The sequence below is a fragment of the Pseudomonas sp. JL27(2026) genome (genome assembly GCF_056933555.1).
In genome coordinates this window covers 2336180-2566865 of the sequence record NZ_CM167794.1, presented here as the reverse complement: position 1 = coordinate 2566865, position 230686 = coordinate 2336180, and the positions used below count along the sequence as shown (strand labels likewise).

At 60.6% G+C, this 230686-nt stretch carries 162 protein-coding genes, 2 tRNA genes, 3 rRNA genes, 5 pseudogenes and 1 riboswitch (2 of these 173 cut by a window edge); of the genes and pseudogenes, 113 read left to right on the top strand and 59 right to left on the bottom strand.

The genetic code is table 11. From position 1 onward, the window contains the following. A protein-coding gene (locus AC1Z1G_RS11705; protein WP_483627081.1) for a HoxN/HupN/NixA family nickel/cobalt transporter crosses the window boundary here: on the top strand, nucleotides 1-49 show its 3' end. The gene continues 995 nt to the left of window position 1, outside the view; 49 of the gene's 1044 nt are visible here — the last part of the coding sequence; its start codon lies beyond the left edge, outside the window; the stop codon is at nucleotides 47-49. A gap of 96 nt (nucleotides 50-145) precedes the next feature. After that, nucleotides 146-478, top strand: coding sequence for a DUF2790 domain-containing protein (locus AC1Z1G_RS11700; protein ID WP_483627079.1), 333 nt, complete (start codon nucleotides 146-148; stop codon nucleotides 476-478). Nucleotides 479-658: 180 nt separating this feature from the next. Here the strand turns inward: AC1Z1G_RS11700 and AC1Z1G_RS11695 are convergent, their stop codons facing one another. Both AC1Z1G_RS11695 and AC1Z1G_RS11690 read right to left on the bottom strand, forming a co-directional pair. Further along, nucleotides 659-877 carry a hypothetical protein gene (locus tag AC1Z1G_RS11695; RefSeq protein ID WP_483627077.1) on the bottom strand — a complete coding sequence of 73 codons (219 nt, stop codon included), beginning with the start codon at nucleotides 875-877 and terminating at the stop codon, nucleotides 659-661. 164 nt (nucleotides 878-1041) lie between these two features. Continuing rightward, complete coding sequence (locus AC1Z1G_RS11690) at nucleotides 1042-2343, bottom strand: OprD family porin (protein WP_483627811.1); 1302 nt, start codon at nucleotides 2341-2343, stop codon at nucleotides 1042-1044. Nucleotides 2344-2664: 321 nt separating this feature from the next. On the opposite strand from AC1Z1G_RS11690, the gene AC1Z1G_RS11685 reads away from it, so the two are divergent. Beyond that, nucleotides 2665-4608, top strand: coding sequence for a DNA topoisomerase III (locus AC1Z1G_RS11685; protein ID WP_483627075.1), 1944 nt, complete (start codon nucleotides 2665-2667; stop codon nucleotides 4606-4608). A gap of 45 nt (nucleotides 4609-4653) precedes the next feature. On the opposite strand, the gene AC1Z1G_RS11680 is transcribed toward AC1Z1G_RS11685, so the two are convergent. From AC1Z1G_RS11680 to AC1Z1G_RS11660, 5 genes are all read right to left on the bottom strand, one after another. Beyond that, nucleotides 4654-5673, bottom strand: coding sequence for an AbrB family transcriptional regulator (locus AC1Z1G_RS11680; RefSeq protein ID WP_483627073.1), 1020 nt, complete (start codon nucleotides 5671-5673; stop codon nucleotides 4654-4656). A 6-nt stretch (nucleotides 5674-5679) separates the two neighbouring features. Beyond that, the gene (locus AC1Z1G_RS11675; protein ID WP_483627071.1) at nucleotides 5680-7113 is read right to left on the bottom strand and encodes an FAD/NAD(P)-binding protein; all 1434 of its coding nucleotides are present in this window, start codon (nucleotides 7111-7113) and stop codon (nucleotides 5680-5682) included. 115 nt (nucleotides 7114-7228) lie between these two features. Then, the gene (locus AC1Z1G_RS11670; protein WP_483627069.1) at nucleotides 7229-8455 is read right to left on the bottom strand and encodes an ATP-grasp domain-containing protein; all 1227 of its coding nucleotides are present in this window, start codon (nucleotides 8453-8455) and stop codon (nucleotides 7229-7231) included. A 442-nt stretch (nucleotides 8456-8897) separates the two neighbouring features. After that, nucleotides 8898-9806 (bottom strand): glutaminase B, encoded by a 909-nt coding sequence (gene glsB, locus AC1Z1G_RS11665; RefSeq protein ID WP_483627067.1) that lies wholly within the window; start codon nucleotides 9804-9806, stop codon nucleotides 8898-8900. Nucleotides 9807-9964: 158 nt separating this feature from the next. After that, nucleotides 9965-10849: a LysR family transcriptional regulator gene (locus tag AC1Z1G_RS11660; RefSeq protein WP_483627065.1), complete on the bottom strand. Its 885-nt coding sequence runs from the start codon at nucleotides 10847-10849 to the stop codon at nucleotides 9965-9967. A 168-nt stretch (nucleotides 10850-11017) separates the two neighbouring features. On the opposite strand from AC1Z1G_RS11660, the gene AC1Z1G_RS11655 reads away from it, so the two are divergent. From AC1Z1G_RS11655 to AC1Z1G_RS11640, 4 genes are all read left to right on the top strand, one after another. Further along, the gene (locus AC1Z1G_RS11655) at nucleotides 11018-11716 is read left to right on the top strand and encodes a CoA transferase subunit A (RefSeq protein ID WP_347905651.1); all 699 of its coding nucleotides are present in this window, start codon (nucleotides 11018-11020) and stop codon (nucleotides 11714-11716) included. Nucleotides 11717-11753: 37 nt separating this feature from the next. Next, on the top strand, nucleotides 11754-12413 hold the full coding sequence (locus tag AC1Z1G_RS11650; RefSeq protein ID WP_483627063.1) for a CoA transferase subunit B: 660 nt from the start codon (nucleotides 11754-11756) through the stop codon (nucleotides 12411-12413). 23 nt (nucleotides 12414-12436) lie between these two features. Beyond that, a complete protein-coding gene (locus tag AC1Z1G_RS11645) occupies nucleotides 12437-13618 on the top strand; it encodes an acetyl-CoA C-acetyltransferase (RefSeq protein WP_483627061.1) in 1182 nt (393 codons plus the stop codon). A gap of 193 nt (nucleotides 13619-13811) precedes the next feature. Further along, complete coding sequence (locus AC1Z1G_RS11640) at nucleotides 13812-14342, top strand: GNAT family N-acetyltransferase (protein WP_483627059.1); 531 nt, start codon at nucleotides 13812-13814, stop codon at nucleotides 14340-14342. 104 nt (nucleotides 14343-14446) lie between these two features. Here the strand turns inward: AC1Z1G_RS11640 and AC1Z1G_RS11635 are convergent, their stop codons facing one another. Both AC1Z1G_RS11635 and AC1Z1G_RS11630 read right to left on the bottom strand, forming a co-directional pair. Beyond that, the gene (locus AC1Z1G_RS11635; protein WP_483627057.1) at nucleotides 14447-14992 is read right to left on the bottom strand and encodes a DUF4174 domain-containing protein; all 546 of its coding nucleotides are present in this window, start codon (nucleotides 14990-14992) and stop codon (nucleotides 14447-14449) included. Between the two features lie 248 nt (nucleotides 14993-15240). Then, on the bottom strand, nucleotides 15241-16146 hold the full coding sequence (locus tag AC1Z1G_RS11630; RefSeq protein WP_483627055.1) for a LysR family transcriptional regulator: 906 nt from the start codon (nucleotides 16144-16146) through the stop codon (nucleotides 15241-15243). A 102-nt stretch (nucleotides 16147-16248) separates the two neighbouring features. Between AC1Z1G_RS11630 and AC1Z1G_RS11625 the strand changes: the two genes are divergently transcribed. From AC1Z1G_RS11625 to AC1Z1G_RS11605, 5 genes are all read left to right on the top strand, one after another. Continuing rightward, nucleotides 16249-17466, top strand: coding sequence for an acetylornithine/succinylornithine family transaminase (locus AC1Z1G_RS11625; protein ID WP_483627053.1), 1218 nt, complete (start codon nucleotides 16249-16251; stop codon nucleotides 17464-17466). 83 nt (nucleotides 17467-17549) lie between these two features. Continuing rightward, the gene (locus AC1Z1G_RS11620) at nucleotides 17550-17948 is read left to right on the top strand and encodes a hypothetical protein (RefSeq protein ID WP_483627051.1); all 399 of its coding nucleotides are present in this window, start codon (nucleotides 17550-17552) and stop codon (nucleotides 17946-17948) included. A 6-nt stretch (nucleotides 17949-17954) separates the two neighbouring features. Then, a complete protein-coding gene (locus AC1Z1G_RS11615) occupies nucleotides 17955-20630 on the top strand; it encodes a DUF4132 domain-containing protein (RefSeq protein WP_483627049.1) in 2676 nt (891 codons plus the stop codon). A gap of 88 nt (nucleotides 20631-20718) precedes the next feature. Then, a complete protein-coding gene (locus AC1Z1G_RS11610; RefSeq protein WP_483627047.1) occupies nucleotides 20719-21177 on the top strand; it encodes a GNAT family N-acetyltransferase in 459 nt (152 codons plus the stop codon). Nucleotides 21178-21251: 74 nt separating this feature from the next. After that, nucleotides 21252-21653, top strand: a complete 402-nt coding sequence (locus AC1Z1G_RS11605; RefSeq protein ID WP_483627045.1) for a hypothetical protein — start codon at nucleotides 21252-21254, stop codon at nucleotides 21651-21653. A 72-nt stretch (nucleotides 21654-21725) separates the two neighbouring features. Here the strand turns inward: AC1Z1G_RS11605 and AC1Z1G_RS11600 are convergent, their stop codons facing one another. The 4 genes from AC1Z1G_RS11600 to AC1Z1G_RS11585 form a co-directional block, all read right to left on the bottom strand. Continuing rightward, nucleotides 21726-22772: a class I SAM-dependent methyltransferase gene (locus AC1Z1G_RS11600; protein WP_483627043.1), complete on the bottom strand. Its 1047-nt coding sequence runs from the start codon at nucleotides 22770-22772 to the stop codon at nucleotides 21726-21728. Between the two features lie 340 nt (nucleotides 22773-23112). Next, on the bottom strand, nucleotides 23113-23382 hold the full coding sequence (locus AC1Z1G_RS11595; protein ID WP_483627041.1) for a barstar family protein: 270 nt from the start codon (nucleotides 23380-23382) through the stop codon (nucleotides 23113-23115). A 43-nt stretch (nucleotides 23383-23425) separates the two neighbouring features. Then, a complete protein-coding gene (locus AC1Z1G_RS11590; RefSeq protein WP_483627040.1) occupies nucleotides 23426-23740 on the bottom strand; it encodes an AzlD domain-containing protein in 315 nt (104 codons plus the stop codon). Continuing rightward, nucleotides 23737-24435, bottom strand: a complete 699-nt coding sequence (locus AC1Z1G_RS11585; RefSeq protein WP_483627039.1) for an AzlC family ABC transporter permease — start codon at nucleotides 24433-24435, stop codon at nucleotides 23737-23739. Before AC1Z1G_RS11585 ends, AC1Z1G_RS11590 begins: the two co-directional genes overlap by 4 nt. 371 nt (nucleotides 24436-24806) lie before the next feature. On the opposite strand from AC1Z1G_RS11585, the gene AC1Z1G_RS11580 reads away from it, so the two are divergent. From AC1Z1G_RS11580 to AC1Z1G_RS11555, 6 genes are all read left to right on the top strand, one after another. Then, a complete protein-coding gene (locus tag AC1Z1G_RS11580) occupies nucleotides 24807-25583 on the top strand; it encodes an ABC transporter substrate-binding protein (RefSeq protein ID WP_483627038.1) in 777 nt (258 codons plus the stop codon). Nucleotides 25584-25676: 93 nt separating this feature from the next. Beyond that, nucleotides 25677-26366, top strand: a complete 690-nt coding sequence (locus AC1Z1G_RS11575; protein WP_483627037.1) for an ABC transporter permease — start codon at nucleotides 25677-25679, stop codon at nucleotides 26364-26366. Between the two features lie 17 nt (nucleotides 26367-26383). Beyond that, nucleotides 26384-27079: an ABC transporter permease gene (locus tag AC1Z1G_RS11570; protein ID WP_483627036.1), complete on the top strand. Its 696-nt coding sequence runs from the start codon at nucleotides 26384-26386 to the stop codon at nucleotides 27077-27079. A gap of 9 nt (nucleotides 27080-27088) precedes the next feature. Continuing rightward, a complete protein-coding gene (locus tag AC1Z1G_RS11565; RefSeq protein WP_483627035.1) occupies nucleotides 27089-28201 on the top strand; it encodes a succinylglutamate desuccinylase/aspartoacylase family protein in 1113 nt (370 codons plus the stop codon). Between the two features lie 18 nt (nucleotides 28202-28219). Then, complete coding sequence (locus AC1Z1G_RS11560; protein ID WP_483627034.1) at nucleotides 28220-28984, top strand: ABC transporter ATP-binding protein; 765 nt, start codon at nucleotides 28220-28222, stop codon at nucleotides 28982-28984. Between the two features lie 123 nt (nucleotides 28985-29107). Further along, the gene (locus tag AC1Z1G_RS11555) at nucleotides 29108-30016 is read left to right on the top strand and encodes a MurR/RpiR family transcriptional regulator (RefSeq protein WP_483627033.1); all 909 of its coding nucleotides are present in this window, start codon (nucleotides 29108-29110) and stop codon (nucleotides 30014-30016) included. A gap of 34 nt (nucleotides 30017-30050) precedes the next feature. Here AC1Z1G_RS11555 and AC1Z1G_RS11550 read toward each other — a convergent pair whose 3' ends face one another. Next, a complete protein-coding gene (locus AC1Z1G_RS11550; protein ID WP_483627032.1) occupies nucleotides 30051-30596 on the bottom strand; it encodes a DUF3087 domain-containing protein in 546 nt (181 codons plus the stop codon). A gap of 263 nt (nucleotides 30597-30859) precedes the next feature. Here AC1Z1G_RS11550 and ppnN point away from each other — a divergent pair, with 263 nt between their 5' ends. Continuing rightward, complete coding sequence (gene ppnN, locus AC1Z1G_RS11545; RefSeq protein WP_483627031.1) at nucleotides 30860-32233, top strand: nucleotide 5'-monophosphate nucleosidase PpnN; 1374 nt, start codon at nucleotides 30860-30862, stop codon at nucleotides 32231-32233. Nucleotides 32234-32291: 58 nt separating this feature from the next. Here the strand turns inward: ppnN and AC1Z1G_RS11540 are convergent, their stop codons facing one another. From AC1Z1G_RS11540 to fabV, 3 genes are all read right to left on the bottom strand, one after another. Next, entirely contained in the window at nucleotides 32292-33365 is a 1074-nt protein-coding gene (locus AC1Z1G_RS11540) for a hypothetical protein (protein ID WP_483627030.1), read from the bottom strand. Nucleotides 33366-33681: 316 nt separating this feature from the next. Continuing rightward, on the bottom strand, nucleotides 33682-34140 hold the full coding sequence (locus AC1Z1G_RS11535) for an NUDIX hydrolase (RefSeq protein ID WP_483627029.1): 459 nt from the start codon (nucleotides 34138-34140) through the stop codon (nucleotides 33682-33684). A gap of 55 nt (nucleotides 34141-34195) precedes the next feature. Then, complete coding sequence (gene fabV, locus AC1Z1G_RS11530; protein WP_483627028.1) at nucleotides 34196-35392, bottom strand: enoyl-ACP reductase FabV; 1197 nt, start codon at nucleotides 35390-35392, stop codon at nucleotides 34196-34198. A gap of 276 nt (nucleotides 35393-35668) precedes the next feature. On the opposite strand from fabV, the gene AC1Z1G_RS11525 reads away from it, so the two are divergent. The 20 genes and pseudogenes from AC1Z1G_RS11525 (at nucleotide 35669) to AC1Z1G_RS11430 (ending at nucleotide 53988) form a co-directional block, all read left to right on the top strand. Beyond that, the gene (locus AC1Z1G_RS11525) at nucleotides 35669-35887 is read left to right on the top strand and encodes an AbrB/MazE/SpoVT family DNA-binding domain-containing protein (protein WP_483627027.1); all 219 of its coding nucleotides are present in this window, start codon (nucleotides 35669-35671) and stop codon (nucleotides 35885-35887) included. Nucleotides 35888-36254: 367 nt separating this feature from the next. Further along, nucleotides 36255-36773: an Hcp family type VI secretion system effector gene (locus AC1Z1G_RS11520; RefSeq protein ID WP_347903517.1), complete on the top strand. Its 519-nt coding sequence runs from the start codon at nucleotides 36255-36257 to the stop codon at nucleotides 36771-36773. A gap of 72 nt (nucleotides 36774-36845) precedes the next feature. After that, on the top strand, nucleotides 36846-38801 hold the full coding sequence (locus AC1Z1G_RS11515; protein ID WP_483627026.1) for a type VI secretion system Vgr family protein: 1956 nt from the start codon (nucleotides 36846-36848) through the stop codon (nucleotides 38799-38801). Nucleotides 38802-38830: 29 nt separating this feature from the next. Beyond that, nucleotides 38831-39280, top strand: a complete 450-nt coding sequence (locus AC1Z1G_RS11510; protein WP_483623469.1) for a DcrB-related protein — start codon at nucleotides 38831-38833, stop codon at nucleotides 39278-39280. Nucleotides 39281-39324: 44 nt separating this feature from the next. Next, nucleotides 39325-43491: an RHS repeat-associated core domain-containing protein gene (locus AC1Z1G_RS11505; RefSeq protein ID WP_483627025.1), complete on the top strand. Its 4167-nt coding sequence runs from the start codon at nucleotides 39325-39327 to the stop codon at nucleotides 43489-43491. Further along, nucleotides 43488-44162, top strand: a complete 675-nt coding sequence (locus tag AC1Z1G_RS11500) for a hypothetical protein (protein WP_483627024.1) — start codon at nucleotides 43488-43490, stop codon at nucleotides 44160-44162. The genes AC1Z1G_RS11505 and AC1Z1G_RS11500 overlap by 4 nt, the downstream gene beginning before the upstream one ends. Nucleotide 44163: 1 nt before the next feature. Beyond that, complete coding sequence (locus AC1Z1G_RS11495; RefSeq protein WP_483627809.1) at nucleotides 44164-44664, top strand: hypothetical protein; 501 nt, start codon at nucleotides 44164-44166, stop codon at nucleotides 44662-44664. Further along, entirely contained in the window at nucleotides 44661-45272 is a 612-nt protein-coding gene (locus AC1Z1G_RS11490; protein ID WP_483627023.1) for an RHS repeat-associated core domain-containing protein, read from the top strand. The genes AC1Z1G_RS11495 and AC1Z1G_RS11490 overlap by 4 nt, the downstream gene beginning before the upstream one ends. 1 nt (nucleotide 45273) lies before the next feature. Further along, the gene (locus tag AC1Z1G_RS11485) at nucleotides 45274-45711 is read left to right on the top strand and encodes a hypothetical protein (RefSeq protein WP_483627022.1); all 438 of its coding nucleotides are present in this window, start codon (nucleotides 45274-45276) and stop codon (nucleotides 45709-45711) included. A gap of 237 nt (nucleotides 45712-45948) precedes the next feature. Then, a pseudogene (locus AC1Z1G_RS11480) lies at nucleotides 45949-46254 on the top strand (RHS repeat-associated core domain-containing protein); the annotation flags it as partial. Beyond that, nucleotides 46240-46551 carry an AHH domain-containing protein gene (locus tag AC1Z1G_RS11475; RefSeq protein WP_483627808.1) on the top strand — a complete coding sequence of 104 codons (312 nt, stop codon included), beginning with the start codon at nucleotides 46240-46242 and terminating at the stop codon, nucleotides 46549-46551. The pseudogene AC1Z1G_RS11480 and the gene AC1Z1G_RS11475, both read left to right, overlap by 15 nt. Before the next feature lie 72 nt (nucleotides 46552-46623). Further along, complete coding sequence (locus AC1Z1G_RS11470) at nucleotides 46624-47253, top strand: hypothetical protein (protein WP_483627021.1); 630 nt, start codon at nucleotides 46624-46626, stop codon at nucleotides 47251-47253. Between the two features lie 117 nt (nucleotides 47254-47370). Next, nucleotides 47371-47838: pseudogene (locus AC1Z1G_RS11465) on the top strand (RHS repeat-associated core domain-containing protein); the annotation flags it as partial. An 80-nt stretch (nucleotides 47839-47918) separates the two neighbouring features. Then, entirely contained in the window at nucleotides 47919-48434 is a 516-nt protein-coding gene (locus tag AC1Z1G_RS11460; protein WP_483627020.1) for a DUF4303 domain-containing protein, read from the top strand. A gap of 80 nt (nucleotides 48435-48514) precedes the next feature. Then, a complete protein-coding gene (locus AC1Z1G_RS11455) occupies nucleotides 48515-48877 on the top strand; it encodes a hypothetical protein (protein ID WP_483627019.1) in 363 nt (120 codons plus the stop codon). A 238-nt stretch (nucleotides 48878-49115) separates the two neighbouring features. Beyond that, nucleotides 49116-49400 carry a hypothetical protein gene (locus AC1Z1G_RS11450; RefSeq protein WP_483627018.1) on the top strand — a complete coding sequence of 95 codons (285 nt, stop codon included), beginning with the start codon at nucleotides 49116-49118 and terminating at the stop codon, nucleotides 49398-49400. A 114-nt stretch (nucleotides 49401-49514) separates the two neighbouring features. Continuing rightward, nucleotides 49515-50030 (top strand): sigma-70 family RNA polymerase sigma factor, encoded by a 516-nt coding sequence (locus tag AC1Z1G_RS11445; RefSeq protein ID WP_483627017.1) that lies wholly within the window; start codon nucleotides 49515-49517, stop codon nucleotides 50028-50030. Between the two features lie 7 nt (nucleotides 50031-50037). Further along, on the top strand, nucleotides 50038-51027 hold the full coding sequence (locus AC1Z1G_RS11440) for a FecR domain-containing protein (RefSeq protein WP_483627016.1): 990 nt from the start codon (nucleotides 50038-50040) through the stop codon (nucleotides 51025-51027). A gap of 78 nt (nucleotides 51028-51105) precedes the next feature. Further along, nucleotides 51106-53526, top strand: coding sequence for a TonB-dependent siderophore receptor (locus tag AC1Z1G_RS11435; RefSeq protein WP_483627015.1), 2421 nt, complete (start codon nucleotides 51106-51108; stop codon nucleotides 53524-53526). Between the two features lie 108 nt (nucleotides 53527-53634). Next, entirely contained in the window at nucleotides 53635-53988 is a 354-nt protein-coding gene (locus tag AC1Z1G_RS11430) for a hypothetical protein (RefSeq protein ID WP_483627014.1), read from the top strand. A gap of 194 nt (nucleotides 53989-54182) precedes the next feature. On the opposite strand, the gene AC1Z1G_RS11425 is transcribed toward AC1Z1G_RS11430, so the two are convergent. Continuing rightward, a complete protein-coding gene (locus AC1Z1G_RS11425) occupies nucleotides 54183-54398 on the bottom strand; it encodes a TOBE domain-containing protein (RefSeq protein WP_347905535.1) in 216 nt (71 codons plus the stop codon). Nucleotides 54399-54682: 284 nt separating this feature from the next. On the opposite strand from AC1Z1G_RS11425, the gene AC1Z1G_RS11420 reads away from it, so the two are divergent. Then, complete coding sequence (locus AC1Z1G_RS11420) at nucleotides 54683-56008, top strand: sensor domain-containing diguanylate cyclase (RefSeq protein ID WP_483627013.1); 1326 nt, start codon at nucleotides 54683-54685, stop codon at nucleotides 56006-56008. On the opposite strand, the gene AC1Z1G_RS11415 is transcribed toward AC1Z1G_RS11420, so the two are convergent. Further along, entirely contained in the window at nucleotides 56005-58368 is a 2364-nt protein-coding gene (locus AC1Z1G_RS11415) for a DNA polymerase II (protein ID WP_483627012.1), read from the bottom strand. The genes AC1Z1G_RS11420 and AC1Z1G_RS11415 overlap by 4 nt on opposite strands. Nucleotides 58369-58607: 239 nt before the next feature. Between AC1Z1G_RS11415 and AC1Z1G_RS11410 the strand changes: the two genes are divergently transcribed. The 7 genes from AC1Z1G_RS11410 to AC1Z1G_RS11380 all read left to right on the top strand — a co-directional run bounded on the left by AC1Z1G_RS11410 (nucleotide 58608) and on the right by AC1Z1G_RS11380 (nucleotide 64140). Continuing rightward, a complete protein-coding gene (locus tag AC1Z1G_RS11410; RefSeq protein ID WP_483627011.1) occupies nucleotides 58608-59048 on the top strand; it encodes a CBS domain-containing protein in 441 nt (146 codons plus the stop codon). A gap of 151 nt (nucleotides 59049-59199) precedes the next feature. Next, nucleotides 59200-59796: a paraquat-inducible protein A gene (locus tag AC1Z1G_RS11405; RefSeq protein WP_483627010.1), complete on the top strand. Its 597-nt coding sequence runs from the start codon at nucleotides 59200-59202 to the stop codon at nucleotides 59794-59796. Next, a complete protein-coding gene (locus tag AC1Z1G_RS11400; protein WP_483627009.1) occupies nucleotides 59793-60437 on the top strand; it encodes a paraquat-inducible protein A in 645 nt (214 codons plus the stop codon). The genes AC1Z1G_RS11405 and AC1Z1G_RS11400 overlap by 4 nt, the downstream gene beginning before the upstream one ends. Then, on the top strand, nucleotides 60418-62073 hold the full coding sequence (locus AC1Z1G_RS11395) for a PqiB family protein (RefSeq protein WP_483627008.1): 1656 nt from the start codon (nucleotides 60418-60420) through the stop codon (nucleotides 62071-62073). Before AC1Z1G_RS11400 ends, AC1Z1G_RS11395 begins: the two co-directional genes overlap by 20 nt. 17 nt (nucleotides 62074-62090) lie before the next feature. Continuing rightward, nucleotides 62091-62642 carry a PqiC family protein gene (locus AC1Z1G_RS11390; protein WP_483627007.1) on the top strand — a complete coding sequence of 184 codons (552 nt, stop codon included), beginning with the start codon at nucleotides 62091-62093 and terminating at the stop codon, nucleotides 62640-62642. 84 nt (nucleotides 62643-62726) lie between these two features. Further along, complete coding sequence (locus AC1Z1G_RS11385) at nucleotides 62727-63524, top strand: DUF4349 domain-containing protein (RefSeq protein ID WP_483627006.1); 798 nt, start codon at nucleotides 62727-62729, stop codon at nucleotides 63522-63524. A 31-nt stretch (nucleotides 63525-63555) separates the two neighbouring features. Beyond that, nucleotides 63556-64140, top strand: a complete 585-nt coding sequence (locus tag AC1Z1G_RS11380) for a GNAT family N-acetyltransferase (RefSeq protein ID WP_483627005.1) — start codon at nucleotides 63556-63558, stop codon at nucleotides 64138-64140. Nucleotides 64141-64143: 3 nt separating this feature from the next. On the opposite strand, the gene AC1Z1G_RS11375 is transcribed toward AC1Z1G_RS11380, so the two are convergent. Then, on the bottom strand, nucleotides 64144-65241 hold the full coding sequence (locus AC1Z1G_RS11375) for a DUF1615 domain-containing protein (protein ID WP_483627004.1): 1098 nt from the start codon (nucleotides 65239-65241) through the stop codon (nucleotides 64144-64146). A gap of 184 nt (nucleotides 65242-65425) precedes the next feature. Here AC1Z1G_RS11375 and AC1Z1G_RS11370 point away from each other — a divergent pair, with 184 nt between their 5' ends. Continuing rightward, nucleotides 65426-66955: an FAD-dependent oxidoreductase gene (locus AC1Z1G_RS11370; protein ID WP_483627003.1), complete on the top strand. Its 1530-nt coding sequence runs from the start codon at nucleotides 65426-65428 to the stop codon at nucleotides 66953-66955. Nucleotides 66956-66969: 14 nt separating this feature from the next. Here the strand turns inward: AC1Z1G_RS11370 and hemB are convergent, their stop codons facing one another. Then, entirely contained in the window at nucleotides 66970-67944 is a 975-nt protein-coding gene (gene hemB, locus AC1Z1G_RS11365) for a porphobilinogen synthase (RefSeq protein ID WP_347905524.1), read from the bottom strand. A gap of 256 nt (nucleotides 67945-68200) precedes the next feature. Here hemB and AC1Z1G_RS11360 point away from each other — a divergent pair, with 256 nt between their 5' ends. Next, entirely contained in the window at nucleotides 68201-68821 is a 621-nt protein-coding gene (locus AC1Z1G_RS11360; RefSeq protein ID WP_483627002.1) for a LysE family translocator, read from the top strand. 40 nt (nucleotides 68822-68861) lie between these two features. Here the strand turns inward: AC1Z1G_RS11360 and AC1Z1G_RS11355 are convergent, their stop codons facing one another. Beyond that, nucleotides 68862-69704 carry a PhzF family phenazine biosynthesis protein gene (locus tag AC1Z1G_RS11355; protein ID WP_483627001.1) on the bottom strand — a complete coding sequence of 281 codons (843 nt, stop codon included), beginning with the start codon at nucleotides 69702-69704 and terminating at the stop codon, nucleotides 68862-68864. 75 nt (nucleotides 69705-69779) lie between these two features. After that, nucleotides 69780-70478, bottom strand: coding sequence for a glutathione S-transferase N-terminal domain-containing protein (locus tag AC1Z1G_RS11350; protein ID WP_483627000.1), 699 nt, complete (start codon nucleotides 70476-70478; stop codon nucleotides 69780-69782). 331 nt (nucleotides 70479-70809) lie between these two features. On the opposite strand from AC1Z1G_RS11350, the gene AC1Z1G_RS11345 reads away from it, so the two are divergent. Both AC1Z1G_RS11345 and AC1Z1G_RS11340 read left to right on the top strand, forming a co-directional pair. Continuing rightward, the gene (locus tag AC1Z1G_RS11345) at nucleotides 70810-71484 is read left to right on the top strand and encodes a histidine phosphatase family protein (RefSeq protein WP_483626999.1); all 675 of its coding nucleotides are present in this window, start codon (nucleotides 70810-70812) and stop codon (nucleotides 71482-71484) included. A gap of 93 nt (nucleotides 71485-71577) precedes the next feature. Then, entirely contained in the window at nucleotides 71578-72630 is a 1053-nt protein-coding gene (locus tag AC1Z1G_RS11340; protein WP_483626998.1) for a permease, read from the top strand. A 3-nt stretch (nucleotides 72631-72633) separates the two neighbouring features. Here AC1Z1G_RS11340 and mnmH read toward each other — a convergent pair whose 3' ends face one another. From mnmH to AC1Z1G_RS11320, 4 genes are all read right to left on the bottom strand, one after another. Beyond that, nucleotides 72634-73737: a tRNA 2-selenouridine(34) synthase MnmH gene (gene mnmH, locus AC1Z1G_RS11335; RefSeq protein ID WP_483626997.1), complete on the bottom strand. Its 1104-nt coding sequence runs from the start codon at nucleotides 73735-73737 to the stop codon at nucleotides 72634-72636. Next, the gene (gene selD, locus AC1Z1G_RS11330; protein WP_483626996.1) at nucleotides 73737-74771 is read right to left on the bottom strand and encodes a selenide, water dikinase SelD; all 1035 of its coding nucleotides are present in this window, start codon (nucleotides 74769-74771) and stop codon (nucleotides 73737-73739) included. The genes mnmH and selD overlap by 1 nt, the downstream gene beginning before the upstream one ends. Nucleotides 74772-74859: 88 nt before the next feature. Further along, nucleotides 74860-75219: a nuclear transport factor 2 family protein gene (locus AC1Z1G_RS11325; protein WP_483626995.1), complete on the bottom strand. Its 360-nt coding sequence runs from the start codon at nucleotides 75217-75219 to the stop codon at nucleotides 74860-74862. An 82-nt stretch (nucleotides 75220-75301) separates the two neighbouring features. Continuing rightward, nucleotides 75302-85789 (bottom strand): autotransporter-associated beta strand repeat-containing protein, encoded by a 10488-nt coding sequence (locus tag AC1Z1G_RS11320; protein WP_483627807.1) that lies wholly within the window; start codon nucleotides 85787-85789, stop codon nucleotides 75302-75304. Between the two features lie 544 nt (nucleotides 85790-86333). Between AC1Z1G_RS11320 and AC1Z1G_RS11315 the strand changes: the two genes are divergently transcribed. Continuing rightward, a complete protein-coding gene (locus AC1Z1G_RS11315; RefSeq protein ID WP_483626994.1) occupies nucleotides 86334-87290 on the top strand; it encodes a nucleoside-specific channel-forming protein Tsx in 957 nt (318 codons plus the stop codon). A gap of 125 nt (nucleotides 87291-87415) precedes the next feature. Next, nucleotides 87416-87643, top strand: coding sequence for a DUF6555 family protein (locus tag AC1Z1G_RS11310; RefSeq protein WP_483626993.1), 228 nt, complete (start codon nucleotides 87416-87418; stop codon nucleotides 87641-87643). Nucleotides 87644-87705: 62 nt separating this feature from the next. Here AC1Z1G_RS11310 and AC1Z1G_RS11305 read toward each other — a convergent pair whose 3' ends face one another. Next, entirely contained in the window at nucleotides 87706-87873 is a 168-nt protein-coding gene (locus AC1Z1G_RS11305) for a metallothionein (protein WP_347905466.1), read from the bottom strand. A gap of 232 nt (nucleotides 87874-88105) precedes the next feature. On the opposite strand from AC1Z1G_RS11305, the gene AC1Z1G_RS11300 reads away from it, so the two are divergent. Together AC1Z1G_RS11300 and AC1Z1G_RS11295 are read left to right on the top strand one after the other, a co-directional pair. Beyond that, complete coding sequence (locus AC1Z1G_RS11300) at nucleotides 88106-88543, top strand: thiol-disulfide oxidoreductase DCC family protein (protein WP_483626992.1); 438 nt, start codon at nucleotides 88106-88108, stop codon at nucleotides 88541-88543. Between the two features lie 48 nt (nucleotides 88544-88591). Beyond that, nucleotides 88592-89419, top strand: coding sequence for a hypothetical protein (locus AC1Z1G_RS11295; RefSeq protein WP_483626991.1), 828 nt, complete (start codon nucleotides 88592-88594; stop codon nucleotides 89417-89419). Here the strand turns inward: AC1Z1G_RS11295 and AC1Z1G_RS11290 are convergent. Together AC1Z1G_RS11290 and AC1Z1G_RS11285 are read right to left on the bottom strand one after the other, a co-directional pair. Beyond that, entirely contained in the window at nucleotides 89416-90165 is a 750-nt protein-coding gene (locus tag AC1Z1G_RS11290) for a hypothetical protein (RefSeq protein WP_483626990.1), read from the bottom strand. The genes AC1Z1G_RS11295 and AC1Z1G_RS11290 overlap by 4 nt on opposite strands. 71 nt (nucleotides 90166-90236) lie before the next feature. After that, the gene (locus AC1Z1G_RS11285) at nucleotides 90237-91232 is read right to left on the bottom strand and encodes a hypothetical protein (RefSeq protein WP_483626989.1); all 996 of its coding nucleotides are present in this window, start codon (nucleotides 91230-91232) and stop codon (nucleotides 90237-90239) included. 290 nt (nucleotides 91233-91522) lie between these two features. Here AC1Z1G_RS11285 and AC1Z1G_RS11280 point away from each other — a divergent pair, with 290 nt between their 5' ends. Continuing rightward, nucleotides 91523-92104 carry a DcrB/PsbP domain-containing protein gene (locus AC1Z1G_RS11280; RefSeq protein WP_483626988.1) on the top strand — a complete coding sequence of 194 codons (582 nt, stop codon included), beginning with the start codon at nucleotides 91523-91525 and terminating at the stop codon, nucleotides 92102-92104. A gap of 31 nt (nucleotides 92105-92135) precedes the next feature. On the opposite strand, the gene AC1Z1G_RS11275 is transcribed toward AC1Z1G_RS11280, so the two are convergent. The 8 genes from AC1Z1G_RS11275 to AC1Z1G_RS11240 all read right to left on the bottom strand — a co-directional run bounded on the left by AC1Z1G_RS11275 (nucleotide 92136) and on the right by AC1Z1G_RS11240 (nucleotide 101021). Further along, nucleotides 92136-92852 (bottom strand): alpha/beta hydrolase, encoded by a 717-nt coding sequence (locus AC1Z1G_RS11275; RefSeq protein WP_483626987.1) that lies wholly within the window; start codon nucleotides 92850-92852, stop codon nucleotides 92136-92138. An 83-nt stretch (nucleotides 92853-92935) separates the two neighbouring features. After that, on the bottom strand, nucleotides 92936-94048 hold the full coding sequence (locus tag AC1Z1G_RS11270) for a succinylglutamate desuccinylase/aspartoacylase family protein (protein WP_483626986.1): 1113 nt from the start codon (nucleotides 94046-94048) through the stop codon (nucleotides 92936-92938). 144 nt (nucleotides 94049-94192) lie between these two features. Beyond that, nucleotides 94193-94308 (bottom strand): 5S ribosomal RNA (gene rrf / locus AC1Z1G_RS11265). A 171-nt stretch (nucleotides 94309-94479) separates the two neighbouring features. Then, nucleotides 94480-97371, bottom strand: a 23S ribosomal RNA gene (locus AC1Z1G_RS11260). Between the two features lie 260 nt (nucleotides 97372-97631). Beyond that, nucleotides 97632-97707: transfer RNA gene (locus AC1Z1G_RS11255), tRNA-Ala, on the bottom strand. A gap of 30 nt (nucleotides 97708-97737) precedes the next feature. Further along, nucleotides 97738-97814 (bottom strand) — tRNA-Ile (locus tag AC1Z1G_RS11250). Nucleotides 97815-97974: 160 nt separating this feature from the next. Continuing rightward, a 16S ribosomal RNA gene (locus AC1Z1G_RS11245) occupies nucleotides 97975-99513 on the bottom strand. Together the 16S, 23S and 5S rRNA genes with 2 tRNA genes alongside form the textbook arrangement of a ribosomal RNA operon. Nucleotides 99514-100241: 728 nt before the next feature. After that, nucleotides 100242-101021, bottom strand: coding sequence for an ABC transporter substrate-binding protein (locus AC1Z1G_RS11240; RefSeq protein WP_347905456.1), 780 nt, complete (start codon nucleotides 101019-101021; stop codon nucleotides 100242-100244). A gap of 252 nt (nucleotides 101022-101273) precedes the next feature. Between AC1Z1G_RS11240 and AC1Z1G_RS11235 the strand changes: the two are divergent. Further along, nucleotides 101274-101465, top strand: a pseudogene (locus tag AC1Z1G_RS11235) (GMP synthase); the annotation flags it as partial. A 95-nt stretch (nucleotides 101466-101560) separates the two neighbouring features. Here AC1Z1G_RS11235 and cobF read toward each other — a convergent pair. Both cobF and AC1Z1G_RS11225 read right to left on the bottom strand, forming a co-directional pair. Next, a complete protein-coding gene (gene cobF, locus AC1Z1G_RS11230; RefSeq protein WP_483626985.1) occupies nucleotides 101561-102325 on the bottom strand; it encodes a precorrin-6A synthase (deacetylating) in 765 nt (254 codons plus the stop codon). Beyond that, entirely contained in the window at nucleotides 102322-102909 is a 588-nt protein-coding gene (locus AC1Z1G_RS11225) for a histidine phosphatase family protein (protein WP_483626984.1), read from the bottom strand. Before AC1Z1G_RS11225 ends, cobF begins: the two co-directional genes overlap by 4 nt. Nucleotides 102910-103247: 338 nt before the next feature. Here AC1Z1G_RS11225 and AC1Z1G_RS11220 point away from each other — a divergent pair, with 338 nt between their 5' ends. The 7 genes from AC1Z1G_RS11220 (at nucleotide 103248) to astA (ending at nucleotide 110578) form a co-directional block, all read left to right on the top strand. Beyond that, nucleotides 103248-104099: a MurR/RpiR family transcriptional regulator gene (locus tag AC1Z1G_RS11220; RefSeq protein ID WP_347905450.1), complete on the top strand. Its 852-nt coding sequence runs from the start codon at nucleotides 103248-103250 to the stop codon at nucleotides 104097-104099. A 2-nt stretch (nucleotides 104100-104101) separates the two neighbouring features. Continuing rightward, nucleotides 104102-104746: a cysteine hydrolase family protein gene (locus AC1Z1G_RS11215; RefSeq protein WP_483626983.1), complete on the top strand. Its 645-nt coding sequence runs from the start codon at nucleotides 104102-104104 to the stop codon at nucleotides 104744-104746. After that, nucleotides 104743-106095, top strand: coding sequence for a type I glutamate--ammonia ligase (locus tag AC1Z1G_RS11210; protein ID WP_483626982.1), 1353 nt, complete (start codon nucleotides 104743-104745; stop codon nucleotides 106093-106095). Before AC1Z1G_RS11215 ends, AC1Z1G_RS11210 begins: the two co-directional genes overlap by 4 nt. Further along, nucleotides 106079-106831 carry an N-formylglutamate amidohydrolase gene (locus tag AC1Z1G_RS11205; protein WP_483626981.1) on the top strand — a complete coding sequence of 251 codons (753 nt, stop codon included), beginning with the start codon at nucleotides 106079-106081 and terminating at the stop codon, nucleotides 106829-106831. The genes AC1Z1G_RS11210 and AC1Z1G_RS11205 overlap by 17 nt, the downstream gene beginning before the upstream one ends. A 151-nt stretch (nucleotides 106832-106982) precedes the next feature. Beyond that, the gene (locus AC1Z1G_RS11200) at nucleotides 106983-108332 is read left to right on the top strand and encodes an APC family permease (protein ID WP_483626980.1); all 1350 of its coding nucleotides are present in this window, start codon (nucleotides 106983-106985) and stop codon (nucleotides 108330-108332) included. A 133-nt stretch (nucleotides 108333-108465) separates the two neighbouring features. Next, the gene (locus tag AC1Z1G_RS11195; protein WP_483626979.1) at nucleotides 108466-109482 is read left to right on the top strand and encodes an arginine N-succinyltransferase; all 1017 of its coding nucleotides are present in this window, start codon (nucleotides 108466-108468) and stop codon (nucleotides 109480-109482) included. Between the two features lie 61 nt (nucleotides 109483-109543). Next, nucleotides 109544-110578 (top strand): arginine N-succinyltransferase, encoded by a 1035-nt coding sequence (gene astA, locus AC1Z1G_RS11190; protein WP_483627806.1) that lies wholly within the window; start codon nucleotides 109544-109546, stop codon nucleotides 110576-110578. On the opposite strand, the gene AC1Z1G_RS11185 is transcribed toward astA, so the two are convergent. Continuing rightward, a complete protein-coding gene (locus AC1Z1G_RS11185) occupies nucleotides 110575-110814 on the bottom strand; it encodes a hypothetical protein (RefSeq protein WP_483626978.1) in 240 nt (79 codons plus the stop codon). The genes astA and AC1Z1G_RS11185 overlap by 4 nt on opposite strands. Nucleotides 110815-110824: 10 nt before the next feature. After that, a riboswitch (cobalamin riboswitch) is annotated at nucleotides 110825-111026 on the top strand. A 94-nt stretch (nucleotides 111027-111120) separates the two neighbouring features. Here AC1Z1G_RS11185 and AC1Z1G_RS11180 point away from each other — a divergent pair. Genes AC1Z1G_RS11180 through AC1Z1G_RS11170 form a run of 3 tightly spaced genes read left to right on the top strand, consistent with a single transcriptional unit; the run spans nucleotide 111121 to nucleotide 114765 of the window. Beyond that, nucleotides 111121-113100, top strand: coding sequence for a TonB-dependent receptor plug domain-containing protein (locus AC1Z1G_RS11180; protein ID WP_483626977.1), 1980 nt, complete (start codon nucleotides 111121-111123; stop codon nucleotides 113098-113100). A 14-nt stretch (nucleotides 113101-113114) separates the two neighbouring features. After that, nucleotides 113115-113858 carry a (2Fe-2S) ferredoxin domain-containing protein gene (locus AC1Z1G_RS11175; RefSeq protein WP_483626976.1) on the top strand — a complete coding sequence of 248 codons (744 nt, stop codon included), beginning with the start codon at nucleotides 113115-113117 and terminating at the stop codon, nucleotides 113856-113858. Further along, the gene (locus AC1Z1G_RS11170; RefSeq protein WP_483626975.1) at nucleotides 113851-114765 is read left to right on the top strand and encodes an ABC transporter substrate-binding protein; all 915 of its coding nucleotides are present in this window, start codon (nucleotides 113851-113853) and stop codon (nucleotides 114763-114765) included. The genes AC1Z1G_RS11175 and AC1Z1G_RS11170 overlap by 8 nt, the downstream gene beginning before the upstream one ends. A 41-nt stretch (nucleotides 114766-114806) precedes the next feature. Here the strand turns inward: AC1Z1G_RS11170 and AC1Z1G_RS11165 are convergent, their stop codons facing one another. Further along, nucleotides 114807-115880, bottom strand: a complete 1074-nt coding sequence (locus AC1Z1G_RS11165) for a diguanylate cyclase (RefSeq protein WP_483626974.1) — start codon at nucleotides 115878-115880, stop codon at nucleotides 114807-114809. Nucleotides 115881-116201: 321 nt separating this feature from the next. On the opposite strand from AC1Z1G_RS11165, the gene glcD reads away from it, so the two are divergent. The 4 genes from glcD (at nucleotide 116202) to hglS (ending at nucleotide 121487) form a co-directional block, all read left to right on the top strand. Continuing rightward, entirely contained in the window at nucleotides 116202-117701 is a 1500-nt protein-coding gene (gene glcD, locus AC1Z1G_RS11160) for a glycolate oxidase subunit GlcD (protein ID WP_483626973.1), read from the top strand. Continuing rightward, complete coding sequence (gene glcE, locus AC1Z1G_RS11155) at nucleotides 117701-118759, top strand: glycolate oxidase subunit GlcE (protein WP_483626972.1); 1059 nt, start codon at nucleotides 117701-117703, stop codon at nucleotides 118757-118759. Before glcD ends, glcE begins: the two co-directional genes overlap by 1 nt. 3 nt (nucleotides 118760-118762) lie before the next feature. Next, nucleotides 118763-119980 (top strand): glycolate oxidase subunit GlcF, encoded by a 1218-nt coding sequence (gene glcF, locus AC1Z1G_RS11150; RefSeq protein WP_483626971.1) that lies wholly within the window; start codon nucleotides 118763-118765, stop codon nucleotides 119978-119980. Nucleotides 119981-120089: 109 nt separating this feature from the next. Beyond that, on the top strand, nucleotides 120090-121487 hold the full coding sequence (gene hglS, locus AC1Z1G_RS11145; protein WP_483626970.1) for a 2-oxoadipate dioxygenase/decarboxylase HglS: 1398 nt from the start codon (nucleotides 120090-120092) through the stop codon (nucleotides 121485-121487). Between the two features lie 2 nt (nucleotides 121488-121489). Here hglS and AC1Z1G_RS11140 read toward each other — a convergent pair whose 3' ends face one another. Further along, the gene (locus AC1Z1G_RS11140; RefSeq protein ID WP_483626969.1) at nucleotides 121490-122440 is read right to left on the bottom strand and encodes a LysR family transcriptional regulator; all 951 of its coding nucleotides are present in this window, start codon (nucleotides 122438-122440) and stop codon (nucleotides 121490-121492) included. A gap of 756 nt (nucleotides 122441-123196) precedes the next feature. Between AC1Z1G_RS11140 and AC1Z1G_RS11135 the strand changes: the two genes are divergently transcribed. Then, the gene (locus AC1Z1G_RS11135; RefSeq protein ID WP_483626968.1) at nucleotides 123197-123931 is read left to right on the top strand and encodes a helix-turn-helix transcriptional regulator; all 735 of its coding nucleotides are present in this window, start codon (nucleotides 123197-123199) and stop codon (nucleotides 123929-123931) included. A gap of 58 nt (nucleotides 123932-123989) precedes the next feature. Here the strand turns inward: AC1Z1G_RS11135 and AC1Z1G_RS11130 are convergent, their stop codons facing one another. From AC1Z1G_RS11130 to AC1Z1G_RS11105, 6 genes are all read right to left on the bottom strand, one after another. Beyond that, nucleotides 123990-125948: a MacB family efflux pump subunit gene (locus AC1Z1G_RS11130; RefSeq protein ID WP_483626967.1), complete on the bottom strand. Its 1959-nt coding sequence runs from the start codon at nucleotides 125946-125948 to the stop codon at nucleotides 123990-123992. Nucleotides 125949-125950: 2 nt separating this feature from the next. Continuing rightward, nucleotides 125951-127102 carry a macrolide transporter subunit MacA gene (gene macA / locus AC1Z1G_RS11125; protein ID WP_483626966.1) on the bottom strand — a complete coding sequence of 384 codons (1152 nt, stop codon included), beginning with the start codon at nucleotides 127100-127102 and terminating at the stop codon, nucleotides 125951-125953. A 25-nt stretch (nucleotides 127103-127127) separates the two neighbouring features. Then, nucleotides 127128-135503: an amino acid adenylation domain-containing protein gene (locus tag AC1Z1G_RS11120; protein ID WP_483626965.1), complete on the bottom strand. Its 8376-nt coding sequence runs from the start codon at nucleotides 135501-135503 to the stop codon at nucleotides 127128-127130. Then, nucleotides 135500-151795: an amino acid adenylation domain-containing protein gene (locus AC1Z1G_RS11115; protein ID WP_483626964.1), complete on the bottom strand. Its 16296-nt coding sequence runs from the start codon at nucleotides 151793-151795 to the stop codon at nucleotides 135500-135502. Before AC1Z1G_RS11115 ends, AC1Z1G_RS11120 begins: the two co-directional genes overlap by 4 nt. Before the next feature lie 324 nt (nucleotides 151796-152119). Then, the gene (locus tag AC1Z1G_RS11110; protein ID WP_483626963.1) at nucleotides 152120-171475 is read right to left on the bottom strand and encodes a non-ribosomal peptide synthase/polyketide synthase; all 19356 of its coding nucleotides are present in this window, start codon (nucleotides 171473-171475) and stop codon (nucleotides 152120-152122) included. A gap of 479 nt (nucleotides 171476-171954) precedes the next feature. Further along, entirely contained in the window at nucleotides 171955-173658 is a 1704-nt protein-coding gene (locus AC1Z1G_RS11105) for a cyclic peptide export ABC transporter (protein ID WP_483626962.1), read from the bottom strand. Nucleotides 173659-174228: 570 nt separating this feature from the next. On the opposite strand from AC1Z1G_RS11105, the gene AC1Z1G_RS11100 reads away from it, so the two are divergent. The 6 genes from AC1Z1G_RS11100 to AC1Z1G_RS11075 all read left to right on the top strand — a co-directional run bounded on the left by AC1Z1G_RS11100 (nucleotide 174229) and on the right by AC1Z1G_RS11075 (nucleotide 178048). Beyond that, entirely contained in the window at nucleotides 174229-175035 is an 807-nt protein-coding gene (locus tag AC1Z1G_RS11100) for a helix-turn-helix transcriptional regulator (protein ID WP_483626961.1), read from the top strand. A 179-nt stretch (nucleotides 175036-175214) separates the two neighbouring features. Continuing rightward, nucleotides 175215-175523, top strand: a complete 309-nt coding sequence (locus AC1Z1G_RS11095; protein ID WP_483626960.1) for a hypothetical protein — start codon at nucleotides 175215-175217, stop codon at nucleotides 175521-175523. Between the two features lies 1 nt (nucleotide 175524). After that, nucleotides 175525-175869 carry a hypothetical protein gene (locus tag AC1Z1G_RS11090; protein WP_483626959.1) on the top strand — a complete coding sequence of 115 codons (345 nt, stop codon included), beginning with the start codon at nucleotides 175525-175527 and terminating at the stop codon, nucleotides 175867-175869. A gap of 37 nt (nucleotides 175870-175906) precedes the next feature. Further along, nucleotides 175907-176326: a hypothetical protein gene (locus AC1Z1G_RS11085; protein WP_483626958.1), complete on the top strand. Its 420-nt coding sequence runs from the start codon at nucleotides 175907-175909 to the stop codon at nucleotides 176324-176326. Continuing rightward, nucleotides 176323-176799 carry a hypothetical protein gene (locus AC1Z1G_RS11080; protein ID WP_483626957.1) on the top strand — a complete coding sequence of 159 codons (477 nt, stop codon included), beginning with the start codon at nucleotides 176323-176325 and terminating at the stop codon, nucleotides 176797-176799. Before AC1Z1G_RS11085 ends, AC1Z1G_RS11080 begins: the two co-directional genes overlap by 4 nt. Before the next feature lie 103 nt (nucleotides 176800-176902). Next, entirely contained in the window at nucleotides 176903-178048 is a 1146-nt protein-coding gene (locus tag AC1Z1G_RS11075) for a hypothetical protein (RefSeq protein WP_483626956.1), read from the top strand. 46 nt (nucleotides 178049-178094) lie between these two features. On the opposite strand, the gene AC1Z1G_RS11070 is transcribed toward AC1Z1G_RS11075, so the two are convergent. From AC1Z1G_RS11070 to AC1Z1G_RS11050, 5 genes and pseudogenes are all read right to left on the bottom strand, one after another. After that, a complete protein-coding gene (locus tag AC1Z1G_RS11070) occupies nucleotides 178095-178931 on the bottom strand; it encodes a VanW family protein (RefSeq protein ID WP_483626955.1) in 837 nt (278 codons plus the stop codon). A gap of 419 nt (nucleotides 178932-179350) precedes the next feature. Then, nucleotides 179351-179935 (bottom strand): hypothetical protein, encoded by a 585-nt coding sequence (locus tag AC1Z1G_RS11065; RefSeq protein ID WP_483626954.1) that lies wholly within the window; start codon nucleotides 179933-179935, stop codon nucleotides 179351-179353. Between the two features lie 127 nt (nucleotides 179936-180062). After that, nucleotides 180063-181142 carry a lipocalin-like domain-containing protein gene (locus AC1Z1G_RS11060; RefSeq protein ID WP_483626953.1) on the bottom strand — a complete coding sequence of 360 codons (1080 nt, stop codon included), beginning with the start codon at nucleotides 181140-181142 and terminating at the stop codon, nucleotides 180063-180065. Beyond that, a complete protein-coding gene (locus AC1Z1G_RS11055) occupies nucleotides 181132-183612 on the bottom strand; it encodes an ABC transporter permease (protein WP_483626952.1) in 2481 nt (826 codons plus the stop codon). The genes AC1Z1G_RS11060 and AC1Z1G_RS11055 overlap by 11 nt, the downstream gene beginning before the upstream one ends. A gap of 177 nt (nucleotides 183613-183789) precedes the next feature. Beyond that, nucleotides 183790-184174 (bottom strand): annotated as a pseudogene (locus AC1Z1G_RS11050) (ABC transporter ATP-binding protein); the annotation flags it as partial. 235 nt (nucleotides 184175-184409) lie between these two features. Here AC1Z1G_RS11050 and AC1Z1G_RS11045 point away from each other — a divergent pair. Beyond that, on the top strand, nucleotides 184410-186308 hold the full coding sequence (locus AC1Z1G_RS11045) for a hypothetical protein (protein WP_483626951.1): 1899 nt from the start codon (nucleotides 184410-184412) through the stop codon (nucleotides 186306-186308). Between the two features lie 10 nt (nucleotides 186309-186318). Here AC1Z1G_RS11045 and AC1Z1G_RS11040 read toward each other — a convergent pair whose 3' ends face one another. Next, nucleotides 186319-188022 carry a sulfatase-like hydrolase/transferase gene (locus tag AC1Z1G_RS11040; protein WP_483627804.1) on the bottom strand — a complete coding sequence of 568 codons (1704 nt, stop codon included), beginning with the start codon at nucleotides 188020-188022 and terminating at the stop codon, nucleotides 186319-186321. A gap of 388 nt (nucleotides 188023-188410) precedes the next feature. On the opposite strand from AC1Z1G_RS11040, the gene AC1Z1G_RS11035 reads away from it, so the two are divergent. The 18 genes from AC1Z1G_RS11035 to AC1Z1G_RS10950 all read left to right on the top strand — a co-directional run bounded on the left by AC1Z1G_RS11035 (nucleotide 188411) and on the right by AC1Z1G_RS10950 (nucleotide 208414). After that, nucleotides 188411-189763: a UDP-glucose dehydrogenase family protein gene (locus AC1Z1G_RS11035; protein ID WP_483626950.1), complete on the top strand. Its 1353-nt coding sequence runs from the start codon at nucleotides 188411-188413 to the stop codon at nucleotides 189761-189763. After that, nucleotides 189760-190842: an NAD-dependent epimerase gene (locus tag AC1Z1G_RS11030; protein ID WP_483626949.1), complete on the top strand. Its 1083-nt coding sequence runs from the start codon at nucleotides 189760-189762 to the stop codon at nucleotides 190840-190842. Before AC1Z1G_RS11035 ends, AC1Z1G_RS11030 begins: the two co-directional genes overlap by 4 nt. Continuing rightward, nucleotides 190839-191585, top strand: a complete 747-nt coding sequence (locus AC1Z1G_RS11025) for a sugar transferase (protein ID WP_483626948.1) — start codon at nucleotides 190839-190841, stop codon at nucleotides 191583-191585. The genes AC1Z1G_RS11030 and AC1Z1G_RS11025 overlap by 4 nt, the downstream gene beginning before the upstream one ends. 1 nt (nucleotide 191586) lies before the next feature. Further along, nucleotides 191587-192234: a CpsD/CapB family tyrosine-protein kinase gene (locus AC1Z1G_RS11020; protein WP_483626947.1), complete on the top strand. Its 648-nt coding sequence runs from the start codon at nucleotides 191587-191589 to the stop codon at nucleotides 192232-192234. Between the two features lie 23 nt (nucleotides 192235-192257). After that, nucleotides 192258-193286, top strand: coding sequence for a polysaccharide biosynthesis/export family protein (locus AC1Z1G_RS11015; RefSeq protein ID WP_483626946.1), 1029 nt, complete (start codon nucleotides 192258-192260; stop codon nucleotides 193284-193286). 20 nt (nucleotides 193287-193306) lie between these two features. Continuing rightward, entirely contained in the window at nucleotides 193307-194899 is a 1593-nt protein-coding gene (locus AC1Z1G_RS11010; RefSeq protein WP_483626945.1) for a GumC family protein, read from the top strand. Then, the gene (locus tag AC1Z1G_RS11005) at nucleotides 194884-195984 is read left to right on the top strand and encodes a glycosyltransferase family 4 protein (protein ID WP_483626944.1); all 1101 of its coding nucleotides are present in this window, start codon (nucleotides 194884-194886) and stop codon (nucleotides 195982-195984) included. Before AC1Z1G_RS11010 ends, AC1Z1G_RS11005 begins: the two co-directional genes overlap by 16 nt. After that, nucleotides 195981-197351, top strand: coding sequence for an O-antigen ligase family protein (locus AC1Z1G_RS11000; protein ID WP_483626943.1), 1371 nt, complete (start codon nucleotides 195981-195983; stop codon nucleotides 197349-197351). The genes AC1Z1G_RS11005 and AC1Z1G_RS11000 overlap by 4 nt, the downstream gene beginning before the upstream one ends. Next, nucleotides 197348-198316 (top strand): glycosyltransferase family 2 protein, encoded by a 969-nt coding sequence (locus tag AC1Z1G_RS10995; RefSeq protein WP_483626942.1) that lies wholly within the window; start codon nucleotides 197348-197350, stop codon nucleotides 198314-198316. The genes AC1Z1G_RS11000 and AC1Z1G_RS10995 overlap by 4 nt, the downstream gene beginning before the upstream one ends. Beyond that, nucleotides 198309-199445: a glycosyltransferase family 2 protein gene (locus AC1Z1G_RS10990; RefSeq protein ID WP_483626941.1), complete on the top strand. Its 1137-nt coding sequence runs from the start codon at nucleotides 198309-198311 to the stop codon at nucleotides 199443-199445. Before AC1Z1G_RS10995 ends, AC1Z1G_RS10990 begins: the two co-directional genes overlap by 8 nt. Nucleotides 199446-199454: 9 nt before the next feature. Next, nucleotides 199455-200456 carry a polysaccharide deacetylase family protein gene (locus tag AC1Z1G_RS10985; protein WP_483626940.1) on the top strand — a complete coding sequence of 334 codons (1002 nt, stop codon included), beginning with the start codon at nucleotides 199455-199457 and terminating at the stop codon, nucleotides 200454-200456. Beyond that, nucleotides 200456-201760, top strand: coding sequence for a lipopolysaccharide biosynthesis protein (locus tag AC1Z1G_RS10980; protein WP_483626939.1), 1305 nt, complete (start codon nucleotides 200456-200458; stop codon nucleotides 201758-201760). Before AC1Z1G_RS10985 ends, AC1Z1G_RS10980 begins: the two co-directional genes overlap by 1 nt. Further along, a complete protein-coding gene (locus tag AC1Z1G_RS10975; protein WP_483626938.1) occupies nucleotides 201757-203694 on the top strand; it encodes a hypothetical protein in 1938 nt (645 codons plus the stop codon). The genes AC1Z1G_RS10980 and AC1Z1G_RS10975 overlap by 4 nt, the downstream gene beginning before the upstream one ends. Before the next feature lie 99 nt (nucleotides 203695-203793). Beyond that, nucleotides 203794-204483 carry an N-acetyltransferase gene (locus AC1Z1G_RS10970; protein ID WP_483626937.1) on the top strand — a complete coding sequence of 230 codons (690 nt, stop codon included), beginning with the start codon at nucleotides 203794-203796 and terminating at the stop codon, nucleotides 204481-204483. Between the two features lie 5 nt (nucleotides 204484-204488). Beyond that, nucleotides 204489-205694: a GNAT family N-acetyltransferase gene (locus AC1Z1G_RS10965; protein ID WP_483626936.1), complete on the top strand. Its 1206-nt coding sequence runs from the start codon at nucleotides 204489-204491 to the stop codon at nucleotides 205692-205694. Next, a complete protein-coding gene (locus tag AC1Z1G_RS10960) occupies nucleotides 205666-206457 on the top strand; it encodes a ChbG/HpnK family deacetylase (protein WP_483626935.1) in 792 nt (263 codons plus the stop codon). Before AC1Z1G_RS10965 ends, AC1Z1G_RS10960 begins: the two co-directional genes overlap by 29 nt. Before the next feature lie 269 nt (nucleotides 206458-206726). After that, nucleotides 206727-207761, top strand: coding sequence for a hypothetical protein (locus tag AC1Z1G_RS10955; protein WP_483626934.1), 1035 nt, complete (start codon nucleotides 206727-206729; stop codon nucleotides 207759-207761). 44 nt (nucleotides 207762-207805) lie between these two features. Next, nucleotides 207806-208414: a hypothetical protein gene (locus AC1Z1G_RS10950; RefSeq protein WP_483626933.1), complete on the top strand. Its 609-nt coding sequence runs from the start codon at nucleotides 207806-207808 to the stop codon at nucleotides 208412-208414. A gap of 61 nt (nucleotides 208415-208475) precedes the next feature. On the opposite strand, the pseudogene AC1Z1G_RS10945 reads toward AC1Z1G_RS10950, so the two are convergent. Further along, a pseudogene (locus tag AC1Z1G_RS10945) lies at nucleotides 208476-209176 on the bottom strand (alpha/beta hydrolase). Between the two features lie 356 nt (nucleotides 209177-209532). On the opposite strand from AC1Z1G_RS10945, the gene AC1Z1G_RS10940 reads away from it, so the two are divergent. The 13 genes from AC1Z1G_RS10940 to AC1Z1G_RS10880 all read left to right on the top strand — a co-directional run bounded on the left by AC1Z1G_RS10940 (nucleotide 209533) and on the right by AC1Z1G_RS10880 (nucleotide 222100). Further along, nucleotides 209533-209721 (top strand): DUF1843 domain-containing protein, encoded by a 189-nt coding sequence (locus AC1Z1G_RS10940; protein WP_483626932.1) that lies wholly within the window; start codon nucleotides 209533-209535, stop codon nucleotides 209719-209721. Nucleotides 209722-209756: 35 nt separating this feature from the next. Beyond that, nucleotides 209757-210389 (top strand): DUF1842 domain-containing protein, encoded by a 633-nt coding sequence (locus AC1Z1G_RS10935; protein ID WP_483626931.1) that lies wholly within the window; start codon nucleotides 209757-209759, stop codon nucleotides 210387-210389. Between the two features lie 53 nt (nucleotides 210390-210442). Beyond that, on the top strand, nucleotides 210443-211033 hold the full coding sequence (locus tag AC1Z1G_RS10930) for a DUF1842 domain-containing protein (RefSeq protein ID WP_483626930.1): 591 nt from the start codon (nucleotides 210443-210445) through the stop codon (nucleotides 211031-211033). A 148-nt stretch (nucleotides 211034-211181) separates the two neighbouring features. Beyond that, complete coding sequence (locus tag AC1Z1G_RS10925; RefSeq protein WP_483626929.1) at nucleotides 211182-212642, top strand: GDL motif peptide-associated radical SAM/SPASM maturase; 1461 nt, start codon at nucleotides 211182-211184, stop codon at nucleotides 212640-212642. A gap of 186 nt (nucleotides 212643-212828) precedes the next feature. Then, a complete protein-coding gene (locus AC1Z1G_RS10920; protein WP_483626928.1) occupies nucleotides 212829-213242 on the top strand; it encodes a VOC family protein in 414 nt (137 codons plus the stop codon). Nucleotides 213243-213325: 83 nt separating this feature from the next. Then, nucleotides 213326-213658: a YceK/YidQ family lipoprotein gene (locus tag AC1Z1G_RS10915; RefSeq protein WP_483626927.1), complete on the top strand. Its 333-nt coding sequence runs from the start codon at nucleotides 213326-213328 to the stop codon at nucleotides 213656-213658. A gap of 57 nt (nucleotides 213659-213715) precedes the next feature. Further along, nucleotides 213716-214954: an MFS transporter gene (locus AC1Z1G_RS10910; RefSeq protein ID WP_483626926.1), complete on the top strand. Its 1239-nt coding sequence runs from the start codon at nucleotides 213716-213718 to the stop codon at nucleotides 214952-214954. Nucleotides 214955-215025: 71 nt separating this feature from the next. Next, entirely contained in the window at nucleotides 215026-215523 is a 498-nt protein-coding gene (locus AC1Z1G_RS10905) for a sigma-70 family RNA polymerase sigma factor (protein WP_483626925.1), read from the top strand. After that, the gene (locus tag AC1Z1G_RS10900) at nucleotides 215524-216498 is read left to right on the top strand and encodes a FecR domain-containing protein (RefSeq protein WP_483626924.1); all 975 of its coding nucleotides are present in this window, start codon (nucleotides 215524-215526) and stop codon (nucleotides 216496-216498) included. It abuts the gene before it with no gap. A gap of 101 nt (nucleotides 216499-216599) precedes the next feature. After that, nucleotides 216600-219032 carry a TonB-dependent siderophore receptor gene (locus tag AC1Z1G_RS10895; RefSeq protein ID WP_483626923.1) on the top strand — a complete coding sequence of 811 codons (2433 nt, stop codon included), beginning with the start codon at nucleotides 216600-216602 and terminating at the stop codon, nucleotides 219030-219032. Nucleotides 219033-219096: 64 nt separating this feature from the next. Continuing rightward, nucleotides 219097-220293 carry an ABC transporter substrate-binding protein gene (locus tag AC1Z1G_RS10890; RefSeq protein WP_483626922.1) on the top strand — a complete coding sequence of 399 codons (1197 nt, stop codon included), beginning with the start codon at nucleotides 219097-219099 and terminating at the stop codon, nucleotides 220291-220293. Next, nucleotides 220290-221351: a FecCD family ABC transporter permease gene (locus AC1Z1G_RS10885; RefSeq protein WP_483626921.1), complete on the top strand. Its 1062-nt coding sequence runs from the start codon at nucleotides 220290-220292 to the stop codon at nucleotides 221349-221351. Before AC1Z1G_RS10890 ends, AC1Z1G_RS10885 begins: the two co-directional genes overlap by 4 nt. Next, nucleotides 221345-222100, top strand: a complete 756-nt coding sequence (locus AC1Z1G_RS10880) for an ABC transporter ATP-binding protein (RefSeq protein WP_483626920.1) — start codon at nucleotides 221345-221347, stop codon at nucleotides 222098-222100. The genes AC1Z1G_RS10885 and AC1Z1G_RS10880 overlap by 7 nt, the downstream gene beginning before the upstream one ends. Before the next feature lie 55 nt (nucleotides 222101-222155). Here AC1Z1G_RS10880 and AC1Z1G_RS10875 read toward each other — a convergent pair whose 3' ends face one another. Further along, entirely contained in the window at nucleotides 222156-224216 is a 2061-nt protein-coding gene (locus AC1Z1G_RS10875; RefSeq protein ID WP_483626919.1) for a TonB-dependent receptor, read from the bottom strand. A 458-nt stretch (nucleotides 224217-224674) separates the two neighbouring features. On the opposite strand from AC1Z1G_RS10875, the gene AC1Z1G_RS10870 reads away from it, so the two are divergent. From AC1Z1G_RS10870 to AC1Z1G_RS10860, 3 genes are read left to right on the top strand one after another with little or no spacing between them, the layout of a single operon-like run. Continuing rightward, on the top strand, nucleotides 224675-225691 hold the full coding sequence (locus AC1Z1G_RS10870; RefSeq protein WP_483626918.1) for an iron ABC transporter substrate-binding protein: 1017 nt from the start codon (nucleotides 224675-224677) through the stop codon (nucleotides 225689-225691). Nucleotides 225692-225694: 3 nt separating this feature from the next. Further along, nucleotides 225695-227290 carry an ABC transporter permease gene (locus tag AC1Z1G_RS10865; RefSeq protein WP_483626917.1) on the top strand — a complete coding sequence of 532 codons (1596 nt, stop codon included), beginning with the start codon at nucleotides 225695-225697 and terminating at the stop codon, nucleotides 227288-227290. Then, the gene (locus AC1Z1G_RS10860; protein WP_483626916.1) at nucleotides 227287-228384 is read left to right on the top strand and encodes an ABC transporter ATP-binding protein; all 1098 of its coding nucleotides are present in this window, start codon (nucleotides 227287-227289) and stop codon (nucleotides 228382-228384) included. Before AC1Z1G_RS10865 ends, AC1Z1G_RS10860 begins: the two co-directional genes overlap by 4 nt. Before the next feature lie 28 nt (nucleotides 228385-228412). Here AC1Z1G_RS10860 and rtcA read toward each other — a convergent pair whose 3' ends face one another. After that, nucleotides 228413-229441 (bottom strand): RNA 3'-terminal phosphate cyclase, encoded by a 1029-nt coding sequence (gene rtcA / locus AC1Z1G_RS10855; protein WP_483626915.1) that lies wholly within the window; start codon nucleotides 229439-229441, stop codon nucleotides 228413-228415. A gap of 212 nt (nucleotides 229442-229653) precedes the next feature. Continuing rightward, nucleotides 229654-230686, bottom strand: the 3' portion of a protein-coding gene (locus tag AC1Z1G_RS10850) for a HEAT repeat domain-containing protein (protein WP_483626914.1). Its footprint extends 317 nt past the window's final position; the window shows 1033 of its 1350 coding nt (coding positions 318-1350); its start codon lies beyond the right edge, outside the window — the gene reads right to left on this strand; the stop codon is at nucleotides 229654-229656.

Sequence of the window (230686 nt, the reverse complement as noted above, 5' to 3'; positions counted from 1 at the left end):
ATCGGCCATCATCTATAAATGGAAGCGTTTCGAGCACATTGAGATTTAGAACACCCCATACATTACCTATCTGTAATGTCGACGCCACCTTGATGAAAGGCGCCGGTTGATATGCTTTCGGCAGGTTTTTAATGAGGCATTCAACATGAAACTGTTCAAGATCATTTCTTTAACCGGTGCATTGATCGCATCCACGTCGGTCATGGCCGAAAGTGGTGGTGACAAGGTCTTTGAAAAGATGATGCAAGCCAATAATGCCGCCATGGAAAAGTACGCCGCGAAAGAAGGCAAAAGCGCCCCGACCATCAAGAACTACCAATACGGGATGAAACTCGACGTGGTTAAAGTGGTGAACGTCACGCCACCGATAAAGTCCTGCGAGGTGGTGCCGTCCCAGATGACGTATGAAGATTCCCGGGGGCAGCTCACGACCGTGCGTTACAGTGTGGCCGGGGAATGCCGTACACGCGGCAGCTAAGGTCTTTTGCCCTCAACCCTCCTGTACCCAGGCGCTGGACGTACCCACTTCCAGCGCTTTTTTGTGTCTGTATTATTGACCGGCAAAAAAAAGACGCCCCGAAGGACGCCCTAAAAATTCACCTCTTCCAAAGGAGCACTGTGCTTCTAAAGGTGAATGACCAAACCGTTCAACCGCTTACTAACCCTCCGACTTTCCGGCAGACTTTACTTGATCGCCCGAGTCGGCCTTGACCGTGGCTTCAGCATTGGCTGTGTTGCTCTTGCTGCCGTGCACTTGCTCCTGGCTGAGTTTGAATTGTTTCCAGAACTCTTGAGAACGCTCCGCGCCACCTTCGGCAAACGCAGTGCCGGCACTGGCGGCAATCATCGCGACAAACAACATCCTGAGTAGTTTCATGGTTAGCATCCTCTTACAGTCATGGAATCGACTCGGTGGCTTATTCAGCAACCCGTCTTCAGGTTCCCGTAAATGATAAAAAGGTGAAGCTAACAGGAGCATGGGCGGGACATTACATTCTTGACATCTTTGGTTTAAACGCTGAATAAACAGCGTTCAAACGCTTAAAGAATGGCTAACGGGTATTCGACAATCAGACGTACTTCGTCCAGGTCCGACTCGAACGCGGTGGCCCGGGTATTGGCCTGGCGCACCCGCAACGACAGGTCCTTGAGCGAGCCGGTCTGCACCACGTATTTGACCTCGATGTCGCGCTCCCAGCGCTTCTGGTCGGTCAGCGGATTGCCCTCGGCGTCGCGGCGCATGTAAACGGCGTTGGCATTGGAGTAGTCCGCCCCCGCCCCTCGCCCGTAACGCGTCATGAACGACAACCCCGGCACACCGAACGTGGTCATGTCCAGGTCATAGCGAACCATCCACGAACGCTCTTTGGGTGAGTTGAAATCGCTGTACTGAATCGAGTTATCGAGGAAGATCGAGTCCGACTGGCGCAAGTAGTCAAAGTCATCGTTGCCGTTGTTTCGCTGGTGGGACAACGCCAGGGTGTGGGCGCCGTAGGTGACACCGACCTTGGCGCTCCAGATGTTGTTGTCGAACCTGCCGAGCAATTGCTTGCCCTCGTCCACCGCCTTGTAATAGTTGAGGCCGCCAAAGACGTCGAGGTCGTCCGCCAGCGGATATTGCAATGTCGTCCCGACGTAGTACTGGTTCCAGGCGTCCTTGAGCCGACTGGAATACAGACTGAAACTCACTTGCTTGTTCAGCGTGTAATCGCCGCCAAAGTAGCCCACCCACGGCGAATTGACCGGCCCGCCATAGAAGGTCGCGAAGTTGTCGCGCAGGTTGCTCGATACCGGTTGGCTCATGGCATGCAGGCGCCCGCCCTGCAGGGTCAAACCCTCAAGGCTGGTGTTGGTGGCGGTCACCCCGCGAAAGCTTTCCGGCAGCAACCGCGAATCCCCGGCCGCCACCACCGGGTTGGCAGGAAACACGTCACCGACCTTGAGCACCGTGTCGAAAGCCCGAACCTTGGCCGCCCCTCCCACCTTGGTGTATTCATCCCGCGCCTGCCCCTTGCGGTCCACCGGCAGCACATCGAATGAACTGCGCCCGCCGTTGCGACCGTCACCGGTATCGAGTTTCAGGCCGATCATGGCAAACGCATCGACCCCGACGCCCACAGTGCCCTGGGTGAAGCCGGACTCGAATTTGCCAATCACCCCATGCGCCCAGGCTTCGGAATAGCCATTGCCCGTAGGGCTTTTCTGACCGTCCCGATGATCACGATTGAAGTAAAGGTTGCGATTAAGCACGTTCAAGCGACTGCCTTCGATAAAGCCTTCAGCCTTTTCTTCGGCGCACACCAGGCCCGGCGCGCAGCCGACCATTGCCGCCAACGCGGCCATCGTTACGTGTGTGGTGTTTTTCATCGATCACTCCAGAGTTATCAGCCATTGGATTTCGGCTGTTTTTTATTCTCCCGGGGCCACGAGCGGCCCCGTGGCTGCCGGGGGGTATCCTTACAACCGGGAGATAACGTGGAGATGATTGGCGCATTACAATTCTGTCAGCGTGGCCTGCGCCTTGTTTCTTCCCGCGTCTGGGGCACACCGCGAGCGCAATCAATGGCAACAGCTTCAACTGTACATCCATACAGATAAAGATTGCCCGATTCGTCTTCACCACTCATGCTATCGACCTTTCCAACCCGAACCATGATGGTGGTTATGCAGCTGTTCCTCTGTGAAAAACCGTCCCAGGCCAAAGACATCGCTGCCGTGCTCGGCGCCAGCCGCCGTGGCGACGGTTGCTGGTTGGGCACGAATATCACGGTGACCTGGTGCATCGGCCATTTGCTGGAAACCGCACCGCCGGATGCCTACGACGCCCGCTACAAGCGCTGGGTACTGGCCGATCTGCCGATCGTCCCTGAAAAATGGAAAATGCAGGTCAAGCCCAAGACTGCCAGCCAGTTCAAAGCGGTCAAGCGGCTGCTGGGCGAAGCGGATGAACTGGTGATTGCCACCGACGCCGACCGTGAGGGAGAAATGATCGCCCGGGAGTTGGTGGAACATTGCCGTTATCGCGGGCCGATCAAGCGCCTGTGGCTCTCGGCACTTGACGACGCCTCCATCCGCAAGGCCCTTTCAGCGCTCAAGCCCGGTGCCGAAACGTTCAGCCTTTACCATTCGGCGCTGGGACGTTCGCGGGCCGACTGGTTGATCGGCATGAACATGAGTCGCTTGTTCACGCTGCTGGGCCGCCAGTCCGGCTATCAGGGTGTGTTGCCGGTGGGCCGCGTACAAACCCCGACCTTGCGCCTGGTGGTGGACCGCGACCGCAGCATTGCCGACTTCGTACCGGTGGCGTACTGGGCCATCGACGTGCAATTGCGTCACGGTCGCGATACGTTCATTGCCCATTGGCGCGCGGCGGCCGATGCCTGTGATGACCAGGACCGTTGCCTGAATCAGGCTCTGGCCCGGGAAGCCGCCGCAGCCATGAACAACGCCGACCGCGCACAGCTCATCAAACTGCGGACCGAGCGGGTTCGCGAGGCCGCGCCGCTGCCGTTCGACCTGGGCACGTTGCAGGAAATCTGCTCGAAAAAGCTCGGCCTCGGCGCCCAGGAAACCCTGGACGTTGCGCAGACGTTGTATGAAACCCATAAGGTCATCACCTACCCACGCAGCGATTGCGGCTACCTGCCAGTGAGCCAGCACAGCGAGGCGCCGGGCATTCTGGCCGCCCTCGGGCGTGCCGATCCCGGCCTGAGCAGTCTGTTGGAACACCTTGAGCCACAACGCCGTTCGCGGGCCTGGAACGACGCCAAGGTCAGCGCTCACCACGGCATCATCCCCACGGGTGCCGCGAAAAACCTTGAACGCCTGACCGGCAAACACCGTGCGGTCTACACCTTGATCCGCGCACGGTACCTGGCGCAATTTCTGCCTAATCACGAATTCGACAGGACCCAGGCCGACTTTGACTGCGCAGGTTATGCCTTGCGGGCGGTGGGCAAGCAGATCGTCGAGCCGGGCTGGAAGCGTGCGCTGCCCGAAGCGCTGGCCCCGGCCAAGGGCCGCGAAGCCCCTGCGCCACAAATACTCCCGGCACTGACCGAAGGCTGCGAGTGCGCCGTTGCCGGCGTGAACCTGAAAGACCTCTGGACCCAGCCACCCAAACCGTTCACCGAAGGCGACCTGATCAAGGCAATGAAGAACGTCGCCAAACTGGTCGAAGACCCGTTGCTCAAGCAAAAACTCAAGGACACCACCGGCATCGGTACTGAAGCTACCCGCGCCGGGATCATTCAAGGACTGCTGGACCGTGGCTACCTGATCAAGAACGGCAAAGCCCTGGCGGCCACGCCGCCAGCGTTCAGCCTGATCGACGCCGTGCCCCGCGCCATCGCCGACCCCGGCACCACGGCCATCTGGGAACAGGCACTGGACATGGTCCAGAGTGGTGAAATGAGCCTTGAGGATTTTGTTGCCAAACAAGCCGCCTGGATGAGCAAGCAAGTTGGCCGCTGCACCGGCCTGAGCCTGACCATCAGCGGCCCGGCCAGCCCGGCCGGTAAAGGCGCAACGCCGTGGAAGAACAAACGCAAGACTGCCAAGCGCAAAACCGCGCCGACCAGCAAACGCAAAGCAAAACCCACCTTATAGGAGCTGGGGCGCCTCGGGCCTGTACGAATAGTCGCCGAGTGGCGATCAGGCATTTTCCCGCCGTCTACGCGCCTGAACAATCAAAGCGGGGGCGAAGTGCAACACGACCATCCGCACCAAGTGGTGGGACAGAATGAACACCACGTTCAGCCCGCCACTGAACGCGACGATCGTGATGGTCTCGATGGCCCCCGGCATGTACGCCAACCATGAAACCAAGGGATCGTTGCCCAGCAACCGCCCCGCCACCCCGGCAAACGCTGCGGCGACCAGCAACATCAGTGCGACAGACATCAACCCGGCACGACCGTGGCGCACGAGCTCCGCCGGGGTAATGTCCTTGAATTTCGAGCCGATCAGCACACCGAGGATGATGGCGGCGGCATCGACGCTCCATGCCGGCATGTGGAAGCCGTGCAGATAATCCAGTTTGACGTAGACGCCGGTGGCGACAATAGCGGTGAGCATGAACGGTGCCGGGACGCCGATGCGCAACAGCAGGCGCCCGAGCACCAGGCACAGCGCGACCAGCGACAACAGCGTCAGCACGGTGTTGATGCCCAGCGAGTTGCTCTCGACAAGTACCACGTCGACAGGCCCTGGGATGCAAAAACTGACCAGCATGGTGATCGACAACAGGCGGACCAGATGCACGACGATCACCTTGCTCGACGCCCGCTCGGACTCCAGCAAATCGAATACCGCCGCGAGTGCGCCCGGGTAAACGGCCAGCAGCGAGTCCTTGAGATTCCATCCCGATACTTTGCGCAGCCACAAACCCGCCGCGACAATCTGCGCTGTCAGGCACAGCAGCAACAAGCCCAGGCTGGGCAACAGCGCGGCGACTGTCTGGCTGTCCCAGGCCTCGAACATCAGGCCGGTGGCGATCCCTAATACGATTTGCACGTAGCCAAGACCGAGCGGCATCCTCGGCGAAAATTGGCGTTTGCTGACGATCAATGCGGCCGCGAGTATCGAGCCCAGCAACAGGCCATGCGGGACGCCGACATACTGAAAACCAGTACCCACCGCAGTGGCAATCAGCAAACACAGTAAGGTTTTCATAGTTTCTCAAGCGCCTAATGCACGAAGGTTTTTGTAGATGATTTCGGCCTGCATCTGCAGGACATCAATATTGCTGACCGCGTAGAACACCCCTGCGGTAGGGGCGCCGATTGCGAAGATATTGGTTGGCCCCTGTTCGTTTATCACCCGGCAGTCGTCAAAGCGCACATCGATTCCGCCGTACTGATGCTGGATGCACATCCCGGAGGCCGTCAGGTTTTGGTACAACGCGTCCTCCATCGCATCGCCGGCGCCGGTCGCATTAACCAGGTTGGAAAACGAGCACTGAAAATCCCGCCCGCGTGCCACGAATTGATCCTCAATGACGCTGACATCCGCCAACCCGGTTTTGCAGGCCAACCGCCCGGAATGGATATGCTGATGAATCCTGATCCAGTTCTCCTTGGGAATCGGCACCCGCAGTTGGCGCCAGGCGCTTCGGTATCGCCCGACGAAAACTTTTCGGTCACGCTCGGATAACAGGTTCCAGATCATCGGCACGATCAGGTTGGTCGATGAGAGCACCGAGTAGATCGCCTCTCGGGCAACCGAGGCCAGGGTGTGATCGCGCATCAAGGCTTCGAGGTTGACGTGAATACCGTGTGCGCCCAGCTCCTCGTCGAACATTGCCTGTACGGTTTTCAGTAGCGAGCCGGTGCCCCGCAGTCGTTGCTTGAGGTTGCTCTCGTTCAGCACCTTGAGCGGGCGCGGATGGTAGTGCTCGCTGTAGTTGGGAATCTTGCTGCTTCGGGTGAGCATCGTGACGTGGTTGTCAGGGTGGGCGTCGAGCAGGGTTAGCGCCACATCGATGGCCGATAGCTGATTGCCGAGCACACCGATACTGTCTGAACGGATGTCGGCTAGCTTGGTCGTCGGATAGGGATTGTTGATGTAGCCTTCGACGCCTTCGAGCCGATAGATATCGGTCGGCTCGGAGTTGCCGGTCGCCAGAACCACAGCGCTGTAGCCCGCGCGTTCGCCGCTGGCGGTTTTCAGGGAGTAGCGTCCCTGTTCTGCCGTCATCCCAATCACCCTCTCGCGGTGATACTGGATGGCGCTATGGGCGCGCAGAGACGACTTGAGTGTTTCTTCGATGAACCTCCCGAACACCGGCCTCGGCTGATAAGACTTGGCCTGCGACACGGGACATTCGCGCAACCAATGTTTGAAATCGCCGAGCTCGCGCAAATACATCAGGCTGGCCGGGCGGTTGACCAGATTGCTCAAACTGTCCTGTTGATAGGCCTGACCAGACCCGGTGCTGCCGGTTGTATCGTAGACATCCACTTTCAATGCGGGCGTCAGGTGCTTTAATCGTTCCACAAGAATGGCGCCGCTATAGCCCATTCCGACTACTGCTACCTTGCCCATATCTATCCTTAGATCGGTTTCCAGCGGGCGCGATAACGCCTGTTGGTGTGCGTCGTAGTGCCAGATCATGGCATGCAACATTACGCAGGCTGACGAGGGTGACCGTCAGCCGGCCTTGTGCGGAAGACAGACGTGGGTGACGTTGCCTTTCGTCTTCCGTTAATGCATCGGTGGGAAGATTCCGTTATTCCCAGATAAACGTGTCTCTGACCCAACTATCGAGTTGCGCGAGGTGATCGCTGACGCCTTCTTCGCTATCGCCCTCGACAATCGCCGAGACGATTTCGCCATTGGTCAACTTCATCCCGGCGTAGTCCTTGCCCTTTTTTGCGGTGACCGAGCAATAACGAATGAAGGGCAAATCGATGTGTGCCGGATACTCGATCAATTTGCCGGTGCGTGGTGGAATATTCAGTTGTCCCAACAAGCGGCGCGGCTTGATCAATTCTTTGAGCGATGCCGCTTTCCCGCCCCGCTCCGCGTCAATCAGGGTCAAGCGCGGGTTCAAACCGTAAGCGTCGGTCAACTCCTGGTTAACGCTGCAACCGCCAAGGCGACAGGCAATTTCGCAGACGACCAGATCTTCACCGTCGAGAAAAACCTCGAGATGAAACAGCATTGTGCCGAGTCGCGGCAGTGCCTGTTCAACGATCCGTCGGGTGAGCTTCACGCATTGTTGGTGAAGCGGGTTATGCTCGGCCAGCATCTGGAAACCGAGACTTTTACCGTCAAGGAAGTCCAGGCAGGTCACCGTTGAGCGCACCGGAGAGATGATCACCGGCCGGCCGTCAATGTAGAGCCCGTTGACGTTCAACAGCGATGAATCGATGTACTTTTCGACCATCAGATTGTGTAGCGTCGTACTGTCCTGCTCGTGCAGGTAGCTGCGAAGTTCAGCGTCATCGTGCAGCACACGGACCCCACCGGAGCCGCGGCCGTCGCGAGGCTTCACCACGACCGGAAAACCATATTGCTCAATGAAGTCATTGATTTCGCATGCAGAGCGGACAACCGCCATGGGGTTGATGCGGATGCCATGTTCCGCCAGTTTTTGCTTCATCAGGAATTTGTCCCGATACAGCAAGGTCATCTCTTCGTAGCGCGTCGTCGAGCCGCTGAGCCGGTCTTTGATCCGCGCCACGCGCAACAAATCGACTTCCGCCAGTGCCACCAGAGTGTTAGTTCCTAGCTCTTTTGCGGCGGCCAGCGCATCCAGTTCAACCACGCCCGAATCATTGAAGTTTGCATAGAGCCGCAAAGCTGAGGTCAGCGCGGGAAATTGTTGTGTTAGCAACTCCTTGGCTGACAAGTCGCTATAAATCAGACTGTTGTTGCCCAATACACTTAGCCATTCTGCTTCGGAGTGTTGAAGCAGGATTTTTGCAGGCGCAAATAAAATGACAGATTTCAAGAGAGTTACCCGGTATCAAAAAGAGTCCATTCAAAATGCCAAGCGTGCAACTGGGCGATAAACCCATGCGAATCCCCCGTGCACAACTTCCTTGGCACACGCAATACACAGTGCTTACAGATTTCTTAACCAAGAGAACTATGAAAGGGCGATAAAGGCGACACGTTAACTCGCCTGAAGCGGCTCTGACTCGGGGTTCGTAACTCACCGATGGGCAGTGCAACTGGCAGGTTAATACGCTACTTCGTGGCTGGCTGTAGGACGCTTCCGAAATGATGGGCTCGAGCGAAATCAGTCGAGAGCTATCGACTCCTGACGGAGCGATAGTCGAAATACAAAGAGCTGCCACAGGCCGCGTCAGCTCCTACACCGGATTTCTGTGATGTCTAGGGTCTGTACGAAAAGTCGCCGAGTGGCGATCAGGCAGTTTTCCTACAGAGCCTTAGAACACCGACCAGCCAATGCGCTGGCTCAGCAGCTCCAGCGCCGCCATACCCACCAGCGAGTTACCCGCCGCGTTCAGTTCCGGCGACCAGACGCACACGGTAAACCGCCCCGGCACCACGGCCACGATGCCGCCACCCACGCCGCTCTTGCCCGGCAGCCCCACGCGATAGGCAAAGTTACCGGCCTCGTCATACAGACCGCTGGTGGCCATGATCGAATTGACCTGCTGGGTCTGACGGGCAGTAAGAATCTGCTCGCCGCTGTGTTTGCAGAACCCGTCATTGGCCAGGAAACAGAAGGCCCGGGCCAGGTCGACGCAACTCATGCGCAACGCACAATGGCTGAAGTAGCTGCGCAGCACTGCTTCCACATCGTTATGGAAGTTGCCAAACGACTGCATCAGGTACGCCATGGCGGCGTTGCGCGCGCGGTGCTGGTACTCCGACTCGGCGACTTTCCCGTCGACCATCACCTGCGGATTGCCGGACAAGCGCCGCACAAAATCACGCATCGACAGTGCCGGTGCCGCAAAACGTGACTGGTTGATATCGCAGATCACCAGCGCCCCGGCATTGATGAACGGATTGCGCGGCCGGCCGCGTTCGAACTCCAGTTGCACCAGCGAGTTGAACGGCTGACCGGACGGCTCATGCCCCAGACGCTCCCAGATGGCTTCGCCGGAATGATCAATGGCCTGCACCAGGCTGAACACCTTGGAAATACTCTGTACCGAGAACGGCGTGTGCGCGTCGCCCGCGCAATACAGCTCGCCGTCATTGCCGTACACCGCAATGCCCAATTGATTGGCCGGCACACTGCCCAGTGCGGGAATGTAATCAGCCACCTTGCCCTGTCCGATCAAGGGGCGAACCGTCTCAAGGATCTCGTTCAACAACGCTTGCATGCCGTGTTCCGAATTCACGCCCCGTACCACTGCGGGGACACTCTCGCTAGACGTTACACGCCGTGCGCAGATCACAGTTTTGCTTGCAAGCCCGGTCCTGTGAACAGTGGCCACCGCTCGCGGGACAAAACCGAACACATTCGCAGGAGCAAGCGTGTCTACGGATGACTCTGGCTCTTGAGAATATCGAACAACGCCTGCGCTGCTGCCGACAACTCATGCCCGGGTTTGGTCAGCACACCGATGGCCCGCTCGATCACCGGGTCACGCAGGGTGATGCAGTGGGCGCCGAGCTCACGCATCTGCCCGGCACACAACGCCGGCATGGCACTGACCCCCAGACCACTGGCGACCATGCGCCCGACCGTCGCCAACTGATGGCTTTCAAACTCCACCGGCAACTTCATCTGCCGCGCCTGCAAGTGTTCTTCCAGCATGACCCGCACCGTGGAGGGCCGCTGCAACGTAATAAACGGCTGCTCCAGCAAGGTTGCCCAATCGATTTCAGCGCGCTCGGCCAACGGCGAGTCACTGGGCACCACCGCGACGAAACGGTCGATGTACAGCGGCGTAAATGCCAGCGAGGAACTTTGCATGGGCTCGAACGCCACACCCAGCTCCACCTGACGGTCGCGGACCATTTCCAGCACTTGCTCGTTGATCACATCGTTCACGGTCACGTTGACCTTGGGGTAACGCGCCCGGAACGTCTTGAGGATCGGCGGCAACAGATTGCCGGCAAACGATGGCATGGCCGCCAACGTCACCCGTCCGCGCTGGAGGGTGAAGCGCTGGCGCATTTCATCCTCGGTGTTGTCCCAATCGGCAATCAGCCGTCGAGCCAGCGGCAACAGGGATTCGCCCTCCGGGGTCAGCGTGACGTTGCGAGTGGTGCGGCTGAACAAACGCCCACCCAGGCCCTCCTCCAGCGCCTTGATGGTCAGGCTCAACGCCGATTGCGACAGATGCAGCCGCTCGCACGCCACGGCAAAGCTCAAACTCTGCGCCACGGCCAGGAATGCTCGTATCTGCTTGACGGTCATGGTCGCGTTGCTCCGGTTGTAAGCGATAAGCTGCAAGAAGTGCGCAGCGCTTTAATGAGCTTTATTAATCAATTCAAGCAAAAAAACAACTTAACAAATGAATACGACGGCGAGACACTCCACCCCACACGGCTAGCCAGCCGCCCACCAAGAATAAAAGAGGTGCCTATGGCAGGTTTCGACAAACGCGTGGCTTCCTATGAGGAAGCGTTGGCCGGTCTTGAAGACGGCATGACCGTGATTTCCGGGGGCTTCGGCCTGTGCGGTATCCCGGAAAACCTGATCGCCGAGATCAAGCGCAAAGGCACCCGCGACCTGACCGTGGTGTCCAACAACTGCGGCGTCGACGGCTTTGGCCTGGGCGTGCTGCTGGAAGACCGGCAGATCCGCAAAGTGGTCGCCTCCTATGTGGGCGAAAACGCCCTGTTCGAGAAGCAACTGTTGAGCGGCGAAATTGAAGTCGTCCTGACCCCCCAAGGCACTCTCGCGGAAAAAATGCGCGCGGGCGGCGCGGGCATTCCGGCGTTCTTCACCGCGACAGGCGTGGGCACTCCAGTGGCCGAAGGCAAGGAAATCCGTGAGTTCAAGGGCCGTCCGTACTTGATGGAGGAATCCATCACCGGCGACTTCGCCATCGTCAAAGGCTGGAAAGCCGACCACTTCGGCAACGTGATCTACCGCCACACCGCGCAGAACTTCAACCCGCTGGCCGCCACCGCCGGCAAGATCACCGTGGTTGAAGTCGAAGAAATCGTCGAACCCGGCGAACTGGACCCTTCGCAGATCCACACCCCTGGCATCTACGTCGACCGGATCATCTGCGGCACGTTCGAAAAACGCATCGAACAACGCACCGTGCGCAAGTGATCCCCGCCCCCAGCCCGACGAACAACGGAGAATAAAAATGGCTCTTACCCGCGAACAAATGGCTCAGCGTGTCGCCCGCGAAATGAAAGACGGCTACTACGTAAACCTCGGCATCGGCATTCCGACCCTGGTCGCCAACTACATCCCCGAAGGCATGGAAGTGATGCTGCAATCGGAAAACGGCCTGCTCGGCATGGGCGCCTTTCCGACCGACGATGAAGTCGACGCCGACATGATCAATGCTGGCAAGCAAACCGTGACCGCCCGCATCGGTGCATCGATTTTCTCCTCCGCCGAATCCTTCGCGATGATTCGCGGCGGCCACATTGACCTCACCGTGCTGGGCGCGTTTGAAGTTGACGTACAAGGCAACATCGCCTCCTGGATGATCCCCGGCAAACTGGTCAAGGGCATGGGCGGCGCAATGGACCTGGTGGCCGGCGCAGACAACATCATTGTCACCATGACCCACGCCTCCAAGGACGGTGAGTCGAAACTGCTGCCGCGTTGCAGCCTGCCGTTGACCGGTGCCAACTGCATCAAACGCGTGCTGACCGACCTTGCCTATCTGGAAATCGAAAACGGCGCGTTCATCCTTAAGGAACGTGCACCGGGCGTGAGCGTCGAGGAAATCGTCAGCAAGACCGCTGGCAAGCTGATCGTTCCCGAGCATGTTCCAGAAATGCAGTTCGCCTGAACCGCAGCCTTAGGAGAAATTCGATGCAAGAAGTTGTGATTGTTGCCGCCACCCGTACCGCCATCGGCAGTTTTCAGGGTTCCCTGGCCAGCATTCCGGCACCGGAACTCGGTGCAGCGGTGATTCGCCAGTTGCTGGCGCAAACCGGACTGGCCGGTGATCAGGTCGACGAAGTGATCCTCGGCCAGGTGCTGACCGCCGGCTCGGGCCAGAACCCGGCGCGCCAGGCTTCAATCCTCGCCGGCCTGCCCCACGCGGTGCCCGCGCTGACCTTGAACAAAGTCTGCGGCTCGGGCCTCAAGGCCTTGCATCTGGGCGCGCAGGCGATCCGTTGCGGCGACGCCGAAGTGATCATCGCCGGCGGCATGGAAAACATGAGCCTGGCACCTTATGTGCTGCCAGCCGCTCGCACCGGTCTGCGCATGGGCCACGCAAAAATGGTCGACAGCATGATCAGCGACGGCCTGTGGGACGCGTTCAACGACTACCACATGGGCATAACCGCCGAGAACCTGGTGGACAAATACAACCTGACCCGTGAGGAACAGGACGCCTTCGCCGCCGCTTCGCAGCAAAAAGCCACGGCCGCTATCGAAGCCGGGCGTTTTGCCGACGAGATCACGCCAATCTTGATTCCCCAGCGCAAGGGTGACCCGCTGTCATTCGCAGTCGACGAACAACCCCGCGCCGAGACGACCGCGGCGTCGCTGGCCAAACTCAAACCGGCGTTCAAGAAAGACGGCAGCGTCACCGCCGGCAATGCCTCTTCGCTCAATGATGGTGCCGCCGCGGTGTTGTTGATGAGCGCCGACAAGGCCAAGGCGCTGGGCTTGCCAGTGCTGGCCAGAATCGCCGCCTACGCCAATGCTGGCGTCGACCCGGCGATCATGGGCATTGCCCCGGTTTCGGCCACTCGCCGCTGCCTGGGCAAGGCCGGCTGGACGCTGGATCAACTGGACTTGATCGAAGCCAACGAAGCGTTCGCCGCCCAATCACTGGCGGTCGGCAAAGAGCTGGAATGGGATGCGAGCAAGGTCAACGTCAACGGTGGTGCCATTGCCTTGGGCCACCCGATTGGCGCCTCGGGCTGCCGGGTGCTGGTGTCGTTGCTTCATGAAATGATCAAGCGTGATGCCAAAAAAGGCCTCGCGACCCTCTGCATCGGTGGCGGCCAAGGCGTGGCGCTGGCGATTGAGCGGGCATAAACCGGCACAGGTTCAACAGGCAATGTTCGGACCCACGATATCCGTGCGTTGCCTGGCAACACCCCCGGCGTGACTTCGGTGACGCCGGGTCTTTTTTACCTCAAACAAAGCCCTGGCTACCGTGAGCGGGATTGTCGGCGCCCCGATATGCTTCTACTCTGAGCGGCTCAACAAGAACGTCAGGGATAGACTCATGCATGCACTGCACACCCCCAGATTGCATCTGCGCCCCATCACCGAGGCCGACTGGCCGATGTTTCTCAGGCTGCATCAACAACCTGAGGTGATGCGCTACGTCCTTGACGAACTCTCCCCGGAACACATTCGCGAACGCTTCGACTCGCGGCTCCCGCACTGGAGCCTGACGTCCAGCCACTGGTTGTGCCTGACCCTGCGCGACCGGCAAACCGGAGAGCCCCTGGGTGTGACGGGACTGAAACTCAGCGATCACACCGGTACAGAAGCCGAAGTCGGCTACCTGTTGCTGCAAGAGCATCACGGCAAAGGCTATGGTTCGGAATCGCTGCGCGCCCTCATCCCTTACGCCACCCAAACCCTGGGGATCGACACCCTGCTGGCCACCGTCACCGACGGCAACGCGGCGTCCTGCAAAGTGCTGGAGAAATGCGGCTTCGTATTCAACGAGCGCAAGCCCTTGGCGTACTCGTTGGGTAATGAGCCGGTGGACGATTTGGTTTACAGGTTTTCGGTGACTGCAGCTTGAGAGTGGTGAGGCTTAGCGCCTCACATTCCCTATACCCACACAAACAAAGGCCCCGCTGCACAATCGCAGCGAGGCCTTTTCTTTGTTGTGTGTGGCAAACGCCATCAGTCATCCAGCGGTTGTGCCGGTGCCGCAGGTTTTGCTGTCTTGCCGGGTTTGGCTGCCTTGCCGCCCTTGGCCGGTGCGGCTTCCGGCACGGCGACCACAGGGGGGGCGGTTTCTTTTTCGGCGGCCGGCAACTGGTCGATGGTGCTGAAGATTTCCTTCGGCTCGATGGGACCGGTGTGGTCGATTTTTTTCTCGCCGTCCTTGCCCACCAGAATCACTTTGGTCGCACCGCTGACCCCCAGCTTGAGTTCGCGGATCAGCGCCATCGTGGTCTGGGCATCGAGGTCCTTGCCGTCACGTTGCCCCATGAGGTTGACCACCGTGTAGAGCACCATGTTGCGTTCCGTGAACCCCTGGCGGTTGGCCGGTTCCTCCAGCGCTTTTTTCAAGGCGACCAGGGTCGGGTCGATGCTGCTGGGGGCAATGACGATCAGGGGGCGGGACTTGCCGCGTTCCTGGGCCAGGGGCGTGTCGTTGTCGGCGGCGAACAAGGGGCCGGCGACAGCGAGCAGAGTAGCGAGGGTCAATGACCGAATGAACATGCGCATCTCCTGTAGATATCCACGCTTTATGATTGCGCATCGCGGCAAAAGGTCCAGGCACCGAGCCCTGAATTATCTGCCACGCTGCTCGAAAGCTTAGGCGAGCGCGCTCATTACGCAACCGGTTTGCGCTCAACACATGACGGCTTATGCTGTTTCCATTGCTTGACGAGGCGCAAGCCCTTGGTCGCCACCGACCGCCTATTCGGCGCGCCCAAACACAAGCATCCACTGGCGATGGTGTAGCCTCATGGCCGCCCCCATTGCTCCAGCGCGAAATCGACAAAGCGCCGCAGTTTCGGCAAGCGGTAGCGATCCTGGGCGTAGATCAGGTTCATGGGCCGGCGTGGCAGTTGATAGTCCTGCAACAGCGCCACCAACCGCCCCTGTTGCAAGTCTTCATTGACCAATGCATCGTGCAACATCACCACGCCCATTCCCGCCCGCGCTGCCTGATGCAGGCCGGCAGAGCTGTTGATCATCAACGGGCCGGACACCGGCACCAGCCTCTCACCATCGTCACCGCTCAGGCGCCATTGTTTTTCCGCTGAACTCCACTCATCCCCGGCGGGATACGCGAACACCAGGCAATCGTGGTATTGCAGGTCTTCGGGACATTGCGGCGTGCCGCGCCGTTCCAGGTACGCTTTCGATGCGCAGAGGGTCAGGGTGTAGTCCTCCAGCGGACGGGCGACCAGACCGGGCGGCACCAGATTGCCCAGGCGAATCGCGACATCGAAACCTGAGTCGATCAGATCATGACGGCGGTTGGTCAGCACCACATCGACCTTGACCTGCGGGCATCGCCGCGAGAACTCGCTCAAGGCCGGCGCCAGGCGCTCGGTGCCAAACGTCAGCGGCGCAGTGATGCGCAAGGTCCCGGCCGGTTCGCCCTGTGCCTGCTCGGCCAGACGCTCCGAGTCGGCCACCAGCCCCAACACCGAAAGACAGCGCTGATAGTACTCGGTGCCAAACTCGGTCAAGCGTTGGCGCCGCGTGGTGCGGTTCAACAGCCGCACACCCAGGCGCTGTTCCAGTGCGCGCAAGTGGTTGCCAACCATGGTGGTGGACACCCCGCACTCCAGCGCCGCGGCCGTCATGCTGCCCGTCTCCACCACTTTCACGTACACCGACATTGCCTGGAATAAATCCATTATCAAGCTCAACTTTAAAATGATTGAAGACCCAGCACGTTTATCCAGCTCAGGTGGCTAACGATACTGCATAAACACCGACCGATGATGGAGCCTGATGTCATGACCGCCACCTGCCTGATGAACACGTACCAACCCTTGCCGCTGAGCTTTGTCAAAGGCCTGGGCACACGCTTGTGGGATCACACCGGTCGCGAATACCTGGACGCGGTGGCGGGCGTTGCGGTGACCAATGTCGGTCACTCCCACCCAAGGGTGGTCGCCGCGATCAGCGAACAGGCCGGTTTGCTGCTGCACACCTCCAACCTGTACAGCATCGACTGGCAGCAGCGGCTGGCGCAGAAACTGACCCGCCTATCAGGCATGGACCGGGCGTTTTTCAACAACTCCGGCGCCGAGGCCAACGAAACCGCACTGAAACTGGCACGCCTGTACGGCTGGCAAAAAGGCGTCGAACAGCCTCTGGTGGTGGTCATGGAAAACGCCTTTCACGGGCGCACCCTCGGCACCCTGTCCGCCAGCGATGGCCCGGCCGTGCGGCTGAGCTACCAGGCGTTGCCCGGCGACTTCATCAAAGTGCCCTTCGGCGACCTGGAGGCCGTGCGCCAGGCGCATCAGCTTTATGGGCAACGTATCGTGGCCGTGTTACTGGAACCGATCCAGGGCGAAAGCGGCGTGCAACTGCCGCCTCCGGGCTACTTGCAAGCGCTGCGAGGGCTGTGTGACCAACGCGGCTGGCTGCTGATGCTCGACGAGATCCAGACCGGCATCGGCCGCACGGGCCAGTGGTTTGCGTTTCAACACGCAGGCATCGTTCCCGATGTGATGAGCCTCGCCAAAGGCCTGGGTAATGGCATCCCCATCGGCGCCTGCCTGGCCCGGGGCAAAGCCGCGCAGTTGTTCACGCCCGGCAGCCATGGCAGCACGTTTGGCGGTAATCCACTGGCGTGCCGGGTCGGCTGCACGGTGCTGGACATCATCGAAGAACAAGGCCTGCTGGCCAACGCCCAACGTCAGGGTGAACGCTTGCTCGCCCGGCTGCGCGTCGAACTCAGCGACCATCCGCAGGTGCTGGAAATCCGTGGCCAAGGCTTGATGATCGGCATCGAGCTGACCCGCCCCGTGCGCGACCTGACGCTGATCGCCGCCCGCGAGCATGGCCTGCTGATCAACGTGACCCGGGGCAAAACCATTCGCCTGTTGCCGCCGTTGATGCTCGATGAGCGCGAGGTGGAAATGATCGTGCGGGGCGTTTGCCGCGCGCTCGGCGAGGTCGAGCAGGTTCAGGCGTTGCCTGCGCCCGAGCGCTTGCCGGCGTAGTCACCGGCGCATCGAAATCCTCGGCCCGGCCTGTTAATCTGCGCCCCTTCGTACAGTGCCCATTGCCAGAAAAGGAGTGTTCCATGGCAACGCTTACCGTCCGCGACGAATCGGTTTCGGGTGAGATTTTCGATTCGTTTGCCCTGCAATTTCCCACCGAGACCATCACGGTTCGCCAGTTGATTCGCGAGCGCGTCTATCAGGAAGTGCAAGGCCAAGAACAGGCAAGCCCCAGCGGCCGGCAGTCTCTGGTGGTTCCCGAGGCGCAAGAGGTTTTGCTCAACGGCGAACGCAAGGCTCCAGACGCGGCCCACCCCATCGACTGGCGCAAGCAGGTGGAGATCGCGTTCGAGGCATTCGAACGCAACGGCTTCTTCATTCTGCTCGACGACCGTCAGGCGCAAAGCCTGGATGAGCCGCTGACCATCCGCCACGACAGCGTGGTCAACTTCATCAAGCTGACACCGCTGGTAGGGGGCTGAACGACCATGGCACTTGAACAACTGCGCGCCTTTCGCCACACCCTTCCGCAGGACACGCTCGGCCCGATCGAACGGGTCGGACCGGACGGCTACCCGCTGCTGGTCGATTCGCACTTGCGCCATGAACACCAGGTGATCAGCGAACTCCTGCCTGTATTGAACGGCGTGCATTGCCAGACAGGCGTCATGCTCGCCACCCTGGGAGTACTTAAACCGATTCGCGCCCTGACTCACGGCGATCAATGTAATGACGCCCAGCGCACGCGCCTGGTGCTGGCGATGCTTGAACGCACGTTTGCCTATGACGGCAACCTCAGTGTCGACAGTACCGGGCATCAGTTCAACTCAGTGTTCGACTATGGCACCCTCCCCGGCGCGATGACGGTGCTGATGCAGGCTGGCGCAGACATGGCACAGCTCGCCGACCCCGTGCTGGAGTGGTTCGGCAGTTATCGCTTCGCCTACTACGGCACACAACCCGTGCTGTACGTGGTGGAGTGGCTGGCCGAGCACGCGTCGCAGACGCCGCTGACCGATTCGCTGCGCCAACAGCTCATGCTGCTGCGCAGCCAATGCGCCGAATTGGGCCACGATATCAATCTGGGCGATCAGATACTGGCCAAGGTCGACCTGCTGCTGGGCGACGGCATCTGGCAGGTGCTGGCCCCGTGCGAATGGTGGACGCACCAAGCGCTGGAAGACATTGATGCGCTGCCGGTTAACGACCGCGCAGACTGGATCGCCCTGATCAAACACATGAGCACCGCCACCTCGTCACGCCCGTCTCCCAAATGGCAGAAGACTGCGCAGGCGTTGCTGGCGAAGGTCGGCGACGAGGCCCTGCGCGCTGCCCTGCTGCGCTGGTTCCCGAAAGTCGATGCCGGCCGTACGATGCCGCTGCTGTGCCTGTCCTGGGAAAACAACGACGACAGCGCACGCATGCACGACCTCAATGCCACGGTTCTGCGCGGTCTACTGTGGCTGACCCCGAGCATCGTCGACGGCGAACTCACACGGGCCATCGCCAAACTGTCGTTGAGTGCCTATCGCAAGATTCGCGGCGTGGGCCCACGGGCGCCGAAAGTGGGCAATGCCACGATTTACGCCCTGTCGCAGATCCCGACCATCGACGCCGTGGGGCAACTGGCCCTGCTCAAGGTGCGGGTCAAATTCGGTACGGCGCAAAAAGAAATCGAAAAAGCCTTCAATGCCGCCGCCGAAGCCCTGCAACTGCCTCGCGATCAGATCGAAGAGCTGGGGATTCCCGTGTACGGCATGGAAAGCGTTGGCCTGCGTCGGGAGACGTTCGCTGAAGGTGCGTTCTTCGCCGAGTTGCGGGTCGATGGCAGGAACGTCGAGCTGTGCTGGTTTCGTGCCGACGGTACGCCCCAGAAAACAGTGCCGGCCAAGGTCAAGACCGACGACAAGGAAGCCCTCAAGGAGCTTCAAGGCGCGGCCAAGGACATCGCCACCCTGCTGCCCGCCCAGGCCGAGCGCCTGGATGCCATGTTCCTGCTGGACAAACACTGGCCCTTCGCCGTGTGGCAAGAACGCTACCTCGATCACCCGCTGATCGGCACGCTGGCGCGGCGGCTGATCTGGACGATTCAGGACGGCGAGCACAACAACGCCGTGGTGTTTTCGGACGGTCAACTGCAAACCCTTGAAGGCGCGCCGCTGTTGCCGTCGCCTGAAGCACAGGTCCGTCTCTGGCACCCGATCGGGCGTTCTGTCGAAGAGATTCTGGCCTGGCGTGACCGGCTCGAAACCTTGCAGATTACCCAGCCGTTCAAGCAGGCGCACCGTGAGGTGTACCTGCTCACCGACGCCGAGCGCCACACCGCCAACTACTCCAACCGGTTCGCAGCGCACATCCTGCGTCAGCACCAATTCCATGCGCTGGCCGCTGCCCGAGGCTGGAAAAACAAACTGCGCCTGATGGTGGACGACACCTACCCGCCCGCCTCCAAGGAACTGCCGACGTTCGGGCTGCGGGCCGAATTCTGGATCGAGGGCGTGGGCGATGACTATGACCAGGACACCAATGATTCCGGGGCTTTCCTGCGCCTGAGCACCGACCAGGTGCGCTTCTACCCCACCGGGGCCGAGCAGCGCAGCGCCCATGCCGCCGGTGGCGGTTATGCACCGGAACACTGGCGCAATGCGGTCGACGCGCCACCGCTGCCGCTGGACCAGGTGCCAGCGCTGGCCCTCAGTGAAGTGATGCGCGATGTCGACCTCTTCGTCGGCGTGGCCTCCCTGGCCAACGATCCGCTGTGGGCTGACGGCGGGCCGGATGGCCGCTACCGCGATTACTGGCACAACCACTCGTTCGGCGAATTGGGCGCCACGGCCCAGACCCGCAAGCAACTGCTGGAGAAACTGCTGCCGCGCATGACCCGTCTCAACGACAAGTGGGTGCTGCACGGGCGCTTCCTGGAAGTCAACGGCAAGCTTGGGATCTACAAGATCCACCTCGGCTCGGGCAACATCCTCATGCAACCCGAGGACCGCTACCTGTGCATCGTCCCCGACGCCAAGGCCCGGTCGAAATCCGAACCTCAGTACCTGCCCTTCGAAGGTGACAACATGTTGTCGATCATTCTGTCCAAGGCATTGCTGCTGATCGATGACGACAAAATCACCGATCCAACGATTGCGCGGCAGTTGACGAGGGTTTAAGAAATGGAGGTCGGCGACCGGGTTTAATCCGGCGCCGACGTTCACGCTACCTGCCTGATTGGTCACTCATTCTGGAAAAGGACTGCCCATGTCTCGCATCGACTGGCTGGAAAATCACATGGCCCATTGCGACACGATGTCTGCCTGGGTCCATGCGCAATTTCGCTACGAGTTTGAAGATCAACCCTTGGCCGACTGGCAGCGCGAGTTTGCCGCTGGCCAAACCAATGGCAAATGGCGCTGCCTGATTGCCATGGATCAGGGCCGGCTGCTGGGTGGCGCGGCCCTCGCCCGGGATGACCTGGCGGAGCGCCACGATCTGGGTCCCTGGCTCGCGTGCGTGTACGTGACACCCGCAGCACGAGGCCAGGGGCTCGCGGAACAGTTGATCGAAGGTATCTGCGCCCACGCCAGGGCGAGCGGCATCGCGAAACTGTACCTGCACACCCACGACCGCCGTGATTACTACGCCAAGCGTGGCTGGATCGTGGAGGAGCAGTTTGAAGCGTGGGACAAGGAACAATGGCTGATGACGCGGTTGCTCTGAGCCAGTGGCGACACGTCGGATCGTTTTTAAAGCCGTTCGGCAAAGGCACGCGCCGGTAGCTATGATGGGAGGCTATGACGTCCACTACTGCGGTCCGACAACCCTGCCCACCCGGTGCCTGCAACTGCGAGCGTGAGCAGTTGCTGGACACACCGGGCGCGGATGTGCGCATCCTCAGCCTTACCCGCCAGGAGGAAAAACGCCTGCTCGATCGACTGGAAAAAGTCGACAGCCTGGCCGACCTTGAACACCTGCAACGCCGAATGTACGAGCTGTTAGGCATCCGCCTGCGCATGCGCCCCAAGTCCAGCACCGTACGAAGCATGCGTGGCATCGATATCCAGATCGACGCACTCCCCGGCCTGTGCCGCAAAACCCGCCAATCGATCCCCACGACCATTCGCCGTCGACTGGAGGAACGCCCGGAAATTCTCTACGCACTGCTCAACGCTCAGGACCTGTTGCGCGACGCCTGAATCGCTGAGGGCCCTGAGTGCATTGCCATGCCCTCAGGGCCTTTTTTCAAGGGCTTGTTCAGCCTTGTTCCATCACTTGCGCGCCTCAAGAATCAGGTTGAACGGTGTTTGCGTCGCCCGGCGGAAATGCGTGAATCCGGCTTCGGTAAACACGTCGTGCAGGCGTTTCTCGCCTGCCTGTGCCCCCAACCCCAGGCCCACTTCCTGGGACAACGAGTTGGGCGTGCAGATGAAGGTCGACGCGGCGTAAAACAACCGCCCCAACGGGGTGATGTTGTCGTCGAGCCGGTCGTTGGCGTAAGGCTCGACCAACAGCACTGTGCCGTCCGGTTTGAGTGACTCGTAGGCATGCCGGGCAGCGCCGACCGGGTCACCCATGTCGTGGAGGCAATCGAAGTAACAGATCAGGTCGTAGTCCTTGCCGGGGTAGTCCTTGGCCGTGCCTTTGACAAAGGTTGCCCGGTCCTCCACCCCACCCTCCTGCGCACGTTGGGTGGCGGTGCTGATGGATGGCGCGTGGTAGTCGAAACCCACAAAGCTTGATGCCGGAAACGCCTGCGCCATGATCACCGTCGAGGCGCCGTGCCCGCAGCCGACGTCCGCCACCTTGGCGCCCGCCTCAAGCTTGTCGACCACACCTTCAAGGGCCGGCAGCCACTCGGCGACCAGATGCGCCCGGTAACCGGGCCTGAAGAATCGTTCGGTGCCACTGAACATGCAGGGATGGTGATCGCCCCACGCCAGGGCGCCATTACCGCGCATGGCGGCGACCAGTTTGTCCTTGTCATGAAACAGCGCCGCGATCACCACCGCACCGCCTGCGACATACACCGGCGAGTCCTCGATGGCCAGGGCCAGGGCCTGTTCTTCCGGCAGGCGGAACTGGCCGTCCAAGTGTTCCATGTAACCCGCCGCCGCGTGGGCGCTGAGCCACTCGCGGAGCAGCCGGGCGTTGCAGCCTGTTTTGCTGGCCAGTGCTTCGGGCGTGACAGGCTGGCTGTCGGCCATTGCCCGGTAAAGCCCCAGCTCTTCACCGAGGATGACATTGGCGAGCAGCGCGGCCGCGCCCATGTCACTCACCAGTTTGCCCATGAAATCGTTGAGTTTGGCCTCGTCCATGGCGTGTCCTCCTGTAGCAAGGCCACCTCCCGGGAGGGTTTTGGTTGAGGCAGTACCCCGCTCGACAGTGGCCGGTTGGATGACCAGGTCGGCGGACGCAATGCTGCGGGCCGTCGCCTGAACCACGAGCGCTCGAACGCCAGGTGCGTTCGAGATGAACAGCACACAACCGCATCCTCTTGGCTCAGGACGCAGTGCGTTCAGTGCCTTACACAACAACACCTCAAACGCCGGGATGCATCAGCCAAGACACTTACTCGGCGTGCAGACGATATTCCCGTGCAGGCAGATGAATCAGTTTAGTACGTCACCGCCATGGCGCAGGTTCGTGGCGATATTGTCAGACGAACTCCACCTCAGACGCAGCCTCAGGCAGCAAATCGCTCATATTCGCCAAGCAGTTGCGCATGAGCCTTGCATCGTTCGGCAGACGCTCGGCAAAACCCTCCCAGCCTGAAAGCCTGAGGTGGGCAGGCATTTCAACCAAACCGGTGATGGCATCCCAGAAGGCATCCCAGTTTCGCCCATACCAGTCAGGAAAACCGAGCGCCTGACTCAAGAGCGTATGCAGCTCATCGGCGGTGGCGACCGCCTCCAGATTGATTTCCATGAATGCTGGCCCCGTCAAAGATCTGTGTCTCGCTTCGCCCCACTCACATCCACCACCGCAACAAAAAGAAGAACCCCATGCTCAACAGCATGCTGATCAAGGTACTGCGGGTGTAGAGCACCAGGCCGATGGCGACCAGCGAGCTGAGCAGGTATGGATTGTCGTAGTGCAGGTTCAATTGGTGGTCGGGCATGAACACGATAGGGCCGCAAATGGCCGTGAGCATGCCCGGCACGGCAAAACCGAGAAACTGCCGCGCATTGCTGCTCAAACGCACCGGCAGCCGGGGCTCGAGAAAAACGTAGCGATTGAGGAATACCAGCAACCCCATCCCGACGATGACCGCCCAGACCATCATGTGCGTGCTCCATAAAATTTGTTGCAGACAAACCCGGCGCTCATGCCGAGCAACCCGGCCAGGACCAGCGCCGAACCCCACTGCCAGTAGTTGAACAGCACCGAGCAAAACAGTGAAACCGCCACGCAAACCACCGTTGGCACGTTACGCACCACGGGCGTGATCAATGCAATGAAGGTGGCCGCAATCGAGAAGTCCAGCCCCAGGTGTTCAAGGCCCGGGATGCTGCTGCCCAACACAATGCCCGCCAGGGTGAACAGGTTCCACGCCACGTAAAAGGTCAGGCCGACCCCGAGGGCATACCAGCGGTTGAATTGCTGTTTGTCATGCTGGCTCGTGAGCGCGAACAGCTCGTCGGTAAGCAAAAAGCCCAGCCCCGCCCGCCAGCGCCCCGGCAACCCGGCTATCACCGGGCGCATGCTCATGCCGTAGAGCAAATGCTGCGACGTCAGCAACACGGTGGTGAGCAGGATCGAAAAAATCCCCGCGCCGCCCTTGAGCATGCCAATGGCAACCAGTTGCGCTGCACCTGCAAACACAATGCTCGACAGACCCTGGCCTTGCAGGGGGGTGAGGTCGGCCTCGATGGCCATGGAGCCTGCCAGCAATCCCCACGGCGCAGTCGCCAGGGACAGGGGCATTACGGCAGCGGCACCGCGCAGAAAGGCACTGCGAGGTAAAAGAGTGGCGGACATAACGTTCAACACATCGCAAAAGGGTTGCTGACTGTGTCAGCCGCACCCGCTTGTGTCTTGAACAATCTTGCGCAGTTGCCGTTTAGCGCCGCGACAACCCCCGGACGCCTTGTGCCACGCACGCCGCGCCAATCGGCACGATCGTACCGTTTTCATGCCCGGACCGGCGGTGATGTTTTTATTTTCATTAAATTGATTTTTGAAATAAAACATGTCATTTATAGCCTCCACTGGACGCAACACCTGACACACCCCCGCCAGACCGGAAGGCACCCACAAAAACAATTCGGGCCGATCGCTACACCGTAAAACACCCACGCCGGGGTTTTACCCGGATCAGCCCTCTACGCCTTACCCCAGGAGTCAACAATATGAACAAGACCGGACTTCTCGCTGCACTGGCACTTTGCGCCTTCGGCAGCCTGGCCCACGCCGACGAAGACAGCCTGCGGATCGGGATCGAAGCCGCTTACCCGCCCTTCTCCTTCAAGACCCCGGAAGGCAACATCAGTGGCTTCGACTATGACATCGGCAACGCCTTGTGCGATGAGATGAAGGTCAAATGCCAGTGGGTCATTCAGGAGTTCGACGGGATGATCCCCTCGCTCAAAGTGCGCAAGATCGATGCCGTACTGTCCTCGATGTCGATCACTGAAGACCGCATGAAATCGGTCGACTTCAGCAAAAAGTACTACCACACCCCCGGCAAGTTCGCGATGAAGACCGGCCAGGTGATCAACGACCCGGCCGTCGACCTCAAAGGCAAGAAACTCGGCGTGCAGCGCTCCTCGACCTATGACCGCTACGCCACCGAACAACTGGCGCCGGCCGGCGTCGAGATCGTGCGGTACTCGGCCCAGAGCGAAGCGTTCCTGGACCTGGTGTCGGGCCGACTGGACGCTACCCTCGCCGACATCGTCAACACCAATGAAAGCTTCATCAAGACCCCGGCCGGGAATGGTTTTGCGCTGGTAGGCCCGGACATCAACGACCCGAAATACTTCGGCCGAGGCGCCGGCATTGCGGTGCGCAAGGGCGATAGCGCGAACGCCGCACGCCTGAACGCCGCGATTGACGCGATCCGCGCCAACGGCAAGTACCAGCAGGTCATGGCCAAGTACTTCGCGTTCGACATCTACGGCGAGTAAGCCTTCCTGTAACGCTGGCGTCGGCCTGTCGCCGACGCCACTTTTCTTGCTGGTCCCGCACGCCTGCCGGCGTTTCGGGTGAGGAACTTCATCATGCTTCACGGCTACGGATCGAGCATTCTCGATGGCGCCTGGCTGTCGATCAATCTGGCCCTGAGCGCCATGGCGCTGGCCATTACGCTGGGGCTGATCGGTGCAGCGTTTCGGCTGTCACCGATCAAATGGCTGGCGACCCTGGGCGAAGGCTACACCACGGTGATTCGCGGCATTCCCGACCTGGTACTGATCCTGCTGATTTTCTATGGCGGCCAGGACCTGGTGAACCGCGCGGCCCTCGGGCTCGGTTACACCCACTACATCGACATCGACCCGTTTGTGGCGGGCGTCTGCACCATGGGCTTCATCTTCGGTGCCTACCTGTCGGAAACCTTTCGCGGTGCCTTCATGGCCATTCCCAAGGGTCAGGCCGAGGCCGGCGCGGCTTACGGCATGAGCAGCGCCCAGGTGTTCTGGCGGATTCTGGTGCCGCAGATGATTCGCTTCGCGATTCCGGGCTTCACCAACAACTGGCTGGTGCTGACCAAATCCACCGCGCTGATCTCGGTCATCGGCCTGCAGGACATGATGTTCAAGGCCAAGAACGCCGCCGATGCGACCCATGAACCCTTTACGTTTTTCCTCGCCGTGGCGGCGCTGTACCTGATGCTCACCAGCGTCTCGTTGCTGCTGCTGCGCTACCTGGAAAAACACTATTCGGTCGGCATCAAAGCCGCCGACCTGTGAGTGGGAGCTAACCGACCATGCTCGACTACACCCTGATCTGGGAGAACCTGCCGCTGTACCTCAGTGGCGCGTTACTGACCCTCAAACTGCTGCTGATCTCCCTGGCCTTCGGCCTGATGCTCGCCGTGCCGCTGGCGTTGATGCGTGTGTCTCGCTCGGCGCTGGTCAACTTCCCGGCGTGGCTCTACACCTACGTCATTCGTGGCACGCCGATGCTGGTGCAGCTGTTTTTGATCTACTACGGCCTGGCGCAGTTCGAAGCCGTGCGTCAAAGCGTGTTGTGGCCGTATCTGTCCAGCGCGACGTTCTGCGCGTGCCTGGCTTTTGCGATCAACACCAGCGCCTACAGCGCGGAATTGCTGGCCGGCAGCCTCAAATCCACCTCGCCCGGCGAGATCGAAGCGGCCAAGGCCATGGGCATGTCACGCCGCACCCTGTACCGGCGCATTCTGCTGCCGTCGGCGTTGCGCCGGGCATTGCCGCAGTACAGCAATGAAGTACTGATGATGCTGCAAACCACCAGCCTGGCGTCCATCGTCACCCTGGTCGACATCACCGGTGCGGCACGTACCGTCAGTGCGCGGTTCTACCTGCCGTTCGAAGCCTTCATTACCGCCGGCCTGATCTACCTGGTCCTGACCTTCATTCTCGTTCGGCTGTTCAAGCTCGCCGAGCGCCACTGGCTGGCGTATCTGGCCCCACGCAAACATTAAGGAAATCCCATGGAGCACATTCATTACGTCCTGCCGTGGAGCGCCAGCGGCACTGAACGCACGCTGTCGTTGTTTCGGTTCGGCAGCGGCGAACGCAAGGCTTACATCCAGGCATCGCTGCATGCCGACGAGTTGCCGGGCATGCGCGTTGCCGTCGAACTCAAACGCCGTCTGCGGGAACTGGAAGAACAGGGCCGACTGACCGGCGTGATCGAACTGGTGCCAATGGCCAACCCGATCGGGATCGGCCAGATGTTCCAGGCCACTCATCAGGGCCGTTTCGAGTTCAACAGCGGCAAGAACTTCAACCGCGACTTCCCGGAGTTGGCCGAAGCGGTTGCCGTACATCTGAAGGGTCAACTGGGCGATGACGCCGACGCCAACGTGGCATTGATCCGCCACGCCATGATTGAAGTCATCGCCGACATGCCGCAGGCCGAATCGGAGCTCGACGGTTTGCGTCGCCTGCTGTTGCAACACGCCTGCGATGCCGACGTGGTGCTGGACCTGCACTGCGACTTCGAATCCATCATGTTGCTTTACGCCCTGCCCCAGAACTGGCCACGCCTGCGTTCACTGGCCGCGCGCCTGGACGCTGGCGCCGTGCTGTTGGCCGAGGACGCGGGCGGCAATGCCTTCGACGAGGCATGTGCAATACCGTGGCTGCGGCTGGCTGAACTGTTCCCGCTGGCCAACATTCCCCTGGCGTGCGTGGCGACCACCATCGAGTTGCGCGGCATGGCCGACACCGAGCGCGAACCGTGCATGGCCAGCGCCGAACAGATCCTGGGCTACCTCGCCGAGCAAGGGCTGATCCGCGGCGACTGGCCGGATGCGCCGTCCACCTGCTGCGAAGCAACGCCCTTTGCCGGCGCACAATATGCCTATGCACCGCACCCAGGCGTGGTGAGTTTCCTGCAACCGCTGGGGGCGAAGATCAAGGTGGGCGACCCGCTGTTCGAAGTCATCGACCCGCTGAACGACCGCCACAGCGTGGTGACCGCCACCACCGACGGCGTGCTGTATGCCCGCGAACGCCTGCGTTTTGCCCAACCCGGCTTGTGGTTGGCCAAGGTCGCCGGCAGCACACCCATTCGCCAGGGTCGCCTGCTCAGCGACTGACTCAAGAGAACCGACACCATGAACACACTTGAAATTCAGGATCTGCATAAACGCTACGGCAACCACGAGGTGCTCAAGGGCGTGTCCCTGGAGGCGAAGGCTGGCGACGTGATCAGCATCATCGGCTCCAGCGGCTCCGGCAAAAGCACGTTCCTGCGCTGCATCAACCTGCTGGAACAACCCAACGCGGGCAACATCCTGCTCAATGGCGAACAACTGAAGCTGGTGCCCACCAAACTCGGCGGGCTCAAGGCCGCCGAGCCGAAACAGTTGCAACGCATGCGTTCGCGGCTGGCGATGGTGTTTCAGCACTTCAACCTGTGGTCGCACATGAACGCCTTGGAAAACGTCATGGAAGCGCCCGTGCATGTGCAAGGCATGGACAAGAAACTGGCCCGGGAAAAGGCCGAGCACTACCTCAACAAAGTCGGCGTGGCGCACCGCATGGGCGCCTACCCGGCGCACATGTCCGGCGGCGAACAACAGCGCGTGGCGATTGCCCGGGCACTGGCAATGGAGCCGGAAGTGATGCTGTTTGACGAGCCAACGTCGGCGCTCGACCCGGAACTGGTCGGCGACGTACTCAAGGTCATGCAGGACCTGGCACAGGAAGGCCGGACGATGGTGGTCGTGACCCATGAAATGGGGTTTGCCCGCGAGGTCTCCAATCAACTGGTGTTCCTGCACAAAGGCCAGGTCGAGGAGCGCGGCAATCCGCGGGAAGTGCTGGTCAACCCTCGGTCCGAGCGGCTCCAGCAGTTTCTCGCCGGCAGCTTGAAGTAAGCCGTTCGCCGACCGTTGGTGCTGTGCTGCACACCCACGGTCGGCTTCGGATACACTGGCCCGCACTCACGCCAAGGGCACCCGGCACGGTCCCTTCTAACCTTCAGGAATGTTGAGCCGGATATGCCGAACCCGACGAAAAACACCACCGTCTACGCCGCCCCGGTCATGCGCAAACTGGCCGAGGTGCTCTCCGACTTGCAGCCGTCACTGCGCAAGGTCGCCGACTTTATCCTGCGCCACCCCCTGAAAGCCGCGACCCTGACCATCGAAGAAATGGCCCACGAAACGTCCACCTCGCCCGCCGCCGTCAACCGGTTGGCCAAGGCCCTGGACCTGGGGGGCTACACCGGCATGAAAGCCGAACTGGTGGCAACCTTGCAGCAGATGGTGTCGCCGGTGGACAAGCTGCGCAATGAGCTGGCGCACCGCCCCAGTGGCGCGTTCGGCCTGCATGAACAAGTCCAGAGCGCGACCAGCAACCTCGGCACCACAGGCACCCTCAACCACCCCGAGACCTTCGAGGCGGTAGTGACCTGCCTTACGCAGGCGCGCAAGATTTACATCCTGGGCTTCGGCAACAGCGTCTACATGGCCGGCCTTGCGGCCTCGACCCTGATGCCCTTCTGCGCCGACGCTACCGCCATCAGTATGGAGGGCGGCAACGAAAACGCGGCTTACCGACTGGCCGCGATTACCGACAAGGACGTGCTGCTGGCGATTTCATTGCCGCGCTACTCCCTCGACACCCTGCAACTCTCGCGCTTTGCCCATGAGCGTGGGGCAACGGTACTGGCGATCACCGACTCACCGGCCTCGCCCTTGACGCCCATCGCCCAGCACGTGCTATTCGCTGCCGCCGACCACCCGGTGCTGACCAGTTCCAACGTTGCCGTTCTGGCGTTGATCGAAGGGCTGGTCGCCGGCGTGATGGCGCGCAACAAGGAAACCGTGAAACTGGCGACCGAGCTGACCGAAAGCGTGATGTCCTACCTGCACCTGCCCGGCAACGGCAGAACCTCGAAGAAGTGAGGCACGGGCGCTGCCGTACGGGTTTGGCGCCGGGTCAGCGCGAGGTGTTTTTAGCCGTCGCGCCCTGCTTCACCGATTCCAGCCAGGCAGGGTCCAGACGGTTCTGATCGACCTCCAGCCCCTGCGCTTGCATGGCCGCCTTATGTTGGTCGATTTCACGGACCATCTGGCTCAGGGCGCTGGAGTTGGCGTCCAGTTGATACATCTGCGTCACCCCCAAATGGTAGAACCGCAGCAACTTCATCGCGGCCGCATCGCCAGCCTGCACGGCATCGGTCACCTGATGCATGACGTTGGTGACTTTCATCAGGCTGCGCTTGAGCTGCCAGCCATACACCGCCGCCGCCATCCACGGTTGCGACCAGAATTTAAGCCGCATCAGCGCCGCGCACACCGCCAGAGCCGCCAGGACGCCCCCCAGATTGAAGCGGAAATTGTCACCGCCGGGTTCGCCGAACACCAGCACGGCCGCAGTCGACAAAACCATCGCCAGCGACACGAAGAGCAGGACAATGACCAGGGTGCTCTTTCGCGTTTGACGTCGATAGGACTCGGGATCGAACGGTTTGATCTCGAACATCGCTTCAGCACTCCTTGATAAATGGCGGGGCATTATCACCTCTGATGCCCTCACACACACGCTTATTGCAGGCAAGTCAGGGCAATAGCGGGTTATGTGACCAATACTGCGCAACGCGCCCGCCGCGAAACGAATGGCCTGACGATTTGCTTTCCCGCCCGAACGCCGGACAAAATGCCCGCCACACGCGACCGTTTTCGGCGCTCACGACCCTGATGCCAAGGGCCTGCTGCGTCGGTGACATTGTTTTCAAGGAACCCAGAATGACCGCAAGACACGTAATCAATGCTTCGGTAAGCCCCAAAGGCAGCCTGGAGACACTGTCCCAACGCGAAGTCCAGCAACTCAGCGAAGCCGGCTCCGGCAGCACTTACACCCTGTTTCGTCAATGTGCCCTGGCAATCCTCAACACCGGCGCCCACGTCGACAACGCCAAGACGATCCTGGAGGCCTACAAGGATTTCGAGATTCGCATTCACCAGCAGGACCGTGGCGTGCGCCTGGAACTGCTCAATGCGCCGGCCGACGCCTTCGTCGACGGCGAGATGATTGCCAGTACCCGCGAGATGCTCTTCAGCGCCCTGCGTGACATCGTCTACACCGAGAATGAGCTGGGCAGCCAGCGCATCGACCTGGACAGCTCCCAGGGCATCACCGACTACGTGTTCCATCTGCTGCGCAACGCCCGCACCCTGCGCCCCGGCGTGGAACCGAAAATGGTGGTGTGCTGGGGCGGTCACTCGATCAGTACAGAGGAATACCAGTACACCAAGAAAGTCGGCCACGAACTGGGCCTGCGCAGCCTCGACGTCTGCACCGGTTGCGGGCCTGGTGTGATGAAGGGCCCGATGAAAGGCGCCACGATTTCCCACGCCAAGCAACGGATCACCACCGGTCGCTACCTGGGCCTGACAGAGCCGGGCATTATCGCAGCCGAGGCACCGAACCCGATCGTCAATGAACTGGTGATCATGCCCGACATCGAAAAACGCCTGGAAGCTTTCGTGCGCGTCGGTCACGGCATCATCATTTTCCCCGGAGGCGCCGGCACCGCCGAAGAATTCCTGTACCTGCTGGGCATTCTGATGCACCCGGACAACCAGGACCTGCCCTTCCCCGTCGTGCTCACCGGGCCGAAAAGCGCAGCGCCGTACCTGGAGCAGTTGCACGCGTTCGTCGGCGCAACCCTGGGTGAAGCCGCGCAGAGCCAGTACCAGATCATCATCGACAACCCGGCGGAAGTGGCACGGCAGATGACCGCTGGCCTGAAGACCGTCAAACAGTTCCGCCGCGAACGTAACGACGCCTTCCACTTCAACTGGCTGCTGAAAATCGACGAAGGCTTCCAGCGTCCGTTCGACCCTACCCACACCAACATGGCCGACCTGCAATTGAGCCATACGCTGCCGCCTCATGAGCTGGCCGCCAATCTGCGGCGCGCGTTTTCCGGCATCGTGGCCGGCAACGTGAAAGACAAGGGCATCCGCCTGATCGAACAACACGGTCCGTACCAGATCAAAGGTGATGCCGCCGTCATGCAACCGCTGGATCGTTTGCTGCAAGCGTTCGTCGCACAGCACCGCATGAAGCTGCCGGGTGGCGCCGCGTATGTGCCTTGCTATCAGGTTGTCAGTTGACCATTACGGCATGAACAGCCCGCCGCCAGGTCCAGGCTCTGGCGGCCGGCCATAGGCGTCACCATGAGCGCCAGTATTCGCCAGACGTCTCTGCGTCCTGGCGCAGCGGCTCTTCTGGCACGGGCGCCTCAAGCGGTGCCGATGGCTGTGGTTCGGCAAAATGACCTTCAACCTGCCCGGCCAGATAGTGCACCCCGGCCATCACACCCGTTGCCGGGTTCTGCAGCATGGCCAGCCACGCCTGGTCGAAGGCCGCACTCAGGTTCTGGCGAAGCTGGGCCTCCATGTCCGGCCGCTCGCTCTCATGGGTGATGGCGCGCACACCCGCCATGCTCACGGAAATGACCAGGCCGGCGACCCGCCCCACTGCGGCAGCAATCGCCCCCCCGATCCCTCGGGTGGCAAATTGTGCCTCAAGCTTTTCGCTGGTGTGTTTCGCCACGGATGAGATCGCGGCCTGTGATGCGCCGACCTCCGTACCGCTCGTCGATGCCTGTATCCGCGCCATCAGCGCCTGATAGGCCGGCAGTTTGGCAAGCGGCTCGGCATGGATGAGCTGATAGAGCGAAGCGTTGTAAGTGGGAGGCGGCGCCAGTGCAATCGCTGGAACCTCATTGAGCCGCCGGTCGAATTGGTCCGCCGGGAGTCGGTAGCGCTGGGCGATGCCCTGCAACTGCTTGCCCATCAACTGGACATAGAACTCCGTCGCCTGCGCCATGATCGCGTCCGGGTCTATCTCAACGGCGACGGGTGCCAGCACACGGTCGTGGTACTGCTCCTGCAAGTAAGCCGCCAGACGCGTCGCCGACCGGTCACTCTCACCCGAGGTACTCAGCGCGTACCAGCTCACTTTGATTTCCAGCCACTCCTGGGTCCAGTAACTGCTGAACCACGGGATGAAGCGTTCTTCAGTCTGTTCAAAGACTCGGGTACGCCAGTACTCCATGGTGCCGTGTGCATACTCTTTTGCCTGGCTGGTTGCAGAGTGCGAGGCGCTGACGATTTCCCGGTCAACCTGCCGCCAGGTGCTTGGGGATACCACCACGGGCGTGGGGTTTTCGAGGGTGTGATGAGGGCTGGCGCATCCCGCCAACACCACCAGCAAGGCAACGATCAAGGAATGCTGGCGCAAGATCGCAGCCCCCCGAAAGAGATTCGACCGCAGTCCAGGCCAACGCCCGGCGAACCCGACAACCCTGCGCTGGCGACCACGCTGATGTGAGTATAGGCAGCACAGAAAACCCCGCGCCGGATGCAACAGTCCGGAACCCGGAGAATGGAATATCAAGGATGGCGGCGGGCTGGAGTCTGGTTGTTTCTGGCCCCCGTCAGGCGCCCAGCCAGGCAACAACCAGCATGGGCCCTACCGCAACGCCCGGCAGGAAATCTGCAAATGCTTGAGTGAGCCGTCACCCGGCCACACATGAGTCGCCGGATGGCGGGGTCGACTAATCTCGCTGAAAAGCTGCGACGCTTTCCAGCATTTCAATCAGGCCTTCGGGCCATACCACGTCCAGGGTCTGCCGCAGGTCTGATTCAGGCCACCACCGATGATCGGCCATGACCTGGAGTTCGTCCGCTGTCCATTCACTGCGTGAAAGCTGTTCATCGGCCGCGTGCACCACGAAATAGCGCTCGACGGCCATGACCGTTTCACCACTAGGCAGCATCATGGGAAATGCCCGCTCAGCGGCAGGTGCTCCTGCCGCGTTGATCTGGATACCGGTTTCCTCACGCAGCTCCCGAATAGCCGCCGACTCGAACGTTTCACCGTCTTCGAGGCCGCCACCGGGCGTGGCCCAATAGTCGCGCCCGGCAAGGGCTCCGTCCTTGTGCAGGAAGCGGAACAACAGCACCTTGCGGGCAGGGCTGACGACGAGCAGTCTGGCTGACTTGCGTTCACGCATCGGTGATTCCCTTCTTTGAACCTGCGTCGTCATGTGCCCTGTCCCTATCGCGTGATCACGCCTGGATCAGGTTGGTGATCCGCACATTCGGTTCAACGTCGGCCTCGTAGTCCACGCCTGGGATTTCAAACCCGAAAAGACGCAGGAATTCGGTTTTGTAACCGACAAAGTCGGTGAGTTCGTAGAGGTTCTCGTTGCTGACCTGATTCCAGAACTCCTGCACGCGCTCTTGAACTTCCGGCTGCAATTCCTTGTAGTCGGCGCGCAAGCGACCCTCGGCATCGATCACTGGCGACGACGAGTACAGGCTGTCCTTGAACAAACCGTACACCTGCTCGATGCAACCTTCGTGGGTGCCTTGCTCTTTCATGATCTTGAACAGCAGCGACAGGTACAGCGGCATGACCGGGATCGCGGAGCTGGCCTGGGTCACTACGGCTTTGAGTACCGACACACGTGCATCACCGCCCAACGTGGCCAGTTGATCACGAATGTTCAGGACCTTCTGGTCCAGGTCCTTCTTGGCCGCGCCAATGGAACCGTTCCAGTAGATGTCGTGGGTCAGCTTCTCACCCAGGTAGGTGAACGCGGTGGTTTTGGCGCCTTCGGCCAACACGTCGGCTTCAAGCAGCGCGTCGATCCACATCTGCCAGTCTTCGCCGCCCATGACCGCGACAGTGCCGTCAATTTCGCTCTGGGTGGCTGGCTCCAGGGTCGTGACCTTGACCACTTCCTTGTCGGTATCCAGGCCACGCATTTCGATCGACTTGCCCAGGGGCTTGAGTGTCGAGCTGAACACTTCACCGGTTTTAGGGTGCGTGCGTCGCGGGGCCGCAAGGCTGTAGACCACCAGGTCGACTTTGCCCATGTCACGCTTGATGGTTTCGATGGTCAGGCGTTTGACTTCGTCGGAGAACGCATCACCGTTGATGCTCTTGGCATACAGGCCCTCGGCCTCGGCGAATGTGTGAAAGGCAGCGCTGTTGTACCAGCCGGCCGTGCCGAGTTTGCCTTCGGCGCTTTCACGTTCAAAGAATACGCCCAGCGTATTGGCGCCGCTGCCAAACGCTGCGCTGATACGCGCGGCCAGACCGTAGCCGGTCGATGCGCCGATCACCAGAACGTTCTTCGGCCCATCAGTGATAGGGCCTTGTTGGGTCACGTAGTCGATCTGTTGCTTGACGTTGGCTTCGCAGCCAACCGGGTGAGTTGTCACGCAGATAAAGCCACGTACACGCGGTTTGATGATCATTAAAGACCTCCTTTTTCCAATAGGCTAAACGCCGGCACGGGCGGCATAGTGTCATTTGTCCAAGGTAAAGACGCTCGAAATGGCTACGCGTCACGACAAGCGGTATTTGTTATCCGGCAATCGCATGAGGTACCCGGCCCAACCCTCGGCCGGGCGAGGCCGGCACAGGTCAGGATCACTGTAGATCTTCAACACCATTGTCGGGCGGATTGTGTGTGTCTGGTACCCTGCCCAGGCCGGTACCCAGTACTTGAAAACACCAATGGGAAGATCATCATGAACAGCTTGAAAGTCACCATCGAAGACTGGAACGGGGACGGTGTCATCCGCATTCCGGATGCAGCGCTGCAGGAGCTCGGCGTTGATGTGGGCGACAGCCTGTACATCGTTGAAGCCGATGCCGCCACGCAAGTCATCGTATTATCGAAGACCCCGAGGCTTCGGGATCGCCTCGATGATCTGCTGGAAACACTCGACAGCTCATCCGGACGCTGATCTGAACGGACACGCCAAAAGCTCTTGAGCGTCCCGGACGAGTCCTTTTCCTGGCCCGGACAAAAAAACACAACTGCGCAACTTCTTGCGCACTTGTTTCCAGAAATTCGCCCGCCAACCCCCTACAGCCCACGGCCCACCTGGCTTGTAGCCGAGTGCGCAACTTCTTGCGCAGTACTGCGCAACTTCTTGCGCACTTTAGCGACCCTTCCTACACACCAGAAGGCAAAATCCCACGTAGACCACACCTAATAAATTGATTTAACTAGTGATTTTCATACATGGCACAAACCTTGATACATAAAGATCACCCACCGGGCGATTTCGCCCCCGGGCTATCTCATTTATGTCAGCAAGGAGAGCATCCATGGCAACACCAGCGTATATGTCCGTCACCGGCGAAAAACAAGGCCTGATCACTGCCGGCGCCTTCACCGCTGACTCCGTTGGCAACACCTACCAGGAAGGTCACGAAGACCAGGTCATGGTTCAGGGTTTCAGCCACGAAGTAATCATCCCGCGTGACCCGCAATCCGGCCAACCCACCGGCCAGCGCGTTCACAAACCCGTGGTTATCACCAAAGTCTTCGACAAGGCTTCCCCACTGCTGCTGGCTGCCCTGACCTCGGGCGAGCGCATGACCACGATCGAAATCAAGTGGTACCGCACCTCCGCTGCCGGCACCCAAGAGCACTACTACACCACCAAACTTGAAGACGCGATCATCGTGGACATCAAGGACTACATGCACAACTGCCAGGACCCGTCGAACTCGCACTTCACCCACCTGGAAGACGTGCACTTCACCTACCGCAAAATCACCTGGACCCACGAAGTATCCGGTACTTCGGGTTCCGATGACTGGCGTTCCCCGGTCGCTGGCTAAGTCTGGCCGACCGTTACAACACATCGGCCAGCCTTGCTGGTCGATGTCACTTCGGCGCTTGAGGAACAATGGATGTTCAGCCCTGCCCACCAGACGCATTTCAGCCTGTCTATCGACGACCTTGCGCATGACCTTCAAGTGCTCTCCTTTACCGGCAAGGAGGCGCTCAGCACGCCGTTTGCCTTCGAAGTGGAACTGGTCAGCGAACGCCCGGACCTGGACCTCGAAAGCCTGCTGCACAAGCAAGCCTTTCTGGCCTTCAACGACACCGACAGCGGCATTCACGGGCAAGTCTACCGAGTCGCCCAAGGGGCCAGCGGTAAACGCCTGACCCGCTACAGCGTGACGCTGAGGCCGCAACTCGCCTACCTGAGCCAACGCCACAACCAACGTATTTTTCAGCAGTTGCCGGTCAACCGCATCATTGCGCAGATCCTTGAAGAGCATGGCCTGTTGGGCAATGCCTATCGGTTTGCGCTGAGTACGCCGCTGCCCCCGCGCGACTACTGCGTGCAGTACGATGAATCGGACCTGCAATTCATCCAGCGCCTGTGCGAGGAAGAAGGTATCCACTACCACTTCCAGCACAGTCGCACCGGGCACGTGCTGGTGTTTGGCGACGACCAGACCGTGTTCCCCAAACTCGGCCGCCCCACCGCCTATCAACCGGACAGCGGCATGGCTGCCACCGAACCGGTGATCAAGGCGTTCGACCTGCGCCTGGAAGCGCGCACCAGCCGCACCACCCGCCGCGATTACGACTTCAAGAAGCCGCGGATGCTGCTGGAGTCTGACTACGAGCCGGAAAAGGACGCCAAACAGCCTGACCTGGAAGACTACGACTATCCAGGCCTGTTCACCGATCGCGAGCGAGGCAAGTTGCTCAGCCAGCACGCCCTGGAACGTCATCGCGCCGACTACCGCCAGGTCGCCGGTAAAAGCGACCAGCCGACCCTGGTCTGCGGTCACTTTCTGCAACTGGGCGAGCACCCGCGCACCGAGTGGAACGACCTGTGGCTGCTGACCGAGGTGTGCCATGAAGGCAAGCAACCGCAAGTCCTCGAAGAGTCCATCACCAGCGACGTGCAACTCTCGGACGGCTTTGTCCAGGGCTATCGCAACACGTTCAACGCCATCCCCTGGGCCACTTTCTACCGGCCGCCGCTGCCGCCCCGCAAACCCGTGCTGGCCAGCCAGACCGCCATCGTGACCGGCCCCAAGGGCGAAGAGATCTACTGCGACGAACACGGTCGGGTCAAAGTGCAGTTTCACTGGGACCGCGACGGCCGCTACGACGACCAAAGCAGTTGCTGGGTACGCGTGGCGTCCAGTTGGGCAGGCCCCGGTTATGGCCAGGTGGTCATCCCGCGCATCGGCATGGAAGTGTTCATCACCTTCCTGGAAGGCGACCCGGACAAACCGCTGATCACCGGTTGTGTGCCGAACAAGGTCACCCCCGTGCCCTACCCGCTGCCGGCGAACAAAACCCGCAGCGTGTTCAAGACCAACAGCAGCCTGGGCGGCAACGGCTCCAACGAACTGCGCATCGAAGACCGCGCTGGCCAGGAGCAGATCTTCATCCACGCCCAGCGCAACCAGGATTGCACCGTCGAGAACAACGAGAGCCATTGGGTCGGTGTCAACCGCGTCCATTCGGTGGGCCAGAACGAAACCGTGACCATCGGGCAAAACCGGATCAGGACGGTCAAGGTCGATGACACCTTGCAGGTCGGCGGCACGAAACTGGACAGCATCGGCACCCAATACATGATCGAGGCCGGTGAAAAACTGCGGCTGGTGTGTGGCCAGAGCGTCATCGAGATGACGGCGGACGGGGCGATCAACCTCTACGGCACCTCGTTCAACTTTTCGGTGACGGGCGACGCGCAAATCAATACCGGCGGAAAACTCGACATCAACATGCCCGGAGGCGCGGCAATCGCTACGCCGGAGGCCGATGGTGCCCAAGGCACGATCGAGGCGAAGGTCGATGGGGTGTTCTCCAATCCACCGGCACCCGCTATCTGAACAACATCCCCACGGACGAGATGACGTAAATGGATTACTTGCTACAGGAAGGCAGCCTCACTCTGCCCGCTGGCTTTCATGACCGCAGCGTCAACATGTTTGTCCCCAGTGTCGCCCTGCCGGCACCGTTCAGCCTGACGGTCTCACGCGATAACACGCTGCCGGGCGAGGCCCTTACCGACTACGTCGAACGTCAGGTCAGCCTGATTGCGGCCAAGCTGCGCAAGTACAAACACCAGGGCCTCAGCGCGGTCGTGCTGTCGGCGCAGGCGCCGATAGCGGGCCAGCAGGTCGATGCTCATTACCAGAGCGATGGCCGCCCGGTGTACCAGCGCCAGGCCGCGTTCATCGTGGCGCCCGAACGCGTGCTGGTGTTCACCGCCACCTGCCAGGTGCCGTTCGACGATCCGTTGAACCAGCTCTGGGCGGACGTACTGGCCAGCTTCAAGGCCCATCCGCCTGTGACCGCCACCCCTTGAGCCCACTCCGGCCTTGAAGGGTCGACGCGACAGAGAGACTTCGCATGTTCGAAGCAGCACGGCTTAATGACGAGATTGCCCACAGCAACGCCCTCGTCGGTTTCCTGGTGGGCGCGGCACTGGGGCTGGCCCTGATTGCAGCGGCAGCGATCTTTACGGTCGCGACTTGCGGCTTTGGGGCCGGCTTGGTGGTGGGTTTGATAGCAGGCCTGGGAGGGATGGGGCTGGCCGCTGGGGGTGAGGCCATAGGACGAATGTCCAAGGCCCCCGCCGGAGGCATCGAAAGCGGCTCCCCCGATGTGTTCATCAACGGCCTTAAGGCCGCTCAGGCCGAAGCCAGCACGGGGATCTGCAAGAAGCACCCGAACCCGTTGCCATTGGTTGCCGAAGGTTCAGGCAAGGTCTTCTACAACGGTTTGGCCGCTGCGCGCAAAGGCGACAAACTGACCTGCGGCAGTGCCATCGACAGCGGTTCGGACAACGTCTTTGTCGGCGCCGACGCCGAGCAATACCTGCCGATAGACGATGAAATCCCGCCATGGCTGCGCACCACCGTCGACATCCTCATGGCCGTGGCCGGTGCGGCCGGTGGCCTGCTGAAACTGGGCTTGATGGCCGGCAAGGTGGGCCTCAAGCAAGTGGCCCCCTGCGCCCTGAAATTCGCGGCGGGGTTCGTTGTCGGCGAGCTGGCCGGGCAATTCGTCATCGGCCCAGCCATCGGACGCGTCGCCGGGGCCCTGATGGGCAACCCGGTGGATGCCATCAGCGGGCGTAAACTGCTCCTGGAAGACGGCGAAACCGACTTCAGCCTGCCGGGGTTGATGCCCATCAGTTGGGCACGTTTTTATGCCAGCGACCTCATCCACGAAGGCCTGCTCGGGCGCGGCTGGGTGCTGCCGTGGGAACAAAGCCTGCGCCTGGAAGACGACCAGCTCTACCTGCGCGACAACCAGGGCCGTGACCTGCTGCTGCCGTCTCTTGAGCCGGGCGAACGCCTGTACCTGACGGACGAACAACTGTTTGTGGTGCGCTCCGAAGGCGGTCATTACCTGCTTCACAGCCTCGACAACACCTTCTTCTACTTCGGTGAATTGCCGGGAAACGGCCAACCCGCGCCACTGCGGCGGATCGAAAACGCGCTCGGTCATTTCCTCACGTTCAGCTACGACAACCAACAGCGTCTGAGCGACATCTGCGCCACGGGCGGCATTCGTCTGCATCTGTGTTACGACCATCACCCCCGGCGCCTGAGCCGTGTCGAGCGTGTGGTCGACAACCGACCGGTGGAAACCCTGGTGCATTACCAGTACGACGCCCACGGCCAGTTGCAACAGGTGATCAACCGCAACGGCGACCGGGTACGCAGCTTCGCCTACGAGCACGGGTTGATGGTCGCCCACGAGAACGCTCTCGGGCTGGTTTGCCATTACCGCTGGTCAACGACCTTCAGCGACAACGAACCGCGCGTGGTCGAGCACTGGACCAACGACGGCGAGCACTTCCACTTCCACTACGACCTTGCGCAACGGCAAACCGATGTTCGCGACGTGCTCGGGCGCGTCGCCCAGATCCACTACAACGAAGGTCGGCGCGTGGTGGCCAGCCGTGACTTCGGTGGCGAGCAGTACCGCTTCGAACTGGATAAATCAGGCAACATGACGGGCTTGGAATTGCCTGACGGCAACCAGCTCAAATTCGCCTACGACGACCTTTCCCGACTGGTCGAAGAAACCGATCCGCTGGGCCGCTCGACCTGCTACAGCTATCACCTGAACACCGACCTCGTCACCGCCATCGAGCGCCCGGATGGCAGCAGCGCGAGCTGGACTTATGACCGCAGCGGCAACCTGCTCGACAGCACCGACCCACTGGGCCAGGTCACTCAGTTCTTCAACAGCGACGCCGGCCTGCCACACACCTCCGTCGACCCGCTCGGCAACACCACCCACCTGTGGTGGAACAACCTCGGCCAGCTCGAGCAATACCAGGACTGCACCGGCAACCGCAGCCAGTACGCTTACGACGAACGCCTGCATCTGGTCAGCATCAAGGATGCCCTGGAACGCACCACCCGCCTGACCCGCAAGCCCGATGGCGAACTGCTGCGCATCGAACACCCCGACGGCAGCCACGACACCTACACCTACAACGCCCTCGGCCAGTTGCTCAGCCACACCGACGCCGACGACCACACCGTTTACCTGTCGCGCACCGCACGCGGTTTGCCGAGCAAGCGCAAGGATGCCCGTGGCCAGCAGGTGCATTACCAGTACGACAAAACCCAACGGCTGGTGGCGCTGATCAACGAAAACCAGGCGGCCTACCGGTTCAGCTACGACGCCAGCGACCGTCTGCAAGAAGAAGTTCGGGTGGACGGTCTCCGCCGGCGCTTCAGCTACAGCGTCGGCGGCTACCTGACCCAGCTGGACGAAATCGCTGCGCAGTCGTTCGACGAAGTCTCGCGTCAGCAGCAGTTCGAACACGATGCCGCAGGCCGTGTGCTCAGCCGCATGACCGCAGACGCGCGCCTCGACTATCAGTACGACGACGCCGACCGGGTGATTGCCATCGACCGCCTACCCACTGCGGCCGGTAAAGCGCTGGGCATCGGCGACGACCATCTGGCGTTCAGCTACGACGCGGCCGGCCAGTTGCTCAGTGAAACCAGCAGCAGCGGCGAGTTGCATTACCGCTACGACGTGCTGGGTAACCTCACCGGCCTGGAACTGCCAGACGGCCGTCAGCTCAATCAGCTTTACTACGGCAGCGGTCACCTGCATCAGGTCAACCTCGACGGTCATCTGATCAGCGACTTCGAGCGCGACGCCCTGCACCGCGAAACCCTGCGCACCCAAGGCAAACTCACCAGCCGCTTCGGCTACGACACCAAGGGCCGCAAACTCTGGCAGGCCGCGATCCAGTTGCCCCACGAGCAGCTCAGCCGGTTCAACGACAATACCGACAGCCTGCTCGGCCACCCACAACACCCGGCCACCGCCCTGCACCGCCGCTATCACTACAGCCCCGGCGGCGAAGTGCTGCGGGTGGTCGACAAGCAGCGCGACGTGACCGACTACAGCTACGACGCCAGCGGCCAACTGCGCAGCCGTCAACCGCAGCACCCGCAACTGCAAGTCGAAGACTTCTCCTACGACCCGGCCGGCAACCTCAGCGGCAGCGGCAAATGGCAATTCGACAACCGCCCGGACAACCGCATCCTGGCCTTCAAAGACCTGCGTTTCAGTTACGACACCTGGGGCAACCTCAGCGAAAAAACCAGCGCCAGCGGCGCGATGCAACGGTTCCACTACGACAGTGAAAACCGCCTCATCCACGCCCAGACCTGGCAAGGCACCACCCTGAGCAGCGAGGCCCGCTACCAGTACGACGCCGTGGGCCGACGCATCGGCAAACAGGTCACCCAGAACGAGCAAAACCAACACACCCGCTTCCTCTGGCAAGGCCTGCGCCTGCTTCAGGAACAACACGCCGAGCGCAGCAGCCTCTACATTTACGAACCCGGCAGCTACGCTCCCCTGGCCCGCGTCGACAACAACCCCGAACACCCGGAACAGGAAGCCCGGCACTACTACTTCCACACCGACCAGATCGGCACCCCCCAAGAAATGACCGACGCCGACGGCCACGTGGTGTGGCGCGCGTACTACAAAGCGTGGGGCGGTTTGGAGGCATTGTCACCGAACTTGGTGGAACAGAACCTGCGGTTCCAGGGGCAATACCACGACCGTGAAACCGGGCTGTACTACAACACGTTCCGGTACTACGATCCTGCGGTGGGGAGGTTCACCACTCAGGACCCGATTGGGTTGATGGGGGGGGATAATCTTTATCAGTATGCTCCCAATCCGAGTTCGTGGATTGACCCTTGGGGTTGGTGTAATGGCAATGCAAAGACTAGTACTAAGGCTCAACACGGATATGAAATCATTGATACTAAAAGTGGTGGCGCCGTGGTAAAAACCGGTGTAAGCGGTGGGCGTATACGGATAAGGGACGGCAAATCTGCACGTGCAGAAACTCAAGTACGAAAATGGAATGCTGAACCGGGAAACGCCAACAGATATGAGTCGCGCATTGTAAAACATGAGCCCGCGGGAGCTGATGCACGCGAGAACATATTAAAATGGGAAGCGCAAAATGCTAATGCACATCGCAGCACACTTGATCCTTTGAGGCACCACCGACCATGATACTAAAACAAATTTATCTCTACCCAGACCTCGTAGAGTTTCACAACCGCCCAGAAGATATCTCCATTATCAGGGATCAGACACGCCACATCTGCAATTATCTTGAGCGACAACTTTCATCATTGAAATTCAACTCTGAAAAATTCAATAAAATTTGCATTATAGGATACAGCAACCCACAAAGCGAAATGTATGTAGCATCCACGAAGGCTCTTGCTGTCCCGATCGTTTTTGACATAGACCGCTGCCGCTCGACCCCAACAGAGTTACTTGCCGAGTACTACATCGATTTATTGATCACCGGACTCAAAAAAGCCTCATCAAAATTTGATATTCCGCTCAATCATTTTCTCCAATGGCTTGATGATTTTAAAGCTGGCGGCCTTCGCAATGAATGGGTATTCAAAGATAAGAGTTTCCGCCACATAGGAATAAGATGTCGTCTCGACTGCGCCATGACACTTGACGAATTCAAACTAAAGCTACACGTATCCAAAGATGAAAAGACTGTATACGACCGTACAATTCTCGTCACACCTCCAGACGAAGTGGCTTTTCATTACAAATTCAAAGACATTCTCATTGAGGAGGACAATTTAATTATTACGACAAAGATCAATATTGGAGATGAGCGTATTTTATACTCCGTACCACTATCAGCATTGATATAGGCTGCGGACGCAATCCCATCTAACCGTTTATCTTTTACTGCTGACTAATTACCTTCTCTATGCTCATGCCGGTAGTCTTGACGGCAGGGTCGCCTTTAAGGATCTGCGTTTCAGCTACGACACCTGGGGCAACCTCAGCGAAAAAACCAGCGCGGGCGGTGCGATGCAACGGTTCCACTACGACAGTGAAAACCGCCTCATCCACGCCCAGACCTGGCAAGGCACCACCCTGAGCAGCGAGGCCCGCTACCAGTACGACGCCGTGGGCCGACGCATCGGCAAACAGATCACCCAGAACGAGCAAACCCAGCACACCCGCTTCCTCTGGCAAGGCCTGCGCCTGCTTCAGGAACAACACGCCGAGCGCCGCAGCCTCTACATTTACGAACCCGGCAGCTACGCCCCACTGACCCGCGTCGACAACAACCCCGAACACCCGGAACAGGAAGCCCGGCACTACTACTTCCACACCGACCAGATCGGCCCCCCCCCCAAGAAATGACCGACGCCGACGGCCACGTAGTGTGGCGCGCGTACTACAAGGCGTGGGGCGGTTTGGAGGCGTTGCCACCAAACCTGGTGGAACAGAACCTGCGGTTCCAGGGGCAATACCACGACCGGGAGACTGGGCTGTACTACAACACGCTCCGGTACTACGATCCTGCGGTGGGGAGGTTCACCACTCAGGACCCGATTGGGTTGATGGGTGGGGATAATCTTTATCAATATGGGCTTAATCCGCTGGTATGGGTCGACCCACTAGGCCTCAAGTGCTGGAATTCAGCAAGGCGTAGTTATTGGAAAGCGGAAGCAAAATCTGCTTCAAAAGGCATGTACTCAACAACCAATATGTTACGAATGCGTTCAGGATTGGCGCCAAGAATAAGAGTCAAAGAATTTCATTTTAGAACGCAGACAGTGAGAACAAGAAATGTCTCGCTAGAGTTAAATCATCGTCATTGGCCGCAGCGCACAGGACGTAACGTTGATATTCCATACAACCTGGAGAAAGTGACCCCATGGAAATATGCTGAAAATGACCCATTTAGATACCCAGGCTCAAAGCTAATAGAGGTAATACAAGGTATTGGAAACTACAAAGGATACTGACATGGCATTGCTAAACTTCATGAAGTCCGATTTTTATACGAGCTACTTGAATGATCTAGATAAAGAGATGCCTGTAAGCATTGATAGAGAAACGGCCATACACAGTATAATTATCGAAGTCATAACCACCTCACTAGAGAGCTCTTCCGTCTCTTTAGATGACATAGAATGGCTAATGAGCAATCATAGGCACAAAACCATAAGCTATACTGTAAACAAGTACAAAACATATATTGAGCCTGACGGAGGGGATGAAAACATAGTTAATGAAGCGCCACAAATAAACTTCCCAATCGGCCATTTGATTGAGTACTTCTTGATCTTAAACCATCCGGAAAGGCTTGTTGAATATATAAAATCTTCTAGAATACCAAGCGCAAAAAAATACGCTAAAGAAATTAATGGGATTTTTATAGAAGCCCAAAAAACTATCGGCTAGCGTTTTGAGTATCTTAGCCTAGGGACTAATCGATGATGATGTACTTGGACTTGTACTGACTCCAAGAATCGGGCAGTCATCCAAAGCAAAAAAGTACAGGCCGGCACTGAGTGCCGGTTTTTATTGAGATGTGTAAGCGCTCACTACAGGACCGACCAGTAAAATCTCGCCCTGAGGCGGGTAAGAAAATGGTGATCAGTCAGCTCCCAGTCTCAGGTGTACCTCGGCCAGCTAGAGCAATACCAGGACTGCACCGGCAATCGCAGCCAGTACGCTTACGACGAACGCCTGCATCTGGTCAGCATCAAGGATGCCTTGGAGCGCACCACCCGCCTGACCCGCAAGCCCGATGGAGAACTGCTGCGCATCGAACACCCCGACGGCAGCCACGACACCTACACCTACACCTACAACGCCCTCGGCCAGTTGCTCAGCCACTACAACACGTTCCGGTACTACGATCCGGCGGTGGGGAGGTTTACCACTCAGGACCCGATTGGGTTGATGGGGTGGATTGATCCGTGGGGGTTGAGCTGTAGCTCTGATGCATCAAAACTTGCAAGAAGTCTAGGTGGTGTACCAGGAGCCAAGCACAATGCTCACCATATTGTCATGTCTAACTCAAAAGATATTCGCATGCTCTGGCTAAGGCGGCGCATGAAAAAATTTGGAGTCGGTATTAATGACGAAGCAAATGGCATTTGGCTTCCAAATAAGGCTATTAGTCATCTCCCTGGCTCAAAGGCAACTGCACATGCGGGTGAAGGCGTACATGGCATTTCTTACAAACAGCATGCTTGGAATACCTTGAAGGGCTCAAAAACGAAAGTTGAATTTTAGATAGGACTAGCCAAGCTCCAAGACCAACTTAAGAACGGAAAGATCTTCCCTGCCGTGAGATAAGGAATCGCAATGAAAGATACTTTACAGTCGCTATTTGAAGACAACAAAAATAAATATCCAGAGCTTTTAAAATGGGTGGAACAAGAGTCAATATCAACCCAATGGGGAATTGGAGTAATGCCTGCCTATGACTTACTTCCTTACAATGCAGAGTTACTTGGCCACAAGGCAGGAAGAATGCTAAAAAATGAGTCAGAACCGGGAAACAACAAACAGTGTTACTATCTAGATAAGCATGGAAAAATAATCAGCGAGACAGAATATGCAGAATACAACTCAAGAGAGGGGCGCTGGCTGGTTTATAAGCGGTTTTTTATTTACAAGCCAGATCACGCAATTGAATTTACCTTTAGCAGCTCCCGAGACAATGATACAGAAGCCAACCTAAACCTTGTGAAATGGGCAAAACTCGAAAACAGCACAACAATAAATTCATATTTTTTGAACCGTCGCGGCAAATACATTGAACTAGACTACAACTACCAAAACAACAAAATCACCTCAATACACCAAAGATCATGGCTGACAGATGAAGTAATCACAAGTCGACTCTATCAATTAGTCCACACTAGCAATGGAGTGATTATTACCGAAGCTCTGTCGGACGGAAGCACATATAAAGTTTTTCCCAAAAAATAACTCTGGTTCAGTGTGACCTATCCGAAATGTTGTGCTTACAGTGGCTAAACATTTCGGCAGTCCCTTATTAGTGCGGCTCATACTCACATGATTCTCAGTTGCGACGGTCTGGGCTAACGCATCGGCAAACAGGTCACCCAGAACGAGCAAACCCAGCACACCCGCTTCCTCTGGCAAGGCCTGCGCCTGCTTCAGGAACAACACGCCGAGCGCCGCAGCCTCTACATTTACGAACCCGGCAGCTACGCCCCACTGGCCCGCGTCGACAACAACCCCGAACACCCGGAACAGGAAGCCCGGCACTACTACTTCCACACCGACCAGATCGGCCCCCCCCAAGAAATGACCGACGCCGACGGCCACGTAGTGTGGCGCGCGTACTACAAGGCGTGGGGCGGTTTGGAGGCATTGTCACCGAACCTGGTGGAACAGAACCTGCGTTTCCAGGGGCAGTACCACGACCGCGAAACCGGGCTGTACTACAACACGTTCCGGTACTACGATCCTGCGGTGGGGAGGTTCACCACTCAGGACCCGATTGGGTTGATGGGTGGGGATAATCTTTATCAATACGCGGCGAACTCAACCACTCGGACTAACACCATAAGACCCAGTAAACACCTGAACTTCTATTTAAATATTAGAAAACAAAGAGACATAGCACTGTGAATTTCGACACCAACAAATTACGAACCCAGATCATTTCTGCCGCCCGAGCGGCGATCAACAAAATCAAGACAGAAACAGTGAACACCGAAATCTGCGGGTTCGCATTATATACAGATTCAGACGCTATTTCTCTGGCAGCCTCTTTCAACAGCACGACTCACCTTGCGAAAATGCAAGAGCAGTATCCTGAAAACCCGATTTACCTCAAGTGGGCTCCCGCCGAATGGGCTCACGAAGACTTTGGATCCGAGTTCTTCACCGACATATCAAAAACCATGACAGAGCTATCCGACTCAGTTCCAGACGGCTCCGAATTTCAACAATATCGAAATGACATCTTCAATATCTGCGTAGAGGCCCTCAAAGACATAAGAGCATCCGAATCAGACGAGTGCATTTTCGTTTTTTCTGTGACTGACAGCCTGGATCCCGAAACGGAAACCCGCTGGATCAAGGAAATCAACTCGCCCTCGGAAGCCACCGAGTTTGAAGAGTGGATTTCTCAGCAATAGCCCGCAACGACTAAAGCCTTTCATACAGACCACCCGAAAATCAACGGTATCACTAAAGACACGGATCGAATCGCCCCCACATGACAACCCCAAATGAAGTCCTCAAAAAAGTAAGTAATCACACCTTCCTGGCATGCATTTTCAGCAAACATATTGACTGGAATGAACAGCTGGATACCCGCGACTCTACCGAGTTTGATAACGCCTGGCGCACCAGCCATGACACGCTCAACACAGCTAAATACTCCGAGAGCGAAACTACCACATCAATAAGGGAAACCGTATTCAAACAAGTCTTCAACCTAACCCAGAATGCCGAACTGGCGGGCTACGTGTCTGATGACTTCGGGTTGATTGCAATGACGCTCGACTGCAATGCTGACATTGAATTCATCAACAACCTCTGGGAAAGCTACTGCGGAGGAATTTTTCCAAACCACTAACCAGACGCTGCTGACTGAAACAACCAAGAAATCTGCGGAACCAGCCCTCAAAACCAGAAAACAGTGTTCCCGACACTACGACAAATGGATCCAATTGCCTCTATAATGCCGCCCGCATTTTCAGGCAGGTCATTTCAAGGCCCTCGGCCAACGGCCACGCGTTAATGCCCGAAGATAGCGCCCTACCCTGTCCGTTACACCGTTTTAGTACTCATCCCTATAGCAAGGAAGTTATTCAATGAAATGCCCTCACTGCGCAACAAACATCAGCCCTTTTTCACGTGCGCTCATGGGGCCGAGCAAACCGGGCGGTGCCCGTGAGTGCAAAGGTTGCGGCCAGTTTTTTTCGATCACGGCGGACAAGAAGTTGGCGGTGATTGTGGCTATCGCGGCGTCGACTGTCGGTTTTCTGGTGCTGCGTCCCATCCCGACGGTCGGGCCTGCGCTGTGGGGAGGTGTCACGATGCTGGTGACGTTCCTGGTGGCTGCGCGTTTGGTGAAGCACGAGCCTAAACCAGAGTAATCCTGCGCAGGAACAGAGAGGGTCGCAAAACCGGCACTTGCCAGGTTTCGCAGGGGCCAATATGATAACCATTATCATTAGCAACCCCCTCTCATCTTACTCCGTGCGTACTCCATGTCTTCGACTCCTCCGGCAAGCCTTTACGGTCTCGCGGCCCTGTACCGCGAGCAGCATTCCTGGCTGCAACGCTGGCTAAGGTGCCGGTTGGGTTGTTCGCACAGCGCGGCGGACCTGGCGCAAGACGTGTTCGTTCGTGTGTTGAGCAAGGCCGAACCGATCGAGGTTCGGGCACCGCGCAGCTTTCTGGCGACGGTGGCACAGAGTGTTCTGTCCAATCACTTCCGTCGGCAAAAGCTCGAAAAAGCCTACTTGCTGACGTTGGCGAGCTTGCCTGAAGCTGTAACGCCGGACCTCGAAACCCAAGCCATTTTGCTGGAAACCCTGCTGGAACTGGACGCCGTGCTGGAACGCCTGGAACTGCCGGTGCGCAAGGCGTTTCTCTGGTCCCAACTCGAAGGGTTGAGCCACGGCGAGATCGCCGATCGCCTGCACGTGTCCATCGCCACTGTCAAACGCTACATCGTCAAGGCCGGTGCCCAGTGCATCGTCCTTGACGGTGACTGGGCCTGAAGCGGCGATGGGCATCCCTCAACGTACACCCGGCGATGGCGCTATCGCGCTGAACATCGCCGAAGAGGCCATGCAGTGGTTACTGGAGTTGCAAGAGCCCCAGGTGTCGGAGCAAACCCGCGCACGCTGGTTACTCTGGCGCCAGGCCGACCCGCTGCACGAAAAGGCCTGGCAACGCGCCCAAGCCTTTTCGCTGCGCATGAGCGCGCTGCGTTCGCCCGGCCAGAAAGCGCTAGCGAGCGCCACGTTGTCACCGATGCTATCGCGTCGCAACACCCTGAAAAGTCTGGCCGTGCTACTCGCCGCCGGAGGGGTTGCCTGGGGCGCCAGGGACACCGCGCTTGTGCAAGGCTGGTCCAGTGATTTCAGCAGCGCCGTGGGTGAGCGCCGTACGTTGCAACTCGCTGAACACGTGACGGTGCAGCTCAACACCGACAGCGCCATTGACGTGAACTTCGACCCACAGGCACGGCTGATCCGCTTGCGCCGCGGGGAAATCATCGTCGATGTCGCCTCTGTCGACGGGCACCCGTTGTGGGTGCACACCGCCGAGGGTCGGATTCAGGCGCTGGGTACACGATTTGCCGTACGTCAACGCAACGGTTTTACCCAGGCCGGCGCGGTACAGGGCGGCCTCGGGGTGTTTCCGTTGGCGCCATCGGCCGCCCTCGCCCCGGTGCCCCACGGCGAAATCATCAGCTTCGACAGGCAAGGTCAGTTGGCCCGGCGCCCTCAGGATGCCGGCGAACTGGCCTGGACCCAAGGCATGATCGTCGCACGTGGCCAACGCCTGGCCGATTTCCTTGCGGACCTTGCCCGCTATCGTCCAGGTCATCTGGGGTGCGACCCATTGATTGCCGAGCTGCGGATCTCCGGGACTTTCCCGCTGGACGACACCGATAAAGTGCTCGCCGCCCTGGGTGAAACCTTTGCCCTGGACGTCCACCGCATGACCCGCTATTGGGTCACGCTGAAACCAAAAAACGCTTACAGCTGATTTTTTTGCGAATGGGTGAGCCGTTTTCGTTTCTCACGAGACTTGTATCCCAACGACCACTTCATTGGGATACCCCCCATGCGCCACCCGAATCAACCACGCCCGCTCAAACAGCAACTGGCCGCCGCTGTGCTGCACGGCATTGTTTGCATGACCGCAACCAGCCCGCTGTGGCTGGCGTCGCCCCAGGTACAGGCTGCACAAAACCAGCTCGACTTCGCCATCCCGGCCGGGCCATTGAGTGAAGCGCTGGCGCGATTCGGTGAGACCGCACATTTGCTGGTCAGCTACCCCGCCGAGCTGACCGAGGGCCGCAGGACCCAAGGGCTGAACGGACACTTTGACGTAGCCAGTGGCCTGGAAGTGCTGCTCGGCGGCACCGGCCTGCAAGCGGTGCCCGGCGCCAACGGCGCTTACCGTATCGCCGAACGCCCGAGCACAAACGCCATGCAACTGGATGCCTTGACCATTTCCGGCAAGGCCCCCGGTTCGACCACCGAAGCCACCGACTCCTACACCACGCAGTCTTCCAGCAGCTCGACGCGCCTGAACCTGACCCCGCGCGAAACGCCGCAGTCGCTCACCGTGATGACCCGCCAGCGGCTCGACGATCAACGCCTGACGAACCTGGTCGACACCCTGGACGCCACCCCCGGAATCATCGTGCTGCGCGATGGCATGGGCACCGAATCCGACAGTTTCTGGTCCCGTGGTTTTCAAATCCAGAACGTCGAAATCGACGGCGTGCCGACCGTCACCCGCATGGATAACTACTCCCAAAGCATGGCCCAGTACGACCGCGTTGAAGTCGTGCGCGGTGCCACGGGCCTGATCAGCGGGCTGGGCAACCCGGCAGCCACCATCAACCTGATCCGCAAACGTCCGACCTATGAAGCGCAGGCCAGCGTCACGGGCGAAGCAGGCAACTGGGACCGCTACGGCACCGGGTTCGACGTCTCCGGCCCATTGACCGAAAGCGGCAACGTCCGTGGCCGGCTGGTGGCCGACTACAAAACCGGCGGTGCCTGGATCGACCGTTTTAAAGAACAATCGCAGTTGCTGTACGGCATCACCGAGTTCGACCTGAACGAAGACACGTTATTGACGATGGGTTTCAGTTACCTGCGCACCGACGTCGACGCCCCCCTGCGCTCCGGCCTGCCCACACGCTTGCCCAACGGCGCCCGGACCGACCTGAGCCGCTCGACCAATGGCTCGCCTGACTGGTCCTATAACGATCACGAGCAGACCAGTTACTTCACCTCCATCGAGCAACAACTGGGCAACGGCTGGAGTGGCAAGATCGAGTACACCCACACCGAAAACAAATTCGACGAGCTGTTCACCTACCTCAACGGCACCCTGCAACCCGACGGCAGTGGCACCAGCCTGTTGCCGGTGCGGTTCTCCGGTGTTCCGCGCCAGGACAACCTGGACCTGTACCTGACCGGGCCACTGAACCTGTTGGGTCGTGAACACGAATTGATCGGCGGGCTGACCCTGTCCAACTACAACGAGAACGTGCCGAGGTACGGCGGCTGGCGTTATGACTATTCGGGCTCCAGTGCCGGTGCCATCGACAACCTGTTCGACTACCACGGCAACAACCCCAAGCCGGATTTCCCGGTCGTCGACAAATCGTCCACCGAGGAAACCCAGTACGCCGCCTACCTCACTGGCCGGTTCCACCTGACCGACGATTTGAACCTGATCCTGGGCGGACGCCTGGTCGACTGGAAACGCGATACCGAAGAGGGGCCGAGCGGTTCGCGCATCGAAACCCGCAGCCGGGAAACCGGGGTGTTCATTCCTTACACCGGTGTAGTCTATGACCTGACCGACGTTTGGTCGGTGTACGCCAGCTACACCAGCATCTTCAACCCGCAAGCCTCCTGGGTACGGGATAAAAACAACCGGTCGCTGGCGCCGATGCAAGGCAAAGGGTACGAGTTGGGTGTGAAAGGCACGCACTTCGACGGTCGTCTGAACTCCAGCATGGCGCTGTTCAAACTCAAGCAGGACAACCTCGCCGTGTGGCAGGCCGAATTCCCGGGCAGCAACATCTATAAGTCAGAGCAGGACACCACGTCCCAAGGCGTGGAGTTCGAGCTCAATGGCGAACTGGCCGAGGGCTGGCAAGCCAGCGCCGGTTATGCCTACACCGTGACCACGGACGCCGATGACAAACGCATCAACACCACCCTGCCACGCCAAAGTCTCAAGACCTTCAGCACCTACCGCCTGCCGGGCGCGTTCGACAAACTGACCCTGGGCGGTGGCGTGAACTGGCAAAGCAAAGTGGGCAATGACCTGCACACTTTCACCCAGGGCAGCTACGCGATCACCAACCTGATGGCGCGCTATGACATCAGCCAACAGCTCAGCGCTTCGGTCAACCTCAACAACCTGTTCGACCGCGAGTACTACAGCTACGCCGGCGCCTACGGCAACTACGGGGCGCCACGCAACATCATGACCAGTTTCAAGTACAACTTCTGACCCTCGGCCGGCTACGTCAGCGCCTGTCTAACGATGGGCCTGACGCACCCGGCCACCTGGCTGGAACAGGTATCATCCGTACCAGATTATCTGGCCTGGGAGCCTGTCATGGAAAAAGACGAGAACAGAATTCGTGAAGTCATTGGTGTATTTCGGGGCATTGACCAACTGGCCGGGTTCGCCAGGGAACGCTCCGGCTGGGGAGACAGCGACGGTGGCTTTGGCGTGATCTATCCAGAGGACCTGGACGAGTACCAACGAGAAGTGGAAAAACTCTGCATTCCTGATGGTCAGGTCGAAATCTATGGCTTCTGGGGGCCGCCAAACGGTTATCAGTTCCTGGCCATGGAGACGTTTTACCTGAAGATCCTGGCTTCGATGCTGGAGTCACTGGGCCAGCGCGACTCTGCCCAAGAGGTGCGGGAGCTGATCCCTCTCTGCCCGACTGCGCCGTGCACCTGAGCCCGGTGTTCAACGGCTGAACCGCCGACATCATCGGCTCGGCCCTGCTCGCCTTCATCAGCCAGCCCTGGAGCACCGGTGCCCGCCCTCACCGAGCAGCCCTGGTTACCGGTGCAGGCCTGCCTGCTCCTTGGTGGCCGGGGGTTGCTGGAGCTGACCGGGCCCTGGATACCAGGGCCTTGAACGTGCGTGGCTCAGAGCTTGGCAATCGACACCTCGGTGGATTTGACGAAGGCAATGACTTCGCTGCCGACCACCAGTTCCAGGTCTCGAATGGAGCGCGTGGTAATCACCGAGGTGACGATGCCCGACGCGGTTTGCACATCGACTTCGGACACCACCGAACCTTCGACGATTTCCTTGACGACGCCTCTGAACTGGTTGCGAACGTTGATTGCTTTGATGGTCATGGCGAGGCTTCCTGTCTGGGTGAACCCATCGTGATCGCTGGGCAGGCCCCTAACATGCACCCAGAAAAACCATTAACAAAGGAATAAATAAATATCTAGTTATTCTATTTAGGCATAACAGTAAACCGCAATCCACCTGCAAAAACACCCGATCCGAGGCAAATACCCCAGCCCTGTTGAAGACACATCGTCCTCTGCACAGCGCACATTGCTGGTTCCGGAACCCTCGATTAAGCTCAGTCCCGTGCGGCCGTCCGGCTGCAATCCTTCGCTCGAAGACATCCATGACCGACCAGACCAACCCGCACCAGCTCGAAATCCAGCAATTGCGCGAGATGATTGCGCACAACTCCGATTGGTTGTGGGAGGTAGACACCCAGGGTCGCTATACCTTTTGTTCTGAACACATTCGGCAGTTACTCGGGTACACCCCCGAACAAGTGCTTGGCCGCACACCCTTCGACCTGATGCCAACGGAGGAAGCCGTACGCCTGGCCGAGACGTTTTCCGCGATTGTTGCGCAGCAAAAACCCTTCAGTGGCCTGATCAATCGCAACGTGCGCGCCGACGGCACGCTGGTGCTGCTGGAAACCAGTGGCGTGCCGGTGTTCGAAAACGGCGTGTTCAAAGGTTATCGCGGCATCGACCGGGACATCTCGCCGTCCATTGGCCCCTTGAGCACGCGCGTCGTTCAGCTTGAAGCGCTGTACGCCGCTGCGCCGATTGCACTGGGGTTGATCGACCGGGCGGGGTTGTTCGTCAATGCCAACCATGCCCTGGCCGAGTTGCTCGGGGTCGACGCCAATTGGCTGCCGGGCCGCAACGCCCAGGACTTTCTGCCCATTGCCACGGCGGACATTCCCCAGGCGTTCACGCAGATGGAGTTAGGTCGCACGGTTGCGCAAAGCTATCTGGAGCGCAACGACCACAGCTACCTGTTGACGGTCAAAAGCGTGCGCGATCCCAATGCTCACGTCATTGGCATGACCATCGCGCTGACCGATGTCAGCGAACAGCAGCGCATGCGTGAAGCCCTCGCACGCAGTTACGAGCAGTTGGCCGCCGTCAATGCCCGGCTCAGTGAACTGGCGGAAAACGACTACCTCACCGGCCTGCCCAACCGCCGTCGTTTCGATGAGCTGCTGCTCACACAGATTGCGCTGGCAAACCGCGAGCAGCGTCCACTCTCGCTGTTGATGCTCGATGTCGACCAGTTCAAGGCCTACAACGACCACTACGGGCACCAGGCCGGCGATGACTGCCTGCGCCGCCTCGCCCAGGTCTTTCGGGCCAGCCTGATGCGTCCCGGCGATACCGTGTGCCGCTATGGCGGCGAAGAGTTTTCGGTGGTCTTGCCCAACACCTGCGCCGACGCTGCACGGCACATTGCCGAACGCCTGCGCCACCATGTCGTGGAAGCGGGATTGGCCCACGCGCGCTGCGAGGCCGGGCACGTCACCGTCAGCATTGGCGTCGCGACCCTGGGTTCGTTCAACCCTGATGTGATGGTGGCGAGCCCGCTGATCGAAGCCGCCGACCGCGCGCTGTACCGCGCCAAGCAAAACGGGCGTAATCGCGTGTGCCCGGCGAGCACGCCTTCAATACCCTAGAACAACCCCAGCTGCCCGCCGATCAACGTGGTGAAGTCATCATTGACGAACGGCAGAATGGCGTCGGCCACCGGTTGCAGTTGCCGGGTGACGTAATGGTCATAGTCGATGGCTGCCTGGCGGATTTCCAGTGGCTCGGGCCCGGCAACGCTCATGACATAACTGATCCAGCCACCGCTCTGGTACTGCCGGGGCCGCCCCTGGCGGTCGTTGTAGTCGTCTGCGGCCCGCGCTGCCCGCACGTGGGGCGGCACGTTGCGCTGGTACTCATCGAGTGGCCGGCGCAGGCGCTTGCGGTAAATCAATCGCTCATCGAACTCGCCGGCCAGGGTCCGGCGCACGTAATCGCGGACATAGTCCTGATAGGGCTGGCGGTGAAAAATGAGCAAGTAGAGTTCCTGCTGGAACTGCCGGGCCAGCGGCGACCAATCGGTGCGCACGGTTTCCAGGCCCTTGTAGACCATCTCGTCAGTACCGTCGGGCCGGGTGACCAGGCCCGCGTAGCGCTTTTTGCTGCCCTCCTCGGCGCCACGAATGGTCGGCATCAGAAAGCGCTTGAAGTGTGTTTCGAACTGCAACTCCAGGGCACTGTCCAGCCCGAACTCGTCCCGCAAATGGCTGCGCCACCATTGGTTGACGTGCGCGACCAGCGCCTGGCCGATCTGCGCCGCTTCCTGCTGGCCGTGGGCCCGGCGCAGCCAGACGAAGGTGGAATCGGTGTCGCCATAGATCACCGTGTGGCCCTGGGCTTCGATCAGTTTGCGGGTCTTGAGCATGATTTCATGCCCGCGCAAGGTGATCGACGACGCCAGGCGCGTGTCGAAAAAGCGGCAGCCGCTGGAGCCGAGCACACCGTAGAAGGCGTTCATGATGATTTTCAGTGCCTGGGACAACGGCGCATTGTGCTCGCGCTTGGCGGTTTCGCGCCCTTCGGCGACCCGCGCCACAATGGCCGGCAGGCAGTGGCGCGAACGGGAAAAACGCGCCCCACGAAAACCCGGCACCGAGGCCTGGTCATCGGGATGGCGCAGGCCTTCGATCAGCCCCACAGGGTCAATCAGAAAGGTACGGATGATCGAGGGGTACAGGCTCTTGTAATCGAGCACCAGCACCGACTCATAGAGCCCCGGTTGCGAGTCCATGACGAACCCGCCGGGGCTGGCTTCTGGCGGCCGTTCGCCAAGGTTCGGCGCCACAAAACCCTGGCGGTGCATCAGCGGCAGGTAGAGATGGGTGAACGCCGCGACCGAGCCGCCGCTGCGGTCGGCCGGCAGGCCTGTGACGCTCGCGCGCTCCAGCAAAAAGGTCAGTAACTGGGTCTTGGCGAAGATCCGCGTCACCAGTTCGCAGTCCTTGAGGTTGTAGCGCGCCAGAGCCGGTTTGTCCTCGGCGAACATGCGGTTGATTTCGTCCATGCGCTGGTACGGGTTATCAATCGACTTGCCTTCACCCAGCAACGTTTGGGCGACGTTCTCCAGGCTGAACGAAGGGAAACTCCAGGTCGCCGAGCGGAGCGCCTCAATGCCGTCGATGATCAACCGGCCGGCAGCCGCCGCGAAGTAGTGGTTATTGCCCGAGCCATGTTCGCGCCACTGCATTTCCTCGCCACCGCGCCCCAAACGCAGCGGCACCGCCAGGCGACGGGCGTGTTCATGCAGCACGCGCAGGTCGAACTGCACCAGGTTCCAGCCGATGATCGCGTCGGGGTCGTGGCGGGCCAGCCAGTCGTTGAGTTTTTTCAGCAGCAGGGTTCGGGAGTCACAGTATTCGAGCGCGAAATCCACGGCGCTGTCGTCGCCGTTCGGCGGCCCGAGCATGTACACCTGCCGTTGGCCACAGCCTTCGAGCGCGATGGAGTACAACTCGCCCTGCGCGGTGGTTTCGATGTCCAGCGAACACAGCTTGAGCTGCGGTCGATAGTCCGGTGCCGGTTTCATCTGCGCGTCGACTAACAGCACGTCGCCGGCCGGTGTACCGCTGAACGACACCGGGGCGGTGATGAAACGCTCCATCAGGTAGCGTTCCGGTGGTCGGATGTCGGCTTCGTAGACATCCACGCCGGCCCGGCGCAAGACGTTGTCCAGGTGCATCAACTGGCGGTGCTGCTGGCAATACAACCCCAGCACCGGGCGATGGTGAAAGTCCAGCAAGGCCAGCGGGCGCAGCTCGACCCCGCGCTCGTCACGCAACAACGGTTCGGCCTGCTCACGCTGCGCCGCCACCATAAATGCCACAGACGGCTGGGGCGGCAACCGGACACACCGCGGGCCGGCATCCGTCGCCAGCCAGAACTCGACCTGCGTCCCGGCGGGCGTGTCGCGCCAGTGCCGGGTCAAGACGAACCCTTGCTGTAAATCCACCACTGCAACCTCACATGCCCGTTTCAGCCGGCAATTCTACTCGCCCTCGACGTCGATAGCCCGCTGCATCCTGTGCACGGTGCGGATTGACCGTTATCGCTGAAAAAACCTCCACCCATGACGCTTTTCCACCCTATATGTGCCGCTTTGGACCTTGCCCGACGAGCGTACGTCTACGATGCTGTAAGAACCGACCGGGCAGCTTGCGGCTGCCCCGATAAAAAGAGTGGAGAGGCCTCATGAAGACCGTTGCGCAACTGCTGAAATTAAAGGCCAGCCAGAACCAGCAGGTTCACACCATCAAACCTGATCAGATGGTGCTCGAAGCACTGATGAAAATGGCCGAGAAAAACGTCGGCGCCCTGCCCGTCGTTGAAAATGGCGAGATCGTGGGCGTGATCAGTGAACGTGACTACGCACGCAAACTGGTCCTCAAGGGTCGGTCTTCGGTCGGTACACCGGTCAAGGAAATCATGAACTCGCCCGTGATCACCGTGGACTCGCACCAAACCGTCGAGACCTGCATGGGCATCATGACTGACAAGCACCTGCGTCACTTGCCGGTGGTGGAGAACGGCCAATTGCTGGGGTTGCTGTCCATCGGCGACCTGGTCAAGGAAGCCATTGCCGAACAGGCCGAGCTGATTCGGCAGTTAGAGCAGTACATCCGCGGCGAATAACCCGCCCGCTGCAACGTGCAACCCGGCCGCCCGTACACGGCCGGGTTGCAGCGACGAGCGCTATCGCACGCGCAGGATTTGCTCTATCGCCATGCACTTCTATATTGAGGGAGTCCATTGCCTTTTCCTGCCCTGCTGCCGAGCGCGACTCATGATGAACACCGAGCAGTTGATCATCTGCGAGCACTGCGATTGCGTGTATGAAAAAGCCACGCTCGCCAAACACCAAAAATCCCTGTGCCTGCGCTGCGGCGCGGTCCTGCAACGCTACAACGGCCTGACGGTCGAACAGCGCCTGGCCCTGAGCCTGACCGCCACGGTGCTGTGGATCTTTGCCAATTTCTACCCGGTCATGAGCATCAGCCTCAAAGGCATGAAGAACAGCGCCACCCTCTGGGACTCGGTACTGGCGCTCAGCCAGGGGCCGATCACCTTTATCGCGCTGGTCGCGGCCATTTCCATCATTATCGCGCCGGTTTTCCAACTGTTGCTGTTGATCTGGGTGCTGGGCTTTGCCTTGGCCAACCGGCGCTCGCCAGCGTTCAAGGTGTGCATGCGCTGGCTGGAAACCCTCAGGCCCTGGAGCATGCTCGAGGTGTGCTTGCTGGGAGCGATGGTCGCGGTGTTCAAGCTCGCCGGCCTGCTCGACGTGCTGCCGGGCATCGGCCTGTTCGCCCTCGCGGTGCTGAGCCTGCTGTTGATCCGCATTGCCGGTCGCGATGTACGCGACCTGTGGGACACCCTGTGAATACCCCGCCGCTGGCCTGCGAGCTCAAGCTTTGCCTGTGCCACAGCTGCGGGAAAGCCTGCGACATTTCCAACCGCGCCGACACCTGCGACCGCTGCGACGCGCCGTTGCATCCGCGCAAAATCAATTCCATGACCCGCACCTGGGCGTACATGCTGGCAGCGCTGGTGTTCTACATACCGGCCAATCTGCTGCCGGTAATGAACACCACCATGCTCGGCAACGGTTCCGACAGCACCATCATCAGCGGTGTGCTGGAGTTCTGGGAACACGGCGCGTGGGACATTGCCCTGATCATCTTCATTGCCAGCATCGCGGTGCCGGGCGTCAAGTTTGTCGCCCTCACGCTGCTGCTGGTCACCGCCCAACGCCGCAGCCTCTGGGCGCGCCGCGAGCGTTCGAAGCTCTACCGATTCGTCGAACTCATTGGTTACTGGTCGATGCTCGACGTGCTGGTCGTGGCCCTGGTGGCAGCACTGGTGAAATTCCAGGCGCTGGGTGACATCGAACCGCGTCCGGGAATTCTGTTCTTCGGCCTGGTGGTGGTGTTCACCATGCTGTCGGCCATGAGTTACGACCCGCGCCTGATCTGGGAAAACCCACCATCCGAGGAGGTCATGGATGAAGTCGCACGCCACTGAGGGGCAACCATTGCCCGGCCAGGCCGCCATCAAGACCCGTCGCTGGAGCATTTCGCTGGTCTGGGTGGTACCAATCGTTGCGGTACTGGTGGGGGTGTCGCTGGTGGTACACAACTGGCTGCAACAGGGCCCGACCATCACCATCAACTTCAAGACCGGCCAGGGCCTGACGGCCAACAAGACCGAGGTGAAATACCGCAACGTGGTGATCGGGCAAGTCTCCGACGTGGAGCTGAGCGGTGACCAAAGAAGCGTCAACGCGACGATAAAACTCGCCAAGCAGGCGGAATCCTTCACCCGCAAGGACTCAAAATTCTGGGTCGTGCGCCCACGGATCGGCGCAGGCGGGGTATCGGGCATCGACACGTTGTTGTCCGGCGACTTCATCGGTGCCGACGCAGGGCAAGACGATGACCGCGCCAAGACCTTCACCGGGCTGGAAATCCCCCCGGCGATCACCTACGGCGAACCGGGCAAGCGCTTCACCCTGCATACCCAGGACCTCGGTTCGCTGGACATCGGCTCGCCGGTCTATTACCGCAAAATCCCGGTAGGCCAGGTGGTGTCTTATGCCTTGGATGCCGACGGCAAAGGGGTGAACATCGAAATCTTCGTGCACGCGCCCAACGACACCTTCGTGACCGACAACACCCGATTCTGGAACGCCAGCGGCATCGATTTCGACGTGGGCGCCAACGGCGTCTCGGTGCGCACCGAGTCACTCTCGGCCTTGCTGCTCGGGGGCATAGCCTTCCGGGCGCCGGACTACCCCCCCAACGATCAGTCCGCTGTAGAAGACAAGGCCTTTGACCTGTTCGCCGACCAGCAGAGCGCCCTCGCCCCGCCCAATGGCAAGGCGCAATTCCTGACGCTGCGCTTCGATCAGGCATTGCGCGGGCTCAAGGTCGACGCCCCCGTCGAGTTTCTCGGCGTGGAAATCGGCAAAGTGGTCGCGGTGAACCTGGACTTCGATGAACAGCGGCGCAGCTTCCCGGTCAACGTCGGCATCGTGATTTACCCGCAGCGCCTGGGCCGGGCGCACACCAAGATGCTCAAGGTGCTGGAACACAACCCCGATGACGAACAGGCCATCGGCCGCCTGATGTCCACGTTTGTGGGTAATGGCCTGCGTGCTCAGGCTCGCAGCGGCAACCTGTTGACGGGCCAGTTGTACATCGCCCTGGACTTCTTCCCGAAAGCTGAAAAAGTGGCCTTTGACCCCACCGCACGCCCGATGAGCATCCCGACCATCCCGGCCAGCCTCGAGCAGTTGCAAGAGCAGTTCCAGGCCATGATCGAAAAAATCAACAAACTGCCCATCGAACAAATCGCCAACAACCTCGACGGCAATCTCACGGAAATGCGCAAAGGCCTGAAGCAGTTCAACGCCCAGACCCTGCCCGGCGTGCAAACCACCTTGCAGGACGTGAGCAAGACCCTGCAATCCGCCAGTTCGACCCTGGCCGAAGACTCGCCGCAACGTGAACAATTGACCAAGACCCTGGACGAACTCGGCCGCATGTCGCGCTCGTTGCGTGAGCTGTCCGACTACCTGAGCCGGCACCCCGAATCGCTGCTGCGCGGCCGTCCCAAAGACGCGTCGGCGCAGGACCTGCAACCGTCTGCGCGCAATTGATCACAGGAGATCGTGCCATGGCTTTGTCGCTGAAAATCCCCGTGATCGGCTTACTGTTGCTGCTGGGCGCCTGCCGCAGCGACCCGATTCAGTACCACACCCTGACCCCGGCACAACCGGGCGGCGCGGCGCGCAACGCCAGTGCCCAGATCCAGATTGAAAGCGTCAGCGTGCCACCGCAGGTCGACCGGCCGCAGATCGTGGTCCGCCAGGGCAACAGCGGCCTGGCCATCCTCGAAACCCAGTGGTGGGGCGCCAGCCTCGGCGAAGAACTGCGCAGCGCGCTGGTCGATCAGTTGGCCAGCACCTCCTCCGGCGCAAAAGTCCTGTTGCGGGTGGACGTGCAGCGCTTCGACACGGTCCCCGGTCAGTACGCACTGCTGGACACCCAATGGCGCCTGCGCAGCAGCGATAGCGCCACCTCGCTGACCTGCCGCAGCACCCTGCAAACGCCGTCCGGGGCAACCATTGACGATCTGGTCGCGGCCCATCAGCACAACCTCAAACAACTCGTGGCGCTGATCCTCCAGGCAGCCACCACCCACCGCAGCACATGCCCTTCCACCTGAACGACTGGATTTGTGGTGAACAATCCCGATACAGTTCCGCCCCCGGCCCGACCGGCACCTATCGACGATTGTTAAGGAACCCTGATGCGCCAACAGGATGGCAACCCCACACCGCTACGCGCCAGTGCACTGATTCTGCTGGCCGGCATGGCCTTGAGCGCCTGCTCGCCCAGCCAACATCCTTCCTCTGCGGTGACCGTCAACGGTGTAAAAAGCACTGGCGGTGCACAACTGGCCTACGAACACGAACTGGACCTGAAACTGCCCCAGGCGCTGATCGAACCGCGCCTGACCGCCACCCGAGAAGCCTGCGAAAACGCGCGTTTCGGTGCCTGCAACGTGCTGCGCATCGAACAACGCGCAGACCGTGCCGAAATCACCGTGCGCATCGCCCCGAGCGGCGTTGAACCGCTGGTGTCGATGGCCGCCGAAGGCGGTGAGCTGGGCCAACGGGTCACCAGCGCCGAAGACCTGGCCGATGCCGTGGACGACGTGCGTCGGCGCACCGAACGCCTGAAGGCGCAGCAACAACGCCTCGACACTCTGGCGACACGCACCGACATCAGCGTCGGTGACCTGATTGCCTTGAGCAAGGAGCAGGCCGGCATCGAAAACGACTTGCAGGCCCTGGCTCAGGTCTCGGCGGGCCAACAGATGCGTCTGGACACCAACCGGGTGACCCTGAATTTTGCACCCACGGGCGGCAGCAACCGTTCCTCGCACCTGGGCAGGGCCTTCAGCAACATGCTGGATAACTTCACCGCAGGCGTGGTCGATGCCCTGGAAAAATTCAGCTACGCATTCCCGTTCATTGTCCTGGCCTTCCCGCTGGTGATGCTGTGGGTCTGGCTGTGGCGCAAATTCATCCGCCGGCGCGCCTGAGACCGGCCCTGTTTGTCATGGAGACGTTTACATGAACCTACCGTCATCTTCGCGCCCGGATATTCGCGTTGTTGAGCTGGGCAGCGACGACGAGAAACGCCTGCAGCGTTTCTTCGACGAAAGCCCTGGGTATTTCCTGACGATTCACGCAGAGCCCGCCACACCGGATGAGGCCCGCAACGAGCTGCTCCACGAACTGCCGCCCGGTTTTACCTTCAGCCAGAAGTGGACGCTGGGGTTTGAGGACCGCGATGGCGTGTTGGTGGCCGTCGCGCAACTGGTCAGCGACCTGATGGAGCCTGCGGTCTGGCAACTGGGCCTGTTCATGGTGGCGCCCGGACGTCATGGGACGGGCGATGCTCAGGCGTTTTATCAGGATCTTCAGGACTGGACGCTGGCCAATGGTGCCCAGTGGTTGCGCCTGGCGGTGGTCCACGGCAACGTGCCGGCCGAACGCTTCTGGCAGCGCCAGGGGTTCTCGGAAATCCGGCGCCGCGACGGCGTCGAAATGGGCAAGCGCCTCAATACCCTGATCATGATGATCAAACCCCTCAACGGCGGCACGCCCGAGCACTACGTCCGACACGTGGAGCGGGAGCGGCCGACCACGGCCTGACCCTCAGTTGCCTGACGCCCGCGTCAGGCAACGCTGATAACGTTCATCGACCCGTTTGGCAAACCAGGCCGTGGTGAGCTGACGGGTGATTTTCGGACTTTGCAGCACGATCCCCGGCAGAATCGCCCGGGGCAGCGCTTTGCCCTGTTTCTTTTCGGCCAGTTCGAACACCCACTGATAGAGCGTGGTGTCTTCAAACGCCAGGCTATTGCCCAACGCCAACTGGTCCCGAATGGTCGTGTTGCGCATGCCCAGTGACTGCCCCAGCGTGCGCACCGCCAACTCCGTGGTACCGGGCATGATCGAGTCGTAGCGGATCAGGTCGCCGTCCAGCGCCAAAGGGCGACCCGACGCACGACTGAGCGCACTCTGGAACGCCGCATTGCGGCTGGCGTACCAACCGGCGTTGAAGTCAGCGAAACGGTACAACGGCTGGGTGTAACTCACCGGATACCCCAGCAGGTGGGCGATTCCGAAATACATCCCCCCGCGCCGACTGAACACTTCGTTCCGGATCGTACCGTCCACCGGGTAGGGATAACCGCGTGCCTGCTTTTCGGCGAAGGCGATGCTGACCTGCATCGGCCCGCCGGTATGCACCGGGTTGAAGCCACCGAACACTGTCTGGCCCATCGGCACCCGGTTGATGAAGTCATCGAAGATGGCGCTGAGTTCCTTTTCACTGCGCGCGCTGTTCAGTCGGTCGCTGTAGCTTTTACCGTTGGACGATCGCACCTGCAACGCGCCGCTCACCAACACACTGGGGATGTACACCTTGGCGGCGCGCCGGTCGATTTCATCGCGAGCGATCTTGCCCAGCCCCGGCACGGACGGATCGGCCTGGAACGTCGACTCCTGCTCGGTTACCGCCAGCACCGCGCACAGGTTCCGGGTATTGGCATCAAGGCCCTGTGTGGCAAACGCGGTGTAGATGTCGTTCGCCCAGCCTTCGCGGTCAACGGTTTTGGCCGGCAACAGCCGGACAATCTGAGCCTTGACCTGTGCCGGGTTAACCTCGGGCGCCTCTCGGCCACGCTGCGTCCCGCAACCGGCCAGCGCCAGCAACGCCGCGAACGCCAAGATTTTTCGATGTGTGCGCATGTTCCCTCGCTCGCTCCCCACGCTGGCCAGACGATACCCCGAAGCGGGTCGCCGCGGATATCGACCGTGCTGACGCAAGGCTGTTCAACGCGCTCAGGCTGAACGCTGGAAAAGCCTGCGCTGATGTCCTTCAATCAATAGAACAGCACGCGCACTCGGTGCACGTCTGAAAGAGGAACGCGCCATGAACCACTGCGATGTGCTGATCGTGGGTGCCGGCCCGACCGGCTTGGTGTTGGCACTGTGGCTGAGCAAGCTTGGGGTCAAGGTGCGCATCATCGACAAGACCGCCGAGCCCGGCACCACGTCCCGGGCGCTGGCCGTCCAGGCACGGACCCTGGAGCTGTATCGGCAACTGGACCTCAGCCAGACGGTAGTGCAAAACGGTCACAAAGTGCCGGCAGTCAACCTGTGGGTCAAGGGTGCCCCGGCGGCGCGCCTGTCCTTCGAACAGATCGGCAAGGGCCTGACGCCCTACTCTTTCCTCGAAATATTCCCGCAGGACCAACACGAGCAACTGCTGATCGAGCGGCTTGAGCAGTTCGGCGTCGCCGTGGAACGCACCACTGAATTAACCTTGTTCTACGAACATGACAACTGCATCACGGCCCACCTGCGCAACGCGCAGGGCCGGGACGAAACCTGCAAGGCCAGCTACCTCGCCGGTTGCGACGGCGCACGCTCCATTGTGCGCAAAACCTTGCGGCTGGACTTTCCCGGAGGCACTTACCAGCAAGTGTTCTATGTGGCCGATGTGAACGCCTCGGGCCCGGCGATCAACGGCGAACTGCACGCAGACCTTGATGAAGCAGACTTTCTCGCGGTGTTCCCGTTGGCTGGTGAAGGCCATGCCCGCCTGATCGGCACCGTGCGCGACGAACGCACCGAACACTTGGAATTATTGCAGTTCGAGGACGTCAGCCGCCGCGCCATCGACCACCTCAAGGTGCAGGTTAATCAGGTGAACTGGTTTTCGACTTACCGGGTTCATCACCGCGTAGCGGAGCATTTTCGGCGTGACCGGGTGTTTGTGCTCGGGGATGCGGCCCATGTCCACAGCCCTGCGGGTGGCCAAGGCATGAACACCGGGATTGGCGACGCGATCAACCTGGCCTGGAAACTGGCCGCCGTCCTGGCCGGCAAGGCCTCGGACGACCTGCTCGACACCTACGAAGCCGAACGCATCGGTTTTGCCCGACGACTGGTGGCAACCACCGACCGGGTTTTCAGCTTCGTCACCGCCGAAGGGCATATGGCCGATTTACTGCGCACACGGCTGGCACCGTTGCTGATCCCGAAAATCGCCGCGCTGGAACCGGCCCGCGAATTTCTCTTTCGCACCGTGTCGCAAATCACCCTGAACTACCGCGGGTCAGCCCTGAGCGCGGGCAATGAGGGGCATGTCCATGGCGGAGACCGGCTGCCCTGGGCACAGGCACCGGGCGTGGACAATTTCGACACCCTGTCGAGCATGAATTGGCAGGTGCACGTGTACGGCGACACCAGCGACGAAATGCACCGCTGGTGCGCCGAACAGGGCCTGGCCTTGCACGTGTTCGACTGGGACCCGGCCTTTGAAGCGGCCGGGCTCGCACGCAACGGGTTCTACCTGCTCAGGCCTGACACTTACGTGGCGCTGGCGGACTTGTCGGCGGACCCGAAAGTCATCGAGCGCTACTTCAAGGATCGCCGGATGACGCTGGACTTCAGTTAAACCTGCACAGGCGTTCAGATCCCGCTCAAGGCCAGGTCCATCGCAAAGTAGGTGAAGATCAGGTCTGCCCCGGCGCGCTTGATCGCCCCCAGGCTTTCACGCACCACGCGGTCTTCGTCGATAGCACCCGCTTGGGCGGCAAACTTGATCATCGCGTACTCACCGCTGACCTGATACGCCGACAACGGCAAGCGTGAGGCTTCGCGGATATCGCGAATGATGTCCAGGTAGGCACCGGCCGGTTTGACCATCAAGGCATCGGCACCTTCCTGCTCGTCAAGCAACGACTCGCGCACGGCTTCGCGGCGATTCATCGGGTTCATCTGATAGCTTTTGCGATCACCCTTGAGGGCGCTGCCGCCCGCTTCGCGGAACGGACCGTAAAGCGCCGAGGCGAATTTGGTCGAGTAGGCCACGATCGACGTCTGAGTGAAACCGGCCTCGTCGAGCGCCCGGCGAATGGCCTGGACCTGCCCGTCCATGGCCGCCGACGGTGCAATCACATCCGCCCCGGCACGGGCGGCCGCGACGGCTTGCTTGCCCAGGTTGATCAGCGTCTGGTCGTTGTCGACTTCGCCACCGTGAAACACGCCGCAGTGGCCGTGGTCGGTGTATTCGCAGAAGCAGGTGTCGGACATCACGATCATTTCCGGCACCGCATCCTTGCAGATCCCGGCCATGCGCGAGACCAGGCCCCGTTCGTTCCAGGTGTCGCTGCCCGTGCCGTCCAGGTGATGGGAAACGCCGAAGGTCATCACCGATTTGATACCGGCGCGGGCATAACGCTCGATTTCACCGGCCAGCTTCGACTCCGGAATACGCATCACGCCAGGCATGCTGGTGATAGGCACGAAGTCGTCGATTTCTTCTTCGACGAAGATCGGCAACACCAGATCATTAAGGCTGAACTCGGTTTCCTGGAACAGGCTGCGCAGTGCAGGCGAGCGGCGCAGACGGCGTGGACGTGCTTCGGGGAACTGACTGGACATGGGGTTTCCTGAAAAAGTCCAAAGGCATGGACGAGATGAAAATCGCAGAAGGCTGCAAGCTTATGCCTTCGGCCGACAGCGACACAAACGCAGGTTGTGGAACAGTTTATTACAGCGACTGCAATAATCGAACACCCTGTTTGCGCCTCATGCCTGGTGCAGTTGCCGGCCTTCAAGCCGCGTTGTAGGGTTGGCCGTGGAAGGCGCGCGTGGCGCAACCGGCGATGAGTCCCCCAAGGATCAGGAGTGAACCCGCATGTTCGACATTCAAAACTACGGCAGCTTTATCGCCGCGATTGTGATCTTTCAGTTGATGCCCGGCCCCGGCACGTTCGCCATCCTTAATGCCACTGCCAGAAACGGCGTTGGTGCAGGCTTCGCGGCAGTCTTCGGAACGTTGCTGGGGGATGCCACGTACATGATTGCCGCTGTCGCAGGCCTGGCCGCGGTCATGAACGCCAACCCTGTACTGTTTCAGGCCCTGCAATGGTTTGGCGCAGCCTATCTGTGCTGGATGGGGTTGCAGATGCTCCGGTCGTCCGCGGCCCGGGGCGACGCGTCCCTGGAGCCGAAACGCTCGGCGCGACGCTACTTTCGCAACGCACTGTTCGTGAGCCTGACCAACCCGAAAGTGATCCTGTTCTTCGTGGCCTTTTTCCCGCTGTTTCTGCACGCGGACTCATCGAACGCAGCCCTGGTGGCGATGATGGTTCACGTCTCGCTCATCAGCCTCCTCTACCAGGGCGCGCTGGTGCTGGTCGGCAACCTCGCCGCCAACCGTTTGAAAACCCTGCCGCTGGCCCGAAAACTGGCGTCGCGGGTGGCGAGCCTCGCGCTGATCGGCTTTGGCATCAAACTGGCCGTGAGTAACCGCTGAGCCGTTGGCCCGGGCAGATACGCTCAAACCGGGCCACCCTTTACAGATTCAAGGTGCCTTCGATGCAGGTCACCGTCGAACCACCGATCCAGATCTCATCGCCCACGTGTTCAACCTGGATGCGCCCGGCGCGCCCCATGCTCAGGCCCTGGCTCACCACGTAAGACGCAGGCGCGAGCCCTTCACTCAATAGCCATTGCGCAATCCCGGCGTTGAGGCTGCCGGTGGCCGGGTCTTCGGGCATGCCGTCGCCAGAAATGAACGCCCGCACTTCGAACTGCGCGGCATCGCCGTCGCGCTCGGCATCCCACGGTGCGATCACGCCAACCGCCAACCCCAGCATCTGCGAGTGATCAGGTTGCAACGCCAGCACCTGCGCCCGGTCGGCCAGCATGACCGCCAGCCAGCCAGCGCCATTATCGACCCATTGCTCCCGCAGGATGGCCCCGTGTTCCAGTCCCAACCCCAGACGCACGCGCTCCACCAACGCTGCGTCCACCGGACCAGACTTGAGCAAGGGCGGCGCGAGGAACGCCAGTTCGCCGTCCCGGCGACGGATACGCACCAGACCCACCCCGCACTCCTGAATGATCTCCTCCCCCCTGGGTATACCGCCGGCCTCCAGCCAGGCATGACAACTGCCCAGGGTCGGATGACCGGCGAACGGCAGTTCCTCCAGGGTGGTGAAGATTCGAACCCGGTAATCGGCTCGCGGATCTCGCGGCTCCAGCACGAACGTGGTCTCACTCAAGTTGGTCCATGCCGCGAACGCGGCCATGCGTTCATCGCTCAACGCGTCTGCACCAAGCACAACCGCCAACGGATTGCCCTTGAGCGGAACGCGGCTGAACACGTCCACTTGTTTAAATTCGAATCGACTCACCGCCCCACTCCCTGCCTGGCTCAATCAAAGGCGCCAAGCCTCCCACGGCCCTGCCCGATATACAATCTTCAGGTGCTACCTGGGAATGTCCAGCCCCCGAATCACCGCTGGCCGCACAAGGAAACGCTCCAGCACACGCAGCACATCAGGGAAATCGTTGATCCCCACCAGATCCCCCGCTTCGTAAAAACCGATCAGGTTGCGCACCCAGGGGAAGATCGCGATATCGGCAATGGTGTAGCGCTCGCCCATGATCCAGTTGCGCCCTTGCAAACGAGTGTCCAGCACGCCCAACAGTCGTTTGCTCTCATCGACATAACGGTCGCGGGGGCGTTTGTCCTCAAAGTCCTTGCCGGCAAATTTATTGAAGAAACCCAACTGACCAAACATCGGGCCAATACCGCCCATCTGGAACATCAGCCACTGAATCGTCTCGTAGCGTGCCGCCGATTCCTGGGCCAGTAACTGGCCGGTCTTGTCTGCCAGGTAAATCAGGATCGCGCCGGACTCAAACAGCGCCAACGGCTGATCGTTCGGGCCATGAGGATCAATGATCGCCGGAATCTTGTTGTTGGGGTTGAGCGAGAGAAACTCGGGCGAGAACTGATCCTGAGTCTCGAAGCCAACCCGGTGCGCCTCGTAGGGCAGGCCGGTCTCTTCAAGCATGATCGAAACCTTGACACCGTTGGGGGTCGGCAAGGAGTAGAGCTGCAGCCACTCAGGGAACTGCGCAGGCCATTTGCGGGTGATCGGGAAGTCGCGAAGATCGGTCATGGTCAACATCCGGTGACAATTCAAGGGGTGAGCTATGGCCATGGCCACTGTGGGCGCCAGGCGTTCGGGCGCCGTGATTATAAGCACTGCGCTGGCACAGGATTCTTAAATCCGAAACATCCTGTGGTTAACCTTGCGCCCAGCCCTGACACCACAGCAGATAAAGTGCCACGCACTGGCCCTTATCGAACCAAAGTGCACCACGGGACTCTGAGCAATGCCCTTTGGGCAGACGGACAGTTTCAATGACAGGGAAAACCACCCGATGCAGGGCGCTCGCGGTGCAAAGGTTTGTCAGCCTTAATCGAATGTGCTGAAGATCGACTATTCAATGACCAACCTGCTGAACCTCGCCAAACGCTTGAAGCACCGTAGCTACGTGTTCGTACCGTCGCTGCTGATGGTCTGCGGCCTGCTCCTGTCGCTGGAGTCCAGCGAAAGCCGCGCCCAACCGGCTGACGGCACGCAAACCCTGGTGTTCCTGCGCCACGCGGAGAAACCTGCCGGTGGCCTTGGCCAGTTGAACTGCCAGGGCCTGAACCGTGCCATCGACCTGGCGACACTGTTGCCGGAAAAGTTCGGCAAGGCCAATTACGTCTTCGCCGCCAACCCGACACGCAATGTTGAAGAGGGCGAGTTCGACAATTCCTACAGCTACATTCGCCCCCTGATGACCATCAGCCCCAGCGCCATCAAACTCGGCCTGCCGGTGAACATTGAGTTCTCAGCCAACGACACCAGTGCCCTGGCCGACGAGTTGATGCACGACAAGTACCACAACTCCATCATTTACACGGCCTGGTCCCACGGTTACCTGCCGGAACTGATCAACAAAGTGGCCGAAGAAGCCCTCGGCGAAAAACGCACGATCACCGACGACTGGAAATCCAGCGATTTCGACACCTTGTATGTGCTGACGCTGACCTGGCACAACGGCAAGGCCACCCTGCTCAGCCACAGCTACAAGCAAGGGCTGGATAACGGCCAGCAGACATGTCCGACATAAACGAGTGACTAGCGCCCACACACCATCGAGGCCATGAATGAAACGGGGTTGGGGTATGATGCGGCGTCTGTCCTGACTGTCCGGAACCTCTCCATGCCCAATTCCTTCGCCGCCCCTCAACGGGGCTGGTCGTTCTGGTGGAAACCCGCCCTCTTCCTGCTGGTCGCCTGCGTGGGCCTGTACTACGTCAAGTGGTCGCCCTACTACCTCAAGGCGTTTGTCGCCGCCGACAATCACAGCATTGGCGCCTCGATTCTCAACGATGAACAAAGTGCCCCGCTGGCCGCCGCCCTGGCCTACGCCAAGGTGTACTTCCTGGCCATCTGGAAAGCCGCCGTGCTGGCGGTCATCCTCGGCTCGCTGCTGCAAGTATTGATCCCCCGCGACTGGCTGTTGCGCCTGTTCGGTCGCGCCGGTTTCGCCTCGACCCTGCGCGGCGGGCTGTTCGCCCTGCCAGGGATGATGTGTTCCTGCTGTGCTGCGCCGGTTGCGGCAGGCATGCGCCGACAGAACGTCTCGGTGGGCGCGGCGCTGGCCTTCTGGATCGGCAACCCGGTGCTCAACCCCGCGACACTGGTGTTCATGGGCTTCGTGCTCGGCTGGGGATTCACCGCATTGCGCCTGGTGGCCGGGGTTGTCCTGGTGCTGGGGGTGTCGCTGGTGGCCCAGCGCATCGCGCGCCCCGAACAACTGCCGGAGGCGGCGCTGGACGCAGTGACCGCCGCCAGCAAGGTCGACAGCGAGCCGTTCCTCACTCGCTGGGCGCGCACCTTGTGGCAGTTGTTCTGGAGCACCATCCCGATTTACGTACTGGCGGTACTGGTGCTGGGCGCGGCTCGGGTCTGGCTGTTCCCGCACGTTGATGGCGCCATGGCCAACAGCCTGTTGTGGCTGGTGCCACTGGCCATCGTCGGCACACTGTTCGTGATTCCCACCGCCGCTGAAATCCCGATCGTGCAGACCATGATGGCGCTGGGCATGGGCACCGCACCGGCCGTGGCCTTGCTGATGACCCTGCCGAGCATCAGCCTGCCGTCGCTGCTGATGCTGCGCAAGGACTTCGACACCCGGGTGCTGGTGACCGTCGCCCTGCTGACCATGCTGGTCGGCGTGATCAGCGGGCTGATCGCCGCCGCCCTGCTTTAACCCTCAGCCCTGCTGGCTGCTGCGCTCACGCAAGTATTCGAGCACGGCAGCCTGCTCCCCGGCGAATTCGATGCGGGCGCCTTTCTTCTCACGCTGAAAGGCGTACATCGGGTCGTAGTACTCGCTCAATAGCCCTTCGATCCAGTCTCGGTGCAAGTCCACCACACCGCTGCGGGCCTGCTCGGCCAGCGCGGCCTCCATGACCTCGTACAAACGCTGGTGACGCTCGCCCCCCAGGCGTTTGCTGATGTTGTTCAAACTGGCCAGCAAGCGCTCGGCGAACAGTGCAAAGCCCTCATCACCGTGCACCGCAACGAACTCGGCGCACAGGTCCACCACGTAATCGCGCAGGATGCGCTCGACGCGCCCAGCCAGACTGTCTTCGAGCCAGACCATCGGATAGCGTTGCATGCCTTGGTACAGCGGCAACGGCAAGGCGCAACTGCCGACCATGCGGCTCTCGTCCTCAAGCACAAAGTGTTCGATACCCTTGGCACGCTTCTTCAGCACGTCAACGGCCAGACGGTTTTCGAAATCAATGTTGGAAGGTTGGCCGGTCGCCCGTTTGCCAAAACTGGAGCCACGATGATTGGCGTGACCTTCCAGGTCCAGGCCATTGCTCAAGCGTGTCAGCACCTCGGTCTTGCCGGTGCCGGTCATGCCGCCCAGCAACACGAAATCACATTGCGCGACGGCTGAATCGACCGTATCCAGCAGGAAGGTACGCATCGCCTTGTAACCACCACCGACCCGAGGGTAGTCGATGCCGGCTTCATCCTTGAGCCATTGCTGGACGATCTGCGAGCGCATGCCCCCGCGAAAACAATAGAGATAGCCCCTGGGGTTGGCCCGGGCAAAATCCGCCCAGGCCTGGATACGTTCAGCCTTGATGGCGCCCGACACCAACTCGTGCCCCAGCACAATCGCCGCCTGTTGCCCCTGCTGCTTGTAGCAGGTGCCGACGCGAGCCCGTTCGATATCGGTCATCAGCGGCAGGTTGACCACGCCAGGGAACGACCCCTTGCTGAATTCAATCGGCGCACGGGTGTCCATCATCGGCCGGTCGGTGAGGAAAATGTCGCGGTAGTCGGTGATATCGACAGGCATCAGATCACCTCTACCGCGTTGCTCTGTCGCTCGATCAGTTCACCGATCGGCGCCAGGTTGAGTCCCAGTTCAGCGGCCATCGCCAGGAACGCTTCGTTGCCTTGCGGCGTGACGGCAATCAACAAGCCGCCGCTGGTCTGTGGATCGCACAACACCCGTTTGTGCAGTTCCTGCACGCGACCGAGCTTGTCGGCGTAGCTGTCAAAGTTGCGCAAGGTGCCGCCGGGAATGCAGCCCTGGTCCAGGTAATACTCAACGCCCGGCAAGCGCGGCACGCGATCATAGTGGATGCGCGCCGTCACGCCGCTGCCATCGGCCATTTCCACCAGATGCCCCAACAAACCGAACCCGGTGACGTCGGTCATGGCGGTCACCCCGTCCAGTTTGCCGAAACGGCTGCCGGGTTTGTTCAGGGTGCACATCCAGTCACGGGCCAGGCCCACGTCGCTGTCGCGCAGTTTGCCTTTCTTCTCGGCCGTCGTGAGGATGCCGATGCCCAGGGGTTTGGTCAGGTACAACAGGCACCCGACGGTGGCGGTGTCATTGCGTTTCATGTGGCGCTTTTGCACCAGGCCGGTCACCGCCAGGCCGAAGATCGGCTCGGGGGCGTCAATCGAATGCCCGCCGGCCAGAGGGATGCCCGCCTCGTCACACACCGAACGGCCGCCGCGAATCACTTCCCGGGCAATCTCCGGCGCCAGCACGTTGACCGGCCAGCCGAGAATCGCAATCGCCATCAGCGGATCGCCGCCCATGGCATAGATGTCGCTGATTGCGTTGGTGGCCGCGATGCGGCCGAAATCGAACGGATCATCGACGATCGGCATGAAGAAATCGGTGGTCGAGACCACGCCGCGTTCGTCGTCGATGGCATACACCGCCGCGTCATCGCGTGAGGCATTGCCGACCCAGAGTTTCGGGTCCAGGTTCTGCGCGCCGCTACCGGCCAGAATCACTTCCAGCACCTGCGGGGAAATCTTGCAGCCGCAACCGGCACCGTGGCTGTACTGGGTCAGGCGAATCGGCTCGCTCATGGGGTGCACCTCGTCAAGTCAAGGTGGCGATTCTAGCAGAGCGCCAGAGCCTGTCGGCATTCATCGCCGCCCGGTGTCCGGGGGCGCTTTACGATTGTGGCGTGCCTTGGTGAAAGACCATTTGCCATTGCTCCTTCTGCTTGCGCCAGACCGAGCTGCGCAAAGACACCTGTTCCGACTGCCCGATGGCTGCCGCACGCCGGGAGCGGTAGGTCACCAGTGCGACGGACTCAGACAAGAGCCTGGCCGAAAAATCGCTGATGGTGCGTTCGGTAAACGGCTCGTCAGGCAGACGCTGGACAACGTCCGTTTTACTCCAGGCATTACCACTGGCACCGAATTCAAGAAAGTCATCGGCAATCAGTTGCGAGAGCGCCTGGGCGTCAGCCCGTGTTGCCTGCCCCTGAAGCCGTGCTTCGAGGTGCAACAGATGGTGATGCAGGTCCATGGCCGTCACGCTCCGTCAAAAAAACCAACTGTAGCAGCAAAAAAAAGCCGCCCTGAAGGGCGGCGGTCAGTCCTCGGCAAAATCAGAAACCGAGGCTGAAACTGATGGTCATGGCGTGGTCCTTGTTGTCGTGGGACAACTGGCCGGAGTAACCGATACCCAGCTTGCCGGCGGGGCTGATCTGGTAATCCAGACCGGCCTCGACCAGTGCGCTGTCCTTGGCAATCGGTACGCCCTGAGTGGTAAACGTAGTGCCGCTGTCAATGAAGGTCAAGTCGGCATTGGGTTGGGTATCGCCGTAGGCATGTCGCCAGCCCAGTGCAGCGCGCGGGGTGATCTGCGAGCCGTTGGACAAGGTGATGCGCTTACCGGCGCGCAGGCCGACCGTGGAGAAAGTAACGTCCTGGCTGGCATCGGTTTTCAGGCGTGCGGCCCCCCCCTTCTCTTTGCCGGTGTCACTGTCATAGTTGACGTAAGACAGGCCGACGAAAGGTTCCAGCGCCACACCGGCAGTTTCCAGGGCGTAACCGACTTCACCGAACACCTGGGCACTCTGCGCGTCGTAATCGGCTTTCAGGCGATCGCTATAGCTGCCGACACTGACGTCCCGTTTGGTTTCGATCTTGTGCCAGCTGTACGCCGCGCCCAGACGCACTGCCACCGCATCGAACTGCGAGTTCACGTACGCCGCCAGGTGCGTAGTGTTCACCGAGGCATCGGACCGACGCTGGTCCACGCTCAGGTCGCTGCGGGTGTAACCCACGGCCGCACCGGCGCGCCATTGTTCGTCGAGCTGACGGTCGGTGCCGAGCATGAAACCGGACAGGTTGCGGTCCAGCCTGGCCGCATTGCTGTCGCCGTCCATGTCACCCCAGCCACCGAGAACGCGCATCCAGCCCACCATCTCCCCTTGGCAACCTTCGCTGCTCAGACGATTTTCGCTGGAGGCCAGCGTGCGCCGCGGATCGTCCTGAGCACTGCAACCCGGTTGACGCATGCGGTCGTTGAGGGCATCGCGCACGTACCGGGAGTCTTCAAGCATCGCACTGACGGTACTGGCGTGGATTTCCCCCGACAGGCTATCGAACGCTGAACGGGCGGAAGCCTGATCCAGATTGAGAATCTGGTAGTTCAGCGCCTCGGCCTCATCCTCGTCATCTCCCACATAAGCATCCAACGCGCCAGCGACACCGCGTTGGTTGGTGGTGTTGGCCACCTGGGCGAATGTCGTCTGATTTCGGGTAACGCTCAGCCCGACCTGGTTGGCGCTGTACACCAGCGCCGTGTTGAGGAACGCCAGGTTCGGCAGGCTGGTGGCGCTGAACGTGCCGTTGACCCCGCCGCCAGCGGTAATCAGCGAATACGTCTTGTCACCGGTGTAAGGCTGCAGGGTGTGCACTTGCAGCCCGCCGCCCAGGGTCGCCGTGCCGCCAACCGCGAGCACGGTGCTCGTTGGCGACGTCACCGTCAGGTCGAGCACACCGTCCGCGGCGTTGGTGAAATTACCCGCCACACTGAGCGTGCCAGCCGAAGCACCGGACTGCACCAGACCATGGTTGGTCAGCGAACCCACGCTGCCGTTGCCGCTCAAACCGGCGCCATTGGCCACAGTGACCTGACCGCCGAACGTGGTCGGATTGCTGCGATCACCCACTTGCAGCACGCCTTGCTCCACCGACACGGTCCCGCTGAATGGCTGGTTGCCGGTGATCAGCAACAGCCCGGCACCCTGTTTGACCAGACTGCCACTGCCATTGATGACACCGTTGAAACGACCATTGGTGTTCTGTGCGAACAGCATCCGCGCATTGTTGAGGAAGCGACCTTGCAGGCTGGTGGTGTTACCAGCCAGGGTGCCGCCGCTGATGGTGGTGCCACCGCTGTAGGTGTTGGCGCCAGTCAGCAGCAAGGTCCCGGCATCGAGTTTTTCGATCCCGCCAGTGCCCACCAAGGGTGCGTCGATCTGAGCGGTGACGCCGGCATTGACCCGTACGGCGGCCAGCGTGCCGTCAGCCGCATTGGTCGGGCTCAAACTGCCGCCGCTGCCTGCAACCAGGGTGTAACCGGGGTCGAGGAACTGCAACCCGGTGAACCCTTGATTACCCACCACAGTGACCGTGCCGCCCTGCCCGCCAAAGACCGCGAACTGATTGTTCGTGCCCTGGCTCTGCGTACCGTTGGGGTCGGTCCAGTTTGTGCCTGGCCCCCAGGTGCCGCTGCCACCGCTGATGGTGCCGTCGGCATTCGTCTTGCCACCGTTCCAGAATTGCACCTCACCCGGGGTGTTCTGCACCAGCAGGTTGACCTGATTGGCCACCGCGGTTTGCAGGAACAGGCTCGCGGGCAGTACGCCACCCGGCAAGGTGCCATAGCTCAAGCCGTTATCGGTCAGGCTGCCGCCGTAGCGGAACAGTTGATAGATACCGGTGCCGAAGGCATCGCCTTTGGTGATGTTCAGCGTACCGTCGAGGGTCAGGTTGCCGGCCACGTTGACCACGGTGGTCGAACTGGCGGCCTGGCCAAGGGTGAAGTCCAGTGTGCTGCCAGACGCCAGGCTCAATGCGCCGACCGACAACGGTGTCGCAGCGCCCCCCGCCGTCAGGCTCGCGCCATTGCTCAGTTGCACGGCACCCGCAATCTGGCCGCTGCCGCCGAGTTTGGCCCCCGATGCAACGTTCACACTGGTGCTGCCGAGGCTGCCATTGATCAGCAAGCCACCGGCCTGGACGTTGGTCGCACCGGTCAGGGCGTTAGTGCCGGTCAGCAACAAATCGCCGCTGCCGCTTTTGATCAATGCCCCCGTGCCGGTGAGGTTGCCGCTGTACGTGCCGTTGCTGTTTTGCGCGAACGTCAGGGACGCGTTGTTGAGGATCGCCCCTTGCAGGCTGCTGGTGTTGCCGCTGGTGCTGCCACCGTTGAGCGTGGTGCCGCCGCTGTAGGTGTTGGCGCCGCTGAGCACCAGCGCGCCGTTGCCGTTTTTCACCAGGCTGCCGGTGCCGCTGACGACGCCGCTGAGGGTCAGGTCCTGGCTGCCGGCCAAGGTCAATTGGGCCCCCAGATTGAGCGCATTGGCCAGTTGCAGCGCTACCAGGCTGTCGAGTTGTGCATTGCCGCCCACGCTCAGGGCAGCACTGCCCATCGCCGCGTTGTTGCCGAGGATCAACTGCCCGGCGTTGAGTTGAGTACCGCCCTGATAGGTGTTGATGCCTGTGAGGGTCAGGCTTGCCGCGCCATTCTTGATCAGGCTGCCCACGCCGCTGACGATGCCTCCCAATGTCAGTGCATTGGAGCCCGCCACGTTCAGCGCACCGTTCAGCACCGCGGCGTTGCTCAGGCTGACTGCGTTGTTACTGTCCAGCGTGGTGCCATTGGCGGCGGTCAACACACCACTGCCCAATGCGCTGTTGTTGCCGACGACCAGGCTACCGCCATTGAGGGCGGTGCCCCCGGTATAGCCATTGGCGCCACTGAGCACCAGGGTGCCGCTGTCGAGTTTGGCCAGCGTACCCGCGCCATTGATGGCCACGCCGAGGGTCGCGGTCACACCCGGATCGACACGGATGGCCGTGTTGCCGGTGCCGCCATTCACCGCCGTCAGTGTCCCGCCCGCCCCCGACACCACGTTGTAGCCGTTGGTGACGAATTGCAGACCGGTGATGCTTTGCGCACCGTTGACTGTGACCGTGCCCGCCGCGCCCTGGAACACCGCAAAGCTGTTGCCCCAGGCTTGATTGAGCGTGCCGTCCACATTCGTCCAGTTGGTGGTGCCGCTGCCCCACGTCCCGGTGCCGCCGTCGATGGCCCCGTTGCCGACCAACTGGCTGCCGTCCCAGAATTGCACCGTGGTGTTCGGCGCAGTCACCAGCACGTTGACCTGACTGCCGACCGCAGTCTGCACTTGCAGATCACCCGGCACCACACTGCCCGGCACGGTGCCGACCACCAGACCGTTGTCGGTGAGGGCGCCGGTGTAGTTGATCAGCCGATACACGCCGCTGCCGAAGCCGCCGATGTCGCTGACGTTCAAGGTGCCGTCAAGGGTCAGGTTGCCGCCGACATTGAGCAGCGAGGTGCCGCCGCCCGATACCGGAACCCCTAGACCGACATCCAGGTTGGCATTGGGTGCCAACACCAGCGAACCCACTGACAAGGTGTTGCCGCTGCTCAGGGCCAGATGACCACCGTTGGCGACCGTGACCGCACCGCTCAGGTTGCCGCTGCCGGTCAGGGTCCCGCCGCTGTTCACCGCTACGTTGGTGCTGGCCAGCGAACCGCTGAGGTCAAGCGTGCCACCGTTGACGCTGGTATCGCCGGTCAGGGTGCTGTTGCCGGTGAGGCTCAAGGTGCCGGTGCCGAGTTTGCTCAGCAGGCCACTGCCGGTCAGCACACCGTCGAAGGTGCTACTCAGGTTGTTGCCGCCGATGCTCAACGTGTTGCCAGCCCCGATCAGCGCCGTGCCGCTGCCGGTCAGGCTTGCGATGCTGGCAGAACCGCCGAGGTTGAGCTGGGTCCCGGTCGCCAGGTTGACCCCGGCGTTGTTGCCCAGGGCCGAACCGCCGAGGGTACTGAGGCTACCGCCGAGCACGTTGAACAACCCGCCAAAGGTGTTGGCCCCGCTGAGGGTCAGGTCCGCGCTGCCATTTTTGCTCAGGGTACCGGTGCCGGCCACCACGCCGGACAGGGTCAGGTTGTTGCTGCCCGCCACGTTCAGGGCCGCGTTGACGTTCACGCCGTTGACCAGGCTCAGCACCGACGTGCTGTCCAGCGTCGACGCGCCGCCGACGGTCAGCGCACCCGTGCCCAACCCCGCAGCGGCACCGAGAGTCAGTGTCCCGGCGTTCAATGTGGTGCCGCCCTGGAAGGTGTTGACGCCATTCAGGGTCAGGTTGGCGCTGCCATTCTTGGTCAACGCGCCGGTGCCACTGAGGACACCGCCGAGGGTCAGCGCGTGGCTGCCGCCAACGGCCAGGTTAGCGTTCAACGCAACGTTGTTGCCCAGCGTCAGGCCGGCGTTGCTGTCCAGGGTCGACGCCCCGGCGACCGTCACATTGCCCAACCCCAGTGCCGCCGTATTACCGACGGTCAGGGTCCCGGCGTTCAGCGTGGTGCCACCGAGGAAACCGTTGGCCGCGTTGAGGATCAGGTTGGCCGCGCCATTTTTGGTCAGGCTGCCCGCCCCGTTGATGGCGCCGCCCAGGGTCAGGTTGGCGGTGCCGCCGATGCCCAGGCTACCGGCCAGGTTCAGCACGTTGCTGATACTCACCGCACTGCTCGCATCCAGCGTGGTGCCGTTGGCGGCATTCAGCGCGCCAGGACCCAGCGCGGTGTTGGCGGCCAGGATCAACCCGCCCGCGTTCAGCGCGGTAGGCCCGAGGTAGGTGTTATTGCCGCCGAGGGTCAGGCTGGCCGCACCGGTTTTGATCAGGCCACCCGTGCCGCCAATCGCCCCGTTCAGGGTCAGCGCGTTACTGCCTGCCACCGTGAGGTTGCCCGCCAGATTCACGGCGTTGCCCAGCGTGACTGCCGTGTTGCTGTCCAGCGTGGTGCCTGCGGCCGCAGTGACCAGGCCGGTGCCCAGCGCAGTGTTGCTGCCCACCACCAACGTACCGCCATTGAGCAACGTGCCGCCGGTGTAGCTGTTGGCGCCGTTGAGCACCAGGGTACCGCTGTCGAGTTTGGCCAGGGTGCCAGAGCCGTTGATGGCCACGCCAAGGGTCGCGGTGGAACCCGGGTCGACCCGAATCGCCGCATTACCGCCCGTACCGTTGACCGCCGTCAGTTGACCCGCTGCCCCCGTCACCAGGTTGTAGCCGTCCGTGACGAACTGCATGCCAGTGAACGCTTGCGTGCCGGCCACGGTGACCGTTCCCGCCGTGCCCTGGAACACCGCGTAGTCACTGGCCCAGGTTTGATTGAGTGTACCGTTGGCCGATGTCCAGTTGGTGCTGCCAAGATTCCAGGTGCCGGTGCCACCGTCCACGGTGCCGTTAGGCGTGGTCTGGCTGCCGTCCCAGAAACGGATATTGGGGTTCGAGGCCGCGACCACCAGGTTGATCTGGTTGCCGACGGACGTCTGCACTTGCAGATCCCCCAGGCTGAAACCCACCGGGATGCTGCCGATGTCCAGGCCCAGATCTGTAAGGCTGCCGGTGTAGTTGATCAAGCGATAGACGCCCGTGCCAAAGCCACCGGCATCGGTCACGTTCAGCAGGCCGTCCAGCGTCAGGTTGCCGCCAACATTGAGCAAGGACGTGGTGGACGGTGCGCCCAGGCTCACATCCATATTGCCGGTGCTGCTCATCGCCAGGGAGCCTGCCGACAATGTGCTGCCGGAACTCAGGGCCAGGTGCCCGCCGCTGTTGATGCTCACTGCCCCCAGCAACGAGCCGGTGCCGGTCAGGGTAGCGCCCGTGTTGACGGCTACGGTGGAACTGCCCAGTGACCCGCTGAGGTTCAAGGTGCCACCGTTGACCACGGTGTTGCCGGTAATGCCGTTGGTCCCGGTCAGGTTGAAGGTACCGGTACCGACCTTGGTCAGGCTGCCAGTGCCGCTGATGTCGCCGCCGAAGGTACTGGTGGTACTGACACCGCCGACACTCAAGGTGTTGCCCGCCCCGATCAGCACACCGCCGCTGCCGGTCAGGCCCGCCAGGCTGCCGTTGGCCCCCACATTCAGACTCGCACCGGCGCTGATGTTCGCGCCGGAGGTGTTGCCAAAGGCGCCGGTGCTGGCGGTGCTTACGCTACCGCTCACAACGTTCAGCGCGCCTGTGAAGGTGTTGGTGCCGCTCAGGATCAGGTCATCCGGACCGTTTTTGATCAAGGCGCCGCTGCCGCTGATCACACCGCTCAAGGTCAGGCCATTGTTGCCCGCCACACTCAGGTCGGCATTCAACGCAAGCGCGTTGCCCAGTGTGAATGCAGCGCTGTTGTCCAGGGTGGCAGCGCCGCCGACGGTCAGTGCGTCGGTGCCCAATGCCGAGGCATTGCCCAGGGTCAGTGTCCCGGCATTCAGGGCGGTGCCGCCCTGGAAGGTATTGATGCCGTTGAGCGTGAGGTTGGCCGCGCCGTTCTTGATCAATTGGCTGGCACCGCTGATGACGCCATCCAGCGTCATGGCATGGGTGCCGCCAACCGTCAGGTTGGCATTCAGGGCCACGCCATTGTTCAGGGTGACCGCTGCGGTGCTGTCCAGAGTCGCTGCCCCGCCCACCGTCAGTGCGCTGGTCCCCAGCGCCGAACCGTTGCCGACCGTCAGGGTGCCGGCGTTGAGCGTGGTACCACCAAGGAAACCGTTGGCACCGGTGAGAATCAGGTTGGCCGCACCGTTCTTGACCAAACTGCCCGCGCCGTTGACCAGGCCTGCCAGGGTCAGGTCTGCCGTACCGCCAACCGTCAGGGCACCGGCCAGGTTCACCTGATTGTTCAGGGTCACGGCCGTGTTGGTGTCCAGTGTCGTTGCGGCTGCCGCGTTCAGGGCACCGCTGCCGAGCGCGCTGTTGTTGCCAACGATCAGTTTGCCGACGTTGAGCGCGGTGTTGCCCAGGTACCCGTTGGCGCCGTTGAGAATCAGGTCCGCCGCGCCGTTCTTGATCAACCCGCCGACGCCGTTGATCACGCCGCCCAGGGTCAGGCCGTTGGTGCCCGCGATGGTCAGGTTACCACCCAGGTTGACGCTATTGCCGAGGGTCGTCGCCGTGCTGGCGTCGAGGGTCGTACCTGCCGCAGCGTTCAACGCCCCAGTGCCCAGCGCAGTGTTGGAGCCGACGATCAACGAGCCGCCGTTGAGTGTCGTGGTGCCCTGATAGGTATTGTTGCCGCTGAGGGTCAGGCTTGAACTGCCGGACTTGGTCAAGCCTCCCGCGCCACCGACCACACCGCCCAGGGTCAGGGCATTGGTACCTGCGACGGTCAGGTTGGCGTTGAGGTTGACGGCATTGTTCACCGTCAACGCGCTGCCGCTGTCCAGGGAACTGGCGCCCGCCACGGTCAGGGCGCCGGTGCCCAGCGCCGTCGCATTGCCCAGCGTCAGCGAGCCTGCGTTCAGGGTCGCGCCCCCCTGGAAGGTGTTGGCACCGTTGAGGGTCAGGTTCTGCGCGCCGTTCTTGATCAATTGACTGGCGCCGCTGATCACGCCGTCCAGGGTCAGGGCGTTGGTACCGGCCAGGGTCAGGTCGGCATTGAGGACAACGTCATTGGCCAGGGCAATGCCCGCGCTGTTGGCGAGGGTCGCCGCACCGCCAACGGTCAACGCGCCACTGCTCAGCGCCGCGTTGTTGTTTACCGTCAGGGTTCCGGCGTTGAGCGTGGTGCCCGCGAGGAACGTATTGGCGCCGCTGAGGATCAGGTTGGCCGCGCCATTTTTGGTCAGGCCACCGCTGCCGGCGATCACACCGCTCAGGGTCAGGTCAGCGCTGCCGCCCAGGTTCAGGTTGCCCGCAAGATTCAGCGCGTTGCTCAGCGACACCGTCGCATTGGCATCCAGCGTAGTGTTGCCTGCCGCGTTCAAGCTTCCCAGGCTCAACGCCGAGTTCGAGCCGACAATCAGTGAACCCACGTTCAGCGAGGTGTTGCCGAGAAAGCCATTGTTGCCGCTGAGCGTCAGGGCCGCGCTGCCGTTCTTGATGATCCCGCCAGCACCGTTGAGCGCCCCCGTAAGGGTCAGTGCCTGGGAGCCGCCGAGGGTCAGGTCCGCCGCCATGTTGACGTTATTGGCCAGGGTGACGCCGGTGGTGGCGTCCAGCGTGGTGCCTGCGGCAGTGTTCAGGGCCGCCGTCCCCAGCGCGGTGTTGGAGCCGACCAGTAACCGGCCACCATTGAGTGAGGTTGGTCCCTGATACGTGTTGTTGCCCGTCACCGTCAGGTCAGCCGAGCCGTTCTTGATCAGCCCCCCGGCGCCGGAGATCACGCCGCCCAACGTCAGTGCGTTGTTGCCCGCGGTGCTCAGGTTGGCATTGAGCGTCACGTTATTGGCCAGGCTCACCACCCCGGAGGTGTCCAGGTTCGCGCCGCCGTTGACGATCAGCGCTCCGGTGCCCAGCGCATTGTTGTTGCCCACCGTCAGGGTGCCGGTGTTCAGGTTTGTCGTGCCGGTGTAGCCGGTGTTGTTGCCGCTGAGCGTCAGGCTGCCGCTGCCGCTCTTGTTGATCCCGCCGGTGCCACTGACCTGCCCCGCCAGCGTCAGGCTGCCCGTGCCGGTGGTGGTCATGTTGCTGTTGAGGGTGATGAGGTTGTTCAGCGTGACCGTCCCCGGTGCCGACAACGTGGCCGAGCCGCCGAAGGTCACCGTCCCGGTACTGAACGCCAGGTTGTTGCCCAGCAGCACTGAACCGCTGTTGATCGTGGTGTTGCCGCCGTAGGTGTTGGCCGCGCTGAGCGTCAGTTGACCGGTGCCGTTCTTGGTCAGGCCGCCACTGCCCGAGATCACGCCGGACAACGTCACGCCGTTAGCCCCTTGCAGGGTCCCGCCGCTGCTGCCCAGGGTGATCAGGTTACTGAGGTTCAGGCCGGCGTTGCTGGCCTGCAAAATCCCGCCATTGAGGGTGAGCACGCCACTGCCGAATGTCGCGTTGTTGTTGAACAGCGAAACACCGCCGTTCAGCGTGGCGCTGCCGCTGACCAAGGGCCCTTGCAAGGTCCAGGTGCCACTGTCGACCCGCAGGTTATTGAAGTTGATGTAGTTGGCGCTGGACACCGTGCCGACACCCGAAGTGCCGCCGCCGACCCCGATCGGGTTTTGCAGGATCAGGTTGTTGCTGCCACCGGCACCACCGTCGATCTGGCCCGTTGGCGCAAACGTCAGGTCGATACCGATCAGACCGCCCAGGCTCAACCCGGTGCCGCCCCCGGCAGAGATGCTCGACCCGGTCACCGCGGTGAAGGTGTTGGTGCTGCTGGCGCCCATCGACACACCGCCGCTGATGGCGCTGGTGTTGATGAAGGAGTTGCCACCCGCCGAAGACTCGAACGCCACGCGCCCGACAATGGAGCCCGTGTTGATCATGGAAACCTGCGAGCCGCCGTACACCGCCACCACCGGCGCATTGGAGCCGGTCAGGGTCAACCCGAGCAAGGCGGATGAATCGATGGTGCCGCTGTTGGAAATGTTCGTCGTGCCGCCGACCCCGTTATTGATACTCAGCGCCATGCCGTCGAGCGTGGTGAGGTTCAGGCTCAGCACGTCTGACGAGCCGCGAAGAACGCCCGTGCCGGCGTTACTCACATTGACGGTGGAAGCGGCCGCGTTGCCGATCACGACACCGTTGCTCAACAGGGTGATCAGCCCGGCAAAGGCCGGGTCGATGGTCCCGGCGTTGTTCAGCGTGATGTTGTTCCCGATCAGGTTCAACGCAGTCCCGCCCAGGACTGCGTTGAGCCCGGCACCACTGGCCACATTGACGGTCAGGTCATCGACTGAACTGGAAAAGGTGTTGAGCAGTAACGGCAGTGTCGGAACACCGGTGCAGGTTACCGTGCCCCCTGGTGCCGGACTGGCAGGCGAGCAGGCGGCCAGCGCTTGCGGGCTGGCAAGGCCCAGGAGCAACCCGGCAAGCCCCAGGCGCACGGCCATGGAAAGAGGGGAAATATGACCGATAACATCCATGACCTGACGTTTACCCACGCTCAACTCCTTGTAGGGTCAAACTCTTCATCCATGAATGCGTGCACAGCCCACTTCAACACCTTGAATTAACACGCATCAACTTCGAACACCTGACCGTGACGACAATGAATCATTGCTCAGCAACTTAGACGAGACTTCCCCTTCTGCATAACTTCCGGGTCTGTTAAATAGCATTAATACTTTAGTTAAAAGTGATCTATCTACTCGTCACCAGTTCCAATAACTCACTTTATTTTCAATGAGTTATAAACAACCACCGCTCACTGAAGCGACTGCTGTGGCACTCCGCCACACCCCGCTGTCCCGTTGTCGACCCTCGGCGCCCCGCGCGCTGACCAAAACGTCAGCTAACGCACAAAACTCCCCATTTTTTCAAATGGCTGTTCCAAATTGGTACGACACATGCAAACGTTTGCGCCAGTTGCTTGAACGGTTCATCCCGACACGTCCGTTCCCGCTTCGCCAAACCCCGCACGAACAAGGATTTTCAATGCACCTCACCTCCCCACGCACCGCGTCGCACAACCGTTTTGCTGTTTCCCTGCTACTGAGCGCCGTTACAGGACTACTCAGCCACAGCGCCCTGGCACAACAAACCACCATTGACGAATCTGCCCAGGGTGAAACCTTGAGCGCCGAAGCCAGCCCGCCGAAAAAGGGGGCTTACCTGTCGGACTGGTTCAACCAGGACCTGATGATCATCGGCAGCAAGGACATCAGCTTCGGGCCGCAACCGGCCGACGATATCTACCTGGAATATGAATACTTCGGCCGCAAGGGCCCGTTCGAACTCTATGGCTACGTCGACATCCCGAAGATTTTCGACATCGGCAACAGCCACGACAAAGGCGTCTGGGACCACGGTTCGCCGCTGTTCATGGAGCACGAACCGCGCATTTCCATCGACTACCTGGCCGGCCGCAGCCTGGCCATCGGGCCTTTCAAGGAATGGTATGTGGCCTTCGACTGGATCTACGACCACGGCAGCCGCACCGCCAACCGCGCCAACACCTTGTACAGTGGGCTGGGCACCGACATCGACACCCACTCGCGGGTCAACCTGTCGGCCAACGTCTATGGGCGCTACCAGTGGGAAAACTATGGCGCCAGCAACGAATATTCCTGGGACGGCTATCGTGCACAGCTGAAGTACATCGTGCCGATCAGCAGTTTCAGCAACGGTGCATCGCTGACTTACATCGGCTTTACCAACTTCGATTTCGGGTCCGATCTGCACAAGGACAACCCGGCGCGCACCGCCAATGCCACGGTGGCCACCAACGTGTTGCTCTACTCCTTCACCCACCTGCGTTTCACCCTGGTCGGGCGTTACTTCCACAACGGCGGCAACTGGGATGATGGCAGCGAGTTGAACTTCGGTGATGGCAACTTCCGCGCGCGTTCCGATGGCTGGGGTTACTACGCCGGGGTCGGTTATCAGTTTTAAGTGGCACTGTTCAATCGACAAGCTGCCTGCAGCTTGTCTTGCATGCAGTTCCCGTTCGGCAATCGGAGTGAATTATTCAGCACCGCAGCGATCCCTCTATAACAACAAGGAGGAATACGGGCTCTATGAACAGCGCAAAACTTTTCGTCATTGAATACACCCTGCATGGCGTCGCCAAATCTTTCATCATCCGCCAGGAGAAGATGGACAACGCCCAAGCCTGGCACTGGGCCAGTTGTGATGCAGGGGTCGGTCGGATTGGACGTTTCGGGCGCGAACAGGTGAAAAAAACCACCCAGCCACTGGCGGAAAAGTTCGGCATCGAAAACGTCACCTGGCGGCCGACGCGTTAATCCTTGATCAGCCCGACACTGAGTGTGGAGCCACGACGAGCTCCACGCTCAGGCAGTCGCGGTCAACCATGAGCGCCCTTGGCGCACTTGCAACCGCTGCCAGCGCAGGCTTCGCCGTGTTCATGATGCTTGGCACAGCCTTCACAGCAATAGTGCTTGCCGTGGCGAACAATCGAATGCTCTCCCAGTTTGCAGGTGCAATTGGGGCAGGCGCAGGTTTCTGCTTTCATCAGTCTGACTCCAGTGTGAGGGTCGTCCGGACACCGCCGTACAGCCATGCCCGAAGCACCGACCGCCCGCACCTGAACGCAAATTACCTAACGGCGAGAACGGTCGTTACTCAGAGCAAAGCGTAGTCGACGCCCACCGATGAGGTGCACACCCTTTCTAGCCTGAAACAACACGCCAAAGACAGGTATGCTGTGGCGATCTGCCACGCAGGGCCCCGATCAGAGGAACCCGATGAAAACCGCTTGCCCACCCGTTCTGCACCCTGACGACCGCGTCGTGTTGTTCGACGGTGTCTGCAGATTGTGCAACGGCTCGGTGCGTTTCCTGATCGCCCACGACCCTCACCAGAAAATCAAACTGGCCTCGATGCAATCGCCCCAGGGGCAAGCGCTGTTGAATAGATTCAACCTGCCCACCGAGCAATTCCAGAGCATGGTGTTCATTGAACACAACGTGGCATTTGAACGCTCGGACGCGTTCATCCGAATGATGCGCCACCTGCCGTGGCCATGGCGGGCGCTCAGCGCGATCCGGGTGATTCCACGTCCCGTGCGTGATTGGGTTTACGACCGGATAGCACTCAATCGCTATCGGCTATTCGGCCGTCACGATGTGTGTCTGTTGCCAGACCCTGCGCATCAAGGTCGGTTTCTCGATGATCGGGGTTGAGTTGTAACCCCTGCGCTCTACCTTCTGCCCACGTTCAAGGATGTTGCCGTGTTGATGCTGAAATTGTTGGTGGTTCCTGGTTTCTTGCTGCTGATTTCCCTGGCGGGCAAACGTTGGGGACCCAGTGTGGCGGGTTGGCTGGGGGGCTTCCCGGTGGTCGTGGGGCCGATCCTGTTTTTCCTCGCCCTCGAACAAGGCGTGGCATTTGCCGCCCAAGCGTCGACTGCTGCGCTGTCGGCACTGTTTGCAATGATCGCGTTCAGTATTGTCTACGCCCAGGCCGCGCAGCGCTTGCGTTGGCCCGCCGCCTTGGCTTTGGCGGTATTGGCATGGGCGTTCTGCGCGGCGCTGCTGTCGCTGGTCCCGACATCACTGGGGTTTTCCATCGCCGCGGCAACCACCGCACTGGTCGGTGCGCCGTACCTGTTCCCCAAGGTCCAACCACTCACTGTGCCGGTTGCGCCCCGATCCGACCGGTTGGCCTACCGCATGCTCGCGAGTGGTGTTCTGACCCTCGTCGTCACCCTGCTGGCCAGTTCCGTGGGCGAACGCTGGAGTGGGTTTCTGGCGGTGTTCCCGGTACTCGCCAGCGTGCTGGCGGTGTTCTCACACCAGAGCCACGGCCCGGCTTTCACCGCCACCCTGCTCCGGGCTATCGCCACCGGCTTGTATTCCTTTGCAGCGTTTTGTCTGGTATTGGCACTGGCGCTGCCGACGCTGGGACTACTGGCATTCCCGTTGGGGGTGGGGGTTTCGCTGGGAGTTTTGTTGCTGAGCAAAAAGTGGCTCGCGAGGCCTGAATCGTCATCGCTCAAGCCTCTTGAGTGCGCACCGAATCATACTGTGCGAGAGGGTGAGGTGCCTGAAACGAACTAACTGGATTTGGGCTTGGACGGTTTTACCGGTCCTTCCACGCGGCTGTCTGATTTCACCTCGTGCGCCGGCGTATTGTCGTAGAGCTCAATGAGCTTCAGTACCAGGCTATTTATGTCAGGGCTGGACAGACAGCTGATATCTCCAGCCTCGCTCAAGTTGACAATCAGGCCACCCGTGCTGGCGCCTTCCTGCACTGAGTACACGTCCTTGAGAAGTCCCAGATAAGACCGAAATTCAACACTATCTCCTCCAAGTGAGTGGTTTTCATCCTCAGTACTGTTTAACTTACTCATCAACAAGACAGGTGTTCCATCACAGTAACTAGTCATAAAATCTTTCATACAGATTGATTTTTGACTGTACGATGGCGTGACCAAGTAAGACTTGAATGAGATGTCCGCATCTATACCATTATTGTTACCCGTCCCCAGAAAATGGCAACGATAATGTACCTTGCCCAAATGCTTGTACTTGTCCTTCTTGAGAGCACCAGTCAGCCCAATCTGTTTTTTCTTTTCTTTAGGAGTAAATGGGGCTTGATCTTTTTTAAACTCAATCAATAAGTAACGACCATTCACGGAAGAAAAAAAGTCGCCCAGCATCGGATCTGCTGGAGTCTGCTGATAAAGGTTTATGGCAATACTGGTTTTCTTGTCAGCTTGCAGCCGCCTACGCTCCGATATCATCCCCAGCACAAAGATAAAGTATCCAATGTAAGTGTTCTCGTAGATTTTATGATCCGACATGTGCGACCCGCTCCCTGAAAAATAGTCACTGCGTTATTGATTTCACCCCGCCCGGGTGGGGTGACGCCGGCCTAGAGCGAAACCACTCGGTATTCCAGCGGCAATCCAAATTGAACATTCAGGTAGTTCAGGTAGATCTGGTCTTCAGGCGTCAACTGCGCCCGGCCCACGGCCACCAGTCGTGTGGGTGGTGACGCGTGTCCAGGCGTGTGGAAGGCGTATTCCAGCAATTGACCGATGGCTTGACGTAAAACCGTCCGTGGACGCAGGTCTGATTTGACCTCATAAAGCACATGTTCTGTCTCGGTAATGACCGTGACATCCACATGGTTACGTTCGAAGGTGACCACAGTGCCTGTGGGGAATTCGCTGCGCAGTTGCTCGGCAAGAATGGCCTGCATCCGATTGTGTTCCGGCGTGCACTCGCGGCCGGGTGTGCCCTGGCGAAAAAAGTTGTTCTGATTGGGGGCCGTATCCTGGCCCTTGCGACCGCGTTTCTCTGCCTGCTCCGGCGTACGTATGCCGGGTTTAAGGGAATACAACTGGTATCGGTTCCACTGCAAAACCGGGTCATCGCCTTCGGCGTAAGTCCCTTCGGCGAACCAACTGACGTTTTCGGGGCGAAAGCGCACATTGATCATGCCATCGACCCAGTCAGGATCGCCCAGTGCGGCGGTATCACCGTCTACGCCCAGGATCTCTGCCTTCATGATGTCCAGCCAGCCCTGCACTTCGAACCACTGGTGGATGTCATCGGACTGCACGCTATTCAAGCATTCCAGCTCATTGATTCTGGCCACATAACGACGACCGCCGCCCGGCTCCAGCGTATACAGCGTGACCTCAATGGGCTCATTGGCTTCAAGGAGCCTTTTTCGACTGTCGTTCACGCCCTGGAGGAAGCCATACTGCCAGCCATCAACTTGCCATTCTGTACGAAACAACCATTCTTCATGACCATATCCGTACCGGCCGTTGAACGAATCTTTACCCTCCTGGTTTTTCGCCTCCCCCATGGGATGCTTCCAGCCAGCAGAGTTGTAGCAAAGACGAGTGAGGTATTGCATTGGCGTACTGATTCCCTGTAACCCGTGAAAAGTGCCGTCATTTAGCCATCAATCATCGCCCATGTGAAAGGCCTCCCATCACGGCTGTTGATCTCCACCGTGTTGCTGATCGTGGTGGGACGCAGCCATGCCAGGCCTCTCCTGATCATTGCGGCGCTGCGGATTATCATGAGGGCAGTGATTGCGACGTCAGGCTGAAACGCAGTGGGGCCAGTACGCGTCACCACTGGAGTGATCCATGCTTGGCGTGGGATGATCGCCGCCACAGCCTGTATTCCCGGAGAATTTGCATGTCACTGTTCCGCCAAAAAGCCGTTGCCCTGTTGCTGACTGCGGTCGCCAGTTTCGGCACTGTGAACGCCTATGCGGCTACTAAAAGCACGGGGAACACCCCTCCCGCGCCAAAAGTCTCGGTGCTGACCGGCAAGTTCAGTTTTACTCTGCCCAAAGGGTTCATTGCCAACCCGCTGCCGGCCGGTGATGAAGCCAGCGGAACAGCTGGCGCCACAGGCACCATGTACACCAATCAAGCGACAAAAACCGTGGTGATCGTCGCTGAGAACACCATCCCCAATGGCTTGACGGTCAAGGACAACGACGCCTCGTTCCTCGACGGGTCTGTATCAGGTTTTGCCTCCCAGCAACGCCAGGCACTGCCTGACTTCAATAAACAGAGTGAGAAAAGCCTGACCATCAAAGGTCTTGGTCTGCGCCAAATCGACAGCACCGCCACACTAGGCGGTGGGCAGACTCTCAACACCAGCCTGTTGGCCGGCTCCGGTACCCGGATGGCGCTGATCCAGATTATTTCCCGCGCCGACGACAAGGCCGGGCATGGCGTACTGGTCCAACAGATTCTGGGCGGTAAGTAAGCAAAAACGGGAGCCGCAAAGCGACTCCCGTCTATTGATTGATCCGCAGCATCCAGGCGTTCAAGTCCTGCATTTCGGTCCCGCTGATGGTGTGGCCGATCCCCGGATAGGCATGAAACTCGGGCTTGAGTGAAAGCCCTTGCAAGAGGCTGTAGGCTTCGGTGCCATCGGTGTAGGGCAGTCGCGAATCCGCCGTGCCATGCCCGATGAAAATTGCCAACGACTCACGTTTTGGGTCTGTCTTGAGTTGCCCACTGAGCACCGGCAGTACTTTACCACTCAACGCTGCAATAGCACGCACAGCGTGAGGATGACTCAGGGCGACTTCATAAGACATGATTGCCCCCTGACTGAACCCGACCAAAATAACCTTGTCCGCTTGGGTGTGGTACTTCTTCGCCGCTTGAACCACGAAGTCCATAATCAGCTTCGTGCTTCTCAGCAGGTCATCGGTCTCACCATCGTAGGCACCTTCGCCTTTCTTGCGAAACCATTGGTAACTCCCGTCTTCCAGCGCCTGCGGTGCACGCACGGATAAAAAAGTGTACGTCGCGGGCAACGCATCCTTGATGTCGAACAGATCTTCTTCATTGCTGCCCGAGCCATGGAGGAAAATCACCAACGGCTGGTTGTGTGAAGCAGGCGTTGTTTGCTCCAGATACGGCAACGGCAGGTCCGTGTGCAAGGGTGTCTGGGCATGTACGGCAACAGATGCCATCAGCATCAACAACCCTAGAATTTTGTACATGGGGTTTCCTTCACGTTTACCGATGAGTACTGCAGAGTCTGGCGGGGGGAGAACCGGGTTACACCGCCTCCCCCCTTTGGAGTTCAATCGTTAATCAACTTCCCGGCTCGAATCGCTTCGCGCCCGGCGACCTTGGCTTGCCAGATCCCCGGTTGCGTGTAACGCCCGCGATCAAGGGCAAACAACACCCCGCTGGTTCCGGCACACACGGTACTGACCCGATCACTCAGCGGGTCAACCACCTCAAACAGCGCGTCGCCCTTCTCCACCCATTCCCCCGCCTCACGCAGGAAACTGACCACCCCATGATGTGGCGCAAAGAGGTACTGGGTACCCTCGAAGGGCATGCCTTCACAGCAATCACTCGGCGCTGACGGCCAGTCACCGTCGATAAACCCCTGCTCGGCGAGAAAGCCAAGAATGGCTTCGCAATTCGCCTGCGCCTGGACCACACGGGTGTCACCCATGCAGCCCAACTCCAGGGTTGTTGCCAGGTTAGCCGGAGGTATGGCCGCCTGCGGGAACGCTTTGGCCAAGCGTAACCACGGCGATGAGCAAGACTCATCGAAAGAGCTGCCACCTGAGTCTTCACACAGTAACGCGACACCCGCCTTCAGCCGTGCCGCCAGCGATTGCCATCGAGGCCAGTGCTGGGGCAAGGCATAGAGGTGAATGACGGCCTCAAAATCGCAGTGCAGATCGAGCGTGATATCAGCATCACAGGCATGACGCAGCAGCAGTCGGTGCAAGGCCTCAAGTGATGAGGCCGGCGCTGGCAATTGATCAAGGACCTGCCCCATGGTCTGGCGGATCAAAGCAATATTGGCCTGCGCATCGGTGCCCAGGCGCGGACCGACCAACTCACTCACCGGTCCGCTGAGTTCGTGGAATGCCCGGTTGAAATTTTTCCCGCTGCCCAGTTCGAAACGGCCCAGATGACTGCCTTGCAGGTGCTGGTCCAAGCCGATGGGGTTGGCCACGGGGACCAGTTCGATGACACCCTTTAATTGACCACGGCTTTCAAGTTCAGCAAGTCGCTTCTTCAACTCCCACGCAGTGCGCATGCCCGGCAGCTCGTCGGCGTGCAAGCTGGCCTGGACGTAGACCTTGCGAGAGCCTGCACCGAAACGAAATATGCTGAGGGTGCGTTCAGTGCCCAAGTGGCTCCAGGGCAGTGGATGATCAATACGTTGCATGGGCTCTCCTGGATCAGCAAAAGAACAGAGCGCGCAGAATACCTCTCGACCTACAGATCACGAAGGCCCATTTGCGCAGATCACTTTTTCGCAGGCAAAACAAAACCCCTACCTGCATACGCAAATAGGGGTTTCGGAATTTAATCTTGACGATGACCTACTCTCACATGGGGAAACCCCACACTACCATCGGCGATGCATCGTTTCACTGCTGAGTTCGGGATGGGATCAGGTGGTTCCAATGCTCTATGGTCGTCAAGAAATTCGGGTACTGAGTCGTGGCCAGTTGGCCTCGCTTCAGCAAATTGGGTATGTGGTAGGTTTCGGTGTTTTGTGCTGCCTTTTTAGGGGCTGTCGAACTTTCGGTTCATTTCGTCTTCACACACCGCAATCTGGTGCCTTTTCAGGTCAGCAAATTGCTTGGGTGTTATATGGTCAAGCCTCACGGGCAATTAGTATTGGTTAGCTCAACGCCTCACAGCGCTTACACACCCAACCTATCAACGTCGTAGTCTTCGACGGCCCTTCAGGGAACTCAAGGTTCCAGTGAGATCTCATCTTGAGGCTAGTTTCCCGCTTAGATGCTTTCAGCGGTTATCTATTCCGAACATAGCTACCCGGCAATGCCACTGGCGTGACAACCGGAACACCAGAGGTTCGTCCACTCCGGTCCTCTCGTACTAGGAGCAGCCCCTCTCAAATCTCAAACGTCCACGGCAGATAGGGACCGAACTGTCTCACGACGTTCTAAACCCAGCTCGCGTACCACTTTAAATGGCGAACAGCCATACCCTTGGGACCGGCTTCAGCCCCAGGATGTGATGAGCCGACATCGAGGTGCCAAACACCGCCGTCGATATGAACTCTTGGGCGGTATCAGCCTGTTATCCCCGGAGTACCTTTTATCCGTTGAGCGATGGCCCTTCCATACAGAACCACCGGATCACTAAGACCTACTTTCGTACCTGCTCGACGTGTCTGTCTCGCAGTCAAGCGCGCTTTTGCCTTTATACTCTACGACCGATTTCCGACCGGTCTGAGCGCACCTTCGTACTCCTCCGTTACTCTTTAGGAGGAGACCGCCCCAGTCAAACTACCCACCATACACTGTCCTCGATCCGGATAACGGACCTGAGTTAGAACCTCAAAGTTGCCAGGGTGGTATTTCAAGGTTGGCTCCACGCAGACTGGCGTCCACGCTTCAAAGCCTCCCACCTATCCTACACAAGCAAATTCAAAGTCCAGTGCAAAGCTATAGTAAAGGTTCACGGGGTCTTTCCGTCTAGCCGCGGATACACTGCATCTTCACAGCGATTTCAATTTCACTGAGTCTCGGGTGGAGACAGCGCCGCCATCGTTACGCCATTCGTGCAGGTCGGAACTTACCCGACAAGGAATTTCGCTACCTTAGGACCGTTATAGTTACGGCCGCCGTTTACCGGGGCTTCGATCAAGAGCTTCGCGCTAGCTAACCCCATCAATTAACCTTCCGGCACCGGGCAGGCGTCACACCCTATACGTCCACTTTCGTGTTTGCAGAGTGCTGTGTTTTTAATAAACAGTCGCAGCGGCCTGGTATCTTCGACCGGCATGAGCTTACGGAGCAAGTCCTTCACCCTCACCGGCGCACCTTCTCCCGAAGTTACGGTGCCATTTTGCCTAGTTCCTTCACCCGAGTTCTCTCAAGCGCCTTGGTATTCTCTACCCAACCACCTGTGTCGGTTTGGGGTACGGTTCCTGGTTACCTGAAGCTTAGAAGCTTTTCTTGGAAGCATGGCATCAACCACTTCGTGTTCTAAAAGAACACTCGTCATCAGCTCTCGGCCTTAGAATCCCGGATTTACCTAAGATTCCAGCCTACCACCTTAAACTTGGACAACCAACGCCAAGCTGGCCTAGCCTTCTCCGTCCCTCCATCGCAATAACCAGAAGTACAGGAATATTAACCTGTTTTCCATCGACTACGCTTTTCAGCCTCGCCTTAGGGACCGACTAACCCTGCGTCGATTAACGTTGCGCAGGAAACCTTGGTCTTTCGGCGTGGGTGTTTTTCACACCCATTGTCGTTACTCATGTCAGCATTCGCACTTCTGATACCTCCAGCAAGCTTCTCAACTCACCTTCACAGGCTTACAGAACGCTCCTCTACCGCATCACCTAAGTGATACCCGTAGCTTCGGTGTATGGTTTGAGCCCCGTTACATCTTCCGCGCAGGCCGACTCGACTAGTGAGCTATTACGCTTTCTTTAAAGGGTGGCTGCTTCTAAGCCAACCTCCTAGCTGTCTAAGCCTTCCCACATCGTTTCCCACTTAACCATAACTTTGGGACCTTAGCTGACGGTCTGGGTTGTTTCCCTTTTCACGACGGACGTTAGCACCCGCCGTGTGTCTCCCATGCTCGGCACTTGTAGGTATTCGGAGTTTGCATCGGTTTGGTAAGTCGGGATGACCCCCTAGCCGAAACAGTGCTCTACCCCCTACAGTGATACATGAGGCGCTACCTAAATAGCTTTCGAGGAGAACCAGCTATCTCCGAGCTTGATTAGCCTTTCACTCCGATCCACAGGTCATCCGCTAACTTTTCAACGGTAGTCGGTTCGGTCCTCCAGTTAGTGTTACCCAACCTTCAACCTGCCCATGGATAGATCGCCCGGTTTCGGGTCTATTCCCAGCGACTAGACGCCCTATTAAGACTCGCTTTCGCTACGCCTCCCCTATTCGGTTAAGCTCGCCACTGAAAATAAGTCGCTGACCCATTATACAAAAGGTACGCAGTCACCCAACAAAGTGGGCTCCCACTGCTTGTACGCATACGGTTTCAGGATCTATTTCACTCCCCTCTCCGGGGTTCTTTTCGCCTTTCCCTCACGGTACTAGTTCACTATCGGTCAGTCAGTAGTATTTAGCCTTGGAGGATGGTCCCCCCATATTCAGACAAAGTTTCTCGTGCTCCGTCCTACTCGATTTCATGACTAAGAGATTTTCGCGTACAGGGCTATCACCCACTATGGCCGTACTTTCCAGAACGTTCCGCTAATCTCAAAGCCACTTAAGGGCTAGTCCCCGTTCGCTCGCCACTACTAAGGGAATCTCGGTTGATTTCTTTTCCTCAGGGTACTTAGATGTTTCAGTTCCCCTGGTTCGCCTCTTACGCCTATGTATTCAGCGTAAGATAACCATCTTATGATGGCTGGGTTCCCCCATTCAGACATCTCCGGATCGCAGTCTGTTTGCCGACTCCCCGAAGCTTTTCGCAGGCTACCACGTCTTTCATCGCCTCTGACTGCCAAGGCATCCACCGTATGCGCTTCTTCACTTGACCATATAACCCCAAGCAATCTGGTTATACTGTGAAGACGACATTCGCCGAAAATTCGAATTTCTCAGTTAAGAGAACTCACAAATTTTACCTTAGCCTGATCCGTTACCAGTGAAAGTAACGTTCAGTCTATCTTTCTATCACATACCCAAATTTTTAAAGAACGATCTAATCAAAGACTAGAAATCAACATTTAGCCTTCGTCCGAAGGAAATGCTCATTTCTAAGCTTTAACGCAGAAACAGCAGTCAAACAGCAGTAAGTGGTGGAGCCAAACGGGATCGAACCGTTGACCTCCTGCGTGCAAGGCAGGCGCTCTCCCAGCTGAGCTATGGCCCCGTATTTCTACAGGCGTTTCCCACACAAAATTGGTGGGTCTGGGCAGATTCGAACTGCCGACCTCACCCTTATCAGGGGTGCGCTCTAACCAACTGAGCTACAGACCCAATTTCGAGCTACTCAGGCCGACCTCACCCTGCTCTTTACCACAAAGCATGGGGTACGTTCCAACCAACTGAGCCAACCTTATTCGGGCTGCTTCTATCGTCTTCTTCAATGAATCAAGCAATTCGTGTGGGAGCTTATGCAGCAGCTGATGTCGTCGATTAAGGAGGTGATCCAGCCGCAGGTTCCCCTACGGCTACCTTGTTACGACTTCACCCCAGTCATGAATCACACCGTGGTAACCGTCCTCCCGAAGGTTAGACTAGCTACTTCTGGTGCAACCCACTCCCATGGTGTGACGGGCGGTGTGTACAAGGCCCGGGAACGTATTCACCGCGACATTCTGATTCGCGATTACTAGCGATTCCGACTTCACGCAGTCGAGTTGCAGACTGCGATCCGGACTACGATCGGTTTTATGGGATTAGCTCCACCTCGCGGCTTGGCAACCCTCTGTACCGACCATTGTAGCACGTGTGTAGCCCAGGCCGTAAGGGCCATGATGACTTGACGTCATCCCCACCTTCCTCCGGTTTGTCACCGGCAGTCTCCTTAGAGTGCCCACCATGACGTGCTGGTAACTAAGGACAAGGGTTGCGCTCGTTACGGGACTTAACCCAACATCTCACGACACGAGCTGACGACAGCCATGCAGCACCTGTCTCAATGTTCCCGAAGGCACCAATCCATCTCTGGAAAGTTCATTGGATGTCAAGGCCTGGTAAGGTTCTTCGCGTTGCTTCGAATTAAACCACATGCTCCACCGCTTGTGCGGGCCCCCGTCAATTCATTTGAGTTTTAACCTTGCGGCCGTACTCCCCAGGCGGTCAACTTAATGCGTTAGCTGCGCCACTAAGAGCTCAAGGCTCCCAACGGCTAGTTGACATCGTTTACGGCGTGGACTACCAGGGTATCTAATCCTGTTTGCTCCCCACGCTTTCGCACCTCAGTGTCAGTATCAGTCCAGGTGGTCGCCTTCGCCACTGGTGTTCCTTCCTATATCTACGCATTTCACCGCTACACAGGAAATTCCACCACCCTCTACCATACTCTAGCTCGACAGTTTTGAATGCAGTTCCCAGGTTGAGCCCGGGGATTTCACATCCAACTTAACGAACCACCTACGCGCGCTTTACGCCCAGTAATTCCGATTAACGCTTGCACCCTCTGTATTACCGCGGCTGCTGGCACAGAGTTAGCCGGTGCTTATTCTGTCGGTAACGTCAAAACAATTACGTATTAGGTAACTGCCCTTCCTCCCAACTTAAAGTGCTTTACAATCCGAAGACCTTCTTCACACACGCGGCATGGCTGGATCAGGCTTTCGCCCATTGTCCAATATTCCCCACTGCTGCCTCCCGTAGGAGTCTGGACCGTGTCTCAGTTCCAGTGTGACTGATCATCCTCTCAGACCAGTTACGGATCGTCGCCTTGGTGAGCCATTACCTCACCAACTAGCTAATCCGACCTAGGCTCATCTGATAGCGCAAGGCCCGAAGGTCCCCTGCTTTCTCCCGTAGGACGTATGCGGTATTAGCGTCCGTTTCCGAGCGTTATCCCCCACTACCAGGCAGATTCCTAGGCATTACTCACCCGTCCGCCGCTCGCCACCAGGTACAAGTACCCGTGCTGCCGCTCGACTTGCATGTGTTAGGCCTGCCGCCAGCGTTCAATCTGAGCCATGATCAAACTCTTCAGTTCAAACATCTTTGGGTTTTTAAGAAACCCTAAACTTGGCTCAGCAATCGTTGGTTACATCTTTGATTTCTCGCGGAGCAACTTGTGATGCTGATAATCTTGTTGACTATCAGTCTGACTGCACAAGCACCCACACGAATTGCTTGATTCAGTTGTTAAAGAGCGGTTGGTTAAGATCTTTCGTCTCAACCGAGGCGCGCATTCTACAGCAGCCTCTGTTGCTGTCAAGCGGTTATTTTCAGAAGTTTTCGAAGAATTCCTCAACAACTTCAACCACTTGCGCTTCCGATCTCTCGTTAGCGGGAGGCGAATTCTACAGCGTTACTCGCTGCTGTCAACCCCTCTTTTTCTCCGCTTTCGACCGAGAAGATCGAACCGTTAAAAGCGCCATGCAACCCTGCTCTTTCAACTCCTTCCAGGCTTCGATGAACTGAAGCAACCTGCTGCCGAAAACTGCGTAACTCTTTGTTTACCAAGGAGTTTTCCGTTTCGACTGCGCCGGAAGTGGGTCAAATTATAGACTTCCAGAATCTGCCGTCAACTCCTAATTCAGTTTTTCTATCAGAAACCTTAAATGCCGACCAAATCACCCCTAGATAGAGCTGCGCGCTGACAGAATGAGCAGTATATTGCGCAACATACTGATCGCCGAAAGCAAACAGGCACAAAAAAGCGACCAGCGCGTCAGCGGTGGCCGCCTTCTATAGGCCTTCTATATAGAGAAGGTGAAATTACTCGCCGTAGACGTCGAACTTGAAGTACTTGTCCTGCACCTGCTTGTACTTGCCGTTAGCGCGAATTTCGTTGATGGCGGTATTGAATTTCTCGGCCAGTGCGGTATCGCCTTTACGCACGGCAATGCCCGCACCGCCGCCAAAGTACTTGGCATCTTCGTAGGTTGGGCCGACAAATGCGAAGCCCTTTCCTGCTTCGGTTTTCAGGAAACCATCGTCAAGGTTGACCGAGTCAGCCAGCATCGCGTCGAGGCGGCCAGAGACCATGTCCAGGTTAGCTTCCTGCTGGGAGCCGTAGCGCACGAGGGTGATACCTGCCGGTTGCAGCACTTCGGTGGCGAAGCGATCGTGGGTACTGGCGCGCAGTACACCGACTTTCTTGCCCTTGAGTTCGGTCAGCGGGTCTTTGACCTCGGTGCCTTCCTTCATCACAAAGCGTGCCGGTGTGTGGTAGTACTTGATAGTGAAGTCGACGTTCTTCTTGCGGTCGTCGGTGATCGTCATGGACGACAGGATCGCGTCGATTTTCTTGACCTTGAGTGCCGGGATCAGGCCGTCGAACTCTTGTTCGACCCAGGTACATTTGACTTTCATCTGTTCACACAGCGCGTCACCGATGTCCACGTCGAAACCGCTGAGTTTGCCTTCAGGCGTTTTGAACGAGAATGGCGGATAACCCGCCTCGATACCCAGGCGGATCGGCTTGGCGTCTTCAGCCACAGCGGACAGGGACAATACTGACAGTGCCAGAGCACCGAACATCACTAGCTTCTTCATTTATAACTCCTGCGTGCGGAGACTCTTATTGGCAGAATTCGATCAGCCGCTGTTCAGCAGACAGAAAATCGAAGTGGCCGGCAGTCTAGAGCGCTCCACCGCAAGCAAATTACGCTTATGCGACAAATAGTTATAAAAACAAGCAGCTGAATTCCACGTTGGCTGGAGCCACTCCAGCGCTGGCGATTGCTCGGTGTTTATTGCACATTGGACACCCTCCTTTATAAGGACAATGTCACGTCCGAAGCGTCCATGTCGTTAAACCTGATCCAACACCATCAAGCCGAAGGATCCGACGCTATTGCAGAGTGGGCCGCCACACGAGGCCTGACGCTAAAGTGTTTCGCGCCGATCTCGGTCAATTGCACCCTGTAAGTGCAGCGCCGGTATTCCTGTTGGGCGGGCCTTACGAATCCAATGCCGGTCCGCAGTGGCTGCCAGCAAGCCTTGCGTTTGCAGGTGGCCTTTCGCAACGTGGTGGGATTACCGCCGTCGGTCTATCGCGAGCGGTTTGGGCGCGAAACAATCGCGCCGGCGCCTTACTCGGACTCAGGCTTGCGTAATAGATAGGTGTCCATGATCCAGCCGTTGGCCAGTTGAGCCGCTTTGCGCACCCGTTCGATCTCATCGGCGACATCACCGAGTTTGCCGGCGATAAGGATCTCGTCCGGCGTGCCGAGGTAGGCGCCCCAGTAAATCTGCGTCTGCGGGTCCGCCACCTGGTGATAGGCATCCTGCGCATCGAGCATGACCACCAGGCTATCAGCCTCACTCACCTGCCCTGCCGCCAGCCGTCGACCGGTGGTGATTTCAACTGAACGGCCGATGCGATTGAGCGCCACTTTGTGCTGCGCGGCCAAGGCCTGGACGCTAGTGATGCCGGGAATCACCTCGAAATCGAACACGCAACGGCCTGAAGCGAGAATCGCCTGCAGAATCCGGATCGTACTGTCGTACAACGCCGGGTCGCCCCACACCAGGAAGCCGGCACATTGGTCGTCGGTCATTTCTTCATTGATCAACCGCTCGTAGGTCTGCTGCTTGCTCCGGTTCAGTTCTTCGACGCTGGCCTTGTAGTCAACATCGCCACGCTGGCGCTCCGGACACTGCGCCTCGACAAAGCGATAGGCTCGGTCGGTAATGTAGTGCTCGCAGATGTCACGTCGCAGGTCGATCAGTTTGTCCTTGGCCTGGCCCTTGTCCATCAGGAAGAACACGTCGACACGGTTCAGCGCCTTGACCGCCTGCATCGTGATGTAGTCCGGGTTACCGGCGCCTATGCCGATAATCAACAGTTTTTTCATGGGGTGATCCTTTCAAGGTCCGCGCCAACGTCTTGCACACGTAAGCGCCAACGGCCATTGAAGCGCAGTTCGACGGCCGACAACGGCTCGATGTCGATCAGGTTGAACGCCGCTGGCGCGCAGTGCATCACCTGCACCAGCGCTGCGCGAATGACGAACGGATGAGTGACCGCGACCACATGCCCCGCCGTGAGGGTCAAGGTTTGCAGCCAATCGGCGACGCGCTCACAGAGTTGCGTCACCGACTCGCCGCCGTGGGGCGCCGCATTCGGGTCTCCGAGCCAGCGCTCAAGCGCTTCGGGCTCGCTCTTTTGCAGGTCGCCAATGCGCTGACCGTGCCAGCGCCCGACATCATAATCAACAAGGGCCGGGACTACCTGTACCTGGGCGGCAAATAACCGGGCAGTTTGTCGCGTGCGCAACTCAGGTCCACACATTACCCGCACCGTACTCTTGAAATGAGCACCACGAGTCCCACGGGCGACTTCCCAGTCCATTTCCACCGGCTCATCCATAGGAAAACGCGCCAATTTTTGTGCGACGGTTCGCGCATGGCAGATTAAGGTCAAGCGGGTTACCTGCACAGGAAATTACTCTGGGTGGCGAAGGAAAAAGAGTACAGCGGATTGAACTGGAGGGACATTGTGTCGAAGGGGCCGTATTAATGGGCTATCCGGCCTATGAGCCGTCAGCGGCCAAAGAGCTGTCATCCAAACCAATCGGCAATGTCCTACACGCTTAAAGGTACTTACTTACATCACTTCCAGAAATAGCCGAACAACCAATCAGAGCGGGCCCTAAGTGCCGATTTAGAGCCTCGCAAAGGCTACAAAAATTCACTAGACATGTAGCGTACATTACATAAATACTGTTTTAACGGATTATGAAACGAAAACAACACAACCCCCTGTCAGGAGCTCGGATGCCCTCTCTCAGAGACCTGATTACTGAGCCCGGCCTCGACCTCACGCCGGCGGAACGCAAGGTTATACGCGCCTTGCTGGACCATTACCCGCGTAACGGGTTGGGCCCGATGTCCCGTCTGGCAGAACACGCCGGCGTCAGCGACCCCACCATCGTACGACTGGTGAAGAAGCTCGGTTTCGGCGGCTATGCCCAGTTCCAGGAAGCGTTGCTCAGTGACATGGATCATCGACTGCGCTCCCCCAGCACTCTGTTGCAACCACGCTCCCATATAAAAGGTGACACCTGGACCCAGTACCTGGAGAGCTGCGGGGGCGCCTTGCAGGAAACCCAGGCACTGACCCAGCCCGAAGACGTGCGCATCCTGATGCAGTGGCTGCTCGACGGTCGCCATCAAGTGCATTGCTTTGGCGGACGGTTCAGCAGTTTCCTCGCCCAGTACCTGCTCAATCACCTGCGGCTGTTCCGCTCCGGGTGTTTTGCCCTGGAAGACAACGCCCAATTACCAGACCGTTTGTTCGACGTGCAACGTCAGGACGTGGTGCTGGTATTCGACTACCGCCGCTATCAGTCCCAGGCACTCAGGGTCGCCAACGCCGCCAAGCAACGGCATGCCCGGGTCGTGCTGTTTACCGATATCTACGCGTCACCGCTGCGCGAACTCGCTGACCTGGTGATGACCGCTCCGGTGGAATCCATCTCGGCGTTCGACACCCTCGTTCCGGCATTGGCCCAGGTCGAGGCGCTGATTGCCTGTCTGGGGCTGAGTTGCCCCGAGCTTGCCGAGCGCCTGGAAGGCATCGATGCACTACGGGCCGAATTCACCACTCACCTGCTAGAGGAAAAATAAGGATGTTTATTCTCCCCCACCGCTCGCCCCGTGACCTGCCGTACGTCACCGACCACACGGCCCTGTTGCTGGTGGACATGCAGCGTGCCTGGCTGGACTCATCACTTGATGCCCACCACCGAGGCCCGGAGGCGGATTACTTCCTGACACGCGCACACCAGATGGTCATCCCCAACCAGCGCAAATTGCTGGATGCCATGCGCTCGGCACAGCAAAACGTTCTGCACACCGTCATCGAGAGCCTGACCGTGGATGGTCGTGACCGCTCGCTGGACCATAAGTTGTCGAACCTGAACGTGCCCAAGGGCAGCCCCGGCGCGATGATCGTCGAACCATTGGCAGCGCTGGAAAACGAGATCGTGCTGCCCAAGACCTCGTCGGGTGTCTTCAACTCGACCAACATCGACTACGTACTGCGCAACCTGCAAACCCGCCACTTGATCATTGCCGGCATCGTCACCGACCAATGCGTGGACATGGCCGTGCGCGACGCCGCCGACCGTGGCTACCTGGTGACGCTGGTGGAAGACGCGTGCGCGACCCACACCGAAGAACGCCACCACGCGTGCCTGAATGCGATCAAGGGTTACTGCTGGATCACCGACACCCAGACCGTCATCGGCCGTTTGCAGGAGATGCTGCCATGAGCCGCACGCCCGGCGTGGCACCGCTGACACCCGTGGACATGACCACGCTGGTGACCACCGACCTGGCCGGCGTCACACGTGGTCGCTCGTTTCCCACCGATGAGCTGCCACGCTACACCGCCACCGGGTGTGGCTGGGTGCCGGCCAACATCGTCCTGACGCCCCAAGACACCATCCCCAGCGAAAGCCCTTGGGGTGCGTATGGCGATCTGCGGCTGATTCCCGACATGAGTAGCCGCGTGACCGTCAGCAACGGCCCGGATGCCAACGCCCCGGCCATGGACTTCATCCACGCAGACATCTGCGAGACCGATGGCCGGCCATGGGCCGCATGCCCACGTACACTGTTGACTGACGAGATCCAGCGTTACCGCGACCAGCTCGGTTTACAGGTCAACGCTGCGTTCGAGCATGAATTCAAACTCAGCATGGCGACACCCCAACCTGCGCAACCCGCGTTGTCGCTGACCGCACAACGCCAGGGCGCCGAGTTCGGCGGCTGGCTGCTCAGCGCCTTGCGCGCCGCCGGTGCCGAGCCGGAAATGTTCCTGCCGGAATTCGGTAAAAACCAATACGAAATCACCTGTCGCCCGGCCCTTGGCGTCGCGGCGGCCGACCGTGCGGTAAACCTGCGCGAAATCACCCGCGAGATCGCCCGGCAAATGGGCATGTCGCTGACCTTCGCCCCGAAAACCGAAGAACACGGCGTGGGCAATGGCGTGCACTTGCACATGAGCCTGCAAGACCTTGCGGGCAACCCACAGCTGTATGACGAAAACAGCCGTAATGGCCTGTCGATGCTCGGCGAAAACTGGGCGGCCGGTATCGTGCATTACTTGCCGGCGCTGTGCGCGTTGACCGCGCCGACGCCCGTTTCCTATCTGCGCCTGGGACCTCATCACTGGAGTGCGTCGTACGCATGCCTCGGGCATCGCAACCGCGAAGCCGCGCTGCGCATCTGCCCGACCGTGAGCATGGGAGAGAAGTCCCAGGCGCAGCAATTCAACCTGGAATTCCGCGCCCTGGACGCCACTGCGTCGCCGCATTTGGCGATGGCCGCGATCCTGATTGCCGGACGCCTGGGCATCGAACAGTGCATGCCACTCACGGCCATGACCGACAAAGTACCGGACGACCTCAGCGCCGAGGAGCGTGAAACCCTGGGGATCAACGTCCTGCCCGCTTCACTGCCGCAAGCACTGGCCATGCTGCGTCACAGCAAGGCGCTGTTCGACGCGCTGCCCAAGCCTCTGACCGATTCATATTTTGCGTTAAAGAAGGAAGAACTCACGTTGACGGATCAGCTCTCACCCGCCCAACTCTGTGAGCACTATGCACGCCTGTACTGAGTCTGCCGAGCTTGGTTTGTTTACCAAGCCGGCCTATCGCTTGAACCTGGAAGCGTCCGAGCACCCGTTGATTCTGGTGTGCGAGCACGCCAGCCGCTACATTCCTGCGCCCCTGAATAACCTGGGGCTGAGCAGTGACGCCGCACGCGAGCACATTGCCTGGGACATCGGCGCCCTGGCGTTGGCCGAAGCCTTGTCCGAAGCACTGGGCGCGACCCTGATTTCGGCCAATTATTCGCGGTTGCTGATTGACCTCAACCGACCACTGCACGCCCACTCCAGCATCCCCGTGCAAAGTGAGATTTATCAGGTACCGGGCAACCAGGTCTTGGACGAAGCGACCCGTCAGTACCGCCGGGAACAGTTGTTCAACCCGTTCCACCAGCGCCTGGCACAACTGATCGAGTCACGTCAGGCACAAGGCCGAACGGTCCGTGTGGTGGGCATTCACAGCTTCACCCCGATTTACTATGGCCAGCCTCGAACGGTCGAAGCCGGCGTGCTGTACGCCCGCGCGCAATCCTATGCCCAGCGGCTGATCGACGGCTTGAGCCAACATGAACTGATCGTGGCCGGCAATCAGCCCTACACCATTGACCCGCTGTCCGACATGACCGTGCCGGTACACGGCGATGCGCGCGGCCTGGATTCGGTGCTGATCGAAGTCCGCAACGATTTGCTGCGCACGCCGGAAGCGGTGCAGCGCTGGGCCGACTATCTGGCCCCCCTGCTGTAACAAGGAAAGGTAAACGCTGTCGTTTGTAGTAACGGTAAAACAACTATAAAAAAGCCGCAGTGAGTCACTGACCCACTGCCCCAGCCACGACACCCTTGCCCGGTGCGTGGCTGATGCACTCGCCGTATTGGCCCACAAGGAGAAATGCTTCATGGACGTTGAAGACTTTGGCTACAAGCAAGAGCTCAAACGCAGTCTGACGCTCAAGGATCTGGTGGTGTACGGGATGATCTTCATGATCCCGATTGCGCCCTTCGGGATCTTTGGCTACGTCAATTCGGAAGCGCCAGGCATGGTGCCGCTGGCGTACATCATCGGCATGATCGCGATGATTTTCACCGCCGTCAGTTACGGCAGCATGGCGCGGGCATTCCCGGTGGCCGGCTCGGTCTACTCCTACGCACAACGCGGCCTCAACCCGCACGTCGGCTTCATTGCCGGCTGGTTGATGCTGCTTGATTACCTGCTGATTCCACCGCTGCTCTATGTGTACGCAGCCATGGCGCTCAATCACCTGTACCCGGAGATTCCCAAGGTCGGGTTCATCCTGGCATTCCTGGTCGGTGCGACCTTCATCAACCTGCGCGGCATCAGCTTCACGGCCCGGATGAACCTCGTGTTCCTGTTCGCCCAACTGGCGGTGCTGGGGATCTTCCTGTTCTACGCCTGGAACGCCTTGCACGGTGGGGCCGGCCATGGCGAACTGACCCTCAAGCCGCTTTACAACCCACAAACCTTTGACTTCAGCCTGCTGATGCAAGCTGTCTCGATTGCCGTGCTGTCGTTCCTGGGGTTCGATGCCATTTCCACCCTCGCCGAAGAAATCAAAGGTGACCCGGGCCGCAGTGTCGGCAAGGCTGCGCTGATCACCCTCGGCGTGATGGGCGTGATTTTCGTGGTGCAAACCTGGATCGCCACCGACCTGGCAGCCGGCATGGGCTTCAAGTCCGCCGACACCGCGTTTTATGAAATTGCCGAAGTCGCTGGCGGCAGCTGGTTGGCGACACTGACCGCCGTGGCCACTGCATTGGCCTGGGGCATCGCGGTGGCCGTGACTGCGCAAAGCGCTGTGTCCCGCCTGCTGTTCGGCATGGCCCGCGACGGCAAATTGCCCAAAGCACTGGCCAAGGTTCACCCCAAGTACAACACCCCGCACATTGCGCTGTACCTGGTGGCGGTGCTGTCACTGTTGATCTGCTACCTGTTCATCAACTCGGTCGACACCCTGACCTCGCTGGTCAATTTTGGTGCCTTGAGCGGCTTCGTCCTGTTGCACCTCACGGTGGTCAACTACTACTGGCGCCGGCAGAAGTCAGGCCAGGTCATCCGCCACCTGATCTTCCCGGCAGTGGGCCTGATCATCACCCTGGCGATCATGTACAACATGGGCGTGGATGCGCAGAAACTCGGCTTCCTGTGGATTGCAATCGGTCTGGTGTATCTGTTTTTCCTCAACCGCCACAGCGCCAGCAACGCCTTGCCCGATCCGTCCAACAGTTGAACACAAAGACTCGGGCGGGCGCTGAGAGGGTTCGACCGCCCGCCGCTACAACGCTGCAATCGACCGTGATCGTCAGGCCCGGCAACCCACCCTACGGTGACGGCACCGGGCCCTTTGAAACAGGAGTGCACCCATGCTGGCTTTGCGTCCAGTTCAGTTAACCGACTTGCCCCAGTTGCAGCAACTTGCGCGCGACAGCCTCGTGGGCGTCACCTCCCTGCCAGACGATACCGAGCAACTGCGCGAAAAAATTCTCGCGTCCTGCGCCTCATTCGACAACGAGGCGCAGAGCAATGGGCAGGAAAACTACTTCTTCGTCCTTGAGGACCTCGCCGCACAGCGCTTGCGTGGCTGCTCGGAAATCCTCGCGACCGCCGGTTTCTCCGAACCCTTCTACAGCCTGCGCAACCGGATGTTCACCAGCACCTCCCGTGAACTGAACATCCAGCACGGCGTGCCGGCGCTGTCGTTGTGTCACGACCTCAGCGGCCACACCTTGCTGCGCGGTTTTCATGTGGACACGGCACTGGTCGGCTCGGCGCATGCCCAAATGCTTTCACGGGCCCGGCTGTTGTTCATTGCCGCCCACCCCAAACGGTTTGCCGACGCGGTGATCACCGAAATCGTCGGCTACAGCGACGAGCACGGCCAGTCGCCCTTCTGGGACGCCCTGGGCAAGCACTTCTTCGACCTGCCCTATGTCGAGGCCGAGCGCCTGTGCGGTTTGCAGAGCCGGACCTTTCTCGCCGAGTTGATGCCGCACTATCCGATTTACGTGCCCATGCTGCCGCAGAGCGCCCAGGACTGTATCGGCAAGGTCCATCCCGATGGCCAGGAAGCCTTCGACATCCTTGAACGTGAAGGCTTCGAGACCAACAGCTACGTCGATCTGTTCGACGCCGGCCCGACGCTCTATGCCCGCACCTCGAGCATTCGTTCCGTCGCCCACAGCCAGACCGCAGTCGCTCGACTGTCGGCCACCCGCACGAGCGGCAGCCCGTATCTGGTGAGCAACGACTTGCTGCCGGGCTATCGCGCGATCGTTGCTGAACTGGCCTGGCTGCCCGGCCAACCGGTGCCGCTCGATGCGCAGATGCTTGAAGCCTTGCACGTCAAGGATGGCGGCCAGGTCCGGCTGATTGCCCTATGAATCAGCCCCTGCACCGCACCGAACCACAGCGCCCGGACGGGCGCGATGAAGGAGCTGCATGATGATCGTACGTCCGGTTCGCGTGACCGATATCCCGGCCTTGATGGCACTGGCACAACGGGCGGGGCCGGGGCTTACCACCCTGCCGGCCAACGAAGAGCGCCTGGGCCATCGGGTGCGCTGGGCCCAGCGCACTTTCGCCGAACAGGTCGAGCGGGCCGATGCGGATTACCTGTTCGTGCTCGAGGACGACGATCAGCAAGTCATCGGCATCAGTGCCCTGACGGGGGCTGTCGGCCTGCGTGAGCCCTGGTACAACTATCGCCTGGGCATGACCATCAGTTCATCGCCCGACCTGGGTATCCAGCGACAGATTCCGACGCTGTTCCTCAACAACGAAATGACCGGCCAATCGGAGATCTGCTCGCTGTTCCTGCGCCCCGACCAACGCGTGGGTCATAACGGCCGCTTGTTGTCGCTGGGACGGTTGCTGTTCGTGGCCGAATTCCCGCACCTGTTCGGCAAAAAACTCATCGCCGAACTGCGCGGACGCGCCGATGAACATGGCTGCTCGCCGTTCTGGGACAGTGTGGGCCGGCATTTCTTCAAGATGGATTTCAGCCAGGCCGATCATCTCTCGGGCCTGGGCAACAAGCCGTTCATTGCCGAATTGATGCCACGCCAGCCGCTCTACACCTGCCTGCTCACCGAACAGGCGCAGGCCGTGATCGGCAAGGCTCACAGCAACACCGAACCTGCGATGAAGATCCTCAACGCGGAGGGGTTTTCCCATGAGGGCTACATCGACATCTTTGACGGTGGCCCGGTGATCGAAGCCCAGGTTTCGAACGTGCGCACCGTGCGTGACAGCCGGACGCTGACGCTGGCCGTCGGCATGCCTGACGACGAAGCACCGATGTGGTTGATCCACAACCGGCGCCTGGAGAACTGCCGAATCACCGTGGCTCAAGCGCGGCTGGTCGGCGGGCATCTGCTGGTGGACCGCCTGACCGCCAAACGCCTGCAACTGCAACCCGGCAATTCAGTGCGCGCCGTCCCCTTGCTCAAACAGCAGCAACACGCCGCTGCGGCCTAGTCAGTGAGCGTGAAGGCATCATCCGGCGGCACGTGGCAACCATTGGCCAGGCGGTTGGTTTCGTTGGCCATCCCCACCACGGCCTGCCATTCGCCGAACAGGTCGCCCGTCAGCCCCTCCTTGCGCGCCACCGCACGCACATCGGCGCAGTATTGGGTGAGGATGCTCCTTGATTTGAAGGGAGCGAGTGAATACAGGCACCGCTCATCGGCCTGCCGAAGTTGACGAACGGTCATGCGAGTGTTCAGATGCCGCCCAGTTTCAGGTGCCTCATGCCGCCGTGCATGAGGTGAAACGGGAAACCGGTGCGCCCCTCAAGGGTCAGTCCGGTGCTGCCCCCGCAACGGTAAGCGAGTGACGCGTTCGATACACCACTGGGCCCAGGCCCGGGAAGGTGAACGTGTCCAGCCTCGCAAGCCCGGAGACCGGCCTGGAATTTCTGTTTGGCAAACCTGCGGTGGGCGGGCATGGGCCGGTATTGGCGCGTGTCCGGTACTTTCTCCTGCGTGCTTCTGCGAAGATTTTTTTCGAGAAGACCAACAATGACTCAGATTCAATCCCTTTACGCTCAGGACACTCGTCCTGCGCTGTTCGGCGCCTGTAGCGCCCTGCTCGGCTGCCTGTTCAGCCCGGCACTGCTGGCCGGTGAAACGGCCCTGACCCTCGACCAGCAAAGGGTCAGCGCACCCTCGGTGGAATCCACCACGGTCGCCGACATGGCGCGCTTTGGCAGCAAGGTCGAAATCATCAATCGCGAGCAGATCGAACGCGCCGGCCCCAGCGCCGACATCAGCCGCGTGTTGCAGATGTCCGTCCCCGGCCTGTACGTCGCGCCGAAAAATGGCCCCTTCGACTACGGCACGTACTCGCTGCTGGGCGGGCGCAACGACGACACCTTGATTTTGCTCGACGGTGTGCGCCTGAACAATCGCCTGTACGGCGGTCTCTACCTCGACACCCTGCCGGCCAACGCCATCGAGCGCATCGAAGTGCTCAAGGGTGGACAAAGCCTGTTGTTCGGCACCCAGGCCGTCGCCGGGGTGATCAACATCGTCACCCGTAGCGCCCAGACTCGTGAAGCATCCGGTGAAGTGAACCTGGGCCTGGACAGTTTCATGGGCCGCAGCGGCGACGCTCGCGCCGAAAATATTTTCAGCAACGGTTTCGGCGACCTCGGTTTGCTGGCGTACGTCAGCCACAACGTTTCCGACGGCTATCAGCCGTACCGCAGCAAAGACATGAGCAGCACCGTCAGCGACAAAAAGCGCTCCTACGAAGTCACCACCCTCGGCGCCAAGGCGACCCAGGCCTTCGGTGAGGATTCGCGGCTGGAACTGTTCTACCAATACGCCGACGCCAACCTGGATTTCGCCCGCCCCACCCACAACAAAAAGACCACCAATGACCGGGTGCAGCAGATCGCCACCGCGACCTTCGAACAGCGCCTGAGCGAACAACTGAGCTACTTCATCAAGGGCCACGTCAACGATTGGGACACCCGCTACACCCGCATCAACAACCTGCCCGGTGGCGGCACTCGCGTGGTGAACGACAACGATTACTGGGGTTTCACCGACTGGGGCGTGCAAGCCGAAGGCAAGGCGCAATTGCCGGGCGGCCATGTGCTGGTGTTCGGCTCGGACAACCAATGGTTCAAGGGCCAGGACGATGTGCTGGTGATCGACAACAACAAAGCCCAGGCCCACGCCCTGTACACCCAACTGCGGCCGGTGATCGACGCCCTGCCCGACTGGCACCCGAGCATCGGCGTGCGTCACGAAAGCATGAGTGGCGGCGACAGCGCGACCGTGGGCATGCTCACCTCGTTGTATGACCTGACTGACCACTGGCAACTGCGCGGCCAGTTCGGCACCGCTTACAAACTGCCAAACGCCGAGCAACTGTTCGTCAACGAGCCGGGGGATGAGATGGGTAACCGCAACCTCAAACCCGAGAAAAGCCGCAACGCCGAGCTGGGCCTGGACTATCAGGGCACACTGCTGGACCGCGAATTCAGCGCGAGCGTCACCGGGTTCAGGCGCGACATCACCGACCTGATCACCCTTGACGGCGCGCAGTGGACCAACGGTGAAGGCGAGATCAACGTCCGGGGCGTCGAGGCCGATGCCAAATGGCAGCTCGACGACCGCTGGAACCTCTCGGCGGACATGACCCGCAACCTTGTCGAATCACGTAATGGCGTGACCCTCAGCAACATCCCGAGTTTCTTCGCCCGCTCGCGCCTGGGGTTTGAGTCGGACGACCGGAGGTGGGGCGCCGGCGGTGCGATTCGCTACATCCGCAACGTGGTCAGCTCGCGGGACATCGATTACGGCCATTACTCGGTGGTCGACGCCGATGCCTATCGCTACCTCGATAACGCTCACCAGCATCGCGTGAGCCTGCTGGTGGAAAACCTGTTCGACCGTGACTACGCCACCAGCATGACCACCGGCAGCCCTCAGGTAGAAAACCTCGGACGGCCCTTCACCAGCGAAGTCCGTTACACGTACCGGTTTTGAGGGGGAAATCCGACATGCACAGCGATTATCAAGACGTCCTGTTCGTCGGCCCCGGGCTGGCCAGCGGGGCCACGGGCGAAGCCTTCCGTCGTGATCTTCAAGCGCTGCACACTGACGCAGGCAGCACACAGGTCATTGACACCCTCGACGGTTTCGAAGACCTGTGGCGCGCACTGCGCCAACCGGGGGCGGGCAATCGCCTGGTGGTCGACCTTGAACCGACCTCGGACGGCGCCTACCTGGACTGGCTACGCGATGAACTTGGGCGCATCGCCCGGGAACACCCGCAAGCGCCGCGCTTCTGGGTCACCGGATCGGCACTCGGGCGCCGGGGGCTGGATGCCCGTGCGGCATGGGCCAGTATCGGGCAGACCGAGCGCCATTTGCCGTGCGACAACGTCAGCGCGGTGCCGAGCGATCCGGGCTGGTCGACAATCCCTGATCACGCCCGCCAGGTGTTCCTCTGCACCGGCCCGCGTTGTGTGCGCCGGGGAGCGTTGCCTTTATGGAAAACCTTGCGCCGCGCGCTGCTCAAGCATGACCTGATCGAAACGCCCGGCGGTGTGTTGCTGACCCGCACCGCGTGCCAGTTCCCCTGCAACCTGGGGCCGGTGCTGACCGTGCATCCGGATGGCTGCTGGTATCGGGTGTGTCATGCTGACGACGTAGAGCATCTGGTGGACGTGCATTTACTCGGCGGCAATGTGGCCGACACCTTGCTGATCCACCCACCGAGCGGAAGCAAACCGGATGCGTAACGCCCTGCTGATGTGCCTGCTGCTCGGCAGTGCGCTGCCGGTCATGGCCCAGACCTACGACAACTGCGGGCAACCCTGGACGCTCGACCACCTCCCCCTGCGCATCATCGCGCTCAATCAACACAGCGCCGACACCTTGCTGGCCCTGGGTGCCGGCCCGGCGCTGATCGGCGTCGCCTATATCGACGATGACGGCCAGGCCATCGAACACGGCACCTATCGCGGCATTCCGGTGATATCCCGGCTCTACCCTTCGGCCGAAGTGCTTTACACCCAGCACGCCGACTTGCTGGTCGGTGGCTTCGCCTCGGCATTTCGCCAACACATGAGCTCGCGCCCGGTGCTGGCAGACAACGGCATCGCCAGTTACTTGCTGGAGTCGGCTTGCGAAGGGCATTCGCTGGATTATTTCGGGCATATCCGCCGCGACCTGCACACCCTCGGTGCCCTGGTGCAACGGCCGGATCAGGCGCGAACACTGAGCGCAGCACTGGACGCCGACCTGGCCCGCGCCGCGGCATTACGCAGCACCGAAAAACCCTTGTCGGTGTTCTACCTCGACAGCGAAGTGAACGGTCTGGACAGCGAAGGCAGACGCGGATTCGTGAGCGCCCTGCTGGAGGCCGCTGGAGCACGCAATACCTTCGCCGATGTCGATGTCGCGCGCCTGGTGGTCAGCAGCGAAACCCTGCTCAAACACGACCCCGATGTGATCCTACTGGCCGATGCGGTGTGGTCCCCTGCCAGCCGCAAGCGCTACCTGCTCAAGCATGATCCGGCGTTGTCGCAACTGCGGGCAGTGAAGGCGAACCGGATCATCGACATTCCGTTCGCCCATCTGGTGCCGACCCCCACCAGTGGCCAGGTGGTGCTGGAGCTGGCGAGAAAACTCACTGCCTTGAACTGACCAACCCAATCAATGAAGGCAAAGACAAGGCACGCAGAGGCTCACACCGAACCGAGTACTGCCCGCCGTGGATCGCCCTCGGTGCGACAGATCACCCGGTTGCGCCCGGTGGTTTTAGCCTCGTACAACGCCTGGTCCGCATCATTGAGCCACAAGGTCGCTTCGCCGTGTGCCGGGTTGAATGCGGCCAGGCCGATGCTCAGGCTGACCCTGAGCGTCGGGTTCTGTTCGTAGCCCAGGGTGGCGAAGCGGTCACGCAGTGCGTCCATGGCCTGGGCGGCGCGGTCCAACGGTAAATCCGGGAGGATCACGCAAAATTCGTCACCGCCGTAGCGGCCTGCAAGGTCGGCGGCACGCAGGTTTTGCTTGAGGATTCTGCTCAGTTGACGCAGCACGATGTCCCCGGCGACGTGGCCGTAGGTGTCGTTTATCGATTTGAAGTGATCAATATCGATCAGCGCAATGGCCCCACCTTGCTGGTGTCGCTGGCAACGCTGGAATTCGATCTCCAGTTGATCCTTCCACGCGCCGTGATTCAACAACCCCGTCAGGCTGTCAGTGCGGCTCAGGGCCAGTAGTTCGCGCTTGTGCAGGCCCAGGGTGTGGGCCTGGCGGTAGCAGATCCAGCCCAGCGCCAAGGGGTACAACGTCAGCAATGGCAGGCAGGCGTACAACTGTTCGGGGCTGGTGAGGGGGATGAATGCGGGTGTGAAAATCAGCAAGCCGGCGCCGATCCCCATCAACTGCGCCGCGCTGCCGGCCAGTAAAAAACGCAGCCCGCCAATGGCCACGTTATTCATGGCCATCATCGACAAGGAGGTGGCCGTGGGTAGCGGGTTGAACTGCATCGCCGCCACCCAGAAGCCGCCCATGAATGAATCGATGAGCAGGTTGCGGTGTTCGGCGTGGTAAGGCATCGGTGAGTGACGCGCCCATTGATAGGCCACGTGCGGCCATAGCAGGCCGTTAAACAGCATGAGCACCAGAACCCACACCGGTCGATCAAGCGGACGTATGGCCGCTGCCACGCAAAGTAACCCCAGGGCCAGCCCCAGGGTTCGCGAGGTGTACAGCCTCCTGGCCAGTGAAAGTCCCTTTCCTCCAGTTTTTCGCATAGGGGCCAAAGCTCCTGTTTGCTGCCGCTGAGCGGAACCAGAAACACTGGGTAATACATTCGGGAATGCTAGGAGTCTATCAGGGCGCCTTCAAATAGCCATCACCGATCAGCGGCTCAAAGCAGGCCCAGGCGCCAATGTTTGACTATAAATGTCTGGTGGCCCACGGCACTGAACGCGTACTCGTGGAAAACTCGCCGCGATTCAGGCCCCAACGTTGCTGCGCGTGGTGATCCGGGACCGGGTCGGGCACATGCCGATGGTTGAAGCCCCCGCCAGAACAACGCGACTGTATCGCGAATTCCTGGAGAACATGGCGCGATGAACATCCTGTATGACGAGCGCGTCGACGGAGCCCTGCCCCCGGTCGACAAGCAGGCCTTGCTCAAGGCCTTGCACCAGCAAATCCCCGACCTGGAGATACTGCACCGCGAAGAAGAACTGGCGCCCTACGAGTGCGACGGGTTGTCGGCCTACCGCACCACGCCGATGCTGGTGGCGTTGCCGCGCCATATCGGACAGGTTCAGGCGCTGCTCAAACTCTGCCACGCGCAGCACGTGCCGGTGGTGGCACGCGGTGCCGGCACGGGGTTGTCGGGGGGCGCCCTGCCACTGGAAAAAGGCCTACTGCTGGTCATGGCGCGCTTCAATCAGATTCTGCACATCGACCCGGCCGCCCGCACCGCGCGGGTCCAGCCCGGCGTACGAAACCTGGCGATTTCCCAGGCCGCCGCGCCGTTCGGGCTGTATTACGCGCCCGACCCCTCGTCACAGATCGCCTGTTCCATCGGCGGTAATGTCGCAGAAAACGCCGGTGGCGTGCATTGCCTGAAGTACGGCCTGACGGTGCACAACCTGCTGAAGCTGGAAGTGCTGACCATTGAAGGCGAACGCTTGACCCTAGGTTCCGAAGCGCTTGATGCGGCGGGTTTCGACCTGCTGGCGTTGTTCACCGGCTCTGAAGGTTTGCTGGGCATCATCACCGAAGTCACGGTGAAGCTGCTGCCCAAACCTCAGGTCGCCAAGGTGCTGCTGGCCAGTTTCGATTCCGTGGAAAAGGCCGGGCGGGCGGTGGGCGCAATCATCGCTGCCGGGATCATTCCCGGAGGGCTGGAGATGATGGACAACCTGGCCGTGCGCGCCGCTGAAGACTTCATTCACGCCGGTTACCCGGTCGACGCCGAGGCCATCCTGCTGTGTGAACTGGACGGTGTGGAAGCCGATGTTCATGACGATTGCCTGCGGGTACGCGCTGTGCTGGAACAGGCTGGCGCCTGCGAAATCCGCCAGGCTCGCGATGAAACCGAGCGCGTGAAATTCTGGGCCGGGCGCAAGAATGCATTCCCCGCCGTGGGACGCCTGGCGCCGGACTATTACTGCATGGACGGCACCATCCCGCGCCGCGAACTGCCTGCGGTGCTTGACGGTATCGCCACCCTCGCCCGTGAACACGGCTTGCGGGTGGCCAACGTGTTTCACGCCGGCGACGGCAACATGCACCCGCTGATTCTGTTCGACGCCAACCAACCCGGTGAACTGGAGCGCGCCGAAACCCTGGGCGGAAAAATCCTTGAGCTGTGCGTCAAGGTCGGTGGCAGCATCACCGGTGAGCACGGCGTCGGCCGGGAGAAAATCAACCAGATGTGCGCGCAGTTCAATGCCGATGAGTTACGGGTGTTCCATTGCGTCAAAGCCGCGTTCGATCCTCAGGGCCTGCTCAACCCTGGCAAGAACATTCCGACCCTGCAACGCTGCGCCGAGTTCGGCGCCCTGCACGTCCATGGCGGGCAACTGCCCTTCCCCGAACTGGAGCGTTTCTGATGCAGGTCCACCCCGACAAAGACGCCAGCGACACACTGCTGGAGCAAATCCATCAGGCTCTGGAGAACGCCACGCCGCTGCGTATTCAAGGCTCCAACAGCAAGGCCTTTCTCGGCCGTGAAGTGGCGGGTGAAGTGCTCGACACCCGTGCCCACCGCGGCATCGTCCACTATGACCCGACCGAACTGGTGATCACCGTCCGTGCCGGCACCCCACTGCGTGAAGTGCTGGCAACGCTGGACGCCTGCGGGCAGATGCTGCCCTGTGAGCCACCCTCGTTTGGCAGCGAAGCCACTGTCGGCGGGATGATCGCGACCGGGCTGTCGGGGCCGCGTCGGCCGTGGGTCGGTGCAGTGCGTGATTTTGTGCTCGGCACCCGGCTGATCACCGGCAGCGGCAAAGTGCTGCGCCTGGGCGGCGAGGTGATGAAAAACGTCGCCGGTTATGACGTCTCGCGTTTGCTGGCGGGCAGTTTTGGCTGCCTCGGGTTGCTGACCGAAGTCTCGCTCAAGGTGCTGCCAAAACCCCGTCAGTGCCTGAGCATCAGCCTGGACCTGCCACCGGCCCAGGCACTGAGCAAGCTCACCGAATGGGGCCAGCAGCCGCTGCCGATCAGTGCCGCCGCCCACGATGGCCAGCGCCTGTATGTGCGGCTTGAGGGTGGCGAAGGCTCGGTGACGGCCGCCCACCAACGCCTCGGTGGAGAGCCGCTGGACTCGGCCTTCTGGGCGGCACTGAATGAGCAACGCCTGGCGTTTTTTGATGAAGGGCTGCCACTGTGGCGCCTGTCCCTGCCCAACAACCTCGGCCCGCTGACGCTGCCCGCAGAGCAGTTGATCGACTGGGCCGGTGCCCAACGCTGGTTAAAATCCGACGCCCCCGACATCCAGTCACGGGCGCAGGCACTGGGCGGCCACGCGACCTGTTTCAGCCACGGTGCCAGCGACACCCCCTTCCAGCCGCTGGCCCCGGCGCTGCTGCGGTATCACCGGCAACTCAAGGCACAACTCGACCCTCAAGGGTTGTTCAACCCCGGCCGGATGTACGCGGAGCTTTGAGCCATGCAAACCACCCTGAGCGACGCCGCCAAATGCCTGCCAAGGGCTGAAGAAGCCGACAGCATTCTGCGCACCTGCGTGCATTGCGGGTTCTGCAATGCCACGTGCCCGACCTATCTGCTACTCGGTGATGAACTGGACGGCCCACGCGGGCGCATCTATCAGATCAAACAGGTCCTCGAAGGCCACCCCGCCACCGCCCAGACCCAACTGCACCTGGACCGCTGCCTGTCGTGTCGCAACTGCGAAACCACCTGCCCGTCCGGGGTCGACTTCCATAACCTGCTGGACATCGGCCGGGCGGTGGTCAATCAGGCAGTGCCACGCTCACCGGGCCAACGCCTGTTGCGCCAGGGGTTGCGGGCCATGGCGCCGAACCCTGGGCGGTTCAAGGCCCTGCTACAGCTCGGGACGATCTTCCGGCCGCTGATGCCTCGGGACCTCGAAGCACAATGGCCTCGTAGCATACCGCCAGCCGGCCAACGACCGACCCAGGTACATGCGCGCCGGGTGCTGATGCTTGAAGGCTGCGTGCAACCGGTTTTGTCACCGAACACCAATGCCGCCGCCGCGCGAGTGCTGGACCGCCTGGGCATCAGCATCATCACCGTAGAACAGGCCGGATGCTGCGGTGCGCTCGACTATCATCTCGACGCTCAGGAGCAAGGGCTCAAGCGCGCCCGCCAGAACATCGATGCCTGGTGGCCAGCGCTGGAAAACGGCGCCGAAGCCATCGTGCAGACGGCCAGCGGTTGCGGTGCCTTCATCAAGGATTACGGGCATTTGCTCAGGAATGATCCGGCCTATGCGGCCAAGGCCGAACGGGTCAGCGCGCAAGCCAGGGACTTGGTGGAGGTCCTGCGCGAGGAGCCGCTGGAGCGGCTGTGCGCCGCCACTGAACAGCGGATTGCCTTCCACTGCCCTTGCACCTTGCAGCATGCACAAAAACTCGGCGGTGCAGTCGAAGAACTACTGACCCGCCTCGGTTTCAACCTCACGACCGTGCCCGACAGTCACCTGTGTTGCGGCTCGGCAGGCAGCTACTCATTGACCCAGCCCCTGCTGGCCCGGCAACTGCGCGACAACAAGCTCAACGCGCTGGAGAGCGGCCGGCCGGCGCTGATCGTCACGGCCAACATCGGTTGCCAAAGCCACCTCGGCAGCGCCGGGCGCACGCCGGTCAGGCACTGGATCGAACGGGTGGACGAGATACTGCGTTAACGATGCATTCGTTTACAGAATGAAGTACTGAAGAAACTTCGTTTGTCAGCACCCTCTGTGCCGAACAGAATCGGGCCACTCCACTGTCATTGCGCCGGGAATCGTCTTTATGAGCCAGCAGAGCGTTGTCAGCCCTGATCAGATCCGCCAACGCTTTTCGCGGGCGATGTCCGATATGTACCGCGAAGAGGTGCCGCTGTACGGCGCGCTGATGGAACTGGTGGCGCAGGTCAACGCGCAGGTTCTGGACAGCGACCCGAGCGTTGCCCAACAGTTGCGCAGAACCGGCGAGATCGAGCGCCTGGACCTGGAGCGCCACGGCGCGATTCGGGTCGGCACCGCAGACGAGCTGGCGATGCTGTGCCGTTTGTTCGCGGTGATGGGCATGCAACCGGTCGGCTATTACGACCTGACACCGGCCGGCGTGCCGGTGCACTCCACCGCATTCCGCGCCGTGCACGAAGCCTCCTTGCAGATCAGCCCGTTCCGGGTGTTCACCTCGCTGTTGCGCCTGGAGTTGATCGAAAACCCGGAATTACGCGCATTTGCCGAAACAGTGCTGGCCAAGCGCTCGATCTTCACCGCGCAGGCACTGGCGCTGATCGAGCACGCCGAACAACACGGCGGCCTCAACGAGCAACAAGCCGCGAACTTCGTCGCACAGGCACTGGAAACCTTCCGCTGGCACTCCAGCGCCACCGTCACCGCCGCGCAGTATCAGCAACTCAGCGCCCAGCATCGCCTGATCGCCGACGTGGTCGCCTTCAAGGGCCCGCACATCAATCACCTGACGCCGCGCACCCTGGACATCGACAGCGTGCAGGCAAAAATGCCTGAACACGGCATCACCCCCAAAGCGGTGATCGAAGGGCCACCGCGCCGTCGGTGCCCGATTCTGCTGCGCCAGACCAGTTTCAAGGCCCTGGATGAACCCATCGCGTTCTGCGACCAACATCAGCCTCACGGCAGCCACAGCGCTCGCTTCGGTGAAATCGAGCAACGGGGCGCGGCACTGACCCCCAAAGGTCGGGCGCTCTATGACCGCTTGCTGAACGCCGCACGCGATGAACTCAAGGACTTTCCCAACGAGAGCAACGCGGCGCGCTACAACAGCCTGATGGAGCAGCACTTCAAGGCCTTCCCCGACAGTGACGACGGCATGCGCGAGCAAGGCCTGGCATTCTTCCGCTACTGCGTGACCGAGCAAGGCCTGGCTGCCGACAGTGACGCGCTGAAGGCAGCCTCTCTGGAGGATTTGATCAACGCCGAGTACATCCGCGCCGTGCCGCTGGTTTATGAGGACTTCCTGCCCGTCAGCGCGGCGGGGATCTTTCAGTCGAACCTGGGCGACGCGGCGCAGGTTCACTATGGCGCGCACTCCAATCAACAGGCCTTTGAAAAAGCGCTGGGGCGTTCGACCCTTGATGAACTGGCGCTGTACGCCGACACACAGCGGCGGTCGATTGCCGAATGCTGCGAGGCGCTCGATGTGCCGCCACTGGCCTGAACCTACATCAGGAACTCCAGGCCTTGCTTATGGATGGCCGGACGACTGGCCAGTAGACGAGCCTTGAAACGCACCAGGATTGAGTTTCCCTGGGATCTGCCGGGCCAGACCAGGTAGTAGCTGTTCCCTGAACTCACCGCTTGGTTGAACGGAAGCACCAGTGAGCCTTTAACCAGCTCCTCGCCGACCAGGGCCAGGTCCCCCATCGATAAGCCCCGGCCCTGAATGGCGGCGCAGATTCCCAGCTCCAGCGTGTCCAGGACTTTGCCTTTGTGCCACTCGAAAGCAGTCATCAACCCGGCACGCTCAAGCCAGCGCTGCCAGTCCCGGCGATCCTTCGAGGGGTGAATCAGTTCGGCCGCAAAAATCCCCTCTTCCCGTGATGCCTGTTGCTCAAGAAACTCGGGAGAACAGACAGGAACAAGCCACTCATCAAACAATTTCACCGACTCCAGGTCATCGGTGAACCGGCCATCCCCCAATAACACCGCGCAATCAAAGGGCTCGGCATCGAAATTGATAAAGTCCACGTCCATCCATTCGCTGGACAACTGGACCTGCTCGCCCACATTCAGCGCATTAAATTCATCCAGTACATTGAGCAGCCAGCGCATGGTCAAGGTGGAAGGCGCCTTGAGCCGTAGCGCTTGTTCTTTTCGATGCATGGTGATGCACGCGCGCTCAATGAGGCGGAATCCGGTTTTCAACTCTTGAGCCAATAGCCGTCCGGTCTGGGTCAAGGAAATTTTCGGTCCTTTACGCTCGAACAACGAACAACCGAAGTGCAGCTCGAGGGTTTTAACGTGTCGACTGACGGCACTCTGACTCAGAAAAAGATGGTCTGCCGCCTGAGTAAAAGAGCCAAACCGCGCTGCCAACTCAAAAGCCCGTAGTGCATAGAGCGGCGGTAACCGCCGCGCCCCCTCCCCCAACGGATCATGACTCATACTCATCCTTACCCATCCTTTTTTTACGCTTTTAAAATTGAAAGTTCTGCTAAATAATCAGCAACGTTGATAAAAAAGGCAGTACAGCGCTAATTCATCCAACATAGTTCGATCATTTGCGACAACTCTATTGGCGTATCGTGAGGCGCTTCCTGCGCCCCATTCGTGCACTCGAAAAACACAGCAGAACACTTAACATGCCAGACTCGAATCTTCTGCTCTCGTCAAATATCCAGCCTGCAACGCTAGCTCAAAAAAACGAATTTGCCATATTGGATTTCCAGACTTCTGCAGATCCCAATGACGAGATCCGTTCAGAGCGCCGTCCTGTCGGCACCACGTCGCCAACACATCACAACCACGTCGAGAGCCCGGACAAGAGCCCTCGCATGCTCAAGCACGGTGGTTGCCCGATGACTGTTTTACAGTCCACTTGTTTTTCGACCAACAAACACCCGATAAACCCTGCCACTTCTGCCCCGCCCGCGGCCCCCTGCCACTGCGTAATAACCCCAGGTATGTCGATACAACCACTTTCGACAAAAACCTATACAACGTTACTTTTAACGGCCTCTTTTCCAGGCTCACCACACGCAACAAAACACTCAACTCTTATTCATTGACCGACCACCAAACCACTCTACCCCTGTCATACAACCTGCTCTTTATCTTCTCTGCCCGGCCCATAATGCCGCGCAAAAAACTCTCAGACCCACTGGCCTGGAGCCTAGATTTCACAACTTGAACTTAATGGGTAAAAGGATGAACTCACAAGTACTGTTCCCGCATATTGGCAAAGTCATCGCGAGCACGGGAAGCCGTCATTTTCCCCGTATGTTGCATGACCTGATACGCACCCAGTTGGCGGTGGATGCGACGCACATTTCCCAACTGCGGGTTGATGCCGGGGGCAACTCCCCCCCCGAACAACATACGCCCAAGCACATTGCCGGGTTTTCCAGTAGTGCGTTCTGCCTGCCGCTCGCCCATGCACGACCCAGCGAGTCGGCGACGCAGCTGCACCTGACCCGCCGCACAGACGACTATCGGTATGTCATCTCGGTCTACCGGTCAAACCTGGCGCACAGTTTTTCGCCACAGGAACGGATCATCCTGCAGGATTTCTCCTCGTTGCTGCTGCCCATGGTGGAGAAACACATCACCGCCATCCATCCCCAGGCAGCGTTGAAAGACGATCACATCACGACGCTCGACGGCATGGAAAACCAGGGAATGGAAACCTTGCGGCAGCGGTTCGCGGACCGGTTGTCACAGTCAGGGCTGGACCTGTCGATACGTGAAGCGCAGGTGTGTGTCGGACTGCTGGCCGGCCGTACCGCACCTGAGCTGGCAGAGCAGTTCAACCTGAAGGTCAACACCGTCGAGAGCTACCTGAAGCGTGCTGCCATCAAAATGGGCATCAGTGGGCGCCACTCACTGATCCGCTGGATGTACTCCACGGAAAACGCCACGCCGCCTCTCGGTCGAACGCAATAACACCCGGCCAAACAGCCCGCCGACCTGTACAGGTCGGCGGGCTGTCTTTTGGCAGTGATCAATCCCTTGCCAGCGCTTCTATCGGGTCCAGGCGGGCGGCATTACGCGCCGGTACGAAACCGAACACGATGCCGATCAGGGTCGAACACGCAAATGCAGTGACGATCGAGCCCATCGAGAACACCATCTGCCACTCTTTGACGAACAGCGTGAAGAGGTAGCCAATGAGAAATGACAACGAAATGCCGACCATTGCACCCAGCAGGCAGACCATCACCGCCTCGACCAGAAACTGCTGACGAATATCGGATTGCCGAGCGCCGACCGCCATCCGGATCCCGATTTCGCGGGTGCGTTCCGTGACCGACACCAACATGATGTTCATTACGCCAATGCCACCGACCACCAGGGAAATCACTGCAATCAATGAAAGCAGCAGCGCCAGGGATCGACTGGTTTTTTGCACCGTCTGCATGACGCTGTCGAGGTTATTGGTAAAAAAATCCTTGGTGCCGTGGCGCTTCTCGATCAACTGGATGACGTTGTCTTCCACCACTTTGCTGGGTTGTCCGTCCTTGATCCGCACCGTGATGCTGTCCAGGTGACGTTGCCCCAACAACCGGCCTGCGGCAGTTTCATACGGCACCCAGATGTTCAGCGCCTTGGCGGAGGTGAAGAGGTTCTTGTTGTCTGCCGTCACGCCAATCACGGTGCATGGCAGGTTCCCCACCAGGACGACCTGGCCCAAAGGGTCGACCCCGGGGCCAAACAGTTTGCTACGGGTATTGTGATCAATGACCACCACCTGGGCCTGACGGCGGGCATCGCTTTCGCTGAAGGGAATACCGGATTGCATCTTGATTCCGCGCACCTGAAAGTAATTCTCGCTCACACCGTTGACCGTCGCATTGAGGTCCACGTTACGATAACGCAGCAGCAGGTTGCGACCGACAACGGGCGTGGCGCTGTCGACGTAGTACAGATCGTTCAGGGCAGCCACGTCGGACGGCATCAAGGTCTCGATCGCGGCGGCACGGCTGTCGCCAAAACTGGTGCCGGGGTAGATATCGATGGTGTTACTGCCAATCGCCTCGATGTCCTTGAGTACATAACGCTTGGCCCCTTCCCCGATGGCCACGATCGACACCACCGACGTGATGCCAATCACGATTCCAAGCATGGTCAACAGGGTGCGCATGCGATGGGAGATCAGCGCCACCCAGGCCATGTTGAACGCTTCCTTGAACAACTCGAGGCTGGCCACAAGACGCCGCGCGGTGTTGGGCTTGAGCGTTGCCGTTTCGTCTGCCTGAAAGTCCGGACCGGCACGCTCGTTGGCCCGGTCACTGACAATCTCGCCATCGCGGACCTCGATGATGCGTTCGGCGTTGGCGGCCACCTTAAGGTCGTGGGTGACGATGATCACCGTATGCCCGGCGGCATGCAGCTCCAGCAGGATCTGCATCACCTCCTTGCCGCTCACGGTGTCCAGGGCCCCGGTCGGTTCATCGGCAAGGATCACCTCGCCGCCATTCATCAAGGCCCGGGCAATACTCACCCGTTGTTGCTGCCCCCCGGAAAGCTGGCTCGGGCGATGAGTCAAGTGCCCGGTTAACCCCAGCCGCGCCAACAGCTCCCTGGCGCGACTGTGGCGCTTGGTTTCAGCAGTTCCGGCATAAATCGCCGGCATCTCGACGTTGTGCAGGGCACTCAGGTGCGGCAGCAAGTGATAACGCTGAAAGATGAACCCAAAGTAATCCCGCCTCAGCTCGGCCAGTTCCTGATCGCCCAGTGAGCGGGTTTCCCGACCGTTGATCTTGTAGCTGCCGGCCGTGGCGTAGTCGAGACAACCCAGGATGTTCATCAGGGTCGACTTGCCCGAGCCCGAGGCGCCGGTAATCGCGACCATCTCCCCCGCATGGAGGGTCAGGTTGATGTCCTTGAGGGCCGTGAACACTCTGTCTCCGGCCATGAAACTGCGCGTAATGCCCTTGAGCTCCAGCAGTGGCTGCGTCATCGTCAGGCCCCCGCCACGGCTGGCGCGGGCTCGCCGATGACAACCCGGTCACCTTCTGCCAGGCCCTCCTTGATCTGGACCTTGACGTTGTTGTTGATCCCCGCCTGCACTGTGCGCTCCCGAGCGTGACCACTCGCGTCCACCACCCGCACCAGGAAGCTGCCGTCGGTATTGCGAGCCCCCAATGCCGCCACCGGCACCGTCAGCACATCCTTGGCTGTGTCGAGGACGATGCGCACCTGGGCCGTCATCGAAATGCGCAAACGGTGATCCGGGTTGGGCACATCGAACAAAGCGTTATAGAACACTGCCGTGTTCTGTTTCGGGGTGCCTGCGGTCTGGGTTTCAAGAAAGTTCTGCGGCGCGGGCTCCGTGCCCCGCAACTTGCCGTAATAGCGTTTGTCCGACTCGCCCAAAATGGTGAAGTACACCTCTTGTCCCGGCGAGATGTGTATCACGTCGGCTTCCGACACCTGGGCCTTGACGGTCATGGTGTCCAGATCGGCCAGTTTGAGCAGCACCGGCGCCTGTTGCTGGGCGATCACGGTCTGGCCTTCCTGGGTCACGATGCCCACGACATCACCGTCGATAGGCGCCACGATGCGCGTATAGCCGAGATTGACCTTCGCCGTGTCGATTTGAATGTGCGCACTCTTGATCTGGGCATCGAGGGACAACAGGTTGGCACGCTGAACCTCGTAGTTGGACTCCGCCGTCTCGAAATCCTGCCTGGAAATCGCGGCGTCCGTTTGCAGGTTGTGATAGCGCTCGTAGACCGACTTGGTTTCCTTGAGCTGTGCCGCGGTAGCGCGCCGTTGTGCTTGCAGGTTCTCCTCATCGACCTCGGCTTGGCGCAAGGTGTTCTGCAACACCATCGGATCGATTTCCGCCAGCCACTGCCCCTTCTTGACCTTGTCCCCCAGCTTGACCTTGAGGGATTTCAACTGGCCGGAAACCTGGACACCTACATCCACCTGCTTGATGCCCTCAAGAAGCCCGCTGGCCAGTACCGCATTTTCAATATCACTGCGCTCAACCCTGGCGGTCAGGTACTGGGGCGGTTCTGCCGGCGCCTGCACCGTGTAGAAAATCAGCCCGGCCGCCACGGCCAGCACCAGCCCCATACCGATTTTGCGAAACTTCAACTTTTCCATAGATGCCCCGCGCCTCCAGGCGCAATCACGAAACGACCTCACCCGCTGTCACCGACAGACCGTCGTGCCACCAGGACGCCAGGCTGTAGACGTTGGGCGCCTTGAGAATCGTGAAATGGTTACCCGGGCCATGCCAGATCTCCAGTTCACTGACGTACTCGCGCCACCCGTTGACCATTGCCTCCTGCTCACGCTGGTTGCCGATGGCATCCAGGGTCGGGTCGTCCGCCAACACCAGCCCCACCGGGCCGATGTAACGGTGTCGAGGTTGATAGACCGTGCGCAGCGCCGTACCGAACGTGCGCACCGGCCCCGCCATTGAGTCGGGCGTCGAGCGCTGGGACAGCATCCCGGCACGCACCATTCCCTGGTGCAACATGCGCAGTTGCCCGGCTTCGTCTTGCACGGCGAAGGCCGCAGCGTCGATACCCAGCGGTTTTCCGCACGCCAGTTGCAGGGTTTCAATCAACCGTTCCAGCACCGCCAATGCCGTGTAGGGCTTGCCCACAACGCCGTTCCCGCCCGGCGACTCACTGTCAATCAGTGTCAGGGAGGCCACTTCACGCCCCTGGGCTTGCAGGCACGCGGCCATTTCGAACGCCACCCAGCCACCGAAAGAGTGGCCGATCAGATGGATCGGCCCCTGCGGGTACGTGCTGTCTACAGCCTGCAAATAATGCTGGGCTGCTGTCTCGACCCGGCCATACGGCACGGCTTCGCCGTCCAGCCCTCGTGGCTGCAAACCCAGGATCGGCCAGTCAGGACCAAACGCTTCGGTCAACCCGACAAACCCGGTCACGCTGTCCCCGGCACCGGGGATGCAGAAGATCGGTGGATGCACCGGGCTCCCGCTCTGAATCGTCAACAATGGCTGATGCGGCGCGTCGGGCACAGCCTGTGCTGCCGGCAAGGTTGCCAGCACCTGACCGATGGCCTGCCCAAGGGCCTGTATATTCGGTGCCTTCATCATGTGGCTGTGGTCACCCGAGACCATGACTTGGCGCAACCGGGACTTCGGCAAAATGTCCCCCCAACCCAACGTGTCGCTCAGCCGGGACACTTCGCTCAAACGCTCCTGAGCGGTGAACAGGTGCACCGTCATGGGAATCGGACAGACGTTGTAATGCGCCAGCGCATGACCGTGGGCCACATCACGGTCAAGGAAGTTCCACAGGTCGGCACTCGACGCGTCCGCCAGTGCCGGGTGCAGCAATTGTTGGTCGCGACAGGCTTGCACCAGTCCCTCGTAATCGAAGGTGTAGAGGTCATGACGCAATTGTTCGAGATGCACCAGGACATCGGCGCCTGCAGGTACCTGTGTTTCCCAATACTTCGTGCAGGTCTGCAACAGGTGCAACGTGTGAGCGTGCCCCCCGGACCATCGCGGCCAGCCCATGTCGGACAGCCGTGGCACATAGGTGTCGAGCAGGCCCAGGAACCCGACCGGCTCATCCAGGCCAAGCAGTTGTGTGGCAACTTCGTAGGCCAGTACCCCACCGAACGACCAACCGGCGAGCCGGTAGGGACCGTGCGGTTGTACCGAGCGGATGATATTTACCAGCCGGGTGGCCAGGCATTCCATGGTTCGCAATTGGGGTTGCCCCAAAGCGATACCCGGTAACCCGTAGATCGGGAAGTCCCCCTCGATATGCTTGCCCAGTGCCGGGAAATAAACACTATCACCGCTGAACTCATGCACCAGGAACAACGGTGGCTGCGTACCGGCACTGCGCACCGTCGTCAGGTTGTCCTGGCGCTCCGGTGGCGACGTACGCTGGTTCAACATCGACGCTATCGCTTCGACACGGGCATGTTGGAACAACTCGGCCAACGACACGTGCAGGTCGGCCTCCTCCAACACATTCACCAGTCGGATCGCCAATAGCGAGTGCCCGCCCAGTTCAAAGAAACAGTCATGACGCCCCACTCGCTCGACCTTGAGCACCTGCGCCCAGATCTGCGCCAAAAGGGTCTCCAGTGCACCTTGGGGCGCTTCGTAGCCACGAGAGGCCAATGCGTCCAGCCCAGGTTCTGGCAGGGCCTTGCGGTCCAGTTTGCCGTTGGCGGTCAGCGGCAAGCTGTCCAGTTTCACGTAGGCCGACGGCAGCATGTAACTCGGCAAGGTTGCTTGCAGTTGCGTCCTTACCTGTTCGACTTCCAACGGCGTGTGTTCAGTGAAATACGCCACCAACCGGCCGTCACGTACCAGCACCACCGCCTCTTTTACCGATTCCAGTGCCGCCAGTCTGGCTTCGATTTCCCCCAGTTCGATGCGCACACCACGGATTTTCACCTGATCGTCATTGCGCCCCAGGTACTCGATGGTCCCGTCCGCCAGCCAACGCGCCAGGTCGCCGGTGCGGTACATCCGCGCTTGCGGATCGTCGCTGAACGGGTCCTTGAGGAAACGTTCGGCGCTCATCTGCGGACGGTTCAAGTAACCCCGCGCCACGCCGGCGCCCCCCACATACAACTCACCCGCCACACCCACCGGCACCGGGCGCCTCTGCTCATCAAACAGGTAGACCTTGGCGTTGGCCATCGGTTTGCCGATGTGCAGGGTTTGGCCGGCCTCGATGTGCCCGGACGTTGCCACCACCGTGGCTTCGGTCGGGCCGTAGTTGTTGATCAGCTCGAATCGCTGGGCCTTGGCGAACTGGCGCAGGCGATCACCACCGACCAGCAACGTGCGCAAGGTCGGGTGTTCCAGGTTCTGACTGAAGGCATATTCGGCCACCGGGGTGGGCAGGAAGCTCACGTCCAGCGGTTGTGCTCGCCACCAACTCAGCAGCGCATCAATGTCCTCATTGCCGTCATGGGCGGGCGGCAGGTGCAGGGTCGCGCCGATACACAACGCTGGCCAGATTTCCCAGGCCATGGCATCAAAACCGAAACCGGCCACGCTGGAGGTATGGCTGCCGTGATGCAGATGGAAGGCGTCGCAATGCCAGTTCACCAGGTTTGCCAGGGTACGGTGTTCGACCATCACCCCTTTCGGTAACCCGGTGGAACCGGAGGTGTAGATGACATAGGCCAGGTGTGCAGGCGTCAGCCCGGTAACTTGCGGGTTCGTGATGGGTTGGTCTTGCCACAGGTGACTGTCGAGATTGATCACCGGCACGTCCAGCACCGGCAAACGCTCCCGCAAATCCTGCTGCGTCAACACCGCCACCGGACCGCTGTCGCTGAGCAAATAACTCAAGCGCTCGGCCGGATGAGACGGATCAATCGGCACATAGCATGCGCCGGACTTGAGAATCGCCAGCAGCCCGACCAAGGTGTCCAGCCCGCGCCGGGCAACAATCGCCACCCGCTCATCTGGCTGCACACCCAGCTCGCGCAGGTAATGGGCCAGTTGATTAGCGCGCTCATTGAGTTCGCGATAGCTCAGGCCCTGCCCCTGATAAAACGCCGCCATCGCCTGCGGATGTTCGGCGGCTTGCGCCTCAACCCGACCGTGAATGGTTAACCCGCGAGGGTAGTCGACGTGGCTCGCATTGAAGTCCAGCAACAGTTGCTGGCGCTCGGCCAACGGTAGAATCGGCACACGCTGCAACGCCAACTGCGGATCCTGCTCCAGTGCGTCGATCAAACCGTTCAACGCTGTATGCAGGTAGCCAAACACCCGCTGCGCGCCAATCGCCTTGGGCGCTACGGTGCACAGACGGAAATCCGCGCCCAAATCGTCCACCGACAGCAGCATTGGATAGCTGACGACCCCTTCGCTGCCCAGCATGTCGATACCCTGCCACGCCCGCTGCGCCTGCTCACCGTTTGAGGCCACGCCGTGGCGATAATTGAGCAAGGTATTGAACAGCGGCGTCGGTGCCGCGACACCACTGCAACGCTGCGCCAGCGTCAGCGGCGCATGTTCGTGAGCCAGCAAGGCGCTCAATCCCTGGTGGGTCGCCTTCACCGCCGCCTGCACACTGTGTTCACCCAGACTGACCCGCAGCGGCAAGGTATTGATGAACATGCCCAAGGCACGATCGGCGCCCTCACCGGCCTGCATCCGGCCCAACAGGACGGTGCCAAACACCACGTCGTCGCGGCCCGAGACACTTCCCAACACGTGCGCCCAGGCCAGGTGATACAGGCTCGCCGCACTCACCCCAAGCCGCCGAACCTGCGCCCGAAGACGCTGACTGAGTGACGGCTCCAGCAGGTGCCGAACCTCTTCACTGGCGTCAGCGTCGCCCTGCACCTCCTGCACGCCGAACGCCAGCGTCGGCTCGTCGACGTCCGCCAGCATCTCGCCAAAAAACGCTTCGTGCTGCTCGCGACTGACGCCCGAGCGGGCCTGTGCCACGTAGTTGCGGTAGGGCACCGACGCGGCCAGGTGGTGTGCCTGACCGAGCATATGGGCTTCGATTTCCTCGACCAGTACCCCCAGCGAGGCGGCATCGTTGATCAAGTGATGAAATACCAACATGCCGATCCAGCGCTTGTTCAGCGGGTCTTCGGCATAACCGACATGCATCATCGGCGCCCGGCCAATCTCCAGACGGTAGTGACGCGCACCGAGACGCTCACGCAACTGCCCGGCAACATCGCCTGAGCCAGGCGTGAGCGCAACCGCCTCAACCCCCAGCGGCGCCTCGCGCCAGACCACTTGTACCGGAGCCTCCAGCCCCTCCCAGACCAGGCTGGTGCGTAAAATGTCGTGCCGGGCAATCACCCCTTGCAGCGCCTGGATGAAAGCGTGCAGGTGTTCCCGGCTGTCAAAGGCGAACAGCGCGTTTTGCTGGTACGGGTCGCCCAGCTCGGCAGTGATGTGGTGGTAAAGGATGCCTTCCTGAAGCGGCGCCAAGGGGTAGATGTCCTGCACGTTGGCCGCGCCACCCGGCACCGTGGCGACGATACGATCAATCGCTTCCTGATTCAGGTCTACCAGGGGCAACAGGTCCGGCGTGATGCCCTCACAGTCGGGCTGGATCAGGTTCACCGGTACCCAGATTTCCTGGCCGCCGCCCACCGCTGCGGCCAATGCCGACAGCGTCGGCTGGCTGAACAGCACCCGCACGTCCGCGCTCAGCCCAACCTGACGCATACGCTCGATCAAGCTCACCGCCAGCAGCGAGTGCCCGCCCAGTTCGAAGAAATGATCATGACGCCCTACCCGCTCGACCTTGAGCACCTCGGCCCAAATCTGCGCCAGGGTGGTTTCCACTTCGCCTTGGGGCGCTTCGTAGCCACGGTAGAACATCGCCTCCTGGTCTGGAGCCGGCAGGGCCTTGCGGTCCAGTTTGCCGTTGGCGGTCAGTGGCAAGGCCTCCAGCTTCACGTAGGCTGACGGCACCATGTAGTCAGGCAGTTGGCCTTGCAGGTATGTCCGCAGATCGTCGATCTCCAGACGTTCAGCAGCGTCTTGCACCGTGTAGTAAGCCACCAGGCGCTTGTCCGCCGACACCTCTTCGCGGGCCAGCACGACGCAGTCCTTCACGCCTGGGTGTGTGTTCAATCGCGTTTCGATTTCACCCGGTTCGATGCGAAAACCACGAATCTTCACCTGGTTGTCATTGCGCCCCCGGTACTGCAAGGTGCCGTCTGCCAACCAGCACGCCAGGTCGCCTGTACGGTACATCAGCGTTCCAGGTCGAGCGTTGAACGGATCGGCCAGGAACCTCTCGGCGGTCAGTTCCGGCTGGTTCAGGTAACCCTTCGCCACACCGGCACCGCCGATGTACAACTCACCGACCACGCCCACCGGTACCGGTTGCTGCCAGGCATCGAGTACATAACCCCGGGTGTTGCCAACCGGCCGACCGATGGGAATGCTGCCCATGCCCACGCCCACGCCCGCGGACGTGATTTCGAACGTCGTCGAAAACGTCGTTGCTTCGGTCGGGCCATAGCCGTTGAGCAGATGCTGCGGTGCACCGTCTTTCAGAACCCGGGCAATGATCGCCGGGTCCAGTACGTCACCGCCGACGATCAGGTAGCGCAGTTGACCGAACACCGACATCAAATGATCGGCGTACTGATGGAACAACCCGGCAGTCATCCACAACACGCTGACTGACTGTTCCTGCAACAGCGAGCGAAAGGCGTCCTGTGAAAGCAGGACATCCTGCTCGACCACCACGACGCAAGCGCCATTGAGCAACGGCGCCCAGACATCCATAGTACTGGCGTCGAACGCCGGGTTCGAGGCAAACGCTACACGGTCGTGTTCGTTGAAGTCGGCGTAGCCGTTGTTGATCACCAGCCGCGTAATGCCTCGGTGCGGCACCAACACACCCTTAGGAGTGCCGGTGGAACCGGAGGTGTACATGATGTACGCCACCGACTCCGGGGATTGCGCCAGGTCCGGGTTGTACACCGGTTGATAGTCAAGAGCCAGGCTATCCAGGTCCACACGCTGGACCCCGAACCCCAGAGACGCCGAATGGTGCGTCAACAGCGCGACGGCCTGGCTGTCCTGCACCATGAAGTTCTGCCGCTCGGCCGGGGCATTGATGTCCAGCGGCACATACACCGCCGCGCACTTGCCAATGGCCAACTGGCTGACCAGCAAATCCACCGAGCGCTCCAGCAGGATCGCCACGCTGTCGCCGGGTTTTACCCCGAGGTCCATCAAGTGATAAGCCAGTTGATTCGCCCTGCGGTTCAGTTCGCCGTAACTCACTGACTGCCCGCCCTGCACGGCCGCCAAGGCGTTCGGGCGCGCCAGCACCTGCGCTTCGAACAGGCCGTGAACGGTCTGTTCATGCGGGTAATCGCGCTCAGTGGCGTTGAAATCTTCCAGCAACTGCTGGCGCTCGGCTCGCGACAGGATTGATAACTGGTTCAACGCAATCGGAGCTGTTTGCTCCAATGCCTGCGCCAGGCTTTCCAGCGCCGTGTGCAGGTAGCCGCAGATGCGTTGCGCGCCGATGGACGACGCCGCGAGTGCTGTGAGGCTGAACCCCTTACCCGAATCGTCAACGCTGAGGGTCAGCGGATAGTTGGTCCGTTCCTCAGCCTTGAGTAATTGAATACCTTGCCAGGCCTCTATGACCTCAACCGCCACTTCGGCAACTGCGCCCGAGGCGTTGTGTCGGTAGTTGAGCAAGGCGCTGAACAACGGCGTGGTCGAGGCCACGCAACTGCACCGTTGTGCCTGGGCCAAGGAAGCGTGCTCATGGCGCAACAGAGTGGTCAGCCGTGCATGGGTGGCCTTGATACCCGCCCGTACATCCTGGGCGCCGACATCAATGCGCAGCGGCAAGGTATTGATGAAGATTCCCAATGCCCGGTCCGTGTCCTGCGCACCGTGCATCCGCCCCAGCAGCACGGTGCCGAACACCACGTTTTCCTTACCCGACACGGCCCCCAGTACACGGGCCCACGCGAGGTGGAACACGCTGGCTACGCTCACGCCCAACTGCCGTGCCTGAACCCGCAAGCGCTCACCCAGAACGGGGTCGACCGGCAGTGTGGACTCTTCAATGCCACTGCCATCACCCTGGACATCCTGCCTGCCGAACGGCAGGGTCGGTTCGTCGATATCCCCCAGCATGTCGCGAAAAAAAGCTTCGTGTTCCTGCTCGCTGAGCCCCAGGCGTGCCTGGGCGACATAGTTGCGAAACGGTACCGCCTGGCCCAGGCGGTCTGCCTGACCGGTCAAGTACGCCTGCATTTCATGACGCACCACGTCCATCGCGCTGTGGTCCGTGGCCATGTGGTGGAACAGCAGCGTCGCGACAATGCGCTGCTGGCGCTCGTCCCTGGCGTAGGCCAGGCGCATCAAGGGTGCCTGGGTCACGTCCAGGCGATAATGCCGTGCATCGAAGTACGCATGCAGTTGGGTGCCGATATCACCGGCCGCGGGGTCGAGCTGAACCTCCTGAAGGTGCAAATCGGCCTTGCGCCATACCACTTGCACCGGGTTGTCCACCCCCTCCCAGACCATGCTGGTGCGCAGGATGTCGTGGCGGTCGATCACCGCTTGCAGCGCCTGGACAAATACACCCAGGCGTTCCGGGTTGTCGAAGGCGAACTGGGATTGCAATACGTAAGGGTCGCCTTGCTCGGCGCTGATGTGGTGGTAAAGGATGCCTGCCTGAAGCGGCGCCAATGGATAAATGTCCTGCACGTTGGCCATGCCACCGGGCACCGTGGCGACGATGCGGTCTATAGCGTCCTGGCTCAGCGTGACCAGCGGCAGCATGCCGGGGGTGATCTGCGTACAGCCTGGCGGGATGCCGTTGTCCGGCACCGCAACCTGTCCGGTCTTGCTGGCCGAATACTGCCCGGACTTGATCATTTCGATCAGGGTCGGCTTGTACTCGCGCAACGAAGCCAACACGGCCGGCTCCTTCAGCGACTGCTTGTTGCCTTGCACAACGAGCTGATCCCCTCTGATCGAAAGCACTACGCCCTTTTCTTTCAGTGTCGCCAACAGTTCGATCACGCTCACAGGACAATCTCCATTCTTTCCATGATTGCGGCGTATTCCGACAGAGTGGGTTGTTCAAACAACGCCCTGACTTCGGCCTCCATGCCTTCCTGACGCAGCCGGCCCACCAGGCTCACGGCCAGCAACGAGTGCCCGCCCAGTTCAAAGAAATGGTCATGACGCCCCACCCGTTCGACCTTGAGCAACTCGGCCCAGATCTGCGCGAGCAGGGTTTCCACCTCGCCTTGCGGCGCTTCATAACCGCGCACGATCATCGCGCCCAGACCCGGCGCCGGCAGAGCCTTGCGGTCCAGTTTGCCGTTGGGGCTCAACGGCAACGCCTCCAGATGGACGAACACCGACGGCACCATGTAGTCCGGCAGTTGCGCCAGCAGATGGCTGCGCAGCGTTTCGATGTCCAGGGCTTCAGCCGAGGCCTGAGTGGTGTAATACGCCACCAGACGTTTGTCCCCCGGTACGTCTTCACGGGCCAGCACCACCGCCTCCTTCACTTCGGGGAACTGGGTCAGGCGCGCCTGGATTTCGCCCAGTTCGATGCGCAAACCACGGATTTTCACCTGATCGTCGTTACGTCCCAAGTACTCGATGTTGCCGTCCGCGAGGTAACGCGCCACGTCGCCGGTGCGGTACATCCGCGCATTTTCCACCGCGCTGAACGGGTCCTTCAGGAAGCGTTCGGCCGTCAGTTCCGTACGGTACAGGTAACCTCGGGCCACTTGCACACCGCCGATGTACAGCTCACCGACCACGCCTTGCGGCACAGGTTGTAGCTGCCCGTCGAGCAGGTACATCCGGGTGTTGGCAATCGGTTTGCCAATCGGCGTGTTGTCCGGGGTGTGCTCCAGCGGACCAGCGCAGTTCCAGGCTGTCACGTCCACCGCCGCTTCGGTCGGGCCATACAGGTTATGCAGTTCGCTGCCCGGTAATTGCACCTTGAAACGCCGTACCAGACTGCCCGGCAACGCTTCGCCGCTGCACATCACTCGCTTCAGCCCTGCGCACTGGCTGACATCGCCATGGGCCAAGAACACGTCGAGCATCGACGGCACAAAGTGCAGCGTGGTGATCTGTTCTGCGTGAATCACCTCACCCAGGTACGCCGGGTCCTTGTGCCCGTCCGGGCGTGCCATCACCAGCCGTGCGCCAGTGAACAGCGGCCAGAAGAATTCCCAGACCGAAACGTCGAAACTGAACGGGGTCTTTTGCAACACCGCGTCCGACGAGGTCAGGCCGTATTCGTCCTGCATCCACAGCAAACGGTTGACCACTGCGCCATGCTCGTTGAGCACGCCTTTCGGTTGGCCGGTGGAACCGGAGGTGTAGATCACGTAAACCAGATGCGCCGAGGTCAACTGCGAAACCTGCGGGTTGGCAATGGATTGATCCTGCCAGGTCGGGTGATCCAGATCGATCACCGGCACCGTCACCTCGCCCAGCAGTTCGCGGGTCGAACCTTGCACCAGCACCGCGACCGGGGCGCTGTCGCGCAACATGTAGGCGATGCGTTCCAGTGGATAGGCCGGGTCCAGCGGTACGTAAGCCCCGCCAGCCTTGAGGATCGCCAACAAGCCAACGACCATCTCCAGCCCGCGCTCGACACAAATCGCCACCCGCGAATCCGGCCCCACGCCCTGCTGGCGCAGGTGGTGGGCCAGTTGGTTGGCGCGCTGGTTGAGTTCGCGGTAGGTCAGGCGCTGTTCACCGGCCAGCACGGCCGGCGCATCCGGCGTGCGTTGAACCTGCGTTTCGAACAGACCATGAATCGTTTGATCGAGCGGGTAATCCACGTCGGTGGCGTTGAGGCCAAACAACAGATGCCGACGCTCGGCAGCGGGAAGGATCGGCAAGCAGTTCAGCGCAACCGGCGACTCCTGCTCCAGTGCCTCGACCAGTGATTCCAGCGCGGTCTGTACATAACCGCAGATCCGCTGCGCCCCCACCTGCGCAACCGTCATGGCGGTCAGGTTGAACCCATCGCCCAGGTCATCCACGTTCAGTGCCAACGGATAGTTGCTGCGCTCCTCACTGGCCAGGGTTTCAATTCCTTCCCAGGCGTGTTGCTTTTCCTGCGATGCCGAGCGGTTGTCGCTGTGTCGATAGTTGAGCATGGCGCTGAACAACGGCGTTGGCGCCGCGACGCCGCTGCAACGTTGCGCAAGGGCCAGGGATGCATGTTCATGGCCCAGCAACGCAGTCAGCCTTGCGTGGGTTGCTCTCACACTCGCCCGGGCACTGTGTTCACCGATATCGACCCGTAATGGCAAGGTATTAATGAAGATCCCCAGCGCCCGATCGGCCCCCTCGCCGCCCTGCATCCGCCCCACCAACACCGTACCGAACACCACGTTCTGCTTGCCCGAGGTGCCTGCCAGCACCTGCGCCCACGCGAGGTGCATCAGGCTGGCCGCACTCACGCCCAACTGCCGGGCCTGCGCCCGTATACGCAAGCTCAGGCTGGTCGGCACCGGTTGGGTTGCTTCCTCGATGTCGCCGCCGTTGCCCTGCACATCCTGCAAGCCGAACGGCAATGTCGGTTCATCAATGTCGCCCAGCATCTCGCGAAAGAACGTTTCATGCTCCTGCTCGCTGACCCCCAGCCGCGCCTGAGCCACGTAGTTGCGGTACGGCACCGCGACATCCAGAGATTCGGTCTGGTTGAGCAAACAGGCGCCCATCTCCTGGCGCACCACGTCCATGGCGGTGTGATCGAGCGCCATGTGATGGAACAGCACAATGGCGACCACCCGTTGATTGGCCTGATCGCGAGCAAACATCATGCGAATCAGCGGAGCCTGGGTGACGTCCAGACGGTAATGCCGGGCGTCAAAGCGTGCATGCAATTGGGCAAGGATGTCGCCGGCCGCAGGGTCCAGCAGCACCTCCTGCACGGCCAGCCCGGCCTTGCGCCAGACCACTTGCATCGGCTGCTGCACGCCTTCCCAGACCACCCCGGTACGCAGAATGTCGTGGCGCTCGATGACCTTTTGCAAGGCCTGGGCAAACGTCTGCAAACGCTCAAGGCTGTCGAACGCCATTTTCGATTGCAGCAGGTACGGATCGCCTTGCTCAGCGGTGATGTGGTGGTAAAGGATGCCTTCCTGCAACGGCGCCAAGGGGTAGATGTCCTGCACGTTGGCCACGCCACCGGGCACGGTGGCGACGATGCGCTCAATGGCGTCCTGATTCAGGTCTGCCAGAGGCAACAGGTCCGGGGTGATCCGCACGCAGTCCGGCGTTATACGGTTGGCCGGCGCGATGACTTCGCGATACCCACCGACCGCAGCCGCCAACGCTGCCAGCGTCGGTTGGCTGAACAACACACGCACGTCGGCGCTCAGCCCGGCCTGACGCATGCGCTCGATCAGGCTCACCGCCAATAGCGAGTGCCCGCCCAGTTCGAAGAAGTGGTCATACCGCCCGACGCGTTCGACCTTGAGCACCTCGGCCCAGATCTGCGCCAGGGTGGTTTCCACTTCACCTTGGGGTGCTTCGTAGCCACGGGTGATCAACGCATCAAGGTCCGGGTCCGGCAGGGCCTTGCGGTCCAGTTTGCCGTTGGCGGTTAGCGGCAAGCTGTCCAGTTTCACGTAGGCCGACGGCAGCATGTACTCCGGCAATATCGCTTGCAGACTCGCTCGCAAACTCTCGATATCTAAGGGCGCGCTCTCGGTGAAATACGCCACCAACCGGCCGTCACGCACCAGCACCACCGCTTCTTTCACCGATTCCAGTGCCGCCAGTCTGGCTTCGATTTCGCCCAACTCGATGCGCACACCACGGATCTTCACCTGATCGTCGTTGCGTCCCAGGTACTCGATGGTGCCGTCCGCCAGCCAGCGCGCCAGGTCACCGGTGCGGTACATCCGTGCCTCTTTTTCAGCACTGAAAGGATCCTTGAGGAAACGCTCGGCGGTCAGTTCCGGGCGGTTCAAATAACCCCGCGCCACCCCGGCGCCACCCACATACAACTCACCCGCCACACCCACCGGCACCGGGCGCCTCTGCTCATCAAGCAGGTACACCTTGGCGTTGGCCATCGGCTTGCCGATGTGCAGGGTTTGGCCGGCCTCGATCCGCCCGGACGTCGCAACAACGGTGGCTTCGGTCGGGCCGTAGTTGTTGATCAAGTCAAACCGCTGGGCCTTGGCGAACTGCCGCAGGCGATCGCCACCGACCAGCAACGTGTGCAAGGTCGGGTGTTCCAGGTTGTGGCTGAAGGCATATTCGGCCACCGGGGTGGGCAGGAAGCTCACGTCCAGCGGTTGCGCGCGCCACCAGTTGAGCAACGCATCGATGTCTTCATTGCCGTCATGGGCGGGCGGTAAATGCAGGGTCGCGCCGACGCACAAGGCTGGCCAGACTTCCCACGCCATGGCGTCGAAGCCGAAACCGGCGACGCTGGAGGTGTGGCTGCCGTGGTGCAAGTTGAAGGCGTCGCAGTGCCAGTTCACCAGGTTTGCCAGGGTGTGATGTTCGACCATCACCCCTTTGGGTAACCCGGTGGAACCGGAGGTGTAGATCACGTAGGCCAAGTGTGCAGGCGTCAGCCCGGCAACTTGCGGGTTCGTGATGGGTTGGTCTTGCCACAGGTGACTGTCGAGATTGATCACCGGCACGTCCAGCACCGGCAAGCGCTCCCGCAAATCCTGCTGCGTCAACACCGCCACCGGGGTGCTGTCGCTGAGCAGGTAACTCAAGCGCTCGGCCGGATGGGACGGATCAACCGGCACGTAGCATGCCCCGGACTTGAGAATCGCCAGCAGCCCGACCAGCGTGTCCAGCCCGCGCCGGGCCACGATGGCCACCCGATCATCCGGTTGCACACCCAACGAACGCAGGTGATGGGCCAACTGATTGGCCTGTTGGTTCAACTGCCCGTAGCTCAGGCCCTGCCCCTGATAAAACGCCGCCATCGCCTGCGGGTGCTCGACGGCTCGCGCCTCGACGCGCTGGTGAATGGTCAAGCCATGCGGGTAGTCGCGCTCGGTGGCGTTGAAATCTTCCAGCACATGCCGACGCTCGGCCGGCGACAGGATTGGCACTCGCTGCAACGGCAACTGCGGATCCTGTTCCAGCGCGTCCAGCAAACCCGTCAGGGTTGTGTGCACATAATCAAAAACCCGCTGCGCACCAATCATTTTCGGTGCCACGGTGCTCAGGCGGAAATCCGCGCCCAGGTCATCCACCGAGAGAATGATCGGATAGCTGACGACTCCTTCGCTGCTCAGCACCTCAATGCCCTGCCACGCCGGTTGCGCCGGCTCACCGCTCGACGCCACGCCATGCCGATAATTGAGCAAGGCATTGAACAGCGGCATCGGTGCCGCTACACCACTGCAACGCTGCGCCAGCGTCAACGGCGCATGTTCGTGAGCCAGCAAGGCGCTCAAGCGTTCGTGCGTCATTTTTACCGCTGCCTGCACACTCTGCCCGCCCAGATTGACCCGCAACGGCAAGGTATTGATGAACATGCCCAAGGCGCGGTCGGCGCCCTCACCGGCCTGCAAACGTCCCAACAGGACGGTGCCAAACACCACGTCGTCGCGGCCCGACACACTTCCCAACACATGCGCCCAGGCCAGGTGGTACAGGCTCGCCGCACTCACCCCCAATTGCCGGGCCTGAACGCGCAGGCGCTGACTGAGCGAGGCGTCCAGCAGGTGCTGAACCTCTTCACTGGCGCCAGCGTCGCCCTGCACCTCCTGCAAACCGAACGGCAGCGTCGGCTCGTCGACATCGCCGAGCATCTCGCGGAAGAACGCCTCATGCTCCTGCTCGCTGACACCCAAGCGCGACTGGGCCACATAGTTGCGGTACGGCACCGACGCGGCCAAGTGGTGCGCCTGACCCAGCATGTGGACCTCGGCTTCCTCGATCAGCACCCCCAGTGAAGCGGCATCGTTGATCAGGTGATGGAACACCAGCATGCCGATCCAGCGGTTGTTCTGCGGGTCCTCGGCATAACCGATGCGCATCATCGGTGCCTGACGGATGTCCAGACGATAACGGCGCGGGTCAAGGTGTTCACGTAACTGCCTGGCGATATTTCCGGCCATCGGGTCAACCGCTATTGGCTGCACCGCCAGTTCAGCCTTGCGCCAAACCACTTGCACCGGTGCCTCTACTCCCTCCCAGACCAGGCTGGTGCGCAGGATATCGTGCCGGGCAATCACTCCTTGCAGCGCCCGGGCAAATACATCCAACCGTTCACGGCTGTCAAAGGCAAACAGCGCATGTTGCTGATACGGATCGCCCTGCTCAGCGGTGATGTGGTGGTAAAGAATGCCTTCCTGCAACGGCGCCAAGGGGTAGATGTCCTGCACGTTGGCCACGCCACCGGGCACGGTGGCGACGATGCGCTCAATGGCGTCCTGATTCAGGTCTGCCAGAGGCAACAGGTCCGGGGTGATCCGCACGCAGTCCGGCGTTATACGGTTGGCCGGCACGATGACTTCGCGATACCCACCGACCGCAGCCGCCAATGCTGTCAACGTCGGTTGGCTGAACAACACACGCACGTCGGCGCTCAGCCCGAGCTGACGCATTCGCTCGATCAGGCTCACCGCCAGCAGTGAGTGCCCGCCCAATTCGAAGAAATGATCGTGACGCCCCACTCGCTCGACCTTGAGCACCTCGGCCCAGATCTGCGCCAGGGTAGCTTCGACTTCGCCTTGTGGTGCTTCGTAGCCACGGGTGAGCAACGCGTCGAGGTCCGGATCCGGCAGGGCCTTGCGGTCCAGTTTGCCGTTGGCGGTCAGCGGCAAACTGTCCAGTTTCACGTAGGCCGACGGCAGCATGTAACTCGGCAAGGTTGCTTGCAGTTGCGTCCTTAGCTGTTCGATTTCCAACGGCATGTGTTCGGTGAAATACGCCACCAACCGGCCGTCACGCACCAGCACCACCGCTTCTTTCACCGATTCCAGTGCCGCCAGTCTGGCTTCGATTTCGCCCAACTCGATGCGCACACCACGGATCTTCACCTGATCGTCGTTGCGTCCCAGGTACTCGATGGTGCCGTCCGCCAGCCAGCGCGCCAGGTCACCGGTGCGGTACATCCGTGCCTCTTTTTCAGCACTGAAAGGATCCTTGAGGAAACGCTCGGCGGTCAGTTCCGGGCGGTTCAAATAACCCCGCGCCACCCCGGCGCCACCCACATACAACTCACCCGCCACACCCACCGGCACCGGGCGCCTCTGCTCATCAAGCAGGTACACCTTGGCGTTGGCCATCGGCTTGCCGATGTGCAGGGTTTGGCCGGCCTCGATCCGCCCGGACGTCGCAACAACGGTGGCTTCGGTCGGGCCGTAGTTGTTGATCAAGTCAAACCGCTGGGCCTTGGCGAACTGCCGCAGGCGATCGCCACCGACCAGCAACGTGCGCAAGGTCGGGTGTTCCAGGTTCTGACTGAAGGCATATTCGGCCACCGGGGTGGGCAGGAAGCTCACGTCCAGCGGTTGTGCTCGCCACCAACTCAGCAGTGCATCAATGTCTTCATTGCCGTCGTGCTCGGGCGGCAGGTGCAGGGTCGCGCCGACGCACAAGGCTGGCCAGACTTCCCACGCCATGGCGTCGAAGCCGAAACCGGCGACGCTGGAGGTGTGGCTGCCGTGATGCAGGTTGAAGGCGTCGCAGTGCCAGTTCACCAGGTTTGCCAGGGTGTGGTGTTCGACCATCACCCCTTTGGGTAACCCAGTGGAGCCGGAGGTGTAGATGACATAAGCCAGGTGTGCAGGCGTCAGCCCGGCAACCTGCGGGTTCGTGATGGGTTGGTCTTGCCACGGGTGACTGTCGAGATTGATCACCGGCACGTCCAGCACCGGCAAACGCTCCCGCAAATCCTGCTGCGTCAACACCGCCACCGGACCGCTGTCGCTGAGTAAATAGCTCAGGCGTTCGGCCGGATGGGACGGATCAACCGGCACGTAGCATGCCCCGGACTTGAGAATCGCCAGCAGCCCGACCAGCGTGTCCAGCCCGCGCCGGGCCACGATGGCCACCCGATCATCCGGTTGCACACCCAACGAACGCAGGTGATGGGCCAACTGATTGGCCTGTTGGTTCAACTGCCCGTAGCTCAGGCCCTGCCCCTGATAAAACGCCGCCATTGCCTGCGGACGTTCGGCGGCTTGCGCCTCGACGCGCTGGTGAATGGTCAAGCCACACGGGTAGTCGACGTGGGTGGCGTTGAAGTCCACCAGCAGTTGTTGACGCTCGGCCGGCGACAGGATTGGCACACGCTGCAACGGCAACTGCGGATCCTGCTCCAGTGCATTGATCAAACCGCTCAACGCCGTGTGCAGGTAGCCAAACACCCGCGGCGCGCCAATCGCCTTGGGCGCCACAGTGCTCAGGCGGAAGTCTGTACCCAGATCATCCACCGAGAGAATGATCGGATAGCTGACGACTCCTTCGCTGCTCAGCACCTCAATACCCTGCCACGCCGGTTGCGCCGGCTCACCGCTCGACGCCACGCCATGCCGATAATTGAGCAAGGTATTGAACAGCGGCGTCGGTGCCACGACACCACTGCAACGCTGCGCCAGCGTCAACGGCGCATGTTCGTGAGCCAGCAAGGCGCTCAAGCGCACATGGGTCGCTTTCACCGCCGCCTGCACACTGTGTTCACCCAGACTGACCCGCAACGGCAAGGTATTGATGAACATGCCCAAGGCGCGGTCGGCGCCCTCACCGGCCTGCAAACGCCCAAGCAATACGGTGCCGAAGACCACGTCGTCGCAGCCCGAGACACTTCCCAACACGTGCGCCCAGGCCAGGTGATACAGGCTCGCCGCACTCACCCCAAGCCGCCGAACCTGCGCCCGCAGGCGCTGACTGAGTGACGGCTCCAGCAGGTGCTGAACCTCTTCACTGGCATCAACGTCGCCCTGCACCTCCTGTATACCGAACGGCAGCGTCGGCTCGTCGACATCGCCGAGCATCTCGCGGAAGAACGCCTCATGCTCCTGCTCGCTGACACCCTGACGAGACTGGGCCACATAGTTGCGATAAGGCACCGGCGCGGCCAACGCGTGCTCCTGACCGAGCATGTGAGCCTGGATTTCCTCGATCAGCACACCCAACGAGGTCGCATCGTTGACCAGGTGGTGGAACAGCAAGATGCCAATCCAGCGCTCATTCACCGGATCGCGGGTGTAGGCAAAACGCATCAACGGGGCCTGGGTCATGTCCAGACGATAGTGGCGAGCGTCAAAGCGCTCACGCATGAGCTGCAACACATCCCCTTCTTCCGGTTCTATGTCCACTCTTTCAAGCTTCAGCGGCGCTTGACGCCAGACTACCTGGGCCGGCTCATCAAGCCCCTCCCACACCAGGCTGGTGCGCAGAATGTCATGGCGCGCAGTCACACGTTGCAAGGCCCGAACGAAACCTTTCACTTGTTTCAGGTCGGCAAAACCGAGTTGCGCCTGCAAGACGTAAGGGTCGCCCTGGGTCGACGCAAAGTGGTGGTACAAAATGCCGGCCTGCAACGGAGCCAGCGGATAAATGTCCTGCACATTGGCCGCACCGCCGGGCACCGTCGCCACGATGCAGTCGATGGCCGCTTGATCCAGGTCCGCCAGCGGCAACAGGTCCGGGGTAATTCGCAGGCAATTTGCCGGGATGCGGTTGACCGGCACTTGAATTTCTCGACCACCGCCAACCGCTGCCGCCAACGCGGCCAGCGTTGGCTGGCCAAACAGTACCTGCACATCCGCCGACAACCCGGCCTGACGCATGCGTTCGATCAGTTTCACCGCCAGCAACGAGTGCCCGCCCAGTTCGAAGAAGTGGTCATGACGCCCGACCTGCTCGACCTTGAGCAGCTCGGCCCAAAGCCTGGCCAGAGTGATTTCAATGTCGCCCACCGGCGCTTCGTAACTCCGAGTGAGCAACGACTCCAGACCCGGTTCCGGCAACGCCTTGCGGTCCAGTTTGCCGTTGGGGCTCAGCGGCAAGGCTTCCAGCTGAACAAAAGCAGCAGGGACGATGTGTTCCGGCAATTGCGTCAGCAGATAGGCACGCAAGTCTTCAATTGCCGGGATATGGCCCGCGACCCGCGGAGTGAAATACGCGACCAGACGCTCGTCCCGCGCCAGCACCACCGCCTCCCGCACCGCCGGGTGCGCCGCCAGTCGGGCTTCGATTTCGCCCAGCTCCAGACGTACGCCTCGCAGCTTCACCTGGAAGTCGTTGCGCCCAAGAAACTCCAGGCTTGCGTCGGGGCGATAGCGCACCAGGTCACCGGTACGGTACAACCGGTCGCCGGCCACGAACGGGCTGTCGATGAAGCGTTCCGCCGTCAATTGCGGCAAACCCGCATAACCCCTTGCGACGCCGACGCCGCCGATATGCAGGTGACCGCTCACACCCAGCGGCACCGGCATGTCGTGGGCGTCCAGTACGTACAGCCGCGTGTTGGGAATCGGCCGACCGATTGGCAGTTGAACATCCGGCACCGGCGCGCCGGGTTCGAGGGTCCAGGCCGTGCTGTCGACCGTGGCTTCGGTGGGGCCGTAAACGTTGTGCAAACGCACCTGTGGCAGCCGCTCCTGAACCCGTCGGGCCAGTGCGGCGGTGAGTTCACCGCCACCGCAGAGCACATCGGTCAGGCTGACGCACTGGCTGACCTCGTCCAGTTCCAGAAATTGTTGCAACATCGCCGGTACGAACTTGATCACCGTGATGCGCTGCTCGCGGATCAGTTGCGCCAGATAAGCCGGTTCCCGGTGCCCGTCAGGACGCGCCAGCACCAACCTCATCCCCGTGGTGAGCGGCCAGAAGAACTCCCAGACCGAGCCGTCGAAACTGAACGGCGCTCGCTGCAACAACGCACCGTCGGGCGCGGCCTCGCACACTTGCGAACCCCAGTGCATCAGATTGCCGAGGCCACGGTGTTCAACCATGACGCCCTTCGGCGTCCCGGTGGAGCCTGAGGTGTAGATTACGTAGGCCAGGTGCGAGACGTTCAGCCCCTCCACCTGGGGATTGCCGACAGGTTGGTCGTGCCAGGTGCACTGATCGAGATCGATCACCGGCACCAAGGCCTCGTCCAGCAGACCCCGCGTCGCCCCGTGCACCAACATTGCAGCGGGCGCGCTGTCCTGCAACAGGTACGCAATGCGCTCCCGCGGATAGCCGGGGTCCAGCGGCACGTAAGCGCCACCGGCCTTGAGAATCCCCAGCAAGCCAATCACCAGTTCCAGCCCGCGCTCGACGCAGATCGCCACCCGTGAATCCGGCAGGACACCCAGTTCACGCAGGTGATGGGCGAGTTGATTGGCGTGCTCGTTGAGCTCGCGGTAGGTCAGTTGCTGTTCACCGGCCACCAGCGCCACCGAGTCCGGGGTGCGCCGAACCTGGGCTTCGAGCAGTGCGTGAATCGTCTGGTCGCAGGGGTAATCCGCTTCGGTGGCATTGAGGTCACGCAACACATACTCGCGCTCGGCAGCCGGCAGCACTGTCAGGCCTTGCAACGAGGCTTGTGGCGTTTGCTCCAGTGCCTGCACCAGGTTTTCCAGAGTGCAGTGCACGTAGCCACTCACCCGCTCGGCGCTGATAGGCGCATCGGCCTTGACGATCAACCTGAAGTCTTGCCCCAGGTCATCGACCGACAGGGTCAGCGGGTACGTGGTCCGGCCCTGGCTTTCGAGCATCCGGATGCCGTCCCAGACCGCTGTCGCCTGAGTGGAATCCGCGGCCGAGCCGTTCTGTCGATAGTTGAGCAGCGAACTGAACAACGGCACGGAAGTGGCAACGTTGCTGCAGCGTTGAGCCAGCACCAGAGACGCGTGCTCATGCCCCAATAGCTCGATCAATCGCGCATGGGTGCTTTTGACCGCCGCGCGAACCCCTTGTGTCCCGAGACTGACACGCAACGGCAAGGTATTGATGAACATGCCCAAGGCCCGGTCCGAACCTTCGCCGCCCTGCATACGGCCCAACAGCACCGTGCCAAATACCACGTCATCCTTGCCGGACACCGCGCCCAACACCCGGGCCCAGGCCAGGTGAAACAAGCTCGCCGCCGTCACCCCGAGCTGACGGGCCTGTTCGCGCAGGCGCTTGCTCAGCGTGGAGTCGACCATCCGCGTGGCCTCTTCGATGCCATGCCCTTCGCCTTGCACGTCCTGCACACCAAACGCCAGCGTCGGCTCATCGATATCGCCCAGCAGGTCGCGAAAGAACGCTTCATGCTGGTCACGGCCAACACCCTGACGCGCCTGGGCCACATAGTTGCGGTACGGCACGGGCGTGGCGAGGTGCTGCGTCTGGCCGCGCATGCAGGCCTCGACTTCCGCAATCAGCACCTGCGACGACAGTTCATCGTTGATCAAGTGATGGAACAGCAACAGGCCGACCCATCGATTGTTCGGGGTATCTTCGGCATAGCCGATGCGCATCATGGGCGCCTGGCGAATGTCCAAACGGCAGTGACGCGGGTTCAGGCGCTCGGACAATTGTTCGGCGACATCGCCCGCCGCCGGGTCCAGTACTACCTCGTCCAGACCCAGCGTCGCTTCGCGCCAGACCACCTGGACCGGCTCGTCGAGACTTTCCCAGGCCACGGCGGTGCGCAGAATGTCGTGGCGCGAAACGACATCCTGAAGCGCCTGGGCAAACTCTTGAAGACGTTCACGGCTGTCGAACGAAAACGTGACGTATTGCAGGTAGGGGTCACCGTGGGCCGCCGCCAGGTGGTGATACAAAATACCTTCCTGCAACGGCGCCAAGGCGTAGATTTCCTGCACATTGCGTGCACCTCCCGGCACGCTCGCAACGATCCGGTCTATCGCGCTCTGGTCCAGGTCTGCCAGGGGCAACATGTCCGGGGTAATGTGCTCGCATCCATGGGGAACGCCAGGGGCAGGCACCTCGATTTCCTTGTGGCTCCCCCCCACCGCACTGGCCAACGCCGCCAGGGTCGGCTGGTTGAACAGCACCCGCACGTCCGCGTTCAGGTCAACCTGACGCATGCGTCCGATCAGTTTGACCGCCAACAACGAATGCCCGCCCAGTTCGAAGAAGTGGTCATGACGACCGACTTGCTCAAGTTTGAGCAAGTCCTGCCAGAGGGCGGCAAGGGCGATTTCCACCTCGCCCTGCGGCGCTTCGTAGGTGCGCCGGGCAACCGCCTCCGTGTCCGGCACCGGCAGCGCCTTGCGATCCAGCTTGCCGTTGGTGGTCAGCGGGAAAGCTTCCAGCATCACGAACGCGCCCGGCACCATGTACTCGGCCAACGACCCCAGCAGTTGCTCACGCAGCCCGGCCGCGTTCAGCTCGGCCCCCTCACCGGCAATCACGTAGGCCACCAGGCGCTTGTCTCCCGGCTCGTCTTCGCGAGCGATCACCACCGCTTCGCGCACGCCGTTGCAGGCCGAAAGACGGGCCTCGACCTCGCCCAGCTCGATACGGAAACCGCGGATTTTCACTTGATCGTCGTTGCGGCCCAGGTATTCCAGGCTGCCGTCCGCCGTCCAGCGCCCCAGATCGCCGGTCTTGTACAGCCGGGCATGGGCGCGGCCACTGAACGGGTCGGCGATAAAGCGCTCGGCCGTCAGTTCCTCGCGGTTCAGGTAACCCCGCGCAACTCCCGCGCCTCCGACGTACAGCTCACCGACGACACCGACCGGGACCGGTTCACGCCGGTCATCGAGTACGTACAGCTGCAAATCCGGAATCTGCCCACCAATCGGGCTGACACCTGCCCGGTGCGCGTCCGCCACCTCCAATGCCCGATAGGTCACGTGTACCGTGGTTTCGGTGATGCCATACATGTTCACCAGTTGCGTGCCGGCATTGGCAACGCGGGCATACCAGGGTTTCAGGATTCCCGGCTCCAGGGCTTCGCCACCGAAAATGACCTGACGCAAGGAGTGCTTGAGCTGACTGTCGCCCTGGGCCGCAATGAGTTGACGGAACGCACTCGGGGTCTGGTTGAGGATGCTTACGCCGGCGGTGCACAGCAGCGCGTAGCATTCGTCCGGCGAGCGACTGATCAGTTGCGGCACCACCAGCAACTGAGCGCCGTAGGTCAAGGCCCCCCAGATTTCCCAGACCGAGAAGTCAAAGGCAAATGAGTGGAACAGCGCCCACACATCCTGCTGATTGAAATCAAACCAACCCTGAGTCGCCGAAAACAACCGCACCACGTTGCGGTGCTCGACCAGCACGCCTTTGGGCAGCCCCGTGGAGCCAGACGTGTAGATCACGTAGGCAAGGTGCGAGGCGTTCAACTCCGGGACATGTGGATTGGCAACAGGCTCGCGCTGCAACGTGTCGCTGTCGAGGTCGATCACCGGCACGGACACACTGGCGGCCAGGCTTTGAGTCGCGGTATGCAACAGCAACGCAACCGGAGCGCTGTCTTGCAAAGTGTAGGTAATGCGCTCGACCGGTGAGGCCGGGTCGATTGGCACGTAACCGGCGCCAGCCTTGAGAATCCCCAGCAAACCGACCACCATTTCCAGGCCACGCTCGACACAGATTGCCACCCGGTCATCGGGGAGAATGCCCAGGGCCAGCAGTCGATGTGCCACCTGATTGGCGCGGTCGTTGAGTTGTCCGTAGGTCAGGCTCAGGTTTTCGTACATGACTGCCGTGGCATCAGGCCGGGCTGCGGCCCGGGCTTCGACCCGGCCATGGATCAGTTCCGTGTCGAGGTAACAAACCTGCGGGGCGTTCAAGGTGCTCAGCAGGTGTTGCCGTTCGGCAGTCGGTAGAACGTTCAGCGTTTGCAGCGTTGCCTCCGGCGTTTCTTCCAGTGCCTGCACCAGACTCTCCAGCGCGGTGCTCAAGTAGTCGCCGACACGCTGCGCGCCAATCGAGGTGTCGACCAGCACAGTGATGCGGAAATCCTCGCCCAGATCGTCCACGTTCACGGTCAGCGGATAGTTGGTCCGCTCCTCGGAACCCAGCCCCTGAATGCCTTCCCACGCCACTGCCGTGTCGGCGCCGACCGCCACCTGGCTGTGCCGGTAATTGAACATCGAACTGAACAGCGGCGTTGGCGCGGTGACTGCGCTGCAACGTTGCGCCAGGGCCAGCGAGGCATGTTCATGCCCCAACAGCGTGGTCAATCGCACATGGGTCTGCTTCAAGGCTGCCCGGACGCCTTGCTCGCCCACGTCCACGCGCAGTGGCAAGGTGTTGATGAACATCCCCAGCGCCCGGTCGGAGCCCTCGCCGGCCTCCATCCGGCCCAGCAGGACTGTGCCAAAGACCACGGCCTTGCGCCCGGAAACCTTGCCCAATACCAGGGCAAACGCCAGGTGCATCAGGCTCGCCGCACTGACCCCAAGCAGCCGGGCCTGGGCCCGCATCCGCTGGCTCAAGCCACTGTCAACGCTGAGATTCACGTCTTCAATGCCGTGACCGTCGCCCTGCACATCGCGCAAGCCAAACGGCAGGGTCGGTTCGTCGATATCGCCAAGCATCTGGCGGAAGAACGCTTCGTGTTCCTGCTCGCAGGCCCCGAGGCGAGTCTGGGCAACATAGTTGCGAAACGGTACGGCCGGGCTCAACTGATCCCCCCGCCCTCCCAAGTACGCCTGCATTTCGTGGCTCACCACTTCCAGAGCGGTATGGTCCAGTGCCATGTGATGAAACAACAGGACGGCGACCACCCGCTGACGGGCTTCGTCCCGCGCGAACACCAGGCGCAGCATCGGCGCCTGACGCACGTCCAGACGGTAATGCCGAGCGTCGAAACGAGCCCGCAACTGCGCCAGGACATCACCGCCAGCGGGGACCAGTTCAAGCTCTTCAGACACCAGCCGCGCCTGGCGCAAGACCACTTGCACCGGTTCGTCCAGACCTTCCCAGACTATTGAGGTCCTGAGGATGTCATGGCGATCGATCACCCATTGCAACGCCTGGGCAAACGCCTCCAGACGCTCGCGGCTGTCGAAAGCGAACTGTGACTGTTGTACATAGGGGTCACCCTGCTCCGCCGAGAGATGGTGGTAGAGCATGCCTTCCTGTAACGGCGCCAGCGGGTAGATGTCCTGGACGTTGGCCGCACCGCCGGGGACGCTAGCGACGATTCGATCGATGGCCTGTTGATCCAGGCTCACCAGCGGCAGCATGTCCGGAGTAATCCGATAGGCCGGGCTCAGCCAGTCGCCACCGTTTCTCGCCACCAGGGCGAGCAATTCAGCTTTGTGCTTGCTCAGGCTGTCCCACAACGCGTCATCCAGTGCCTCGTCGTCGCCCAGGATGACCAAATCGTCATCTTCGAGTTGAAGACGGATCGGGTAGGTTGAAATAACTGCCATCAATTCGCTGAATTGCATTGAGTAACCTGCTTTAAATTCGGAAACGGTTGGCGTGGAAATCCGGTTTCAGATGCAACGTTGTGCCCGAACGTCGAACGGCAGCGCCGTGTCGTCCCTGGCGGTGCGATTGCCTGAACGCCGGTCTGGCCGCCCTGTTCAAAAGTGATGGGGCGCATTGAGCCCGCAAGAGCTCCCCCGCAGGTCTGAAAAACTAAAACATCCAGGCAGGCGTGGCTGACATGGGAAGTCGGGACAATCCCGAAGGCCTTGCAGGGGACGAGTCGGTGCGCGGGGATCCGGCCAAATGGCCGGCCCCCTTATGGACAGATCGATGTTGTGTGGTCAGAGACGACGCTTGCGGCTGAGCGCTGGAATCGTGGTCACGGGAACCTCCAGCCGTTGCACATGCCCCACGGCGTCGGCCATCTGCGCCAGCGTCGGCTGCCTGAGCAAGGCCCGAAGATCAGCATCCAGCCCTTCCTTGCGCATGCGTTCGGCCAGGCTCACCGCCAGCAACGAGTGCCCACCCAACTCGAAGAAGTGGTCATGGCGCCCCACCCTTTCCACGTTGAGCAATTCGGCCCAGAGCCGGGCCAGGGCAATCTCTGTGTCCCCCACCGGGGCTTCGTAACCCCGAGTGCTCACTGACTCCAGCCCCGGTGCAGGCAGTGCCTTGCGGTCCAGCTTGCCGTTGGGGCTCAGAGGCCATACATCGAGATGCACGAACACCGACGGCACCATGTAGTCCGGCATTTGCTCCAGCAAGTGGCTACGCAAGGTGCCGATGCCCAGACTGTGTTCCGCCGCCCGGGTGGTGTAATACGCCACCAGACGCGTGTCACCCGGCATGTCCTCGCGGGCCAGCACTAGCGCTTCTTTCACCTCGGGGAACTGGCTCAGGCACGCCTGGATTTCACCCGGTTCGATACGCAACCCCCGGATCTTCACCTGGTCGTCGCTTCGGCCCAGGTACTCCAGGTTGCCGTCCGCGCGGTAGCGCACCCTGTCGCCGGTACGGTACATCCGTGCCTGCGGGTCTTGGCTGAACGGATCATTGATGAACCGCTCGGCCGTCAGTGGCGGTAATCCCACATACCCCCTCGCAACGCCGACGCCAGCAATGTGCAACTGCCCCGTCACGCCGATGGGCACCGGCATGTCGTGGGCGTCCAGTACGTACAACCGCGTATTGGTAATCGGCCGGCCAATTGGCAGTTGAACATCCGGTACCGGCGCGCCGGGCTCAAGGGTCCAGGCCGTGCTGTCGACCGTCGTTTCGGTGGGGCCGTAAACGTTGTGCAAACGCACCTGTGGCAGCCGCTCCTGAACCCTTCGGGCCAACGCGGCGGTGAGTTCGCCACCGCCGCAGAACACATCGGTCAGGCTGACGCACTGGCTGACCTCGTCCAGTTCCAGAAATTGTTGCAACATCGCCGGCACGAATTGAATCACCGTAATGCGCTGTTCACGAATCAGTTGCGCCAGATAGGCCGGCTCGCGGTGCCCGTCAGGACGCGCCAACACCAGGCGCATCCCGGTGGTGAGCGGCCAGAAGAACTCCCAGACCGAGGCATCGAAACTGAACGGGGTTTTCTGCAACAGCGCAGCGTCTTGCGCGGCCTCGCACACCTGAGAACTCCAGTGCACCAGGTTATTGACCCCGCGATGCTCGACCATCACGCCCTTCGGCGTCCCGGTGGAGCCCGAGGTGTAGATCACGTAGGCCAGGTGCCCCGAGGTCAGCTCCAGAACCTGCGGATTGGCAACGGACTGGTCCTGCCAGGTCGGGTGACCCAGATCGATCACCGGCACCGGCACCTCGCCCAGCAGTTCGCGGGTCGAACCTTGCACCAGCACCGCGACCGGGACGCTGTCGCGCAGCATGTAGGCAATGCGCTCGCGCGGATAGCCGGGGTCCAGCGGTACGTAAGCCCCGCCAGCCTTGAGAATCCCCAGCAAGCCGACCACCAGTTCCGGTCCGCGTTCGACGCAAATCGCTACCCGTGAATCCGGTTGAACCCCCAGTTCGCGCAAGTGATGCGCCAACTGGTTGGCGCGCTTGTTGAGGTCGTGGTAGGTCAGGCACTGTTCACCGCAGAGCACCGCAGGCACATCCGGCGTACGCAAGACCTGCGCCTCGAACAGACAGTGAAGGGTCTGCTCGAGAGGGAAGTCGACCTCGGTGACATTGAAGTCCACCAGCAACTGATTGCGTTCCTGTGCAGGCAATACCGGCACCCCTTGCAACGACTGTTGCGGGTTGTGTTCGAGGGCTTCGAGCAGCCCCTCCAACGCAACCTGCATATAGCCAATCACCCGTTGCGCACCTATCTCGATGAGAGCCTGGGCGCCTAACCTGAAATCGTCTCCCAGGTCATCCACCGACAGGATCAACGGGTAACTTGCGTTACCGTCACGGCCCAGTATTTCAATACCTTGCCAGGCCCGCTGTGCCTGATCACCACTGGACTGCGCACCATGGCGATAGTTGAGCAAGGCATTGAACAGCGGCGCCGGTGCCGCGACACCGCTGCAACGCTGTGCCAGCGTCAGCGGCGCATGTTCGTGAGCCAGCAAGGCACTCAAGCGCATGTGGGTAGCTTTGACCGCAGCCTGTACGTTGCCTTCGCCCGGATTGACTCGTAGCGGCAAGGTATTGATGAACATGCCCAGTGTGCGATCAGCCCCGTCACCGGCCTGCAACCGCCCCAGCAGTACCGTGCCGAAGACTACGTCGTCGCGGCCCGAGACACTTCCCAGCACATGCGCCCAGGCCAGGTGATACAGGCTTGCCACACTCACTCCGAGCTGTCGAGCCTGCAACCGCAGGCGCCGGCTGAGCGAGGTATCCAGCAGGTGCTCGCGTTCCTCGTAAACACCGCTGCCGGACTGCACGCCAAACGCCAGCGTCGGTTCGTCGACATCCCCCAGCATGTCGCGGAAAAACGCCTCGTGCTCTTTTCGGTGGGTGCCCAAACGGGTTTGAGCCACGTAGTTGCGGTACGGCATCGGGGGCGCCAAGTGGTGCGCCTGCCCCATCACGTGCGCCTCGATCTCTGCGACCAGTACGCCCATGGAGGTGGCATCGTTGACCAGGTGATGGAACACCAGCATGCCGATCCAGCGCTTGTTCAAGGGGTCCTGGGCATACACCATGAACATCATCGGTGCCTGACGCAGATCCAGACGGTAACGACGCGGATCGAAGCGCTCACGCAATTGACCCACGGTATCGCCCGCCGCCGGATCCAGCGCCACTTCCTGCATCGTTAGCCCGGCCTTGCGCCAGACCACTTGCATCGGTACTTCGAGACGGTCCCATACCAGGCTGGTGCGCAGGATATCGTGCCGGGCAATCACCCCTTGCAGCGCCCGGGTAAACGCGTCCAGCCGTTCGTGGCTGTCAAAGGCGAACAGCGCATGTTGCTGATACGGGTCGCCCTGCTCTGCGGTGAGGTGGTGGTAAAGAATGCCTTCCTGCAACGGCGCCAAGGGGTAGATGTCCTGCACGTTGGCCACGCCACCGGGGACAGTGGCGACGATGCGGTCGATGGCGTCCTGATTCAGGTCTGCCAGGGGCAACAGGTCCGGAGTGATCCGTGTGCAATCAGGCTGGATCAGGTTCGCCGGAACCTGGACTTCCCGACCACTGCCCACCGCAGCCGCCAACGCTGCCAACGTCGGTTGGCTGAACAACACACGCACGTCGGCGCTCAGCCCGGCCTGACGCATGCGCTCGATCAGGCTCACCGCCAGCAGTGAGTGCCCGCCCAATTCGAAGAAATGATCGTGACGCCCCACTCGCTCGACCTTGAGCACTTCGGCCCAGATCTGCGCCAGGGTGGCTTCCACTTCGCCTTGTGGTGCTTCGTAGCCACGGGTGATCAACGCGTCGAGGTCCGGGTCCGGCAGGGCCTTGCGGTCCAGTTTGCCGTTGGCGGTCAGCGGTAAACTGTCCAGTTTCACATAGGCCGACGGCAGCATGTAACTCGGCAAGGTTGCTTGCAGTTGCGTCCTTAGTTGCTCGATCTCCAACGGCGTGTGTTCGGTGAAATACGCCACCAACCGGCCGTCACGCACCAGCACCACCGCTTCTTTCACCGATTCCAGTGCCGCCAGTTTGGCTTCGATTTCCCCCAGTTCGATGCGCACACCACGGATTTTCACCTGGTCGTCGTTGCGCCCCAGGTACTCGATGGTCCCGTCCGCCAGCCAGCGCGCCAGGTCACCGGTGCGGTACATCCGCGCTTGCGGATCGTCGCTGAATGGGTCCTTGAGGAAGCGTTCGGCGCTCATCTGCGGACGGTTCAAATAACCCCGCGCCACGCCCGCCCCCCCGACATACAACTCACCGGCCACACCCACCGGCACCGGGCGCCTCTGCTCATCGAGCAGGTAAATTTTGGCGTTGGCCATCGGCTTGCCGATGTGCAGGGTTTGTCCGGCCTCGATGCGCCCGGACGTTGCCACCACCGTGGCCTCGGTCGGGCCGTAGTTGTTGATCAGCTCGAATCGCTGGGCCTTGGCGAACTGGCGCAGGCGATCACCACCGACCAGCAACGTGCGCAAGGTCGGGTGTTCCAGGTTGTGGCTGAAGGCATATTCGGCCACCGGGGTGGGCAGGAAACTCACGTCCAACGGTTGTGCTCGCCACCAGTTGAGCAGCGCATCGATGTCTTCATTGCCGTCGTGCGCAGGTGGCAGGTGCAAGGTCGCGCCGACGCACAAGGCTGGCCAGACTTCCCAGGCCATGGCGTCGAAGCCGAAACCGGCGACGCTGGAGGTGTGGCTGCCGTGGTGCAAGTTGAAGGCGTCGCAGTGCCAGTTCACCAGGTTTGCCAGGGTACGGTGTTCGACCATCACCCCTTTGGGTAACCCGGTGGAACCGGAGGTGTAGATCACGTAGGCCAGGTTCTCAGGCGTCAACCCGGCAATCTGTAGATTCGTAATGGGTTGGTCTTGCCACAGGTGACTGTCGAGATTGATCACCGGCACGTCCAGCACCGGCAAGCGCTCCCGCAAATCCTGCTGCGTCAACACCGCCACCGGACCGCTGTCGCTGAGCAAATAACTCAAGCGCTCGGCCGGATGAGACGGATCAATCGGCACATAGCATGCGCCGGACTTGAGAATCGCCAGCAGCCCGACCAAGGTGTCCAGCCCACGCCGGGCCACGATGGCCACCCGGTCATCCGGTTGCACACCCAACGAGCACAGGTGATGAGCCAGTTGATTAGCGCGCTGGTTGAGCTCGCGGCAGGTCAGACGCTGCTCGCCCTGACAGACCGCAAGGGCATCAGGCATGCGCTCGGCCTGAGCCTCAAACACACCGTGAACAGTCTGCCCCTGTGGGTAGTAGACGTGGGTGGCGTTGAAGTCCACCAACAGTTGCTGACGCTCGGCCGGCGGCAGGATCGACAATTGATTCAGCGCGACCTGAGGTGCCTGCTCCATTGCGTCAATCAGAGAGGCCAACGCTGTCTGCATATAGCTGCACATGCGTTGTGCGCCAGCGTGGGGAACCGCCAGCACGGTCAGGCTGAAACCATTACCCAGGTCATCGACGCTCAACGTCAATGGGTAATTGGTGCGTTCATCGCCGCCCAGCGGCTCAATACCCTCCCACATGTCCTGGCCGTCTGGCGCCGGTTCGTCCACAACACTGTGCCGGTAATTGAGCAAGGCACTGAACAGCACAGACGGTGCAGCCACGCCGCTGCACCGCTGCGCCAGGGCCAACGACGCATGTTCATGGCCCAACACGCTGGTCAGCCGTGCGTGCGTGGCCTTGACGCCTGCTTGTACGCTGGCCTCACCCAGATCGACACGCAACGGCAAGGTGTTGATGAACATGCCTAGCGCCCGGTCAGCCCCTTCGCCGCCCTGCATCCGGCCCATCAGTACGGTCCCGAACACCACCTCCTGCCTGTTGGCCACTTGGCTGAGCACCTGCGCCCACGCCAGGTGGAACACGCTCGCCGCGCTCACGCCCAATTGCCGGGCTTGTGCCCGTACACGAAGGTTCAGCGCGGCCGGCACAGGTTGTGTTGCTTCCTCGATATCGTTGCCATCGCCCTGCACATCCTGCAAACCGAACGGCAACGTCGGTTCGTCAATGTCGCCCAGCATCTCGCGGAAAAACGTTTCGTGTTCCTGCTCGCTGACACCCAATCGGGCCTGAGCCACGTAGTTGCGGTACGGCACCGCGGTGCCCAGACACTCTGCCTGATCAAACAGGTAGGCTCGCATCTCCTGGCCCACCACGTCCATGGTCGTATGGTCCAGCGCCATGTGATGGAACAACAGGATGGCGACCACCCGTTGATTGGGCTGATCGCGAGCAAACATCATGCGAATCAGCGGCGCCTGGGTGACGTCCAGACGGTAATGCCGGGCGTCAAAGCGTGCATGCAATTGGGCAAGGATGTCGCCGGCCGCAGGGTCCAGCAGCACCTCCTGCACGGCCAGCCCGGCCTTGCGCCAGACCACTTGCATCGGCTGCTGCAAGCCTTCCCAGACCACTCCGGTACGCAGGATGTCGTGGCGCTCGATGACCTTTTGCAAGGCCTGGGCAAACGTCTGCAAACGCTCAAGGCTGTCGAACGCCATTTTCGATTGCAGCAGGTACGGATCGCCTTGCTCAGCGGTGATGTGATGGTAAAGGATGCCTTCCTGCAACGGCGCCAAGGGGTAGATGTCCTGCACGTTGGCCACACCACCGGGGACGGTGGCGACGATGCGGTCGATGGCGTCCTGATTCAGTGTTGCCAGGGGTAGCAGGTCCGGGGTGATCCGCACGCAGTCCGGCGTTATACGGTTGGCCGGCGCGATGACTTCGCGATACCCATCCACCGCAGCCGCCAACGCTGCCAGCGTCGGTTGGCTGAACAACACACGCACGTCGGCGCTCAGCCCGGCCTGACGCATGCGCTCGATCAGGCTCACCGCCAGCAGCGAGTGCCCGCCCAATTCGAAGAAATGATCATGACGCCCGACCCGCTCGACCTTGAGCACCTCGGCCCAGATCTGCGCCAGGGTGGCTTCGACTTCGCCTTGTGGTGCTTCGTAACCACGGGTGAGCAACGCGTCGAGGTCCGGGTCCGGCAGGGCCTTGCGGTCCAGTTTGCCGTTGGCGGTCAGCGGCAAACTGTCCAGTTTCACGTAGGCCGACGGCAGCATGTAACTCGGCAAGGTTGCTTGCAGTTGAGTCCTTAGTTGCTCGATCTCCAACGGCGTGTGTTCGGTGAAATACGCCACCAACCGGCCGTCACGTACCAGCACCACGGCTTCTTTCACCGCGTCCAGTGCCGCCAGTTTGGCTTCGATTTCCCCCAGTTCGATGCGCACACCACGGATTTTCACCTGATCGTCATTGCGCCCCAGGTACTCGATGGTCCCGTCCGCCAGCCAGCGCGCCAGGTCACCGGTGCGGTACATCCGCGCTTGCGGATCGTCGCTGAACGGGTCCTTGAGGAAGCGTTCGGCGCTCATCTGCGGACGGTTCAAATAACCCCGCGCCACGCCAGCACCGCCGACATACAACTCACCCGTTACACCTACCGGAACCGGGCGCCTCTGCTCGTCGAGCAGGTACACCTTGGCGTTGGCCATCGGCTTGCCGATGTGCAGGGTTTGTCCGGCCTCGATCAAGCCCGAAGTCGCCACCACCGTGGCTTCGGTCGGGCCGTAGTTGTTGATCAGCTCGAATCGCTGGGCCTTGGCGAACTGCCGCAGGCGATCACCGCCGACCAGCAACGTGCGCAAGGTCGGGTGTTCCAGGTTTTGGCTGAAGGCATATTCGGCCACCGGGGTGGGCAGGAAACTCACGTCCAACGGTTGTGCTCGCCACCAACTCAGCAGCGCATCGATGTCTTCATTGCCGTCATGGGCGGGCGGCAGGTGCAAGGTCGCGCCGATACACAACGCTGGCCAGATTTCCCAGGCCATGGCGTCGAAACCGAAACCAGCGACGCTGGAGGTATGGCTGCCGTGATGCAGGTTGAAGGCGTCGCAATGCCAGTTCACCAGGTTTGCCAGGGTGCGGTGTTCGACCATCACCCCTTTGGGTAACCCGGTGGAACCGGAGGTGTAGATCACGTAGGCCAGGTTCTCAGGCGTCAACCCGGCAATCTGTAGATTCGTAATGGGTTGGTCTTGCCAACAGTTGCGATCCAGCTCAATGACCGGCACGTCCAGCACCGGCAAACGCTCCCGCAAATCCTGCTGCATCAACACCGCCACCGGACCGCTGTCGCTGAGCAAAAAGCTCAGGCGTTCGGCTGGATGAGACGGATCAACCGGCACATAACATGCGCCAGACTTGAGAATCGCCAGCAGCCCGACCAGCGTGTCCAGCCCGCGCCGGGCAACAATCGCCACCCGGTCATCCGGTTGCACACCCAAGGAGCGCAGGTGATGGGCCAACTGATTGGCGTGTTGGTTCAACTGCCCGTAGTTCAGGCCCTGCCCCTGATAAAACGCCGCCATTGCCTGCGGACGTTCGGCGGCTTGCGCCTCGACGCGCTGGTGAATGGTCAGCCCGCGTGGGTAGTCGACGTGGGTGGCGTTGAAGTCCACCAGTAGTTGCTGACGCTCGGCCAACGGCATAATCGGCAACCGGTTCAACGCGGCCTGTGGTGCCTGCTCCAATGCGTGCACCAAGTGCTCCAGCGCCGTGTGCATATAGCCGCAGACCCGCTGCGCACCAATGAAGGAAACCGCCATGGCCGTCAGGCCAAAGTCTTCGCCCCGATCATCAACGCTCAGCGTCAACGGATAGTTGGTCCGCTCTTCAGCACTCAGCACCTCCATCCCTTGCCAGGCGCTGCGATGTTCGGCCGAGTCGGCCGCGACCACGCTATGCCGGTAATTGAGCAACGCGCTGAACAATGGTGCCGGCGCGGCCACCCCACTGCAACGTTGCGCGAGAGCCAGTGAGGCATGCTCATGACCCAACAACGCAGTGAGCCGTGCATGGGTCGCTCTGACACCTGCCTCCACGCCTGTTTCATCTATATCAACACGCAACGGCAAGGTGTTGATGAACATCCCCAAGGCATGTTCGGCGCCTTCACCGCCCTGCATCCGGCCCAGCAGCACGGTGCCAAACACCACCGACGCCTTGCCCGAGACACCGGCCAATACCTGTGCCCACGCCAGGTGGAACAGGCTGGCGGCACTCACCCCCAACGTACGGGCCTGGGTGCGCAGACGCTGGCCCAAGTCGCGCTGCACCGGTTGTGAGACTTCCTCGATGTCGCTGCCGTCGCCCTGCACATCCTGCAAACCGAATGGCAACGTCGGCTCGTCGACATCGCCCAGCATCTCGCAAAAGAACGTTTCGTGTTCCTGCTCACTGATACCCAGGCGCGTCTGCGCGACATAGTTGCGGTACGCAACCGCCTCACCCAACAGCGCCTGCTGGCCGAGCAGAAAGGCCTGTATCTCAAGTTGCAACACGTCCAGCGCGACATGGTCCATCACCAGGTGATGGAACAGCAGCATCGCGACCACCCTCTGGTTGGCCTCGTCCCGGGCATGCACCAGCCGCATCAACGGCGCCCGGGTGATGTCCAGTCGAGAGTGCCGGGGATCAAAACGGGCATGCAGTTGGGCCAACACATCACCCGCTTTCGGGTCCGATTCAACCGCCTCTCGTCCCAACGGGGCCTGACACCAGACCACTTGCACCGGCTGATCGAGGTTTTCCCAAACCATGGCAGTCCGCAGAATGTCATGCCGCCCGATCACGGCTTGCAACGCCTGGGCAAAAGCTTCCAGACGCTCGTCATTATCGAAGGCGAACTGCACCTGCATCACATAAGGGTCACCTTGTGTGACCGACAGGTGGTGATAAAGGATGCCGGCCTGCAACGGGGCCAACGGGTAAATATCCTGCACATTGGCGGCGCCACCGGGGACGCTGGCGACGACACGGTCGATAGCGTCCTGAGTCAGGTCTGCCAGCGGCAACAGCTCCGGGGTGATCCTTTCACAGCCCGGCTGGATGAGGTTGGCCGGCACCCGGATTTCTCGGCCACTGCCCACCGCCGCCGACAATGCCGCCAGCGTCGGCTGGCCAAACAGTACCCGCACATCCGCCGACAGCCCGACCCGACGCATGCGCTCGATCAGGCTGACGGCCAGCAACGAGTGCCCGCCCAGTTCGAAGAAATGGTCATGGCGCCCCACCCGTTCGACCTTGAGCACCTCGGCCCAGATCTGCGCGAGCAGGGTTTCCACCTCGCCTTGCGGCGCTTCATAACCGCGCACGATCATCGCGCCCAGACCCGGCGCCGGCAGCGCCTTGCGATCCAGTTTGCCGTTGGGGCTCAACGGCAGCGCCTCCAGATGGACGAACACCGACGGCACCATGTAGTCCGGCAGTTGCGCCAGCAGATGGCTGCGCAGCGTTTCGATGTCCAGGGCTTCAGCCGAGGCCTGGGTGGTGTAATACGCCACCAGACGCTTGTCCCCCGGTACGTCTTCACGGGCCAGCACCACCGCCTCCTTCACTTCGGGGAACTGGGTCAGGCGCGCCTGGATTTCGCCCAGTTCGATGCGCAAACCACGGATTTTCACCTGATCGTCGTTACGTCCCAAGTACTCGATGTTGCCGTCCGCGAGGTAACGCGCGACGTCGCCGGTACGGTACATCCGCGCATTTTTCACCGCGCTGAACGGGTCCTTCAGGAAGCGTTCGGCCGTCAGTTCCGCACGGTGCAGGTAACCTCGGGCCACTTGCACACCGCCGATGTACAGCTCACCGACCACGCCTTGCGGCACAGGCTGTAGCTGCCCGTCGAGCAGGTACATCCGGGTGTTGGCAATCGGTTTACCAATCGGCGTGTTGTCCGGGGTCTGCTCCAGCGGACCAGCGCAGTTCCAGGCTGTCACGTCCACCGCTGCTTCGGTCGGGCCATACAGGTTATGCAGTTCGCTGCCCGGTAATTGCACCTTGAAACGCCGTACCAGACTGCCCGGCAACGCTTCGCCGCTGCACATCACTCGCTTCAGCCCTGCGCACTGGCTGACATCGCCATGGGCCAAGAACACGTCGAGCATCGACGGCACAAAGTGCAGCGTGGTGATCTGTTCTGCGTGAATCACCTCACCCAGGTACGCCGGGTCCTTGTGCCCGTCCGGGCGCGCCATCACCAGCCGTGCGCCAGTGAACAGCGGCCAGAAGAGTTCCCAGACCGAAACGTCGAAACTGAACGGGGTCTTTTGCAACACCGCGTCCGACGAGGTCAGGCCGTATTCGTCCTGCATCCACAGCAAACGGTTGACCACTGCGCCATGCTCGTTGAGCACACCTTTCGGTTGGCCGGTGGAACCGGAGGTGTAGATCACGTAAACCAGATGCGCCGAGGTCAGCTTCGGAACCTGTGGGTTGGCAATGGATTGATCCTGCCAGGTCGGGTGATCCAGATCGATCACCGGCACAGTCCCCTCGCCCAGCAGTTCGCGGGTCGAACCTTGCACCAGCACCGCGACCGGGTCGCTGTCGCGCAACATGTAGGCGATGCGTTCCAGTGGATAGGCCGGATCCAGCGGCACATAACCGCCGCCCGCCTTGAGGATCGCCAACAAGCCAACGACCATCTCCAGCCCGCGCTCGACGCAAATCGCCACCCGCGAATCAGGCCCCACGCCCTGCTGGCGCAGGTAATGGGCCAGTTGGTTGGCGCGCTGGTTGAGTTCACGGTAGGTCAGGCGCTGTTCACCGGCCAGCACGGCCGGCGCATCCGGCGTGCGTTGAACCTGTGTTTCGAACAGACCGTGAATCGTTTGATCGAGCGGGTAGTCCACGTCGGTGGCGTTGAGGTCAAACAACAGATGCCGACGCTCGGCAGCGGGAAGGATCGGCAAACGGTTCAGCGCAACCGGCGACTCCTGCTCCAGTGCCTCGACCAGTGATTCCAGCGCGGTCTGTACATAACCGCAGATCCGCTGCGCCCCCACCTGCGCAACCGTCATGGCGGTCAGGCTGAACCCATCGCCCAGGTCATCCACGTTCAGCGTCAGCGGGTAGTTGGTCCGCTCTTCGGCACTCAGCAGCTCAATCCCGTGCCAGGCATGGTGATGATGAATAGTGGCGGTCGCGCTGTGCCGGTAATTGAGCAACGCACTGAACAACGGCGACGGCGCGACCACACCACTGCAACGCTGCGCCAGCACCAACGGGGCATGTTCATGGCCCAGCAAGGCTGTGAGCCGCGCATGGGTTGCCTCGACACCCGCCCGTGCGCCTTGCGTCCCTACATCGATGCGCAACGGCAAGGTATTGATAAACAAACCCAAGGCTTGCCCGGCGCCCTCACCGCCCTGCATCCGGCCCAGCAGCACGGTGCCAAACACCACGTGCTCCTTGCCCGAGACACCGGCCAATACCTGTGCCCACGCCATATGGAACAGGCTGGCGACACTCACCCCCAGCACGCGTGCCTGGGCGCGCAGACGCTGGCTCACATCAGCCGGCACCCGTTGCGTCGCTTCCTCGATACCGCTGCCGTCGCCCTGCACATCCTGCAAACCGAACGGCAGGGTCGGCTCATCGACATCGCCCAGCATCTCGCGAAAGAACGTTTCGTGTTCCTGCTCACTGATACCCAGACGCGTCTGCGCGACATAGTTGCGGTACGCAACCGCCTCACCCAGCCGCGCCTGCTGGCCGAGCAGAAAGGCCTGTATCTCAAGTTGCAACACGTCCAGCGCGACATGGTCCATCACCAGGTGATGGAACAGCAGCATCGCGACCACCCGCTGGTTGGCCTCATCCCGGGCATGCACCAGCCGCATCAACGGCGCCTGAGTGATGTCCAGCCGATAATGCCGGGGATCGAAACGGGCGTGCAGTCGGGCCAACACATCACCCGCTTTCGGGTCCGGTTCAACCGCCTCTCGTCCCAACGGGGCCTGACGCCAGACCACTTGCACCGGCTGATCGAGGTTTTCCCATATCATCGCGGTCCGCAGAATGTCGTGACGCTCGATCACGGCCTGCAACGCTTGGGCAAAAGCCTCCAGGCGCTCGTCATTGTCGAAGGCAAATTGCACCTGCAACACGTAGGGGTCGCCTTGCGTGACCGACAGGTGGTGATAGAGGATGCCGGCCTGCAACGGGGCCAGCGGGTAGATATCCTGCACGTTGACCGCGCCACCGGGCACCGTCGCCACGATGCGGTCGATGGCTGCTTGATCCAGGTCCGCCAGCGGCAACAGGTCCGGGGTAATTCGCGTGCAATCAAACGGTATGCGGTTGACCGGGATTTCTACCTCTCGGCCACCGCCAACCGCTGACGCCAATGCCGCCAGCGTCGGCTGGCCAAACAGTACCCGCACATCCGCCGACAACCCGACCCGACGCATGCGTTCGATCAGGCTGACCGCCAACAACGAGTGCCCGCCCAGTTCAAAGAAATGGTCATGGCGCCCCACCCGTTCGACCTTGAGCACCTCGGCCCAAAGCCTGGCCAGAGTGATTTCAATGTCGCCCACCGGCGCTTCGTAACCCCGAGTGAGCAACGACTCCAGACCCGGTTCCGGCAACGCCTTGCGGTCCAGTTTGCCGTTGGGGCTCAGCGGCAAGGCTTCCAGTTGAACAAAAGCAGCAGGGACGATGTGTTCCGGCAATTGCGTCAGCAGATAGGCACGCAAGTCTTCAATTGCCGGGATATGGCCCGCGACCCGCGGAGTGAAATACGCGACCAGACGCTCGTCCCGCGCCAGCACCACCGCCTCCCGCACCGCCGGGTGCGCCGCCAGTCGGGCTTCGATTTCGCCCAGCTCCAGACGTACGCCTCGCAGCTTCACCTGGAAGTCGTTGCGCCCAAGAAACTCCAGGCTTGCGTCGGGGCGATAGCGCACCAGATCACCGGTACGGTACAACCGGTCGCCGGCCACGAACGGGCTGTCGATAAAGCGTTCCGCCGTCAATTGCGGCAAACCCGCATAACCCCTTGCGACGCCGACACCGCCGATATGCAGGTGACCGCTCACACCCAGCGGCACCGGCATGTTGTGGGCGTCCAGTACGTACAGCCGCGTGTTGGGAATCGGCCGACCGATTGGCAGTTGAACATCCGGCACCGGCGCGCCGGGTTCGAGGGTCCAGGCCGTGCTGTCGACCGTGGCTTCGGTGGGGCCGTAAACATTGTGCAAACGCACCTGTGGCAGCCGTTCCTGAACCCGTCGGGCCAACGCGGCGGTGAGTTCGCCACCGCCGCAGAACACATCGGTCAGGCTGACGCACTGGCTGACCTCGTCCAGTTCCAGAAACTGTTGCAACATCGCCGGCACGAATTGAATCACTGTAATGCGCTGTTCACGAATCAGTTGCGCCAGATAGGCCGGCTCGCGGTGCCCGTCAGGACGCGCCAACACCAGGCGCATCCCGGTGGTGAGCGGCCAGAAGAACTCCCAGACAGAGGCATCGAAACTGAACGGGGTTTTCTGCAACAGCGCAGCATCTTGCGCAACCTCGCACACCTGCGAACTCCAGTGCATCAGGTTATTGACCCCGCGATGCTCGACCATCACGCCCTTCGGCGTCCCGGTGGAGCCCGAGGTGTAGATCACGTAGGCCAGGTGCCCCGAGGTCAGCTCCAGAACCTGCGGATTGGCAATGGACTGGTCCTGCCAGGTCGGGTGACCCAGATCGATCACCGGCACCGTCACCTCGCCCAGCAGTTCGCGGGTCGAACCTTGCACCAGCACCGCGACCGGGGCGCTGTCGTGCAGCATGTAGGCAATGCGCTCGCGCGGATAGCCGGGGTCCAGTGGCACGTAAGCCCCGCCAGCCTTGAGAATCCCCAGCAAGCCGATCACCAGTTCCGGTCCGCGTTCGACGCAAATCGCTACCCGTGAATCTGGCCCCACGCCCTGCTGGCGCAGGTGGTGGGCCAGTTGGTTGGCGCGCTCATTGAGTTCGCGGCAGGTCAGTTGCTGTTCACCGGCCACCAACGCCACCGAGTCCGGGGTGCGCCGAACCTGGGCCTCGAACAGTGCGTGAATCATCTGGTCGCAGGGGTAATCCGCTTCGGTGGCATTAAGGTCAAACAACACCTGTTGGCGCTCGGCGGCAGGAAGGATCGGCACGCGGTGCAACGGTGTCTGCAGGCCATGCTCCAGTGCCTCGACCAACCCTTGCAGCGCGGTATGCAGGTAACCAAGGATCCGTTGCGCTCCGACTTCCCTTGGCGCCACGGCGCTCAACTTGAATCCGTCACCCAGGTCATCCACCGACACGATCAACGGGTAGCTGACAACCTCCTCGCTGCTCAGCAGCTCAATGCCCTGCCAGGCCCGCAATGCGCCCCCCTCATCCGATACCCCGCCATGACGGTAGTTGAACAAGGTATTGAACAGCGGCGTCGGTGCCGCGACACCACTGCAACGCTGGGCCAACGCCAGCGAGGCATGTTCATGGGCCAGCAAGGCGTTCAATCGTGCGTGGGTGGCCTTCACCGCTGCCTGCACGCTTTGCTCGCCCAGGTTGACCCGCAGGGGCAAGGTATTGATGAACATGCCCAGGGCGCGATCCGCTCCTTCGCCAGCCTGCAAGCGGCCCAACAGCACCGTGCCGAAGACCACATCGTCGCGCCCCGACAGGCAACCGACGACCTGAGCCCAGGCCAAGTGACACAGGCACGCCGCACTCACGCCCAGTTGTCGGGCCTGCCCCCGCACGCGCTGGCTGAGCGAAGCCTCCAGCAGCCAGTGACCTTCTTCATGATCGTCGTGGTCGTGGTGCAAACCGAGCGCCAGTGTCGGCTCGTCGACATCGCTCAGTTGTTGACGGAAAAACGCTTCGTGCTCCTCCTGGCTGACGCCCCACCGCGCCTGGGTCACATAGTTGCGATACGGCACGGGTGGCGCCAGATCCTGCTCCCGGCCCTGCATATGGGCCGCGACTTCTTCGATCAGCACACCCAGCGACGTCGCATCGTTGACCAGGTGATGGAACACCAGCATGCCGACCCAGCGCTTGTTTGCAGGGTCTTCGGCATAACAGACACGCATCATCGGTGCCCGGCGAATGCCCAAAACGAAGTGACGCGGATCGAGACGTTCACGCAACTGCCCGACGATATCCCCGGCCTCAGGCTCCAGTGCAATCGGATCAGCTTTCAACCCGGCCTCGCGCCAGACCACTTGCATGGGCTGCGCGATGCCCTCCCAGACCAGGCTGGTGCGCAGGATGTCGTGCCGCGAGACCACCGCTTGCAACGCTTGCACAAAAGCGTGCAGCCGGGCCTCATCCTCAAACGCGAACAGTGCGTGTTGCTGATAGGGATCACGCGCCTCGGCACTCAGGTGGTGATAAAGCAGCCCCTCCTGCAACGGCGCCAGCGGGTAAATCTCCTGTACATTAGCTGCACCGCCGGGCACCGTCGCCACGATGCAATCGATGGCGGCCTGCTCCAGTTCTGCCAATGACAATTGGTCCGGGGTAATGCGTGTGCAATCGGCAGGGATGCGATTGGCCGGTACTTCGACTTCCGTGCCTCCCTCGGTCGCGGCCGCCAATGCCGCCAGCGTTGGCTGAGTAAACAGCACGCGCACGTCAGCGCTCAGCCCGGCCCGACGCATACGTTCGATCAGGCTCACCGCCAACAGCGAGTGCCCGCCCAGCTCGAAGAAGTGGTCGTGACGCCCCACCCGCTCCACATTCAGCAGTTCGGCCCACAACCTGGCCAGCGTGATTTCCCTGGTACCCACCGGGGCCTGGTATTCGCGGCAGACAAAAGCCTCGGCCTGCGGCATCGGCAAAGCTCTTCGATCCAGCTTGCCGTTGGGCGACAACGGCAGTGTTTCCAGCTGCACATAGGCAGCGGGAATCATGTAGTCCGGCAACAAGCCTTGCAGGTAACGACGTAATCCATCGACATTCGGCACTTCATGGCCGGTGTGCCCCGTAAAGTACGCCACCAGTCGCTTGTCACCCGCGACCTCTTCGCGAACCACCACTGCCGCTTCGCGTACGCCTGGGTGCAGGGCCAGGCAGGCTTCGACCTCGCCAGGTTCGACACGAAACCCACGGATCTTGATCTGACCGTCGTTGCGGCCCAGGTATTCGATATCACCATTGGCCTGGTAACACCCCAGATCCCCGGACTTGTACAGACGCGATGAGCCTTCGCTGAAAAAAGGGTCGACGATGAAACGCTCGCGGGTCAGGTCTTCACGGTTCAGGTAACCACGGGCCACGCACGCACCGCCAATGTAGATCTCCCCGGCGACGCCTGGCGGGACTGGCTGAAGCTGCTCATCAAGCAGGTGGATGCGGGTGTTGGCCACGGGTTGCCCGATCGATGGCAGGATGGGCCAACCCGTTGCATCGCCCGCAAGCGTCAGCGCCGTGGTCACGTGTGACTCGGTGGGACCGTAATGGTTATGCAGGCGACAGCCTTGCAGACGCCGGAAGAAGGTGCGCATGGGTTCGGTGATGCGCAGTTGCTCACCGGCGGTAATCACATCGGCCAACGCACACTGCAATTGACTCAACTGCTCGTCACCGACCACCGTTTCCGTCAGCGCTTGCAGCGCGATGCACGGCAGATACAGGCGTTCGATGCGGTGCTCGCAGATGTGCTGGAACAGCCCTCGGAAATTCAACCGAATGTCGGCATGGATCATCGACAATTCACCACCGGCACACAGGGTGCTGAACACCTCCTGGAAGGCCACATCAAAACCCAGTGCGGCGAATTGCAGCGTGCGCTGCACTCTTCGGCCTTGTTGGGTTGCCTGCCCGATCTGCCATTGCAGCAGATTGACCAGTGGCCCATGGGGCATGGCCACGCCCTTGGGCTGCCCCGTGGAGCCCGAGGTGTAGATCACGTACGCCAGGGCCGCGCGGGACAGGCCGCCGACATCGGGGTTGGAGCGTGGCTGACGACCGATTGCCTCGGCATCGCGCCCCTGGCTATCGAGCAGCAGCACGGGGGCCGCCGTTTGGTTCAGGCGCTCAAGCAAGGCCTGCTGCGTCAGCAACACCGTGGGGGCGCTGTTTTCAATCATGTAGGTGAGCCGTTCGCTCGGGTACTCCGGGTCCAGCGGTACATAACCGGCACCCGCCTTGAGAATCCCGAGCAGGCCGACGACCATCTCAAGCCCCCGCTCGACACAGATTGCTACCCGGTCATCGGGGCGAACCCCCATGGCCAACAGTCGATGTGCGACCTGGTTGGCGCGTGCATTCAATTCGTCGTAGCTCAGTGCCTGGTCGGCATACGTCACCGCTGCGGCATGAGGCCGGGCCGCGACTTGCGCCTCAAACAATTGGTGAAGGGTCTGATCGCCGGGGTAGGCTTTATCGGTCGCGTTCCATTGACGCAACCGCTCGGTTTCAGCGGGCGTCATCAGGGTGAAATGGCGAATCGACAAACCGGGATCTTCCAGCCCCTGCTCCAGGACACAGGTTAAGCGCTCGGCCAGCGCCTCGATCTCGGCGCGTTCAAAATATGCTTCGTTGTAGACGTAATGGGCCCATGCCTTGTCGTGGTAACTGTTGGTGCGCAAGTGCAAGGTCAGCGGCGTTTGCTCGTGGTTGTTCGACACTTTCACCGAATGCGCCAGGGCCTGACCGTAGCGGTAATCGTGGTCTTCCTGTTCGTAGGAAACCGACAGATCAAACAGCTGCGCACGATCATCGCGCAGCAGCCCCAGAGCACGGTTCATCTCGCTCAAGGGGAAGCGCTGATGACGAAAGTCCTGCCTGAGCACATCGCGTACCGCACGGATCAGTCCGCCGAACGACAGGTCATTGCTCAAGCGCAATCGCACCGCACTGACCTGGGTGAACAACCCCAGGGTGGACTTGAATCCGGCATTGGGACGATTAAGGATCGGCAGCCCCACCACCCACTCGGCGCGCTGCGTAGTGCGGGTGAAGTAGACATACAGGGCGGCCAGCAACACGTGGAAAGGTGACGCCTGATACGTTTTCGCCAACTTCCCCATTCGCTCGTGCAGGCCAACCGGAAACGGCCGCACGACAGTGCTGCTCGGTGCAATGCCATCAACATAACGATCTCGATAACGTGGCATCAACAAGGGTTCGGGGACCGTCTGGTACTTGTCCAGCCAGTAAGCCCGGTCACGGGCGTAACGCGCAGAGTGGTGATAGCGGTGATCGTCGTGAATGAAATCGATATAAGACGCTGCCCACAAATCAGGCTCACCTTCCTGCTCCAGTGCGCTATAGAGACTTCCCAGAGACTGCAGCATCTGGCCGAAGCCCCACCCGTCAAGGATGAGGTGATGCGCCTGGGTGCCCAGGAAGAAATGCTCGTCTTCAAGTTTGATCAGGAAAAATCGGAACAAGGGGCCGGTACCCAGCGGATAGGGCAACGCCATCTGCTGCTGCATCAAGACCTGCGCGGCCGCCAACGGGTCGGGCTGCGTCGAGAAGTCGTGCAACGGCACAAGGACCGGTAACGAGTGGGCAAAAGACTGCAGCGGTACGCCGTCGGGGCCGGAATCGGCCAACAGCACGGTGCGCAAGGCGTCATGCTTTTCCACCAGCAACTCCACCGCACGCTGAATCATCGCAGGACAAACACGCCCGTTGATTTCGATGTATCCACCGATGTTGTAGAGCGGCGAGTCGCCCCGGCTTACCTGGTCGAGCCAGATATCGCGCTGGGCTGCCGTCAGGGAGAATGTCTGCGGGATCAGGAGTGTGTGATTCATGCCTTATCCCCCCGAGCAGACTGGCCCGCCCCTGAACGGCTCGGAATCAAGGCCGGACACGCCGACTTTTCACTACATGGATCGCTTGAAGAAGGTCCTTTCGCGATCACGTTGCCCACAACGGCTGCAGAAAAAAGTTCCATAAGATCCTTCTCGGTGATTTATCCGTGCGTTGCGCAAAGCACATCGACGTTGGCAGTTGATTCGAATTCAATGGGGTCATGCCGCGCACCCTCTCCCCATCGGCGCGTACCTGCGCAATGGTCAGAAATGGCAAAACGGAATAACCCCGGTAGAGGTATCGAGGAATTTAAACACTGGCCCTGCGGCCCGTATGACACCTGAAACCCGGACAGCAAAATCCAGTGCCTTCGAGTGCACTGGCACCCAGGCCGGGAGCGGATTTCAGGGCACTACACGTGACTACGCCCGCGCGCCATCAGGAGGTTGATGGCACGCGGGCGCAGGGTCGTTGAGGCTCAGGCGCGCTTGTCGCGCACCGCCAACGTGACGTCGGAAACGATCCGGCCTTCCGACACCTTGATAATCCGATCAGCCAACTGGAAGTACTGATCGTCGTGGGTGATGATCAAGACCGTTTTGCCGCGACGCTTGAGATCCGGCAGCAGCTCTTCGTAAAAGAAACGCTTGAACGGTGGGTCCTGATCCGCCGCCCACTCGTCCAGCACGTAGACCGAGCGGTCCTCCATGTAGGCACAGACCAGCGCCAGGCGCTTTTGCTGGCCATATGACAAGGCTTTGGTAGTCGAGAAGCCAAGCCCCTCGATATCAATCTTGTCCTCCAGTTCCAGGGTCGCAAGGTATTTGCGGGCCAGCGCCGGACTGGCCTCGTCGCCTTCCGGGCCGATCAGCCGGTTGAACAGATGAAAATCGCTGAACACCGCCGAAAACAAATCGCGGTAGTCGCTGCGCGACGCTTCGGTAATCGCTACACCATCGAGCAGTATCTGCCCAGCCTGGGCGACGTATAACCCACAAAGCGCCTTCACCAGCGTGCTCTTGCCACTGCCGTTGCCGCCGACGATGTAGATCAGCTCCCCCGCACGAATGCTCAGGTCGATCGGCCCCAACGCAAAACCGCTGCGTTTATCGGCCTGCGATCCCTGATAGTTCATCACTACGCCTTTGAGTTCGATCTTGCCCCAGTGCTTTTTATGATCGAGGCGCAACACGTTGGCGGTTTCCGACGCGTCGATGTCCGGGTGATGCTCGTTGATGAAGAACCCGAATTCGGCCAGGCGCTCAGCGGCAATACGCCCTTGCGCCATGACTGGCATCGCCCCGATCAGCAGGCCCAGCGGCCCCAGGATGTACAACACGGTCAGCACGCTGGCGGTCATGACCTGGCTATCGACTACCACCAACAGCGGCAGCGCGAACACGAGACTGCCAATCAGCAGCGACTGAGTCATCAGCCCCACATTCTCGGCACACACGAACCACACACGCTCAATGAATTTGTAGCGCGCCACACGCGTAGACGAGACCTGAATAGCCGCACGACCGAACCAGCGACGGCGAATACCGTTGAGTTTCAACTCCTTCAAGCCAAACACCAGCGAATGGGTGTGTTCATTGAAAGCCGTGAACTCGTCACGCACACGATTGGTGAATTTCACACCCCCCAGGAAGAAGAAGATGTACAGCGCCACCCCCACGATCAACAAGCAGACCGTGACGGCAAACACCATCCAGGACAAATAAGCCAGGTAGGCCAGACCGAAGATAAACACAGCCGATTCAACCAGCACCACCGGCGCCACCAGCAACGTCATGTTCAGTTGGGGAATATCGTTGGTCAGCAGGGTCAGGACATTGGGGGGGCCACGTCGGTCCACGTCTTCCAGCGACGAGGCCAGAATTTTCTGGCACAGGGCAATGCGCAATCGGGTCATCAACTGCATGCTGGCATACGCCGGGAACAGGTTTGCACCATTGCGCAGAATCAGTGCCGCCACGCTCAGGCCGATAAACCAGTACAGCGACTGCAGCCGCGAGCCTTCTTCATAAATGGCCCGGTTGATCACATTGATCACCGAGATTGCCGCCACGCCACTGGCAATACCGGTCGCAACCGTAAAGAACGCCAGCCAGGGATGATGCTTCCAGAGCAGGCGCAAGACCGAGCCGGACCTGGGCTTCTTCTCTTGCTCGTTATTCATTCATTCGTACCCTCAGAGGAACCGGCGACCTGGCGCGTTGGGTCGCTGCCTGTTACGCAATCCACGCCGTGCAAGCGTGCCAAGGCATCAAGTTTACGCAGCGGCGGCGAGCCAACTGTCCCGGAAACCGGGTACAAAATGTGCGGGCCCCAGTGAATCCCTTCCTCAGTGGCCGGACATTCGGTTCTGAAGGTTGCGTGTAGTAGTTTTCCAAAAGATCGCTAAGGAAACGCTTAAATAGACGTAGGAAATTAACCACAACGTGCTGACCACTATTTCCTTCCGACAGGCTCTCCCCCCATAAAGATGACGTTTATCAGGCCTGTATCGGTGTAACTGAACGATTTTTGTGCCCCCCAAAACTACCTGACCGCCAGAAGCGCCGGATTAATCACACCGGTTTCATGGCACGGTGTGTCCCCGGTTTCCGCTACAGACGTAGGGCAAATGCATCGGCTTAAATCAAATTCAGGGTGCCAAATCACGTTCAAGGAGAACTGATTGCGCCCGAAATCAGACCGGCAACCGTTAACCGTTCGGCGATTTGTCTACATCAAGGATGATAGGGATATGAGTCTGACCAGCAGTATCGACAATATAGAGAACCCGCACTTTTACTTCGAGTTGGGTGAGTTGGTATCAAACACAGGCAAGGACCACTTTGCGGCAAACATGCTCCATCTGGTCGACAAACGAGTGCCGGTCAGCATGATCGACCTCAGTGAGTGGACGCTGGACGAGCGTCAGGCAAGCATTCTTGATATCAAGTTGCTGGGTAGCGCCGGGTTAAAGGAAGAGGTCCCGGCGCCCTGCGTCTCAAGTCACCAGGACGATCACCCACTGCTCAAGCAAATGCTTGAAATGGATGATTCACTGCTGATTCAAATGAATGCGCAAACCCACAGCAAACACACCAGAGACACGTCCCATCAGTGCAACCTGGTTTCACGCAAGTCCAATCGTCGCAACCTCATTTCGTTGTACCGCCCTCATACCCAACGCGCGTTTTCCCTGAGTGAGTTATCGTTTTTGAAAAACCTCTCCGAGACCCTGCTGCCACTCTTGGAGCGCCATGCCCAGATCAGTCGACAAACCACGCTGAAGAAGCTTGGAACCTGGGTGAAAGGACCGGCCGCTGCACTCAAGCAGACACAGTTGCAACGTGAGTTCTACGAGCGACTGTCACTCAGTGACATCACCTTGTCGGCGAGAGAAAAAGAGGTCTGCCTGGGACTGTTGACCGGGGGCACCGTGCCGGAAATGGCCGAAAAACTCAGTGTAAAAAACAGCTCCATCGAAACCTACCTCAAACGCGCCGCAGCGAAGCTGGGGGTCAGTGGTCGCCATGGGCTGACCAAGTGGATGGTTGGGGCTTAAGCCACCGACTCGCATCGCCCTTCACAGGCGGGTTGCTCAAACGCAGGCCCGCTTCTTTTTTAAAAGAGAGGGGTAATCTGCCCCCCTCTCCCTGGCGGCAGTGTCGCTGTGCATCTCCATTCGTGCTAAAAAGCCCCCTCCTCGACAGACATCCCGCCTGGCACCCGATTTAAAACGACATGGACATCGGTTACTTCAACAAACACCTAAAACCGCTGATACACCACTTTGCCTTTGAGTACTCATCGTTTATGGAGGGCGATTTTGGCGATCTCGAACGAGTCGAGTTCAAAGGCTGTGGTCTACTCGGCACCGTGGATTTCTGGTCCAGGGGGTGGGTCGCCATCGACCTGTATGACGATGTTGCACACGTGCAACGGATGAACCGACTGCTCTCACCCGAAGAAGACCCGCATCCGGTGTTCAGTGAGTTGGCTGAGCGTCTGTGCAACGTGCGCTCACGCCACACCTCTTTGGGGAATCCCTAGAATGGCCGCCCCCTTAAAGTACGCACTACAAGCCCTGCGAGTCCCAAGTGGCTGGACCATCACGATCAACAACCTGTTCGACGTCGAACTCACGCCGCAAACAGCGGATTGGTTCAGCAGCGCTGTCCTGTTGGGTGGCGTCAGGCGCAGTACCGGTGACTGCTTCGACGCCAGGCTCGAACCCGAAGGCGACCCTGAAGGTGAGTTCGTGGTCGAATTCCTGACCATCCGATATGACAAAGCGTGCAAGGTCATCAAGAACTCGGAGGTCTTTCTCGGTGACTTCAGGACCCGGAGCAAAGCCGAGTTCATTGAGAAAATCGAGTCTTACATGCTGGCGCGATAAACCGCCCCGCAAGCCCTCGACCCACAGGCCCGGCACTATGAAAGTCGTTTGCAAGATAAACAACCTGAATGACCTCCAGGACCCGGACGTATTAGCCCGGCTCCAGCATTACATCCGCATGCCCGGCGGTGAGATCGACCTTGATCGGGGCAAGATGTACACGGTGTACGGCATAGAAATGTGGGACAACTGCCCCTGGTTCTATCTGTGTAATGCGCTTGACGATGAGTACCCCAAGCCTTATGCCGCAGACCTGTTCGAGGTCGTGGATGAGCGGTTCTCGACGTATTGGCGGCTCAGCTTCGATCAGGGAGCCCGTCGAACGCCTGCAACCCGTTTGGTGTTCGATAGGTGGGCCGATGACCCGTTGTTTTATGAACAACTCATCGACGGCGAATCTGACCGTGTTTCGACTTTTGCTCGCTACCGCGCCCTGATGGAGAATGAGTACACGTGATCCCGAAAACCCGGTTTGAAATCGCCCTGGAAAGAAGCGAAATGCCGATGTTCTTCAAGGGCCAGGGCATTTACTTTTCCTATGACCGTGAATGGGGCGAACACCTTTATATCAACAACTGGCAAGGGCTCTGTGGCTTTCTCAAATCATACGACGCGCCGAACCCACTGCTGGAAAAGTCATTCATCGAGTACCTGGACTCCCTTGAAGACTGTTACGAAGATGCGGACTCCTTGTTGCTCAACATTCACAGTTATTACTGCATGCGCGCCGACACCCCGTTCATGTCAGCGCAGGGCTATGACCTGATCAACGCGCTGAGCCCCGTCTATCAAAAAACGGTCGGTGAACGCTTCAGGCGACTGCGCAATGAGTACGCCATTCATAATGCCGACCGGCCGGTTATCACCTTCGATGACTTCCTGAACAAGCTCAAAAAATTCGGCTGCACGATTGATCTGGAACAGTTGTAAGGAACCCACAACACACCATGCAAACTGACTGCTGACCTGCAAGGACGCCCATGAATTCCCTCTTCAACATCGTCACTGATACCCCGACAAGGCATCGCCCCCAATGCTCATGATCAAGGCCGGTCTACTGCTGCTTCAAATCACCGGCATGCTGATTTTCGTCGGCAAGATCGCCCTGTACCGTAATGCGTTCAAATGGTTTCGCCGCAGCGAACCCTTGCACTGTGCAACGGTGGAGCAACAACGCTTGCTGGCCAGGTACTACCCCAAGGAAACCTTTGATCGCAATGTGCATCGGCTGTCAGGCAGCTACCGTCGTGGCGGGACAATGCGTGAATGGCAAGGCATGAACCTGATCGGCGACCTGCCGGTGATGTTGCACCCCCTGGCGAAACCATTTCTGAACGAGCACGGCGAGAACACCCTCGACGTGGTGTGCGGCAAGGAGCGCGCCTATGTCATCCGCCTCAACGAAGGCTACGACATTGAGCGCTTCGCGCAGCAGGTCGAAGACAACGAACGCCACTGGGCGCAGTGGGACTTTGGCATTGCGGGGCCTCGCATCAATGGACAGAACATCGAGATGCTTGGCCAGCGCCGCAGCCGTAAAACCGAACGCCGCATTGACGTGTACGTCTTGTATTCCGATGTACCGGATACCCGACGCTTGCTTGGCTCATTGGCCGTGGTGCTCGGCATGCTGCTGTTCTGGATGATGGCAACGGGCTGGGTTGAGGATAAAGGCTGGTTTGTACTCGGCACCCTGGCGGCTCTGCTGGGCTTTCTCCCGATCACCCTGGAAAAACATCACCGACCGGAACCAGTCAACCGCCTCCGCGGGATCTATAGCCAAGACCCCGAACTGGCCTACCCGGTGTTGATTGGCGACGAACAAGTCTGGGGCATGCAACCTTACCGCCAACTGATGGCCGAGCACCTGCAAGCGGGCCAGGAGGTGACGCTCGAGGCGACCGTCAAGGACAGGCGTATTGTCAGGATCGAGGGCCTGCCCGACCCCTATATTGACTGGGACTACCGCCAGTACGAACCCTTGACCGGCAACATACTGATGCTGACGGTCATACTTGCATCACTGGCGCTCGGCCTCTACCACTACCCGTCAATGGAGCGCAGCCCGGCCCAGGCCTGGGTCATTTACGCAAGTGCCGGCTTGAGCGTTGCGTATGCCGTGAACCTGCTTCGCAGGCTGTGGCAGCGCCGTCACAGAATGCCGCCTCAAGAGGGGTGAGCGCGTTAACACCCGCACTCAGGGTTTTGCCGAACGAGTCATGCCGCTACTGCCCTGCCGGTTGCGGGGCATCCGCCAGTTGTTGATCGTCTACCGGGTACTTCACCACGACCCGGTTTTTGTACAACCGCTCACGCCGCACCAACTCGCTGTTCTGTCCCTTGCTGAGAACGTCACGCCAGATTTCGTTCTCACGAAAAACCCGGCCGCTGTCCCGCACGAAGCGGTGTCCGAGTTGATAGATGTGATAACGAAAGTCCCTCGGCTGATCACTCAGCAGCTCACCTTCAAGTTGCTGCTCACCGACATGCAGTTTCAGTTGGAAATGCCTGTCGGTCGGGTTGTGCAGCACCAGATCAATGTAGTTATAGAAAATCGCCGCCCCGGACCCAAACGGCAGCACCCGGCCTTCATCGGGGAACGGATCGAAGCTGTGATTGGAGCGTTCGGTCACCACCAGCGGCGAGTGAATCGCCATCCAGTGAATCAGGTTGCTCAACTGACAGATCCCGCCGCCGACACCGCTGCGGGCTTCACCAAACGATAACTCCATGCCTTCGACAAACCCGCGCTTACGCGTGGGCCGACCGACCAGACGACAGAAAGAGAAGTACTCGCCCGGAGCAATGACCACCGCGTCGATACTGCTCACGGCCAGTTTCAGGTTAATGACTTTGTTGTGCTGCAATGCCAGGTCGGAGTTACCGAGTTTCCTGATCAACTTGGAAGTGTGCTTGATGTAGCGGTAGGCCAATCGAGGTGCAGAGCCCGTCGGTTGCGCATACGTTCGGCTGGAGAACCTCCAGGCAAACTGTCGGAACATTCTTTTTTGCCGAACACGCAGCCAGTACAGAATGGGGTGATAAAGCGAGAGTGGTTTCATCCGTTTCAAAACGGCCCGGATGGCCGCTTTCTTCCTTGGTCTGAACAATGCCGCGCATCTTATCTGCAATATGCAGGACCGTTCAATGAAGTCTCATTGAAAGGAAAAGGATGAGGGGATGAAGCCAATGCGCCGAGTGCCGATTGACCGGTTAGAAGAGGTGTTCGCCCAGTGTTATGGCCTGGCAATCCATGCACCGGTAAAGAGCCCTCACACTGGGCGAACGAAAGGATATTAATAGAATGCAAACCATCTGTCCGCGCACAAAACCTGAATAATTCTGAACACAATATGTCTGCAAACAGGGTGATTCGTCTGAAACAGGCCGGGCTTTCATTCTCTCACCCGATCGACCGATGAGTTCATCACCGTGTGCCAGCCACATTGGCACACGGTGAATCGCCGATTAGCGCCTTGAATCAACTTTCATGTTGAGTGGTGATTTCCAGAACATCGGTGTACGTCACCACGACACTCTGGCCGATTTTCAGATTTTTCAAATGGGCCTGAACTTCTGGTTTTTCCACGCTGACGGTCTTCTTCTCGCCAGCCGGATTTTCAAATGTCAGCTGATGCTTCTTCAGGTCAATACCGGTGATTTTCAGCTGGACCTGAACCTGACGGAAGGCTTCGCCACCCGGGTTCGGATTGTCCTTGGTCGCGCGAATTTCGCCGGTGCGTTCGATCGCATCCGGCAGACCTTTATCGACTGTGGTATCGAGGTAGGCAGCAACCGAGTGGGTGACCTGAACGCTAACCTTGTCACCCACCTTCAGGTTGCCCAGGTCCTTGGCCTTGTCGCTTAACTGGACATGCACCGGCTGGCCCTGTGCGCCCTCAAGCACCACTTGATGCTTGGCCGCGTCGACAGAAATGACTTTGGTGACCACTTGATCGGCTTCCACTGCGTGAGACAGCGGGATCTCGGCGGCATAGGCACTGAGGCTTGCAGCGGACAGCAGCGTAGCGAGCGAAATGGCTTTGGTCAGTGTGTGAAGCTTCATAGCGGTACATTCCCTGTGTAATGAAATGAAGGTGCAACGGCGATGTGCAACCGAGTTCAATTACGCCGCGTGCCGAAGGAGCATAGACGCTGATGAAAACTTCACCCGCCGCATTGCCCCTGACAGCTCAATACCCGGTCATTTCCAGGTAGCCCTGCCCCGAATGGCTGCCACTGAACTGCACCGGGCCTTCCCAGTAAGGAATGCGCAGGTTCATCCAGGCTGCGGGGTTCAGCGCCGTGCTTTGAATGTCCAGTCCCTGGCCGGGGATTTTGATCGACCAGCGCGTCGGCAAGGTTCGTCCCGCCACCTCGGTCGAGGCCAGCGGCGAGAGACTGATGTCATCGCGGGACAGGTGCTTCGGCACGCCCTGCGCATCGATCCAGGTGCCGGTGAGGTAAGCGCCGCCATCCTGTTGCCGAACCCGGAACAGCATAAGTTTGGTGCCGTCGTTCAGGTGCAGGGAAAACCAGTCCCAGCCGGTTTGCGCAGCGCCCAACGGTTGGCTGCTCCACTCCCGGTCCAGCCACGCGGGGCCGCTGACCTGATAGGTTGCGCCGTCAATTTGCAGGCTGCCCGAGGCCTGGAAAAACGGCTGGCTGTAGTAATACGACGCCTGCCCCTGCTCGGATTTCCGACTGTAGCCCTGATCGCCTTGCAGCACCGGCGCGCGATCCGAGGTGAGCTGTAACTGATAGGCGAAGTCCTTGCCGCTCGCGTGCAGTTGCATCCGGGCCAAGGGGTTCGGATTGCCGGACTCGCTGACGAAGCGCCAGTCATCGATCCACGCGTCCAACGGTGCCGTGCTGACCCCCGCCTGAGCGACGCCACCGCGTGCGTAACGTTCGGCGGCGTGGTGAGCGGTTGCGGACGTGACCGCCGCATGCCCCAGCCAGATCGTCTGGTTGCCCCAGCCGGGTTGCTCGGGAACCGCTTTGAGGGCATTGCGAAACAACGTCCATTGCACGCCAAATTCACGCCCCTGCCCATCCTTGAGATTGGCGGTGACGTACCACCACTCGACGCGAAAACCCTCATGGGCGCCATGATCTTCGGGAAAACTGAAGACCCTGCCGGGCGTGACCTGGCTGAACGCTGCCGCCTGACTGCCCAGATCGGCAAACCCCTGTTGGGTATCCGCTGACTCATCGCAACCGATCAGCGCCAACACCCACACCAGTAAGCCGATTGCCCGATTAGTCCTCATGAGCAAAGCTCCTCAGCAAATCCGCCGGTTGGGTTCGCGCCAATTTGAACAGCGGCCACGCCGATGCCAGCAACGTCGCCAGCATTGCCAACCCCAGCAGTTGCAGGAGTTGCAGCGGGAATACCTGCAACGGCAGTCGCCAACCGAAAGCCTGAACGTTGATCACCGTATTCAGGCACCAGGCCAGCGTGATGCCCAGCGGCACCGCGAGCACCAGCGTCAACACCGCCAGCAACCAGGTCTGCCCCAGATTGAGCAACATCAACTGCCGACGGCTCACGCCCAGCGCCCACAACGGCGCCAGTTGCCCGAGACGACTCTGGCTCTGGGTCAGCAGGCTGATAAACAGCGCCACACCAGCGACCCCAAGGGTCAGGCTGTTGAGGGCGGCGGTGGCCGCGAACGTGCGCTCGAAGATCTGAGTCGACCAGCCCCTGAGCTGGCTCTGGTCGACAATGCGGCTGTCGTCCAGGGCAAAACGCGTGTGCAACGCACTCAACACTTCGGGAATCCGCTGCGGCGCCAGACGCAGGTTGAAACGTTTCGGCGCCAGCGCTGGCCAGTGCTGCAACAGGTGTTGGTCGTTGACCAACAGGTGACCCTTGGGGTTGCCGTAGTCCGCATAGACCCCGATGATCTGCGGTGACCACACGCCCCCGGGTGTCGGAATAGGCAGGTGATCACCCAACCTGACCTTGAGCCTGCGGGCCAGTTGTTCGCTGAGCATCAGCGTGTCGGCCGTGGCCAGTTGGTCCCAGGGCTTATCGCCCAGTGCTTCGAGCAACGGCCAATGTTGACGATAATGCGGATGATCAATGATCCCGAACAGATCCACCGGCCAGCCTTGCAGGGTCATGGACTCCTGCCAGTTGGGCAGCACGGCGTTGATCTCTGCTTGCCGGGAAAACCAGGCCTGAAGCTCGGCGGCCTGTGCCGGATTCTGCGGATTGACGTACAACTCGGCGCTCAAGCGTTGGTCGAGCCAGTCGTTGAAGGTCTGGCGAAACCCGGCGGTCATGCTGCCGGCACCGATGTTCGCCGCCAATGCCAACAGCAACGCCATCAGGGCCAGGCTCAAGGCTGGCAGTTGTTGGCGACAATCGGCCAGAAACCATTGCCCCAGCACCGAGCGACGGCGCTGTAACACCCGGTTCAACAGGCCGTTGAGCACCACCGGCAGCGCCAGTGCCGCGCCGAGCAACAGCGCCGCCATCAGCACAAAGCCGCTGGCCAGGCTGTCGCCCCAGCGCCACGCAATCACCGCGACCCCGGCGGCTATCGCCGCCACCCAGGCCTGGCGTCGCAACCACCGTGCATGCGCCTGATGCCATGCCTGCGGATTCGCCAAGGCCAGCAGCGGCAGCCGGGCCGCACGCAACAGGCTGTTGGCGCCGGCCAGCACCGCGCCAAACAGGCTCAGGCCAAGCCCGCTGAGCCACCAGCCCGGACTCAGGCTCAGGTGCCCCGCCACTTCTGCGCCATACAACCCTCGCAGGCTGGCCGCGACATCCGGCAGTAACAGGCTGGCCAGCAGATAACCGCTGGCCACCCCGGCGATCCCGCCCAGCAGCGCCAACCCGCCCAACTCCACACTCAGGCAGGCGATCAGCATCCGCGCACTGACCCCGCAGGCCCGTAAGGTCCTGAGCAACCCACGCCGCTGTTCCAAGGCCAGACCGATCGCAGCATGAACAATGAACAGGCCCACCACGAAGGACAGAAAACCCAGCGCATCGAGGTTCAAGTGAAAGCTTTCAGTTAGCCGCGCCAGGTTGTTTTCTTCACCGCTGCGCCTGAACTGCAACTGCCCCTCCCATTCACCAGGCAACGCCGGCTCGCGAGTAGCAAAGTCTTTGGGCAGCAACAGCCGCGACAGCTGATCCGGCAGCGCCAGCAGTTGCTGCGCCACGCCGATGTCCACCAGCAACACGCCGGGCGCCATGTCCGCCTGACTGCGCAGTGGCGGCAAAGCCTGGCCATTGAGGGTTTGTGGTTGATCGCCTTCATGCAGCCCCAGGGCTTCAAGGGTTGGCACAGCGATCCAGGTCACACCCGGCGGGCTGAAGAACTCGACGATCTGCTGCATGCCCAAGGCACGCCCGGCCACCGCGCTGCCAGCCGGCAATGACAGCGGCTCGATCCCGATCAACTGCAGGCTCTGTTCGTCATGGCCCTTGAGCGACAACCGCCCTTGCAGCACTGGAGACACCGGCCAGCCGGCACGACGCAGATCGACGAATGCGGCTTGAGAAAAAGTCGTGCCCTGGATCGGACCGAGACTGGCCTGGGGTTCACCGCCGATCAACTGGCTGGCACGGGCGTAACTGTCCCGTGCGTGGCTGTTGAGGGCTTGCACACCGGTCAGCAGACTGGTGGCCAGCCACAACCCGGTCAATACGCTGAAAAACTGCACCGGGTGGTGCCGCCAGTGGCTGAGCAAGGCACGCAAGGTCTCCCGAAAAATCCGCACCTCAGCGCTCGTCCACATCGGCCAGGCGCCCACGGTGCAGCACCACTTTGTGCGCCAGCCGCGCCGCCACCCGAGGGCTGTGAGTCACCATCAACAAGCTGGTGGGGCTGTCGGCGAGCAATGCCAGGAGCAAGTCCAGTACCTCGTCGCTGGTGCGTTCATCCAGGCTGCCGGTGGGTTCGTCGGCCAAGAGCAATGGCGGCCGCGACGCCAACGCCCGACCCAGTGCCACCCGTTGCTGCTGCCCACCGGAAAGCTGTTCCGGGTAACGCTGCAGCAAATCCCCAAGGCCCAGGCGCTCCACCAATTGCGCTTGCCAAACCGGATCAAAGCGCCCGGCCAAGCGCGCCTGGAACGCCAGGTTGTCTTCGACCCGCAGGCTGCTGATCAGGTTGAACTGCTGGAACACCAAGCCAATGTCGGTGCGCCGCCAGTTCGCCCGTTGCCGTTCGTTCATGTGTTCCAGGCACTGGTCACCGATCCGGATGCTGCCGCGATCAACGTTGTCCAGCCCGGCAATCAGGTGCAGCAAAGTACTTTTGCCGCTGCCTGACTCCCCCATCAGCGCCAGGCTACTGCCCGACGCCAACTGCAAGTCCACGCCTTGCAACACCGTCAGGGGCCCCTGCGCGGTGGTGTAGCTCTTGAACACACCCGACACTTGCAGCATGGAAAACGCTCTTCTTATCGCCAATGCGACTGAGGATAGACTGCCTGCGCCTCATGCAGTCACCCGCGTTGCTTGTCGCGGTGGACAGGCCTGCGGTTAAATCGGTGAAACGGCCTGGACCAACCGCATGTCAAACGACCCTGTTTTCACCTCTTGCGACGACCTTCTCACCGCCCCCACGCCCTTTGACGGTGACGTGCTGGACCCGCAAATCGAGCATTTGCCGCTCCATCAACTGCGCTGGGAAAACTTTCAGAAACTCTGCGCCCAACTGATTCAGCATCACTACGGGCACACAACCCAAACCTTCGAATACGGCCGTTCTGGCCAGGCTCAGGAAGGAATCGATGTGACCTGGCGTTTGCCCCTGGCCAGCAAACGTCACGTGGCTCAGGTCAAGCGCTGGAAAAAGATCGGCGCGGTCGATATCGAGAGCTGGGTCAAGGAGTTCTGCGAAGGCGCGCTGGTCGACGACACCGAAATGTACCTGCTGTGCCTGTCGAACGACCTGCTGGACACCCAACTGGTCGAGGCCTGGGGAAGAGCCCAACGCGTGCTGGAAGCTCGTGATGTGCGCAGTGAAATCTGGCACAAGGAGCACATCGAGAAACTGCTCAGGCATGCACCGGACCTGGTCCGCACGTTTTTCTCCCAGGCGATCATGGAACGCTTCTGCCACATGCCGTCCATGCCTGAGCCGCAGCCTCATGCCTATCGCGCGCACTTCCATGAGGTCGGTGACACCTTCGTCACCCTGGAGAACACTTCGGTCCGTTTCGAACTCTGCGTCCCAACCCTCAACAACCTTAAACCGAGCGCCATCCTGACGTTTGGTCGATCCGATCTCAACGGCATCATCCTGGGCCTGAACGGCGAAGAACTGGTGTCATGGCTGCAATGGGCCGGCCATTATCGCAAGGGCGACAAAGTGCCTTTCGCCCACCCCAGTCACACTCGGCCACAGGAGTTTGTGTTCAGCGCCCGACAAGCGCGCCTGATCCTTGAAGCCCGTGAGCTGGAGGAACTGATCTGGGTGTTGCAACACGCCTGGGAACCCTATCGCAATGCTGTCGAAGCGCTCGACAGAAGCTGGCAGATCCTGCGCTTCAAACGGCTGGAGCGTGATGCCAACGAGACGTATGGGCTGTACAGCCTGTCCAAACCGCTGTGGCGGCTGATCATTGACTATGCGCGTGCCCACGACTACAGCCAGGGCGATTCGCCGGAGCATATTTTCGAGAACCCGGGCAACGGCGTTCTGAAGGTGTTCGTCTCCACGCGCACAGCCGAGCTGGACCCCGGTTTTCACCTGATCACTTACGTGTACCTGGAGGGCGGTTTAACTGCTGGCCTGCATGAGGAGAACCTGACGCTGGGTTGGTCACCCGCGCGCATTGGTGGCGGTACGCCGCACTGGAGCCCGCGCAAACAGTGGGACGCTGAGTTCACTCATCACTGGTTTGCCCATGTGCTGATTCCCCGCGTGCTGCGCTGGTACGAACGCCAGGAATTCCAGCGGCTGTCCTGGCTGAATAAGGTCCGGCAATCGCTGGCAGGGTCAGTGCCCCGGTATCAACTGGAAAACCACTTCTACTCCAGTGCACGGCTGCAATGCCGGGCACTGGAAGAGGCCCTGACGCGAGAGCAGACCATCGCCTGCCTGCGCCAGATGCAGTCGCACTTTTACGTCGACAATCGCGAAGCGGCGATCGAGCCGGCACTCGTCGTTGCGGTGCTCACCTGCATTGCGGAGCTGGCCCAGGCACTCCCCGAATGTCACTACAGCTATGTGAAAAGCAACCTGAGCCTGGGCCAAACACCCCTGATGGAAGGCATCGACCAGTTGCTCGCCAAACCCTCGAAGCTGAACACTGCGACGTGGCTGGAAATGGCATTGCGCTCGCTGATCTGTTGCTGCGAAACCTCGGATTCCCTGACGGACGCTCAATACCGCTGGCTCAGGCATCACCTTGAACCGCTGTGGCGGCGCATGCGTGAAGACCTGCTGTGCGACCAGTTCCGCTGAAACCCGGTGTTCACTTCCCGGCCGCCAACCCGGTTTGCGGCGCGGCTTCGGTGGGCGTCACGATGTTCGTGAGGTCGATATGCCGCCAGGCCGGCTGGGCCCCCAACCGCGCATTAAAACGGTAGTTGAAGGTGAACGCATCATGCGTGGGCTGGCTCAGCGGCGTGCCGTAGATCGGTTCTATGTCCGTCACGGCGTAGCCCATCAACTGGAGCAGGGTCGGAAAAATGTTGTAGTGACTGGAGCGATCCTTGTTGGCGGCCAGCGCTGCCTGCCAGTCGAGGGCCGGCAATGCGCGGCCCTGGATCACCACCAGTGGCACCAGCCCCTCCTCCTCCACCGGGTCACCGCCACAGTGGGTGTTCAGTCCGGGGTTTCCGCGCTCGTGCAGGTCCTGGCCGTGATCGGAGGTGTAGATCAACGTGGCGCGGCTCAGGTCAGCCTTGGCAAACACCCGTGAAAAGAACTCGCCCACGTTCCACAGCAGGGTATTTTTGTAGGCGTTGCGGTACAGCACCCAGTCGTCTGGCTGACCATTGAAACCGTCACGTTTACCGGTGTCGGCAATCTCGAGGAACTGCCCGCGCGGCAGTACCGGACGGTAAACCATGAAGTCGTCGGGGTACTTGTCGTGCACCGGGAAATGCGCACCGACCTTGTTGATCAGAATCAACTCCGGCTGCCCGTCATTGAGCAGTTCGATCAGTTTCTGGGCGGCCGCCATGTCGCGGTCCCGCACGCTGGTCTGGTCGAACTGGACGAACTCGTCGATGTCCTTGCGCTCAAGGTCGGTCATCAGGTTCTGCAGGTTGCCGCCCGTACGCTGGGCATCGATGTACACCGTGCGCAGGCCGGCCTTTTTCGCGTACTGCCAGATTGATGGTTGGGTGGAGTTGATGCGTGTGTAATCGCTTCGAGTACCGCCGTAACGCAGGGTCACATTGGTGTCGGCGCTGCAATTGGCAATCGAGGCGGCATAGCCATAGTTGAAAATATCCACGCCAGGACGTGGCTCCTTCAGGTTGCTGTGCACGCCGAATTCGGTGTTCAGGTCCAGGTAATTGCCGGACACGCTTTCATCGATGATCAACACAATGTCGTGATCAACCGCCACCCCGGCCCGCGCCAGGCTGACCGGCTCGCGGGCACCCACCGTGTTGTGCAAGGCTTCGTAGGTAAACAAATTCAGATAGGCCAGCGGCGTGTACATGATCGGCAGCCCGCGTGCACCCTCCCCGGCCCGCACGAACAGCACCGCGCTCAACAGCATGACACCCAGCAACGGCGCCGCGACCAGCGCAACCCCCGGCAACGGCACGCGCCGGCGAGGCTTGAGGCCAATCCCCAGCAGCAGCAAGAGGCCACTGGCCATGGCGCTGAGAATGGCAGCCCGGTACTGGTAGGCGGCCTCTTGAATAAAACCGCCGGAATAGACCAGCGACACAAAACTGCTGTACGTCAGGTAATCGGCGGTGACCCGGCCATAGACGTCAAAGAACACGGCCGAACAGAACATCGCCAGGGCAAACAGGTGGCGGACCAGGGTCTGGCGGATGCACGCCGTCATCCATAACGCCACGGTCAACACTGCAAACATCGCGGTATACAGCACCAGCGGCACACCGATGCCTATCGCGGTGATGCGTTCAAGGTAATCGCCATGGTTTTTCAGCAGGTACAGAACCAGCAACAGTTCCTTGAGGTACTTGATCATGGCGCCCTGACACTCCCGATCAGCCGTTGGCGTGCCCATCAATGGCCACTTTTTGACACTAGCAGCCCGTGATCAAAGCGCAAGAGACCTGAAAAAACCGTTAAAAGCGTCAAAAAACTGTCGACTCAAAACTGACACACCCAAGCCCCGTGAGGCCTTGTAATACGAGGCATACGACCGTTTATCGCTTTCTTCAAAACGCCACCAACCTCTCAAAAATACACCAAAGCCGCTGCCTGACGGCGCTTGATGGCAAAGCGCCGGAATTCCGGCCCTTTTCCAACATGAAGAACATGTCAGTTTGCTGACACGGATTACCGAGGCTGGGCTATACCCATTTTGACAGTCTCAATTGAGTTACATCCACCGGTTTACGAGGCACGCCAATATGGACGTGAGCGTATTTGGTACGGGTTACGTTGGCTTGATACAAGCAGCGGCCCTGGCGGACGTTGGGCACCGGGTGTTGTGTGTGGACATCGACCCCAACAAAATCCGGCAGCTGCAACAGGCGGTCCCTCCGATCAGTGAACCGGGCCTTTCCGGCACGCTGGAAGAGAACATCAAGGATGGTCGTCTGCTGTTCACCACCCAGGCCAGTGATGCTGTCGCTCACGCCGAACTGATTTTCATCGCCGTCGGCACCCCCGCCGACGAGGACGGGTCGGCCGACCTCAGCCACGTCCTGGCGGTCACCCGGCAAATCGCCAGTTGCATGAACGCCGACCGGACGCTGATCATCAAATCCACGGTGCCGGTCGGTACTGCCGATCAGGTCACTGCTGCCGCCCGCCATGAGCTGAATCGGCGTGGCCTGGAGCAGCTCAACGTGCGCGTGGTCTCCAACCCGGAGTTCCTCAAGGAAGGCAGTGCACTGGCCGATTGCATGCGCCCGGACCGGATCATCGTCGGCACCACAGACGAAGAAGCGCGCAATCAGTTGAGCGAACTCTACGCGCCGTTCTGCCGTAACCATGAAAAGCTGATGTTCATGGACAACCGCAGCGCCGAGCTGACCAAGTACGCAGCCAACGCCATGCTGGCGACCCGCATCAGTTTCATGAACGAACTGGCCAACCTCACCGAGTTACTGGGCGCCGATATCGAGGCGGTACGTAAAGGGATTGGCTCGGACCCGCGCATCGGTTATCACTTCATCTACCCCGGCTGTGGCTTCGGCGGCTCGTGCTTCCCCAAGGACCTGCGCGCCCTGCTGCACACCGCCGAACACAACGGCATGCCGCTGCGCCTGTTGCGCAGCGTCACCGACGTCAATGACAGCCAGCGGCACATCCTCTTCAGCAAACTGCGGGCGTATTTCCCGAACGGTTTTGCCGGCAAGAAAATCGCTGTCTGGGGGCTGGCCTTCAAACCCAACACTGATGACATGCGTGAAGCCCCGAGCCGCTACCTCATGGAAGCGCTATGGCAGGAAGGCGCAACCGTGCATGCGTTCGACCCTGAAGCCATGTCCGAATGCCGGCGCATTTACGGTTACCGCGATGACCTGCACCTGTGCGCGACGCGCGACGACACCCTGGAAGATGCCGACGCCCTGGTGATCTGCACCGAATGGAAAAACTTCCGGGTGGTCGATTTCGAGGTGCTGGCCGGCAAGCTGCGCGCACGGGTGATCGTCGACGGTCGCAACCTCTACAACCCCGAACAGGTGGCTGCGGCGGGTCTGCACTACAGCGGCATCGGCCTGCGCAAAGTTGCCCCCGAGGTCTCGACACCATGAAAGTACTGGTCACCGGCGCGGCCGGTTTCATTGGCGCTCATTGTGTGTTGCGGCTGCTGCGCGACGGCCATCAGGTGTGTGGGCTCGACAATTTCAACAATTACTACGACCCCCAGCTCAAGCATGACCGGGTGCGCTGGGTACAGGATCAGGCGGGGGATTTTGCGCTGGCACGGGTAGACCTGGCCGACAGCGTGGCGATCAATGAACTGTTTGATCGCGAGCAACCCGAAGTGGTCATCCACCTCGCCGCACAGGCCGGCGTGCGCTATTCACTGGAAAACCCCAGGGCGTACCTGGACAGCAACCTCACGGGCTTCCTGAATATTCTCGAAAGCTGCCGTCACCACCCGGTGCGCCACCTGATCTACGCCTCGTCCAGTTCGGTCTACGGTGCCAACCAGCACACGCCTTACTCGGCCCATGACGGCGTGAACCATCCGCTGTCCCTGTACGCGGCCACCAAAAAAGCCAACGAGTTGATGGCCCACAGCTACAGCCACTTGTATGGCCTGCCCTGCACCGGCCTGCGATTTTTCACGGTGTATGGCCCTTGGGGACGCCCGGACATGTCCCCGATCCAGTTCGCCCGGGCAATCAGCGAAGGACATCCGCTGAAGCTGTTCAACTACGGCGAACACCAACGTGATTTCACCTACATCGACGACATCATCGAAAGCCTTGCACGCCTGCTCGAACGACCACCCAAAGTCGCACCGGCGTGGGACCGCGAACACCCGGATCCCTCGACCAGCATGGCGCCATGGAGGATCTACAACATCGGCGGCGAACGCCCGGTGGAACTCAAGGACTACGTGGCATTACTGGAAAAACACCTGGGGCGAAAAGCCCGGGTGGAGTTGCTGCCCTTGCAGCCGGGGGATGTTCTCAACACCTACGCCGATGTCCATGAGCTTGAACACGACACCGGCTTCCATCCCCAGGTCGAGCTCGACGAAGGGCTCGGCCGCTTCATTGCCTGGTTCCGTGACTACTACCCGCTGTCCATCGCCCAGACGGCGCTCGCCGGCGAGTCGTTAGTACGCACAGAGCCAGTAAAACAGCGGAGAAGTCTATGACTGGTCATGAAAAAGGTGTGCCGCTGCAACACCTGCGCCGCGACAAACGCCTGGACCCCGAACATCGCATGCGCCTGGACGCCGCGATCCACATGCAAGGCCGTGGCTGGATCACCGGACGCGACGGCGGCCGTCCCTGGACGCTGTCGCGAACCAACCGGGTCGTCGCCTGTTTCGGTGCCCTGGTTTTGCTGGTGCTGTTATCGCCGGTGTTGCTGGGGCTTGGCCTGGCCGTCAAGTTCAGCAGCCCGGGCCCGGTGATGTTCGTACAAAAACGCACCGGTTATCGCGGCCGCGCCTTTGGCATGTACAAGTTCCGCACCATGGTGGCCAACGCCGAGGAGCTCAAGGAGTCGCTGCGTCACCTGAACAAACACGGGGCCGACGCCATTGATTTCAAGATCGACAAGGACCCGCGAATCACCGGCATCGGCGGTTTTCTGCGCCGCAGCAGCCTCGACGAGCTGCCGAACCTGATCAACGTGATCACCGGCGACATGCGCCTGGTGGGCCCACGCCCAACATCGTTCAACGCCTACCGGTACAAGGACAACCACCTGGCCCGCCTGAGCATCTACCCCGGCATGACCGGCCTGTGGCAGATCTCCGGACGCAGCAACATCGACTTCGACCAGCGCGTGGAGCTCGACCTGAGCTACATCGCGGAACAGAGCCTTCTGCTGGACCTGAAAATCCTGCTCAAGACCCCCTTCAAAGTTTTCAGCGGCCACGGAGCAAGTTGAGATGGACGGTTCAACCACCAAAGGCTTGACCATCGCAAACCCGAGCGAGACCAACCTGACCTCGACTGTGCTCGACTCGGACCTACGAACCTTGCTGCTGACCGCCGCCAACACGGACTCCGGCACCAGCACCAGTGCCCTGGCCCTGGCCCGGCAACTGGCCGAAATGAGCAGCGGCCCAGTGCTGTTGGTCGATGCGAGCCATTCGACCAACAACCTGAGCCAGCAACTGGGCCTGCAAAAAGAACGCGGGTTTTGCGACCTGCTGTTCAACACCGATAGCCCGCCCTTGCTGCAGGACTGCATCGTGCAGGTCTCCAGCCTGCCCTTCCATGTGCTGCCCAACGGGCGTCATACCCGCAACGTCGAGCGTCTGAACCCTGAAACGTTACGCCCGCTACTCAAGCAACTGGGGACGCAATACCGCTTTGTAGTGATCGACGGCGACGCGGTGTATTCAGCGGCCGACACCCTGGTCATCAGCACCCTGGTGGACGGTGTGGTGCTGGTGGTGCGCGCCGAAGAAACCCGCTGGGAAGTGGCGCAGGCCGCCACCCAGCGGTTGACACAGGCGGGGGCCAAACCGGTGGGCTGCATCTTCAACCGACGCAAGTACTACATGCCCAAATGGCTCTACAACAACCTGTAAAACAGCAGCCAAAGGATGACGATATGAACGCGAAATGGTTTGCCCTGCTGTTGCTACCTCTCGCAGGTTGCTCCAACTACAACGAAACCCAAACCATGCCGGTGCAGATCCTCACGGCCCCACCCGCCAATGCCCAGGCCACTGACATGCCCAGGGTCGAACAGACCCTGCGCCCCGGCGACAAACTGGATGTGATTTTCCATATCAGCACCAGCGGCTCGGCGGCTTACCGGGTTCAGCCCGGCGACCAGATCGGGTTGAACTTCACGGCCGCCAGCCAGCTCAACGGCAACCAACTGGTGCTGCCGGACGGCACCATCCAACTGCCCGGCGCCAATACCTCAGTAAAAATTGCCGGTTTGACCAGCGAGGAGGCGCGCGATGAGATCCAGCGGACTTATCAACGCAAAATGCTGTTCCAGCCCAATCGCAACCAATTGACCGTACAGATCATCAGCCCGCTGACCAACGAGCAGAACCTCAAAAACGCATTGAATCACCCTGCCACCGGCATGAGCCGGGAGATCACCGTGGGCAACGACGGTTATGCGAGTTTCCCTGAAGTGGGGGCGGTTGCGCTGCAAGGCATGACCGTCAGCCAACTGGAAACCTACCTCAACAAACGTTACGAGCAACTGCCGGGAAGGATGACCGTCGATGTGCTGCTCAAGTCCACGCAAGGCAACGAGGTCTATGTGCTGGGCGAAGTCGCTCAGCCCGGCGCCTACCCGGTTCGCCGCCCAATCTCGGTGCTCGAGGCCCTGACGCTGGCCCGTGGCGCCAACAACAAGGCCCGGCTCGACTCGGTGGTGATCATGCGCCGCAACGGCAATCAGGTGGAGGCGCGCCACTATGACGTCGACGCCGCCTTGTCCGGCGATGCCAGCCAGATCGCCTACCTGCAACCCGAAGACATGCTGTTTGTCCCCAAAACCAGACTCGCCAGCGCCGGGGAACTGGCCAGGCAACTGGCAGATGTCGTGCTGTTCCAAGGCTTCGGCTACAGCTTCACCTATCAAGTCGACAACAAAAGCGGCAACAACAATCACTAACCTTGTGCGGGTGCCCGACCATGAATCCCAAGGAAAACTACCTGCATGAATTCTTCAGGATCTTCTTCGCCAACAAGCAGTTGGTGAAGCGAGTCTTCCTGATCTTTGCAATCATCACGCTGCTGCTGCCGCTGGTGCTCAAACAAAGCTTCGACATCACGGCCCAGGTGATCGTGCAGTCGAAAAAACTCTCCCAGGGCGATGCCACGACATCGCTGACCCAGGACAACGCGACGTTCATTCCGCCATCCCTGGCGGACATGGAAACCGAAGCCAATATCCTGCGTTCGCCAGCGCTGATTCGCCAGACCATCAGCCAGTTGCGCGAAAAAGGCGAGTACACGCCGACACCGGGGCTGTTTGCCAGGCTGGTGACTGACCCGTTACGCAAGGTCATCGCCAACCCGCTACGCGAGTACGTGATCAACCCCGTACGCAAACTGGTGGGCCTGGAGGTCGACCCGGTACGTGATACCGCTCTGGATGGGCTCACGCAACTGGCCATCGACAACCTCAAGATCGAAACCCTGCCCGGCTCCAACGTGATTTCGATTATCTATGCCTTTGGCGATCCGGTGCAGGGCACGCGATTCGTCGCGCAACTGTTGCAGAACTACCTGCAGAACCGTCAGGAATTGCAATCGATAGACCTGCCGCAGACTTTCTACGAACAGAAAAAATCCCAGTATCAGGTGCGCCTTGATGGTCTTGAAGGCACGCGTCTGGCGCTGCTGGAGAGCATCGGATCGTCCGATCCCAAGGAAGAAATCACCTTCCGCCTGAACGCCATCAACACCGAAGAACAGGCGCTCAACCTGTTCCGCGATCGCTTTCTGCAAGGCCAGCGCTGGCTTGAGTACCTCAAGACCAACCTGGCCAATGCCAGCAGCTCCAAACTCAACGACTACACCTTCCCCTTCACCTTCACCACTACCGTGGGCGACGTCGCGTATGAGGACCGGGAGATCAAGCAACTGGGCGAACAACTGACCACCCAGGTCAGCCGCTACATGAATGACCTGGCCGTATTCCAGCCAGGCAGCGAACCCATGCTGCTAACGCGAGAACAGATCTCCCGAACCCGCCAGCAGTTCCTGAAAATCGTCAGCAACCGGATCCAGGAGCGTACCAATGACCTGGCGATCATCAGCTCGGTGATCGATCAGAAAACCGCGCGCATTGCCGATTACAAGAACCGCATCCACCAGTTGCAGGAAACCCAAAGCAAACTGCGGCAGATGGACACCGAGATCGACGCCCTGCACGCGGCCTTCTCCACCTACGCCCAGCGTTTTGCCGAAAGCAGCACCGCACGCCTGCTCGACAACGACCTGTCTAACGCACGGATCCTCAGCCCACCGTATGAGCCGACCGATCCCACGTTTCCCAAACCACTGCTGGTCATTCCGTTCGGCTTGTTCACCGGCCTGTTGCTGGCGATTGCCCTGGTCTACGTGCGTGAGTTCTTCGACCATCGCTTCAAACACCCGGCGCAAATCAGCCATGAACTGGGCCTGCCAGTACTGCTGGTCCTCAACGACCAGAACACCGACAAACCCAACCCGCACCCGAACTGGTCAGTGCCGAGCTTCCTGTATTGGGTGCGCAATTGAACGGGCAACCCGCCTCTGCGCTGCCGATCATTCATCTGCTCAGCAGCGGCGGTTTCTACGGTGCCGAGCGGATGTTACTGGACCATTGCCTGGCGACGCCGGGCCAGCATCAAGTGCTGTTTCTCGATGCCTCGCCCGCGTTGATTGCACGGTTCCGTGACGCCGGGGTTGATTGCCGTGGCTGTGCGAGCCTGAGCGAGTTGTTGCAGTATTTGCGTCAGCGGCGTAACGAACGTCCGCTGATCAACACCCACAACTTCAAGGGCCTGTTGTTTGGCTGGGTCGGCGCCAACTTGTTGCGCCTGCCGCTGGTGATTACCCAACACGGGTTCACCCCGCGCAGCCGCAAGCAAAAGTTCTACACCTGGCTGAGCCTGCAACTGTGCCGCACGGCATCCGTGAACCGGGTGGTCTGCGTTGCCGAAAGCATTGCCGCACTGTGTCGGCACGCCAGCGTGCGCTCGGAAAAACTGCAAGTGATCCCCAACGGCCTGCCGACTGCCAGTACGTCGTTTACCCACGTCACTGATCGTCAGCACTGGCTGGCCGGTTATGTCGGACGATTAAGCAGCGAGAAAGGTCCCGATCTGTTTCTCGATGCCCTGATTCCGTTGTGTCATCAACATCCGCAACTCCACGCGGTGATGCTGGGGGACGGTCCTGAACGTGGCGCTTTAATGGCGCGAGTCAAAGCCGCCGGATTGCAGGAACGCATCACCCTGCCGGGCTACCAGACCGACATGCGCCCCTGGTGGACCCGGCTCGATGCGCTGGTCATCAGTTCACGCACCGAGGGCACGCCAATGATTCTGCTGGAGGCGATGCAGTCGGGCGTGCCGGTGGTGGCGTTTGGCGTTGGCGGAATTCCCGATGTGCTGGAAGATCACCACAACGGCCTGCTCGTCGAGCCCACCGACAGCGCCGCACTGGCGCGGCAGATCGAAACGTTGCTGGACCAGCCGCAGTTGGTACGCACCCTGACCGACAACGCCCGCCGCACCCAGCTCGATCGCTACGACCTGTCGGCCCTGGCTGAACGCTGGTCGCAGCTGTATATCCGCACGGCACAGGAGGCACGCGCGTGATTTTCCCTCTCTCGGTGGTCAGCCTGCTGGGGCTGGTGTGCCTGATCCTGCTGGCAAGCCCCTGGCCTTACCTTGCCCCGGGGGTAGTGGTCGGGCTGGTGGGGCTGGCGGTGTTGTTCCGCCGTCCGGCCTGGGGCCTGCTGGGCATCGTCGCCTTGGTGCCGCTTGAAGGCCTGTTCAAGGACAGCACCCTGTCGGGTTCGAAACTCGTCGGCGCCGCGCTGGCGTTGATCCTGACCCTGCAACTGGCCGTGCACAAATTGCCGGTTGATCGCCTGTACAGCAACCTGTGGCGATTTCTGACGTGGTTCATGGTCCTGTACTTCCTGAGCATGCTGATGACCGATGACCTGAGCATGTCCATGGTCCATTTGCGTGAACTCAGCGTCGGCCTGGTGCTGTTCGTGATCACCTTGCTGATCGGCCGCGAGCTGAACCTGATGATGTTCTGTCGGCTGGCAACCCTGAGTGTGACCCTGACCTGCATCCTTGCGATGTTCTCCAGCAAGTACCAGGACCAGGGTCGCGCCTCTGGCCTGCTCGAAGACCCGAACGCTTTCGCCATGCTGATCGCCTTCGCTGTCCCGCTGGCGCTGCTGCTGGTACTCAAAAGCCCGAACCTGCTGCATCGGCTGTTCTGGAGTGGTTGCTGCCTGCTGTTGCTGGGCGGCATGACCAAGACCGAATCCCGTTCCGGGCTGGTCGTGTTGTTTATCAGCCTGGTCATCGGCGTTTACCACTACCGTGCGCAACTGCCACGCATTCGTCCACGACACCTGGGGTTTGCCATGCTCGGGATGGCTATCGCCATTCCCTTGGCGTTTTACGCGATGCCCGCCGGTTACATCGCGCGCATCCAGTCCCTGAGCGTGCTCAGCGCCGGTGCCAGTGGCCATAACGATGAATCCCTGGGGCGCCGCGCCTCCTACATTGTGGTCGGCGGCCAGATGATCCGCGAGAACCCGTTGCTCGGCTCGGGCCCCGGCACCTTCGCGCTGCATTACGCCACCACCGGTTACGCCAAGGCGTTCTCGGCCAACCGCAAGATCGGCGACCTGTATCGCCGCGCGCACAACACCTACCTGGAAATCTTCACCGAGCTGGGCATTCCTGCGGGGCTGCTGTTTGTTGGCATGCTCGCAATGTCTCTGTTGAACATCTTGCGCGCCCGCCGTGCCTGGTTGCAGCGCCATGACTGGGAGCAGTCCGACATGCTCACGCACCTGGGCATAGGATTGCTGTCGCTGACCCTGTTTTTGATGTTCCTCAGCGCCCCGGCCCAGAAGTACCTGTGGATCATGCTCGCCCTGTCCTGGGTATTGCGTCAGAAAGCCGAGCAAAGTCCGTGGCCGGAGGCCAGGCCATGAGCCGCGTCAGTATCGTGATCCCGATGTACAACGAGCACCAGCATATTGGCCGGACCTTGCAGGCTGCTCAGATGGCCGCACGTTTTGCGGGGCTTGAGTGCGAACTGATCGTGGTCGACAACGGCTCCCAGGATGAAGGCCCGCAGATCGCTCGCCGCTTCGGTGCGCAAGTCCTGAGCCTGCCGGGCCTGCAAATCGGTGCGCTGCGCAATCGCGGCGCGGCCATCGCGACCGGTGAGTGGCTCGCGTTCCTCGATGCCGACATCGAGATGCCGCAGAACTGGCTGACACTGCTGATCGATCTGGAAGCCAGTGGCCTGGCCGATGTCGCCGCCCTGGACCTGCACACGCCCGCCGAAGCACCGTGGTTTGCTCAGGCCTGGCAGCGCCGCACCTTGCGCCCGACCAGTCATGCATCACATCGGGTGCAATGGCTGACCACCGCCAATCTGTTGATGCGCCGTGAACGTTTTGTGCAGGCTGGCGGCTTCGACGAAAACCTGCGTACCAGTGAAGACAAGGACCTGACCATGCGCCTGGGCGAGGCTGGGGCAACCTTGCTGACGGTCAATGAAAGTGTCGCGCTGCATTGGGGCTACGAAGGCAGTTGGCGCGAGTGGCTGGGCAAGGAACTGTGGCGCCAGGGCAGCCATTTGCAACTGCTGCGCACCCACGGTGTGAGCCTGCGCCTGCTGCGTTTCCCGATGCTGTCGATCGGCGCCTGGGTGCTGGATTTCATGGCGATCTCCGCACTGCTTGACGGTATGCCGCATGTGGCGCTGGTGATGCTGTTCATCACCAGCCTGCCGGCGCTGGCCCTGAGCCTGCGCCAAAGCCTCAAACATCACGACTTCAAGCTGACGTTGCAACTCTGGGGGCTGCACTGGGTGCGCCTGCACCTGGCCGGGGCGGCGTTCATTCTCAGCCTTTGTCATTGGAATGCCAGGAGGCCAGCCCGTGGCTAAGTTTATTTTCTGGTTGTGCCTGTTGCTGCCGGTGTACGCCTACCTGGGTTACCCGCTGCTGCTGGCGGTCGCTTGGCCGTTTTTTCCTCGACACCGGCCAGCCCCCTTGCCTGCGCAACGGGTCAGCGTGGTGGTTGCCGCGCACAATGAGCAACGCAATATCGAGAACAAACTGCGCAATCTGCTGGCCCAGGACTATCACGCCGCCAGCTTGCAGATCATCGTCGCCAGCGACGGCTCCACCGATCAGACCGTAGCCCTGGCGTACAGCTTCAACGACCCGCGCATCGAGGTGCTCGACCTGCCGCGCCAAGGCAAAAACAGTGTATTGAACGCAGCTGTCAACCACTGCACAGGCGATATCCTGGTGTTTACCGATGCCGATGTTCACTGGCTCGACGGCACCTTGCAGCGGCTGCTGGCGCCGTTTGCCGACCCTGAGGTCGGGGGTACCGTCGGCAACATGAACATCCCCGTCCCAGGCAAGGGCCTGAGCCTGGGCGAAAGCCTGTACCGCCACTACGAAGCCTGGCTGCGCCGGGTGGAAAGCCGCACCGGTTGCACGGTCTCGGCCGACGGTGCCCTGCAGGCGTTGCGCCGCGAGCTGTACCAACCGATTCCAGCCCTGGTCAACGACGATTTCTATATCAACACCTGCGCACCGGTCGCGGGCAAGCGCGTCGTCTATGTCAACGACGCCAAGGTGCTCGATCAAGGCGTGGACGAGGCCGACCGACAGTTCAGCCGCCGCCAGCGCGTCACCGTCGGCGGCCTGATCAGCCTGGCGGCCCGGCGTGAGCTGCTCAACCCGCTACGCCATGGCCTGTACGCCATTGCGTTGATCAGCCACAAACTGATCCGCCGGCTGGCGCCGGTACTGTTGCTGCCCTTGCTGGTGGCCAACCTCTGGCTGCTCGATGAGCATGGATTCTACCGCCTGACCCTGGCCGCCCAGTTGCTCGGCTATGCCTTCGCCGTGGCCGGCCTGCTGGACGTGCGTCACCGCTTGCCCAAGCCATTTCGCCTCGCCGCGTTCGTGCTGGTGACCCTGGCCGGCATGAGCGTCGGCCTGTGGCAGTTCTTGCGCGGGCACAGCTACAACCAATGGAACCCCGACCAGACTCGATGAGTGGCTGACATGCCGATCAAGACCAGTATCAAGCGGGCCAGCGGCTGGTTGTACCTGAACTCCCCTCTGGGCCGCCGTCAATTGCGTGGTGCCGGGGTGATCCTGATGTTGCACCGGGTGCTGGCCGACGACCGTGCGGCAGCACTGCCCCACCGCAATGAACTGTGCGTCGGCCCCTTGGCGTTCGACCACTTGCTGGGCTGGTTGAAACGCTATTTCGACTGCGTGTCGCTGATGGAGCTGTTACAACCCCGCGCCCCGGCCTCAAGCCGCCCACGTGTGGCCCTGACCTTCGACGATGGCTGGCGCGACAACGCCTTGAACGCCTTCCCGTTGCTGCAAAAACATCAAGTGCCGGCGAGTATTTTTCTGTCCACGGACTTCATCGGCAGCCGCCAGCGCTTCTGGTGGGAAAGCCTGGGTGAAACCCTCTGGGGCAGCCACGGCGACGGCCCGCGCCAACACCTGATCGAACAACTGCAACGTGTCGAACGAGCGTTGCCGAGGACGTTTCTCGGCGAGACCGACGAACAACGCCGCAGCCTGGCGTTGGCGCATCATCTTCAGAGCCTCAAGTCCCTGGCGCCCGACGTGCTCAGCGACCTCACCGACGCGTGCCCGCAAGAGTCATTGCCCCAGGCGCTGGACTGGCAGCAAGTGCGCACCCTGGAGGACTCCGGGCTGATCAGCTTCGGCCCCCACGGTGCCAGCCATGCGATCCTTACCGGTCTCGATGATGTGCGTCTGGAACAGGAACTGAGCCGCAGCCACGCGGCCTTGCAACAAGGCTGCCAGCAACCGCTGCCGGTCTATTGCTACCCCAACGGTGACCACGACCAACGGGTGCGCCAACGCTTGGCCGCGCACCGTTATCCCTTCGCGCTGGGCACCGGCACCGGCCTCTACCGCGGCACCGGCGATCCACTGGCGCTGCCACGTTTCGGCGTCAGCCAGCGCAATGCCAGTCGCCCCGAGTTGCTGGCCTGGCGCATCAGCCAAGGAAGTCGCTGATGAACCGCAACCATTACCTCAAGCACCTGGCGTTGAGCATGGGCACCAAGCTTGCAATGATCGGCCTGCGTCTGCTGCGCAACGTACTGCTGGCACGGATCCTCGGGCCCAGCGAGCGTGGGCTGTTCGCGCTGCTCAGCACACTGCCGGACCTGATCAGCGCAGCCACCAGCGGCGGGCTGAATTCGGCGGTCGGCTATCAGGCGGCAAAACAACGACCCATGGGCCTGCTGCTCAGCCAGGTGCTGGTGTTCGGGTGTCTGCTGGCCGGGTTGCTGACGCTGCTGGTCGTGGCGCTGGTACGTGAGTTCGGCAGTGAACTGGACATCACCACCCAACTCGGCTTGCTGGCCTGGCTGTTGCTGCTGGCCGTACCGCTGACCGTGCTCAAGAGCGGCCTGTTGACCCTGCACAATGCTTGCGGCGGGGTGGTCGCGTTCAATGCCTTGCGGCTGATCGAATCGCTGGCTCCACTGCTGCTGTTTCTGGCCCTGTTCTGGATGTGGAAAAGCGCCGCGCTGGAAGCGGCGCTGATCAGCTGGCTGGCGGGCATCAGCCTGGTGGTGCTGGCCGGTTGGATCTGGTTGCGGCGCGACAACCCGTTGCAGTTGCAATGGGACCGCGCCGGGCAAAACGAACTGCTGCGCTACAGTGCCCGCAGCCATCCGGACCTGCTGTTCCAGCAAGTCATCCTGCGTTCCGACTACCTGTTTATTGGCGCCCTGCTCGGCAGCACCGCGCTGGGTCATTACGCCATGGCCAGCGCCGCCGCCGAGTTGCTGCTGATCGTTCCGGAGGCGGTGACCACGCCCCTGATGAAGCGCTTGCTGCAACAGGAACAGGGCATCGAGCGCCTGACCCCACTGGCCTTGCGCCTGACCGCCACGGTGATGCTGGGCGCCTGCCTGAGCATGGCGCTGATCGGCGAATGGTTGATCGTCACCCTGTTCGGCGTGGCCTATCAACCGGCGTACCCGGCCTTGCTTGCATTGCTGCCGGGGCTGTTGGGGCTGTGCTACGCGAGCATTCTGCGCCTGGACCTGCTGGGCAAAAACCGGCCCGGCAGCATTTCCTTGCTGATGGGCCTGGGGGCGCTGCTCAACCTGGCGCTGAACCTGCTGCTGATCCCTCCCTATGGCATCGTCGGCGCAGCGGCGGCCTCGTCCGTTGCCTACCTGGCGGTGACTGTCGCGTTGTTGGTGTTGTATTGCCGACTCAGCGGTGTATCGGTCTGGCAAACCCTGATTGTCCTGCCCAGCGACCTGGCCCCGGTGCGCCAGATGCTCGCACGGAAATCGGCATGAACAGCCTGGCGCGGCTGTTGACGTTCAGCCTGACTGCCAGCCTGGGGCTGAGCGTTCACGCCGCGCCGATGCGCTGGGCCGAGATTCGCGATGGCAGCCTCTACCTGCAACCGAGTCGCGCCGACACCCTGACGGTGAGCTGGGTGCCGGCGTGGCAAGCCGACGCCAACGAAGAACACCTGTACCTGCTCGACGGTCAGGGCACATTGCAAGGCGAACGGCAGATCAGTGCCGATGAAACCCGAGGTAGCCAGAGCTGGCCATTGGCGCCCAGCGCCGCCAGCTATCGGCTGGAGATTCCCGGCTACAGCTTCCGCCGCTATCGGGTGGAACACGATGAGCAAACCGTCGCGCTGTTCGCACCCGCCAAGGTTCACTTCAGTGCTGAAACCCACGACGGTGACGAGCTCTATTTCAAGATTGCCCCCGGCGAACACGCGGTGCTCGCCGGCAAATTCCATGGCGGCGTCGGCACCCTGCAAGCGCAGCGCGTGGCCGATGGAAAATCACTCAGCCTGACGCTCAAGCCTTATCGCGGTTACTGGCAATTCGATCAACTGGTGCTGCCCAGCGACGCGGTCGAGCAAGTCTGGCGCCTGCGCCTGCAAGGCAACGGCAAAGTGGCGTTCTGGCTCGACGGCACCGCGAATCTGTTCGCGCAAACGCCGCAACAACTCAAGCCCTTGCGCCAGGACGACGGCCAGACCCGGCTCACCCTGCACAACGAGGTCAAGGGCAACACCCCGGACCTGGGCCTCGCCCTGCCCTACGTGCTGCCGCCGCCCACCAGTTTCCCGGTGCTCGATGCCCTTAAGCCCAAGGCCGGGAGTTATTACAGTTTTGTCGACGTGACGGCCAGGGAGCCACACTACGAAGACCGTTTCCGTCAGCTCTATCAAGACCGTTTCGGCATCACTCAGGACATCACCCTGCTGGCCGGCACCCAGCGCAAGTCCGACCTGCACGCCGACGCCATGAGCAACGCCGGCCTCGATGCCTGGCTCGCCGGCACCCGTGCCCTGGGCGGCAAGGGCTTGCATTACATCGCCTTCGCCGATGAGCCGAACCTCAATTACCCGGACTTCGCCCAGTACCGTAGCCTCTTCACCAGCATGGCGCGTCAAGTGCGCAGCAACCCCGCCAACTTCAAGGCCGGCGTACGCATCGCCATGCCGGCCAGTTCTCGGCTGATCAACGGCCCATTGGCCGATAACGCGTCAGACAAACGCGGTCTGGAATGGGCGAAGCGGTTGCTGGCCGAGTCCGGTGACAGCATCGATGCCCTGGCCTGGCACGACTGGATGATCCGCGACCTGCTCGCCACCCGGGTCTACCGCGACAGTGTGCGCCGCGCCGCCGAGCTGGTCGGCCTCGATTCGCAAGGCCGGCCGCGCAAGGCGTTGTTGCTGGACCAGACCAATATCTCCAGCGGTTCGAGCCTGAGCCCCTACGATCAGGAAACCCATTTCGCCTCATTGTGGTGGGCGTCGGTGGCCATCAACTCGGCCCAGGACGGCCTGCTGGACATGCTCAACTGGTTCCAGGCAGCCGACGAAACCGAATACCCCAAAGGCATGCTGCGGGTGCTGGGCGAGAACCACTTCGAGCTCAAGCCTGTCGGGCTGGCCCAGCAGTTCATTCAGCAGCACTGGCTGGACAAGGTTCTGCGCCTGGACAACGACGCATTCGAGGTCGATGTGCTGGCCATGTCGACGCTCCAGCAACGCAGCCTGCTGGGGGTGAACAAAGGCACGCGCCTGCAACACGTCAGCCTCAGCGGCGGCGATGCCGCGTGCCAACCGGGTAAAGGCACACTGGTGTATTTCGGCGCCGACAGTCGCAGCCGGCCCGCCACCTTTCACTGTCAGCAGGGCCAACTGAGTTTTGAACTGCCCGGCGAAACCCTGTTTGCCCTGAGCTGGAGCGCCATATGAAACGCTCCACCGAACGCCTTGTCTTGCAGTCCGCTGGCCACGCCTTGCGTGAATCCGGTGTAGCTGCTCTTTCAGCGACCTGCCCCATCAGGAGGCACCATGAGCGCATTGCAGAAACTCAATGAGCACGTCAAGCAAAAAGGCCTGCGTGCAACTTTCAACACACTGTGGAAGCGCTATGTGTTTTTCCACTGGGAATTGCTCTGGATGGAGCGCGACCTGGTCAGCCCGGTGCCGCCGCATAACCTCAAGCCCTACCCGCCGCTGCGCCTGGAAACCATCACCACGAGCAACGTCGAGGCGTTCGGCAAGTACTTTGGCGATCGCATTGAAACCATGCGCGAACTGGCCGCCGAAGGTCACACCGGGCACATGTACCTGGACGATCAAGGGGATGCGGCGGCGTTCATCTGGGGCAGCGCACGCAACTATCACGACCGTCATTACTACGGCTGCTGGTTCCCGGTGAAGGCTGGCGAGTTCTTCGAATTCGGCGGCGAGCTGACACGTGCCTACTGGGGCACCACGTTGTCGGTGGATTTGCAGCTCAACCTGTGGAAAGCCATGCAGGAACAAGGCTGCAACAAAGTGGTGGATGTCTGTGAGTTTCACAACATCCCGGCCCTCAAACTGCACATCCGCATGGGCTATCAGGAGCAAGGACGGATCATGAACGTATACGGGCTATTCGGACGCTGGCGCTTCTACCGCGAAACCCGCTACAGCGGATCGCGGCTGGACGGATTGCGCAAACCTGCGCAGCCACCTGTCACCGCACCGGCGGCCTGATCGTCATGGCCGTGCGATTTGAATGGCGGGCATCGCTGTGCACCGGGGATTTCCCGGCGAACGCCTACGAGGCCTTGCGCCTGGACGTGACAGAGCACACGCCGTTCAACTCATTGGCCTGGCTCTGCGCGGCCGAACATGCGCTGACCGGGGACCAACGCTTGCAGGTGTTGCTGGCCTGGGAGGGCGAGCGATTGAGCCTGTGCCTGCCACTGGTGGCGTCCCGCGAGCGCTTCGCCGGGCTGGCGTTTCGCGTGTTGCACCACCTCGGTTACCCCTTGGCCGATCGCATTGCACTGCTCAGTACGCTGGACGCGGCGCACACCCGCCAGGCCCTGGGGGAGATCCGTCGGCACATGCCCCACGCGCTGTTGCAACTCAACGAACTGTCGGAACCCACCGGTGAAGAAAGCACCTTGGCCCAATGGATGCCCCTCAGCTCGACCGGCGAACGACGCCTCAGCTGTCGGGTGCCTGTGCACCTGATCAGCGACAGCGACCATCAGGAGGTCAGCGGTGATCCGCGCTACAAACTGCGCCGCGCACGCAAGCGTATTGCCGCGTGCGGTGCGCAAGTCAAACGCCTGACACCGGATGCGACAACCATGGGGCCGCTGCTGCATACGTTGGGCGAGGTTGAAGCGGTCAGTTGGAAAGGCGATGAAGGCGTCGGGATCTTTTCTGAGGCCCGCCACCGACGATGGATCGAAGAAGCCTTCACCGCCCTCGCGGACCGAAACCTGGTGCGGGTGGTGGTGCTGGAACTCGACGGGCGTTGCATCAGCTATCGCCTCGGGCTGCTGGAGCAGGGTCGGCTCTATGACTACAACCTGGCGTTTTTGCCGCAGTACGCCGACCTGGGCAGCGGCCGGGTGTTGCTCGAAGAGTGGATCCGCTGGGGGCTTGAAGAGCACTGGCGATGGATCGACGCCTCACGGGTCAGCCTGGAAAACTCAAGCCATCAACTGCATGAACGCATGACCGGCCAGTTCGAACACTGGCGCTGGAGTTTCTATTCGTGGCGCCCCGACGGCCTGTTTCTAGGGTTGGCCTTGCGGCTCTGGCATCACCTCAAACCGCGACTGCAACGATGGCGCACCCGCCCCCCGGGAAAACCGGCAACCGTGGCGCCCGTGGCCGATGCCCCAAGCGCACCATCCATTTCCCGGCAGGAGGACGAACATGCCTCACCACGTCATAGTCAACGCTGACGACTTCGGCCTTAGCCCCAGCGAAAACGCCGTGATCCTGCGGGCGTTTCAGGCCGGGGTCATCAGTTCCGCCACCGCCATGGCCAACATGCCGGCGTTCGAAGCGGCCTGTACGCTGGCACAACAGCCGTTGCTCAAAGGGCGAGTGGGCCTGCATTTCAACCTCACCTATGGCCGGCCGCTCAGCCAGGCAATCGTGCAACGCCGGACCTTCTGCAACAACGAAGGCGAATTCGACTTGAACCTGCCCCGCCACCGCCTCTGGCTCAGCCGCGCCGACAGCGAGGCGGTGCGACAGGAACTTCAGGCGCAGTGGCAGCATTGCCTGGATCATGGCCTGCGCCCCAGTCACCTGGACTCGCACCAACACGTCCACAACATCTGGCCCATTGGTGAGATTGTCGCCCGTTTTGCCGCCCGGCAAGGCGTGCCGGTGCGTTTGGCGCGCAACCTGGGGCAAAACCTCAGCGTACCCAAACGCCTGTTCAAAACCTTGCTCAATCGTCGACTGCGCAGCCTCGCCGGCGCCACCGCCGACTACGTCTGCACCCCGGTTGACCTGCGTAATGCCGCGCCGCCGACCGACGGTTTGCTGGAGATCGTCGCCCACCCCAACAACCTGGGCGAGGACTTCGGGGATGCCTATCTGAACCACGGCGAGTCCCTCAGCGCCCTGCTTGAAAGACGTCTGGCCGGGGTATCCCGGGTGGCTTACAGCGCAGTGCTCAGGGTGCCTGCGACGTCGGAATCGGCAGCGCAGTAACCCCTCGTCAAACGCCAAGGGAGTGGGCGACTCAAGACCTCTGAATCGCCTCCCGCCCACATCTCCGGTTGAGCAAGGGAGTAATTCCCTTCATGCTACGCGCCCTCAAAAAACCCGTTCATCAGGCCTTTCAGTCGCAAGCCCCTGCATTGAACGGCGGCTCGACTTGATTTCCCCGGTACGCAAAAAGCGCCCTCTCCCGCAGACCGCTTGATGGATCGCACCCGGTACAGCACGCAATCCGTTTTTCTGAACAAGGATCGACATCAGTGAAATCCCCTCGTATGACCCGCCTCGGGCAACTGGCCCTGACGGGCGCGCTTCTGGCCTTGCTGAGTGGCTGTGAAGAACCACCTTCGGCCCCGCCTGCCCCGATTGAACCGCCTGTCGTCGAGTTTCCAAAAACCGGCAAGGACGGCTCGACTGTCGAGTATAGGGCCGAGGTATCGCAATTGCGCGAAACGAAAATGGGCCCTTATGGTGGTCAGTTCGCCAAGGAAGGCGCGATGGACTTTGGCCTGACACTCACGGCCCAACACCTGCCGGACGGCCAGTGGATGCTGGAAGGTAGAATCCCCTACATCGTGATCTCAGAGGCAGTCGGGCCCTTGATGTTCACGCTGGACACCCGCGATCCGGTTGCCGAAATGGACGACACCGCCGACCTGGAACTCCAGCTCGTTCATCCCGGGCTGAAGTCTCCCGACCACCCGCTCAACGACACACTGAATGTGCTCAAGACGTTGACCCGGCAGCCCTTCCAGATTCGCCTCAAACCCGATGGAAGTTTCGACAGCCTGCAGAACTACCCGCGCCTGGAGCAGTTGGACCCGTCGCTGAAAAAACTGAAAAAAGACAAACGCGCGGACCGCGAGCAATACGTCGCCGAACTGCTCGATGTCCTTACCCCCCAAGACGCCGAGTTGATGTTCTGCCTGTTGTTTCCCGGCCGTGAGCAACGCCTGGTCGGTAACACCGCGAACTGGCAAGGCACCTGCCCCCTCAAGGGCGAGAGGCGCCCAATGGCGTTTGATGCCACTGGGGTCATGGACTCAGCCCGCGCCACCGTCCGCTATCACACCCGCGAAGGACGCCAGGATGGTGAGCACTATTACGGTTTTTCCTACTCGGCAACGTTGAGCGACTGGATGGAGATGGCTGATTTCAACCTCAACCGTAGCGTCAGCACCTCCAGTGAACTCCGGGGGGCCGGGAAGACCATCACGACCCACTCTCGACGCTCCGGGGTCCAGTTGCGTCGAATGGCCGAGCCTGCGCAAACCCCTCCCGCCGAGCAGCCCTGAGCCTGTCGGATCAACGTTTTTCCCCCTCACGGAAGACCCACACTATGCTTCGCACCAAGGTTTCAGGATGGATATGGCTGTACTACGCGCTGAGTCTGACAGCGATAGGCGGGATCATCGCCAACCTCGGATACTCTAGTTGGCAACTGATAAAACCGACGAACGCTGGCGGTATCATGTTTGCCGGGGGCTTCGATTTTCTAGTGGATCTCATCCGCTGGGTAACCGCCTCCACCGGGCTGCTGCTGGCGATCGTGCTGCGGCTGCCGGGCTATCGGCTTGCGTGGATAGCGGCCGGCGTCTTTCCGGTGGTCATGGGCACCTGGTGGTACTTCAACTACCCGGACAATGCGCTGGGGAATTTGCTGCTCTCGCCAACGCCCGAGGACATCAGTCGCGACATACTGCTGGGGGCAATGTTGCTTCTCAGCGTCATATTTATCCCCAAGCGCAAGAAACCGCCTTCGCAGGTTCGCCTTATCGTGCAGTTGAAGACAGCCGTCGCGAGCGTGTTCATCGCGCTGTTCTTGGGCTTGCCCTTGTACCTCGCGTTGCGCGAGCCCTTGCCCGACTGCGCCCACGACAAGGACGGGCGCCAGTTGACGTTGTGCATTGGTGCCAATGCGTTACCCACCACTCTGGTGCCTGGTTAACGGCCGATATCCAAAAACGATCAGGCCCGGCGCAAGGCCGGGCCTGATTGATACCTGCGCGTTACTTCTTCACTGACTCCCTGGCCGCTTCATCAATGAGGGCGGCCACCTCGGGCGCTTTCGACGCGAGCGAGGCATGGCTCGCCGTCAACGTAATGACCTTTCTGGCGTTCAACCGCGCAGACATCCGCTGCTGATTTTGCGGTGCAATCATCCGGTCCTCGCTGGAGATCTGATACCACGAGGGTTTCTTCTTCCAGGCCGGGTTGCTGATCGTGTCGCCAAAGGTACTGGCCAGCGGTGCTTTCTGGGTGATGCCCATCACCAGCCCCTCGGCCTCGGGCAGATCCTGGCAGAAGCTTGTGTGATACAGCTCAGGCTTGACCCACAGGTAACCGTCGCTGTCCGGTACCAGATTGGCTGCCGCTGCCGGCAGACTCTCCTGCGTGATCCCGCCAGGGCTCTCTCCGGCGTCCGGGGCAAATGCAGCGATGTACACCAGCCCCACTACACATTGGGCTGGTCACCCGCCTCGGTAATCACCGCGCCGCCATACGAGTGCCCGACCAGCAGCACCGGGCCTTGTTGCTGGGCAATCATCTTGCGCGTGCGTTCTGCGTCGTCTGCCAGCGAGGTCAACGGCAACTCCACCGCACGAATGGACCTGTGCCCCATCCGTACCAGTTCGCCGATCACCCTGCTCCAGTGCGCAGCCCCGCCCCAAAAACCATGTACCAATACAATCGTCGGTGTATCGCTCATCAGGTTGCTCCCAATATGACGGACAGGAAGTACGGACCACCTCTGTTTTCACCGCTTATAGTGTTACAGCCGCCGGTGACTTTACAGATAAAAATCACACAATACTCCCCCCCGCAAACCCCATTAGCTATAACGGCACTACTTTCTTATGAAGAACGGGCTTACCCCATAAACCATAATAGCCAAACACACTATAAAAGCACCCACTAAAAACAAACCGCAATTAATAGCCAGACAACTAACAACCCACTTAAAGTTATTTGACCACCCTGCATTGCATAATTATTGACGGCTGCTTAACTCCATGAACTGCTAACTCAAGCAGCGTTTTTTTTCATACCACGGAAGGGAACGTCATGAGCAATACGCCCCGTCACACCATGCCCCCTTATGGGACTGCTATTCAAAGCGCGATTTCGGCAGGCGACCTGTCGCAAATGAGAACCCTGCTGAAACAGCGCGAATCGTCCCCCTCGGAACCCAAAGAACTAAAAGCTGCTTACGAGAAGTTGTCAGCGGAAGTCGCTCGTTTGGAAAAGCACTAACGCTGTGTCCACTTTCTATTGCAATGGAGGCAATTATGTCTGGTTCTCATCAACACGCTGTCGGTTTGTTCCCGCTCTGCTATCGGATTGGCACTTCGGCGGCAGGCGCGCAAAACCTGGCACTCAATCTTTTGGTTTTCACACCCGAGCAAACGGTAAGCGGCACTGCTGCTATCACTCAGGCAACCAACCCGCCACTGGATGTGCATTCCGATGTCTGGGGTGAATACACCTACCTGACCGTCATGAAACCCGGTGTCAGCAAAATCCTGATCACCGCGCAAGGTAACCAGGGCGGCACAGGCTCGAACTCTATCGTGAATTTCAAGTTGCATCTGGTGGTCGGTAGCGACTGGAAAGAAGGCGTCGCCAACTACGAGTACTTCAATGGTCAGCGGTGGGTCAAGGTCAATGCTCCCGCCCATCTCGTCGAGTCCGTGCCCTCCTACGCCCATTCACTGCCTTTGGAACCCGGCCCGGTGATTCCGGCGTATTCGCCGATGATGCCGCTGTACGCCGCCCCGATTCAGAGTGCCATTGCCAGCGGCGACCTGGCCCAGATGAAAAGCCTGGCGGGCCTTGCCAAACAACAGCTGGACCAGCAACCACAGTTGCAAAGTGCGCTTGAGGCGGCCAAGGCAGAAATCAGCAGGCAGGAACGCCGCTGACCGGCAACTGAACGTGCCTGGCTTGTCCTGAATACAATTAAGGGAGTTGCACCATGTCAATTGGACTTTTTCACACGCGCCTCAACGTTACCAACTCGCTACTCGGCGCACCGGTTTTAACCCTGGATCTGCTGGTGGACACCGTCAACAAGAAAGTCAGCGGTGTAGCCAGCATTTTTCAAAGCACCTACCCACCCCTCAACTTCCGTGCCCGGGTCTGGGGTAGCTACTCCGAGGCCAAACTGATCCCCGAGGCGGAAAACCACATCATCCTCACCCTGGATGGCAGCCCAAGCGGCCCTTACAGCCAAATCGCCCAGACCTTTGACCTGCGGGGCATTTTAGGCGCCGACTGGGCCAGCGGTTATGCCAGCTACAAGTACTACGATCAGGACCACTGGACTGCCGTGAAGCACGCAGCTGTCAGCCAGGCCCCGGCCCTGCACCCGGAACACCCGGAGCACCCGTACCATCCTCACGTGCCGCTCTACGCCGTCGCGGTACAGCAAGCGCAAGCCAGCGGTGACCTGGCGCAACTCAAAGCCGTGGTGAGCCAGGGTGAACAGCAATTGGCCCACAGCGGTGCCTTGCGCAACGCGCTGGAGCAGTTGCACGCAGAAATCGCCCGTCTGGAAGCTCGCTAGCCCGTCAGACCCGGGCTCGGCCACACCACTCACGGCCCGGCCCGGGTTCTCAATACCCGAGGTCAATCCGATTGCGCCCTCGATGCCTGGAACGGCGCACACATTCCATGGATTGGTGCCGCGCCCAGCCTGCGCGCAAGGATTTCCCATGTCAGACAGTCTCCCCGCTCGCTACCTCAGTGAAAACGACCTCAAACGCTACGTCCCCGTTCACGTGGTCTGGGAAATCACCCTGGCCTGCGACCTCAAATGCCTGCACTGCGGCTCACGCGCCGGCCATCGACGACCCGACGAGTTGAGTACCCAGGAATGCCTGGAAGTGATCAATTCACTGGCGGCCCTCGGTACCCGCGAAATCACCCTGATCGGTGGTGAAGCCTATTTGCGCAAGGACTGGACCCGACTCATCCAGGCCATCCATGACCACGGCATGTACTGCGCGATCCAGACCGGCGGACGCAACCTGACACCCGCCAAGATGCAGGCTGCCGTGGACGCCGGGCTCAATGGCGTGGGGGTTTCGCTCGACGGCCTGGCCCCGATGCATGACGCGGTGCGCAACGTTCCCGGCTCGTTCGACAAGGCCGTGGACACCCTGCGGCGCGCCAAACAGGCCGGGCTGGCCATCAGCGTCAACACGCAGATTGGCGCCGCGACCCTGGCCGACTTGCCGGCGCTGATGGAAGTGATCATCGACGTCGGGGCCACGCACTGGCAGATCCAGCTGACCGTTGCCATGGGCAATGCCGTGGATCACCCGGAACTGCTGCTGCAACCCTACCAATTGCTGGAAGTGATGCCCTTGCTTGCTCGCCTCTATCGCGAGGGTCTTGAGCGCGGATTGCTGATGAACGTGGGCAACAACATCGGCTACTACGGCCCTTATGAACACATGTGGCGTGGTTTCGGTGACGAACGCGTGCACTGGACCGGCTGCGCGGCCGGGCAAACCGTGCTGGCGCTTGAAGCCGACGGCACGGTGAAAGGCTGCCCGTCATTGGCGACCGTCGGTTTCTCCGGTGGCAACGTGCGCAACATGAGCCTGCACGACATCTGGCACTACAGCGAAGGCATGCATTTTGGTCGCCTGCGCGGCGTCGATGACCTCTGGGGTTACTGCCGCAGTTGTTATTACAACGATGTTTGCCGAGGGGGCTGCACCTGGACCTCTCACTCCCTGCTCGGCAAGCCTGGTAATAATCCGTACTGCCATTACCGGGCGCTGGACCTGCAAAAACAGGGGCTGCGCGAGCGCATCCTCAAACTGGAGGACGCAGCGCCTGCCTCCTTCGCCGTCGGGCGTTTCGACCTGATCACCGAACGTATCGACACCGGTGAGAAGGTCACGAGTGTCAGTGACAGCGGGCAAGTGATCAAACTGGCCTGGCTGAACCAGGGCCAATCCTCTCCCGACGAAGGACGCCTGCCCACGCAATTGGCGCTATGCCGTGGCTGCCTGCAATACATCCATGAACACGAAGTGGTCTGCCCCCACTGCGCCGCCGATGTGGGCGAAAAAGAAGCCCTGCATCAGGCCGATCGCGCCCGGCAACTCGCCATCATGAATACCCTCAAGGGGTTGCTGGGGTTACCGCAAAACACGCTGTAGTGCAGGCGATAACCGCGAGGGGCGCCCGGCGCGCGCCCCTCGCACGGGATAAACGGTAGCGGCTCTCTGGCCGAGGCCAGCAATACTGAATGGACGCTCCGCCGTGGCGGACCAGAGCAACACATCGCGCAATCCTTCACCCGTCATGGAGCGTAAACCCTGATCCCGGCGTTCCTGGAGTCAACCATGAAAATCAATCCCTACCTGATCTTCAACGGTGATTGCAAAGAGGCGTTCACCTTCTACGCACAGTGCCTGCACGGCACCATCGAAGCCATACTGACCTTCGGCGAAACACCTGCCCGCGACCACGTCCCGGAAGGCTGCCGGGACCGAATCATCCATGTCCGCCTGCTCGTAGGAGACCAGGTGCTCATGGGCTCGGACACGACACCCGAGCGCCCCTACAACGGCATCAGCGGCTGCTCGGTGTCACTGAACGTCACCCGCATTGCCGAGGCAGAGCGAATCTTCACCGCACTGGCAGACCGGGGCACGGTGCAAATGCCGCTGGAAGCAACCTTCTGGGCCGTACGTTTCGGCATGCTGGTGGACCGCTTTGGCGTGCCGTGGATGATCAACTGCGAGGCCGAGCAGTGAGCTGACGTACCTCGACGCAGCGGGTGCTGGTCGACGGCCAGGGCCCGCCACTACTCCCGGCCCTGAACGCGGGTCAGTAGCATTTGGCCTGCCCCGATGAGAAACTGCGCGCCCTCAACACGCTAAGGAACGGCATCATCAAAGCGCTCAGCTCCCTTCTGATACTCTCGGCCATTACCCTGTCCGGCTGCGGCACATTCATCGCACGAGTCAGCAGTTCGTACACCGGTTACGACTATTACAAGGGCACTCAGTCCAACATCGAATTGCTGACCACCCGAGGCGCCACCGGCTATGACGGCTACGCCACCATCTTCTGCTGGTTCTCCATTGTCTGCCCGGTCGTTGCCATCACAACCCTCCCCGTCGACGCCGCACTCGATACCGTATTACTGCCCTACGACGCCATGAATTGAAACCGGCGCCAGCACCGCTGCGGGCTTGATACCGCATAACCAGACCGAGGCTGTTCAATGTCCCATGCCGGTGCCGCTCAAGGTGAGCGAATCAGACTGCTGATTTACCTGTTGTTTGCCATCCAGTTGGTCTCCATGGGCGCAATGGAAATGAGCGGCCCGTTCTGGCCGGTTCACTTTCGCGAGCTGACCTCAACACCCGGCCTGTTCAGCTTTGCCAGCATTGCGGTGTACATCGGCCCGATGCTGGGCATCATGCTGACCAGCACATTCTGGGGGCGTATCGGCGACCGTTATGGTCATAAATGGATGATGGTCCGGGCCTTGGCGGGGCTGTCGCTGACCCAGCTCGGGCTGGCGTTTGCGACAGATGTCTGGACGATCCTGGTGCTGCGCTTCCTGCAGGGAGCCTGCGCCGGCTACATCGCACCGGCCCAGGCCTACGGGGTCAGCATCGAAGTACCGGCCCGCCGCGCGCGACTGTTCGCGATACTGCAGATTTCGACCAACGTCGGAGCCGTGCTGGGGGCATTGGTGGGTGGACTGATCCTCGATTACGCGACGTTTTTCTGGATCAACTTCACGGCCTCGCTGCTGTGCGCGCTGTGTACCGTGGTCGCGGCGCTGACCCTTCCGGATGTGCCGGCAACCGTGAAAAAAGCTCCGGATGTGCACGCATCGAGCAGCGCCCACCGTCGCTCAACGCTCTGCGCCCTGGCTCCCCTGCTGACCATCATGGGCATCCTGCTGCTGGCTCGAATGCTCCCGCAAACCTCGTTTTCACTTTATCTAGGCACCCTGTTCGGTGTCAGCAACGGGCTCGTCGGCCTGTGCTATGGCTTGCTGGCATTGGGGTTTATCGTCTCGGCGACTCGCTGGTCGAAGTATTTCGAACACTGCTCACCGTCCCGGACCTTACAACGCATGACCTGGGTTGTGGGGGGATGTGTGGGAGTGACCGCGCTGACAGCCATTACCCGCAACCCGGCACTGTTTGCCGGTGCTTATTTCATTTGGGGTGTTTTGCTGGGAGCTACCACGCCGGTGCTGATGGCCCTGATCTCCAGATCCGCCGACAGCAGCGAACAAGGCCGTGTGCTGGGCATGGCGCAAAGTACCGCGCAGTTCGCCGCGATTGGCGGTATCGCAGTGGGCGGTTTGTTGAGCCAGCACGTTGGCCTGCAATACACCTATCTGTTCGTTTGCCTGGCGTACGCCGTCGCTTTGGCGGTGCTGGTCGCCTTGCGCTACCGGATGAGCGTCGTGCAGCCTGGCCTACAACCGTCCGATGATTGAACGCTTGCGCGGTGGGTTCGCTCTACACTAGCATTGGGAATACTTCTCAATTACAAACAATCGACCCCTCCATGAGCGATGCACACCACCTGCGCACTGTCGAAGCCCTCTATAGCGGCCATCACGGCTGGTTGTATGCGCGACTGCGCAAAAAGCTGGGCAACGCGCTGGATGCGGCGGACCTGACCCACGACACCTTTACCCGGATCCTCGCCTCCCGAGTGGCGGTCATCGAAGAACCACGCGCCTATTTGAGCTGCGTAGCCAAGGGCATTCTCGTCAACTGGTATCAGCGCAAGGCATTGGAACGCGCCTACCTCGAAGCCCTCGCGCTGATGCCCGAGCCAGAAACCCCCTCGGCGGAAATGCGTTACCTGATCCTGGAAACGCTGCACGAGATAGACGCCATGCTCGACACCCTTCCTGCCCCGGTAAAGCGGACCTTTCTGTTGTCACAAATTGCCGGGATGAAGTATGAGGACATTGCCGGGCAACTTGGTGTCTCGCTGATTACCGTCAAGCGCTACATGAAACAGGCATTCCTGCAATGCCTGGCGCTGGTGGAATAGATGCCGGCCCCGCACAACCCGAACGCCGACCTGCGGGCCCTCGACGAGGCCGCCGACTGGCTGATGCGCTTGAGCGAAAGCAATGTAAGCGAGGCGGACAGAGCCGAATGGGAGCGCTGGCGCACCAGCAGCCCGCAACGGCACCGCGCCTGGGCGCGGGCGCAATTGTTGCTCGGTAAATTGGGAGGGCTGCCGCCAACACTGGCAATGTCGACCCTGGATCGCCCCAGCAACCCGAGCCGTCGGGCCGCCGTGGCAAAACTCGCGACGTTGCTGGCGCTGCTCCCGACCGGTTGGGGGAGCTGGAAACTACTCGAGTCGCAACACTGGACAGCCGATGTTCGCTCAGCGGTCGGCGAGCGTCGCGACCTGACCCTGGCCGACGGCTCGCGGGTCACACTGAACACCAACACGGCCATCGACGTGCGATTCGACACCGACCAGCGCCTGATCCAGCTGCATCAAGGCGAAATCCTCGTGCAGACCGCACCGGACATCTCGCCCCGTGCCCGACCTTTTCTGGTCAGTACCCGTGAAGGCCGGATGCAGGCGTTGGGCACCCGATTTACCGTCCGCGAGTACGGCGCCCGTACCCAACTGGCTGTGCTGGAAGGTGCCGTGCGGGTCGATCTGGCCAATGCAGGGCGCGAGGCCCCGCTGATCGTCAACGCGGGGCAGCGCACGGACTTTTCCACCGAGCGCTTCGAACCACTGTCCCCGGCAAGCGCCTCCATCGGCGCCTGGGCCCAGGGCATGTTGATGGCCGACAACCTGCGCCTGGTCGACTTCCTGGGTGAACTGGGGCGTTATCGCAAAGGGTTCGTGCGCTGCGACCCGGCGATCGCCGACCTGCGCATCTCCGGTGCCTTTCCCATCAGCGATACCGAGCGCACCTTGAAGATGCTGGTGCAAACCTATCCGGTGGTGGTGACCGGGCACTTGAACGGTTATTGGGTAATGCTCTCGGCGGCTTGAACCCCACGCAAAATAAATCTGTCCGGGGGTGATACTTTTTCCGATCTCGGCTGGCCAGGGAAGGAAGCACTTCTCAACCTTGTCGAAAGAGTCATCACGCCATGTCTGTTGCTCGCCCCCTGCCTTCGGATCGCTCACTCAAACCGGCACTGCGCCGTGCACTGCTTAGTCTCGCCCTGACAGCTGCCGCCAGCCCCTGCAGTTGGGCGGCTGCGCCTGCACAACTGGATACCGTTGCCCCGCGCACCTACCACATTGCACCTGGCCCTCTGGGTTCGACACTGTCGGGGTTTGCCATCGACGCCGGCATCGCGCTGTCATTTCAACCCTCGCTGACAGACGGCCTGACCAGCGCCGGGCTGTCCGGACGCTTCACCGCGCAAGAAGCCGTTAGCCAATTGTTGGCTGGCAGCGGCCTGGAACTGGTGGCCCGCCCCGACGGCAGTTACACCCTGGTCAAACGCCCCGCCGAAACGGCTGGTGGCCTGACCCTTTCCGAAACCACTGTCAGCGGCACCGACGGCCGCCCCGACAGCCTGCCGACGGTCTACAGCGGAGGTCAGGTGGCCCGTGGCGGGCGGCTTGGGTTACTGGGCAACAAAGATGTCATGGATGTGCCATTCAACGTCAGCAACTACACCGCCACCCTGATCAAGGACCAACAGGCGGTCACTGTCGCCGATGTGCTGGAACGCGACTCCTCGGTGCGCTCCACCGGGCAGACCGGGGGTGTCGTTGATTCGTTCTTCATTCGCGGGTTCCCGGTGGGCGAAGGCAATCTGGGGGAACTGGCGTTCGACGGCGTCTACGGTGTGGCGCCCAATTATCGGGTGTTCACCGAATATGCCGAACGCGTCGAAGTGATCAAAGGCCCCGGCGCCTTGCTCTACGGCATGTCACCCAACAGCGGGGTTGGCGGCGTGATCAACATCGTCCCCAAGCGTTCGCTGGACGAAGACCTGACGCGCTTCACCGCCACCTACGCCACGGATTCACAAGTTGGCGGGCACCTGGACTTGAGTCGGCGCTTCGGTGATGAACGCCAGTTCGGTGTACGCATCAACGGCAGCACCCAGCAAGGTGACACCTCGATCGACAAGCAATCGCGGGACGTCGACATCGGCGCGATTTCCCTGGACTACCAGGGCGAGCGACTGCGCACCAGCCTGGATCTGATCAGTCAGCAAGAACAGTTCGATGCGCCCTCGCGGCCATTCCTGATCGCCCGTGGCGTCGATGTTCCTTCAGCCGCCCATGGCAGCAAGAACGTGACCCAGGATTGGGGCTGGGCCGAAACCCGCGACAAGGCTGCGCTGCTGAGCACCGAGTACGACCTGAACGAGGCCGTAACCCTGTTTGCCCATGCCGGGGGCGGTAAATCGGACGTGGCGCGACTGTCCGACCAGACCCCGACCATTCTCAACAGCGCAGGCGATACCTCGTCGATTCCGGGGTATTACAAATTCGAAGTCAAACGCTACACCGTCGATGCCGGCGCACGCGCCCGTTTCGACACCGGACCGGTCAGCCACGCCGCCACCCTGCAAGTCACCCGTTATCGCGACGAACTGTCCAGAGGCATACTGTCCGGCCCGGCAATCCTCTCGAACATCTATCATCCGGTGGATCGCCCCAAACCTTCCATCGCCACCCCGGATGCGTTGAAGGTGTCCGAAACCCAACTGTCCGGCGTGGCACTGGCCGACACCCTGTCGGTGCTGGATGAACGCCTGCAAGTCACCCTGGGCCTGCGCAAGCAAGATATTCAGTCCGACAACTACAACACGGTCGGTGCTGTCACCACCTCCTACGACAAGAGCGCAACAACGCCTTTGTTTGGCGTGGTGGTCAAACCCTGGGACCACGTATCGTTCTACTACAACTACATCGAAGGCCTGAGCAAAGGCGATGTCGCCCCGTCCACGGCGTCCAACTCGGGGCAGATCTTTGCCCCATATATCTCACGGCAACAGGAAGTCGGGGTAAAGGTCGACTACGGCACTTTCACCTCGACGCTGAGCCTGTTCCAGATCAAAAAGCCAAGCGGCGAACTGGCCGATGGCGTGTTCTCGGTCCAGGGCGAGCAACGTAACCGCGGCGTCGAATTGAACCTGTTTGGTGAGATCGCCGAAGGCACCCGCCTGCTCGGCGGTATCACCCTGCTCGACGCCGAACTGACCAAAAGCGGTACGGCCGCTAACCGTGGCAACAAACCGGTGGGCGTGCCCGACACCCAGGCCAATCTGTGGGCCGAGTGGGACACGCCGTGGATCGAAGGCCTGACGCTGACCAGCGGCGCCATCTATACCGCCAGCCAATACGTCAACCAGGCGAATACCCAGGAACTCGACCCCTGGACCCGCATCGATGCCGGTGCGCGCTACACCACCACACTCGACGGTCGGCCGACCACGTTGCGCGCAACCGTGCAGAACGTGTTTGACCGTGAGTACTGGTCGGGAGTCGCCTCGTATGGCGCCTTCTCCCAAGGCTCGCCGCGCACCCTGCAACTGTCGGCCACCGTCGACTTCTGACCCCCCTCAGCCTGTGCAACGGCGTGAGTCGTTGCGCACGCTGCCCCAGGCCGAGATCTTTGCCATGGCATTTTTCCCTCAGCATCGCCGCGTGCTCGCAACCCTGTTGTTCGGTGGGTTGCTTGGTGCGGCACTGTTTTGTTCCGTCAGTCCGCGCCCTGTGCTCGCGGCCAGCGCAGACAACGACCCTGCACTGACGCGTGTCACCGACCTGCTTGGCCGTGAGGTCAAGGTTCACCTGCCCGTCAGGCGCGTGATCCTGGGCGAAGGTCGTCAGTTGTACCTGGTCGCGGCGCTGGATACGCACAACCCGATCGAGCGGATTGTCGGTTGGCGCAAGGACTTGATCCAGTCCGACCCGGACACCTACAACGCTTACCAGCGGGCATTTCCCGACATCGCAAAGATCCCGGCATTTGGCGGCTTCGAGGATGGCACGTTCGATATCGAGCAAGCGATTTCCCAGCAACCCGATGTGATCATCCTCAACATCGAGGCCCAACACGCCACCGAAGACGCCCGCTACATCGAGAAGCTCGACGCACTGGGAATTCCCGTGGTTTACGTCGATTTTCGCAACAACCCGATGCAGAACACCGAGCCAACCATGCGCCTGTTCGGCCAACTGTTCGGCAAGCCGCAACAGGCCGAAGCATTCATCGCATTTCGCAACGAGCAGATTCGTCGCGTCACCGAGGTCATTGCCGCCAATCAACCGCCACGCCCGAAGGTGTTCATCGAACGTATTGGCGGCTACACCGACGATTGCTGCCTGAGTTTTGGCGATGAGAACTTCGGCCGGTTCGTCGACATGGCCGGCGGCGACAACATCGCCAAACACATCATTACCGGCACCTTCGGGCAATTGAACCCCGAGCAGGTAATTGTCGCCAATCCCGATCAGGTGGTGGTCACCAGCGCCAATTGGGAGGCGTTCGCGCCGTCAGGTCACTGGGTCGGCCTCGGCCCCGGTGCCGACCTGAAAGAAGCACAGCGCAAATTGCAGTGGTACACCCGGCGTGCGGCCTACAGCGGTATCAAGGCCCAGCACGAACATGAGTTCCACGCGATCTGGCATCAGTTTTACAACAGCCCTTATCAGTTCGTGGCGATCCAGCAACTGGCCAAGTGGTTTCACCCCACGCTGTTCGCCGATCTTGATCCCGAAGCTGCATTTCGCGAACTGCATCAACGCTTCCTTCCCGTGCCTTACGAACCGGGTTACTTCGTCAGCCTGAAACCCTCGCAGGTCACGCCATGAACTCCCCGGATACGACACACATTGCCCAAAGCGCTATTTACCGTCACCGCGTGCTGCGAAAGCGCCTGGTCCTGGTGGCGCTGGTGTTGCTGTTGATATTCAGCGTGCTGCTCGACCTGGCGCTGGGGCCGGCCCGCTACCGTTTGGGCGAAGTGCTGAGTGCATTGTTGTCACCGGACACGGCGGCGGCTCAGGTCCGTGTGGTGATGTGGGAGATCCGCCTGCCCGTGGCCCTCATGGCGGTGGCGGTCGGCGCCGCGCTGTCCCTGGCCGGCGCGCAGATGCAGACCATCCTCAACAACCCTTTGGCCAGTCCGTTCACCCTCGGCATTTCCGCCGCCGCCAGTTTCGGCGCGGCCCTGGGCCTGGCCTTCGGGGTGGCGCTGTTTCCACTGGCGGCGCAGTACATGGTGCCGATCAACGCGTTCATCATGGCAATGCTCTCGGCCCTGCTGATCCACTTCCTCAGCCTGCGCCGTGGCGTCACGGCCCAAACCATCGTCTTGCTGGGCATTGCGCTAGTGTTCACCTTCAATGCGTTGCTCGCGCTGGTGCAGTTTTTCGCCACCGAACAGGCAGTCGCCGCCGTGGTGTTCTGGACCATGGGCAGCCTGACAAAAGCCACCTGGCCCAAGCTCGCAGTGATTTGCGCCGTGATCCTGATCACCCTGCCGATTTTCGCCCACCGCGCCTGGGCCATGACCGCCCTGCGCCTGGGCGACGACAAGGCCGCGAGTTTCGGCATCAACGTGCGGCGCCTGCGATTTCAGACGCTGATCATGGTCAGCCTGCTTGCCTCATTTCCGGTAGCGTTCGTCGGCACCATCGGCTTCATCGGCCTGGTGGGGCCGCACATCGCCCGGATGCTGATCGGCGAAGACCAGCGCTTCTTTCTACCGGCGTCCCTGCTGACTGGCGCGCTGATCCTCTCCGCCAGTTCGGTGGTCAGCAAGACATTGATTCCCGGGGCGATCTTCCCCATCGGCGTGGTCACCTCGCTGATCGGCGTGCCCTTTTTCATCGCGTTGATCCTGGGCGGGAAGAAACAATCATGGTGACCCTTCAACTAGAGAATATCGGCGCCCGTTACGACAATCGCCCGATCCTGTCAGGCATCAGTACCGGGACCTTTACCGCCGGCCAGGTGATTGCGGTGGTAGGACCGAACGCAGCGGGCAAATCCACCCTGTTCAAACGCATGGCCGGGCTGCTCGAAGGGCCCGGACGGGTGATCGTGCAGCACTCGAAAAAAGGCCCCGACAGCATTTGTTATATGCCTCAGGGCCTTAATGGCAGTGCCAGGCTGACGGTTTACGAATCGGTGCTGTTGGCGCGTAAACAGCAAAGCCCCGGCTGGGTGGTACAGGATGATGAACTCAAGCAGGTGGATCAGGTGCTCGATGCACTGGGGATCAGCGCACTGTCGTCACGCAATCTGAGTGAACTCAGCGGTGGCCAGCAACAACTGGTCTCCATTGCCCAGACCCTGGTGCGCGAACCGGAGATCCTGCTGATGGACGAGCCAACCAGCGCACTGGATATGCACCGTCAGGTGCAGGTGCTGAACTTCATGAAGTCCCTTGCTCGGCGTCGACAAGTCATTGTGTTTATCGCGATCCATGACTTGAATCAGGCCCTGCGGTTTGCCGACCAGGTGCTGGTGATCGCCAACGGCACCACTCAGGGCAGCGGCCCCAGTGAAGAGGTGATCACGGTGAGGATGTTGCGAGAGGTCTATCGAGTTGAAGCCCGGATAGAGAAATGTTCCAGGGAGCTGAGCCATATCCTGATCGACGATATCGTCTGAAGTGTCCCGCAGCACTGAAACCAGACGCGGGGAGCACTCCCCGCGTCGAGACGGTTTACAGGTCGTAACGCAGCACCACGCCAAGGGTGCGAGGGGCACCCACATCAATAGTGTCGCCACTGCGGTTGTTGGTGACGTACTCCTTGTCGAACGCGTTTTTCACAAAGCCGGACACGGCAACGTTTTTGGTGATTTTGTATTCAGTGTTGAAGTTGACCAACACATGGTCATCGCTGTTACGCTCCCCGATCACCTTGCCAGCTGCATTGAATTCGTACTGCGAAGGGCTGCCGTCCTGATAGGTGACATCGGTATTGAAAGTCAGCCCGTTCTCGAACCGATAAGTGCCGCCCACCGAAAGTTTGTACTTGGGCGAATTCAGGAACGACTCGCCGCTCATGTCCTGCCCGTTGCCGGTGACGAATTTCTTGTATTTGCCATCGGTGTAAGCGCCACCGGCAGTCAGTGTCAGTTGGGTGCCGAGGTCTTTTTCGACGAAGACTTCCAACCCCTTGATGTCACTGCGACCGGCGTTGAAGACTTGGACGAAACGTCTATCGCTGCTCAGTATGCTGACCTGCTGGTCCTTCCAGTCGGTGTAGTAGATGTTGGCCCGGGCACGCAGGCTCTTCTCCTGCCAGGAACCGCGATAGGACAGCTCGTAATTGGTGGTGTATTCAGGATCGTAGGCCTTGTGCCCCCCACCAGCACGCACGTTGACGCCGCCACCACGGTAGCCCTTCTGCACCATGAAGCCGACGTACTGATCAGCCGCCAGCTCATAGTCGATACCGATTTTCGGCAGTGCGGCATTGAACGACTTGCTGACCTTGCCCGCACTGGAGAAGTCATCCTGGCTGATGTCAGTGTCGTTCTGTTCGTGGTCGAAACGCAGGCCGGTAATCAAGGTCCAGCGCGGTGCGAAGGTCCAGTTGATTTCTCCGAACAACGCCTGGTTTTCGATCCGTGTGTCACCCTTTGAGGTCCCGAAGAGCTCGTTATCGAACATCAAGCGGTCATGGAAGTTGTTGGTCGTGTGACCGTAGTAGGCACCGACGAAACTGCGTACGGAATCGGACTGGTAACCCAGGCGCAGCTCCTGGCTGAACAGGTCCCCGTCCTGTTTGCGCAGGATGACTTCGTTCGAGTTGGCAGTCTCGTCGAAGTCCAGTCGGGCGCTGTAGTCGGAACGGGTGTTGGCGGTCAGGCTGGTCAGGGTCCAGGCCTCATTGAGGCGGTAGTCCACTTTGGCGCTGAGGGTGTCCTGCTTGAGGTTGTCGAATGCCGCCGTGTTGGACGCGACCTTGTAATAACGCACCTTGTCATTCAACCGCATCACCGAATTGTCACCCTGACGGTTTTCGCCGTGGGCGTAAGTCAGCAGTACATCCACATCGTCATTGGGCAGAATCAGCAATTTGCCGCGAACATTGCTGGTACGGCGCGGGTTGGCATCGTCGTTCAGCGTGACGTTGCGGATGTAACCGTCGCCCTCCTGAGAATCCACGGCAATGCGCCCGGCGATCTTGTCGTCGACGATTGACCCGCCGCCTGCAATGGCCGCACCGCGCTCGCCATAGTTCCCCACATTGGTTTGCGCCGACAGCGACGGCTCGAAGGTCGGATTCCGGGTTTGGATAACGACAGCACCGGCCAGCGAGTTACGACCCTGGGTGGTTGACTGTGGGCCGAGAAAGACCTCGACCTGCTCCGCGTCCCAGAGCCCAATAGGGCTGAGCGTGAGGGCGCGGTTGGGTTGCTGCGCACCGTCGATGTACACCGAAACGGCACCGTTGAGCGTCGCAGGGCCCTGGTCATCGAACCCGGAAACCGGAACGCCACGTATCCCCCAGTTTTCATTGCCTGCCTGGTTGTAGACACCGGGCGTACGGGCAAATACATCTACCAGGTCCTTGTCAGCGTGCTCACGCAGTTTCTCATGGGTGACGACCACGACACTGGACTGTGTCTGCTCAAGCGTACGGCTGATTTTTTCGCCCGTAACAGTGATCGGTGCGATCTCCAGGGTGGTCGCCGCCTCTGCCGCATACCCACTGCTGGCCAGACAGAATGCCGACCCCACCGTCAACGCCATTGTAGTTTTTTTGAAATTCACGCCCCGCTCCCATGCGACCTACTTTATTGTCTTTTTAATCCTGCTGAAGGCCGTCAGGCCCCGGCGGGGCGGAGTCTAATCGATTGGTTTGACCAAATAAACAAGATTGCTAATCCGTCTCATTTGCAAAAGTGATCTTGTCAATGCAGCCAGGGGACACACTTCAGGTGCGAGCTACTTTTGGCGGTAAAACGCAGCCAGTCACCGAAACGTTTTCGATTCAGCCATCGCCCGGCTCAAGCAGTACCTGGACGAGCACTTGCGCCTTGTCGTTCGCCCAATGGAAATGACATTCGTTAACCATTTATTTGACGTTTTTTTCTCATTCCCCGCTCTAAATTCCCCGGCAGAATTCGAATGCAAACAATTCGCATTGATTGCCTTGGTCTACGCTTAAGGCGCGGGCCTGCTTGCGGTGCGAACCCGTTGCCAAAAACCCTCCAGGAGCTGCAGACAGAATGATCACTCGTATCCCTTCTTTCCTCAAAAAGGCCCTGCTGGCCACTGCGCTTGTCAGCGCCGGTCAGGCCTATGCGGCGCCCAGTGCCGACGGCATCGTGGTCTACAACGCGCAACACGAAAGCCTGACCAAGGCCTGGGTAGAAGGTTTCACTCGTGAGACAGGGATCAAGGTCACGGTTCGCAATGGTGATGACACCGAAATGGGCAACCAGATCGTGCAGGAAGGCGTGTCGTCCCCTGCCGATGTGTTCCTGACCGAAAACTCGCCGGCCATGGTGCTGGTGGACAACGCCGGCCTGTTCGCGCCGGTTGCCCCGACCACTCTGGCGCAAGTTGGCGCGGCCTATCGTCCGGCTCACGGCAAGTGGGTCGGCATCGCGGCGCGCTCCACGGTGTTTGTCTACAACAAAAGCAAGCTGACCGAAGCCGACCTGCCCAAGTCCCTCCTCGACCTGGCGTCCCCAGGCTGGAAAGGTCGCTGGGCCGCCTCGCCTGCGGGCGCCGACTTCCAGGCCATCGTTGCCGCCGTACTGGAACTCAAAGGTGAAGCCGCCACCCTTGACTGGCTCAAGGCGATGAAGACCAATGCTTCCGTCTACCGGGGTAACAGCGCGGTGCTCAAAGCCGTCAATGCCGGCCAGATCGACAGCGGCGTGATCTACCACTACTACAGCTTTGTCGACCAGTCCAAAACCGGTGAGAACAGCAAGAACACGGCCCTCTATTACTTCAAACACAAAGACCCGGGTGCCTTTGTCAGCCTTTCCGGCGGTGGCGTGCTGGCGTCCAGCAAACACCAGGATGAAGCCCAGGCGTTCCTGAAATGGGTCACCGGCAAAGAAGGCCAGGGCATTCTCAAGACCGGCAATTCGTTCGAGTACGCTGTGGGTGCAAACGCCGACTCCAACCCGAAACTGGTACCGCTTCAACAATTGGATGCGCCTGCGGTCGATGTCTCCAAACTCAACAGCAAGAAGGCTGTCGAGTTGATGACTCAGGCCGGGCTGCTGTAATTGATGTCCGAACCCATTGCGGGAGTCGCTTCGGCGGCTCCAGTTCACCTGCGCAAGCGATCACGCGGCTCCTTTGGGAGCCGCAGTGGCACGTGGGTGATCGGATTATCGGTGCTGGTTTCACTGCTGGCGCTGTTGCCGCTGCTGTTCGTGATTGGCGTGTCCGTGCAGACCGGATGGTCGACCCTCGTTGCGCTGGTCTTCCGGCCACGGGTTGCAGAACTGATGCTCAACACCGTGCTGCTGGTGCTGATCACAATACCGCTGTGCATCGCATTAGGTGTCGCGCTGGCCTGGTTGACCGAACGCACCAACCTGCCGGGGCGTCGGGCCTGGTCATTGCTGGCAACCGCGCCGCTGGCGGTGCCCGCCTTCGTTCACAGCTACGCCTGGGTCAGCCTGGTACCGCCAATTCATGGGCTGTTTGCCGGGGTACTGGTCTCGGTGATCGCCTACTTCCCGTTCCTCTATTTACCGGTAGCCGCCACGTTGCGGCGCCTTGATCCGGCCATCGAAGATGTCGCCGAGTCGCTGGGGCTCAAGCCCTGGGCCGTATTCTTCCGAGTGGTGTTGCCGCAACTGCGACTGGCAATCTGCGGCGGTGCATTGCTCGTCGGGCTGCACCTTCTGGCCGAATATGGCCTGTACGCAATGATTCGTTTCGACACCTTCACCACGGCGATCTTTGACCAGTTCAAGTCCACCTTCAACGGCCCCGCCGCGCAAATGCTGGCCGGCGTGCTTGCGCTGTGCTGCCTGGCGATGCTGACCCTTGAGTCGGCCGCTCGTGGCAAGGCGCGTTACGCGCGCGTAGGTTCTGGAAGTGCCCGAGAGCAGCGAACAGTGCGCCTGAATCGCAAGGCGCAGTGGGTGGCACAACTGCTCATGGTCATGACCAGCGTATTGGCGCTTGGAGTACCGCTGATCACGCTGGGTAAATGGCTGATTGCAGGCGGCACGCACGTCTGGCAACTCGACGAACTGCTACCCGCGCTGCAGCAGACGTTGTTGTTGGGCGCGGCCGGTGCAGCCCTCACCACGTGCGCAGCCATCCCGATCGCCTGGCTGTCGATCCGCTCACCGGGACGCCTGCCCCGCGTGCTCGAAAGCTGCAACTACATCACCAGTTCATTGCCGGGCATCGTCGTGGCGCTGGCCTTGGTGACCATCACCATCCATTTTGCCCGGCCCATTTACCAGACCACCGTGACGGTGTTGCTGGCGTACCTGCTGATGTTTTTGCCCAGGGCCCTGGTCAGTTTGCGGGCCGGTATTGCCCAGGCCCCTGTTGAGCTGGAAAACATGGCCCGCAGCCTCGGTCGTTCACCCGCCCGCGCACTATGGCTGATCACCCTGCGTCTGGCCGCACCGGGTGCCGCCGCTGGCGCAGCACTGGTGTTTCTGGCGATTACCAATGAACTGACGGCCACCCTGCTGCTCGCACCCAACGGTACACGCACACTGGCCACCGGGTTCTGGGCGATGACCAGCGAAATCGACTATGCCGCCGCTGCGCCTTATGCACTGATCATGATCCTGCTTTCGCTGCCGCTGACCGGTCTTCTTTATCACCAATCCAAACGTACGGCAGGCCGATGAACGCTCTAGAACTGACCTCGATCTCCAAATCCTTTGGTTCGCAGCGGGCACTGGAAAACATCCATCTGTCCATCGCAACCGGCAGCCGTACCGCGATTGTCGGTCCTTCGGGGTCCGGCAAAACCACCCTGCTGCGGATGATCGCCGGCTTCGAATTGCCCGACACGGGCAGCATCACACTCAATGGTCAGACCCTGGTCGACAACACGACCGAAGTACCGGCGCACCAGCGGCTGATCGGCTACGTGCCGCAGGACGGCGCGCTGTTCCCGCACATGACGGTGGCCGGCAACATCGGTTTCGGCCTTGCAGGCAACGCCGCCTCGAAGCAAGAACGGATTGCCGAACTGATGGACATGGTTGCGCTGCCTCCCGCCATGGGCCAGCGCTGGCCCCACGAACTGTCCGGTGGCCAACAACAGCGTGTAGCCCTGGCCCGCGCCCTGGCACAACGCCCAAGGCTGATGCTGCTGGATGAACCCTTTTCCGCGCTGGACACCGGCCTGAGAGCCTCGATGCGCAAAATGGTCGCCAGGTTGCTCACCGAGGCTGGCGTCACCACCATCCTGGTGACCCACGATCAGGCGGAAGCGCTGTCCTTTGCCGATCAATTGGCTGTCATGCGCCAGGGAAAACTGGTACAGGCCGGTGCCCCCATGGACCTGTACCTGCAACCGCATGATGAAGAAACGGCGTTTTTCCTCGGTGACGCTGTGATACTTCCGGCGTTGATCAAAGATGGCCGGGCCGCTTGCGACCTGGGGCACATCCACGTCAATGCCAGTTCGCCTGAGGGTGCAGCGCGGATCATGTTGCGACCCGAGCAGCTCCATGTTTCCAGCCTGAACGCAAGTCACGCACCGACACAAGGGTGTTTCGGGGTGGTCACTGAACGGGACTTTGGGGGCAACACCTGCACCTTGACGGTGGAACTGACGGCGACTGATTCCGCCCTCAACGGTGTTGCGGCCAACCGCTCGTTGCTGGTCCGCAGTACCGGTATCAATGCCCCTGAACAAGGCAGCACGGTGTACATCACGGCAGTGGGGCATGCACATGCCTTTGCCCCTTCAACGCACACACCTCGCAATTAATCAGCTGAGATAACGTCAGCCCGACTCATTACGCCAACGGACGGCACTCAACCTTCAACCTGTCGGGCCCGTCCTCCCGGCAATCGATGATGATTGGCAGAAAGCGTTCGATCACCGCGATGTTGCTGTGCAGGTGCTCGGTCATGCGCGGCGTGGTGAAACTTCCGCCACCTGCCAGCGCCATCGGCAACAGCAGTTGATCGGCCAGGTGCTCGGCAACCGCCGCCTCGCCGTTAAGCCAGTCCCTGGCCTGATTGATCGCTTGATCCGCCACCGCTTCTGCACGCCGGCCTGACTGGCCGAATGCGCTGAACACCTCGGTCACGTGCTCACAGACAAACTCCAGCAGCAGAACATTGCCCGGCCCGCGATCCTGGTCGAGGTCCACTCGCTGCAATGAGTCTTGCGTCATCGCCAACCGTTTGCCGACCTGCTGCAATTCACGCTCGGCCACATGCGGCGCGATTCCTGCGATCAGCGCCGTGGCGCGCTGTGCCAGCAAAGCCCCCCGCTCCAGCAGATGCAGCGGCGCAAGGTGTGACGGTTGAACAAACACCTCAATCTCACCGCCCCCGGCCGGCACAAAGCCGTGACGCAACAACTGCAACTCGACCTTGGCCCCCATGCGCCGCAGTTGTGGCAGCCAGGCAAGCTCAAGAAAGTCAGCGGGCGGTGCCAAAGGATTGTGGGTGCCACCGCAGACCTTCACTCGGCTGGCCTCGGGCGCCAGCAGCAAGGCCGGCAACAACGTCTGTAACACCAGCGTGCAACTGCCGGCAGTGCCAATGGCAAAGCTGAAGTCGCCACCGCGAATCGGCCCCGGCGTGAACGACAAGGTCTGCGAGCCCAATTCGGCGCCCTGCACGGTTGCCCCGCACACCTGGGCCGCCGCCAGCACGGCCGTCAGGTGCTGACGCAGCAACCCGGGGCGGCTGCGCCTGGCCCGAATATTCTTGATGCACAAGGCCCGTCCAGTAACCATCGACAGGCTCAACGCACTGCGTAACACCTGACCGCCGCCGATAGCGCCGTCCAGTTCAATAACATCCTGTTTCATGTCCATCCTTATGCGTAGTGCCTATGCGCTCCAGCGCTTCCAATACCCGCTCACGCATCGCGCTGCTCAGCGGGTGGCGATCTTCTAATTCCATCGTTCTCTTTCCTTTCAATCCGTGGTGCTGGCAATCAATGCGCTGAGGGGCCGCCGTTGCGGACTCCATCGATAACGCTCAACACCAACAGCAACTCCCTGCTCTCAATCCATCGCCCTTAACGCAGGCGCTTCATTGTGCCCGGACTCAATTCACCGGCACCTTCCAATACTTGTAAACGTTGTAACAGCACTTCGCGAAGAGCCCTGGGTGTCTGCGGATCGACCAAGGGGTACCCGGCCTCGCACCAGCGGCCAATCCGTTCACGCCAATGGGCAACATCGGTAGTCGCCTGGTCACGGCGCCGGAGCAGATACTCCACCTGACGCCAATACGGTTTGAGTCTCAGCAACGCCATTCGGCGATGACTCGGCAACTCATGCCACTGCGCGTCCAAACGAACCTCCAGCGCCCCGTCCACGCTGGCCCAGGGTTGTTGTCGAAGCAGGGCAACCGCACACCTGAACACCTTGTCCGAAGGATCATCCAGTGCGTTGATCTGCTGCACCAAACCTCTTTCACCCAGGGCCTCAAGCGCCGGTATTCGAACATTCACCAACGGTGTTGCCAGCGCTTGCTGCAACAGGGCGTCCGCCTGCGGCTCATTCAGCTCCCTGGCCAGTCCTATCAACCCAAGCCATTCGCGCTTGGTACTGGGAAGCGGCCCGGCGAGCCTCGCCAACAACACGTCCCGGCAATCGAGCTGCCAGCGCGGCGCCGCCCAACGGGCCAGGCAACGCATGGCCGCAGAAACATCCAGCAGAGCGACTCGCACGTACTCACGCGGGTCTTCGACACGTGTCAACAATGCTCGCAGTGCCTTGACCCGAATGCTGGAACCAGGCGATTCAAAGGCGTGTTCCAACAACACAACGGCCTGTTCTGCGGGAAGTGCAGCGCAACCCTCGACCGCCATCTGTCGCACCGTCATTTCACGATGAGTCAGTGCCACCTTCAGAAGTTCAACAGGATCCACGACGCCTTCAAGCAACAACCTGAAGAGAAACCGTGCAACCTTTCCCTGACAGGCAATAAAGGCTTTCTCTACCTCCCCACGGGCCTGCGGCGCCTTCATTACATCGCGAACTCTGGCCAGCATTACCCCGTGATCAGCCCGTTGTTTGTTGGCCAGCGACATCAGTGGAGCCAGC

What these genes read in the sequence shown, in the direction of transcription:
- AC1Z1G_RS10910 (WP_483626926.1), top strand. Translation starts at nt 213,716, where the DNA reads ATGTCCCATGCCGGTGCCGCTCAAGGTGAGCGAATCAGACTGCTGATT.
- AC1Z1G_RS11060 (WP_483626953.1), bottom strand. Translation starts at nt 181,142, where the DNA reads ATGAGGACTAATCGGGCAATCGGCTTACTGGTGTGGGTGTTGGCGCTG.
- AC1Z1G_RS11445 (WP_483627017.1), top strand. Translation starts at nt 49,515, where the DNA reads ATGTCTTCGACTCCTCCGGCAAGCCTTTACGGTCTCGCGGCCCTGTAC.
- AC1Z1G_RS11195 (WP_483626979.1), top strand. Translation starts at nt 108,466, where the DNA reads ATGCTGGCTTTGCGTCCAGTTCAGTTAACCGACTTGCCCCAGTTGCAG.
- astA (WP_483627806.1), top strand. Translation starts at nt 109,544, where the DNA reads ATGATCGTACGTCCGGTTCGCGTGACCGATATCCCGGCCTTGATGGCA.
- AC1Z1G_RS10930 (WP_483626930.1), top strand. Translation starts at nt 210,443, where the DNA reads ATGTCAATTGGACTTTTTCACACGCGCCTCAACGTTACCAACTCGCTA.
- rtcA (WP_483626915.1), bottom strand. Translation starts at nt 229,441, where the DNA reads ATGAAACAGGATGTTATTGAACTGGACGGCGCTATCGGCGGCGGTCAG.
- AC1Z1G_RS11310 (WP_483626993.1), top strand. Translation starts at nt 87,416, where the DNA reads ATGAACAGCGCAAAACTTTTCGTCATTGAATACACCCTGCATGGCGTC.
- AC1Z1G_RS10900 (WP_483626924.1), top strand. Translation starts at nt 215,524, where the DNA reads ATGCCGGCCCCGCACAACCCGAACGCCGACCTGCGGGCCCTCGACGAG.
- AC1Z1G_RS10985 (WP_483626940.1), top strand. Translation starts at nt 199,455, where the DNA reads ATGCCGATCAAGACCAGTATCAAGCGGGCCAGCGGCTGGTTGTACCTG.
- AC1Z1G_RS10880 (WP_483626920.1), top strand. Translation starts at nt 221,345, where the DNA reads ATGGTGACCCTTCAACTAGAGAATATCGGCGCCCGTTACGACAATCGC.
- AC1Z1G_RS11520 (WP_347903517.1), top strand. Translation starts at nt 36,255, where the DNA reads ATGGCAACACCAGCGTATATGTCCGTCACCGGCGAAAAACAAGGCCTG.
- AC1Z1G_RS11555 (WP_483627033.1), top strand. Translation starts at nt 29,108, where the DNA reads ATGCCGAACCCGACGAAAAACACCACCGTCTACGCCGCCCCGGTCATG.
- AC1Z1G_RS10960 (WP_483626935.1), top strand. Translation starts at nt 205,666, where the DNA reads ATGCCTCACCACGTCATAGTCAACGCTGACGACTTCGGCCTTAGCCCC.
- glsB (WP_483627067.1), bottom strand. Translation starts at nt 9,806, where the DNA reads ATGCAAGCGTTGTTGAACGAGATCCTTGAGACGGTTCGCCCCTTGATC.
- AC1Z1G_RS11695 (WP_483627077.1), bottom strand. Translation starts at nt 877, where the DNA reads ATGAAACTACTCAGGATGTTGTTTGTCGCGATGATTGCCGCCAGTGCC.
- AC1Z1G_RS11205 (WP_483626981.1), top strand. Translation starts at nt 106,079, where the DNA reads ATGCACGCCTGTACTGAGTCTGCCGAGCTTGGTTTGTTTACCAAGCCG.
- AC1Z1G_RS11685 (WP_483627075.1), top strand. Translation starts at nt 2,665, where the DNA reads ATGCAGCTGTTCCTCTGTGAAAAACCGTCCCAGGCCAAAGACATCGCT.
- AC1Z1G_RS11560 (WP_483627034.1), top strand. Translation starts at nt 28,220, where the DNA reads ATGAACACACTTGAAATTCAGGATCTGCATAAACGCTACGGCAACCAC.
- AC1Z1G_RS10885 (WP_483626921.1), top strand. Translation starts at nt 220,290, where the DNA reads ATGAACTCCCCGGATACGACACACATTGCCCAAAGCGCTATTTACCGT.
- mnmH (WP_483626997.1), bottom strand. Translation starts at nt 73,737, where the DNA reads ATGCCTGTCGATATCACCGACTACCGCGACATTTTCCTCACCGACCGG.
- AC1Z1G_RS10890 (WP_483626922.1), top strand. Translation starts at nt 219,097, where the DNA reads ATGGCATTTTTCCCTCAGCATCGCCGCGTGCTCGCAACCCTGTTGTTC.
- AC1Z1G_RS11435 (WP_483627015.1), top strand. Translation starts at nt 51,106, where the DNA reads ATGCGCCACCCGAATCAACCACGCCCGCTCAAACAGCAACTGGCCGCC.
- AC1Z1G_RS11640 (WP_483627059.1), top strand. Translation starts at nt 13,812, where the DNA reads ATGCATGCACTGCACACCCCCAGATTGCATCTGCGCCCCATCACCGAG.
- AC1Z1G_RS11450 (WP_483627018.1), top strand. Translation starts at nt 49,116, where the DNA reads ATGAAATGCCCTCACTGCGCAACAAACATCAGCCCTTTTTCACGTGCG.
- AC1Z1G_RS10950 (WP_483626933.1), top strand. Translation starts at nt 207,806, where the DNA reads ATGCTTCGCACCAAGGTTTCAGGATGGATATGGCTGTACTACGCGCTG.
- AC1Z1G_RS11375 (WP_483627004.1), bottom strand. Translation starts at nt 65,241, where the DNA reads ATGCGCACACATCGAAAAATCTTGGCGTTCGCGGCGTTGCTGGCGCTG.
- AC1Z1G_RS11070 (WP_483626955.1), bottom strand. Translation starts at nt 178,931, where the DNA reads ATGAAACCACTCTCGCTTTATCACCCCATTCTGTACTGGCTGCGTGTT.
- AC1Z1G_RS11015 (WP_483626946.1), top strand. Translation starts at nt 192,258, where the DNA reads ATGAACGCGAAATGGTTTGCCCTGCTGTTGCTACCTCTCGCAGGTTGC.
- hglS (WP_483626970.1), top strand. Translation starts at nt 120,090, where the DNA reads ATGAGCCAGCAGAGCGTTGTCAGCCCTGATCAGATCCGCCAACGCTTT.
- AC1Z1G_RS10905 (WP_483626925.1), top strand. Translation starts at nt 215,026, where the DNA reads ATGAGCGATGCACACCACCTGCGCACTGTCGAAGCCCTCTATAGCGGC.
- glcE (WP_483626972.1), top strand. Translation starts at nt 117,701, where the DNA reads ATGCAGGTCCACCCCGACAAAGACGCCAGCGACACACTGCTGGAGCAA.
- AC1Z1G_RS10940 (WP_483626932.1), top strand. Translation starts at nt 209,533, where the DNA reads ATGAGCAATACGCCCCGTCACACCATGCCCCCTTATGGGACTGCTATT.
- AC1Z1G_RS11040 (WP_483627804.1), bottom strand. Translation starts at nt 188,022, where the DNA reads ATGATCAAGTACCTCAAGGAACTGTTGCTGGTTCTGTACCTGCTGAAA.
- AC1Z1G_RS11280 (WP_483626988.1), top strand. Translation starts at nt 91,523, where the DNA reads ATGTCACTGTTCCGCCAAAAAGCCGTTGCCCTGTTGCTGACTGCGGTC.
- AC1Z1G_RS11440 (WP_483627016.1), top strand. Translation starts at nt 50,038, where the DNA reads ATGGGCATCCCTCAACGTACACCCGGCGATGGCGCTATCGCGCTGAAC.
- AC1Z1G_RS11510 (WP_483623469.1), top strand. Translation starts at nt 38,831, where the DNA reads ATGGATTACTTGCTACAGGAAGGCAGCCTCACTCTGCCCGCTGGCTTT.
- AC1Z1G_RS11680 (WP_483627073.1), bottom strand. Translation starts at nt 5,673, where the DNA reads ATGAAAACCTTACTGTGTTTGCTGATTGCCACTGCGGTGGGTACTGGT.
- cobF (WP_483626985.1), bottom strand. Translation starts at nt 102,325, where the DNA reads ATGAAAAAACTGTTGATTATCGGCATAGGCGCCGGTAACCCGGACTAC.
- AC1Z1G_RS11420 (WP_483627013.1), top strand. Translation starts at nt 54,683, where the DNA reads ATGACCGACCAGACCAACCCGCACCAGCTCGAAATCCAGCAATTGCGC.
- AC1Z1G_RS11690 (WP_483627811.1), bottom strand. Translation starts at nt 2,343, where the DNA reads ATGGCCGCGTTGGCGGCAATGGTCGGCTGCGCGCCGGGCCTGGTGTGC.
- AC1Z1G_RS11085 (WP_483626958.1), top strand. Translation starts at nt 175,907, where the DNA reads ATGAAAGTCGTTTGCAAGATAAACAACCTGAATGACCTCCAGGACCCG.
- AC1Z1G_RS10995 (WP_483626942.1), top strand. Translation starts at nt 197,348, where the DNA reads ATGAGCCGCGTCAGTATCGTGATCCCGATGTACAACGAGCACCAGCAT.
- AC1Z1G_RS11340 (WP_483626998.1), top strand. Translation starts at nt 71,578, where the DNA reads ATGCCCAATTCCTTCGCCGCCCCTCAACGGGGCTGGTCGTTCTGGTGG.
- AC1Z1G_RS11110 (WP_483626963.1), bottom strand. Translation starts at nt 171,475, where the DNA reads ATGAATCACACACTCCTGATCCCGCAGACATTCTCCCTGACGGCAGCC.
- AC1Z1G_RS11025 (WP_483626948.1), top strand. Translation starts at nt 190,839, where the DNA reads ATGACTGGTCATGAAAAAGGTGTGCCGCTGCAACACCTGCGCCGCGAC.
- AC1Z1G_RS11285 (WP_483626989.1), bottom strand. Translation starts at nt 91,232, where the DNA reads ATGCAATACCTCACTCGTCTTTGCTACAACTCTGCTGGCTGGAAGCAT.
- AC1Z1G_RS11620 (WP_483627051.1), top strand. Translation starts at nt 17,550, where the DNA reads ATGGCAACGCTTACCGTCCGCGACGAATCGGTTTCGGGTGAGATTTTC.
- AC1Z1G_RS11175 (WP_483626976.1), top strand. Translation starts at nt 113,115, where the DNA reads ATGCACAGCGATTATCAAGACGTCCTGTTCGTCGGCCCCGGGCTGGCC.
- AC1Z1G_RS11455 (WP_483627019.1), top strand. Translation starts at nt 48,515, where the DNA reads ATGACAACCCCAAATGAAGTCCTCAAAAAAGTAAGTAATCACACCTTC.
- glcF (WP_483626971.1), top strand. Translation starts at nt 118,763, where the DNA reads ATGCAAACCACCCTGAGCGACGCCGCCAAATGCCTGCCAAGGGCTGAA.
- AC1Z1G_RS11200 (WP_483626980.1), top strand. Translation starts at nt 106,983, where the DNA reads ATGGACGTTGAAGACTTTGGCTACAAGCAAGAGCTCAAACGCAGTCTG.
- ppnN (WP_483627031.1), top strand. Translation starts at nt 30,860, where the DNA reads ATGACCGCAAGACACGTAATCAATGCTTCGGTAAGCCCCAAAGGCAGC.
- AC1Z1G_RS11550 (WP_483627032.1), bottom strand. Translation starts at nt 30,596, where the DNA reads ATGTTCGAGATCAAACCGTTCGATCCCGAGTCCTATCGACGTCAAACG.
- hemB (WP_347905524.1), bottom strand. Translation starts at nt 67,944, where the DNA reads ATGTCCAGTCAGTTCCCCGAAGCACGTCCACGCCGTCTGCGCCGCTCG.
- AC1Z1G_RS11485 (WP_483627022.1), top strand. Translation starts at nt 45,274, where the DNA reads ATGGCATTGCTAAACTTCATGAAGTCCGATTTTTATACGAGCTACTTG.
- AC1Z1G_RS11020 (WP_483626947.1), top strand. Translation starts at nt 191,587, where the DNA reads ATGGACGGTTCAACCACCAAAGGCTTGACCATCGCAAACCCGAGCGAG.
- AC1Z1G_RS11660 (WP_483627065.1), bottom strand. Translation starts at nt 10,849, where the DNA reads ATGACCGTCAAGCAGATACGAGCATTCCTGGCCGTGGCGCAGAGTTTG.
- AC1Z1G_RS11325 (WP_483626995.1), bottom strand. Translation starts at nt 75,219, where the DNA reads ATGGACCTGCATCACCATCTGTTGCACCTCGAAGCACGGCTTCAGGGG.
- AC1Z1G_RS11535 (WP_483627029.1), bottom strand. Translation starts at nt 34,140, where the DNA reads ATGCGTGAACGCAAGTCAGCCAGACTGCTCGTCGTCAGCCCTGCCCGC.
- AC1Z1G_RS10920 (WP_483626928.1), top strand. Translation starts at nt 212,829, where the DNA reads ATGAAAATCAATCCCTACCTGATCTTCAACGGTGATTGCAAAGAGGCG.
- AC1Z1G_RS11360 (WP_483627002.1), top strand. Translation starts at nt 68,201, where the DNA reads ATGTTCGACATTCAAAACTACGGCAGCTTTATCGCCGCGATTGTGATC.
- AC1Z1G_RS11380 (WP_483627005.1), top strand. Translation starts at nt 63,556, where the DNA reads ATGAACCTACCGTCATCTTCGCGCCCGGATATTCGCGTTGTTGAGCTG.
- AC1Z1G_RS11030 (WP_483626949.1), top strand. Translation starts at nt 189,760, where the DNA reads ATGAAAGTACTGGTCACCGGCGCGGCCGGTTTCATTGGCGCTCATTGT.
- AC1Z1G_RS11625 (WP_483627053.1), top strand. Translation starts at nt 16,249, where the DNA reads ATGACCGCCACCTGCCTGATGAACACGTACCAACCCTTGCCGCTGAGC.
- AC1Z1G_RS11075 (WP_483626956.1), top strand. Translation starts at nt 176,903, where the DNA reads ATGCTCATGATCAAGGCCGGTCTACTGCTGCTTCAAATCACCGGCATG.
- AC1Z1G_RS10970 (WP_483626937.1), top strand. Translation starts at nt 203,794, where the DNA reads ATGAGCGCATTGCAGAAACTCAATGAGCACGTCAAGCAAAAAGGCCTG.
- AC1Z1G_RS11090 (WP_483626959.1), top strand. Translation starts at nt 175,525, where the DNA reads ATGGCCGCCCCCTTAAAGTACGCACTACAAGCCCTGCGAGTCCCAAGT.
- AC1Z1G_RS11405 (WP_483627010.1), top strand. Translation starts at nt 59,200, where the DNA reads ATGATGAACACCGAGCAGTTGATCATCTGCGAGCACTGCGATTGCGTG.
- glcD (WP_483626973.1), top strand. Translation starts at nt 116,202, where the DNA reads ATGAACATCCTGTATGACGAGCGCGTCGACGGAGCCCTGCCCCCGGTC.
- AC1Z1G_RS11600 (WP_483627043.1), bottom strand. Translation starts at nt 22,772, where the DNA reads ATGGACGAGGCCAAACTCAACGATTTCATGGGCAAACTGGTGAGTGAC.
- AC1Z1G_RS11505 (WP_483627025.1), top strand. Translation starts at nt 39,325, where the DNA reads ATGTTCGAAGCAGCACGGCTTAATGACGAGATTGCCCACAGCAACGCC.
- AC1Z1G_RS11100 (WP_483626961.1), top strand. Translation starts at nt 174,229, where the DNA reads ATGAGTCTGACCAGCAGTATCGACAATATAGAGAACCCGCACTTTTAC.
- AC1Z1G_RS11115 (WP_483626964.1), bottom strand. Translation starts at nt 151,795, where the DNA reads ATGCAATTCAGCGAATTGATGGCAGTTATTTCAACCTACCCGATCCGT.
- AC1Z1G_RS11270 (WP_483626986.1), bottom strand. Translation starts at nt 94,048, where the DNA reads ATGCAACGTATTGATCATCCACTGCCCTGGAGCCACTTGGGCACTGAA.
- AC1Z1G_RS11565 (WP_483627035.1), top strand. Translation starts at nt 27,089, where the DNA reads ATGGAGCACATTCATTACGTCCTGCCGTGGAGCGCCAGCGGCACTGAA.
- AC1Z1G_RS11525 (WP_483627027.1), top strand. Translation starts at nt 35,669, where the DNA reads ATGAACAGCTTGAAAGTCACCATCGAAGACTGGAACGGGGACGGTGTC.
- AC1Z1G_RS11010 (WP_483626945.1), top strand. Translation starts at nt 193,307, where the DNA reads ATGAATCCCAAGGAAAACTACCTGCATGAATTCTTCAGGATCTTCTTC.
- AC1Z1G_RS11595 (WP_483627041.1), bottom strand. Translation starts at nt 23,382, where the DNA reads ATGGAAATCAATCTGGAGGCGGTCGCCACCGCCGATGAGCTGCATACG.
- AC1Z1G_RS11300 (WP_483626992.1), top strand. Translation starts at nt 88,106, where the DNA reads ATGAAAACCGCTTGCCCACCCGTTCTGCACCCTGACGACCGCGTCGTG.
- AC1Z1G_RS11135 (WP_483626968.1), top strand. Translation starts at nt 123,197, where the DNA reads ATGAACTCACAAGTACTGTTCCCGCATATTGGCAAAGTCATCGCGAGC.
- AC1Z1G_RS11370 (WP_483627003.1), top strand. Translation starts at nt 65,426, where the DNA reads ATGAACCACTGCGATGTGCTGATCGTGGGTGCCGGCCCGACCGGCTTG.
- AC1Z1G_RS10925 (WP_483626929.1), top strand. Translation starts at nt 211,182, where the DNA reads ATGTCAGACAGTCTCCCCGCTCGCTACCTCAGTGAAAACGACCTCAAA.
- AC1Z1G_RS10860 (WP_483626916.1), top strand. Translation starts at nt 227,287, where the DNA reads ATGAACGCTCTAGAACTGACCTCGATCTCCAAATCCTTTGGTTCGCAG.
- AC1Z1G_RS11500 (WP_483627024.1), top strand. Translation starts at nt 43,488, where the DNA reads ATGATACTAAAACAAATTTATCTCTACCCAGACCTCGTAGAGTTTCAC.
- fabV (WP_483627028.1), bottom strand. Translation starts at nt 35,392, where the DNA reads ATGATCATCAAACCGCGTGTACGTGGCTTTATCTGCGTGACAACTCAC.
- AC1Z1G_RS11615 (WP_483627049.1), top strand. Translation starts at nt 17,955, where the DNA reads ATGGCACTTGAACAACTGCGCGCCTTTCGCCACACCCTTCCGCAGGAC.
- selD (WP_483626996.1), bottom strand. Translation starts at nt 74,771, where the DNA reads ATGAGCGAGCCGATTCGCCTGACCCAGTACAGCCACGGTGCCGGTTGC.
- AC1Z1G_RS11430 (WP_483627014.1), top strand. Translation starts at nt 53,635, where the DNA reads ATGGAAAAAGACGAGAACAGAATTCGTGAAGTCATTGGTGTATTTCGG.
- AC1Z1G_RS11490 (WP_483627023.1), top strand. Translation starts at nt 44,661, where the DNA reads ATGACCGACGCCGACGGCCACGTAGTGTGGCGCGCGTACTACAAGGCG.
- macA (WP_483626966.1), bottom strand. Translation starts at nt 127,102, where the DNA reads ATGGAAAAGTTGAAGTTTCGCAAAATCGGTATGGGGCTGGTGCTGGCC.
- AC1Z1G_RS11320 (WP_483627807.1), bottom strand. Translation starts at nt 85,789, where the DNA reads ATGGCCGTGCGCCTGGGGCTTGCCGGGTTGCTCCTGGGCCTTGCCAGC.
- AC1Z1G_RS10895 (WP_483626923.1), top strand. Translation starts at nt 216,600, where the DNA reads ATGTCTGTTGCTCGCCCCCTGCCTTCGGATCGCTCACTCAAACCGGCA.
- AC1Z1G_RS11305 (WP_347905466.1), bottom strand. Translation starts at nt 87,873, where the DNA reads ATGAAAGCAGAAACCTGCGCCTGCCCCAATTGCACCTGCAAACTGGGA.
- AC1Z1G_RS11630 (WP_483627055.1), bottom strand. Translation starts at nt 16,146, where the DNA reads ATGGATTTATTCCAGGCAATGTCGGTGTACGTGAAAGTGGTGGAGACG.
- AC1Z1G_RS11045 (WP_483626951.1), top strand. Translation starts at nt 184,410, where the DNA reads ATGTCAAACGACCCTGTTTTCACCTCTTGCGACGACCTTCTCACCGCC.
- AC1Z1G_RS11215 (WP_483626983.1), top strand. Translation starts at nt 104,102, where the DNA reads ATGTTTATTCTCCCCCACCGCTCGCCCCGTGACCTGCCGTACGTCACC.
- AC1Z1G_RS11165 (WP_483626974.1), bottom strand. Translation starts at nt 115,880, where the DNA reads ATGCGAAAAACTGGAGGAAAGGGACTTTCACTGGCCAGGAGGCTGTAC.
- AC1Z1G_RS11575 (WP_483627037.1), top strand. Translation starts at nt 25,677, where the DNA reads ATGCTTCACGGCTACGGATCGAGCATTCTCGATGGCGCCTGGCTGTCG.
- AC1Z1G_RS11290 (WP_483626990.1), bottom strand. Translation starts at nt 90,165, where the DNA reads ATGTCGGATCATAAAATCTACGAGAACACTTACATTGGATACTTTATC.
- AC1Z1G_RS11210 (WP_483626982.1), top strand. Translation starts at nt 104,743, where the DNA reads ATGAGCCGCACGCCCGGCGTGGCACCGCTGACACCCGTGGACATGACC.
- AC1Z1G_RS11385 (WP_483627006.1), top strand. Translation starts at nt 62,727, where the DNA reads ATGCGCCAACAGGATGGCAACCCCACACCGCTACGCGCCAGTGCACTG.
- AC1Z1G_RS10980 (WP_483626939.1), top strand. Translation starts at nt 200,456, where the DNA reads ATGAACCGCAACCATTACCTCAAGCACCTGGCGTTGAGCATGGGCACC.
- AC1Z1G_RS11410 (WP_483627011.1), top strand. Translation starts at nt 58,608, where the DNA reads ATGAAGACCGTTGCGCAACTGCTGAAATTAAAGGCCAGCCAGAACCAG.
- AC1Z1G_RS11350 (WP_483627000.1), bottom strand. Translation starts at nt 70,478, where the DNA reads ATGACCGATCTTCGCGACTTCCCGATCACCCGCAAATGGCCTGCGCAG.
- AC1Z1G_RS11425 (WP_347905535.1), bottom strand. Translation starts at nt 54,398, where the DNA reads ATGACCATCAAAGCAATCAACGTTCGCAACCAGTTCAGAGGCGTCGTC.
- AC1Z1G_RS11585 (WP_483627039.1), bottom strand. Translation starts at nt 24,435, where the DNA reads ATGTCCGCCACTCTTTTACCTCGCAGTGCCTTTCTGCGCGGTGCCGCT.
- AC1Z1G_RS11275 (WP_483626987.1), bottom strand. Translation starts at nt 92,852, where the DNA reads ATGTACAAAATTCTAGGGTTGTTGATGCTGATGGCATCTGTTGCCGTA.
- AC1Z1G_RS10965 (WP_483626936.1), top strand. Translation starts at nt 204,489, where the DNA reads ATGGCCGTGCGATTTGAATGGCGGGCATCGCTGTGCACCGGGGATTTC.
- AC1Z1G_RS11645 (WP_483627061.1), top strand. Translation starts at nt 12,437, where the DNA reads ATGCAAGAAGTTGTGATTGTTGCCGCCACCCGTACCGCCATCGGCAGT.
- AC1Z1G_RS11605 (WP_483627045.1), top strand. Translation starts at nt 21,252, where the DNA reads ATGACGTCCACTACTGCGGTCCGACAACCCTGCCCACCCGGTGCCTGC.
- AC1Z1G_RS10975 (WP_483626938.1), top strand. Translation starts at nt 201,757, where the DNA reads ATGAACAGCCTGGCGCGGCTGTTGACGTTCAGCCTGACTGCCAGCCTG.
- AC1Z1G_RS11635 (WP_483627057.1), bottom strand. Translation starts at nt 14,992, where the DNA reads ATGTTCATTCGGTCATTGACCCTCGCTACTCTGCTCGCTGTCGCCGGC.
- AC1Z1G_RS11580 (WP_483627038.1), top strand. Translation starts at nt 24,807, where the DNA reads ATGAACAAGACCGGACTTCTCGCTGCACTGGCACTTTGCGCCTTCGGC.
- AC1Z1G_RS11590 (WP_483627040.1), bottom strand. Translation starts at nt 23,740, where the DNA reads ATGATGGTCTGGGCGGTCATCGTCGGGATGGGGTTGCTGGTATTCCTC.
- AC1Z1G_RS11395 (WP_483627008.1), top strand. Translation starts at nt 60,418, where the DNA reads ATGAAGTCGCACGCCACTGAGGGGCAACCATTGCCCGGCCAGGCCGCC.
- AC1Z1G_RS11170 (WP_483626975.1), top strand. Translation starts at nt 113,851, where the DNA reads ATGCGTAACGCCCTGCTGATGTGCCTGCTGCTCGGCAGTGCGCTGCCG.
- AC1Z1G_RS11180 (WP_483626977.1), top strand. Translation starts at nt 111,121, where the DNA reads ATGACTCAGATTCAATCCCTTTACGCTCAGGACACTCGTCCTGCGCTG.
- AC1Z1G_RS11610 (WP_483627047.1), top strand. Translation starts at nt 20,719, where the DNA reads ATGTCTCGCATCGACTGGCTGGAAAATCACATGGCCCATTGCGACACG.
- AC1Z1G_RS11655 (WP_347905651.1), top strand. Translation starts at nt 11,018, where the DNA reads ATGGCAGGTTTCGACAAACGCGTGGCTTCCTATGAGGAAGCGTTGGCC.
- AC1Z1G_RS11240 (WP_347905456.1), bottom strand. Translation starts at nt 101,021, where the DNA reads ATGAAGAAGCTAGTGATGTTCGGTGCTCTGGCACTGTCAGTATTGTCC.
- AC1Z1G_RS11065 (WP_483626954.1), bottom strand. Translation starts at nt 179,935, where the DNA reads ATGAAGCTTCACACACTGACCAAAGCCATTTCGCTCGCTACGCTGCTG.
- AC1Z1G_RS11345 (WP_483626999.1), top strand. Translation starts at nt 70,810, where the DNA reads ATGACCAACCTGCTGAACCTCGCCAAACGCTTGAAGCACCGTAGCTAC.
- AC1Z1G_RS11315 (WP_483626994.1), top strand. Translation starts at nt 86,334, where the DNA reads ATGCACCTCACCTCCCCACGCACCGCGTCGCACAACCGTTTTGCTGTT.
- AC1Z1G_RS11515 (WP_483627026.1), top strand. Translation starts at nt 36,846, where the DNA reads ATGTTCAGCCCTGCCCACCAGACGCATTTCAGCCTGTCTATCGACGAC.
- AC1Z1G_RS11220 (WP_347905450.1), top strand. Translation starts at nt 103,248, where the DNA reads ATGCCCTCTCTCAGAGACCTGATTACTGAGCCCGGCCTCGACCTCACG.
- AC1Z1G_RS11130 (WP_483626967.1), bottom strand. Translation starts at nt 125,948, where the DNA reads ATGACGCAGCCACTGCTGGAGCTCAAGGGCATTACGCGCAGTTTCATG.
- AC1Z1G_RS11570 (WP_483627036.1), top strand. Translation starts at nt 26,384, where the DNA reads ATGCTCGACTACACCCTGATCTGGGAGAACCTGCCGCTGTACCTCAGT.
- AC1Z1G_RS10870 (WP_483626918.1), top strand. Translation starts at nt 224,675, where the DNA reads ATGATCACTCGTATCCCTTCTTTCCTCAAAAAGGCCCTGCTGGCCACT.
- AC1Z1G_RS10865 (WP_483626917.1), top strand. Translation starts at nt 225,695, where the DNA reads ATGTCCGAACCCATTGCGGGAGTCGCTTCGGCGGCTCCAGTTCACCTG.
- AC1Z1G_RS11035 (WP_483626950.1), top strand. Translation starts at nt 188,411, where the DNA reads ATGGACGTGAGCGTATTTGGTACGGGTTACGTTGGCTTGATACAAGCA.
- AC1Z1G_RS11185 (WP_483626978.1), bottom strand. Translation starts at nt 110,814, where the DNA reads ATGACCGTTCGTCAACTTCGGCAGGCCGATGAGCGGTGCCTGTATTCA.
- AC1Z1G_RS11105 (WP_483626962.1), bottom strand. Translation starts at nt 173,658, where the DNA reads ATGAATAACGAGCAAGAGAAGAAGCCCAGGTCCGGCTCGGTCTTGCGC.
- AC1Z1G_RS11650 (WP_483627063.1), top strand. Translation starts at nt 11,754, where the DNA reads ATGGCTCTTACCCGCGAACAAATGGCTCAGCGTGTCGCCCGCGAAATG.
- AC1Z1G_RS11470 (WP_483627021.1), top strand. Translation starts at nt 46,624, where the DNA reads ATGAAAGATACTTTACAGTCGCTATTTGAAGACAACAAAAATAAATAT.
- AC1Z1G_RS11675 (WP_483627071.1), bottom strand. Translation starts at nt 7,113, where the DNA reads ATGATCTGGCACTACGACGCACACCAACAGGCGTTATCGCGCCCGCTG.
- AC1Z1G_RS11140 (WP_483626969.1), bottom strand. Translation starts at nt 122,440, where the DNA reads ATGAGTATGAGTCATGATCCGTTGGGGGAGGGGGCGCGGCGGTTACCG.
- AC1Z1G_RS11700 (WP_483627079.1), top strand. Translation starts at nt 146, where the DNA reads ATGAAACTGTTCAAGATCATTTCTTTAACCGGTGCATTGATCGCATCC.
- AC1Z1G_RS11390 (WP_483627007.1), top strand. Translation starts at nt 62,091, where the DNA reads ATGGCTTTGTCGCTGAAAATCCCCGTGATCGGCTTACTGTTGCTGCTG.
- AC1Z1G_RS10935 (WP_483626931.1), top strand. Translation starts at nt 209,757, where the DNA reads ATGTCTGGTTCTCATCAACACGCTGTCGGTTTGTTCCCGCTCTGCTAT.
- AC1Z1G_RS11095 (WP_483626960.1), top strand. Translation starts at nt 175,215, where the DNA reads ATGGACATCGGTTACTTCAACAAACACCTAAAACCGCTGATACACCAC.